The 230,686-nt window shown below is 59.9% G+C and carries 208 protein-coding genes, 1 other RNA gene, 5 pseudogenes and 1 riboswitch (2 of these 215 running past the window's edge); of the genes and pseudogenes, 92 read left to right on the forward strand and 122 right to left on the reverse strand.

Annotated elements, in window-relative coordinates; translation table 11 throughout:
• The 17 genes from ftsZ to rsmI all read right to left on the reverse strand — a co-directional run.
• Nucleotides 1–20, reverse strand: the 5' end (the start) of a protein-coding gene (gene ftsZ, locus ACWKWE_RS09280; protein WP_062384185.1) for a cell division protein FtsZ. The gene continues 1,171 nt to the left of window position 1, outside the view; 20 of the gene's 1,191 nt are visible here — the first part of the coding sequence; the start codon lies at nt 18–20; its stop codon lies beyond the left edge, outside the window.
• Nucleotides 21–83: 63 nt separating this feature from the next.
• The gene (ftsA, locus tag ACWKWE_RS09285) at nt 84–1,343 is read right to left on the reverse strand and encodes a cell division protein FtsA (protein WP_166596486.1); all 1,260 of its coding nucleotides are present in this window, start codon (nt 1,341–1,343) and stop codon (nt 84–86) included.
• Between the two features lie 15 nt (nt 1,344–1,358).
• Nucleotides 1,359–2,228, reverse strand: coding sequence for a cell division protein FtsQ/DivIB (locus ACWKWE_RS09290; RefSeq protein WP_166596485.1), 870 nt, complete (start codon nt 2,226–2,228; stop codon nt 1,359–1,361).
• 3 nt (nt 2,229–2,231) lie between these two features.
• Nucleotides 2,232–3,191, reverse strand: coding sequence for a D-alanine--D-alanine ligase (locus ACWKWE_RS09295; RefSeq protein WP_483850334.1), 960 nt, complete (start codon nt 3,189–3,191; stop codon nt 2,232–2,234).
• Nucleotides 3,188–4,648, reverse strand: a complete 1,461-nt coding sequence (murC, locus tag ACWKWE_RS09300) for a UDP-N-acetylmuramate--L-alanine ligase (protein WP_483850335.1) — start codon at nt 4,646–4,648, stop codon at nt 3,188–3,190. The genes ACWKWE_RS09295 and murC overlap by 4 nt, the downstream gene beginning before the upstream one ends.
• On the reverse strand, nt 4,641–5,714 hold the full coding sequence (gene murG / locus ACWKWE_RS09305; protein WP_166596482.1) for an undecaprenyldiphospho-muramoylpentapeptide beta-N-acetylglucosaminyltransferase: 1,074 nt from the start codon (nt 5,712–5,714) through the stop codon (nt 4,641–4,643). The genes murC and murG overlap by 8 nt, the downstream gene beginning before the upstream one ends.
• Nucleotides 5,701–6,918, reverse strand: a complete 1,218-nt coding sequence (ftsW, locus tag ACWKWE_RS09310; protein ID WP_166596481.1) for a putative lipid II flippase FtsW — start codon at nt 6,916–6,918, stop codon at nt 5,701–5,703. Before ftsW ends, murG begins: the two co-directional genes overlap by 14 nt.
• Nucleotides 6,915–8,261 carry a UDP-N-acetylmuramoyl-L-alanine--D-glutamate ligase gene (gene murD, locus ACWKWE_RS09315; protein WP_483850336.1) on the reverse strand — a complete coding sequence of 449 codons (1,347 nt, stop codon included), beginning with the start codon at nt 8,259–8,261 and terminating at the stop codon, nt 6,915–6,917. The genes ftsW and murD overlap by 4 nt, the downstream gene beginning before the upstream one ends.
• 5 nt (nt 8,262–8,266) lie before the next feature.
• A complete protein-coding gene (gene mraY / locus ACWKWE_RS09320; RefSeq protein WP_296188429.1) occupies nt 8,267–9,349 on the reverse strand; it encodes a phospho-N-acetylmuramoyl-pentapeptide-transferase in 1,083 nt (360 codons plus the stop codon).
• Nucleotides 9,349–10,719 carry a UDP-N-acetylmuramoyl-tripeptide--D-alanyl-D-alanine ligase gene (locus ACWKWE_RS09325; protein WP_483850337.1) on the reverse strand — a complete coding sequence of 457 codons (1,371 nt, stop codon included), beginning with the start codon at nt 10,717–10,719 and terminating at the stop codon, nt 9,349–9,351. The genes mraY and ACWKWE_RS09325 overlap by 1 nt, the downstream gene beginning before the upstream one ends.
• Nucleotides 10,712–12,175 carry a UDP-N-acetylmuramoyl-L-alanyl-D-glutamate--2,6-diaminopimelate ligase gene (locus ACWKWE_RS09330; RefSeq protein WP_166596477.1) on the reverse strand — a complete coding sequence of 488 codons (1,464 nt, stop codon included), beginning with the start codon at nt 12,173–12,175 and terminating at the stop codon, nt 10,712–10,714. The genes ACWKWE_RS09325 and ACWKWE_RS09330 overlap by 8 nt, the downstream gene beginning before the upstream one ends.
• Complete coding sequence (locus ACWKWE_RS09335) at nt 12,175–13,920, reverse strand: peptidoglycan D,D-transpeptidase FtsI family protein (protein WP_218576283.1); 1,746 nt, start codon at nt 13,918–13,920, stop codon at nt 12,175–12,177. The genes ACWKWE_RS09330 and ACWKWE_RS09335 overlap by 1 nt, the downstream gene beginning before the upstream one ends.
• Nucleotides 13,920–14,213: a cell division protein FtsL gene (ftsL, locus tag ACWKWE_RS09340; RefSeq protein WP_166596475.1), complete on the reverse strand. Its 294-nt coding sequence runs from the start codon at nt 14,211–14,213 to the stop codon at nt 13,920–13,922. The genes ACWKWE_RS09335 and ftsL overlap by 1 nt, the downstream gene beginning before the upstream one ends.
• Nucleotides 14,210–15,151 carry a 16S rRNA (cytosine(1402)-N(4))-methyltransferase RsmH gene (gene rsmH / locus ACWKWE_RS09345; RefSeq protein WP_483850477.1) on the reverse strand — a complete coding sequence of 314 codons (942 nt, stop codon included), beginning with the start codon at nt 15,149–15,151 and terminating at the stop codon, nt 14,210–14,212. The genes ftsL and rsmH overlap by 4 nt, the downstream gene beginning before the upstream one ends.
• A gap of 2 nt (nt 15,152–15,153) precedes the next feature.
• Nucleotides 15,154–15,609: a division/cell wall cluster transcriptional repressor MraZ gene (mraZ, locus tag ACWKWE_RS09350; protein WP_037017349.1), complete on the reverse strand. Its 456-nt coding sequence runs from the start codon at nt 15,607–15,609 to the stop codon at nt 15,154–15,156.
• Between the two features lie 310 nt (nt 15,610–15,919).
• Nucleotides 15,920–16,277: RNase P RNA component class A (gene rnpB / locus ACWKWE_RS09355), an RNA gene on the reverse strand.
• Nucleotides 16,278–16,364: 87 nt separating this feature from the next.
• Complete coding sequence (gene rsmI, locus ACWKWE_RS09360; protein ID WP_166596473.1) at nt 16,365–17,270, reverse strand: 16S rRNA (cytidine(1402)-2'-O)-methyltransferase; 906 nt, start codon at nt 17,268–17,270, stop codon at nt 16,365–16,367.
• A gap of 222 nt (nt 17,271–17,492) precedes the next feature.
• Here rsmI and ACWKWE_RS09365 point away from each other — a divergent pair, with 222 nt between their 5' ends.
• The 4 genes from ACWKWE_RS09365 to ACWKWE_RS09380 all read left to right on the forward strand — a co-directional run bounded on the left by ACWKWE_RS09365 (nt 17,493) and on the right by ACWKWE_RS09380 (nt 21,005).
• The gene (locus tag ACWKWE_RS09365; RefSeq protein ID WP_483850338.1) at nt 17,493–19,307 is read left to right on the forward strand and encodes a penicillin-binding protein activator; all 1,815 of its coding nucleotides are present in this window, start codon (nt 17,493–17,495) and stop codon (nt 19,305–19,307) included.
• Nucleotides 19,304–19,678, forward strand: coding sequence for a YraN family protein (locus ACWKWE_RS09370; RefSeq protein WP_483850339.1), 375 nt, complete (start codon nt 19,304–19,306; stop codon nt 19,676–19,678). Before ACWKWE_RS09365 ends, ACWKWE_RS09370 begins: the two co-directional genes overlap by 4 nt.
• Nucleotides 19,679–19,836: 158 nt before the next feature.
• Complete coding sequence (locus ACWKWE_RS09375) at nt 19,837–20,430, forward strand: phosphoheptose isomerase (protein ID WP_166596470.1); 594 nt, start codon at nt 19,837–19,839, stop codon at nt 20,428–20,430.
• Nucleotides 20,427–21,005, forward strand: coding sequence for a BON domain-containing protein (locus ACWKWE_RS09380; RefSeq protein WP_166596469.1), 579 nt, complete (start codon nt 20,427–20,429; stop codon nt 21,003–21,005). Before ACWKWE_RS09375 ends, ACWKWE_RS09380 begins: the two co-directional genes overlap by 4 nt.
• A 268-nt stretch (nt 21,006–21,273) precedes the next feature.
• Here ACWKWE_RS09380 and ACWKWE_RS09385 read toward each other — a convergent pair whose 3' ends face one another.
• The 7 genes from ACWKWE_RS09385 to rplM form a co-directional block, all read right to left on the reverse strand.
• A complete protein-coding gene (locus tag ACWKWE_RS09385; protein ID WP_093461845.1) occupies nt 21,274–21,687 on the reverse strand; it encodes a ClpXP protease specificity-enhancing factor in 414 nt (137 codons plus the stop codon).
• An 18-nt stretch (nt 21,688–21,705) separates the two neighbouring features.
• Entirely contained in the window at nt 21,706–22,323 is a 618-nt protein-coding gene (locus ACWKWE_RS09390; protein ID WP_483850340.1) for a glutathione S-transferase N-terminal domain-containing protein, read from the reverse strand.
• A 229-nt stretch (nt 22,324–22,552) separates the two neighbouring features.
• The gene (locus ACWKWE_RS09395) at nt 22,553–23,332 is read right to left on the reverse strand and encodes a cytochrome c1 (protein ID WP_483850341.1); all 780 of its coding nucleotides are present in this window, start codon (nt 23,330–23,332) and stop codon (nt 22,553–22,555) included.
• On the reverse strand, nt 23,332–24,543 hold the full coding sequence (locus tag ACWKWE_RS09400; protein ID WP_166596466.1) for a cytochrome b: 1,212 nt from the start codon (nt 24,541–24,543) through the stop codon (nt 23,332–23,334). Before ACWKWE_RS09400 ends, ACWKWE_RS09395 begins: the two co-directional genes overlap by 1 nt.
• Nucleotides 24,543–25,136 carry a ubiquinol-cytochrome c reductase iron-sulfur subunit gene (petA, locus tag ACWKWE_RS09405; protein WP_166596465.1) on the reverse strand — a complete coding sequence of 198 codons (594 nt, stop codon included), beginning with the start codon at nt 25,134–25,136 and terminating at the stop codon, nt 24,543–24,545. Before petA ends, ACWKWE_RS09400 begins: the two co-directional genes overlap by 1 nt.
• Nucleotides 25,137–25,395: 259 nt before the next feature.
• Entirely contained in the window at nt 25,396–25,788 is a 393-nt protein-coding gene (rpsI, locus tag ACWKWE_RS09410; protein ID WP_166596464.1) for a 30S ribosomal protein S9, read from the reverse strand.
• Between the two features lie 14 nt (nt 25,789–25,802).
• Complete coding sequence (gene rplM, locus ACWKWE_RS09415; protein ID WP_019693576.1) at nt 25,803–26,231, reverse strand: 50S ribosomal protein L13; 429 nt, start codon at nt 26,229–26,231, stop codon at nt 25,803–25,805.
• Between the two features lie 239 nt (nt 26,232–26,470).
• Between rplM and ACWKWE_RS09420 the strand changes: the two genes are divergently transcribed.
• Entirely contained in the window at nt 26,471–27,508 is a 1,038-nt protein-coding gene (locus ACWKWE_RS09420; RefSeq protein WP_483850342.1) for an NADP(H)-dependent aldo-keto reductase, read from the forward strand.
• A gap of 173 nt (nt 27,509–27,681) precedes the next feature.
• Here the strand turns inward: ACWKWE_RS09420 and ACWKWE_RS09425 are convergent, their stop codons facing one another.
• Complete coding sequence (locus ACWKWE_RS09425; protein WP_483850343.1) at nt 27,682–28,818, reverse strand: acyl-CoA dehydrogenase family protein; 1,137 nt, start codon at nt 28,816–28,818, stop codon at nt 27,682–27,684.
• A gap of 245 nt (nt 28,819–29,063) precedes the next feature.
• Between ACWKWE_RS09425 and ACWKWE_RS09430 the strand changes: the two genes are divergently transcribed.
• Nucleotides 29,064–29,960, forward strand: a complete 897-nt coding sequence (locus tag ACWKWE_RS09430; RefSeq protein WP_341964475.1) for a GlxA family transcriptional regulator — start codon at nt 29,064–29,066, stop codon at nt 29,958–29,960.
• Between the two features lie 174 nt (nt 29,961–30,134).
• Here the strand turns inward: ACWKWE_RS09430 and zapE are convergent, their stop codons facing one another.
• The 3 genes from zapE to ACWKWE_RS09445 all read right to left on the reverse strand — a co-directional run bounded on the left by zapE (nt 30,135) and on the right by ACWKWE_RS09445 (nt 33,298).
• Nucleotides 30,135–31,229, reverse strand: coding sequence for a cell division protein ZapE (gene zapE, locus ACWKWE_RS09435; protein WP_483850344.1), 1,095 nt, complete (start codon nt 31,227–31,229; stop codon nt 30,135–30,137).
• A gap of 61 nt (nt 31,230–31,290) precedes the next feature.
• Nucleotides 31,291–32,640: a tryptophan--tRNA ligase gene (locus ACWKWE_RS09440; protein ID WP_483850345.1), complete on the reverse strand. Its 1,350-nt coding sequence runs from the start codon at nt 32,638–32,640 to the stop codon at nt 31,291–31,293.
• 28 nt (nt 32,641–32,668) lie between these two features.
• The gene (locus tag ACWKWE_RS09445) at nt 32,669–33,298 is read right to left on the reverse strand and encodes an alpha/beta hydrolase (protein ID WP_166596458.1); all 630 of its coding nucleotides are present in this window, start codon (nt 33,296–33,298) and stop codon (nt 32,669–32,671) included.
• Nucleotides 33,299–33,443: 145 nt separating this feature from the next.
• Here ACWKWE_RS09445 and ACWKWE_RS09450 point away from each other — a divergent pair, with 145 nt between their 5' ends.
• On the forward strand, nt 33,444–33,881 hold the full coding sequence (locus ACWKWE_RS09450; protein ID WP_166596457.1) for a ZapG family protein: 438 nt from the start codon (nt 33,444–33,446) through the stop codon (nt 33,879–33,881).
• A gap of 664 nt (nt 33,882–34,545) precedes the next feature.
• On the opposite strand, the gene cysN is transcribed toward ACWKWE_RS09450, so the two are convergent.
• The 3 genes from cysN to ACWKWE_RS09465 form a co-directional block, all read right to left on the reverse strand.
• Nucleotides 34,546–36,444: a sulfate adenylyltransferase subunit CysN gene (gene cysN / locus ACWKWE_RS09455; RefSeq protein WP_483850346.1), complete on the reverse strand. Its 1,899-nt coding sequence runs from the start codon at nt 36,442–36,444 to the stop codon at nt 34,546–34,548.
• 9 nt (nt 36,445–36,453) lie between these two features.
• Complete coding sequence (gene cysD, locus ACWKWE_RS09460; protein WP_062384278.1) at nt 36,454–37,371, reverse strand: sulfate adenylyltransferase subunit CysD; 918 nt, start codon at nt 37,369–37,371, stop codon at nt 36,454–36,456.
• Between the two features lie 142 nt (nt 37,372–37,513).
• Entirely contained in the window at nt 37,514–38,272 is a 759-nt protein-coding gene (locus ACWKWE_RS09465; protein ID WP_483850347.1) for a Nif3-like dinuclear metal center hexameric protein, read from the reverse strand.
• Nucleotides 38,273–38,373: 101 nt separating this feature from the next.
• Between ACWKWE_RS09465 and algW the strand changes: the two genes are divergently transcribed.
• Nucleotides 38,374–39,534 (forward strand): Do family serine endopeptidase AlgW, encoded by a 1,161-nt coding sequence (algW, locus tag ACWKWE_RS09470; RefSeq protein ID WP_166596454.1) that lies wholly within the window; start codon nt 38,374–38,376, stop codon nt 39,532–39,534.
• Between the two features lie 187 nt (nt 39,535–39,721).
• On the opposite strand, the gene hisC is transcribed toward algW, so the two are convergent.
• The 10 genes from hisC to ACWKWE_RS09520 all read right to left on the reverse strand — a co-directional run bounded on the left by hisC (nt 39,722) and on the right by ACWKWE_RS09520 (nt 47,731).
• Nucleotides 39,722–40,774, reverse strand: a complete 1,053-nt coding sequence (gene hisC, locus ACWKWE_RS09475; RefSeq protein ID WP_483850348.1) for a histidinol-phosphate transaminase — start codon at nt 40,772–40,774, stop codon at nt 39,722–39,724.
• A 2-nt stretch (nt 40,775–40,776) separates the two neighbouring features.
• Entirely contained in the window at nt 40,777–42,105 is a 1,329-nt protein-coding gene (gene hisD, locus ACWKWE_RS09480) for a histidinol dehydrogenase (protein WP_401150124.1), read from the reverse strand.
• Nucleotides 42,106–42,252: 147 nt separating this feature from the next.
• Nucleotides 42,253–42,888, reverse strand: coding sequence for an ATP phosphoribosyltransferase (hisG, locus tag ACWKWE_RS09485; RefSeq protein ID WP_341962285.1), 636 nt, complete (start codon nt 42,886–42,888; stop codon nt 42,253–42,255).
• Nucleotides 42,889–43,053: 165 nt separating this feature from the next.
• Complete coding sequence (gene murA / locus ACWKWE_RS09490) at nt 43,054–44,319, reverse strand: UDP-N-acetylglucosamine 1-carboxyvinyltransferase (RefSeq protein ID WP_166596450.1); 1,266 nt, start codon at nt 44,317–44,319, stop codon at nt 43,054–43,056.
• Nucleotides 44,320–44,342: 23 nt separating this feature from the next.
• Nucleotides 44,343–44,582, reverse strand: coding sequence for a BolA family protein (locus ACWKWE_RS09495; RefSeq protein ID WP_062384295.1), 240 nt, complete (start codon nt 44,580–44,582; stop codon nt 44,343–44,345).
• Between the two features lie 114 nt (nt 44,583–44,696).
• The gene (locus ACWKWE_RS09500) at nt 44,697–45,002 is read right to left on the reverse strand and encodes an STAS domain-containing protein (RefSeq protein ID WP_166596449.1); all 306 of its coding nucleotides are present in this window, start codon (nt 45,000–45,002) and stop codon (nt 44,697–44,699) included.
• On the reverse strand, nt 44,999–45,646 hold the full coding sequence (locus tag ACWKWE_RS09505) for an MlaC/ttg2D family ABC transporter substrate-binding protein (protein ID WP_166596448.1): 648 nt from the start codon (nt 45,644–45,646) through the stop codon (nt 44,999–45,001). Before ACWKWE_RS09505 ends, ACWKWE_RS09500 begins: the two co-directional genes overlap by 4 nt.
• Before the next feature lie 11 nt (nt 45,647–45,657).
• The gene (gene mlaD / locus ACWKWE_RS09510) at nt 45,658–46,125 is read right to left on the reverse strand and encodes an outer membrane lipid asymmetry maintenance protein MlaD (RefSeq protein WP_166596447.1); all 468 of its coding nucleotides are present in this window, start codon (nt 46,123–46,125) and stop codon (nt 45,658–45,660) included.
• Nucleotides 46,125–46,922, reverse strand: a complete 798-nt coding sequence (gene mlaE, locus ACWKWE_RS09515; protein WP_166596446.1) for a lipid asymmetry maintenance ABC transporter permease subunit MlaE — start codon at nt 46,920–46,922, stop codon at nt 46,125–46,127. Before mlaE ends, mlaD begins: the two co-directional genes overlap by 1 nt.
• Nucleotides 46,922–47,731 (reverse strand): ATP-binding cassette domain-containing protein, encoded by an 810-nt coding sequence (locus ACWKWE_RS09520; protein ID WP_166596445.1) that lies wholly within the window; start codon nt 47,729–47,731, stop codon nt 46,922–46,924. The genes mlaE and ACWKWE_RS09520 overlap by 1 nt, the downstream gene beginning before the upstream one ends.
• A 315-nt stretch (nt 47,732–48,046) precedes the next feature.
• Here ACWKWE_RS09520 and ACWKWE_RS09525 point away from each other — a divergent pair, with 315 nt between their 5' ends.
• The 11 genes from ACWKWE_RS09525 to ACWKWE_RS09575 all read left to right on the forward strand — a co-directional run bounded on the left by ACWKWE_RS09525 (nt 48,047) and on the right by ACWKWE_RS09575 (nt 56,909).
• Nucleotides 48,047–49,021 carry a KpsF/GutQ family sugar-phosphate isomerase gene (locus ACWKWE_RS09525; protein ID WP_483850349.1) on the forward strand — a complete coding sequence of 325 codons (975 nt, stop codon included), beginning with the start codon at nt 48,047–48,049 and terminating at the stop codon, nt 49,019–49,021.
• 33 nt (nt 49,022–49,054) lie between these two features.
• Nucleotides 49,055–49,564, forward strand: coding sequence for a KdsC family phosphatase (locus ACWKWE_RS09530; RefSeq protein ID WP_166596592.1), 510 nt, complete (start codon nt 49,055–49,057; stop codon nt 49,562–49,564).
• Between the two features lie 10 nt (nt 49,565–49,574).
• On the forward strand, nt 49,575–50,147 hold the full coding sequence (lptC, locus tag ACWKWE_RS09535; RefSeq protein WP_166596443.1) for an LPS export ABC transporter periplasmic protein LptC: 573 nt from the start codon (nt 49,575–49,577) through the stop codon (nt 50,145–50,147).
• Entirely contained in the window at nt 50,134–50,682 is a 549-nt protein-coding gene (gene lptA, locus ACWKWE_RS09540) for a lipopolysaccharide transport periplasmic protein LptA (RefSeq protein ID WP_166596442.1), read from the forward strand. Before lptC ends, lptA begins: the two co-directional genes overlap by 14 nt.
• Complete coding sequence (gene lptB / locus ACWKWE_RS09545; protein WP_166596441.1) at nt 50,682–51,407, forward strand: LPS export ABC transporter ATP-binding protein; 726 nt, start codon at nt 50,682–50,684, stop codon at nt 51,405–51,407. The genes lptA and lptB overlap by 1 nt, the downstream gene beginning before the upstream one ends.
• A gap of 190 nt (nt 51,408–51,597) precedes the next feature.
• Nucleotides 51,598–53,097 carry an RNA polymerase factor sigma-54 gene (locus ACWKWE_RS09550; protein WP_483850350.1) on the forward strand — a complete coding sequence of 500 codons (1,500 nt, stop codon included), beginning with the start codon at nt 51,598–51,600 and terminating at the stop codon, nt 53,095–53,097.
• A gap of 77 nt (nt 53,098–53,174) precedes the next feature.
• Entirely contained in the window at nt 53,175–53,483 is a 309-nt protein-coding gene (gene hpf / locus ACWKWE_RS09555; RefSeq protein ID WP_062384329.1) for a ribosome hibernation-promoting factor, HPF/YfiA family, read from the forward strand.
• Nucleotides 53,484–53,495: 12 nt separating this feature from the next.
• Entirely contained in the window at nt 53,496–53,960 is a 465-nt protein-coding gene (gene ptsN / locus ACWKWE_RS09560) for a PTS IIA-like nitrogen regulatory protein PtsN (protein ID WP_166596439.1), read from the forward strand.
• Nucleotides 53,961–53,962: 2 nt separating this feature from the next.
• Nucleotides 53,963–54,820 carry an RNase adapter RapZ gene (gene rapZ, locus ACWKWE_RS09565; RefSeq protein WP_166596438.1) on the forward strand — a complete coding sequence of 286 codons (858 nt, stop codon included), beginning with the start codon at nt 53,963–53,965 and terminating at the stop codon, nt 54,818–54,820.
• A 14-nt stretch (nt 54,821–54,834) separates the two neighbouring features.
• On the forward strand, nt 54,835–55,107 hold the full coding sequence (locus ACWKWE_RS09570) for an HPr family phosphocarrier protein (protein ID WP_166596437.1): 273 nt from the start codon (nt 54,835–54,837) through the stop codon (nt 55,105–55,107).
• 293 nt (nt 55,108–55,400) lie between these two features.
• Entirely contained in the window at nt 55,401–56,909 is a 1,509-nt protein-coding gene (locus tag ACWKWE_RS09575) for a sensor domain-containing diguanylate cyclase (RefSeq protein WP_483850351.1), read from the forward strand.
• A gap of 70 nt (nt 56,910–56,979) precedes the next feature.
• Here the strand turns inward: ACWKWE_RS09575 and ACWKWE_RS09580 are convergent, their stop codons facing one another.
• Nucleotides 56,980–57,450, reverse strand: coding sequence for a PA2169 family four-helix-bundle protein (locus ACWKWE_RS09580; protein ID WP_166596436.1), 471 nt, complete (start codon nt 57,448–57,450; stop codon nt 56,980–56,982).
• 231 nt (nt 57,451–57,681) lie between these two features.
• Between ACWKWE_RS09580 and ACWKWE_RS09585 the strand changes: the two genes are divergently transcribed.
• Both ACWKWE_RS09585 and ACWKWE_RS09590 read left to right on the forward strand, forming a co-directional pair.
• Complete coding sequence (locus ACWKWE_RS09585) at nt 57,682–57,945, forward strand: DUF3820 family protein (protein ID WP_166596435.1); 264 nt, start codon at nt 57,682–57,684, stop codon at nt 57,943–57,945.
• Between the two features lie 24 nt (nt 57,946–57,969).
• A complete protein-coding gene (locus ACWKWE_RS09590) occupies nt 57,970–59,163 on the forward strand; it encodes an aminotransferase class V-fold PLP-dependent enzyme (RefSeq protein ID WP_483850352.1) in 1,194 nt (397 codons plus the stop codon).
• Nucleotides 59,164–59,573: 410 nt separating this feature from the next.
• Here ACWKWE_RS09590 and ACWKWE_RS09595 read toward each other — a convergent pair whose 3' ends face one another.
• Genes ACWKWE_RS09595 through zwf form a run of 3 tightly spaced genes read right to left on the reverse strand, consistent with a single transcriptional unit; the run spans nt 59,574 to nt 62,441 of the window.
• Nucleotides 59,574–60,248: a bifunctional 4-hydroxy-2-oxoglutarate aldolase/2-dehydro-3-deoxy-phosphogluconate aldolase gene (locus tag ACWKWE_RS09595; protein ID WP_166596433.1), complete on the reverse strand. Its 675-nt coding sequence runs from the start codon at nt 60,246–60,248 to the stop codon at nt 59,574–59,576.
• Between the two features lie 17 nt (nt 60,249–60,265).
• Nucleotides 60,266–60,985: a 6-phosphogluconolactonase gene (pgl, locus tag ACWKWE_RS09600; protein WP_483850353.1), complete on the reverse strand. Its 720-nt coding sequence runs from the start codon at nt 60,983–60,985 to the stop codon at nt 60,266–60,268.
• Nucleotides 60,972–62,441 (reverse strand): glucose-6-phosphate dehydrogenase, encoded by a 1,470-nt coding sequence (gene zwf / locus ACWKWE_RS09605; RefSeq protein WP_166596431.1) that lies wholly within the window; start codon nt 62,439–62,441, stop codon nt 60,972–60,974. Before zwf ends, pgl begins: the two co-directional genes overlap by 14 nt.
• A 231-nt stretch (nt 62,442–62,672) precedes the next feature.
• Between zwf and ACWKWE_RS09610 the strand changes: the two genes are divergently transcribed.
• Nucleotides 62,673–63,542, forward strand: coding sequence for a MurR/RpiR family transcriptional regulator (locus ACWKWE_RS09610; protein WP_166596430.1), 870 nt, complete (start codon nt 62,673–62,675; stop codon nt 63,540–63,542).
• A 58-nt stretch (nt 63,543–63,600) separates the two neighbouring features.
• Here the strand turns inward: ACWKWE_RS09610 and ACWKWE_RS09615 are convergent, their stop codons facing one another.
• From ACWKWE_RS09615 to edd, 10 genes are all read right to left on the reverse strand, one after another.
• Nucleotides 63,601–64,476 carry a D-hexose-6-phosphate mutarotase gene (locus ACWKWE_RS09615; RefSeq protein WP_483850354.1) on the reverse strand — a complete coding sequence of 292 codons (876 nt, stop codon included), beginning with the start codon at nt 64,474–64,476 and terminating at the stop codon, nt 63,601–63,603.
• A gap of 229 nt (nt 64,477–64,705) precedes the next feature.
• On the reverse strand, nt 64,706–66,061 hold the full coding sequence (locus ACWKWE_RS09620) for a carbohydrate porin (protein WP_166596428.1): 1,356 nt from the start codon (nt 66,059–66,061) through the stop codon (nt 64,706–64,708).
• Between the two features lie 136 nt (nt 66,062–66,197).
• Nucleotides 66,198–67,358 carry an ABC transporter ATP-binding protein gene (locus ACWKWE_RS09625; protein WP_166596427.1) on the reverse strand — a complete coding sequence of 387 codons (1,161 nt, stop codon included), beginning with the start codon at nt 67,356–67,358 and terminating at the stop codon, nt 66,198–66,200.
• 2 nt (nt 67,359–67,360) lie between these two features.
• Entirely contained in the window at nt 67,361–68,206 is an 846-nt protein-coding gene (locus ACWKWE_RS09630) for a carbohydrate ABC transporter permease (protein ID WP_483850355.1), read from the reverse strand.
• Nucleotides 68,199–69,107: a carbohydrate ABC transporter permease gene (locus ACWKWE_RS09635; RefSeq protein ID WP_110946572.1), complete on the reverse strand. Its 909-nt coding sequence runs from the start codon at nt 69,105–69,107 to the stop codon at nt 68,199–68,201. The genes ACWKWE_RS09630 and ACWKWE_RS09635 overlap by 8 nt, the downstream gene beginning before the upstream one ends.
• A gap of 149 nt (nt 69,108–69,256) precedes the next feature.
• Complete coding sequence (locus ACWKWE_RS09640; protein ID WP_401150105.1) at nt 69,257–70,543, reverse strand: ABC transporter substrate-binding protein; 1,287 nt, start codon at nt 70,541–70,543, stop codon at nt 69,257–69,259.
• A 270-nt stretch (nt 70,544–70,813) separates the two neighbouring features.
• Complete coding sequence (locus ACWKWE_RS09645; protein WP_483850356.1) at nt 70,814–72,274, reverse strand: ATP-binding protein; 1,461 nt, start codon at nt 72,272–72,274, stop codon at nt 70,814–70,816.
• A gap of 6 nt (nt 72,275–72,280) precedes the next feature.
• Entirely contained in the window at nt 72,281–73,018 is a 738-nt protein-coding gene (locus ACWKWE_RS09650) for a response regulator (RefSeq protein WP_341962257.1), read from the reverse strand.
• 122 nt (nt 73,019–73,140) lie between these two features.
• Nucleotides 73,141–74,103, reverse strand: coding sequence for a glucokinase (locus ACWKWE_RS09655; RefSeq protein WP_341962256.1), 963 nt, complete (start codon nt 74,101–74,103; stop codon nt 73,141–73,143).
• Entirely contained in the window at nt 74,100–75,926 is a 1,827-nt protein-coding gene (gene edd, locus ACWKWE_RS09660; RefSeq protein ID WP_341962255.1) for a phosphogluconate dehydratase, read from the reverse strand. Before edd ends, ACWKWE_RS09655 begins: the two co-directional genes overlap by 4 nt.
• Nucleotides 75,927–76,163: 237 nt before the next feature.
• On the opposite strand from edd, the gene gap reads away from it, so the two are divergent.
• The 14 genes from gap (at nt 76,164) to ACWKWE_RS09730 (ending at nt 92,688) form a co-directional block, all read left to right on the forward strand.
• A complete protein-coding gene (gene gap, locus ACWKWE_RS09665; protein WP_483850357.1) occupies nt 76,164–77,165 on the forward strand; it encodes a type I glyceraldehyde-3-phosphate dehydrogenase in 1,002 nt (333 codons plus the stop codon).
• A gap of 235 nt (nt 77,166–77,400) precedes the next feature.
• A complete protein-coding gene (locus ACWKWE_RS09670) occupies nt 77,401–77,916 on the forward strand; it encodes an RNA polymerase sigma factor (RefSeq protein WP_483850358.1) in 516 nt (171 codons plus the stop codon).
• Nucleotides 77,917–78,066: 150 nt separating this feature from the next.
• A complete protein-coding gene (locus ACWKWE_RS09675) occupies nt 78,067–78,972 on the forward strand; it encodes a FecR family protein (protein WP_166596590.1) in 906 nt (301 codons plus the stop codon).
• A gap of 121 nt (nt 78,973–79,093) precedes the next feature.
• The gene (locus tag ACWKWE_RS09680; RefSeq protein ID WP_483850359.1) at nt 79,094–81,685 is read left to right on the forward strand and encodes a TonB-dependent receptor; all 2,592 of its coding nucleotides are present in this window, start codon (nt 79,094–79,096) and stop codon (nt 81,683–81,685) included.
• Nucleotides 81,686–81,808: 123 nt separating this feature from the next.
• The gene (locus ACWKWE_RS09685) at nt 81,809–82,408 is read left to right on the forward strand and encodes a biliverdin-producing heme oxygenase (RefSeq protein ID WP_166596417.1); all 600 of its coding nucleotides are present in this window, start codon (nt 81,809–81,811) and stop codon (nt 82,406–82,408) included.
• A 94-nt stretch (nt 82,409–82,502) separates the two neighbouring features.
• Nucleotides 82,503–82,928, forward strand: coding sequence for a YbaN family protein (locus tag ACWKWE_RS09690; protein WP_256665282.1), 426 nt, complete (start codon nt 82,503–82,505; stop codon nt 82,926–82,928).
• 60 nt (nt 82,929–82,988) lie between these two features.
• Nucleotides 82,989–83,339, forward strand: coding sequence for a DUF5064 family protein (locus tag ACWKWE_RS09695; protein ID WP_483850360.1), 351 nt, complete (start codon nt 82,989–82,991; stop codon nt 83,337–83,339).
• A gap of 242 nt (nt 83,340–83,581) precedes the next feature.
• Complete coding sequence (locus tag ACWKWE_RS09700; protein WP_483850361.1) at nt 83,582–85,090, forward strand: sigma-54-dependent transcriptional regulator; 1,509 nt, start codon at nt 83,582–83,584, stop codon at nt 85,088–85,090.
• 468 nt (nt 85,091–85,558) lie between these two features.
• Complete coding sequence (gcvH, locus tag ACWKWE_RS09705) at nt 85,559–85,942, forward strand: glycine cleavage system protein GcvH (protein WP_166596413.1); 384 nt, start codon at nt 85,559–85,561, stop codon at nt 85,940–85,942.
• 10 nt (nt 85,943–85,952) lie between these two features.
• Nucleotides 85,953–88,811, forward strand: coding sequence for an aminomethyl-transferring glycine dehydrogenase (gene gcvP / locus ACWKWE_RS09710; RefSeq protein WP_483850362.1), 2,859 nt, complete (start codon nt 85,953–85,955; stop codon nt 88,809–88,811).
• Between the two features lie 114 nt (nt 88,812–88,925).
• The gene (locus ACWKWE_RS09715) at nt 88,926–90,302 is read left to right on the forward strand and encodes an L-serine ammonia-lyase (protein WP_166596411.1); all 1,377 of its coding nucleotides are present in this window, start codon (nt 88,926–88,928) and stop codon (nt 90,300–90,302) included.
• Nucleotides 90,303–90,374: 72 nt separating this feature from the next.
• Nucleotides 90,375–91,499, forward strand: coding sequence for a glycine cleavage system aminomethyltransferase GcvT (gene gcvT / locus ACWKWE_RS09720; RefSeq protein WP_483850363.1), 1,125 nt, complete (start codon nt 90,375–90,377; stop codon nt 91,497–91,499).
• 392 nt (nt 91,500–91,891) lie between these two features.
• Complete coding sequence (locus ACWKWE_RS09725; protein ID WP_003175786.1) at nt 91,892–92,104, forward strand: cold-shock protein; 213 nt, start codon at nt 91,892–91,894, stop codon at nt 92,102–92,104.
• 95 nt (nt 92,105–92,199) lie between these two features.
• A complete protein-coding gene (locus ACWKWE_RS09730; RefSeq protein WP_341962234.1) occupies nt 92,200–92,688 on the forward strand; it encodes an RDD family protein in 489 nt (162 codons plus the stop codon).
• Nucleotides 92,689–92,740: 52 nt separating this feature from the next.
• Here ACWKWE_RS09730 and lptG read toward each other — a convergent pair whose 3' ends face one another.
• Nucleotides 92,741–93,802: an LPS export ABC transporter permease LptG gene (gene lptG / locus ACWKWE_RS09735; RefSeq protein WP_483850364.1), complete on the reverse strand. Its 1,062-nt coding sequence runs from the start codon at nt 93,800–93,802 to the stop codon at nt 92,741–92,743.
• Entirely contained in the window at nt 93,795–94,913 is a 1,119-nt protein-coding gene (gene lptF, locus ACWKWE_RS09740) for an LPS export ABC transporter permease LptF (RefSeq protein WP_166596589.1), read from the reverse strand. Before lptF ends, lptG begins: the two co-directional genes overlap by 8 nt.
• A gap of 305 nt (nt 94,914–95,218) precedes the next feature.
• Between lptF and ACWKWE_RS09745 the strand changes: the two genes are divergently transcribed.
• The 5 genes from ACWKWE_RS09745 to rlmF all read left to right on the forward strand — a co-directional run bounded on the left by ACWKWE_RS09745 (nt 95,219) and on the right by rlmF (nt 102,027).
• Nucleotides 95,219–96,709, forward strand: coding sequence for a leucyl aminopeptidase (locus ACWKWE_RS09745; RefSeq protein ID WP_166596407.1), 1,491 nt, complete (start codon nt 95,219–95,221; stop codon nt 96,707–96,709).
• Nucleotides 96,710–96,775: 66 nt separating this feature from the next.
• Nucleotides 96,776–97,204, forward strand: coding sequence for a DNA polymerase III subunit chi (locus ACWKWE_RS09750; protein ID WP_483850365.1), 429 nt, complete (start codon nt 96,776–96,778; stop codon nt 97,202–97,204).
• A gap of 7 nt (nt 97,205–97,211) precedes the next feature.
• Nucleotides 97,212–97,655 carry a DNA polymerase III subunit chi gene (locus ACWKWE_RS09755; protein WP_166596405.1) on the forward strand — a complete coding sequence of 148 codons (444 nt, stop codon included), beginning with the start codon at nt 97,212–97,214 and terminating at the stop codon, nt 97,653–97,655.
• Between the two features lie 331 nt (nt 97,656–97,986).
• Nucleotides 97,987–100,833: a valine--tRNA ligase gene (locus tag ACWKWE_RS09760; RefSeq protein WP_483850366.1), complete on the forward strand. Its 2,847-nt coding sequence runs from the start codon at nt 97,987–97,989 to the stop codon at nt 100,831–100,833.
• A gap of 171 nt (nt 100,834–101,004) precedes the next feature.
• On the forward strand, nt 101,005–102,027 hold the full coding sequence (gene rlmF, locus ACWKWE_RS09765; RefSeq protein WP_483850367.1) for a 23S rRNA (adenine(1618)-N(6))-methyltransferase RlmF: 1,023 nt from the start codon (nt 101,005–101,007) through the stop codon (nt 102,025–102,027).
• A 124-nt stretch (nt 102,028–102,151) separates the two neighbouring features.
• On the opposite strand, the gene ACWKWE_RS09770 is transcribed toward rlmF, so the two are convergent.
• A complete protein-coding gene (locus ACWKWE_RS09770; RefSeq protein WP_003221909.1) occupies nt 102,152–102,433 on the reverse strand; it encodes an HU family DNA-binding protein in 282 nt (93 codons plus the stop codon).
• A gap of 352 nt (nt 102,434–102,785) precedes the next feature.
• Between ACWKWE_RS09770 and yejK the strand changes: the two genes are divergently transcribed.
• Both yejK and ACWKWE_RS09780 read left to right on the forward strand, forming a co-directional pair.
• Entirely contained in the window at nt 102,786–103,787 is a 1,002-nt protein-coding gene (gene yejK / locus ACWKWE_RS09775) for a nucleoid-associated protein YejK (protein ID WP_166596402.1), read from the forward strand.
• A 5-nt stretch (nt 103,788–103,792) separates the two neighbouring features.
• Nucleotides 103,793–104,143, forward strand: a complete 351-nt coding sequence (locus tag ACWKWE_RS09780; protein WP_483850368.1) for a glutaredoxin family protein — start codon at nt 103,793–103,795, stop codon at nt 104,141–104,143.
• Between the two features lies 1 nt (nt 104,144).
• Here ACWKWE_RS09780 and ACWKWE_RS09785 read toward each other — a convergent pair whose 3' ends face one another.
• The 10 genes from ACWKWE_RS09785 to ACWKWE_RS09830 form a co-directional block, all read right to left on the reverse strand.
• A complete protein-coding gene (locus ACWKWE_RS09785; protein ID WP_166596400.1) occupies nt 104,145–105,077 on the reverse strand; it encodes a glutathione S-transferase family protein in 933 nt (310 codons plus the stop codon).
• A 145-nt stretch (nt 105,078–105,222) separates the two neighbouring features.
• On the reverse strand, nt 105,223–105,903 hold the full coding sequence (locus ACWKWE_RS09790; RefSeq protein ID WP_483850369.1) for an RES family NAD+ phosphorylase: 681 nt from the start codon (nt 105,901–105,903) through the stop codon (nt 105,223–105,225).
• Nucleotides 105,903–106,310: an MbcA/ParS/Xre antitoxin family protein gene (locus ACWKWE_RS09795; RefSeq protein ID WP_341962202.1), complete on the reverse strand. Its 408-nt coding sequence runs from the start codon at nt 106,308–106,310 to the stop codon at nt 105,903–105,905. The genes ACWKWE_RS09790 and ACWKWE_RS09795 overlap by 1 nt, the downstream gene beginning before the upstream one ends.
• Before the next feature lie 149 nt (nt 106,311–106,459).
• Nucleotides 106,460–106,774, reverse strand: a complete 315-nt coding sequence (locus ACWKWE_RS09800; RefSeq protein WP_483850370.1) for a GIY-YIG nuclease family protein — start codon at nt 106,772–106,774, stop codon at nt 106,460–106,462.
• A gap of 46 nt (nt 106,775–106,820) precedes the next feature.
• A complete protein-coding gene (locus tag ACWKWE_RS09805; protein WP_483850371.1) occupies nt 106,821–107,318 on the reverse strand; it encodes a nuclear transport factor 2 family protein in 498 nt (165 codons plus the stop codon).
• An 89-nt stretch (nt 107,319–107,407) separates the two neighbouring features.
• Complete coding sequence (locus ACWKWE_RS09810) at nt 107,408–108,715, reverse strand: CynX/NimT family MFS transporter (protein ID WP_483850372.1); 1,308 nt, start codon at nt 108,713–108,715, stop codon at nt 107,408–107,410.
• Between the two features lie 185 nt (nt 108,716–108,900).
• A complete protein-coding gene (locus ACWKWE_RS09815) occupies nt 108,901–109,665 on the reverse strand; it encodes an amino acid ABC transporter ATP-binding protein (RefSeq protein ID WP_296179560.1) in 765 nt (254 codons plus the stop codon).
• Between the two features lie 10 nt (nt 109,666–109,675).
• The gene (locus tag ACWKWE_RS09820; RefSeq protein ID WP_166596393.1) at nt 109,676–110,773 is read right to left on the reverse strand and encodes an amino acid ABC transporter permease; all 1,098 of its coding nucleotides are present in this window, start codon (nt 110,771–110,773) and stop codon (nt 109,676–109,678) included.
• A gap of 10 nt (nt 110,774–110,783) precedes the next feature.
• A complete protein-coding gene (locus ACWKWE_RS09825) occupies nt 110,784–111,965 on the reverse strand; it encodes an amino acid ABC transporter permease (protein ID WP_166596392.1) in 1,182 nt (393 codons plus the stop codon).
• A 66-nt stretch (nt 111,966–112,031) separates the two neighbouring features.
• Nucleotides 112,032–113,063, reverse strand: a complete 1,032-nt coding sequence (locus tag ACWKWE_RS09830) for an amino acid ABC transporter substrate-binding protein (protein ID WP_166596391.1) — start codon at nt 113,061–113,063, stop codon at nt 112,032–112,034.
• Nucleotides 113,064–113,549: 486 nt separating this feature from the next.
• Here ACWKWE_RS09830 and ACWKWE_RS09835 point away from each other — a divergent pair, with 486 nt between their 5' ends.
• Both ACWKWE_RS09835 and rhlB read left to right on the forward strand, forming a co-directional pair.
• Nucleotides 113,550–114,206, forward strand: a complete 657-nt coding sequence (locus ACWKWE_RS09835) for an alpha/beta hydrolase (protein ID WP_483850373.1) — start codon at nt 113,550–113,552, stop codon at nt 114,204–114,206.
• 286 nt (nt 114,207–114,492) lie between these two features.
• Nucleotides 114,493–115,785, forward strand: a pseudogene (gene rhlB, locus ACWKWE_RS09840) (ATP-dependent RNA helicase RhlB); the annotation flags it as partial.
• Between the two features lie 116 nt (nt 115,786–115,901).
• Here the strand turns inward: rhlB and moaE are convergent.
• From moaE to ACWKWE_RS09865, 5 genes and pseudogenes are all read right to left on the reverse strand, one after another.
• The gene (moaE, locus tag ACWKWE_RS09845) at nt 115,902–116,357 is read right to left on the reverse strand and encodes a molybdopterin synthase catalytic subunit MoaE (protein ID WP_483850374.1); all 456 of its coding nucleotides are present in this window, start codon (nt 116,355–116,357) and stop codon (nt 115,902–115,904) included.
• A gap of 2 nt (nt 116,358–116,359) precedes the next feature.
• The gene (locus ACWKWE_RS09850; protein ID WP_483850478.1) at nt 116,360–116,605 is read right to left on the reverse strand and encodes a MoaD/ThiS family protein; all 246 of its coding nucleotides are present in this window, start codon (nt 116,603–116,605) and stop codon (nt 116,360–116,362) included.
• A 5-nt stretch (nt 116,606–116,610) separates the two neighbouring features.
• A complete protein-coding gene (gene moaC, locus ACWKWE_RS09855; RefSeq protein ID WP_166596386.1) occupies nt 116,611–117,093 on the reverse strand; it encodes a cyclic pyranopterin monophosphate synthase MoaC in 483 nt (160 codons plus the stop codon).
• A gap of 124 nt (nt 117,094–117,217) precedes the next feature.
• A complete protein-coding gene (locus ACWKWE_RS09860) occupies nt 117,218–118,612 on the reverse strand; it encodes a PhoH family protein (RefSeq protein ID WP_166596385.1) in 1,395 nt (464 codons plus the stop codon).
• Between the two features lie 413 nt (nt 118,613–119,025).
• Nucleotides 119,026–120,189 (reverse strand): annotated as a pseudogene (locus tag ACWKWE_RS09865) (polysaccharide deacetylase family protein); the annotation flags it as partial.
• Nucleotides 120,190–120,489: 300 nt separating this feature from the next.
• On the opposite strand from ACWKWE_RS09865, the gene yaaA reads away from it, so the two are divergent.
• Nucleotides 120,490–121,269, forward strand: a complete 780-nt coding sequence (gene yaaA, locus ACWKWE_RS09870) for a peroxide stress protein YaaA (RefSeq protein WP_483850375.1) — start codon at nt 120,490–120,492, stop codon at nt 121,267–121,269.
• A 49-nt stretch (nt 121,270–121,318) separates the two neighbouring features.
• Here the strand turns inward: yaaA and ACWKWE_RS09875 are convergent, their stop codons facing one another.
• The 4 genes from ACWKWE_RS09875 to ACWKWE_RS09890 form a co-directional block, all read right to left on the reverse strand.
• The gene (locus ACWKWE_RS09875; RefSeq protein ID WP_483850376.1) at nt 121,319–121,939 is read right to left on the reverse strand and encodes a hypothetical protein; all 621 of its coding nucleotides are present in this window, start codon (nt 121,937–121,939) and stop codon (nt 121,319–121,321) included.
• Between the two features lie 149 nt (nt 121,940–122,088).
• A complete protein-coding gene (gene imm40 / locus ACWKWE_RS09880; protein WP_483850377.1) occupies nt 122,089–122,421 on the reverse strand; it encodes an Imm40 family immunity protein in 333 nt (110 codons plus the stop codon).
• Nucleotides 122,421–128,831 (reverse strand): two-partner secretion domain-containing protein, encoded by a 6,411-nt coding sequence (locus ACWKWE_RS09885; RefSeq protein ID WP_483850378.1) that lies wholly within the window; start codon nt 128,829–128,831, stop codon nt 122,421–122,423. Before ACWKWE_RS09885 ends, imm40 begins: the two co-directional genes overlap by 1 nt.
• Nucleotides 128,832–128,861: 30 nt before the next feature.
• Nucleotides 128,862–130,565 (reverse strand): ShlB/FhaC/HecB family hemolysin secretion/activation protein, encoded by a 1,704-nt coding sequence (locus ACWKWE_RS09890; RefSeq protein WP_483850479.1) that lies wholly within the window; start codon nt 130,563–130,565, stop codon nt 128,862–128,864.
• Between the two features lie 891 nt (nt 130,566–131,456).
• Here ACWKWE_RS09890 and ACWKWE_RS09895 point away from each other — a divergent pair.
• The 12 genes from ACWKWE_RS09895 (at nt 131,457) to ACWKWE_RS09950 (ending at nt 148,172) form a co-directional block, all read left to right on the forward strand.
• On the forward strand, nt 131,457–132,773 hold the full coding sequence (locus ACWKWE_RS09895) for a nucleotide sugar dehydrogenase (RefSeq protein ID WP_166597146.1): 1,317 nt from the start codon (nt 131,457–131,459) through the stop codon (nt 132,771–132,773).
• Between the two features lie 127 nt (nt 132,774–132,900).
• Nucleotides 132,901–134,382, forward strand: a complete 1,482-nt coding sequence (gene alg8, locus ACWKWE_RS09900) for a mannuronan synthase (protein WP_166597147.1) — start codon at nt 132,901–132,903, stop codon at nt 134,380–134,382.
• Between the two features lie 53 nt (nt 134,383–134,435).
• The gene (locus ACWKWE_RS09905; RefSeq protein WP_483850480.1) at nt 134,436–135,608 is read left to right on the forward strand and encodes a PilZ domain-containing protein; all 1,173 of its coding nucleotides are present in this window, start codon (nt 134,436–134,438) and stop codon (nt 135,606–135,608) included.
• Between the two features lie 2 nt (nt 135,609–135,610).
• Nucleotides 135,611–137,026: an alginate biosynthesis TPR repeat lipoprotein AlgK gene (algK, locus tag ACWKWE_RS09910; protein WP_341962179.1), complete on the forward strand. Its 1,416-nt coding sequence runs from the start codon at nt 135,611–135,613 to the stop codon at nt 137,024–137,026.
• The gene (locus ACWKWE_RS09915) at nt 137,023–138,528 is read left to right on the forward strand and encodes an alginate export family protein (RefSeq protein ID WP_483850379.1); all 1,506 of its coding nucleotides are present in this window, start codon (nt 137,023–137,025) and stop codon (nt 138,526–138,528) included. Before algK ends, ACWKWE_RS09915 begins: the two co-directional genes overlap by 4 nt.
• Nucleotides 138,529–138,555: 27 nt before the next feature.
• Complete coding sequence (gene algG / locus ACWKWE_RS09920; RefSeq protein WP_483850380.1) at nt 138,556–140,187, forward strand: mannuronan 5-epimerase AlgG; 1,632 nt, start codon at nt 138,556–138,558, stop codon at nt 140,185–140,187.
• A 13-nt stretch (nt 140,188–140,200) separates the two neighbouring features.
• Nucleotides 140,201–141,640 carry an alginate O-acetyltransferase gene (locus ACWKWE_RS09925; RefSeq protein ID WP_166597151.1) on the forward strand — a complete coding sequence of 480 codons (1,440 nt, stop codon included), beginning with the start codon at nt 140,201–140,203 and terminating at the stop codon, nt 141,638–141,640.
• Nucleotides 141,641–141,647: 7 nt separating this feature from the next.
• Complete coding sequence (locus ACWKWE_RS09930) at nt 141,648–142,784, forward strand: mannuronate-specific alginate lyase (protein ID WP_483850381.1); 1,137 nt, start codon at nt 141,648–141,650, stop codon at nt 142,782–142,784.
• A gap of 245 nt (nt 142,785–143,029) precedes the next feature.
• Nucleotides 143,030–144,595, forward strand: coding sequence for an MBOAT family O-acyltransferase (locus tag ACWKWE_RS09935; RefSeq protein ID WP_483850382.1), 1,566 nt, complete (start codon nt 143,030–143,032; stop codon nt 144,593–144,595).
• A gap of 10 nt (nt 144,596–144,605) precedes the next feature.
• Nucleotides 144,606–145,799, forward strand: coding sequence for an alginate O-acetyltransferase (locus tag ACWKWE_RS09940; RefSeq protein ID WP_483850383.1), 1,194 nt, complete (start codon nt 144,606–144,608; stop codon nt 145,797–145,799).
• A 38-nt stretch (nt 145,800–145,837) separates the two neighbouring features.
• On the forward strand, nt 145,838–146,494 hold the full coding sequence (locus ACWKWE_RS09945) for an alginate O-acetyltransferase AlgF (protein ID WP_166597155.1): 657 nt from the start codon (nt 145,838–145,840) through the stop codon (nt 146,492–146,494).
• Nucleotides 146,495–146,717: 223 nt separating this feature from the next.
• Nucleotides 146,718–148,172 carry a mannose-1-phosphate guanylyltransferase/mannose-6-phosphate isomerase gene (locus ACWKWE_RS09950; RefSeq protein WP_166597156.1) on the forward strand — a complete coding sequence of 485 codons (1,455 nt, stop codon included), beginning with the start codon at nt 146,718–146,720 and terminating at the stop codon, nt 148,170–148,172.
• Nucleotides 148,173–148,254: 82 nt separating this feature from the next.
• Here ACWKWE_RS09950 and ACWKWE_RS09955 read toward each other — a convergent pair whose 3' ends face one another.
• Complete coding sequence (locus ACWKWE_RS09955; RefSeq protein ID WP_483850481.1) at nt 148,255–150,816, reverse strand: RHS repeat domain-containing protein; 2,562 nt, start codon at nt 150,814–150,816, stop codon at nt 148,255–148,257.
• Between the two features lie 385 nt (nt 150,817–151,201).
• Here ACWKWE_RS09955 and ACWKWE_RS09960 point away from each other — a divergent pair, with 385 nt between their 5' ends.
• The gene (locus tag ACWKWE_RS09960; RefSeq protein WP_166597158.1) at nt 151,202–151,666 is read left to right on the forward strand and encodes a multidrug transporter; all 465 of its coding nucleotides are present in this window, start codon (nt 151,202–151,204) and stop codon (nt 151,664–151,666) included.
• Nucleotides 151,667–151,698: 32 nt separating this feature from the next.
• Nucleotides 151,699–152,523: an SDR family oxidoreductase gene (locus ACWKWE_RS09965; RefSeq protein ID WP_483850384.1), complete on the forward strand. Its 825-nt coding sequence runs from the start codon at nt 151,699–151,701 to the stop codon at nt 152,521–152,523.
• A 105-nt stretch (nt 152,524–152,628) separates the two neighbouring features.
• Here the strand turns inward: ACWKWE_RS09965 and ACWKWE_RS09970 are convergent, their stop codons facing one another.
• From ACWKWE_RS09970 to ACWKWE_RS09985, 4 genes are all read right to left on the reverse strand, one after another.
• Entirely contained in the window at nt 152,629–153,486 is an 858-nt protein-coding gene (locus ACWKWE_RS09970) for an efflux RND transporter periplasmic adaptor subunit (RefSeq protein ID WP_483850385.1), read from the reverse strand.
• A 17-nt stretch (nt 153,487–153,503) separates the two neighbouring features.
• Nucleotides 153,504–153,704, reverse strand: coding sequence for a DUF1656 domain-containing protein (locus tag ACWKWE_RS09975; RefSeq protein WP_110946932.1), 201 nt, complete (start codon nt 153,702–153,704; stop codon nt 153,504–153,506).
• A complete protein-coding gene (locus tag ACWKWE_RS09980) occupies nt 153,694–155,880 on the reverse strand; it encodes an FUSC family protein (protein ID WP_483850386.1) in 2,187 nt (728 codons plus the stop codon). Before ACWKWE_RS09980 ends, ACWKWE_RS09975 begins: the two co-directional genes overlap by 11 nt.
• A 160-nt stretch (nt 155,881–156,040) precedes the next feature.
• Nucleotides 156,041–157,552, reverse strand: coding sequence for an efflux transporter outer membrane subunit (locus tag ACWKWE_RS09985; protein WP_483850387.1), 1,512 nt, complete (start codon nt 157,550–157,552; stop codon nt 156,041–156,043).
• 181 nt (nt 157,553–157,733) lie between these two features.
• Here ACWKWE_RS09985 and ACWKWE_RS09990 point away from each other — a divergent pair, with 181 nt between their 5' ends.
• A complete protein-coding gene (locus ACWKWE_RS09990; RefSeq protein WP_166597163.1) occupies nt 157,734–158,681 on the forward strand; it encodes a LysR family transcriptional regulator in 948 nt (315 codons plus the stop codon).
• 213 nt (nt 158,682–158,894) lie between these two features.
• Complete coding sequence (locus ACWKWE_RS09995) at nt 158,895–159,869, forward strand: 2-hydroxyacid dehydrogenase (protein WP_483850388.1); 975 nt, start codon at nt 158,895–158,897, stop codon at nt 159,867–159,869.
• A gap of 177 nt (nt 159,870–160,046) precedes the next feature.
• Here ACWKWE_RS09995 and ACWKWE_RS10000 read toward each other — a convergent pair whose 3' ends face one another.
• Nucleotides 160,047–160,946, reverse strand: a complete 900-nt coding sequence (locus tag ACWKWE_RS10000) for a DMT family transporter (protein ID WP_166597165.1) — start codon at nt 160,944–160,946, stop codon at nt 160,047–160,049.
• A 147-nt stretch (nt 160,947–161,093) separates the two neighbouring features.
• On the opposite strand from ACWKWE_RS10000, the gene ACWKWE_RS10005 reads away from it, so the two are divergent.
• Entirely contained in the window at nt 161,094–161,966 is an 873-nt protein-coding gene (locus ACWKWE_RS10005) for an AraC family transcriptional regulator (RefSeq protein ID WP_166597166.1), read from the forward strand.
• A gap of 319 nt (nt 161,967–162,285) precedes the next feature.
• On the opposite strand, the gene ACWKWE_RS10010 is transcribed toward ACWKWE_RS10005, so the two are convergent.
• The 6 genes from ACWKWE_RS10010 to ACWKWE_RS10035 form a co-directional block, all read right to left on the reverse strand.
• Entirely contained in the window at nt 162,286–164,679 is a 2,394-nt protein-coding gene (locus ACWKWE_RS10010; RefSeq protein WP_483850389.1) for a TonB-dependent siderophore receptor, read from the reverse strand.
• Between the two features lie 142 nt (nt 164,680–164,821).
• Complete coding sequence (locus ACWKWE_RS10015; protein ID WP_166597168.1) at nt 164,822–165,823, reverse strand: FecR family protein; 1,002 nt, start codon at nt 165,821–165,823, stop codon at nt 164,822–164,824.
• Nucleotides 165,820–166,428: an RNA polymerase sigma factor gene (locus ACWKWE_RS10020; protein ID WP_483850390.1), complete on the reverse strand. Its 609-nt coding sequence runs from the start codon at nt 166,426–166,428 to the stop codon at nt 165,820–165,822. Before ACWKWE_RS10020 ends, ACWKWE_RS10015 begins: the two co-directional genes overlap by 4 nt.
• A gap of 7 nt (nt 166,429–166,435) precedes the next feature.
• Nucleotides 166,436–166,768 carry a DUF3325 domain-containing protein gene (locus ACWKWE_RS10025; protein WP_483850391.1) on the reverse strand — a complete coding sequence of 111 codons (333 nt, stop codon included), beginning with the start codon at nt 166,766–166,768 and terminating at the stop codon, nt 166,436–166,438.
• Entirely contained in the window at nt 166,768–168,354 is a 1,587-nt protein-coding gene (locus ACWKWE_RS10030; protein WP_483850392.1) for a PepSY-associated TM helix domain-containing protein, read from the reverse strand. The genes ACWKWE_RS10025 and ACWKWE_RS10030 overlap by 1 nt, the downstream gene beginning before the upstream one ends.
• Nucleotides 168,351–168,695 (reverse strand): DUF3649 domain-containing protein, encoded by a 345-nt coding sequence (locus ACWKWE_RS10035; protein WP_166597286.1) that lies wholly within the window; start codon nt 168,693–168,695, stop codon nt 168,351–168,353. Before ACWKWE_RS10035 ends, ACWKWE_RS10030 begins: the two co-directional genes overlap by 4 nt.
• A gap of 516 nt (nt 168,696–169,211) precedes the next feature.
• Here ACWKWE_RS10035 and ACWKWE_RS10040 point away from each other — a divergent pair.
• Both ACWKWE_RS10040 and ACWKWE_RS10045 read left to right on the forward strand, forming a co-directional pair.
• Entirely contained in the window at nt 169,212–169,631 is a 420-nt protein-coding gene (locus ACWKWE_RS10040; RefSeq protein WP_166597172.1) for an HPF/RaiA family ribosome-associated protein, read from the forward strand.
• A gap of 552 nt (nt 169,632–170,183) precedes the next feature.
• Nucleotides 170,184–170,513, forward strand: coding sequence for a DUF3509 domain-containing protein (locus ACWKWE_RS10045; protein WP_483850393.1), 330 nt, complete (start codon nt 170,184–170,186; stop codon nt 170,511–170,513).
• A gap of 63 nt (nt 170,514–170,576) precedes the next feature.
• On the opposite strand, the pseudogene ACWKWE_RS10050 reads toward ACWKWE_RS10045, so the two are convergent.
• Nucleotides 170,577–170,692 (reverse strand): annotated as a pseudogene (locus ACWKWE_RS10050) (sugar-binding transcriptional regulator); the annotation flags it as partial.
• A 155-nt stretch (nt 170,693–170,847) separates the two neighbouring features.
• Between ACWKWE_RS10050 and ACWKWE_RS10055 the strand changes: the two are divergent.
• Nucleotides 170,848–172,395, forward strand: a complete 1,548-nt coding sequence (locus tag ACWKWE_RS10055) for a glycosyltransferase 61 family protein (RefSeq protein ID WP_483850394.1) — start codon at nt 170,848–170,850, stop codon at nt 172,393–172,395.
• A gap of 42 nt (nt 172,396–172,437) precedes the next feature.
• On the opposite strand, the gene ACWKWE_RS10060 is transcribed toward ACWKWE_RS10055, so the two are convergent.
• Together ACWKWE_RS10060 and ACWKWE_RS10065 are read right to left on the reverse strand one after the other, a co-directional pair.
• Nucleotides 172,438–172,959: a GNAT family N-acetyltransferase gene (locus tag ACWKWE_RS10060; RefSeq protein ID WP_483850395.1), complete on the reverse strand. Its 522-nt coding sequence runs from the start codon at nt 172,957–172,959 to the stop codon at nt 172,438–172,440.
• 107 nt (nt 172,960–173,066) lie between these two features.
• Nucleotides 173,067–173,504 (reverse strand): phosphate-starvation-inducible protein PsiE, encoded by a 438-nt coding sequence (locus ACWKWE_RS10065; RefSeq protein ID WP_166597176.1) that lies wholly within the window; start codon nt 173,502–173,504, stop codon nt 173,067–173,069.
• A 316-nt stretch (nt 173,505–173,820) separates the two neighbouring features.
• On the opposite strand from ACWKWE_RS10065, the gene ACWKWE_RS10070 reads away from it, so the two are divergent.
• On the forward strand, nt 173,821–174,093 hold the full coding sequence (locus ACWKWE_RS10070; RefSeq protein ID WP_166597177.1) for a YebG family protein: 273 nt from the start codon (nt 173,821–173,823) through the stop codon (nt 174,091–174,093).
• 35 nt (nt 174,094–174,128) lie between these two features.
• Here the strand turns inward: ACWKWE_RS10070 and ACWKWE_RS10075 are convergent, their stop codons facing one another.
• The 4 genes from ACWKWE_RS10075 to ACWKWE_RS10090 all read right to left on the reverse strand — a co-directional run bounded on the left by ACWKWE_RS10075 (nt 174,129) and on the right by ACWKWE_RS10090 (nt 178,488).
• Nucleotides 174,129–175,235, reverse strand: coding sequence for a dihydrolipoamide acetyltransferase family protein (locus ACWKWE_RS10075; RefSeq protein ID WP_483850396.1), 1,107 nt, complete (start codon nt 175,233–175,235; stop codon nt 174,129–174,131).
• Between the two features lie 18 nt (nt 175,236–175,253).
• A complete protein-coding gene (locus ACWKWE_RS10080) occupies nt 175,254–176,270 on the reverse strand; it encodes an alpha-ketoacid dehydrogenase subunit beta (protein ID WP_483850397.1) in 1,017 nt (338 codons plus the stop codon).
• Nucleotides 176,260–177,360 (reverse strand): pyruvate dehydrogenase (acetyl-transferring) E1 component subunit alpha, encoded by a 1,101-nt coding sequence (pdhA, locus tag ACWKWE_RS10085; RefSeq protein WP_483850398.1) that lies wholly within the window; start codon nt 177,358–177,360, stop codon nt 176,260–176,262. The genes ACWKWE_RS10080 and pdhA overlap by 11 nt, the downstream gene beginning before the upstream one ends.
• A 105-nt stretch (nt 177,361–177,465) precedes the next feature.
• Nucleotides 177,466–178,488 carry a Glu/Leu/Phe/Val dehydrogenase family protein gene (locus ACWKWE_RS10090; protein ID WP_483850399.1) on the reverse strand — a complete coding sequence of 341 codons (1,023 nt, stop codon included), beginning with the start codon at nt 178,486–178,488 and terminating at the stop codon, nt 177,466–177,468.
• Between the two features lie 197 nt (nt 178,489–178,685).
• On the opposite strand from ACWKWE_RS10090, the gene ACWKWE_RS10095 reads away from it, so the two are divergent.
• Complete coding sequence (locus ACWKWE_RS10095) at nt 178,686–179,489, forward strand: SirB1 family protein (RefSeq protein ID WP_483850400.1); 804 nt, start codon at nt 178,686–178,688, stop codon at nt 179,487–179,489.
• Here the strand turns inward: ACWKWE_RS10095 and ACWKWE_RS10100 are convergent.
• Nucleotides 179,443–182,955, reverse strand: a complete 3,513-nt coding sequence (locus ACWKWE_RS10100) for a dermonecrotic toxin domain-containing protein (protein WP_483850401.1) — start codon at nt 182,953–182,955, stop codon at nt 179,443–179,445. The genes ACWKWE_RS10095 and ACWKWE_RS10100 overlap by 47 nt on opposite strands.
• A gap of 626 nt (nt 182,956–183,581) precedes the next feature.
• On the opposite strand from ACWKWE_RS10100, the gene ACWKWE_RS10105 reads away from it, so the two are divergent.
• Complete coding sequence (locus tag ACWKWE_RS10105; protein WP_483850402.1) at nt 183,582–183,977, forward strand: hypothetical protein; 396 nt, start codon at nt 183,582–183,584, stop codon at nt 183,975–183,977.
• Between the two features lie 49 nt (nt 183,978–184,026).
• On the opposite strand, the gene ACWKWE_RS10110 is transcribed toward ACWKWE_RS10105, so the two are convergent.
• The 6 genes from ACWKWE_RS10110 to ACWKWE_RS10135 all read right to left on the reverse strand — a co-directional run bounded on the left by ACWKWE_RS10110 (nt 184,027) and on the right by ACWKWE_RS10135 (nt 188,754).
• A complete protein-coding gene (locus ACWKWE_RS10110) occupies nt 184,027–184,551 on the reverse strand; it encodes a hypothetical protein (RefSeq protein ID WP_483850403.1) in 525 nt (174 codons plus the stop codon).
• 185 nt (nt 184,552–184,736) lie between these two features.
• Nucleotides 184,737–185,648, reverse strand: a complete 912-nt coding sequence (locus ACWKWE_RS10115; RefSeq protein WP_483850404.1) for an SDR family oxidoreductase — start codon at nt 185,646–185,648, stop codon at nt 184,737–184,739.
• A 120-nt stretch (nt 185,649–185,768) separates the two neighbouring features.
• Nucleotides 185,769–186,743 carry an alpha/beta fold hydrolase gene (locus ACWKWE_RS10120; protein ID WP_483850405.1) on the reverse strand — a complete coding sequence of 325 codons (975 nt, stop codon included), beginning with the start codon at nt 186,741–186,743 and terminating at the stop codon, nt 185,769–185,771.
• Nucleotides 186,743–187,513 (reverse strand): class II aldolase/adducin family protein, encoded by a 771-nt coding sequence (locus ACWKWE_RS10125; RefSeq protein ID WP_166597287.1) that lies wholly within the window; start codon nt 187,511–187,513, stop codon nt 186,743–186,745. Before ACWKWE_RS10125 ends, ACWKWE_RS10120 begins: the two co-directional genes overlap by 1 nt.
• Before the next feature lie 168 nt (nt 187,514–187,681).
• Nucleotides 187,682–188,368, reverse strand: coding sequence for an LrgB family protein (locus ACWKWE_RS10130; protein ID WP_483850406.1), 687 nt, complete (start codon nt 188,366–188,368; stop codon nt 187,682–187,684).
• The gene (locus ACWKWE_RS10135; protein WP_483850407.1) at nt 188,365–188,754 is read right to left on the reverse strand and encodes a CidA/LrgA family protein; all 390 of its coding nucleotides are present in this window, start codon (nt 188,752–188,754) and stop codon (nt 188,365–188,367) included. Before ACWKWE_RS10135 ends, ACWKWE_RS10130 begins: the two co-directional genes overlap by 4 nt.
• 141 nt (nt 188,755–188,895) lie before the next feature.
• Between ACWKWE_RS10135 and ACWKWE_RS10140 the strand changes: the two genes are divergently transcribed.
• On the forward strand, nt 188,896–189,768 hold the full coding sequence (locus ACWKWE_RS10140) for a LysR family transcriptional regulator (protein WP_483850408.1): 873 nt from the start codon (nt 188,896–188,898) through the stop codon (nt 189,766–189,768).
• Nucleotides 189,769–189,797: 29 nt separating this feature from the next.
• Here the strand turns inward: ACWKWE_RS10140 and ACWKWE_RS10145 are convergent, their stop codons facing one another.
• Nucleotides 189,798–190,253: a flavodoxin gene (locus ACWKWE_RS10145; RefSeq protein ID WP_483850409.1), complete on the reverse strand. Its 456-nt coding sequence runs from the start codon at nt 190,251–190,253 to the stop codon at nt 189,798–189,800.
• A 99-nt stretch (nt 190,254–190,352) separates the two neighbouring features.
• On the opposite strand from ACWKWE_RS10145, the gene ACWKWE_RS10150 reads away from it, so the two are divergent.
• Both ACWKWE_RS10150 and ACWKWE_RS10155 read left to right on the forward strand, forming a co-directional pair.
• A complete protein-coding gene (locus ACWKWE_RS10150; RefSeq protein ID WP_483850482.1) occupies nt 190,353–190,799 on the forward strand; it encodes a PAS domain-containing protein in 447 nt (148 codons plus the stop codon).
• 82 nt (nt 190,800–190,881) lie between these two features.
• A complete protein-coding gene (locus ACWKWE_RS10155) occupies nt 190,882–191,487 on the forward strand; it encodes a hypothetical protein (RefSeq protein WP_166597192.1) in 606 nt (201 codons plus the stop codon).
• An 83-nt stretch (nt 191,488–191,570) separates the two neighbouring features.
• Here the strand turns inward: ACWKWE_RS10155 and ACWKWE_RS10160 are convergent, their stop codons facing one another.
• A complete protein-coding gene (locus ACWKWE_RS10160; RefSeq protein ID WP_483850410.1) occupies nt 191,571–192,509 on the reverse strand; it encodes a MerR family transcriptional regulator in 939 nt (312 codons plus the stop codon).
• A gap of 217 nt (nt 192,510–192,726) precedes the next feature.
• On the opposite strand from ACWKWE_RS10160, the gene ACWKWE_RS10165 reads away from it, so the two are divergent.
• The 6 genes from ACWKWE_RS10165 (at nt 192,727) to ACWKWE_RS10190 (ending at nt 195,973) form a co-directional block, all read left to right on the forward strand.
• Nucleotides 192,727–193,296 (forward strand): putative antibiotic biosynthesis monooxygenase, encoded by a 570-nt coding sequence (locus tag ACWKWE_RS10165; protein WP_166597194.1) that lies wholly within the window; start codon nt 192,727–192,729, stop codon nt 193,294–193,296.
• A gap of 180 nt (nt 193,297–193,476) precedes the next feature.
• Nucleotides 193,477–194,187: a dihydromonapterin reductase gene (folM, locus tag ACWKWE_RS10170; protein ID WP_166597195.1), complete on the forward strand. Its 711-nt coding sequence runs from the start codon at nt 193,477–193,479 to the stop codon at nt 194,185–194,187.
• 21 nt (nt 194,188–194,208) lie between these two features.
• Complete coding sequence (gene folE, locus ACWKWE_RS10175) at nt 194,209–194,769, forward strand: GTP cyclohydrolase I FolE (RefSeq protein ID WP_483850411.1); 561 nt, start codon at nt 194,209–194,211, stop codon at nt 194,767–194,769.
• 3 nt (nt 194,770–194,772) lie between these two features.
• The gene (gene folX, locus ACWKWE_RS10180) at nt 194,773–195,144 is read left to right on the forward strand and encodes a dihydroneopterin triphosphate 2'-epimerase (protein ID WP_166597197.1); all 372 of its coding nucleotides are present in this window, start codon (nt 194,773–194,775) and stop codon (nt 195,142–195,144) included.
• Between the two features lie 198 nt (nt 195,145–195,342).
• Complete coding sequence (locus ACWKWE_RS10185; protein ID WP_483850412.1) at nt 195,343–195,639, forward strand: DUF1244 domain-containing protein; 297 nt, start codon at nt 195,343–195,345, stop codon at nt 195,637–195,639.
• Nucleotides 195,632–195,973 carry a HopJ type III effector protein gene (locus ACWKWE_RS10190; protein WP_483850413.1) on the forward strand — a complete coding sequence of 114 codons (342 nt, stop codon included), beginning with the start codon at nt 195,632–195,634 and terminating at the stop codon, nt 195,971–195,973. The genes ACWKWE_RS10185 and ACWKWE_RS10190 overlap by 8 nt, the downstream gene beginning before the upstream one ends.
• A gap of 184 nt (nt 195,974–196,157) precedes the next feature.
• Here ACWKWE_RS10190 and trxB read toward each other — a convergent pair whose 3' ends face one another.
• Nucleotides 196,158–197,120, reverse strand: a complete 963-nt coding sequence (gene trxB, locus ACWKWE_RS10195) for a thioredoxin-disulfide reductase (RefSeq protein ID WP_166597200.1) — start codon at nt 197,118–197,120, stop codon at nt 196,158–196,160.
• Between the two features lie 156 nt (nt 197,121–197,276).
• On the reverse strand, nt 197,277–197,876 hold the full coding sequence (locus ACWKWE_RS10200) for a peroxiredoxin (RefSeq protein WP_483850414.1): 600 nt from the start codon (nt 197,874–197,876) through the stop codon (nt 197,277–197,279).
• 260 nt (nt 197,877–198,136) lie between these two features.
• On the opposite strand from ACWKWE_RS10200, the gene cysZ reads away from it, so the two are divergent.
• The 3 genes from cysZ to ACWKWE_RS10215 all read left to right on the forward strand — a co-directional run bounded on the left by cysZ (nt 198,137) and on the right by ACWKWE_RS10215 (nt 200,609).
• A complete protein-coding gene (cysZ, locus tag ACWKWE_RS10205; RefSeq protein ID WP_166597202.1) occupies nt 198,137–198,892 on the forward strand; it encodes a sulfate transporter CysZ in 756 nt (251 codons plus the stop codon).
• A 187-nt stretch (nt 198,893–199,079) separates the two neighbouring features.
• On the forward strand, nt 199,080–199,373 hold the full coding sequence (locus ACWKWE_RS10210; protein WP_483850415.1) for a hypothetical protein: 294 nt from the start codon (nt 199,080–199,082) through the stop codon (nt 199,371–199,373).
• 69 nt (nt 199,374–199,442) lie between these two features.
• A complete protein-coding gene (locus tag ACWKWE_RS10215; RefSeq protein ID WP_483850416.1) occupies nt 199,443–200,609 on the forward strand; it encodes a glycosyltransferase family 4 protein in 1,167 nt (388 codons plus the stop codon).
• 118 nt (nt 200,610–200,727) lie between these two features.
• Here ACWKWE_RS10215 and ACWKWE_RS10220 read toward each other — a convergent pair whose 3' ends face one another.
• The 3 genes from ACWKWE_RS10220 to ACWKWE_RS10230 all read right to left on the reverse strand — a co-directional run bounded on the left by ACWKWE_RS10220 (nt 200,728) and on the right by ACWKWE_RS10230 (nt 203,227).
• A complete protein-coding gene (locus tag ACWKWE_RS10220) occupies nt 200,728–201,837 on the reverse strand; it encodes an NADH:flavin oxidoreductase (RefSeq protein WP_178115751.1) in 1,110 nt (369 codons plus the stop codon).
• A 289-nt stretch (nt 201,838–202,126) separates the two neighbouring features.
• On the reverse strand, nt 202,127–202,609 hold the full coding sequence (locus tag ACWKWE_RS10225; protein WP_166597206.1) for a glutathione peroxidase: 483 nt from the start codon (nt 202,607–202,609) through the stop codon (nt 202,127–202,129).
• 132 nt (nt 202,610–202,741) lie between these two features.
• Nucleotides 202,742–203,227, reverse strand: coding sequence for an FKBP-type peptidyl-prolyl cis-trans isomerase (locus ACWKWE_RS10230; protein ID WP_166597207.1), 486 nt, complete (start codon nt 203,225–203,227; stop codon nt 202,742–202,744).
• Between ACWKWE_RS10230 and ACWKWE_RS10235 the strand changes: the two are divergent.
• From ACWKWE_RS10235 to ACWKWE_RS10245, 3 genes and pseudogenes are all read left to right on the forward strand, one after another.
• Nucleotides 203,226–203,559: pseudogene (locus ACWKWE_RS10235) on the forward strand (DUF3565 domain-containing protein). The gene ACWKWE_RS10230 and the pseudogene ACWKWE_RS10235 sit on opposite strands and share 2 nt — an antisense overlap.
• A 90-nt stretch (nt 203,560–203,649) precedes the next feature.
• Nucleotides 203,650–205,743: a phosphate acetyltransferase gene (gene pta / locus ACWKWE_RS10240; RefSeq protein WP_166597209.1), complete on the forward strand. Its 2,094-nt coding sequence runs from the start codon at nt 203,650–203,652 to the stop codon at nt 205,741–205,743.
• Nucleotides 205,744–205,826: 83 nt separating this feature from the next.
• Nucleotides 205,827–206,726, forward strand: a complete 900-nt coding sequence (locus tag ACWKWE_RS10245; protein ID WP_166597210.1) for a 1-acylglycerol-3-phosphate O-acyltransferase, YihG family — start codon at nt 205,827–205,829, stop codon at nt 206,724–206,726.
• Nucleotides 206,727–206,930: 204 nt separating this feature from the next.
• Here the strand turns inward: ACWKWE_RS10245 and ACWKWE_RS10250 are convergent, their stop codons facing one another.
• The 3 genes from ACWKWE_RS10250 to ACWKWE_RS10260 all read right to left on the reverse strand — a co-directional run bounded on the left by ACWKWE_RS10250 (nt 206,931) and on the right by ACWKWE_RS10260 (nt 209,309).
• Entirely contained in the window at nt 206,931–207,629 is a 699-nt protein-coding gene (locus tag ACWKWE_RS10250) for a YiaD family glycine zipper/OmpA-like lipoprotein (RefSeq protein WP_166597211.1), read from the reverse strand.
• A 107-nt stretch (nt 207,630–207,736) separates the two neighbouring features.
• The gene (locus tag ACWKWE_RS10255) at nt 207,737–208,381 is read right to left on the reverse strand and encodes an MBL fold metallo-hydrolase (protein ID WP_341962108.1); all 645 of its coding nucleotides are present in this window, start codon (nt 208,379–208,381) and stop codon (nt 207,737–207,739) included.
• A 115-nt stretch (nt 208,382–208,496) separates the two neighbouring features.
• Complete coding sequence (locus ACWKWE_RS10260) at nt 208,497–209,309, reverse strand: sulfite exporter TauE/SafE family protein (protein WP_483850417.1); 813 nt, start codon at nt 209,307–209,309, stop codon at nt 208,497–208,499.
• A 110-nt stretch (nt 209,310–209,419) separates the two neighbouring features.
• Here ACWKWE_RS10260 and ACWKWE_RS10265 point away from each other — a divergent pair, with 110 nt between their 5' ends.
• Nucleotides 209,420–210,184, forward strand: coding sequence for an AraC family transcriptional regulator (locus ACWKWE_RS10265; protein WP_483850418.1), 765 nt, complete (start codon nt 209,420–209,422; stop codon nt 210,182–210,184).
• Nucleotides 210,185–210,549: 365 nt separating this feature from the next.
• Nucleotides 210,550–211,749 carry an HD-GYP domain-containing protein gene (locus ACWKWE_RS10270; RefSeq protein WP_483850419.1) on the forward strand — a complete coding sequence of 400 codons (1,200 nt, stop codon included), beginning with the start codon at nt 210,550–210,552 and terminating at the stop codon, nt 211,747–211,749.
• Nucleotides 211,750–211,817: 68 nt separating this feature from the next.
• Here the strand turns inward: ACWKWE_RS10270 and ACWKWE_RS10275 are convergent, their stop codons facing one another.
• The 5 genes from ACWKWE_RS10275 to ACWKWE_RS10295 all read right to left on the reverse strand — a co-directional run bounded on the left by ACWKWE_RS10275 (nt 211,818) and on the right by ACWKWE_RS10295 (nt 221,627).
• Entirely contained in the window at nt 211,818–214,577 is a 2,760-nt protein-coding gene (locus ACWKWE_RS10275; RefSeq protein ID WP_483850420.1) for a winged helix-turn-helix domain-containing protein, read from the reverse strand.
• A 359-nt stretch (nt 214,578–214,936) separates the two neighbouring features.
• A complete protein-coding gene (locus tag ACWKWE_RS10280) occupies nt 214,937–216,301 on the reverse strand; it encodes a DUF1329 domain-containing protein (protein WP_166597289.1) in 1,365 nt (454 codons plus the stop codon).
• Nucleotides 216,302–216,316: 15 nt separating this feature from the next.
• Nucleotides 216,317–218,239 carry a DUF1302 domain-containing protein gene (locus ACWKWE_RS10285; RefSeq protein ID WP_483850421.1) on the reverse strand — a complete coding sequence of 641 codons (1,923 nt, stop codon included), beginning with the start codon at nt 218,237–218,239 and terminating at the stop codon, nt 216,317–216,319.
• 366 nt (nt 218,240–218,605) lie between these two features.
• Nucleotides 218,606–220,282, reverse strand: a complete 1,677-nt coding sequence (locus ACWKWE_RS10290) for a fatty acid--CoA ligase (protein WP_483850422.1) — start codon at nt 220,280–220,282, stop codon at nt 218,606–218,608.
• 142 nt (nt 220,283–220,424) lie between these two features.
• On the reverse strand, nt 220,425–221,627 hold the full coding sequence (locus tag ACWKWE_RS10295) for an MFS transporter (RefSeq protein WP_483850423.1): 1,203 nt from the start codon (nt 221,625–221,627) through the stop codon (nt 220,425–220,427).
• A 92-nt stretch (nt 221,628–221,719) separates the two neighbouring features.
• Here ACWKWE_RS10295 and ACWKWE_RS10300 point away from each other — a divergent pair, with 92 nt between their 5' ends.
• Nucleotides 221,720–222,487: an AraC family transcriptional regulator gene (locus ACWKWE_RS10300; RefSeq protein ID WP_401149913.1), complete on the forward strand. Its 768-nt coding sequence runs from the start codon at nt 221,720–221,722 to the stop codon at nt 222,485–222,487.
• Nucleotides 222,488–222,617: 130 nt separating this feature from the next.
• Here ACWKWE_RS10300 and ACWKWE_RS10305 read toward each other — a convergent pair whose 3' ends face one another.
• On the reverse strand, nt 222,618–223,247 hold the full coding sequence (locus tag ACWKWE_RS10305) for a LysE family translocator (protein ID WP_483850424.1): 630 nt from the start codon (nt 223,245–223,247) through the stop codon (nt 222,618–222,620).
• A gap of 90 nt (nt 223,248–223,337) precedes the next feature.
• Between ACWKWE_RS10305 and ACWKWE_RS10310 the strand changes: the two genes are divergently transcribed.
• The 3 genes from ACWKWE_RS10310 (at nt 223,338) to ACWKWE_RS10320 (ending at nt 226,345) form a co-directional block, all read left to right on the forward strand.
• The gene (locus ACWKWE_RS10310; protein WP_483850425.1) at nt 223,338–224,303 is read left to right on the forward strand and encodes a 2-hydroxyacid dehydrogenase; all 966 of its coding nucleotides are present in this window, start codon (nt 223,338–223,340) and stop codon (nt 224,301–224,303) included.
• Between the two features lie 207 nt (nt 224,304–224,510).
• A complete protein-coding gene (locus tag ACWKWE_RS10315) occupies nt 224,511–225,509 on the forward strand; it encodes a methyltransferase (RefSeq protein ID WP_483850426.1) in 999 nt (332 codons plus the stop codon).
• Between the two features lie 38 nt (nt 225,510–225,547).
• A riboswitch (yybP-ykoY riboswitch) is annotated at nt 225,548–225,671 on the forward strand.
• Nucleotides 225,672–225,760: 89 nt separating this feature from the next.
• Complete coding sequence (locus tag ACWKWE_RS10320) at nt 225,761–226,345, forward strand: TMEM165/GDT1 family protein (protein ID WP_166597224.1); 585 nt, start codon at nt 225,761–225,763, stop codon at nt 226,343–226,345.
• Between the two features lie 164 nt (nt 226,346–226,509).
• Here ACWKWE_RS10320 and ACWKWE_RS10325 read toward each other — a convergent pair whose 3' ends face one another.
• A complete protein-coding gene (locus ACWKWE_RS10325) occupies nt 226,510–227,328 on the reverse strand; it encodes a M48 family metallopeptidase (protein WP_166597225.1) in 819 nt (272 codons plus the stop codon).
• 1,394 nt (nt 227,329–228,722) lie between these two features.
• Here ACWKWE_RS10325 and ACWKWE_RS10330 point away from each other — a divergent pair.
• A pseudogene (locus ACWKWE_RS10330) lies at nt 228,723–228,917 on the forward strand (HAMP domain-containing protein); the annotation flags it as partial.
• A 114-nt stretch (nt 228,918–229,031) separates the two neighbouring features.
• On the forward strand, nt 229,032–229,775 hold the full coding sequence (locus tag ACWKWE_RS10335) for a methyl-accepting chemotaxis protein (RefSeq protein ID WP_371928595.1): 744 nt from the start codon (nt 229,032–229,034) through the stop codon (nt 229,773–229,775).
• Nucleotides 229,776–229,960: 185 nt separating this feature from the next.
• Here the strand turns inward: ACWKWE_RS10335 and ACWKWE_RS10340 are convergent, their stop codons facing one another.
• Nucleotides 229,961–230,590 (reverse strand): SOS response-associated peptidase, encoded by a 630-nt coding sequence (locus ACWKWE_RS10340; RefSeq protein ID WP_166597227.1) that lies wholly within the window; start codon nt 230,588–230,590, stop codon nt 229,961–229,963.
• A 51-nt stretch (nt 230,591–230,641) separates the two neighbouring features.
• A protein-coding gene (locus ACWKWE_RS10345) for a putative signal transducing protein (protein ID WP_166597228.1) crosses the window boundary here: on the reverse strand, nt 230,642–230,686 show its end. It continues 216 nt past the right edge of the window; only the last 45 of its 261 coding nucleotides appear in the window; the start codon falls outside the window, past its right edge; its stop codon occupies nt 230,642–230,644.

The raw sequence follows: 230,686 nt of genomic DNA on the forward strand, positions 1-230,686 counted from the left end.
TTGTCTACGAGCTCGAACATGTTCCCTCTCCTTCAGTTCTCTAGTTTTATGTCGCCTGTTGCCTGCCTACCACTTTTTGAATCTTAGAAATTCCCCTGGACCCAGCGCTTGAGACGCTCAAACACGGGTGCCTTAGGTTCATCGCTATAACTGCTACCGGAATTGGAAAGGCCTGACAGCGAGATCCCGTCGGACTGCTTTTGCAGTCCGTACAGCAGCAAGCCAACACCGGTGGAGTAAATCGGGTTGCGAACGACGTCCGCCAGACCCTTGATGCTGTGCGGCACGCCGAGGCGCACCGGCATGTGGAAGATTTCCTCGGCCAGTTCGACCGCGCCTTCCATTTTCGAGGTACCGCCGGTCAGCACGATGCCGGCCGGAATCAGGTCTTCGTAGCCACTGCGGCGCAGTTCGGCCTGAATCAGGGTGAACAGCTCGTCGTAGCGAGGCTCGACCACTTCGGCCAGCGCCTGACGGGACAGTTCGCGAGGTGGACGGTCGCCCACGCTCGGCACTTTGATGGTTTCACCGGCGCCGGCCAGTTTGGCCAGGGCGCAGGCGTAACGGATCTTGATCTCTTCGGCGTACTGCGTCGGGGTGCGCAGGGCCATGGCGATGTCATTGGTGACTTGATCGCCCGCAATCGGGATCACGGCGGTGTGACGGATCGCGCCTTCGGTGAAGATTGCGATGTCAGTGGTGCCGCCGCCGATGTCGACCAGGCACACGCCCAGCTCTTTCTCGTCGTCGGTCAGCACCGAGTACGCCGAGGCCAACTGCTCAAGGATGATGTCGTCGACTTCGAGACCGCAGCGACGCACGCACTTCTCAATGTTCTGAGCGGCGTTCACGGCGCAGGTCACGACGTGCACCTTGGCTTCCAGACGTACGCCCGACATGCCCAGCGGCTCACGAACGCCTTCCTGGTTATCGATCACGTAATCCTGCGGCAGGGTGTGCAGGACGCGCTGGTCCGCCGGGATCGCCACCGCCTGAGCGGCGTCAAGGACGCGCTCCAGGTCAGCCGAACTCACTTCGCGGTCGCGAATCGCCACGATGCCGTGGGAATTCAGGCTGCGAATGTGGTTGCCCGCGACACCGACGAACGCCGAGTGAATGCGGCAACCCGCCATCAGCTGCGCTTCCTCCACTGCGCGCTGAATCGACTGCACGGTCGACTCGATGTTCACCACCACGCCCTTCTTAAGGCCGCGTGAAGGGTGGGTGCCGATACCGACGATTTCCAGCGTGCCATCAGCCGCGACTTCGCCTACCAGCGCCACCACCTTGGAGGTGCCGATATCCAATCCGACGATCATTTTGCCGCTTTGCACGTTTGCCATGGGTCCTGCCTCTTATCAATTCTTCGCGACGGCGGGTTTGTCCGTCGTTGGCGCTGGCGCCTGCTCACGCCACCCAACGGCCAGGCCGTTGTTGTAACGCAGGTCTACTCGCGCAATGTTCGTGATCTGTTCTTTCAGCGTTTTTTCGTAGATGGCGATAAAGCGACGCATCTTCTCAACCAGGTTGCCTCGTCCCAGCAGCAGTTCCAGGCCGGGACCTGCATTGCCTGCGCCGGTGGTCAGGAACCAACTGCCTCGTTCGCGCAATTCCAGGCGAGCGATGGAGAAGCCCAGCGGGCGCAACATCTGGCTCAGCACCTGGTACTGCTGCATCACCTGCTGTTGAGCCCGTTGAGGCCCGAACAACTGCGGAAGGTGTTCGTAGTTGGCCAGCTCACGCGGGGTGAACGCCTGGCCCTGGTTGTTCAGCAGGGCCGAATCGCCCCAGCGCGCAACCGGCAATTGTTCTTCCAGGCGAATCACCACCTGATCCGGCCACACACGACGCACTTCGGCGTGAGCGATCCAGGGCATCTGTTCCAGCTCGGTACGCATCCCGGCCAGGTCGATGTTGAAGAAACTGGTGGCCACGTAAGGCGCGATGCGCTGCTGAACGGCTTGCTGGCTGATGTAGCTCAGGTCGCCCTGAACGTTGATCCGCGAGATCGGCCGGTCGGCGTACGGCAATAGACGCTGCGCTGCTTCGTAAGTGCCGAAACCCAGCACCACCAGCAGGACGGGCCACATCAGGCCGCGCAGAAAACCGAAATTCGGCTTCGGCATGCGCGCCGACAGAGGCTCCTTGGCCACCATCCGGCTGGCACCGCGCGGCACCGGCTTGCGGCCAGGAGTGGATTGCTGATGACGTACCGTTGCGCCGAGCATGACTTACCCCCGCACCTGGACACTGTCGGCCAGAATCGCCAACACCAACTGTTTAAAATCGAGCCCTGCGGCATTCGCTGCCATGGGGACCAGGCTGTGATCGGTCATGCCGGGCACGGTGTTGACTTCCAGCAGCCAGAACTGGCCATTGGCGTCCTGCATGACGTCGGTGCGTGCCCATCCGGCAACACCCACGGCTTCGCAGGCACGTGCGGTCAGCGCCTTGAGTTCCTGTTCTTTGTTTGCATCGAGGCCGCACGGGATCCGGTACTGGGTATCGGAAGCCAGGTACTTGGCGTCGTAGTCGTAAAAAGTGTGGGGAGTGCCCAGGCCGATCGGGGGCAAGACTTGCCCACGCAGCGTCGCGACAGTGAACTCTGGACCTTGAATCCATTGTTCGACCAACACGTTTGAATCGTAGGTACTGGCGGCATTCCATGCGGCGATCAATTCGTCGACGCGGGTCACCTTGGCCATACCGATACTGGAGCCTTCATGAGCGGGTTTGACGATCAAAGGAAAGCCCAGTTCCGTCGCCGCAGAAATACAGTCTGATTCGCTCGCCAGCACCGCGTGACGCGGGGTCGGCAGGCCCAGGCTCTGCCAGACCTGCTTGGTGCGCAGCTTGTCCATCGCCAGTGCCGACGCCAGCACGCCGCTGCCGGTGTACGGGATCTCCAGGCATTCGAGCAGGCCCTGCATGGTGCCGTCTTCGCCGCCGCGACCGTGCAGCACGATGAACGCGCGGTCGATGGTCTCACTGGCCAGTCGCTGAAGGAAATCGTCGCCCACATCGATCCCGAAGGCATCGACGCCCGCACTCAACAGCGCTTCAAGCACTGCGTTGCCGGATTTGAGGGAAACCTCCCGCTCCGCACTCTTGCCGCCAAAAAGCACGGCAACGCGGCCGAAGCTTTTTGGCTCAAGGGTCGAGAGCAGGGAGACGGGCGCGGCGGCTGTCATTTCAGCTTACCTTCGGTTGAGGCCACGATGGCGCCCGCAAACAGCGGGCTCTTGAGCAATTGCGGTGCGAGTCCGCCAATGTCACCGGCGCCCTGGCACAGCAGGATGTCGCCCGCGCGCAGCAGCGGCTTGACCAGCGGGGCCAGCTCAACGCCCCGCTCGATGTAGATCGGGTCCAACTGGCCACGCTGACGAATGCTGTGGGCCAGTTGACGGCTGTCCGCGCCCGGAATCGGCTCTTCGCCCGCCGGGTAGACTTCCATCAGCAGCAGGACGTTGGCGTCGTTGAGCACCTGCACGAAATCGTCGTACAGATCGCGAGTACGGCTGTAACGGTGCGGCTGGTAAACCATGACCAGACGACGATCCGGCCAGCCACCGCGCACGGCATTGATGACGGCCGCGACTTCGCGCGGGTGGTGACCGTAGTCGTCCACCAGCATCACGTTGCCACCTTCCACCGGCAGTTCGCCGTAGACCTGGAAGCGACGGCCCACGCCCTGGAAGCCAGACAGGCCCTGAACGATGGCTTCGTCAGTGATGCCTTCGTCCGTCGCGATGGCGATGGTCGCCAGCGAGTTGAGAACGTTGTGGTTGCCCGGCATGTTCACCGACACGTCCAGCGGCTCGCGGTCCCGGCGCAGAACGGTGAAGTGGGTGCGCATGCCTTCCTGACGCACGTTGATCGCGCGCACGTCGGCGTCTTCGTTGAAGCCATAGGTCATGACCGGGCGCTTCACCGCCGGCAGGATATCGCGCACGACCGGGTCATCGGTGCAGACCACGGCCAGGCCGTAGAACGGCAGGTTGTGCAGGAACTCGACGAAGGTTTTCTTCAGTTTGTTGAAGTCGCCCTCGTAGGTCGCCATGTGGTCGGCGTCGATGTTGGTGACCACGGCCACCAGCGGCTGCAGGTGCAGGAAGCTGGCGTCGCTCTCGTCGGCCTCGGCGATCAGGTAGCGGCTGGTGCCGAGCTGGGCGTTGGTGCCCGCAGCGTTCAGTCGGCCACCGATCACGAAGGTCGGATCGAGACCACCGGCCGCGAACACCGAAGCGATCAGGCTGGTGGTGGTGGTTTTACCGTGGGTACCGGCGACCGCGATGCCGTGGCGATAGCGCATCAGCTCAGCCAGCATTTCCGCGCGAGGCACCACAGGGATACGACGCTCAAGGGCTGTCGCCACTTCCGGGTTGGAGGTGTTGACGGCACTGGACACGACCAGCACGTCTGCCGCTGCCGAGTTTTCAGCGCGGTGGCCAATAAAGATGTGCGCGCCGAACGATTCGAGGCGCTCGGTCACCGGAGAGGCCTTGAGGTCGGAACCGGAGACTTCGTAACCCAGGTTCAGCAACACCTCGGCGATCCCGCACATGCCCACACCGCCGATGCCGACGAAATGGATGCGACGGATGCGGCGCATTTCCGGTTGTGGCATGGCGCGTTGGTTCTCAACCATGGGCCACCTCCAGGCAGACATCGACGACGGTGTTGGTGGCATCCGGCTTGGCCAGTTGGCGAGCCGTGGTAGCCATGCGCTTCAATTGTTCGGGTTGCATCAAAACCTCTGTCAGGCGAGCGGCCATCTCGGCCGCGCCAGTTGTTCTTTGTGGCATCACGAAGGCAGCGCCTTCACGGGCCAGATAGTCGGCGTTACGCGACTGGTGGTCGTCGATCGCATGGGGCAGCGGCACCAGCAACGACGGCAGGCCAGCGGCCGCCAGTTCACTGATGGTCAGCGCACCCGCGCGGCAAACCACCAGATCCGCCCAGCCATAGGCTTGGGCCATGTCTTTGATGAACGGGGCGACCTGCGCCTCGACACCCGCTGCGCGATAACGCTCGGCGGTGATTTCATCGTGTTTCTTGCCCGCCTGATGGAACACTTCAGGCCGCAGTTCCGCCGGCACTTGGGCCAGCGCTTCTGGCAACAACTTGTTCAGCGGCTCGGCGCCCAGGCTTCCGCCCAGCACCAGCAACCGGGGTTTGCGTCCGGTCAGCGCCTGGCGCGGTGTTTCGAAAAACAGCTCGGCACGCACCGGATTGCCGGTGGTGCGACGCTTGGCCGAGGCTGCGAACGTCTGCGGGAACGCTTCACACACGCGAGCGGCGAACGAGGCCAGGCTGCGGTTGGCGGTTCCGGCCACGGCGTTTTGCTCGTGAATGATCAACGGCACACCCGCGAGTTTCGCGGCGAGGCCACCGGGGCCCGTCACGTAACCCCCAAAACCGACGACGCAAACGGGCTTCAACTCACGCACCACTTTGCGCGCCTGCAACAACGCCTTGATCAGCATGAACGGCGCCTTGAGCAACGACAGACGGCCCTTGCCCCGCAAACCGGTGACATTGATCAGGTGCAGTTGGAGACCAGCCGCAGGCACCAGTTCGTTTTCGATGCCGCGCGGCGTACCGAGCCAGTGCACGGTGTAGCCACGGGCCTGGAATTCGCGTGCGCAGGCCAGCGCCGGGAACACGTGCCCGCCGGTGCCGCCTGCCATGATCAAGACATTACCGACGGCCATGGTTTGGCTCCTCGGCGAAATCGCTCTCACTGAATTCGGCTTCTTCGCTACCCATGTTGTTGCGCGATTCCCACTCGATGCGCAGCAACAGGCCCAGACTCGCGCAGCAGATAATCAACGAGCTGCCGCCGTAACTGAGGAATGGCAAGGTCAGACCCTTGGTCGGCAGCAGGCCGACGTTCACGCCGATGTTGATCAGGAACTGACCAATCCACAGGAACGCCAGACCGTAGGCGGTGTACGCGGCGAAGAACTGCTTGGCGCGCTCGGCCCACATGCCGATGTACATCGCACGAATACTCACGAACATGAACAGCGCCACGGTGGCCAGCGACCCCACGACGCCCAGCTCTTCGGCCAACACCGAGAACACGAAGTCGGTGTGCGCTTCCGGCAGGTAAAACTGCTTCTGCACGCTGTTGCCCAGACCAACGCCAAACCACTCGCCGCGACCGAAGGCGATGAGCGCCTGAGTCAGCTGGTAACCAGAGCCGAACTGATCCGACCACGGGTCGGTAAAGGTGATCAGACGCGCCATCCGATAAGGCTGCGCTTGCACCAGCACGAACACCGCGCCAACGGCCAACGCCACCATCAGACTGAAGCGGAACAGGCCGACGCCGCCCAGGAACAGCATCGCCGCTGCCGCCCCCATCATCACGACGGTGGCGCCGAAGTCAGGCTCCATCAGCAGCAGGCCCGCCATCGGCAGCAACACGATGAAAGGCTTGAAGAAGCCCATCCAGCTTTCGCGCACTTCTGTCTGACGCCGAATCAGGTAACCGGCGAGGAAAATCACCACGAACACTTTGGCGATTTCCGACGGCTGCACGTTGAACATGCCGAAGCCGATCCATCGCATCGAACCGTTCACCTCACGCCCGATGCCGGGCACGATCACCATGATCAGCAGGCCGAAGGCGCCGATCAGCATCAGCCAGCCAAGGCGTTGCCAGGTCGCAACCGGAATCATCATGGTGGCGACGCAGGCGCCGAGGCCCAGCACCAGATAAATCAGGTGACGGGTCATCATGTACAGCGCGTTGCCCGATTGCACGGCGGCCACTTCCGACGACGCGGAAGTGATCATCACCAGGCCCAGGCCCAGCAGCGCAAGGCAGCCAGCGAGCATCGGGAAATCGACGTCCACGCCACGCCCACTGATGATCGGCGACGGGTAAGGCTTGATCACGCCAAAGATCATGACAAGTCCCTCACTGCCTGGGCGAACATCTGTCCGCGGACTTCAAAGTTCTTGAACATGTCAAAGCTTGCGCAGGCAGGGGCCAGCAGCACGACGTCCCCTTCCTGAGCCCATTCGGCAGCACGTTGCACAGCTTCTTCCAAAGTTTTAATGCGTAGCAGAGGCACCGAGTCGCCCAGCGCGGAGGCGATCAGTTCAGCGTCGCGTCCAATCAGGACAACGGCGCGGCAATGGGCGGCCACCGGGGCTTTCAGTCCGGAGAAGTCCGCCCCCTTGCCTTCGCCGCCCGCGATCAGGATCAGCTTGCCGGGAATGTCTTCGCCCAATCCTTCGATAGCGGCCAGGGCGGCGCCGACGTTGGTGGCTTTGGAGTCGTCGTAATAGCTGACGCCCTGACGTTCACGCAGCCACTGACAACGATGCACCAGGCCGCCGAAACTGCGCAGGGCCTGGAGCATTGGCTCGAATGGCAAACCAGCGGCATGGCCGAGGGCCAGAGCCGACAGCGCGTTCGCCTGATTGTGCGCACCACGGATTTTCAGCTCGCTGACCGGCATCAGGTTCTCGAACTGGAACGCCAGGTATTTTTCGCCGTTCTCTTCTCGCAGACCGAAGCCATTGATGTCAGGTTTGTTCAGACCAAAGGTCCAGCAGGGCACACCTTCGCCGATCAATGGTCGCGAGAGCGCGTCCTGCCGGTTCACCACGACTTGCCGCGCGCCCCGGAAAATCCGGTGTTTGGCCAAGTGGTAGGCAGGCAGGCCGCTGTAACGGTCCATGTGGTCTTCGCTGACGTTCAGCACGGTCGCGACTTCGGCGCCGAGGTGATCGGTGGTTTCCAGCTGGAAGCTCGACAGCTCAAGAACGTACAACTCGACGTCGTCGTTGAGCAGGTCCAGCGCGGGCGTGCCGAGGTTGCCGCCGACCGCCACGCGTTTGCCTGCCGCCACGGCCATCTCGCCGACCAGCGTGGTCACGGTGCTTTTCGCGTTGGAGCCGCTGATGGCGACGATGGGCGCCTTCGCGTTACGCGCGAACAGTTCGATGTCGCCGGACAGCTTCACGCCACGGGCTGCCGCCTGCTGCAACGCAGGGGTCGCCAGCGCAAGGCCGGGGCTCACGTACAACTCGTCGGCGCGGCAGAGGAATTCGACATCCAGCTCGCCACAGCGCACTTCAACCTGCGGATAGTCGCGACGCAGGGTCGCCAGCTCCGGAGGATTCTCCCGCGTATCGGCGACGGCAAACGCCACGCCCCGGTTCGCCAGGAAGCGAACCAGGGACATGCCGCTCTTGCCGAGACCGACAACAATGCGGAAGTGAGAAGAAGCGATCAGTGACACTCTGCTTACCTCAGTTTCAACGTGGCAAGGCCGATCAACACGAGAATCACGGTGATGATCCAGAAACGGACGATCACGCGCGGCTCGGGCCAGCCCTTGAGTTCAAAGTGGTGATGGATCGGCGCCATGCGGAAAACGCGGCGGCCGGTCAATTTAAAGGATGCGACCTGAATGACCACTGACAGGGTTTCCATCACGAACACACCGCCCATGATGAACAGCACGATTTCCTGACGAACGATCACAGCGATGGTGCCCAGGGCCGCGCCCAGCGCCAGCGCGCCGACGTCGCCCATGAAGACTTGTGCCGGGTAGGTGTTGAACCAGAGGAAACCCAGGCCCGCACCGATCAGCGCGCCGCAGAACACGATCAGCTCGCCCGCGCCCGGCACGTACGGGATCAGCAGGTATTCTGCGAATTTCACGTTACCCGACAGGTAGCAAAAGATGCCCAGCGCGCCGCCGACCATGACCGTTGGCATGATGGCCAGACCGTCGAGGCCGTCGGTCAGGTTGACCGCGTTGCTGGAGCCGACGATCACGAAGTAGGTCAGGACCACGAAGCCGATGCCCAGCGGAATGCTGAAGTCCTTCAGCATCGGGATCAGCAGCGTGGTTTCAACCGGCGATTGCGCAGTCATATAAAGGAAGATCGCCGCGCCGAGGCCAAACACGGACTGCCAGAAGTATTTCCAGCGGCTTGGCAGGCCTTTCGAGTTCTTCTCGATCACCTTGCGGTAGTCATCGACCCAGCCGATGCCGCCGAACAGCAGCGTGACGATCAACACCACCCACACGTAGCGGTTGGTCAGGTCGGCCCACAGCAGCGTCGCGATACCGATGGCGGACAGAATCAGCGCGCCCCCCATGGTCGGGGTACCTGACTTGGAGAGGTGAGATTGAGGACCGTCGTTGCGGACGGATTGGCCGATCTGTTTGTTCTGCAGGGCACGGATCATCCATGGACCGAGGCACAGCGAGAGTGACAGTGCAGTGAGCACGCCAAGAATCCCGCGCAGGGTCAGGTACTGGAAGACCGCGAAGCCTTTGTAGAACTGTTGCAGATACTCGGCCAGCAGCAGCAGCATTAATGTTTCTCCAGACTGTTGCCACACAGCGCGGCGACGACGTTTTCCATCGCGGCACTGCGGGAACCTTTGATCAAAAGGGTGGTGTTCGTGTCTTGCTCGGCGCCCAGCGCCGCGATCAGGTCAGCCTGACTTGCAAAATGGCGGGCATCCTGCCCGAAAGCCTTCACGGCATGGGCCATCAGCGGACCGACGGCATACAGCGCGTCGACCTTGCCGGCCGCGTACGCGCCGACGTCACGGTGGCCCTGCTCCGCCCAGTCGCCCAGCTCACCAATGTCACCCAGCACCAGCACTTTGCGGCCCGGGAACGTGGTGAGGATGTCGGTGGCCGCTGCAACCGAGGTCGGATTGGCGTTGTAGGTGTCGTCGATCACGCGCATACCGTTGGTCGCCAGCTGCGCGACGGTGCGGCCCTTGACCGGCTGGACGTTATTGAGACCGGTGACGATGCCTGGCAGCGAAACGCCCAAGGCATGCGCCGCTGCCGCCGCTGCCAACGCGTTGGCCACGTTGTGCGCGCCGAGCAGATTCAGCTGTACCTGTGCCGAGCCGCTTGGGCTGTGCAAATTGAAGGTCGGGCAGCCACGGGCGTCGATGCCGAGGTCGCTGGCATAGAAATCAGCGTCACGGTTGTGCATCGAGAAGCTCAACACCTTGCGCTCACCCGCACGGGCGACCCAGATGCCGAAGGCTTTGTCATCCTGGTTCAGCACGGCGGTGCCGCGACTGTTCAGCCCTTCGATGATCTCGCCTTTGGCTTCGACGATCTTGTCAGGGCCGCCGAACTCACCAACGTGAGCTGTCCCGGCGTTGGTCAACACCGATACATGCGGCTTGGTCAGGCTGACAGTCAGCGCGATTTCGCCCACATGATTCGCGCCCAGCTCGATCACGGCGGCGTCGAACTCTGGCGCCAACGCCAGCAACGTCAGCGGAACACCCAATTCATTGTTCAGGTTGCCCTTGGTCGCCAGCACCGGGCCACGCGTGCGCAGGATGCTTGAGAGCATTTCCTTGACCGTGGTCTTGCCGCTGGAGCCGGTGATCGCGGCCACTGGCTTGTCGACAAAAGCGTTGCGATTCATCGCCCCCAGTTGCGCCAGTGCCTGGCGGGTGTCGCGGACGATCAGTTGCGGCAACGCACTGCCTGGAATTTCATGTTCGACCAACGCGCCGACTGCGCCTATGGCGGCGACCTGATCGAGATAATCATGGCCATCGAAACGCGGACCGGTCAGCGCAACGAACAGTTGGCCCGGCTCGATGGCACGGCTGTCGATACTGACGCCGTTGAAGCTCACGTCGTCGCCGACACGTCGGGCGTCGAGCGGCAGGAGCAGTTCGCTGAACGAAAGTGGCTTAAGCATGTGCAGCCCCCCATGCGTCCAGTGCCTTGGCGGCTTCTTCAAGATCGGAAAACGGATGACGCTGGTCATCGATTTCCTGGTAATCCTCGTGGCCCTTGCCCGCCAGCACGATGACGTCGGCGGCGTTGGCCTGGGCGATGATTTGTGCGATGGCCTGACCACGACCGGCCACGAACTCGACCGTGTCCACCGCGCTGAAACCGGCGCGGATGTCATCGAAAATGCGGGCGGGGTCTTCGGTGCGCGGATTGTCGTCGGTGACCAACACTTTGTCGGCCAGACGCTCAACCACTTCGGCCATCAGCGGACGCTTGCCGCGATCACGGTCACCGCCGCAGCCGAACAGGCAGGTCAGTTGGCCTTTCGCATGAGGGCGCAGGGCGTCGAGCACTTTTTCCAGCGCGTCCGGGGTGTGGGCGTAATCGACCACCACCAGCGGGCGGGTGCCGCCGCCCAAACGCTGCATACGACCGACCGGCCCTTCGAGGCTCGGCAGCACTTTAAGAATCTCGTCCAGCGGGTAATCCAGCCCCATCAGCGCGCCGACCGCAGCCAGCACGTTGCTCAGGTTGAAACGGCCCAGCAGGCTGCTGCGCAAGACGTGGTCGCCCTGCGGCGTCACCAGCGTGGCGCGAACACCGTCGTCATCGAAATGCGCATCGCGGCAGAACAGGTACGCGCTGTTGTCTTCCTGGCTGTAGGTGATCAGCCGCGAATCGTGCGGCTTGGCGGCCAGTTCGCGACCAAACGCGTCGTCGAGGTTGATCACGCGGCAACGCAGGTCATTCCAGGCGAACAACTTGGCCTTGGCGGCGCCATACGCTTCCATGGTGCCGTGATAATCCAGGTGATCGCGGGACAAGTTGGTCATCACTGCCACGTCGAACGCCAGCGCGGTCACGCGGCCCTGATCCAGACCGTGGGACGACACTTCCATGGCCAGCGCCTTGGCACCGGCTTTTTTCAGGTCGTAAATGGTCGACTGCACGGAAATCGGATCAGGTGTGGTGTGAATCCCGCTTTTCAACTCGCTATAGAAGCCGGTGCCCAGCGTGCCGATCAGACCGCAATGCTCGCCCAGCTTGTCGAGCGCTTGAGCGATCAACTGGGTAACGCTGGTTTTGCCGTTGGTGCCGGTCACACCGACCACGTTCATGCTGCGGCTCGGGTCGCCGTAGAAACGACCGGCAATGTCCGACAGCTGCGCCGCCAGCCCTTTGACCGGAATCATCGGGATGTCAGTGATCGGCAGCACCTTGGCGCCTTCCACTTCATAGGCCACAGCCGCAGCACCGTGAGCGATGGCGTCGGTGATGTGATCGCGCCCATCGACCTTCGAGCCCGGAATCGCCAGAAACAGATCGCCCGGACGCACCTTGCGGCTGTCCAGTGTCAGCTCACGAATCAGCAGGTCGCGGTCGCTCTGGGCGAAGATTTTGCTCAGGTTAAAAGGCATCAGCCGCGCCCTCCCTTGACCGGAACGACCAGCGGCGCCGCGTTGGCTTGTTGCTCAGGCGGGACCGGCGCGAGGTTGTCCGGACGCACGTTCATCAGACGCAACGTGCCCGACATGACTTTGCTGAACACGGGCGCGGAAACCAGACCACCGAAGTAGCCGCCTTTGCTCGGCTCGTCGATCACCACCACGATGGCGTAACGCGGATTGCTCATCGGGCCGAAGCCAGCGAACAGCGAGCGGTAGGAGTTTTCGGCGTAGCCCTTGGTGCCGACCGAGGTCTTACGTGCAGTACCGGACTTGCCCGCGACGTGATACGACGGCACGCGAGCACGGTAAACGCCACGCGGGTCCTCGATCACCTGTTGCAGCATGCCTTGCAGGGTCTTGGCGGTCGCCTCTGGAATCGCTTGAACCGAGTCCGATGGCTTGTCGGTTTTCAGGATGGTCAGCGGGACGATCTTGCCGTTGTTGGCCAGCGCTGAATACGCGTGCACCAGTTGCAGCGCGGTCACCGACAGGCCGTAGCCGTAGGACAGCGTTGCGGTTTCAGCCTTGCGCCACTCCCGATAATTCGGCAGGTTGCCAACGCGTTCGCCTGGAAAGCCCAGGCCGGTGTACTGGCCCAGACCTACACGTTGCATGGCGCGGAAGATCGCTTCGCCGCCGACGTCGAACGCGACCTTACTCATGCCGACGTTACTGGAGTTGATCAGGATGCCGGTCAGGTCGAGGATCGGGCCTTCGGTCTTGGTCACGTCACGGATGGTGTATTTGCCGATCTGCAGAGTGCCCGGGTACACCTCCACCTTATCGCTGGGTTTCCAGCGGCCACTGTCGAGGGCGGCGGTCATGGAGATCGGTTTCATGGTCGAACCGGGTTCGAACACGTCAATGATCGCGCGGTTACGCATCGCGGCCGGGACCATGGTGCGACGGTTGTTCGGGTTGTAGGTCGGCTGATTGACCATCGCCAGCACTTCGCCAGTTTTCACGTCCATGATCACCAGGCTGCCAGCCTTGGCGTCGTTTTCCTGAATCGCGTTGCGCAGCTCGCGGGTCGCCAGGTATTGCAGGCGCAGATCAATAGACAAAGCCAAGGTCTTCCCGGCCTTGGCGTTTTTCTTCACTTGCAGGTCCTTGATGAGCCTGCCGCGCCGATCCTTGATCACTTGCCGCCGACCCGGCACACCGGCCAGCCAGTCGTCATAGGCCAGCTCGACACCTTCGCGACCGTGGTCGTCGAGGTCGGTGAAGCCGACCATGTGTGCAGTGACATCGCCCGCCGGGTAGAAACGACGGAACTCTTCCTTGCCGTACACACCCGGTACTTTCAGGTCGAGCACTGACTGGCCCTGCTCCGGGGTCAGCCCGCGAACCAGGTAGATGAATTCTTTAGTGGCCTGCTCGTTCAGCCGGTCAGCCATGGCCTTCGGGTCTTGACCCAGTGCCTGCGCCAGTTGCGGCCACTTGCTCTTGTCAGCCTGCATTTCGGACGGGTTGGCCCAAATGGTGGTCACCGGCGTACTGACGGCCAGAGGCTCGCCGTTACGGTCTGTGATCAGACCACGGTGCGCTGGAATGGAGACGTTACGCAGGCTGCGTGCATCGCCCTGTTCGATCAGGAAACGATGATCGATGACCTGCAGGTCGACGATGCGATAGGCAATTGCCGCCACCAGCACCGACAACAGGCCGACCACTACGCGGAACCGCCAAGGGTAGAGTGCCCCTTCGAGTTTCATCATGGCGACACCATCCGGATATCGGCGGCGTTCGGGATACGCATTTTCAGTTGATCGGTCGCCAGCGCTTCGATGCGGCTATGAGCGGTCCAGGTGCTTTGTTCCAGAATCAGACGGCCCCACTCAGCCTGGGCCTTGTCACGCACGCTGAGTTCGGAATACAGCGAGTTCAGCAACTGACGGTTCCAGTGAGCGCTGTAGGCAACGCCGATTGCCGACACAAGGACGGCAATGAACAGCAGCAGCATGAAGAAGCTGCCGCCCGGCAATGGCTTGAAGAAACCGCGGCTCACCGGAGTTTCTCCGCAACACGCATGACAGCACTGCGCGAACGTGGGTTGGCGCGGGTCTCTTCATCGGAGGCGAACTGCGCCTTGCCGATCAGTTTGATGCGCGGCTCGAAGGCCTGATGACGGATCGGCAAGTTGCGCGGCATGTTGTCTGCCTCGCCCTTGACCAGTTTGCGCATGAACAGTTTGACGATGCGGTCTTCCAGCGAATGAAAGCTGATCACTGCCAGACGGCCGCCCACTTCCAACGCTTCCAGCGCGGCATCGAGGCCGGCTTCCAGATCGCCCAGTTCGTTGTTGACGTGAATGCGCAGCCCTTGGAAAGCACGGGTGGCCGGGTTCTTACCCTTTTCCCACGCCGGGTTGGCGACTTTCAGCACTTCGGCCAGGTCGCCGGTACGTTCAAAGGGTTGGGTTTCGCGACGTGCGACGACAGCGCCCGCCATACGCCTGGCGAAACGCTCTTCACCGTATTCCTTGAACACGCGGGCGATTTCTTCGGCAGGGGCAGTGTTGACGAATTCGGCGGCGCTGACCCCACGGGACGGGTCCATACGCATGTCGAGCGGGCCGTCATTCATGAAACTGAAGCCGCGCTCAGGGTCGTCGAGTTGTGGCGAGGAAACGCCGAGGTCCAGCAGGATGCCGCTGACTTTTCCGGCAATGCCCCGTTCCAGAGCTTCCGAACCCAGCTCGGCAAAGCTGCGCTGCACAATGACAAAGCGGCCGTCTTCGGCCGCCAGCGCTTGCCCGGTGGCAATCGCTTGAGGATCTTTATCGAATCCGAGGAGCCGTCCATCCGGCCCGAGGTTCTGGAGGATGAGACGGCTGTGCCCGCCCCGTCCGAATGTCCCGTCCAGATAGCAGCCATCAGCGCGCACCGCGAGAGCCTCGACGGCTTCTTCGAGCAGTACGGTGATGTGGGTAAAGCCGCTATTCATAGTCACAGGATCAAATCACGCAGTTCATCAGGCATCGCGCCCGGTTTTTGAATGGCCGCCAGGTCCGCATCAGCAAGTGCGTTCCACGCGTCCTCATCCCACAGTTGAAACTTGTTCAGTTGGCCGACCAGCATCACGCGCTTGTCGAGCTTGGCGTACTCGCGCAAACGCGGCGGTACCAGAAAACGCCCACTGCCATCGAGCTCCAGATCCACTGCATTCCCGATCAACAGTCGCTGCAGACGACGGTTCTCTTCACGGAATGTCGCCAACTCACGCAATTTGGCTTCGATCAATTCCCATTCAGGGAGTGGATAGATGCACAAGCATGGGTCGACGGTATCAATGGTCACGATCAATTGGCCGGCACTACGCGAATCCAACTCGTCACGGTACCGGCTCGGCATAGCGAGACGGCCCTTTGCGTCGAGATTGATTGCGTTTGCACCACGGAACACAGGCGCTTTCTCCGAATATTATCGTTTTGCGGTCAAAAAACCCACTTCACGCCACTTTCCGCCACTTGCGCACACTATAGGAATGCGCCCACCACACCGTCAAGGCGACTTCTTAAGGAAAACCCTTACAGGACGGAGATTTACGACGGGTAACAGATGAGTTTTGGGGAAATTCGGAATGGTCTGACAGATAAATCCGAGAGAACTCAAAAAGATGAGGTTCGAAGTTAATGTGATTTATGAGGTTTAAGATTTTTTCGGTATTACGAGGAGGGGTTCTACGAGAGAAAAAAGCAGGAAGTGGGGAAAGGTGGAGAGTCGATCTGTAAGCCGGGTTCTGTCGAGGACAGTCATTCCTCTACGATGGCCATCACTGGACATCTTTAGCAACCTACCCGGTTCCAGCGCGGGCCACGCCTTGGAACCCTATTTGGTCTTGCTCCGAGTGGGGTTTACCTAGCCACGAACTGTTGCCAGACGTGCGGTGCGCTCTTACCGCACCTTTTCACCCTTACCGGCACCGAAGTGCTTAGGCGGTTATTTTCTGTGGCACTTTCCGTAGGCTCGCGCCCCCCAGGCGTTACCTGGCACTCCGCCCTATGGAGCCCGGACTTTCCTCCCCCCTTCATTGCGGAACAATGAAAGGCAGCGACTGTCCAATCGACTCTCCGCCGCCAAGGTTAATGGCAGGGCGGCACAAGAACAAGCTTTAATAAGCCTCTCGCCTATTTATGTGACAGGCTGACGGGTATCCCTTACTCCCCTTTTTGCTTCTCCAGCGCCACCTGATACAGAAGATTCTTGCGCACGCCAGTGATTTCCGCAGCCAGCGCCGCTGCACGCTTGAGGGGCATTTCCTCCAGCAGCAAATCCAGCACGCGGCGAGCTTCGGCGCCAATCGCGTCTTCGCCTTCCGGCTCGCTCCAGCCTGCCACCAAGACCACGCACTCACCGCGCTGCTGATTGCTGTCGCCTTCCACGAACGCGCGAAGCTCACCCAATGGCAGACCTTTCAGTGTCTCAAAGGTTTTGGTCAATTCACGCCCCAGCACTGCCGGACGGTCTGCGCCGAAGATTTCTTCAAGGTCTTGCAGACATTCAAGAATTCGGTGCGGCGCTTCATAGAAGATGACGGTACGCGGTTCTTCTTTCAGCAATTCGAGCCGGGCCTTGCGCCCCACCGACTTGGCCGGAAGAAAGCCTTCGAAGATAAAACGGTCGGAAGGCAGCCCCGCCGCCGACAGTGCCGCGATCAACGCGCACGCCCCTGGCACCGGGACAACTTGAATCCCCGCCGCACGGGCCTGGCGCACCAGGTGATAACCCGGGTCTGAGATCAGCGGGGTACCCGCATCGGAAATCAGCGCCACATCATCGCCTGCTTGCAAACGCGCAATGAAACGGCTGCCTTCGTCCCGCTCGTTGTGTTCGTGGCACGCGGCCAAGGGGGTCGAAATGCCAAAATGCTGCATCAGTCGTAATGAATGCCGGGTATCTTCAGCGGCAATCAGCGACACCTCGCGCAGCACCTTCAAGGCTCGCACGCTCATGTCATCCAGGTTGCCGATCGGCGTGGCCACCACATAAAGCGAGCCTGTAGTGGAATTCAAAGCACCCGGAGCAGTCAAAGCGCACACCTCATGTTCAGTCAAAGCCTGCATTGTACAGGTTAAGGCGACGCAAACAGGGAGATTGAAAAATGGACCGAGGTATTCGCGAGGCGATTCCTGTCGTCGCTGTGGATCAGGGAAACACACTGACTGAAACGCCCGGTTGCGCTTCAAGGCGACTCATATCACGGCATTAACGCCGACAACATCGCGCCCCGGCCAGTGCTTGGGTACAATTCCACGCTTATTTGCTCGAGTATCAGGAACATACACATGATCGCTTGCCTGCGGCTGTTCTCTGCCCTCTGCCTGGCTGCCTTATTGGCCGCTTGTGCCGGTTCGCCCTCCTCCAGTCTTGGCGAACTGCCACGCACACCCGACGCCAGCATCGAGCAGTTGCTCGAACAAGCCGCTGCGGCGAAGACGCCCGATCAGGCCGCGCTGCTGCGACTGACCGCCGCCGACCTGGCAGCCCGCCAGAACAACCCGGGCCGCGCTGCCAGCATTCTCGAACAGGTCCAGCTGGACCAGCTCAAGACCGACAAGCAAATCTACGCCAACACCCTGTCCGCCGAACTGGCGCTGGGCCGCAGTCAGCCAAAGGCTGCGCTGACCGCCCTGAACCACCCGAGCCTGCAGCATCTCGGCGAAATGCCGGTCGATCTGCAAACCCGCACCCACACCGTTCGCGCCCGCGCCCTCGAAGCCGACGGCCAGACCCTCGCAGCCGCCAGCGAACGTGTGTTCATGGGCCCGCTATTGCAAGGTGATGCCCTGAGCGCCAACAACGATGCGATCTGGGCGCTGGTCGCAGCCTTGCCACCTGAGCAACTGCAAAGCACCGCCAATGATGACATGGGCGGCTGGCTGAGCCTGGCACGCGCGGTCAAAGGTGCGGGCACGCTGGAGCAGCAACAGGCGGCCATCGACAATTGGAAGGCACAGAACCCGCAGCACCCTGCCGCCCGCAAATTGCCAACCACCCTCGCCCAACTGCGCGATCTGAAAAGCGAGCCATTGACCAAGATTGCCCTGCTGCTGCCGCAGGACGGTCCGCTGGCTTCGGTGTCCCGCGCCCTGCGTGACGGCTTCATGGCGGCTCACTATCAAGCGCAACAGGCCGGTCAGAAGCCGCCTGCGATTGAAGTCTTCGACAGCTCCCGCGTGACCTCCATGGACGCGTTCTACGCCCAGGCCAAGGCTGCTGGGGTTCAACTGGTAGTAGGTCCGCTGGAAAAGCCGCTGGTCAAACAACTGAGCGCTCACCCACAACTGCCGATCACCACCCTCGCCCTGAACTACAGCGATTCCGGCGCCCAGGGCCCGGCCGAGCTGTTCCAGTTCGGCCTTGCCGCCGAAGACGAAGCCCGCGAGGTTTCCCGTCGCGCCTGGGCCGATGGCAAGCGCAGCGCGGTGGCCATGGTGCCGAAAGGTGAATGGGGCGACCGCGTGCTCGACGCGTTCCGTCAGAGCTGGCAAGCCAAGGGCGGCACCCTGCTGGGCGTCGAACGCATCGATCAACCGGTACAACTGGCTCAGCAAGTCGCCGACCTGTTCCAACTGCGTAACAGCGAAGGTCGCGCCCAGCGCCTGCAAAGCACCACCGGTGCCCAAGCCGCCGCTCAACCGACCCGCCGTCAGGACGTCGACTTCATGTTCCTGGCCGCCACGCCGCAACAGGCGCAACAGATCAAACCGACCATGGTTTTCCAGTACGCAGGTGACGTGCCTGTCTACGCCACGTCGCACCTGTTCACCAACAGCAATGACCAGGCGATGTACAACGACCTGGCCGGTGTACGCTTCTGTGAGACCCCTTGGCTGCTGAACGCGAATGACCCACTGCGTCAACAAGTCACCGCGCAATGGCCACAGGCAGCAGGTAGCCTTGGTCGCTTGTACGCCATGGGCATCGACGCGTATCGCCTGGCACCTCGTCTCACCCAGCTGAAAACCCTGCCGGAAAGCCGCATTGACGGCCTGTCGGGCAGCCTGGCCATCGGTCAGGGCCAGCGTATCGAGCGTCAACTGCCGTGGGCTCAGTTCGTCGATGGCAAGGTGCAGCGCCTGCCGGACACCGCGCCTTGACCTCAGGCAACCCGCGACAGACCGCCGGGCGCGAGGCCGAAGCCTACGCCCTGCGGCATCTGCAGCAACACGGTTTACAGCTGATCACGCAGAACTGGTCATGCAAACGCGGCGAGCTTGATCTGGTCATGCTCGACGGCGATACAGTAGTATTCGTCGAAGTTCGCTATCGGCGCCACGCCGGATGGGGTGGCGCGCTGGAGAGCGTCGATGTTCGCAAGCAGGGAAAGCTCACCCTGGCCGCACAGTGGTTTCTGCAAAGCGAGTCGAAATGGTCCGATTCCCCGTGCCGCTTCGACGTCGTGGCAATCAATGGCGACCCAGGCACGGCACCTGCGCTGAACTGGCTACAGAACGCGTTCGACAGTTGATCGAACGCCCGGAGCACAGCACCAGCACGCTCACCGACACACATAACCCACACCGTTTTTTTGCTTTTTGCTTTGCGGGCCGCACAGTTTTGTGCCGGGAAGCCGATGACCTGAGTCAGACGCCGCCCGATCAGCCGCCCCTATTAAGGTTTTCATTGATGGACATGCAATCCCGAATTCGCCAGCTTTTTCAGGCCAGCATCGATACCAAGCAACAGGCGATGGACGTTCTTGCACCCTACATCGAACAAGCCAGCCAGGTGATGGTCGGCGCCCTGCTCAGCGACAGCAAGATCCTGGCGTGTGGCAACGGCGGCTCGGCCGGCGACGCACAGCACTTTTCGTCCGAGCTGCTCAACCGTTTCGAACGTGAGCGACCGAGTCTGCCAGCCATCGCGCTGACCACGGACACCTCGACCATCACCTCGATCGCCAACGATTACAGCTACAACGAGATTTTCTCGAAACAGATCCGCGCCCTGGGCCAGGCCAATGACGTCTTGCTTGCCATCTCCACCAGCGGCAACTCCGCCAACATCATTCAGGCCATTCAGGCCGCACATGATCGGGAAATGATTGTCGTGGCCCTGACCGGTCGCGACGGCGGCGACGTGGCCTCGCTGCTGCTGCCTGAGGATGTGGAAATCCGCGTCCCGGCCAAAGTCACCGCGCGCATTCAGGAAGTTCACCTGTTGGTGATCCACTGCCTGTGCTATTTGATCGACAGCCAAATTTTCGGGAGTGAAGAATGATATCCAAACGCCTCAGCTTGCTGGCCCTGACGCTCTGCTTGGGCATCAGCGGATGCAGCTCGGTGATCAACGCCAGCCGCGAAGCCCCGATCGACGACGACCGCGGCACCCGCACCTTCGGCAGCAAGATCGACGACTCGCTGATCGAAACCAAGGTCGCGGTGAACATCGCCAAGGCCAACCCGGACCTGGACAACGCCTCGCATATCGTCGTGACCAGCTTCAACGGCGTCGTGCTGCTGGCCGGTCAGACCCCGCGCGCCGACCTCAAACAGCTGGCCGAGCAGACCGCCAGCCAGGTGCAGAAGGTCAAGAAGGTCAACAACGAGCTGCAAGTCATCGAGCCTTCCTCGGTGCTGGCCCGCAGCAACGACGCGTGGCTGACCAGCAAGATCAAGACGCAGATGCTGACCGACAGCGCCATCCCCGGCTCGCGCATCAAGGTCGTGACCGAGAACGGCATCGTCTACCTGCTCGGCCTGCTGACCCAGGCCGAAGCCACCCGCGCCACCAACCTGGTGCAGGGCGTGAGCGGCGTGCAGAAGATCGTGAAGCTGTTTGAGTACATTGATTGAGAAAAACCGTTTTTAGCGACACGACCTACCGGCGGCAGCGATTTCTGAGGGAGCGAATTTATTCGCGATTGGCCGATCAGGCGGCACATCTCCATTGCCTGACCTACCTTTCGCGAATGAATTCGCTCCCACAGGGTATTTGCACCGCCGGTAAGCCGGACAGCTAAAGGGGAATTGATCGAACCCACAATGGTGTTGAACCCGCCAGACACGCGACACAAAAAAAGGCGATCCCTCGGGATCGCCTTTTTCATTACACGCAGTCAACTCACTTGACCACTTTCAGACTCGGCCGGCCGGTCGGGCGTGGCGGCTCGTCGTCCGGTGGCGGCATGTCGTCATCCACGTCCAGGTCTTCGTCATCATCCACGGCAGGCTCCAGGTCGAAGACCATGCCCTGCCCGTTTTCGCGAGCGTAGATACCCATCACGGCTGAAACCGGCACGTACAAGCTGTGTGGGACGCCGCCGAAGCGGCCTTCAAAGCTCACCGCGTCGTTGTCCATGTGCAAATGACGCACGGCACTTGGCGAAATGTTGAGGACGATCTGACCGTCGTTGGCGAAGCCTTGCGGGACTTGCACCGCCGGGTATTCGGCGTTGACCAGAATGTGCGGCGTACAATCGTTATCCACGATCCACTCGTAGAGCGCGCGGATCAGATAGGGGCGACTGGAGTTCATCGAACGGTTCCTTAGGCCTTAGCGCATGTCGCGTTCGGCACCAGACAGACTTGCCTGGAATGCCTCGCGCGAGAATTGGCGCTCCATATAATCAAGCAGCGGCTTGGCGGGCCGCGGCAATTCGATACCCAGAATCGGCAGGCGCCAGAGTATGGGCAATAGACAGCAGTCGACCAGACTTTGCTCGTCACTGAGGAAAAAAGGCTTTTCCGCAAACAGTGGCGACACGCCGGTCAGACTTTCGCGCAGCTCCTTGCGCGCCTGAACACGGGCAGCTTCTTTGCTGCGAGGGTCCAGAATGATATCCACCAGCCCACACCAGTCGCGCTGAATGCGGTGAATCAGCAAACGGCTGTTGGCGCGGGCGACGGGGTACACCGGCAGTAAAGGCGGATGCGGGTAACGCTCATCCAGGTATTCCATCACGACAGTCGACTCGTACAGCGCCAGGTCCCGGTCGACCAGCGTGGGTACGCTGCCGTACGGATTGACTTCGATCAACTTGGCAGGCTGGGTACCTCCCGCGACATCGATGATCTCGGCGCTGACACCTTTCTCGGCGAGCACGATGCGCACGCGATGGGAATAGTGGTCGGCGGGGTCGGAGTAACAGGCCAACCGGTTGGTCACGCCCATGGCGGTCCTCCTCGCTTGTTGAATTTTCGAAAGCACAAAAAACGAACGCGCCCTGAAGGCGCCTCCGGCAACATCCACAAACAGCAGGTGTTCGTCGCGGGCGACAAGATAGCTCATTTACTCAAAGTAAATTCTGCAATCTTTCGCCCGCCACTATACCCGCTCTGTGGCCATTACCCGAATGAGGCGCCTCAGGGCGCGTGACACTCATCGCCAGATTGGCCTGCCGTCAGTGCACGTCCTTCCAGTATTCGCGCTTGAGCAGGTACGAAAAGACGAACAGGACCGCGAGATAGAGCAGCACATAAGTCCCGATGCGCTGATGCTGAAGCTTGACCGGGTTGGCCGAGTACGCGAGGAAGGTCACCAGGTTCTTCACTTTTTCGTCGAATTGCTCCTCGGTCAACGTACCGGTCTTGGGCACGATGGTCAGTTGATCGCAGGCTTCGTGAGTCAGCGGCGAGCCGGTGAGCGGGTCGTATTGTTTCTTGCCGTCTTCGACCGCCTGCACCTGCTTGCAACCGATCACCTGACGCCCCTGCAACCCGACGAGCACGTTAGGCATGCCCACGTTCGGGAAGACCTTGTTGTTCACGCCCCAAGGCCTTGCAGGGTCCTCATAGAAGGAACGCAGGTAGCCGTAGAGCCAGTCAGTGCCCCTCACCCGCGCCACAAGGGTCAGATCGGGCGGAGCGGCGCCGAACCAGACCTTGGCGTCAGCAGGCGGCATCCCGGCGACCATGTGGTCGCCGATTTTCGCCCCCGTGAACACCAGCTTGTCGAGCATCAGCTCATGAGGAATGCCCAAGTCATCGGCCACCCGCTCGTAGCGCTGGAACTTGGCGCTGTGGCAGCCCATGCAGTAATTGACGAACGTCCGCGCCCCGTCTTGCATCGCGACCTTGTCGGAGACATCGATATCGATGCTTTCCAGGTCTGGCCCGTGTTCACCCGCGAACGACACGAGGGGCAAGGCCGCCAGGAGAAAAACAGCCAGTAGCTTTTTCATCAGCCTGTCACCCTTTCCGGAACCGGCCTGGTCCTCTCCATCCGCGTGTAGAACGGCATCAGAATGAAGTAGGCGAAGTACACGAACGTACACACCTGAGACAGCAAGGCGCGACCCGGACTGGGCGGGAGCACTCCCAGAATGCCAAGGATGACGAACGCGACGCAGAACAACACCAGCCAGACCCGGCTCAGCCAGCCCTTGTAACGCATGGACTTCACCGGGCTTCGGTCCAGCCACGGCAACACGAACAGCACGGCAATCGCCGCGCCCATGGCCATGACCCCCATCAGCTTGTCAGGGATCGCCCGCAAAATGGCGTAGAACGGGGTGAAGTACCAGACCGGTGCGATGTGCTCCGGTGTCTTGAACGCATTGGCCTGTTCGAAGTTGGGTTTTTCGAGGAAGTACCCGCCCATCTCGGGAAAGAAGAACACGATCGAACAGAAAATAAACAGAAAGACCACGACCCCGACGATGTCCTTGACGGTGTAGTACGGGTGAAACGCGATGCCGTCGAGCGGCTTGCCGTTTTCGTCCTTGTATTTCTTGATGTCGACGCCGTCCGGGTTGTTCGAGCCGACCTCGTGCAGCGCCAGAATGTGGAGCACCACCAACCCGAGAATCACGATGGGCAGCGCCACCACATGCAAGGCAAAGAACCGGTTGAGGGTGATGCCGGAAATCAGGTAGTCACCGCGAATCCACTGGGTCAGGTCATTGCCAATCACCGGAATCGCACCGAACAGCGAGATGATCACCTGCGCGCCCCAGTACGACATCTGCCCCCAGGGCAGCAGATAGCCCATGAACGCTTCGGCCATCAGCGCCAGGTAAATCAACATCCCGAAGATCCATACCAACTCCCGGGGCTTCTGGTAGGAGCCATAGAGCAATCCGCGAAACATGTGCAGGTAGACGACGATAAAGAACGCCGAGGCGCCCGTGGAGTGCAGCAGACGCAGGATGGAGCCGTATTCAACGTCGCGCATGATGTATTCGACGGACGCGAACGCTTCTTCGGCCGAGGGCGTGTAGCTCATCGTCAACCAGACGCCGGTCACGATCTGATTGACCAGCACCAGCAGGGCCAGCGAGCCGAAAAAATAGAAGAAGTTGAAGTTCTTGGGGGCGTAATACTTGCTGAGGTGGTCTTCCCACATTGACGTCGCAGGAAACCGTGCATCGATCCAGTCCATGAATTTGCTCATTACGCTTTCTCCTGATCGACACCAATGACGATGATTGAGTCCGACTCGTAGGAATGCGGCGGCACTGGCAAATTCAGCGGTGCAGGTTGCGCCTTGTAGACGCGTCCGGCCAGGTCGTAATGGGAGCCGTGACAAGGGCAGAAATAACCGCCCACCCAGTCCTTGCCCAGGTCAGCCGGGGCGATTTCCGGGCGAAAGGTCGGAGAACAACCGAGGTGGGTGCAAATCCCGATCAGCAACAGCATTTCCGGCTTGATCGAGCGAACGACCGGGTCAACATAGGCGGGCTGGGTTGAATTTTTGGATTCCGGGTCAGACAGCTGATCGGTGAGCTTGCCCAGATTGCTGAGGATTTCAGGGGTGCGGTGGACGATGAACACGGGCTGCCCACGCCACTCCGCGATCATTTGCTGACCCGGCTCAATCTTGCTGACGTTGACCTTGACGGGCGCGCCTGCCGCCTTGGCCTTCGCGCTGGGGAACCATGACCCCACGAACGGGACCGCAGCTCCAACCGCTCCTGCGGCGCCCACCACAGAGGTGGCTGCGACGAGGAAGCGACGCCGGCCTGCATTCACGCCGTCATTGCTCATTCCGTCCTCTCCCATCAGCTTGTAGAAGCCCGCTTGGTCAGGCTTCCCTGTGCATTATTATCTAGCTGCCAAACGTCCTGCCGATGGGTAACCAACGCCCCTCCAGGTCAAAAGGGGATTACCTTTCGGTTTAAACCGGGAGGCCTTGTATAACGCGGCGCCCACGGTTGATTCGTCTCGTCACACTGAATAATAGACGTCCATAAAAAAACGCCCAGTTCCTTGAGGAAACTGAGCGTTCTTTTTGAACGAAAGCGAATTAACGCTTCGAGTACTGCGGACGCTTACGCGCTTTACGCAGACCGACTTTCTTACGTTCAACTTCACGAGCATCGCGAGTCACGAAGCCTGCTTTGCGCAGTGCGCTACGCAGGGTTTCGTCGTAGGACATCAGAGCGCGGGTGATACCGTGGCGGATTGCGCCAGCTTGACCACTCACACCGCCGCCGATGACGGTGACGTAGATGTCGAATTTTTCAACAGTCTCGGTCAGTTCCAGCGGCTGACGAACTACCATGCGGGCAGTTTCGCGGCCGAAGAACGAATCCAGCGAGCGGTTGTTGATGGAGATGTTACCGGTACCTGGACGCAGGAAAACGCGTGCGGTTGCGGTCTTGCGACGGCCAGTGCCGTAATTTTGAGTCGCCGACATAATGAACTATTCCGTTAAAACTTCAGTTCTTGGGGCTGCTGAGCAGTATGAGGGTGTGCAGCGCCCGCATAGACTTTCAGCTTACGATACATGTCGCGACCCAGCGGGTTCTTGGGCAGCATGCCTTTGACCGCGGTCTCGATCACGCGCTCAGGAGCTTTGGCGATCAGCTTTTCAAAGTTGATCGACTTGATCCCGCCCGGGAAACCGGAGTGAGAGTAGTAGATCTTGTCGGTGGTCTTGGCACCAGTGACGCGGATTTGCTCAGCGTTGATCACGACGATGTAGTCGCCAGTGTCGACGTGCGGAGTGTATTCCGGCTTGTGTTTGCCACGCAGACGGCTCGCGATCTCAGTGGCCAGACGACCCAGGGTCTGACCAGCAGCATCGACGACGAACCAGTCGCGCTTTACTGTTTCCGGTTTAGCGGTAAAAGTTTTCATTCTTTATAGCCTCAAAGGCCGCCCTGAAAAATAGACGGCGGAGCATACTCATTAGTACGGTCTTTGACAAGTCAAAGGCCGCCGGGCACGAACGCTATAGGGGGCTCGGGTCAGCGCGTTCGATCGCAGCGGTGTCTGTGTGGCGGGGCATCACTCCCACGACAAAGAGACGCGGAATTATCCAGATTGCGAAAAAAATTTCAACCTGCTTTTATGGCTGTTTTCTAAAGGAGAGCCAGATGGACTATCGCAAACTGGGCAGAACCGACCTGAATGTCAGCGCTATCTGCCTCGGCACGATGACCTGGGGCGAGCAAAACAGCGAGTCCGAGGCCTTCGCCCAGATCCAGCGGGCCAAAGATGCCGGTATCAATTTCATGGATACCGCCGAGATGTACCCGGTCCCACCCAAGAAAGAAACCTACGCCAGCACCGAAATCATCATCGGTAACTGGTTCAAGAAAAGCGGTGATCGCGCCGACTGGATCCTCGCCAGCAAGATTGCCGGTCCCGGAAACGGCATCGATTACGTGCGTGACGGCCATCTGAAATTCAACCGTGACCACATCGTGGCCGCCGTGGATGCCAGCCTGAAACGCCTGCAAACCGACTATCTGGACCTGTATCAACTGCACTGGCCGGAGCGCAGCACCAACTTCTTCGGCAAATTGGGCTACACCCACAGCGATGAAACCTTCACCCCGCTGCTGGAAACCCTTCAGGTGCTTGACGAGCAGGTGAAAGCGGGCAAGATACGCCACGTCGGCCTGTCCAATGAAACGCCGTGGGGCACGATGAAGTACCTGGCAGAATCCGACGCTCATGGTCTGGCGCGCCCGGTGTCCATCCAGAACCCGTACAACTTGCTCAACCGCAGCTTTGAAGTAGGTCTGGCAGAGGTTGCCATTCGCGAGCAATGCGGTCTGTTGGCCTATTCGCCGCTGGCGTTTGGTTTGCTGTCGGGCAAATACGCCAACGGCGCCCGCCCAGCGAAAGGCCGCCTGAGCCTCTACAGCCGTTTCACCCGCTACTTCAACCCGCAATCGGAGGCGGCCTGCGCCCGCTACGTCGCACTGGCCCGTGAGCATGGTCTGGACCCGGCGCAAATGGCGCTGGCGTTTGTGACCAGCCGTGCGTTCGTGACCAGCAACATCATCGGCGCCACTACGTTGGAGCAGCTGGACAGCAACCTGGCGAGCGCGGAACTGGTGTTGTCGGAAGAAGTGCTGGCGGGGATCGAGGCGATTCACAAGGATCAGCCAAACCCTGCGCCGTAACTTTTAACAGGTGCTTGATGACAGGCGCTGAATGACAACTGTGGGTGCGAATTCATTCGCGATGAGGTAGTGCATCCGACAGATAAGTATCGGATGTACCGACCTCTCGCGAATGAATTCGCTCCCACAGGGTTTCGCAGGGGCAGTTCCACACGAGCTACTCCACCCCGCCGTTACAACGCCCGCGCAATAATCTCCTTCATGATCTCGTTGGTCCCCGCATAAATCCGCTGCACCCGCGCATCCGCCCACGCCCGTGCAATCGGGTATTCCCACATGAAGCCGTAACCGCCATGCAGCTGCACGCATTCGTCGAGCACCTTGCACTGCAGGTCTGTCGCCCAGTACTTGGCCATTGCCGCCGTAGGGACATCCAGCTTGCCTTCCAGGTGCAATTCCAGACAGCGATCAACGAAGACCCGCCCGATCTGCACTTCGGTAGCGATTTCCGCCAGTTTGAAACGGGTATTCTGGAAGTCGGCAATCGCCTGACCGAACGCCTTGCGCTCGCGGGTGTAGTCCAGCGTCCACTGCAACGCCGCCTCTGCCGAGGCAATCGCGCCAATGGCCACGGTCAGGCGCTCTTGGGGCAACTCCTGCATCAGGTACGCGAAGCCCATTCCCGACTGGCCCAGCAGATTTTCCTTGGGCACGCGGACGTCCTGAAAGAACAGCTCCGAGGTGTCCTGCGCTTTCATGCCGACTTTCTCCAGACGCTTGCCCTTCTCGAAACCCGGCGTGCCCGCCTCCACCAGAAACAGGCTGGTGCCCTTCGCGCCTGCCTTGGGATCTGTTTTGGCGACAACGATCACCAGGTCCGCAAGAAAACCATTGGTGATGAAGGTCTTGGAGCCGTTGATGACGTACTCGTCGCCGTCCAGCACCGCCGCGGTCTTCACCCCTTGCAGGTCAGAGCCCGCGCCCGGTTCGGTCATCGCGATGGCCGTCACGATCTCGCCCGAGACCATCTTCGGTAAATATTTCTGCTTCAAGGCCTCGCTGCCGTAGTGCAGGAGATAGGGCGCGACGATGTCCGAATGCAGGGAAAATCCGATACCGGTCAGGCCGAGTCGGTAGATTTCTTCGATCACGACCGTGGTGTAGAGAAAGTCAGCGGCCATGCCGCCGTATTCCTCAGGCAGGTGCGAGCACAACATGCCCTGCTCTCCCGCGCGGTTCCAGAGCGTGCGGTCAATGTGTCCTTGCTTCTCCCATTGCGCGTGAAACGGCGCGGCTTCCTGTTCCAGAAACTTGCGGACGCTGTCGCGGAAAAGCTCATGCTCGGAGCTGAAGAGTGTTCTTGGAAGCATGGGACACCTTGGCGTGAGGGATTGTCGGACAGGGTTGCTGCGAGAGCGTATGCCGTGTCGATTGACGACGACACTGGACACATCCGACAAAAAATAAGACGATCACGCCGTTGCTTGACCACTTTCCCATATAAGAACAACAGATTATGTCTATTCAACAAAACGTGCCGTTGCGGCGCGTCAGCATCCTCGCGATCGACGGGATCTTCGCCTCCACACTGACCCAGGCCAAGGACTTCTTCCATCTGGCCAGCCTGCGCTACGGCAAACAGCTGGGCCAGGGCCTCAAAGCCGCGTTTGAAACCCGCCTCGTCAGCCCCGACGGGCAACAGGTGCGCAGCTTCAGTGAAGTCGTGTTGCCCGTGGACGGCGCGCTCGAAAACGCCGACATCATCATCCTCCCCGCCTTCGTCGACAATTTCGACACCTTGCGCGCTCGCTACCCGCAGATTTTGCCGTGGCTTCGGGAGCAACATGCCCGGGGCGCCGTGCTGTGCGGTGAAGCCAGCGGTGTGTTTTGGCTGGCTGAATCTGGCCTGCTGGATGGCAAGGAGGCCACCACCTACTGGCGTTTCTTCAATGAGTTCGCCGAGCGTTTCCCGAACGTCCTGCTCAATCAGGAAAAGCACCTGACCGACGCCGACAACCTGTATTGCGCAGGCGGCACGATTTCGGCGTGCGATCTGTACATCTATCTGATCGAGCGCTTCTGCGGCGCCAACGTGGCACAGACCGTGGCCCGCGATATTCTGTACGAAGTGCAGCGCAGCTACTCACCGGGTCGGATGGGGTTTGGCGGGCAGAAGCTGCACCAGGACGTGATCATCCTGCAAATCCAGCACTGGCTCGAAGAGCATTTTGCCGACAAATTCCGTTTCGAAGACGTGGCGCGGGAACACGGCATGAGCATTCGCAACTTCATGCGCCGCTTCCAGACCGCTACCGGCGACAAGCCGCTGCACTACCTGCAACGCCTGCGCATCGAAACAGCGAAAGGCTTGCTGTCGGGCTCGCGCAAAAGCATCAAAACCATCAGCTATGAAGTCGGCTACGACGACGCGAGCTTCTTCGCACGGCTGTTCCGGCAACATACCGAGCTGTCGCCGAATCAGTATCGGCAGCAGTTCCAGCAGGCGGCCTGAAAGCAGCCGCAAGCTGCGAGCTTCAAGCTGCAAGAGGGATCAGCAGTGGGTTCGCCGAATCTGTCCGGCCAATCGACGGTAGCGTCCGAAAATCGCTACCGTCGGCATGACAGACGATTACAGAAGAATCACCGCGCCCTCTTGCAGCTTGCAGCTCAAAACTCGCCGCTGCTCCTAAGGCTTGTGCGCGCGAGACAAAAACTCGTGGGACTGCATTTCCAGCAACCGGCTCAGCGTGCGCTGGAATTCGAAATTCAGGCGCCCGCCGGTGTACAGGTCTTTCAGCTCGACTTCGGCCGAAATGATCAACTTGACGTTGCGGTCGTAGAACTCGTCGACCATGTTGATGAAGCGGCGAGCGATGTCATCGGTGGCGACGCTCATCTGCTCCACACCACTGAGCAGCACGGCATGGAAGATCTTGCCGAGTTCGATGTAGTCGTTCTGGCTACGCGGGCCGTCGCACAGCTCACGGAAATCGAACCAGGCCACGTCATCGCAGGTGCGCAACGCTTTGATCTGGCGGTTTTCGATGATCAACACATCGTTTTCAATGGCCTTGGTGCATTCCGGGGTCAGCGCGCGGAAGCTTTTGCGCATGCTGTCCTGGGCCGCTTCGTTCAACGGGAAGTGAAACAGCTCGGCCTGCTCCAGGTGACGCAGACGATAGTCCACGCCGCTGTCGACGTTGACGATGTCGGTGTTCTGCTTGATCAGCGCGATGGCAGGCAGGAAACGCGCACGTTGCAGACCGTCCTTATAAAGACCGTCCGGCACGATGTTCGAGGTGGCCACCAGCGTTACGCCGTTCTTGAACAGTTCTTCCATTAGCGTGCCGAGGATCATGGCGTCGGTGATGTCGGAGACGAAGAATTCGTCGAAGCAGATGACCCGAGCCTCGCCCGCGAACTGCTTGGCGATCAGCGTCAGCGGGTTCTTCTCGCCCTTGAGGTTCTTCATTTCTTCGTGCACACGCTTCATGAAGCGGTGGAAGTGCGTGCGCATCTTGTCTTGAAACGGCAGCGCTTCGAAGAAGGTGTCGACCAGGTACGTCTTGCCACGGCCTACGCCGCCCCAGAAATACAGGCCCTTGATCACCGTGACTTCTTTCTTGCCGAACAGCTTGCCGAACAGGCCAGGCTTGTTTTCATGTGCTGCGACCAGATCGTCGTACAGACGCTGCAGATGGCGCACAGCGTTTTCCTGAGCGGCATCGTGGAAGAATTCAGGTTTCTTGAGGTCGTTCTGGTAGCTTTCTAGGGGCGTCATGGTCTTTAGCTAGGGAGCAAAAACGGGCCGCCACTGTAGCGATGGCCCGCTGTAATGGCAATTAATCCTGTTGTGGCGTCAGGGCCAGTTTCAGGCTCTCGACCGCAGCGTCGCGGGAAGTGGCGTCAGCAAAGGTCGGACTGTCGGCGACACATGCCCCTTCCAGCCACACCGTGAAGCCGTTGCCTTCTGTCAGAATGTCCAGCGCGCCGCCTTGTTGCAGCTGTTTGGTCACCGCGCCCGCAGCCTTGCCGTCTGCAAAATTGCGCGACAGCAGCAGTTGCTCACCATCGGCGGCCAACAGGCGGAAACGGAAGCTGCCGTCGTCTTCACGGAAACTGACGAAGCGTGCGCCCTTGCTGGCTTTCTTCTTGGTCGCGGCAACGGTTTGCGTGGTCTCGCGGAAGGAACGCAAGCCCACCGCTTCGCGCAGTTCGCCCAGGAACGGCGTAGCAATACGACGAGCCTTCTGTGCACCGGCCAACAGAATGTCTTCCAGATCCGCCGGGCGTTCAATCAGACGATGGTAGTTCTCACGGGCCTCGCCCAGCTCGCTGTCGAGCAACTGGAACAGACGCTGCTTGGCGTCGCCCCAGCCCAGACCTTGCAGCAGGTCGGCACGGAATTCTTCGCTCTGGGCCTTGCTGGCGAACGCCTGGTACAAGGTGAACAGGTGCGAGTTGTCCGGGTCCTTGGCTTCGCCTGGCAGGCGCGAGTCGGTGACGATGCGCGAGATCGCGTCCTTCATCTCCTTCGCGTTGCTGAACAGCGGAATGGTGTTGTCGTAGCTCTTCGACATCTTGCGACCGTCGAGGCCTGGCAGTGTCGCCACGCTTTCCTCGATCAGCGCTTCCGGCATGACGAAGAACTCTTTGCCCTGGCCGAACAGGTGGTTGAAACGCTGGCCGATGTCGCGGGCCATTTCAACGTGCTGAATCTGGTCGCGCCCCACAGGCACTTGATGCGCGTTGAACATCAGGATGTCGGCCGCCATCAGCACCGGGTAGCTGAACAGGCCCATGGTGATGCCCGCATCCGGGTCTTCACCGGCTTCGACGTTCTTGTCCACCGACGCCTTGTAAGCATGGGCGCGGTTGAGCAGGCCTTTACCCGCCACGCAGGTCAGCAGCCAGGTCAGTTCCGGGATTTCCGGGATGTCGGACTGGCGATAGAAGGTCACGCGATCGACATCCAGACCGGCCGCCAGCCAGGTCGCGGCGATTTCCAGGCGCGAGCGCTGGATGCGCAGCGGGTCATCACATTTGATCAGGGCGTGGTAGTCGGCCAGAAAATAGAACGAATCAGCGTCGCTCTGGCGGCTGGCGACAATGGCCGGGCGAATGGCTCCGGCGTAGTTGCCCAAGTGGGGCGTACCGGTGGTGGTGATTCCGGTCAAGATACGAGTGGTCATGGCGGGTCGCTTATTCTGGGTGCAGCAATCAGTTCGAAAGGCGCGGCAGGACCAGATCCTTGAGGTCGGTCAGCTTGCCGTGGAAAAAGTGTCCGCATTCTGCCACTTTCAGCAGCTCATGGGGGCGCGAGAGTGCGTCAGACCAGGCATATACGAGTTGTGGGTCAACCACTTCGTCGGTTTCCGGCTGAATCAGGGTCAGTGGCCCTTTTTGCGGGAGGGCGCTCGGGTCGGCAATGCGCATGACAGCAGGCGCAACCATGAACAGGTGATTCAAGGTTTCACCCTTGGCTTCGAGACGCCCGCCGAGGGTGGCCGCGACGAAACCGCCGAAGGAAAACCCGAACAGCGTCATGGGCAGGTCCGGATGTTTTTCGCGAAACCAGGTGGCAGCGGCTTCAGCATCATCGACTTCGCCCTGCCCCATGTCCGAACTGCCAGCGCTGGCGCCAACACCCCGATAATTGAAACGCAAGGTAATGTATCCCGCGTCGCGGGCGGTACGTTGCAGAGTCGAGATGACTTTGTTGAGCATCGTGCCGCCCTGAACCGGGTTAGGATGGCAGATCAGCGCCAGGCCCTTGGCCCCTTCCAGATCAAGGTACAGGGCTTCGAGTTGGCCCACCGGGCCGTCGATGAATACAGGGGTTTCACGCATGAGCAAGAATGAACTCCGTGACCTTCAATTGGGTCGACTCGTCTAGCTGATTGTCTGTGGCTGGCATGTCGGCGACGCGTCGCCGCTATACAGCGCAGGTTCGAGCCGTTAACGTAAAGCAAAGCCGTTTATAGAGGAAGGACTCGTGGATTACTCGCTCTTAGTTTGGTTGCTGCCGACTATCGCCCTGATCGTTGGTGTCGCCATCGGTTTCTTCGTGGCGCGTGCGCTGCCCAATGCCGCGCCTAACAGCACTCAGCGCCAGCTGGATGACGTTCAGGAGCGTTTCGACACGTATCAGAACGAGGTGGTCACCCACTTCAACAGCACGGCTAACCTGGTGCAAAAGCTGTCCCAGAGCTATCAGGATGTTCAGGAACATTTGGCCGAAGGCGCGAACCGTCTGGCCACCGACGACATCACCCGTCAACGCCTGCTCGCTGCGCTGCACCCGGATGCACTGCAAGCGCCTCGCGACCGCCTGACACCGCCGCGCACTGCCGCAGAGCCTCCACGTGACTACGCGCCAAAAGCGCCGAACACGCCGGGCATGCTGGACGAGCATTACGGTCTGAAAAAGTAAGCGAGTCTGCAATCACGAGCCCGCCCCTGAGGTGAACAGGGGCGGGCTTTTTTGTGGGCTTTCGGAAATGCCTTACGCATTTACCGGACCCGGCCGGTTCCGACGTTTCGCAATAACCCCTAAGCTCGCCCCCGTTTTTCGGGAGGGCTCATGGACATCATCAAAACAGTCGCGGCATGCGTCGCGCTGACAGGTTGCGTTTCAGCAGATTGCGTCAGGGATTGCTACATCACAGAGCAACGGGAGTATGAGACGAAGTGGGAACAGCTGTGCGAGAAGCACACGTTTGATCAGCGGTGTGAGGGGCGCTCGCCTTCGCGGTTGGCGTTGTGAACGCGACCATTCACTTTTGACTCTGGCCGAAGGCCGTAGGAGCAAGCTTGCTCGCGATCTGGCGCGCAGCGGCAGCAAAATCTGCTGGCTCAATGTTCCTGAAACACCGCATCGACCGGATTGACGACTGCTTCGCAGCCGATCGCAGGCAAGCCAGCTCCCACGGCCTCTGGCCAGAATCAAAAGCTGATCGCCTCAGGCCATCGATATAAGCCATCTGCATAATCCGATTCTTTGCCAGCTCAGGCCTCCGGCCAGAAGCGGGTCCGTGAACGCCACGCAAACAAAAAACCCGCCATCGCTGGCGGGTCTTTTGTGAATCAAACAGCGCTTAGATCGCGCCGCGTGCTCGCAGCAGGTCCAGCACTTGCTTGACGCTGTCTTCGACATTGAGCGTTTGGGTGTCGATCACCAGATCGGCATCCAGCGGCACGTCGTACGGGAAGGACTCACCCGGGATGTTGTCCTTGTCCGCCGCATACAGCCCTTGAGGGTCGCGCTCTCGGCATACTTGAGGCGAGGCCTGGACGTAAACCGTGATCAGGCGGTCATCGCCGATCAGTGCCTTGGCGTTCGAACGACCCGCTGCATCCGGCGCAACGAACGCCGCCAGCGTCAGCAGGCCCGCTTCGTTGAACTGGCGCGCCACGTGGGCGGCACGACGCCAGTTCTCGGTGCGACCGGCGCGGTCCTGCGGCAGACCTTTATTCAGGTCGTGACGCAGGTTCTGGCCATCAAGGACGAACACCGCACGGCCCATGTCGAACAACTTGCGCTCCACGGCGTAGGCCAGCGTGCTCTTGCCAGCACCCGACAGGCCGCTGAACAACACGGTGGCAGGTTTCTGGCCGAAACGCTGGGCGCGTTCTTCGACCGAGACGTGAGCCAGCGCGCCGTGATGACTGCCATGACCGGCAGTGCCTGGCTTGGCAATGATCATGCCTGCCGCGACGGTGCCATTGGTCAAACGGTCGATGACAATGAACGCGCCGGTGGTGCGGTTGCTGTCGTAGCCGTCCAGCGCGATGGGCGCGTCGAGGCTGATCTTCACGCGGCCGATTTCGTTCAGCTGCAGCGCGCTGGCAGGGCCCTCTTCCAGCGTGTTCACATCGACCCGGTGGGTGATGCTGGCAATCGAACCCGGCACGTAGGACGTGGCGCGCTTGATGTCGTATTTCTTGCCCGGCAGCATCGGCTCTTCGGCCATCCACACCAGCATGGCGTCGAAGGCGTCAGCCACTTGCGGAACGTTGTCGGCGTGCACCAACAGGTCGCCCCGGGAGATGTCGATTTCGTCTTCCATGGTCAGGGTCACGGCCTGACCCGGGCCTGCGTGCTCCAGTTCACCTTCGAAGGTGACGATGGATTTCACGCGGCTGGTCTTGCCCGACGGCAGCACGACAATGTCGTCGCCTTTGCGCACGATGCCGCTGGCCAGCGTACCGGCGAAGCCACGGAAGTTCAGGTTCGGGCGGTTGACGTACTGCACCGGGAAGCGCAGATCGTCGAGGTTGCGGTCGCCCGCGATCTCGACCGTTTCGAGGATTTCCATCAGCGACTTGCCGGTGTACCACGGCGAGCGGTCGCTCTTGTTCACGACGTTGTCGCCCTTGAGCGCCGACATCGGAACGAATTCCATGGTGGTCGGCTTGAGCGCGATACGGTCGGCAAACTTCAGGTAATCGGCCTTGATCTGCTCGAAGATCGTTTCGTCGAAGCCATTGAGGTCCATCTTGTTGATGGCAACCACGATGTGCTTGATGCCCAGCAACGATGCAATGTAGCTGTGGCGGCGGGTCTGGGTCTGCACGCCATAACGGGCGTCGACCAGGATGATCGCCAGGTCACAGGTGGACGCACCGGTGGCCATGTTGCGGGTGTACTGCTCATGGCCGGGAGTGTCGGCAATGATGAACTTGCGCTTCGACGTCGAGAAGTAGCGATACGCAACGTCGATGGTGATGCCCTGCTCACGCTCGGCTTGCAGACCGTCCACCAGCAGCGCCAGGTCGACGTCATCGCCGGTGGTGCCGGACTTCTTGGAATCACGGGTGATGGCTTCCAGGTGATCTTCGTAGATCATCTTGGAGTCGTGCAGCAGACGGCCGATCAGCGTGCTCTTGCCGTCGTCGACGTTGCCACAGGTCAGGAAGCGCAGCATCTCTTTACGTTCGTGCTGGCCCAGGTAGGCGAGGATGTCCTCGCTGATCAAATCAGATTGATGCGACATGACAACCCCTTAGAAATAACCTTGACGTTTTTTATCTTCCATCGAGCCCGCACCATCGTGGTCGATGACTCGGCCTTGGCGCTCGGAAGTTCGCGTCAGGAGCATTTCCTGAATGATGTCCGTCAGGGTCTCGGCTTCCGACTCGACAGCGCCCGTCAACGGGTAGCAGCCCAGGGTGCGGAAACGCACTTTCTTTTTGACGATGCGCGCTTTTTCCTCGTCGGTGAGGTGCTCAAGGATGCGGTCGTCGTCGATCATGATCAGGGTGCCGTTCTTCTCGATGACTTCACGCTCGGCTGCGAAGTACAGCGGGACGATCGGGATGCCTTCCAGATAGATGTACTGCCAGATGTCCAGCTCGGTCCAGTTGGAGAGCGGGAACACGCGGATCGATTCGCCTTTGTTGACGTTGCCGTTGTAGACGTTCCACAGCTCGGGGCGCTGGTTTTTCGGGTCCCAGCGGTGCTTGCTGTCGCGGAAGGAATACACGCGCTCCTTGGCGCGGGATTTTTCTTCGTCGCGGCGGGCGCCACCGAAGGCGGCGTCGAAGCCGTGCTTGTCCAGCGCCTGTTTCAGGCCTTGGGTTTTCATGATGTCGGTGTGCTTGGAGCTGCCGTGGGTGAACGGGTTGATGTCCTGCGCCACGCCTTCCGGGTTGATGTGGGTGATGAGCTCAAGGCCCATCTCCTCGACCATCTTGTCGCGGAAGCGGTACATTTCCTGGAATTTCCACCGCGTGTCGACGTGCATCACCGGGAACGGCAGCTTGCCCGGAAAGAACGCCTTGCGCGCCAGGTGCAGCATCACGGCGGAGTCCTTGCCGATCGAGTACAGCATCACCGGGTTATCGAACTCGGCGGCGACCTCGCGGATGATGTGGATGCTTTCCGCCTCCAGCTGTTTCAGATGCGTCAGTTTGTCGACCATGGTTACTCACGGGATAACGTACTTGTGTGGAGAGCCTGCGGGCTCTGTCGAGCGAGGCACTTTATCATGAGGCCCGATTCTAATCAGCGACCCCTATAGATCGAAACGGTCTAACCATATAGCTCGGGATTCGGTTGATTCATCAGATTGGATTCGGGCAATCGACGAACAAATGCTCCAACGCGAAACGCCGCGCCAGGTAATCACCCAAGGCCTGCACGCCATAACGCTCGGTGGCGTGGTGCCCTGCAGCGATGAAGCTGATGTCGTTTTCCCGCGCGCTGTGGAAAGTCTGCTCTGAGGCCTCACCGCTCAAGTACAGATCGACACCCGCCAGAACGGCCTGATCGATATAGCCCTGCCCGCCTCCCGTGCACCAACCGACGCGCCGAATCATTTCGCTGCCTTCTATAAGGAGGGGTTCCCGGCCCAGCGCACTTTGCACGCGGTGGGCAAAATCCCGTGGGGTCATGGGCTCGGACAGCGAACCTACCAACCCGACGATGCGGGGATTGTCCGGATCCAGCGGCCCCTCGACCGTAATGTCCAGCTGCCGCGCCAATTGCACGTTATTGCCCACCTCGGCATGCAAATCCAGCGGCAGGTGATAGGCCAGCAAGCTGAGGTCGTGCTTGAGCAGGGTCTTGAGGCGCCGTTGCTTCATGCCGGTGATGCACGGGTTTTCGCCTTTCCAGAAATAACCGTGATGCACCAGTACCAGGTCGGCATTCGCCTCGACCGCAGCATCAAGCAGTGCCTGGCTGGCCGTCACACCGGAGACGATTCGGGTGACCTGTGGGCGCCCCTCGACCTGCAGACCGTTGGGGCAATAATCCTGAACCCGGGCGCTGCCCAGATAGCGGTCGGCCTCCTCGACGAGAGTGCTCAGAGAAACAGCCATAAAAGTCTCCTAAATTTGCAGTTCAGACCGTCCCGGTCCTCGTATAATGCCCGCCATTATGGCGCAGGTAAGCTGCGTATCTACCCTCAGGACCTTGCTCAATGTTCAAAGCGCTGCGTTTTCTCGGCTGGCCATTGCTCGCTGGTGTGCTTATCGCTTTATTGATTATCCAGCGCTACCCCCAGTGGGTCGGCCTGCCCAGTCAGGACGTCAACCTGCAACAGGCGCCACAGACCGCGTTCATTCAACAGGGCCCGGTGTCCTACGCCGACGCCGTAAGCAGCGCGGCCCCGGCCGTGGCCAACCTGTACACGACCAAGATGGTCAACAACAAACCGAATCATCCGCTGTTCGAAGACCCTCAGTTCCGCCGCTTCTTCGGCGATAACCTGCCCAAGCAGCGCCGAATGGAGTCGAGTCTGGGGTCGGCGGTGATCATGAGCCCCGAGGGCTATCTGCTGACCAACAACCACGTGACTTCTGGCGCTGACCAGATTGTCGTGGCGCTGAAGGACGGCAGGGAAACCATCGCTCGCGTGATAGGCAGCGACCCGGAAACTGACCTCGCGGTGCTGAAGATCGACCTGAAAAACCTGCCCTCCATTACCCTAGGCAGTTCCGACAGCATTCGTATCGGTGACGTCGCGCTGGCCATTGGTAACCCGTTCGGCGTCGGCCAGACCGTGACCATGGGCATCATCAGCGCCACGGGCCGTAATCAGTTGGGGCTTAACACCTACGAAGATTTCATTCAGACCGACGCGGCCATCAACCCCGGCAACTCCGGCGGCGCGCTGGTGGACGCCAACGGCAATCTGACCGGGATCAACACGGCGATATTCTCCAAGTCGGGCGGTTCGCAGGGGATTGGCTTCGCGATTCCGACCAAGCTGGCGCTGGAGGTCATGAAGTCGATCATCGAGCACGGCCAGGTGATTCGTGGCTGGTTGGGCATCGAAGTGCAGCCGCTGACTCAGGAACTGGCAGAGTCCTTCGGTTTGAAAGACCGTCCGGGCATCGTCGTCGCCGGGATTTTCCGCGACGGGCCTGCGCAGAAAGCCGGTCTGCAATTGGGCGACGTGATCTTGAGCATCAACGGCGAACCTGCGGGCGATGGTCGCAAGTCGATGAATCAGGTGGCGCGGACCAAGCCTTCCGAGAAGATTGCGATTCAGGTGATGCGTAACGGCAAGGAATTGAAGCTGATGGCTGAGGTAGGGTTGCGTCCGCCACAGACACCGCCGCCTGCGGCTGACGAGTGATCCCGGAGCATCGCCCGCCTGGTTGAATGGGCGGGCGGTGAACAAACCTGTGGGAGCGAATTCATTCGCGAGAGGCCGGCGCAGGCGACACATCTACTTCGCCTGAACCATCTTTCGCGAATAAATTCGCTCCCACAGTGGCCTGGTGCTCGGCCTCCAATTGCGGAACTCCGAAGGACTGGGCTGCTTAGAGATCGCCCAACGCATCAATCAGCGCCTGATGCTGCTCAGGCGTGCCGATTGAAATACGCAGGAACTGCGCGATACGTTCTTGCTTGAAGTGACGAACGATTACGCCCTGCTCACGCACCTTGGCCGCAAGGCCCGCCGCGTCGTGTTTCGGGTGACGGGCGAAGATGAAGTTCGCCGCCGATGGCAGTACTTCAAACCCTTTGCCTTCCAGCTGCCCAATCAGCTTCTCGCGACTGGCAATGACCAGATTGCAGGTCTCCTCGAAGTATTCCCGATCATCGAACGCAGCCGCCGCGCCAACGATAGCCATGCGATCCAGCGGGTAGGAATTGAAGCTGTTCTTCACCCGCTCCAGCGCTTCGATCAAGTCCGGATGCCCCACTGCCAGACCGACCCGCAGGCCCGCCAGCGAGCGGGATTTGGACAAGGTCTGGGTTACCAGCAGGTTCGGATAACGGTCCACCAGAGTGATGGCCGTTTCGCCGCCGAAGTCGATATACGCCTCATCGACGATCACCACCGAATCCGGGCTGGCTTTGAGGATGCCTTCGACAGCGTCCAGAGGCATCAAGCAGCCCGTCGGGGCGTTGGGGTTCGGGAAGATAATCCCGCCATTCGGACGGGCGTAGTCTTCGACGCGAATCTGGAACTGCTCGTCCAGTGGCACGGCCTCGTACTCGACGCCATACAGGCCGCAGTACACCGGGTAAAAGCTGTAGCTGATGTCCGGGAACAGCAGCGGCTTCTCTTGCAGAAAGAACGCGTGATACGCGTGGGCCAGCACCTCATCGGAGCCATTGCCGAGGAAGACGCGGTTCGTCTCGACGCCGTAATAACGGGCAACCGATTTCTTCAGCAGGTCGCTGTTCGGATCGGGATACAGACGCAGGTCGTCGTTGACTTCGGCACGCATCGCTTCAATCGCTTTGGGCGACGGGCCGTAGGGGTTTTCGTTGGTGTTCAGCTTCACCAGCTTGGTCAGCTTGGGTTGTTCGCCTGGCACGTAAGGCACGAGGTCGCGAACGAAAGGACTCCAGAACTTGCTCATGCTCACTTGCCTTCTTGTTGGTTGTCGACGATCCGGTATTCGGCGCTGCGGGCGTGGGCGGTCAGCGACTCACCCCGCGCCAGCACCGAAGCGGTCTTGCCCAATTCCGATGCGCCCTGCTCCGAGCAGAAGATGATCGAGGAGCGTTTCTGGAAGTCGTAAACGCCCAGTGGCGACGAGAAGCGCGCAGTGCCGGAGGTCGGCAAGACGTGGTTTGGCCCGGCGCAGTAATCGCCCAACGCTTCGGAGGTGTGGCGGCCCATGAAGATGGCGCCTGCGTGACGGATCTGCGGCAGCCAGGCTTCAGGGTCTGCCACCGACAGCTCCAAGTGCTCCGGCGCGATGCGGTTGGCGACTTCGATGGCCTGAGCCATGTCAGCCACTTTGATCAGTGCGCCCCGGCCGTTGATCGAGGTGTTGATGATCTCAGCGCGCTCCATGGTCGGCATCAGTTTTGCGATGCTGGCAGCGACCTGGTCGAGAAATGCCGCGTCCGGGCTGACCAGAATCGCCTGAGCGTCCTCGTCGTGTTCGGCTTGGGAGAACAGGTCCATGGCGATCCAGTCCGGATCGGTCTGACCGTCGCACACCACGAGGATTTCCGAAGGGCCGGCAATCATGTCGATGCCGACCTGGCCGAATACGTGGCGCTTGGCCGTGGCGACATAGATGTTGCCCGGACCGACGACCTTGTCCACCTGCGGCACGCTTTCGGTGCCGTAGGCCAGTGCCGCGACCGCCTGAGCGCCGCCGATGGTGAACACGCGGTCCACACCGGCGATGCAAGCTGCCGCCAATACCAGTTCGTTGATCTCTCCACGTGGGGTGGGCACGACCATCACCACCTCACCGACGCCCGCCACTTTCGCCGGGATCGCGTTCATCAACACCGAGGACGGGTAGGACGCCTTGCCGCCTGGCACGTAAAGACCGGCACGGTCCAGTGGCGTCACTTTCTGGCCCAGCACGGTGCCGTCGGCCTCGGTGTAGCTCCAGGAGTCCTGTTTCTGACGCTCGTGGTAATTGCGCACGCGGTCAGCGGCTTTCTCCAGCGCCTGGCGTTGAGCGGGGGTAATGCGGGTCAGCGCCAGTTCCAGTCGCTCGCGAGGCAGGATGAGGTCAGCCATGGACGCCACTTCCAACCCGTCGAAACGCTGGGTGTATTCCACCAATGCCGCATCGCCGCGCTCGCGCACGTTCTTGATGATGTCCAGCACACGCTGATTGACCGAATCGTCAGACACGCTTTCCCAGCTCAGCAGATGATCCAGATGTCGAGCGAAATCCGGGTCAGCAGCGTCGAGTCGGCGAATGGTGTTAGAAGTGGTCATAGCGTGAGCCTCTATAAATGGCGTTTTCACAGGAGCCTGATGCGAAGGCAGGAGCCTAAGCTACCAAGCCATCCGCGCAGGCACCTGAGAAATTTGGCTATGACACGGATAGCTGGGCGCGACGTTGTGTAACGTCACGCGAAACAGTCAGCCGCGGTGTCGCGACTCCACTGCAGTACGAAGTGTGTCGATCAGCGACTGGATGCGGGCGTGTTGCATCTTCATCGATGCCTTGTTGACCACCAGACGTGAACTGATATGGGCAATCAGTTCCTGAGGCTCAAGGCCGTTGGCACGCAGCGTATTGCCGGTGTCGACGACATCGATGATCTTGTCGGCCAGACCCACCAGCGGCGCCAGCTCCATCGAGCCGTACAGCTTGATGATGTCGACCTGACGGCCCTGCTCGGCGTAGTAACGCTTGGCGACGTTGACAAACTTGGTCGCCACACGCAGACGGCCTTTGGGCTCGCCCGCGCCGACAGCACCTGCAGTCATCAGCTTGCACTGGGCGATTTGCAGGTCCAGCGGCTCATAAAGCCCCTGGCCGCCGTATTCCATCAGAACGTCCTTGCCCGCCACACCCAGGTCTGCCGCACCATGCTCAACGTAGGTCGGCACGTCCGTCGCGCGTACGATCAACAGGCGCACATCGTCCTGCGTCGTCGGAATGATCAGCTTGCGGCTCTTGTCCGGATTCTCGGTCGGCACGATGCCCGCAGCAGCGAGAAGCGGCAGGGTGTCGTCAAGGATTCGGCCCTTGGACAGTGCGATGGTCAACATGGGAAACGTCAGTCCTTATCAGCATGCGCATGTCGGGTCGCAATGGGCGCCCGGCAACCTTCGAGTCGCGACAGCTGGACTCGAAGTGAAACGATTCAAAAGGTCAAACTTTCAAACGGCGGCCCCGTTGCCCGATGAGTCCGGGCAACGGAACCCCAAGGGCTGCTAGCCCGGTACGCGACGGATTTTCGCGCCCAGCATTTGCAGCTTCTCTTCGATGCACTCGTAACCACGGTCTATGTGGTAAATGCGGTCGATCAGCGTATCGCCCTCGGCCACCAGCGCCGACAGCACCAGGCTGGCCGAAGCACGCAGGTCGGTCGCCATCACAGGCGCGCCTTTGAGTTTCTCGCAGCCGGTGACGATGGCGGTGTTGCCTTCGACCTGGATCTGCGCGCCCATGCGGTGCATTTCATACACGTGCATGAAGCGGTTTTCGAAGATGGTCTCGATGATCGCGCCCGTGCCTTCGGCAATGGCGTTCAACGAAATGAACTGCGCTTGCATGTCGGTCGGGAATGCCGGATACGGCGCGGTGCGCAGGTTCACGGCCTTCGGACGCTTGCCATGCATGTTCAGCTCGATCCAGTCGGCGCCGGTCGTGATTTCGGCACCGGACTCACGCAGCTTTTCAAGAACAGCTTCGAGAATGGTCGGATCGGTGTCCTTGACCTTGACGCGGCCACCGGTCACGGCAGCGGCGACCAGGTAGGTGCCGGTTTCGATACGGTCAGGCATGACGCGATAGGTCGCCTTGCCCAGACGCTCTACGCCATCGATGGTGATGGTATCGGTGCCAGCACCGGAGACCTTGCCGCCCATGGCGTTGATGAAGTTTGCCAGGTCGACGACCTCAGGCTCGCGGGCGGCGTTTTGCAGCACGCTGCGGCCACGGGCCAGCGCAGCGGCCATCATGATGTTCTCGGTACCGGTCACGCTGACGGTATCGAAGAAGAAGTGGGCACCCCGCAAGCCGCCTTCAGGCGCCTTGGCCTTGATGTAGCCGCCTTCGACTTCAATGACCGCGCCCATGGCTTCGAGGCCACGGATGTGCAGGTCAACCGGACGCGAACCGATGGCGCAACCGCCTGGCAGCGCCACCTCGGCCTCGCCAAAACGGGCAACCATCGGGCCCAGCACCAGAATCGACGCACGCATGGTTTTCACCAGTTCGTAGGGCGCGATCAGGGTCTTGATGGTGCGAGGATCGATCTCGACGCTGAGCTTCTCGTCAATGATCGGCTCGATGCCCATGCGACCGAACAACTCGATCATGGTGGTGATGTCGTGCAGGTGCGGCAGGTTCTGAACGGTGACTGGCCCATCGGCCAGCAGCGTTGCAGCAAGAATCGGCAGGGCAGAGTTCTTCGCCCCGGAAATGCGGATTTCGCCATCAAGACGAACGCCGCCAGTAATAATCAGTTTGTCCATTAGGATCTCGACGCCAGTTTGGCTCAGGTGCGCTCGGCCCATGCAGCGCGGCTGAAGAATTTCATGGTGACCGCGTGGATGCTGCCATCGGCGATCCACGGGTTCAAATGCGTGTAGATCTGCTGCTGGCGCTTGACTGGACTCAGTGTAGCCAGTTCATCGCTGATCACGTTCAACTGGAAGTTGCAGCCTTCGCCCTCAACTTCGACCTGGATCTCTGGCAGCTTACCTTCAAGGAAGCTTTTAACTTCTACGGCCTGCATGCTTAACCTCAATCGGCGCTCTACGCGCGCGGGTCGGCCATCATACAAAAAAGCCCTCTCGTTGCGAACCCTGCTGTGCAGGTGCCGGACGAGGGGCTTGATCGACGACAGCCTTCAGTGTTGTTCGAACAGTTCGGTCAGACCCGATACCTGTGCAATCTCTCTCATATCTTCAGGCAATGCACGCACGCTCACCGTTTTGCCGGCCGCCTGCCCATCGCGCATGAACGCCAGCAGCAAGGCCAGGCCCACGCTGCTGGATTTTTCCACCGCCGAGCAATCCAGCACCAGTGTCGGCGCATCGCTGGCTTTGATCAGCTCGGCACCTTGCTCGCGCAGGGCCGGGCCGGTGCGGTAGTCCAGCACACCGAACAGCTTCAGTTCGCCGCCACCGACGGCGGTGACACATGCATCACTCATTTGACGACCTTGTCAGGCGAGTTTTCGGTCTCCTGCTTGGCCTTGGCGACTTCACCAGCCCAACCGTTGATGGTCTTGTCCAGATTGTTGCCGTTGCGCTGCATGGCGTCAGCGAACTGATCCCGGAACAGCTTGCCAATGTTGATGCCGTTGATGATCACGTTACGCAACTTCCATTCGCCGCCGACCTTCTCCAGTGTGTACTGCACGGGATAAACCGCGCCGTTGGTGCCCTTGACGGTCATACCGACGCTGGTCCGATCACCTGACTCATCTTTCGGCGGGTCAACCGCGATACCTTGGTTGTTGTATTCCAGCAGGGCATTGCCGTAGAACTGAAACAACCCCCTTTTGAAATTGTCCGCGAAGGTTTGCATCTGCGCTGGCGTAGCGTTGCGCGAATACTTGACGGTCATGATGCTCCTGGAAATACCTTCGGCATCGACCACCGGGCCCACGATGGTGTTCAGCGCGCTATAAAACGCGCTGGGGTCCTGCTTGTACTTTTCTTTATTGGCACTCAGGTCGGCCAGCATCTTGTTGGTCGTGTCCTGCACCAGATCGTGCGCGGAGCCCGCCGCATTGGCGATCAAGGGCAGCGCTGCAAGCAGTACCAACAGGCCACGTCGCAAGTTAGAGATCATGAACAGCTTCCTCATTTGGCGTCTTTATTGACCGTATTAAGCAGGAATTTACCGATCAGGTCTTCGAGTACCAGCGACGACTGGGTGTCATGAATCGTGCCGCCATCCTTCAACAACTGGTCATCACCACCCACGCTGATGCCGACGTATTTCTCGCCCAGCAAGCCAGCGGTCAGGATGGACGCAGTGGAGTCCGAAGGCAGGTTGTTCACCCGCTTATCCACGTCCATGGTCACGCGCGCCGCGAAAGTATCGTGGTCCAGATCGATTGCAGTGACCTTGCCGATAGTCACACCGGCCATGGTCACCTTCGCTCTGACAGTCAAACCGGCGATATTGTCGAAATTTGCATAAAGTTTATAACTGTCGTTGGTCGTGCTGGCGCTCAGACCGCTGACGCGCAGGGCGAGCAAGAGCAAAGCCAGAATCCCGGCCAGCAGGAACAGGCCGACACCGGTTTCGAGGGTGCGGTTTTGCATCAGAAGTCTCCAAACATCAAGGCGGTCAAAATAAAGTCCAGGCCCAGTACGGCCAATGAGGCGTAGACCACGGTCTTGGTCGTGGCGCGACTGATCCCCTCTGAAGTGGGTTCGCAGTCATAACCTTGGAACACGGCGATCCAGGTGACCACAAAGGCGAAGACGACGCTTTTGATGACACCGTTGATTACATCGTTCGGGAAGGAAACACTGTTCTGCATGTTCGCCCAGAAGGAGCCTTCATAGACGCCCAGCCAGTCAACGGCGACCCATGAACCGCCCCAGATGCCGACCACGCTGAAGATGATGGCCAACACCGGCAACGAAATGAAACCGGCCCACAAGCGAGGCGCGGCAATGTATTTCAGCGGATCGACGCCGATCATTTCCAGGCTGGACAACTGCTCTGTGGACTTCATGTTGCCGATTTCGGCGGTCAACGCTGAACCCGCACGGCCAGCAAACAGCAACGCTGTGACGACCGGGCCCAGCTCACGCAGCAACGTCAAGGCAACCATCTGCCCCACGGCCTGTTCGGAACCGTACTTGGCGAGAATGCTGAACCCCTGCAGCGCGAGCACCATGCCGATGAAAATGCCGGACACGACGATGATCGCCAGCGACATGACACCGACCGAATACAACTGGCGAACCAACAATTGAAAACCGCCGCCGATTCCGCCTCGCCCCAACAAGGCATGAACCAGAAAAATCCCCGAACGCCCCAACACTGCAACAATATCGATCGCGGAGCGCCCCATCAGGCGAACACGATCCATCAATGACTTTCTGCGCATCAGCGCTTCCCCAAAAGATCTTCGCGATAATCCGGTGCCGGATAGTGGAAAGGCACGGGGCCGTCTGGATCCCCTGTCATGAATTGCCGAATGCGCGGGTTATCCGACTGCATCAGTTCCTGCGGCGTACCTTGCCCCAGCACCTGCCCGTCACCGACGACATAGAGATAGTCAGCGATACTCGCCGTCTCGGCCAGGTCGTGAGAGACCACCACACTGGTGATGCCCAATGCATCGTTGAGCAGGCGGATCAGGCGCACCAGGACGCCCATGGCAATCGGGTCCTGCCCGACAAAGGGTTCGTCGTACATGAGAATCTGAGGATCGAGCGCAATTGCCCGGGCCAGCGCGACCCGACGCTTCATGCCGCCAGACAGCTCATCGGGCATCAACTCGACGGCGCCGCGCAGCCCGACCGCCTGCAGTTTGAGCAGCACGATGTCGCGAATCATGTCTTCTGGTAGCTTGGTGTGCACTCGGAGCGGGAACGCAACGTTCTCGAAGACATCGAGGTCGGTAAACAGCGCGCCACTCTGGAACAGCACGCCCATCTGCTTGCGCGCATCGAAGAGATCGCTGCGTGACAGCTTCGGCAGGTTCTGGCCATTGACCCAGACTTCGCCGCTGCTCGGACGCAGTTGTGCGCCCATCAGGCGCAGCAAAGTGGTCTTGCCACTGCCCGACGGCCCCATGATGCCGGTGACTTTGCCCCGGGGAATGCGGATATCGACATTATTGAAGATGCTGCGCGAGCCGCGCTTGAAGGACACTCCCTTCAATTCGACCGCGTAGGCGTTATCGGCGCTCATCTAAACTCCTTGCGATACAGCCTGTCTCTCAGATGCCGCGTCCTTGACGAACGACACACTGTCTGGAGGGGCCGAACAAGCGGCGAACTATAACACCGCTGTCGAACGCCGCCAAAGCTCCAACACGGCAAGTCGTTAATAGGGACAGATATTTCAGACCCCGAGGAATTTTCCTGCACCGCCAACACACCTTTGCTGAACGAGAACTGACGGACCGCAAGCTTCTATTAAACAAACAGCGACGATGAAGCGTGAGGGTTTTCAACATTGTCGCTATAATCCCCGCCTTTTCACCCGACCGACCCTATTCTTGACATGACCAACGCCCGCGACCTGATTCAATCTGCCCAGTGCACCATCCGCCTCGAAATCGAGGCCGTCGAAGGTCTGCTGGCACATATCGATGCGGATTTCGTGAACGCTTGCGAGATGATTCTCGCGAGCCAGGGCCGCGTGGTCGTAGTCGGCATGGGCAAGTCGGGCCACATTGGCAAAAAGATCGCGGCCACACTGGCCAGCACCGGCACCCCGTCGTTTTTCGTCCATCCTGCCGAAGCCAGCCACGGCGACATGGGCATGATCACCAGCGCCGACATCATTCTCGCGCTGTCCAACTCGGGCACCACCGCAGAGATCGTGACGCTCTTGCCCTTGATCAAACGCCTGGGCATCAAGCTCATCAGCCTGACCGGCAACCCCGAGTCGACGCTGGCGAAGGCGGCGGACGTCAACCTCAATGCCCGAGTCGAAAAAGAAGCCTGTCCACTCAACCTGGCGCCCACCTCCTCGACCACCGCTGCATTGGTCATGGGCGATGCGCTGGCCGTCGCCCTGCTGGATGCGCGCGGTTTCACGGCTGAAGATTTCGCATTTTCGCACCCCGGTGGCGCGCTGGGTCGCCGCCTGCTGCTCAAGGTCGAGCACGTCATGCACACTGAGGCCGAACTGCCGAAAGTCGCCCGCGGCACGCCATTGCGTGATTCGCTGATGGAAATGACCCGCAAGGGCCTGGGCATGACCGCCATTGTCGAAGCCGATGGCCGACTGGCAGGGATCTTCACCGACGGCGATTTGCGCCGGACCCTGGACCGCGACATCGACATCCGCCAAGCGACCATCGATGACGTCATGACCGTTCACGGTAAAACCGTCCGTGCCGACATGCTGGCAGCCGAAGCGCTGAAAATCATGGAAGACAACAAGATCGGTGCGCTGATCGTTGTCGACGGGAACGACTACCCGGTGGGTGCGTTCAACCTTCAGGATCTGTTGCGTGCGGGAGTGATGTAAATGAGCGCCGACAACCTCAACAACAGCGAATTGATGCAGCGCGGCAAAGGCATCAAGCTGGCCGTCTTCGATGTCGATGGCGTGCTGACCGATGGCCGACTGTATTTTCTGGAAGATGGCAGCGAGTTCAAGACCTTCAATACCCTCGATGGCCAGGGTATCAAGATGCTGATCAACTCGGGGGTGATCACCGCTATCATCAGCGGCCGCAAGACGCCGGTGGTCGAACGCCGCGCCAAAAACCTGGGCATCGCGCATCTTTATCAGGGACGCGAAGACAAACTGGTGGTGCTCGACGAGCTTTTGCAGCAACTGAACCTAAGCTACGAACAGGTCGCCTATCTGGGTGATGACCTGCCTGACCTGCCGGTGATCCGCCGTGTCGGTCTGGGCATGGCTGTGGCCAATGCCGCCGGATTTGTCCGCCAGCATGCGCATGGCACGACCCAGGCACGAGGCGGCGAAGGCGCCGCCCGGGAATTCTGCGAGTTGATCCTGACAGCTCAGGGCAACCTCGAAGCGGCCCACGCCGCCTACTTATAGAAGTGCATTTATGCTGAGCAAAAGAATTCGTACGTTCCTGATCTTCGGTGTGCTGGCGGTACTGCTTGCAGCGGCCGGCTATTGGAACATCAGCCCGGAAAGCTTCATGGATCAACCCAAAGCGGCCGTGGATGAGAACGCCATCGATTATTACGCGATGAACGCGCACAGCATCCAGTACCTGCCGGATGGGTCAATGCAATATGACATGACCGCCGACAAGGTCGAGCACCTCAAGGCCACCGACGTAACCCTGATGACGACCCCGGTTTTGCAGATGTTTCGCGGATCGGAGTTTCCCTGGCACGTGCAGAGCGTGCGCGCCGAAGTGTCGCCAGGAGGCGATCATGTCGAGCTGATCGACAAGGTTCGCATCAACCGCACGGACGAAAAGAACCGCACCACGATCATCACCAGCACCCGCATGACGGTCTTCCCTCAGAAGCAATATGCGGAAACCGCGCAACCCGTTAGAATCGACGGTTTCAACGGTGTGAGCACCGGTACGGGTATGAAAGCCTATCTAAAAGAAAGCAGGATACACCTGCTATCGAACGCAAGAGGACAGTATGAGGCTCCTTAAAACCCTCCCTATTTTGCTTGGCCTGGGCGCAGCACTGGGAAGCGTGAGCGCCTGGGCTCTGCCGAACGATCAGGATCAGCCCATCCGTGTTCAAGCCGATGACGCCCAACTGGACGACAAGCAAGGCATCGCCACCTACACCGGTAACGTGATCATCACCCAGGGTTCGATGAAGGTTACCGGCAACAAGGTGACCATGACTCGCACCCCTGCTGGTGATATCGATGTCGTGACCTCTGTCGGCAACCTTGCGTATTTCGAGCAACTGCAGACCGCCGGCGACCCGAAACCCGTGCAGGGCTGGGGCGTGACGATCCAGTACCATGCGCCGCAAAACCGCATCGTATTGATCGACAAGGCCAAGGTAGTCGACAAGGACAACAACGTGACTCAGGGCGAGAAGATCGTCTATGACACGGTGAGAAAACTTGCCAGCGCTGGCCGCGCCACCGGCAGTAAGGTGACCGAAGCGCGTCCTCGCGTCGACATGGTGATCCAGCCGAAAAAGAAAACCGACCAGCAGAAGGCCCCTTAATGGCAACGCTGAAAGCCCAACACTTGGCCAAGGCTTACAAAAGCCGCCAAGTCGTACGTGACGTCAGCCTGTCCATCGACAGCGGCCAGATCGTCGGTCTCCTGGGCCCTAACGGCGCAGGCAAGACAACGTGCTTCTACATGATCGTCGGCCTGGTTCAGGCCGATCAGGGCCGCGTGCTGATCGACGACCAGGACGTGAGCCACCAGCCGATGCATGGCCGTGCTCGCGCCGGTATCGGCTATCTGCCGCAGGAAGCGTCGATCTTCCGCAAGCTGTCGGTGTCGGACAACATCATGGCGATCCTCGAGACCCGCAAGGAGCTCGATCGCGCAGGACGCCGCAAAGAGCTGGAAAGCTTGCTGCAGGAGTTCCATATCACACACATCCGCGACAACCTCGGGATGAGCCTGTCCGGTGGTGAACGCCGCCGAGTGGAAATCGCACGCGCACTGGCAACGTCGCCGAAATTCATTCTGCTGGACGAACCCTTCGCGGGCGTCGACCCCATCTCCGTGGGCGATATCAAGCAGATCATCTACCATCTCAAAGCGAAGGGTATCGGCGTTCTGATCACCGACCACAACGTCCGTGAGACACTCGACATCTGCGAAACGGCTTACATCGTCAACGATGGGCAACTGATTGCAGAAGGCGATTCCGAAACCATCCTGGCCAACCAGTTGGTCAAGGAAGTGTATCTCGGTCACGAGTTCCGCCTGTAAACCACGCAATGGCAAGGGGTTGGTCGGCGAACGCAGCATACGCCTCATCACCAACCTCGCATAAATTGTCATTACACCCTAGGCAAACACTCCGGGTTCAGGCATATAATTTGCTTAAGTTGGCGCCTCGGCGCCCCTAGTAGTGGATGGCGCGCATGTGCGCCGGCGAATAAGGTGTTAAGCCCCTGCCATGAAACCTTCGCTAGTCTTGAGAATGGGCCAGCAGCTGACGATGACACCGCAGCTGCAACAGGCCATCCGCTTACTCCAACTGTCGACGCTGGATCTCCAACAGGAAATTCAGGAGGCACTGGAGTCCAATCCGATGCTGGAGCGCCAGGAAGAAGGCGACGACTTCGATAATGCCGACCCCATGGCCGACAATATCGAGCAAAAGCCCAACCCTGACGTACAGGAACCGACCTACCAGGAATCCGCACCCACCGTCGACAATCTCGAAGACGGCGAATGGAGCGAAAGCGAGCGTATCCCCAACGAACTGCCCGTCGATACGGCCTGGGAAGACGTCTACCAGACCAGCGCCAGCAGCCTGCCCAGCAATGACGATGACGAGTGGGATTTCACCACACGCACGTCGGCGGGCGAGAGCTTGCAAAGCCATCTGCTTTGGCAACTGAACCTGGCGCCGATGTCGGATACCGATCGTTTGATCGCCGTCACGCTGATCGACTGCATCAACAATCAGGGTTACCTCGACGAATCCCTGGAAGAGCTGCTGGACGCCTTCGACCCGGAACTCGACATCGAGCTGGACGAAATCGAAGCCGTGCTGCATCGCATTCAGCAATTCGAGCCGGCTGGCGTCGGCGCCCGCACGCTTGGCGAGTGCTTGTTGCTGCAACTGCGCCAGCTTCCGGCCAAGACCAAATGGCTGGCGGAAGCCCAGCGACTGGTCGGCGATTACATCGACCTGCTCGGCAGCCGTGACTACGCTCAACTGATGCGGCGCATGAAGATCAAGGAAGATGATCTGCGCCAGGTCATCGAACTGGTCCAGAGCCTCAACCCACGCCCTGGCTCGCAGATCGAATCCACCGAAGCCGAATACGTAGTGCCGGACGTCATCGTGCGTAAGCACAATGAGCGCTGGCTGGTCGAGCTCAATCAGGAAGCCGTTCCCCGCCTTCGGGTGAATCCGCAATACGCCGGTTTCGTGCGCCGCGCGGACACAAGCGCCGACAACACCTTCATGCGCAACCAGTTGCAAGAAGCCCGCTGGTTCATCAAAAGCCTGCAAAGCCGTAACGAAACCCTGATGAAAGTGGCGACCCAAATCGTCGAGCATCAGCGGGGCTTTCTGGAGTATGGCGACGAGGCGATGAAGCCGTTGGTGCTGCACGACATCGCTGAGGCGGTGGGCATGCACGAATCGACGATTTCCCGTGTCACCACGCAGAAATTCATGCATACACCCCGTGGTATCTACGAACTGAAGTATTTCTTTTCCAGCCACGTCAGCACCTCCGAAGGCGGCGAATGCTCGTCCACTGCCATTCGCGCAATCATCAAAAAACTGGTTGCCGCGGAAAATCAGAAAAAGCCGTTGAGTGACAGCAAGATCGCTGGTTTACTGGAGGCACAAGGCATTCAAGTGGCCCGTCGCACAGTCGCCAAGTACCGCGAGTCCTTAGGAATCGCGCCGTCCAGCGAACGCAAGCGACTGATGTAAAGGTCACAAGCCACAGCGTTCCAGTGGCAGGCAACTCAGCCTGCCTCTTAATGCACTGGCAACGAAGGAGAAGCTGTATGCAAGTCAACATCAGTGGACACCAACTGGAAGTGACCAAGCCCCTGCGCGAATACATCGAGCTGAAGCTGAAAAAGCTCGAAGGGCATTTTGACAAGATTACGAACGTGCAGGTGACGATGGCCGTCGAGAAGCTCAAACAGAAGATCGAGGCCACCCTGCATATCCACGGTGGAGAGGTCGTTGCCAATGCCGAACATGATGACATGTACGCGGCGATCGACCTGCTCACTGACAAGCTCGACAGACAATTGCTCAAGCATAAGGAAAAGCAGCAAAGCATCCTCAAAGGTGCGGCAGCTCGCTGACACTCCCCATCCATGATCCGACTTGAAAATATCCTGACCCCTGGCCGGTCCCTCGTGAACGTGCCAGGCGGCAGTAAAAAAGCCGTTCTCGAAGAGATTGCCAAACTGATCGGGCAACAAGTGCCCGAATTCGACTGGCAAACCGTCTACGAAAGCCTTATCGCCCGTGAAAAACTCGGTTCCACCGGGTTTGGCAACGGCATCGCGATCCCCCATTGCCGCCTGAAAGGCTGCGCGGCGCCTGTGAGCGCGGTGCTGCACCTGGAACGCCCGGTGGATTTCGACGCCATCGACGGCGCGCCTGTGGATCTGCTGTTCGTGCTGCTCGTCCCGGAAGCGGCCACCGACGCCCACCTCGAACTTCTGCGTCAGATCGCCAGCATGCTTGACCGCGCGGACGTGCGCGCCAGCCTGCGTGGTGCCAAGAGCAGCGAAGAGCTTTACAACGTCGTGCTCAACGTCCAGAACGGTCACTGATCATGCGCATGATCATCGTCAGCGGTCGCTCCGGCTCCGGCAAGAGCACGGCCCTCGATGTTCTCGAAGACAGCGGTTTCTACTGCGTCGATAACCTGCCGGCAGGCCTGCTCCCCGAACTTGCCGAGCGCGCACTGATCAATACCGAACTCGCCGAGCCGTTGTTGGCGGTCTCTATCGACGCCCGAAACGTGCCCAGCCACCTGACCCGTTTTCCGCGAATGCTCGAAGAGGTCCGCGCTCGCCACATTCAGTGCGACGTGCTGTTCCTCGACGCTGAAGAGTCCACACTGCTCAAGCGCTTTTCTGAAACGCGCCGCCGCCATCCGCTGAGCAATGCCACGCGCTCGCTGGCCGAAGCGATTCGAGATGAAAAAACCTTACTGGGGCCGATCATCGACCTGGCCGATCTGACCATCGATACGACCCACCTGAATCTTTATCAGTTGCGCGACACGTTGAAGCTGCGCCTGCTGAACAAGCCCGAACCCGGCACCGCTTTCCTCATTGAATCCTTTGGCTTCAAACGCGGCATGCCCGTGGACGCGGATCTGGTGTTCGACGTGCGCTGCCTGCCCAACCCCTACTGGAAACCGGAGTTGCGCGAGCAATCCGGACTCGACCAGCCGGTGGCGGACTATCTGGCGGCGCAACCCGATGTCGAAGAGATGTTTCAGGACATCTCGTCATACCTGACCAAGTGGCTGCCGCGCTTCGCTGCCAGCAACCGCGCCTACGTTACCATTGCCATTGGCTGCACCGGCGGACACCACCGCTCCGTCTACCTGACCGAACGTTTGGGTCAGGTCCTGCAACAATCGCTCAAGAATGTTCAGGTTCGCCACCGCGACCTAAGCTAAGGACCCCCAACGCGATGCCCGCTCACCAAATCACCATCATCAACAAGCTGGGCCTGCACGCCCGCGCTGCCGCCAAATTCGTCGGCGTTGCCGGCAAGTACCCCTGCCAGATCCGCGTGGGCCGCACTCCGGACAGCATGGTCGATGGTAAAAGCATCATGGCCGTCATGATGCTGGCCGCAGGCAAAGGCACCGAAATACACCTGCTGACAGAAGGCGACGACGAACACGCCGCGCTGGAAGGTTTGATCGAACTGATCAACAACAAGTTTGATGAAGGGGAATGAGGGTTGGTCGACCTTCGCCGAATTCGTTATTCCCGAAACACAGCCCGACGGTAAGCCGGGCTTCTCAGGATCGAGCGCTACCCCTTCCGTTTCGCGCCTGAACACTGCAGGCAATCACTTCCGGACTTTTGGATTCTCGCCGGACTTGATCAATCCCCCTGAAGCATCTTTAATCCAACGCTTTGAAGCACCACGTCCCGACCCATTCACCTTCAAGCATGGACCGGCTTGGACAGACTGCTAACGCCTGCATCAACGGGCATCAATAGCTGAATTGCTGACAGAGCTGATCGATGACATTCACCCCCACCTCGGTGCACAGAGCCTGGTCTCGCCCGGAAAAAATGCTGATGTCCGGCAGTGTACTGGCGGTGGTGGCGATTTTGATGATCGTGGCCTCGTTGCTGATTCGCGAGCACGGAAGCGCCACCGAGAGCGCCGTGCAGTCGGCCAATAACGTGGTGCAGCTGATCGACGCGGACGTGCAGCGTAATGCCGAGCTGTACGACACGTCGCTGCAAGGCATGATTGCGACCTGGCAAGACCCTGAAGTCATTGCACTAGCGCCTCAACTTCGTCAGTTGGTCATTTTCGATCGCTCGACCGCAGCGCCGTATAAAGGCGATCTGGTGATTCTGGACGAAACCGGTGACATCGTCGCGGACTCGCTGTCCGTCATCCCCCGAGAAGACAATTTTTCTGACCGCCCCGTTTTTCAGCAGCACCGCGAGAGCGCTTCGACGGCCATGAGAGTGGGCGGTCCGTTCAAGGCACGCTGGGGCTTCAAGGACTGGTGCATCAGTTTCAGCCGCCGCCTCCCCTCGCCCGATGGACGATTCATCGGCATCGCCAGCGCATCGATGCGGTTGACGTACTTCAACCAACTGTTTCGTGGGCTGGACATCGGCAAAGGAAGCACCGTCAATTTGATCAGCGCAGACGGCATATTGCTGGCCCGACAAGCCGAGCAACCCGACAAATACGCAATTGGCCGGGACTTCAGCGGGCTTCCCAACTTTCAGCGAATCCTCAAGACAAACAGCGGAAGCTTCACGGCCGTATCGGACCTGGACGGAACAACTCGGCTGTACACGTTCTCACGCGTGGGCGACTTGCCGCTGATCGTCATCGTGGCCCAATCGAAAGACGTGGTGTACGCCGTCTGGAAACGCAACGCGGCGCTGGTGGCGGGCGCGACGAGCCTTTTGTGCCTGGGCATCCTGTGGCTGTCGTACCTGTTGGGTAAACAGTTGAAGCTGCGACACCTCGCAGAACGGGAGCTGGCTGAGCTGGCCTCGACGGACGGCCTGACAGGGCTGGCAAACCGGCGGAGACTGGATCAGGTATTTCGACAGGAGTGGTCCAGAGGCATGCGCTCCGGCAAGCCGTTGTCATTGCTGATGATTGATGTCGACCACTTCAAGGCATTCAACGACCGGCACGGCCATCACGGTGGCGACGTCGCGTTGCGCAACGTGGCCCAAACCCTGGCCAATGCAATTCGTAGACCCGGTGATCTGGCGGCGCGCTATGGCGGCGAGGAGTTTTTGGTGGTTTTACCGGAAACAGATTTGCAGGGCGCCAGAATCATCGCCGAAAAAATCAGAGTTGCGATTGAATCGCTCCCGCCCTATGCCGGAGACAGGCATTCCGTCACCGTCAGCATTGGTATCGCCTCGCGCCAGCCCAATGCGGGCGACAAGCAGGCGCAACTGTTCAGTGATGCTGACGAAGCGCTCTACCGGGCGAAGCGTAATGGCCGTAACCGCACTGAGTTCAACTCGTCTCCCAAAACGGCATAAAAAAACGCCAGACACGTCTGGCGTTTTTCGAATCAGAGGAGCGAGCCCGAAACGGGCTCAGCTACGCTGATCAGCTTGCTCTGCGAACGGTATCACGCAGCGCTTTGACTTTATCGTGGTTTGCCTGGACGCCTGGCAGCTGACGCTGGATCAGGGTCACTACGTTAGCGGGCAGGTTTTTCTCGACCGCTTTTTGCGAAGCTTCTTTGTACGCTTTCAGGGCGTGGTCTTCACCGCGCTCTACTTCGTTCAATACAGCCTCATCGCTTTTGCCGGTCACGGCCGCTTTCAGCTCAACCCACAGACGATGCGCTGCACCTGCGGCGCTGGAGGATTTGTCTGGATCGCCGCCCAGTGCACGGACTTCGGCTTGAAGTTCACGTACAGACGTCGCGCACTCGGTGGAACGGGAAAGGAAATACGCCTTGATTTCTGGGTTCTTGACGTCTTCAGCAGCGGTGTGAAAACCTTTCTCGCCGTCAATGCTGGTCTCGATCAGATCATTGAGTACCGAGATCGCTTCTTTATTGATATCCGTCATTTTGCAGTTCCTTTCTGGCAGGTTAATCGAAGAGTTGATATTTCTACACTCGATAACTTAAATATTGCAGAGCTCGTGCCAGCTTTTTAAAACAAAATAAATCCTTATTTATCAAGTATTTATATTTATCAAGACACAGACCTTTCTCTCTTTTTGCATGATCTGTTCGTTTGCACGTATGCAAAATGCACGTACCTTAGTAGTTCACACGGAAAGACCAACGGCGGTGTTATGAATCCCGAGAAACTCAAACTTCTGGTCACCCGTGAAATGCCCTACGGCAAGTACAAGGGGCGATTGCTGGCGGACCTGCCGGGTGACTACCTTAACTGGTTCGCGCGCAAAGGCTTTCCCAGCGGTGAACTTGGCAGCCTGCTGGCACTGATGCATGAGATTGACCACAACGGGCTGTCCGCCCTGCTCGATCCACTGCGCACCAAACCCCGGGAGCCTCTGCGAGAAAGCCCTCTAAAAACACCGATCCGGTTTTCCTGACCCCTCGACGAGATGAACGACGCGATGACCCCTGCCCAATCCGTTGCACAGCACCGCGCCCAGGACGAAGCTTTTTGGCGCGATATCGCCCGCCAATACGATGTGGAGCCGGGGCCGATTAACTTCGAACATGGCTACTTCGGGCGCATGACCCGCGAAGTGCTGCGCACGTACGAGCAGCATCTGGCGTACGTGAACCGCAGCAATTCGGTCTATGTCCGACAGCGCTTCGACACTGAGGACAGCGAGACCCTCCGCGCCGATCTGGCTCAACTGCTGGACGTGCCGAGCCGCGAAATCGCCCTGACCCGCTGCGCTTCGGAGTCACTGCAAACCCTGATCCGCAACTACAACGGCCTACAGCCGGGGGATCAGGTGCTGATCAGCGATCTGGACTACAACAGCGTGCAAACGGCCATACGCTGGCTGGCAAAGCATCGCGGGGTCGAAGTGATCGAGATTCGGCATGCTCACCCGGCCAGCTATGAATCCCTCGTCAATGCCTATCGCGACGCCTTCGCGAACCACCCACGACTCAAGCTGATGGCATTGACCCACGTGACGCACCGCACGGGACTGGTCATGCCTGTTGAGCCCATTGCTGCGCTGGCCAAGGCGCAAAACATCGATGTGATTCTGGACGGTGCTCACGCCTTGGGACAACTGGACTTCCAGCTGGACGAACTCGGCGTGGCGTTTGCCGGGTTCAACCTGCAGAAGTGGATGGGGGCGCCGTTGAGCCTGGGTTTCATTTATGTGAAACAGGAACGATTGTCTGCCATCGACCCCGACATGGGCGACGAGCGTTACGCCGTCGATGACATTTTGGGGCGGGTGCCGTATGGCACGCCGAACATTCCCGCGTTGCTGACGCTGACCAAGGTCTTCGAAGAACACCGAGCCATAGGCGGGTCTGCCGTCAAAGGCGCACGCCTGGCCTATCTGCGGGACCTGTGGGTTCGCGAAGTGCGAGATGTGCCGGGAATCGAAGTGCTGACACCGGATGATCCACGGCTGTACTGCGGGATTACGTCATTGCGCTTTACACGCCATCAAGATCAGTCGCTCATGACGCAGCGCCTGCTCGACGAACATGGCGTTTTCGTGGTGGCCAGAACCGGTTCCGCCTGCGGCCCATGCATTCGGATCACCCCCGGCTTTGTGACCTCCGCCGACGATGTGGCAAAGTTGGTCGTTGCATTGCGCGCTTTGGCCTGAGTCCACCAGCGCTTTCAGACGGGCAAAAAAAAGCGGCGACCGTGGATAAGGCGGCGCCGCAAACACTTTAATGGAACATCTTTATACCAGGGACGGCAAAGATACGCGCTCAAACCGAGTCTCGTGCGATACATATGTAGTGCACATAAAGAAAAATCGGTGATCTCTCTCCTCGCTCCTTCTCAACTCAACGCTATGGCTGGGTCGCGGTGCATGCGGCCCGGCTTTCTACGTTCGCAGCGCGCAAAAAAAACGGCGTTCCGGACCAAGGGAACACCGTTAAACAGCCATGCAACAACGACTTCTGTAGCAGCGCCCGGCGCTCGAATCCAATCATCTGAGACGATTAAACCAGCCACCTCATGAACGGGAGCTGTCGAGGATCAAGCATGGGGCGCTTAACGCAGGTTTCAGTCGAACAACGCAATCGCTTCGGCGGTCGCCTCAGTGATGCGGCCCCAGTCGCCGTTCTTGACCCACGCGTTGTCGATCATCCAGGTGCCGCCGACGCACATCACGTTAGGCAACGCCATGTAGTTCTTCAGGTTGGCAGCGCTGACGCCGCCAGTCGGGCAGAAACGCACTTCCGGGAACGGACCGCCCAGCGCCTTGATCGCGCCGACGCCGCCGCTGATCTCGGCCGGAAACAGCTTGAAGCGGCGGTAGCCCAAGGCATAACCGATCATGATTTCCGACGCGCTGCTGATGCCAGGCAGCAACGGCAATTCGCTTTGTGCGCCTGCTTCCAGCAGATCCTGAGTGCTGCCTGGGGTCACGATGAACTGCGAGCCTGCCTCTTCCGCTGCTTTGAGCATGTGACGGTCGAGGATCGTGCCCGCACCGACGCACAGTTCAGGTCGTGCGTCGCGCAGAATACGAATCGCCTTGAGGCCGAATTCCGAACGCAGGGTGATTTCCAGCGCGTTCAGGCCGCCTGCCGCCAGCGCATCGGCCAGCGGCAGCACGTCCTGTTCGCGTGCAATGGTGATGACCGGCAGAATCTTCGCTTTCGCGCAGAGTTCATCGATCTGGGCAATCTTGCTCGCCATGCTATTCAACGGCTGTTTCACTTGGGTATTTTCCATGGCGGCTGATCCTTTGCTTATGGGCACCAGTAGATCTCTAAAGACGGGTTAAGGAACGCGCGGATCGGCATTTCGGCGAGGTCATCGCCGGCCAGCGCCGTGCGCAGGGTTTCCAGTTTTGCCTGCCCGGAAACGGACAGGATCGGCGTCGCGGCGGACGCCAACAGTGAGCGCGTCATGGTCAGACGCTGATGAGGCGTGCTCGGCGCCAGCATCGGCAGGCAGCGACGTTCGCTGTTCAAGTCCAACGCTTCAGGCAGATTCGGGCTGTCAGGGAACAGCGACGCGGTGTGGCCGTCATCCCCCATGCCCAGAATCAACACATCGATCTTCGGCAGTTCCTTGAGCGCTTCGTCGGTCGCTGCCGCTGCTTCTTCCAGCGTCTGGGTCGGACGGTAGAGGCTGAAGAAGCCCGCTTTCTCGGCCGGTCCCTGAAACAGGAAACGCTTGAGCAACCCCGCGTTACTGTCGGCGTGCTCGGTCGGCACCCAGCGTTCGTCGGCCAGGCTGATCACGACCTTCGACCATTCGATGGGCTTTTGCGCCAACGCCTGGAAGAACGCCACCGGGCTTTTGCCGCCCGAAACGACCAACGTCGCAACGCCGTGAGGGTTATTCGCGATGGCCGCCGTCAGGCGTTCCGCCACATGATCGGCCAAAGCATTGGCCAACAGCTTGGGGTTATCGAATTCGTTGGCTTTAAGGCCAGCCGGAAATTCAAGTTCACATATCGCCATACCAGGACCTCCCGTCACGAGTAATGAGCGCAATGGAGCTCATTGGCCCCCAGGAGCCTGCTGCATAAGGCTTGGGCGCATCGCCGGCCTTCTTCCAGCCAGCGATCAACTGGTCACACCATTGCCACGCATACTCGATCTCATCTTTGCGGACAAACAGGTTTTGGTTGCCACGCATGACCTCCAACAACAACCGCTCGTACGCGTCCGGAATGCGGGCGCTGCGGTAGGCGTCGGAGAAGCTCAGTTGCAAGGGGTTGCTGCGCAATTGCATGCCTTTATCCAGCCCCTGATCCTTGGTCATCACTTGCAGCGAGATACCTTCATCGGGCTGCAGGCGGATGATCAGGCGGTTGCTGATCTGCATCCGCTGCTCCGGGGCGAAGATGTAGTGCGGCGGTTCCTTGAAGTGGATGACGATCTGCGACAGCTTCTGCGGCATGCGTTTGCCGGTACGCAGATAGAACGGAACCCCTGCCCAACGCCAGTTACGGATGTCGGCACGAATGGCAACGAACGTTTCGGTGTCGCTCGCGGTGTTGGAGTTTTCCTCTTCCAGGTAACCGGGAACCGGTTTGCCTTCGCTGTAACCGGCGATGTATTGCCCGCGCACCACTTGGGTGGCCAGGCGCTCCGGCGTGAACGGCGCCAGCGCTTTGAGCACCTTTACCTTTTCATCACGGATGCTGTCGGCGGACAGGTCGCTCGGAGGGTCCATCGCAATCAGACACAGCAGCTGCAACAGGTGGTTCTGGATCATGTCGCGCAGCTGACCCGCCTGATCGAAGTAGCCCCAACGGCCCTCGATCCCTACTTTCTCCGCCACAGTAATCTCGACGTGGGAAATATAGTTCTGGTTCCATTGGGTTTCGAACAAGCTGTTGGCGAAACGCAGCGCGATGAGGTTTTGAACGGTGTCTTTGCCCAGATAGTGGTCGATCCGGTAGACGCGGTTTTCCGGCAGGAAGCGGGCCACGGCGTCGTTGACCCGACGCGACGACGCGAGGTCGTGGCCGATCGGTTTCTCCAGGACGGCGCGGGTGCGGTCAGTCAGGCCGACCAGCGCCAGGTTCTCGCAGATGGCTCCGTACACCGACGCCGGTGTGGCGAAGTAGGCGATCATGGTTTGTGCGTCGCCCACTGCTTCGGCCAGCGCGACGTAATCTTCACCCTTGAGGAAATCCACGTGCAGGTAGCTCAGGCGTGCCTGAAAACGCTCCACATGTTCACTTTCCAGCTGGGATTCGGGGACGAAACGACGCAGGCTCTTGTCGATATAAGCCAAGTGTTCCTGAGGCGTTCCGGCCTCGCGAGCCAACGCAAGAATTCGGGTCTCGGCATGCAGAAGGCCAGCACGGTCCAGCTGATACAGCGCTGGGAACAGTTTGCGCACAGCCAGGTCGCCCAAGGCGCCGAACAAGGCAAAAGTGCACGGTTCAACCGTAATCGAGAGCATAATGTTGGTTCTTTTATCAAGTTAGGCTACAAATACCTTTTTTAAAGGCGTTACTCAAGGCCAAATGTAGTAATAACCACAACATTTACCCAAAAAACACATTACAGTGGTGATCACTACAGGCCCTCAGTACGATAGGCCACCTTTGCTACAGGCTAAAGGCCCAGTTGCGCACCTTTTGCAGAAAGGCCTACAGAACAGCTTGTTACCGCTTCACGAGAAGGACTTTGAATGGACCGCGTACGCAATCTTCTGGAGCAGATCCAGAGTCGACTCGAAGAATTGAACAAGGCCGAGCGCAAGGTTGCCGAGGTGATTCTGAGCAACCCTCAGCAAGCCACGCGTTTCAGCATTGCGGCGCTGGCCCAGGCGGCCAAGGTCAGCGAGCCGACCGTCAATCGCTTCTGCCGCTCGTTCGACGTCAGCGGCTACCCTGAACTCAAACTGCAACTGGCCCAGAGCCTGGCCAGCGGCGCCGCCTACGTGAGCCGCGCGGTGGAAGCCGACGATAACCCTGAAGCCTATACCCGCAAGATTTTCGCCAGCGCCATCGCGTCCCTCGACAGCGTGTGCCAGGTGCTGGACCCGAACCTGATCAGCAAGGCCGTGGACCTGCTGATTCAGGCGCGGCAGATTCACTTCTTCGGCCTGGGCGCCTCGGCCCCTGTGGCGCTGGATGCGCAGCACAAATTCTTCCGCTTCAACCTGGCCGTGACAGCCCATGCCGACGTACTGGTGCAACGCATGCTGGCGTCGGTGGCGCACACGGGGGAGCTGTTCGTGATCATTTCCTACACCGGCCGCACTCGCGAACTGGTGGAAGTGGCCCGGATCGCTCGCGAGAACGGCGCTTCGGTGCTGGGCCTGACCGCCGCCGGGTCGCCGCTGGCCAAAGCCAGTACGTTGAGCCTGAATATCCCTCTGCCTGAAGACACCGACATTTATATGCCGATGACGTCTCGGATCATTCAGCTGACCGTGCTCGATGTGCTGGCCACCGGCATGACCCTGCGCCGTGGCGTGGATTTCCAGCCGCACCTGCGCAAGATCAAGGAAAGCCTCAATGCCAGCCGGTATCCGGTGGATGATGAGTTGAACTAACGAGCGCGATACGGCCCCGAAGGCCGGGATTGATAAAGACACCCTGTGGGAGCGTCGTTCATCCCACCAAAGTGGCCTGCAAACTCAATCGCGCCTGCTGTCCTGGGGCCAGGCTCAGACAATCATCCACCCCGGACACCGCCTCGACTCTCACAAACCCCGTTGCCTCATGACCTGCCACCCCCAGCAACGGCCGGCTGCCGGGATGCCAGACGACAGTATTGGCGCTGTCGTGGGTGTTGATGTTCAAACGGCGCCGCCATGTGTCGTCGTGCAACTCAACTGAACCGGTGTGCTCGAAAACGCGCTGGCAACTGCCCGAGACGCGCAACTCCCCTTTTTGTTCACAGGCACTGCGACTGAGCTCGTCGTAACCCTGTGCGCCGTCGAGACCTTCCAGTGCCACGTCGGCGATGTCGCTGATGCGCCAGTAAGCGTGCAAGGCATGACCGAACTGGCACGGCTCACTGTCGTCATGTCGGGTTTCCAGACGCAGGTCCATGCGTTGCCCCAATTCAGCATGCAGATCGGCCTGCCAGTCCCACAGGCTCAAGCGCCAGTGCAGCGAAACGCCTTCATCGTGTTCCTGGCTGTCGATCAGCTTCCAGTCGAGCAAACGCCCCCATCCATTGGCGGGCCAGCCGCCCTCTCCCGGATGACGCCCGACCCAAGGCCAACACACCGGCACGCCCCCCCGAATCGCGCCCACCTGCGGCCATTGCGACGCGCACCACAGCCACGGCCTCTGGCCGACTGGCTGAAAATGCAACAACTGTGCGCCTTGGCGACTGAACACGGCATGACAGCGCGGGTGGTTGATCACCAGCACGTCACGCTGCTGATGCCGCTCCCACTGGAAGGTCGGCTGCGGCCGCGTGGCGGTGAAGAAGCGCTGAAGGGGATGTTCGAATGATCCTGTGTCCCTGATCGCCATAACATTCTCGATGGGATAAGTGTGTCCATCTATGGGTTGTGGGAGATCGCGCACGGCCGTATTCAGCGGCGAGCCTTGCAAACGATAAAAAAGCCCCGATTCCGGCGCGAGTACCGCACAAAAAAAACGGGCAGCCAGGCTGCCCGTAAAGCACACACGACCCTTGATCGTTTGTGAAGCACATCAGAGAGCGATGTGCGGAGGAGCGGTCCGCACAGCGATGAAGCGTTTAGAACTTGGATTGAATCTTGATACCTGCGACCAGCGCGTTCTGGACTTCGTCCACACCGCCCGGGCTCTTCACGTATTGCAGGTTGGGACGCACGGTCAGCCAGTCGGTGACGTGTACGCCGTAGTAGATTTCCGAGTTGTATTCGGTCTTCTGGATTGGCAGGTAGTTCGGGTTGTCGTAGTCGTCGATACCGTTGACGGCGTTGACCAGACGACGGTTGTCCTGGGCATCATCGTTGACGTGGATGCGAGCGACACCGATACCGATGTCATCCTTCGGACGGGCATCGAACGGGCCTTTGTAGACGAAACCGATCTGCTGATAGTTGTCGACGAAGTTGGTGGCTTTGTCATGAACGGTCAGGTTACCGAAGATGCTCAGACCACGGGATGCGTCGCCGTTGTGGCTGGTCAGTTGTTGCTGAGCCACGACCCACCAACCGTGCTTGTCCTTGTGGGACTTGAAGTCACCGCCAGCGATGGCTTGTGGCTGGCCGTTGGTGTTTTCGTACAGGTCAGGCGCGCTCGGGTTACTGACGTAGTAGCCCAGACGGTATTCGCCTGGCAGCGAATTGACGGTCGGCGACCACACCACTTCTACCGGCACCACAGTACCTTGGGAACCGCTGCCGCTCAGCTTGAAGCCGTTGCCGGTTTCGAGGTTCGAAGGGTTCTGCTCGTACACACCGATCTGTGCGAACAACTCAGGCGTGATGTTGTATTTCACGCGAGCGGCCCACTGGCTGACAGGCCAGTTGTACCAGGTGTTCACGTAGTTACCGACCTGCGAGCCGCAGAGCGTCAGGTTCTGGAAGTCGCATGGGAAGCTGTTGAAGTCTTCGCCTTCGCCGAAACGACCGACCTTGATGTCCAGGGCGCCGTCGAAGTATTTCTGCTTGACCCACATCTGCGTCAGCCGCCAGGTCTGACCACGGCCCCAGACTTCTTGCGAAGAACTGAGCGTGCCGGCGCGCGGGTCGCCGATACGGTCGTTGGAGATGTTGTTACCGCTACGCTCGGTGATCGCCAGCTTGAATTCCGCATCGTGCCAACCGAGGATTTTTTGCAGGTCCATCTGAACGCCGAACGCGAACTGGTCGCTGTAGCGGCCGGTTCTGTCGTCGTTATAACCGCCATTGAGGTTGGAAGCCGCCTCACCCACGTACTCGATCGGGAAGTCATAACCTTTGTCGTACAGTTCCTGGCGCAGACCGCCCCAGTCGCCCGTCAAGTGCTCGCTTGCCTTGAATGGCTCCATGGCGGAGGCCGTTCCGGACATCGTCAATGCGCTCAAGACTGACAGCCCGCCGATGAGCTGCAGTTGGTTGAGCGATTTGCCTTTTACCTTCTTCATCCCTTAAATCCTCGTTTTATTGTTATTAGCTAAACAGCGTTGTAACCACTTGCTTCGTGTGCCTGCCGGGGCTTTTTTACGGCAGAAATAGCCCCGACAGAGGTGCTCGTTGGCGCAGTGCTCCTGCGCGTGAAATTCAGTTGCGGTTGAGCCGCGTGACGTTGCCCATGCCTTCACTCACCTGTGGCGTCGACAGCGCGCCCAATCGCTCGCCGGTCTTGGCGTCGAACAGCAACACCTTGGACGGATCGAACTGCAGGGTCAGGGTTTCGCCCACCGCTGGCGCCACATCGGGCGCCAGACGGCAGCAGACCTTGCTGTCGTTGAGCGTGACGAACACCAGCGTGTCAGGACCGGTCGGTTCCGTGACTTGCACTTCGGCGCGAATGGTCGGCATCCCTGAGGTTTCACCGGACGCTAGCACGATCTGTTCAGGACGAAGGCCCAGAATCACCTCACGGTCTTCGAGGCCTGCATCGTTGATGTTCATCGGCAACTCGCAACGCGCCTGACCGCTGTCGAGCAGCGCCACCAGACGGCCCTCCTTGCGTTGCAGACGCAGCGGAATGAAGTTCATCGGCGGCGAACCGATGAAGCTGGCGACGAACAGGTTGGCCGGATCGTTGTAAATCTGTTTTGGCGTGCCGAACTGCTGGATGATGCCGTCCTTCATGACCGCCACTTTGTCGCCCAGGGTCATCGCTTCGATCTGGTCATGGGTCACGTAGACCGTGGTGGTTTTCAGGCGCTGGTGCATCAGTTTCATTTCGGTGCGCATCTCGACCCGCAGCTTGGCGTCGAGGTTGGACAGCGGTTCGTCGAACAGATAGATCTTCGGACGACGGGCCAGCGCACGGCCCATGGCCACGCGTTGTTGCTGACCACCGGAGAGTTGACCCGGCTTGCGGTTGAGCAGGTGTTCGATCTGCAGCAGCTTGGCGACACGGCCAACTTCGGCGTCGATGTCGGCCTGGCTCATCTTGCGAATCTTCAGGCCGAACTCGATGTTCTCGCGCACGCTCATGGTCGGGTACAGCGCATAGGACTGGAACACCATCGCGATGTCGCGATCCTTCGGGCTCATGCCGCTGACGTCCTGGTCGCCGATCATGATCGCGCCACCCGTAATGTTTTCCAGGCCCGCGATGCAGTTCATCAGGGTCGACTTACCACAGCCCGAAGGACCGACCAGGATCAGGAATTCGCCATCCTTGATCGACAGTTCGATGTTCTTCAGGGTGTCCGGCAGGCCGGCCCCGTAAGTCTTGTTTACATTGCGAAGTTCGAGCGTTGCCATGATTACCCCTTGACTGCGCCGGCCGTCAGCCCGCGCACGAAATACTTGCCTGCGACCACATAGACCAGCAGGGTCGGCAGACCCGCGATCATCGCCGCCGCCATATCAACGTTGTATTCCTTGACCCCGGTGCTGGTGTTGACCAGGTTGTTCAGCGCCACGGTGATGGGCTGCGAATCACCGCTGGAGAACACCACACCGAACAGGAAGTCGTTCCAGATCTGCGTGAACTGCCAGATCAGGCAGACCATGATGATCGGGGTCGACATCGGCAGAATGATCCGCCGGAAAATGGTGAAGAACCCGGCACCGTCCAGACGCGCCGCCTTGACCAGCGCATCCGGCACACTGACGTAGTAGTTGCGGAAGAACAGCGTGGTGAACGCGAGGCCGTAGACCACGTGAACCAGGACGAGGCCGGTGGTGGTGCTCGCCAAGCCCATTTTCCCGAGGGTGAACGAGGCCGGCAGCAGCACGGTCTGGAACGGCAGGAAGCAGCCGAACAGCAACAGGCCGAAGAACATCTGCGAACCCCGGAAGCGCCACATCGACAGCACGTAGCCGTTCAACGCGCCGATGGCGGTCGAGATCAGTACGGCCGGAACGGTGATCAGGATCGAGTTCAGGAAGTAGCCCTTCACCGTCGCCCAGGCCTTGACCCAGCCAATGGCCGTGACTTCGGCGGGCCAACTCAAGAGGTTGCCGGTGCCGATGTCTTCCGGGGACTTGAAGCTGGTGAGCAGCATGACCACCAGCGGGATCAGGTAGATCAGCACCGCGCCGATCAGCACCGCGTAGATCGCGATGCGGCTCAAACTGATGGAAGGTTTGGCGGCGAGACTAGTCATTGCGCTTGGTCCTCAGCTCGGAATACAGGTAAGGCACGAGGATCGCGAGAATCGCACCGAGCATCAGAATCGCGCTGGCCGAGCCCATCCCCATCTGGCCACGGCTGAAGGTGAACGAGTACATGAACATCGCAGGCAGGTCGGACGAATAGCCCGGGCCACCGGCGGTCATTGCAGCGACCAGGTCGAAGCTCTTGATCGCGATGTGCGCCAAAATCATCACCGCACTGAAGAACACCGGACGCAGGCTTGGCAACACCACTTTCCAGTAGATCTTCGGCATGCTCGCGCCGTCGATCTGCGCGGCACGGATGATCGATTGATCGACGCCCCGCAGGCCCGCCAGGAACATCGCCATGATGAAACCCGACGCTTGCCAGACCGCCGCGATGACGAGGCAGTAGACCACGCGATCCGGGTCGATCAGCCAGTCCAGGCGGAAGCCTTCCCAGCCCCAGTCGCGCAGCAGTTTGTCCAGGCCCATGCCAGGGTTGAGCAGCCATTTCCAGGCCGTACCGGTGACGATCATCGAAAGCGCCATCGGGTACAGGTAAATGGTGCGGATGAAACCTTCGCGACGAATGCGCTGATCGAGAAACACCGCCAGCAACACGCCGACGACCAGGCTGATGCCGATGAACATGCCGCCGAAGACGGCGAGATTCTTGCTCGCGACCCACCAGCGATCGTTGTCGAACAGCCGGGCGTATTGCGCCAGCCCTACGAATTTGTAGGACGGGAGGAAAGTCGAGTTGGTGAACGACAGAACGAACGTCCACAGGATATAGCCGTAAAAGCCCACCAGAACGATGAACATGCTGGGCGCCAGCACCAGTTTGGGTAGCCAGCGCTGCAGTGCATCGAACGGCGAGGCTTTGCTGAACACAGCAACAGAACTCATGGGGAAATCCAGTACAGAAAAGTGAAGATTACGAGCGTGCTCTCTGTAGGAGTGAGCTTGCTCGCGATCAGCTGTGTCAGACACGAATCTGGTGTCTGGTCAAACGCATCGCGAGCAAGCTCACTCCTACAGGGGAGCGGTGATACGAACTATTTAGCCGACTTGATCGCAGCGCCCAGCTTCTTCGCCGCGTCAGCCGGGTCGGCTTTCGGGTCGTTGATGAAGTTGGTCACGACGTCAAAGAACGCGCCTTGAACAGCCAGCGTGGTTGCCATGTTGTGCGCCATGCTCGGTTGCAGGCCGCCGGATTTGGCATCTGCGAGGAAGTCCTTGGCAGCGGTCTGCGCGCAGGAGTCGAAGCCGTACTTGTTCATGTCAGCCAACATGTCGGTCCGAACCGGGATCGAGCCTTTGTTGATGCTGAAGACTTTCTGGAAGTTTTCACCCAACACGACCTTGGCGATGTCCTTCTGACCGGCAGCAGTGCCCGCGTCTTTCTGCTTGAAAACAGCCAGCGAGTCGATGTTGTAGGTGAACGCCTTGTCGGTGCCCGGGAAGGCAACGCACTCGTAATCCTTGCCCGCGACTTTCTTGGCGGCGGTCCATTCGGACTTGGCCCAGTCACCCATGATCTGCATGCCGGCCTTGCCGTTGATGACCTTGGCGGCTTCCAGGTTCCAGTCCTGGCCTTTGCCGTCCGGGTCCATGTAGGTGGCGACTTTCTTCAGCTCGGTGAGCGACTTGACCATTTCAGGACCGGTCAGGGCGCCGTTGTCGAGATCGACCAGGGCTTTCTTGTAACCGTCAGCCCCCATCACCGACAACACGACCGCTTCGAACACGGTGCTGTCCTGCCAAGGCTGACCACCGTGGGCCAGCGGGATGAAGCCGGCTTTCTTCAGCTTGTCGCCCGCGGCGTAGAACTCTTCGAGGGTGGTCGGGGCTTTTTCGATACCGGCTTTCTTGAAGACTTCCGGGTTGATCCACAGCCAGTTCACACGGTGAATGTTCACCGGAACGGCCACGTAATCACCGTCGTACTTCACGGTGTCGGAGACTTTCTTGTCCAGCAGGCTGTCCCACTTCTCTTCTTTGGCGGTGTCTTTCAACACGTCGGTGTCGAGCAGGCCAGTGGACGCCCATTCCTGAATGTCAGGGCCTTTGATCTGGGCAACGCCAGGCGGGTTACCGGCGACGGCGCGGCTTTTCAGCACGGTCATGGCAGTCGAACCGCCACCGCCTGCAACGGCACCGTCTTTCCAGGTGAAACCGTCTTTTTCAACTTGGGCTTTAAGCACATCGACAGCCGCTTTTTCACCGCCGGACGTCCACCAGTGGACAACTTCGACAGTGCCTTTGGAATCGGCGGCCATGGCGCTCAGAGGGAACAACGAGGCGAGAGAAATGAGTGCTGCGAGACGGGAGATCGAATTCATCTATTTGACCTTATTGTTGTTATGCATGAGCAAGTCTTGGTGCTTGCGCTGCATGGATTCTAAACAACGGGTTAGAGCGGACGGTAACGAAGGGATGCGCAAGTGTCACAGGTTGGTGACATTCGAAATAAGGTGAGCGGACGCCAAATCCTGTGGAAGCGAATTTATTCGCGAATCGGTATTTCAGCCGGCACGCATACGCCGACTGTACGGCCCTTTCGCGGATGAGTTCGCTCCCACAGAAATCCGCGTCAACCGGGATTAACGGGATTATTCCACCCCACGCGGCAGGCGCAGGGTCACGCGTAAACCGCCTTCGCGCAGATTCTGCAAACTGACTTCACCGCCATGGCTGTGGGCGATATTGCGGGCAATGCCCAGCCCCAGGCCATAGCCCTGCTGCTGTTTGCCCGCCAGCCGGAAATGCGGCTCGAATACCTGCTCAAGGCGCTGCTCGGGGACGCCGGGGCCTTCGTCTTCGACGTGCAGCACGAACGCATCCGCGTCGTCTTCGATACGCAGATGGGCCTTGTCGCCGTACTTGATGGCGTTGTCGATCAGGTTGCCCATGCAACGTCGCAACGCCAACGGCTTGCCGTAGAACATCGACATGGCCTTGCCTTCGACCGTGACACGCCCGTCGCCATTGGGCGCCAGGTACGGCTCGATCAGGCAATCCAGCGCATGATTGAGGTCAACCGGCTCAATGTTCTCGTGAATGTCGGTGTCCTTCACGCACTGCAGCGCGCCCTTGACCAACAGCTCCAGCTCATCCAGATCGCGGGTGAATTTGACCTGCATCGCTTCATCTTCCAGCAACTCGACCCGCAACCTGAGCCGCGTGATCGGCGTACGTAAATCGTGGGAAATGGCGCTGAACAACTGCCCGCGCTCGGTGAGGTAACGGCTGATGCGATCACGCATGGTGTTGAACGCACGGGTCACCTCGATGACCTCGCTGCCCCCGCCCTCGACGACGGGCTCTACATCTGCACCCAAGGACAGGTCCCGCGCGGCGCGGGCCAAGCGTTTCAGCGGGCCGCTTTGCCAGTGCACAAGCAGGCCGATGAACACCAGCAGGAAAATACTCGTCAGCCCGATGAACCAGACCTGCTGCGACGGAAGGCCCTCTTCCTCCAGCATCGTGTACGGCTCGGGCAGCAGCGAGGCGATGTACAGCCATTCGCCGGGGGACAGCTCGATCTGCGTGACCAGAACCGGCGGATTCACCGGTTCGAGGGTCAACGCGTAGTGCGCCCAGGAGCGCGGCAGTTCATCGAGCTTGAGGCCGCTGTTGAAAATCCGCAGGTCCTCGGGCCGAACGAAGCGGACGAGGATGTCGGGGTCCGCACCGAGGTTCTGCCGCAGCACTTGGCCGACGACGTCAATCACCGCGGTTTTGCGCACGGTCGGCTCCAGCACTTGCATGTCGAGCGGGCGGTCGTTGAGCGAGACGAAGAAGCGCGTGCCGCCCATGCTGCGCAGCTGATCAAGGACCAGCGGGCGAAAGGCGACGGGCAGAGAACGGAAATAACTGACGCTCGCCGACATGGAAAACCCAAGGCTGCGCGCGCTGGTGATCAGGCCTTCCATCTGGGTGGCGCGCAGTTGCGAGAGCCAGATCAAACTCGACAGGGTCTGGGCCAGTAACACCGCCAACAGGGTCAGCAGCAACATGCGTCCCAGCAGCGAGCGCGGGACGGGAAGACGGCGCTTCTTCTCGATCACCATCGCCGGTCAGTAGCCGTTGCTGGCTTGCGGCAACACATTGGCTGCCAACAGATAACCACTGCCTCGCACGGTACGGATCAATCGCGGTGCCTTGCCGGTGTCCCGCAGACGTTGACGCAAACGGCTCACCGCCATGTCCACGATGCGCTCCAGCGGCATCAATTCACGGCCTCGCGTGGCGTTGCCGATAGTGTCGCGGTCGAGGATCTGTTGCGGGTTGTCGAGAAACAGCTTGAGCAGCGCAAAATCGGCGCCCGAGAGAATCACCTCTTCGCCATCGCTGTGGAAAAGGCGATGACTGACCATGTCCAGTCTCCACTCGTCGAACACCAGCACTTCGCCACCCGCGCGCTCCTGACCGAACTGTGCGCGACGCAGCAGTGCCTTGATGCGGGCCTGAAGCTCGCGAGGGCTGAACGGTTTGGCCATGTAGTCGTCAGCGCCGAGCTCCAGACCGATGACACGGTCGGCCTCGTCGGAACTGGCGGTGAGCATGATGATCGGCACATGGGGCTGTCGCGGGTGCTGCCGGACCCAGCGGCACAGGCTGAAGCCGTCTTCGTCGGGTAGCATGACATCGAGAATCAGCAGGTCGCTGGGCTCGTCGTTGAATGCCTGGCGAAACTCCGCGCCATCCCCCACCGTGCGCACCTGAAAACCCGAACGGCTCAGGTAGGCTTGCAGCAGTTCCCGAATCTCCTGGTCATCGTCGACCACCAGAATCGATTTACTGACAGTGTTCACTTTGGTCGTCCTTGTTGGCACTGAAATTATTGTTATAGGGGAGCAGCTGCAAGCTTCGAGCTTCAAGCCTCAAGAAAAAGCAGAGGCGTGCGCAGTCCCACTTGCGGCTTGAAGCTTGAGGCTCAAAGCTGGCTTGCCGCCTGATCCAGTGCCACACCCGCGCCCATCAGGCCCGGGTATTCCGCTGTCACCAGCCAGACCGGCACGTCGTTGAAGTAATCCTTCATCAGCCCTTTTTCCGCCAGCGCCGTGTTGAAGCCGCTCTGCATGAAGAAGTCGACGAAACGCGGGATCACGCCACCGGCGATGTACACGCCGCCACGGCCTCCCACGGTCAACACGTTGTTGCCCGCGACACGGCCCAGGAACACGCAGAACTGCTCCAGCACTGCGCAGGCCACCGGATCGCCTTTGAGCGCCGCAGACGTAATGGCCGCCGGGGATTTCAGCTCGGCATCGATCCCGTCCAGCGCGCAGCTGACCCGATACAGCAGCAACAGACCGGCGCCGCTCAAAATCGTTTCAGCACTGACGTGCTCGTGTTCGGCCATCAGCCGCGTCCACAGCAGCGCTTCGCGCGCGGTGCCGATGGGCAGGTCGACATGACCGCCCTCCCCTGGCACCGCCGTCCAGTGATTTTCGCCGGAGCGAATCAACGTCCCGACCCCCAGACCAGTGCCGGGACCGATCACCACGCGAGCGCCTTTCGGATCGCCCTTGCCGTGGCGCACGGTGAGGTATTCGTCGTCGCGCAGACGGGTCATGCCCAGCGCCATGGCGGTGAAATCGTTGACCATGATCAGGCTGTCGATCTTCAGCGCCGCGCAAAACGCCTGCCGATTGATTTTCCAGTGGCTGTTGGTGAAGTGGAAATCGTCACCGGTCACCGGGCCTGCCACGGCCAGACAGATCGAGCCGACATCGCCCAACTGCAATTCGAGGTCTTCGAGGTAAACCTGCAAGGCCTTTTCGGGACTGGCGTAATCGACCGTCGGGAACACCCGGATCGAGTGCAATTGATCGTCTTCCCATATGGCAAAACGAGCATTCGTGCCGCCGATATCACCCACCATCGCCAATGTCACTTGAGCGTCTCCAGATTCGAAGTAAAGGCGCTGGCGCCCTTCTCTGCCGAGCTGAAGGCCATGCGCATGAAACCGAACAGTTCACGGCCGGTGCCCACGTTATGGGACAAACGTCCGATTGCCGGTTCTCTGGCCGCCAATTCTGCCGGTTCGACGAGAACTTGCAACGTCCCTTTTACGCCATCTACCCGAACGAGGTCCCCCTCTCGGACAAGTGCCAAAGGGCCACCATCTGCGGCTTCGGGGCACACATGGATCGCGGCAGGGATTTTTCCGGACGCGCCGGACATACGCCCATCGGTGATCAGCGCAACCTTGAAACCCCGGTCCTGCAGCACGCCGAGGAACGGCGTCATCTTGTGCAGCTCAGGCATGCCGTTGGAGCGTGGGCCCTGAAAACGCATGACCGCGACGAAGTCGCATTCCAGCTCGCCCGCCTTGAATGCGTCCGCCAGGTCCTGCTGATCTTCGAAAACCTTGGCCGGGGCCTCGACGATTTGATGCTCCAGCGCCACAGCCGACACCTTCATCACGCCGCGCCCGAGGTTGCCTTCCATCACGCGCAGGCCACCCTCCGGGGAAAACGGACGGGCAATCGGTCGCAGAATGTTTTCGTCCAGGCTTTCGACAGGCCCCTCGCGCCAGACCAGCTTGCCATCCTCAAGGAACGGCTCTTGGGTATAGCGACGCAGACCTCGGCCCATCACGGTGTTGACGTCTTCGTGCAGCAGACCGGCGTCAAGCAGTTCGCGAATCAGGAACGACATGCCGCCCGCCGCCTGGAAGTGATTAATGTCGGCTTTGCCGTTCGGGTAGACATGGCTCAGGGTCGGCACGACTTCCGAGAGGTCAGCCATGTCCTGCCAGGTCAATTGAATACCCGCGCACTGAGCAATCGCCGGCATGTGCAGTGTGTGGTTGGTGGAACCGCCGGTCGCGTTCAAGGCAACAATCGAGTTGACCAGCGAACGCTCGTCCACAATTTCCCCTAGAGGGATGAATTCGCCGCTCTGTTTAGTCAGACGCGTCACCTGAAACGCCGCTTCGCGTGTCAGGGCATCGCGCAGTGGCGTGTAGGGATTGACGAAGGAGGCGCCCGGCAAGTGCAGGCCCATGACTTCCATCAGCAACTGGTTGGTGTTGGCGGTGCCATAAAAGGTGCAGGTGCCCGGACCGTGGTACGACTTCATCTCAGAGTCCAGCAGCTCTTCGCGGGTCGCTTTGCCCTCGGCGTAACGCTGCCGTACGTCGGCTTTTTCCTTGTTGGAAATGCCCGACACCATAGGGCCGCCCGGCACGAAGATCGTTGGCAAATGCCCGAAACGCAGGGACCCCATCAGCAGGCCCGGCACAATTTTGTCGCAGATGCCCAGCATCAGCGCCGCGTCGAACATGTTGTGCGACAGCGCGACCGCCGTTGCCATCGCAATGACTTCTCGGCTGGCGATACTCAGTTCCATGCCCGGCTCGCCCTGGGTGACGCCGTCGCACATGGCCGGCACGCCGCCCGCGAACTGACCGACGGAGCCGATTTCGCGCAAGGCTTTTTTGATCTGTTCAGGGAAATGTTCGTAAGGCTGATGCGCCGACAGCATGTCGTTGTAGGCCGACACGATGGCCACGTTGGCCGCGTTCATCATCCGCAAGCTGTGTTTGTCTTCGGTGCCGCACGCGGCCACGCCGTGGGCGAAGTTGGCACATTGCAGTTTGCCGCGCATCGGGCCGTCGCTCGCCGCGCCCCGGATCATTTGCAGATAGCGCTGACGGGTTTCACGGCTGCGGGCGATCAGCCGTTCGGTTACCTCAAGGACGCGGGGATGCATTGTGATGAACTCCAGGCTAGCGGATGGGTCACCCGTTCAGGCGCTTTCAAAAACCGGCTATCGAATCATGGCCCAAGAGAAACGCTTCAGCAAAGGCTAGACTTTTCAGACAGTTGTGTGGGCTCGACGGGTTTCTATTTGTAGATAAAACAAAATACTGCCACTAAAAAGGCTTGTTTTCTATTTTTATGAGAATAATCTTGTAATTCCAACAACAAATTCACTGAGGACGGGTGTATGACTCTCCGCATCGCAATCAACGGTTTTGGCCGCATCGGCCGCAACGTCTTACGTGCACTCTATACCCAAGGCTATCGTCAGGATTTGCAGGTCGTCGCCATCAATGACTTGGGCGACAGCGAGATCAACGCCCATCTTCTGAAGTTCGACACCGTGCACGGTCCGTTCGACGCGACCGTCGAGCACGACAAGGAAAGCATCACCGTGAATGGTGACCGTATTTCGGTCAGCGCCATTCGCAACCCGGCCGAGCTGCCGTGGAAATCGGAAAAGATCGACGTGGTGTTCGAATGCACCGGTCTGTTCACCGATCGCAACAAGGCGGGGGCTCACATCACCGCAGGCGCAAAAAAGGTCATCATCTCGGCACCGGCCAAAGGCGCTGACGCGACCGTCGTGTACGGCGTCAACCACGACGTGCTGCGCCAGTCTCACGAAGTCATCTCCAACGCATCGTGCACCACCAACTGCCTGGCGCCGGTCGCACAGGTGCTGAACCGTGAGCTGGGCATCGAGAGCGGTTTGATGACCACTATTCACGCCTACACCAACGACCAGAACCTGATCGACGTCTATCACACCGACCCGTACCGCGCGCGTTCGGCCACGCAGTCGATGATCCCGAGCAAAACCGGCGCTGCCGAGGCCGTCGGCCTGGTGCTGCCGGAACTGGCGGGCAAACTGACCGGCATGGCGGTGCGTGTACCGGTGATCAACGTGTCGCTGGTGGACCTGACCATTCAATTGAAGCGCGATACGACGGCAGATGAAGTCAACGCGATCATGAAAGAAGCGGCCAAGCACTCGAAAATCCTCGGCTACAACACCCTGCCGCTAGTATCCCACGACTTCAACCACAACCCGCTGTCGTCGATTTTCGACGCCAATCACACCAAAGTGAGTGGTCGCTTGCTGAAAGTGCTGGCCTGGTACGACAACGAATGGGGCTTCTCCAACCGCATGTTGGACAACTGCCTGGCGTTGATGAACGCGGAGTGACAGTTGCGCCAGCTTCATGGCTGCTGGCGCGTTTGACAGTGTAGGAGTGAGCTTGCTCGCGATGGCGATGTGTCAGTGATGTCCCAATGTCCGACCTGACGCCATCGCGAGCAAGCTCACTCCTACAACGGTTTGTGCACACTTCTGATTTACACCATCTTTGCACCTCACCGCCTTGACCTAAGCAGCAGATGACAATCATTATCATTCGCTGAATTTCTGGTCGGGTATCCCCGTGAGTCAGTCGCACTTCAATGCCGTTTTCCTTGCGAGGCGAACGATCCTCCTGCGCACCCTGCAACGCATGGTACGCAACCCCAGCACCGCCGAAGACCTGCTACAGGAAACCTATTTGCGGGTGACCCGTGCACTCGGCGAGCGCGCCATCGATCACCTCGAACCCTTCGTGTTCCAGACTGCCCGCAACCTGGCGCTGGACCATCTGCGTGCACGACGCATTCACGCACGCACCATGGTCGACGATGCACCACTGTCCGAACTCCACAACGTTGTCGCTCCCAACCCCACGCTGGAGGACGCCGCCCACGCCAATCGGCTGCTGCAGAGCCTCAACGCAAGCCTTGAAAAGCTCACCCCACGCCAGCAGAAAATCTTCACCCTGAGCCGACTCAACGGTTGCAGTTATCTGGAGATCGCTGAGCAACTGGGCGTGTCGGCCAGTACCGTACAAAAGGAACTCAAGCTGATCATGGCGATTTGCCTCGGGGTGGCAGCCCGGCTTGAACGTTGATGAGAGCGGCTTGATCCATAATCGATAAGAAACCGGCGGCAGCGAACTCACATCTCGCTACACTCCCGCCCTTGACCGTGCTTCACACCCTGTAGCCGAGGACGCTCCTTGACGGACTCTCACTCACCTGGCCCTGTGACCGACAGCGCCATGGATCAGGCCTTGAACTGGCTGATCGAACTGGAAACCGCCGACACCCAGCAACGGGCGCGCTTCCAGGACTGGCTGGCGGCCGACCCTGCCCATGGCGAAGCCTTTGCCAAGGCCGAGGCTGTCTGGAACTCCCAGCCGGTGCTTGAGGCAGCTGTCACACTGGCCACGCCGAAAAAACCATCGGCGCTGCGCCGTCTGCGTCCGCACTGGGTGCCATTGGCGGCTGCGGCCATCGTGCTGCTCGGACTTTTCAACTTCAGCGACTTGCCGTTGCGGCTCAAGGCTGATCACCTGACCGTGGCCGGAGAACGCCAGCGGCTGGAGCTTGGCGACGGTTCGAAGGTGCTACTCAATACCAGATCTGCGTTCTCAAGCGAGCTGGATGATCGGCAACGTGTTGCACGGCTTTACGAGGGCGAGGCGTTCTTTGAAGTGCCTACAGCGAAAGGCCTGCCGTTGGAAGTCGAGGCCGGTCCAGTGCGCATGAGCGCCAGCAGCACGTCATTTGCCGTGCGGTATCTGGATGGCGTGGCGCAGATTCAGGTCGAGCGCGGCGCGGTGAACGTGCAGGCCACCCTAGGCACGTCGCATGTCAGTCTGAACGCGGGTGACAGTTTGCGCATTGGGCCTGAAGGCTTCGGTCATCGCGAAAAGCTCGACCAGAACAAAGACCTGGCGTGGGTGAAGGGTCGGCTGATTTTCGATAACTGCCCGCTCAAGGAAGTGTTGGCCGAGCTGCGGCGCTATTACCCCGGCTGGATCGTCAACACCAACACGCAACTGGATCAGGTCGTCGTGACCGGCAATTACCGGCTGGACAACCCCCTCGACGTCGTGCGCTCACTGGCGCAAATCACCTCGGCGCGATTGCACGAGCTGCCTGCGGTGGTGATTCTCAATTGAGAATAATTATTTTTACGCGATAGCTGTCTGTCGTACGTCTCGTTATAGCCAATGCAAGTGATTCCTATTCCTAAAGCACTTGCCAACACTACAACGACCCGCATGACAGGGAGCGCTATCGATGCCGTCCACGTTCACCCCCGCCCCATCTGACTCGCCCAGGACCACCCGCCACTTCACCTCTTCGCTGCTGACCGTAGCGATTTTCACCGCCGGGCTGCACGCCGCGCCGGTTGCCGCTGCCGAGCAGCCTGCCCGCGTCGCGGGCAACTACGCGTTCTCGATCAAACAGCAACCGCTGGTGTCGGCGCTCAACGAATTCAGCAAGACCACGGGCTGGCAAGTCGGCATGTCGTCGGACCTGGCGAAGAACGTCACCTCGCCCGGCGTCAGCGGCACGATGTCGGCAGAAATAGCGCTGGAGCGTTTGCTCGCGGGAAGCAACCTCAGCTACCGCAACCTGGGCAACAACAATGTTGTGCTGGAGAAGCGCAACACCGCAGGCGCACTGGCGCTGGAGCAGGTCACCGTCAGCGCGACCCGTCAGGCCCAATCGGTGGATTCCGTCCCCAGCACCGTCACCGTGCACGATCGCGCTGAACTGGATCGGCAGAACGTCAACAGCATTCGCGATCTGGTGCGGCATGAGCCGGGCGTTTCCGTAGGCGGCGCTGGTCAGCGCGCGGGCACCAGCGGCTTCAACATTCGCGGCATCGATGGCGACCGGATTCTGACCCAGGTCGATGGCGTCGAAGTCCCGGACAATTATTTCTCCGGCCCGTACGCCAACACGCATCGCAATTACGTCGATCCGGAAATCGTCAAACGCGTTGAAATCCTGCGCGGCCCGGCGTCGGCCCTGTACGGCAGCAGCGCCATCGGCGGCGCTGTCAGCTATTACACCCTCGACCCGGAAGACATCATCAAACCGGGCAAGGACGTCGGCGCACGCTTGAAGACCGGTTACAGCTCGGCGGACAACAGTTGGTTGAACTCGGCGACCGTCGCAGGCCGCGAAGGTGATTTCGACGCCATGCTGCACGTCAGCCAGCGCAACGGCCGTGAAACTGAATCCTACGGCGAGCATGGCGGCACAGGCCTGAATCGCACCGCCGCCAACCCGGAAGACGTTCGCGCCACCAACGTGCTGGCCAAGCTGGGCTGGGACTATGGGGATAACGACCGACTGGCGTTCACCTACGAGAAATACAAGGACGACACCCATACCAATCAGAAGAGTGCGGTGGGCGGGCCGTTCATTCCTGGCTTTGGCGCATCCGGCATGTACAGAAGCCGCGAAGGCAACGACGTGATCACGCGTGAGCGCTTCGGTCTGGAAAACACCTTCGCGCTGGACAGCGTGCTGGTCGACAACGTGAAGTGGACCCTGAACTACCAGATCGCCAAGACCGATCAGGACACGATCGAGCGCTATGTGCCGGGCAGCCGCGACGTCTGGCGTACCCGCGACACCACGTATAAAGAACGCCAGTGGATTTTCGACGCACAGCTCGATAAGGCGTTCACCCTCGCCGACACCGATCACCTGCTGACGTACGGCACCACGATCAAGCAGCAGAAAGTCACCGGCAGCCGCAGCGGCACCGCGACCTGCGCTGCCGTGCTGGGCACCTGCCGCAGCATCGGTGCCCCGAGCCCGACTGCGTCTGACAGCCTGGCGCCTAACAGCGACTTCCCGGACCCGACCGTAAATACCTACGCCCTGTTCGCCCAGGACCAGATCAAATGGGGCGACTGGACCTTCACGCCGGGCGCGCGTTACGACTACACCACGCTCAACCCCCATGCGACCGAGGAGTTCCTGCGTGCCGTCAGCCTGACCAGCGCTGACCAGTTCAACGACAAAGAGAAGAAATGGCATCGTCTGTCGCCAAAACTGGGCGTGACCTATGCGATCAACGACGCCTACACCTGGTACGGCCAGTACGCCGAAGGTTTCCGCACACCGAGCGCCAAGGCGTTGTACGGCCGCTTCGAAAACCGCACGACGGGCTACATCGTCGAGCCGAACCCCAACCTTGAGCCGGAGAAGAGCCGCAGCTATGAAACCGGCCTGCGCGGTCGCTTCGATCAGGGCACCTTCGACGTGGCGATGTTCTACAACAAATACCGCGACTTCATTAATGAAGACGCCATCCAGCCTGCGTCGTCGAACAACGCGGTGTTCAAGTCCAACAACATCAAACACGCCACCATCAAGGGCGTGGAGGTGAAAGGCCGTCTGAACCTCGATTCGTTCGGCGCGCCGCAAGGCCTCTACACCCAAGGCTCGCTGGCGTATCTGCATGGCCGTAACGACGACACCGGTCAGCCGATCAACAGCGTCAACCCGCTGACCGGCGTGTTCGGTCTGGGTTACGACCGCGAGAACTACGGTGGTTTGCTGAGCTGGACGCTGGTCAAGCGCAAGACCCGGGTGGACGACAGCAACTTCCATGCACCGGACGGCTCGTCGAGCCAGTTCAAAACGCCAGGCTTCGGTTTGGTGGACCTGACCGGTTTCTACAAAGTGACCGACGACGTGACCGTCAGCGGCGGCCTGTACAACCTGGCGGACAAGAAATACTGGCTCTGGGATGACGTGCGCGGTTACGACGGTGTGGGTGAAGCCGCTGTCACGCAACCGGCGAATCTGGATCGTCTGACCCAACCGGGCCGTAACTTCGCGATCAACGTGGTGTGGGATATCTGACAGATACGCACGCTCTGTGGGAGCCGCCTTGCTGCTGGCCGGCTCCCACAACTCGTCTTTTTTACGCTTTGGACTGTTTCAACCGTCTCGTCTACATGCGCCACTTTTTCCAAGGAAGACACCATGTCTCAAGACCCGATTCGTCGCTCACAGCGTCTGAACCAGATCACTCACGCCCCTCACGAGCAACTGGACAGGGCCGTCAAAGCCAACGCGCCGTTCGACACCCTGGCCAGCTACACCCGTTTCTTGAGTGCTCAGTACCTGTTTCAACAGGAACTCAAGGCGCTGTACACCGCCCCGCAACTGATCGAGCTGATCGCCGACCTGCCCGAACGTTGCCGCGCCGAACAGGCCAAGGCGGATCTTGATGATCTCGACACGCCCCTCCCTGGCCCCGTGGCAGGTGCGGTCGATGGCCCATCGCAAGCCGAAGCCTTGGGCTGGCTGTTTGTGTCTGAAGGCTCAAAGCTGGGCGCGGCGTTCCTGATCAAGCGCGCCACCGCTCTGAACCTCAGCGAAACCTTCGGCGCTCGTCATTTGAGCGAACCGGTCGGGGGCCGCGCCGAAGGCTGGAAACGCTTCGTCCGCATCCTTGATGATCTGTCGTTCAGCGAAGAGCAGGAACGCCAGATCGACCAGGGCGCTATCGCAGCGTTCGAGCGCTTCAACGTGCTGCTGAACCATGCCTATACGTCGGCTGCCGAAACCCAACCTGCCTGAAACGAAGCGTTTGCCGCCCAGCGCTGTTAAGCTGGGCGCCTTTTCGAGGACCACCTCCCTTGAAAAACATCGTCACCCTGCCGCACCCGAGACCATGACCAACACACCCCCAGGCAGCAAACTGTCCCGCATCCTCTTTGGCATCCTGGCCTACGTCAGCCTGGCCATCGGCATCATCGCGATTTTCATTCCGGGCTTGCCGACTACCGAGTTCATTCTGCTAGCCGCCTGGGCCGCGACCAAAAGCTCGCCACGCCTGAGCGCCTGGCTGGAAAACCATCGCCTGTTCGGCCCGATGCTGAGCAACTGGCGCAACGGCAAACTCATCGCCCGCAGCGCCAAAATCAGCGCAACGGTCACGATGCTGATATGTGCGGTGGTCATGCTGGTGGTACTGAAACACAACTGGTGGATCTACTTCGCGGTCACGGGGATGGTGCTGGTGAACGTCTGGATCTGGTCGCGCCCTGAACCGGTGGCGCGAAACGCAGAGTGCTCGGAGTCTTCCGGCCACAGGTGAACCCCTGACATGGCACACGGTCTGCTCCTTACGATCATCGTCTCTTGAGGGAGCAGTCACATGTTCGAGCCAGGCCATCTGCACATTGCCCAACCCGCCCTGCAGCCAGACGACATCGGCTACGACATCCACATTCGCTACGAAACGGCCCAGACCGACGCCGGTGCCGGGATGCATTTCACCCTTGAAGGTGAGATCAACGGCAAGCCGGTGAACGAAGTCTTCGACCTTCCTAAAGACAAGGCGTACAACTTCGCCAGCGAAGCCTCACGCATCGCCGAGAAATATGGTCTGCCCAAAGACGTCGACCTGCACGACATGCACGGCGATTACGACGCCATGTTCGAAGACATCCGCGACAAGCTCGACATGAAATCGGGTGATGCGGTGAAACCGGAACATCTGGAATAGCGCTACCAATCGCCTGCCGCCCTCATGCGGGTGGGCACGCCTTGATCTGTGGGAGCGAATTCATTCGCGAAGAATGGCTCAGGCGCTGTAGACGGGTCGTCTGGACCCACGTCTCGCGAATGAATTCGCTCCCACAGGTCGGTGCATGGCAGGCACACCACGAGGGCCGTCCCGGTCGCACGATGTCACGCCATTTACTGGCATAATCGCCCCCGTCTTCCGCCCGAACTTCTGCCTACCCCATGCGCATCCACGTTACGTTCATCGACCGCGTCGGCATCACTCAGGAAGTGCTGGCGATTCTGGGTGGGCGAAACCTGAACCTCGACGCGGTGGAAATGGTGCCACCGAACGTCTACATCGACGCCCCGACCCTCAGCCACGAAGTGCTCGAAGAACTCAAGGACCGCCTGTTTCGCGTGCGCGGCGTGGAAGCGATCACCGTGGTGGATATCCTTCCCGGCCAGCGCCGCCACTTGCAACTCGACGCCCTGCTCGCCGCCATGACCGACCCCGTGTTGGCCCTGGACAGCGCGGGTCATGTGCTGCTGGCCAACCCTGCGCTGATCGCACTGTGTGGTCGAGAGCCGGCGGGCGAATCCGTGGGCGACCTGTTTTCCGATCCGGCCCTGCACGCAGCCTTGCTCGAAAACGGCTTTCGCTTGCCATTGCGTGAGGTCACCCTGAATGGCGAAGCGCTGTTGCTGGACGCCACGCCGATCACCGATGCGGGCGCCCTGCTGACGCTGTACTTGCCGAGTCGCATCGGGGAACGTCTGTCAGCGCTGCACCACGATCATGCCGAAGGTTTCGACGCGCTCTTGGGCGACTCCACCCCGATTCGCACCCTCAAGGCCCGCGCCCAGCGAGTGGCCGCGCTGGATGCTCCCCTGTTGATTCAGGGTGAGACCGGCACGGGTAAAGAGTTGGTGGCCCGTGCCTGTCACGCCGTCAGCGCCCGTCACAGCGCGCCGTTCCTGGCGCTCAACTGTGCCGCGCTGCCAGAAAGCCTCGCCGAGAGCGAGCTGTTCGGCTATGCCCCCGGCGCGTTCACCGGCGCACAACGCGGCGGCAAACCGGGGCTGATGGAACTGGCCAACCAAGGCACGGTGTTTCTCGACGAAATCGGCGAAATGTCACCCTACCTGCAGGCCAAGCTGCTGCGCTTTTTGAACGACGGCAGTTTCCGGCGCGTGGGCGGTGACAAGGAGGTGCAGGTCAACGTGCGCATCCTCAGCGCGACCCACCGTAATCTGGAAAAGATGGTGGCCGAAGGCACGTTCCGCGAAGACCTGTTCTATCGCCTGAACGTGCTGAACCTGGACGTCCCCCCCCTGCGTGAGCGGGGTCAGGACATTCTGTTGCTCGCCCGCTATTTCATGGAACAGGCCTGCACGCAGATTCAACGCCCCGTGTGTCGCCTCGCGCCTGGCACCTACCCCGCCCTGCTCGGCAACCGCTGGCCGGGTAATGTGCGGCAATTGCAGAACGTGATCTTCCGCGCCGCGGCGATTTGCGAGAGCGCGCTGGTGGACATTGGTGATCTGGACATTGCAGGCACGTCGGTGGCCCGAGAAAACGACGGCGAGATCGAGAGCCTGGAAGCGGCTGTCGAAGATTTCGAAAAATCATTACTGGAAAAACTCTACAGCCATTACCCCTCTACTCGGCAACTGGCGGCGCGCCTGCAAACCTCTCACACTGCCATCGCCCATCGACTGCGCAAATACGGGATTCCGGGGAAGCCCTGATTCGTCGCACATCCCGCGTTGATGAATGACCGTTGGCGCCTGACGACGCCGAAACCTGGGGGAGCAAATTCATTCGCGATGCGGCTGAACAGACGAAGGATGTGTATCGGTTGTACCGGCCCTTCGCGAATGAATTCGCTCCCACAGAGAAATTCCGGTTCTTCAGAGAATTCACAGTGATGCCCGTGGGCAATCACTCTACCGAGAAGATTGGAACGAATTCGTAACGTCGTAACGTTTTCGTTCCAAATCCCTTATCCCCACGTCTGACAAGGCCTTGATCCCCCTACGGTTTTCAAACCCTGCTTAGCTGTAGCGATTTCGCTACACCTTGCCCCGTGACCAAACCTTACAACACGTCGAAACCCTTGATCTACGGCCTTCGCACAAGGTTGGCCGCAAACTTGCTATGACCTACCCATCATGCTCGCGCCAACGACGAGCAATCTTTCATTCAGGGGAGTTTCCATGAGCGAGTTGCGTTTTACCGAAGATCACGAGTGGCTGCGGGCCGAAGCAGATGGCAGCGTCACGGTCGGCATCACGGCTTTCGCGCAGGACGCACTGGGTGACGTGGTCTTCGTTCAACTGCCTGAGCTACAGTCTTACGACCAAGGCGCAGAGGCCGCTACCGTTGAATCCGTCAAAGCCGCCAGCGGCGTGTACATGCCACTGACTGGCGAGATCGTCGAGATCAACCCTGCGCTGGACGCCAACCCGGAACGGGTCAACGAAGACCCGATGGGCCAAGGCTGGTTCTTCCGTTTCATCCCTTCCGACGCCGCTGCTGTCGGCCAACTGCTGGATCAGGACGCCTACGACCGTCTGATCAAAGCCAACGCCGAAGCCTGAGGAACGCGTAATGACTGATCGCATCGAATTGAGCACCGCCAACGAGTTCATCGCCCGTCATATCGGCCCACGCGCCGACGACGAGCAAGCGATGCTCGCCACCCTGGGTTTCGACTCGCTGGAAGCCCTGAGCGCCAGCGTCATCCCTGAATCGATCAAAGGCACCAGCGTGCTGGGCCTGTCCGCGGGTCAAAGTGAAGCCGATGCGCTGGCTGACATCAAAGCCATCGCCGCCAAGAACCAGCTGTTCAAGACCTACATCGGTCAGGGTTACTACAACACCCACACCCCGGCGCCGATCCTGCGCAACCTGCTGGAAAACCCGGCCTGGTACACCGCGTACACCCCGTACCAGCCAGAGATTTCCCAAGGCCGTCTGGAATCGCTGCTGAACTTCCAGACCCTGATCAGCGACCTGACCGGCCTGCCGATCGCCAACGCCTCGCTGCTGGACGAAGCCACTGCCGCCGCCGAAGCCATGACGTTCTGCAAACGCCTGAGCAAAAACAAAGGCAGTCAGAAATTCTTCGCCTCGTCCCACTGCCATCCGCAGACCCTCGATGTGCTGCGCACCCGTGCCGAGCCGTTGGGCATCGACGTGGTCGTGGCTGACGAAAGCCAGCTGAGCGATGTCAGCGAGTTCTTCGGCGCCCTGCTGCAATACCCGGCGAGCAATGGCGACGTGTTCGACTACCGCGAGCTGGTCGAGCGCTTCCACGCCGCCAACGCGCTGGTGGCTGTTGCGGCTGACCTGCTTGCCCTGACCCTGCTGACGCCGCCGGGCGAGTTCGGCGCCGACGTGGCCATCGGCAGCGCACAGCGCTTCGGTGTGCCGCTGGGCTTCGGTGGCCCGCACGCCGCTTACTTCTCCACTAAAGACACCTACAAGCGCGACATGCCGGGCCGTCTGGTGGGCGTGTCCATCGACCGTTTCGGCAAGACCGCGCTGCGTCTGGCCATGCAAACCCGCGAGCAACACATCCGTCGCGAGAAGGCGACCAGCAACATCTGCACCGCGCAGGTCCTGCTGGCCAACATCGCCAGCATGTACGCCGTGTATCACGGCCCGGTCGGCCTGACCCGCATCGCCAACCGCGTGCACCACCTGACCGCAATCTTCGCCAAGGGCCTGAGCCAGTTGGGCCTGAACGTCGAGCAAGCGTCCTTCTTCGACAGCATCACCCTGAACACCGGCGCGAAAACCGCCGAGCTGCACAGCAAAGCGCGCGCGCTGCAAATCAACCTGCGCGAAGTGGACGCCGAGCGTCTGGGCGTTTCGCTGGACGAAACCACTCAGCAAGCCGACGTCGAAGTGCTGTGGACACTGTTCGCGGCCAACGGTCAGGCCCTCCCTGATTTCGCCGCACTGGCCAACAGCATTGAAGCGCGCCTGCCTGCTGAGCTGAAGCGTCAATCGCCAATCCTCAGCCACCCGGTGTTCAACCGTTACCACTCCGAAACCGAGCTGATGCGTTACCTGCGTCGTCTGGCCGACAAGGACCTGGCGCTCGACCGCACCATGATCCCGCTGGGCTCATGCACCATGAAGCTCAACGCCGCCAGCGAAATGATCCCGGTGACCTGGGCCGAATTCGGCAACCTGCACCCGTTCGCCCCTGCAGCACAGAGCGCCGGTTATCAGCAACTGACCGACGAACTGGAAGCGATGCTCTGCGCCGCCACCGGTTACGACTCGATCTCCCTGCAACCAAACGCCGGTTCCCAAGGTGAGTACGCGGGCCTGCTGGCCATCCGTGCCTATCACCAGAGCCGTGGCGATGAGCGTCGCGACATCTGCCTCATCCCGTCGTCCGCCCACGGCACCAACCCGGCCACCGCCAACATGGCCGGTATGCGCGTGGTGGTGACGGCGTGCGATGCGCGCGGCAACGTTGACATCGAAGACTTGCGTGCCAAGGCCATCGAGCACCGCGAACACCTCGCGGCGCTGATGATCACCTACCCGTCGACCCACGGAGTGTTCGAAGAAGGCATCCGCGAAATCTGCGGCATCATTCATGACAACGGCGGCCAGGTGTACATCGACGGCGCCAACATGAACGCGATGGTCGGCCTGTGCGCGCCGGGCAAGTTCGGCGGCGACGTGTCCCACCTGAACCTGCACAAAACCTTCTGCATTCCGCATGGCGGTGGCGGCCCGGGCGTCGGCCCGATTGGTGTGAAGTCGCATCTGGCGCCATTCCTGCCGGGTCACGGCAAGATGGAGCGCAAGGAAGGCGCGGTCTGCGCGGCGCCGTTCGGCAGCGCCAGCATCCTGCCGATCACCTGGATGTACATCCGCATGATGGGCGGCGAAGGCCTGAAACGCGCTTCGCAGTTGGCGATCCTCAACGCCAACTACATTTCCCGCCGTCTGGAGGAGCACTACCCAGTGCTGTACACCGGCACCAGCGGTCTGGTAGCTCACGAATGCATCCTCGACCTGCGTCCGTTGAAAGAAACCAGCGGCATCAGCGTTGATGACGTGGCCAAGCGCCTGATCGACTTCGGCTTCCACGCACCGACCATGTCGTTCCCGGTCGCCGGCACGCTGATGATCGAGCCCACCGAAAGTGAGTCGAAAGAAGAGCTGGACCGCTTCTGCGACGCCATGATCAAGATCCGCGAAGAAATCCGCGCGGTCGAAAGCGGCGCGCTGGACAAGGAAGACAACCCGCTGAAAAACGCCCCGCACACCGCAGCGGAGCTGGTCGGCGAGTGGAGCCATCCGTACAGCCGCGAGCAGGCCGTGTATCCGGTCGCCTCGTTGATCGAAGGCAAATACTGGCCGCCGGTCGGTCGTGTGGACAACGTGTTCGGCGACCGCAACCTCGTCTGCGCGTGCCCGTCGATCGAAGACTACGCGTAAAAAAACAGCCCCGAGCTGTCAGCTGCAAGCTACAAGTGAAAGCGGATCTGCTTTGGCTTGTAGCTCGCCGCTTGCAGCTCGCCCCTCGCTACTGCTTTTCACCGGAGCCTGATCATGTCCCTGAGCGTGTTTGACCTGTTCAAGATTGGCATCGGCCCCTCCAGTTCCCACACGGTGGGCCCGATGCGTGCCGCTGCGCGGTTCGTCGAGGGCTTGCGCCGTGATGACCTGCTTTCCTCCACCGCCAGCGTCAAGGTCGAGCTGTATGGCTCGCTCGGGGCGACGGGCAAAGGCCACGGCAGCGACAAGGCCGTGCTGCTGGGCCTGGAAGGTGAACACCCCGACACCGTCGACACCGAACACGTAGCCGACCGCTTGCAGCGCATCCGCGGCAGCGGGCGCATCAACCTGTTGGGTGAACACGACATCGAGTTCATCGAAAAACAGCACTTGGCGATGATCCGCAAGCCACTGCCCTACCACCCAAACGGTATGATTTTCCGTGCTTTCGACAGTGCTGGCCTACAGATTCGCAGCCGCGAGTACTACTCCGTCGGCGGCGGATTCGTGGTGGACGAAGACGCAGCGGGGGCTGATCGCATCGTCGAGGACAGCACTCCGCTGCCCTACCCGTTCAAGACCGGCAAGGAATTGATGGCCCACTGCGCAAGCACCGGGTTGTCGATCAGTGAGGTCATGCTGGCCAACGAATCTGCCTGGCGCAGCGAAGCGGAAACCCGCGCCGGGCTGCTGAAAATCTGGCAGGTCATGCAGGATTGCGTCGAAGCCGGTTGCCGCAACGAGGGCATTCTGCCGGGCGGTCTGAAGGTCAAACGTCGGGCTGCTGCGCTGCATCGCCAACTGTGCAAAAACCCCGAGGCCGCCTTGCGTGACGCGCTGTCCGTGCTGGACTGGGTCAACCTCTACGCACTGGCGGTCAACGAAGAAAATGCCAACGGCGGGCGCGTGGTCACGGCCCCCACCAACGGCGCGGCAGGGATCATCCCGGCCGTTCTGCATTACTACATGCGCTTCATCACCGGCGCCAGCGAAGACGGTGTGGTGCGCTTTCTGCTGACGGCGGCTGCCATCGGCATCCTTTATAAAGAAAACGCCTCGATTTCCGGCGCCGAAGTGGGCTGCCAGGGCGAAGTCGGCGTGGCCTGTTCCATGGCGGCGGGTGCGCTGTGTGAAGTGCTGGGCGGCAACGTGCACCAGGTCGAGAACGCTGCCGAGATTGGCATGGAGCACAACCTCGGCCTCACCTGCGATCCCATTGGCGGGTTGGTTCAGGTGCCGTGCATCGAACGCAACGCGATGGGCTCGGTGAAGGCGATCAATGCAGTGCGCATGGCCCTGCGCGGCGATGGGCAGCACTTCGTCTCGCTGGACAAAGTGATCCGCACCATGCGCCAGACCGGCGCCGACATGAAGAGCAAATACAAGGAAACCGCCCGTGGCGGGCTGGCCGTGAACATTATCGAGTGCTGATCTCAGCCTGAATTTCATCGGGCGCCGTGCGGTCAACGCCACGCGCCCGGAATCGCATTGAAGGAGTCAAAGATGTCCACAACCGAACTGTTGAAAACCCCGCTCAACGCCCTGCACCGGGAACTGGGCGCCAAGATGGTCGAGTTCGCAGGCTACGACATGCCCGTGCAATACCCGGCAGGCGTGATGAAGGAACACCTGCACACCCGCGATCAAGCCGGGCTGTTCGACGTGTCGCACATGGGTCAGATTCTGCTGAAAGGCGCCAATGCCGCCAAGGCGCTGGAAACCCTGGTGCCGGTGGACATCATCGACTTGCCGGTGGGCATGCAGCGTTACGCAATGTTTACCAATGAAACCGGCGGGATTCTGGATGACCTGATGGTCGCCAACCTGGGCGACGACACGCTGATGCTCGTGGTCAACGCTGCGTGCAAGAACGAAGACCTGGCGCACTTGCGTCAGCACATCGGCAGCCAGTGTGAAATCACGCCGCTGTTCGAAGCACGTGCTTTGTTGGCCTTGCAAGGGCCGCAGGCCGTGACCGCACTGGCACGCCTTGCGCCCGTCGTCGCAAAAATGACGTTCATGCAATACGCCCCTGTCCAGATCGATGGCATCGACTGTTTCGTCAGCCGCTCGGGTTACACCGGTGAAGACGGCTACGAAATTTCCGTACCCGTTGATCAGGCTGAATCGCTGGCGCGGCGTCTGCTGGCGGAACCTGAAGTCGCCCCGATTGGCCTTGGCGCTCGGGATTCGCTGCGCCTGGAAGCAGGCCTTTGTCTCTACGGCCACGACATGAACACTGAGACCACGCCAATTCAGGCCAGCCTGTTGTGGGCCATTTCCAAGACTCGTCGCGCTGATGGCGCCCGTGCGGGCGGCTTCCCGGGTGCAGAACAGGTCTTCGCCCAGCACCAAAGCGGTGCAGCTCGCAAGCGTGTTGGCCTTCTTCCGCAAGAACGCACGCCGGTGCGCGAAGGTGCGGAAATCGTCGATGCCGATGGCAAGGTGATCGGCGCAGTGTGCAGCGGCGGTTTCGGCCCGACGCTGGGTGCGCCGCTGGCTATGGGTTATGTGGACGCTGCATTCACCGCACTTGAAACGCAGGTCTGGGCCATCGTCCGTGGGAAGAAGGTGCCTTTGCTTGTGAGCAAAATGCCTTTCGTTGCGCCACGTTACTTCCGCGGCTGACACAGCCGTCAAAAAACTGCGGCACCGCAACAGTGCAAGTCACTGTTCGAATGCCGCAGTCTGGCGCTCCCCAAACAGCAATCAAACTGTCAGAAAACTGCACTTCCAGATACGTCTCAACAGTAAAAACTATCGATTCACCGCCCTTGGTAAAAGTTTTCAAAAAATGGCCGAAAGCCCCTGAAACCGGGCTTATCCGGGGCTTGTTTTTCTTGCGGGAGTTAGCGTAGAGTTTCTCGACTGTGTTTGCATAGGTCGCTGGGATCGTGACCTGGGCAGTAGCGCCAAAAGCAATGCTACATCCCGCTCTACGTTTCTTCTTCCTGCAACCAGCCCAGTACTCTTTCGTGTGAAAGAGACTGTCATTAATTTATGCTCCAAGGAATAAGAAAATGTCTCAACGTCAGAGCGGTACCGTTAAGTGGTTTAACGACGAAAAAGGTTTTGGTTTTATCACTCCAGAGAGCGGTCCGGATCTGTTCGTCCACTTCCGCGCTATTCAGGGCAACGGCTTCAAGAGCCTGAAAGAAGGCCAGAAAGTGACTTTCGTCGCTGTGCAAGGCCAGAAGGGCATGCAGGCCGACGAAGTCCAAGCCGAAGCCTAAGTCGCAAAACGAAAAGCCCCTGATGTCACCATCAGGGGCTTTTTTATGCCTGTGATTCAGTAAACTGGCTGCACCTCGGCGAATGAGCGCTGCCCGTGCCCAGACATCCATTGCACCCCCAAGGCGATTTCCCCCCTGCCGGATTGGGCCGCCGCTTCGCTGCCATTTGCTATGACGGACTGTTATGCGTTGCCCTGCTGATGGTCACGACCTTCCTTTATAAGCTGATCTGGATGGGTTTCGTCGGCGAGGCGAAATTGCGTCAGTTGTCCGAGTCCGGCGCGCTGGATGGCGACCCGCTGCTCTCGACGATTCTGCTGTTCACCCTCTTCGCGTTCTTCGCCAAATTCTGGACCCACGCCGGGCAGACGCTGGGCATGCAGGTCTGGGGTATCCGCGTGCAAAACCCCGACGGCACCGGCATCAGCCTGTGGCAGGCCTTGCTGCGCTTCGTGGTGGCCATCGCGTCGTGGTTGTGCGTAGGAATGGGTTTTTTCTGGTGCCTGATCGACAAGCAGAACCGCAGCTGGCACGACCTGTATTCCGAGACGCAACTGGTGCGGATTCCGAAACGGAAGACCTAGACAGGCACAAAAAAGCCGACCCAGAGGTCGGCTTTTCATTGCAGTCCTGCGATCAACCCGCCCGGCGCAACAGCCAGACACCCGCCAGCGCACACACACCAGCAGGTACCAGCACCGCGAACAGCGGCGAGAAGCCGAACACCAGACTCGACGGGCCCAGCAGGTCTTGGGCGATGCGGAAGGTGAAGCCCACCAGCACGCCGGTGAACACCCGTTGACCCAGCGTCACCGAACGCAGCGGACCGAAGATGAAGGAAATCGCCATCAACACCAGCGCCACCGTCACCAGCGGCTGGAAAATCTTGGTGTAGAACGCCAGCCAATAACGCCCGTTCGCCAGGCCCTGATCCGCCAGGTAATGCGCATACCCGTACAACCCTGTCATGGACAGCGACTCTGGCGGCAGCACCACGGTGCTCAGGAGCTGCGGGCTCAGGGCGATGTTCCAGCGCTCGTCCGGCGTGTTGACTACCTCGGTGCGGCCTTCATGAAATACCGTGGTCGAGACGTCCTTGAGCTCCCAGTAATCAGTCTTGTAATTCGCCTGCTTGGCGAAACTGGCGCTGAGCATGTGGCGCTGATCGTCGAATCGGTAGCGCGTCACCCCGTACAGCAGGCCATTGGGCTGCACGGTGTTGATATGGATGAACTCATCCCCCTGACGGTGCCACAGACCGTGCCGGGCACTCTGTGCGTCACCGGTGCCCTGGGCCAGCGAACGGGCGGCCTGGGCGGATGCTTCGGTGACGGGGGCAACGTATTCGCCGATCAACAGGCCCGCAACCATCAGGACCAGCATCGGCTTCATGACCGCCCAGACGATCCGGCCGATGGAGACACCCGCCGCTCGCATGATAGTCAGCTCACTGCTGCTGGCCAGGGCGCCAAGGCCGATCAGACAGCCAATCAGCGCTGCCATCGGCAGCATGTCATAGAGACGACGCGGCGCAGTCATGACCACGAAACTGCCCGCGTCCCAGAAGGTGTAGGTGTCGCTGATGTCGGCCATCTCATCGATGAACGCGAACAGCGAGGCCAGGCCGAGAATGATGCCCAGCACGGCCAGAATGGCCATGAACACGCTTTTGCCGATGTACCAATCGAGCTTAACCATGAGCCACCTCCGACGCGTCGCGGCGACTCTTCATTTTCAGGCGCATCGGCTCCCAGTACAGCAGCCCCAGTCCGATGGCGAGGAAGATCACGTGGACCCACCACAACCCCAGCGGCCCCGGAATCTTGCCCTTCTCCAGCGCGCCGCGCGCGGCGATCAGGATGGTCAGGTAAGCCATGTACAGAAGAATGGCGGGCAACAACTTGAGGAAGCGGCCCTGACGCGGGTTCACCCGCGCCAGCGGTACGGCCATCAAGGTCACGATGAAGACCAGAATCGGCAACGAAATTCGCCATTGCAGCTCGGCCTTGTTTCGCAGGCTGCTCTCACCCGTGAGCAACTCGGTGGTCGGAATCGCGTCGCGGTCGGTGATTTCGTCGCTGATATCTGGCTTCGGCAACAGGGCGCCGTAGGTGTCGTACTTGATCGCACGATAATCGGCTTGCCCCGGATTGCCGTCATAGCGGTAGCCGTTGGTAAGGATCAGGTAGCGGCTGCCGTCAGGCTTGATTTCCTGCTTGCCCTTCTCGGCCACCAGGACGGTGATGCCGTGGTCTTTCTTTTCTTCCAGCTTCTTTTCGGAGATGAACACGCCGCCGAGGTTGATGCGGTCGTCGGTCATGGTCTCGGTGTAAGTCACACGGCTGCCGTCACGCAACAACTGGAAACGGCCCGGCACCAGAGTGTCGAACTCGGTCATGGCGTCCTGTTTGTTGATCAGCAGCTGGAACTGGGTCGCGCCCTGAGGCGCCAGGCTGAAGCTCAGCCACGCCACCAGCAGCGACACCAGCGCGGCAGGCGCAAGGGTCATCCACAGCAAACGTTGCTGGCTCATGCCGGTGGCGGCCAGCACGGTCATTTCGCTTTCCAGGTACAAACGGCCGTAGGCGAGCAGGATGCCGAGGAACAGCCCCAGCGGCAAAATGAGCTGCATGAAACCTGGCAGGCGGAAGCCCATGATCAGAAACAGCACGCCGGGATCGAGCGCACCGGAGGCCGCCTGAGCGAGGTACTTGATGAAACGGCCACTCATGATGATTACCAACAACACGGCGCTCACAGCGCTCAAGGTAACCAGCACTTCTCGGGACAGGTAACGGAAGACAATCAAACCAGACACTCCAGGGTCGTCACGCTCAGACAGCCTGACAAGGAAATGGGTCAATCATGGGACGCGCGACCGCGAACCAGCGAAAAAATATGCAGCATTATCCTGTGATTGGGTGTGTCTGTCACTGAGCGCGCCGGATACTTGCTTAACCCAAGCTGACACGGGGGCAGTTATCGGGGTTGTCATCCGTCCGTCAGCGGGGTCAAACTGCGGGCCTTGCCGCGAGCGCCGTGCTGCAAGGCATTGGCAGCCGTCGCGTCGCGCATTCATTTGCGATAACCCACAGTTTATTCGGGGACCCCGACATGGAATTGGTTGTTAAGAGCGTCAGTGCAGAAACCTTGAAGACCGCCACACTGGTGGTCGCTGTCGGTGAAGGCCGTACCCTGAGCGACATCGCACAAAGTATCGATACCCTGAGCGGCGGCGCCATCAGTGCCGTGCTCAAACGCGGCGACCTGGCCGGCAAAGTGGGCCAGAGCCTGTTGCTGCACAGCCTGCCGAACCTCAAGGCCGAACGCGTCCTGCTGGTGGGCACCGGCAAAGAGCCTGAGCTGGGCGACCGCCCTTTCCGCAAACTCATCAGCGGCGTGCTGAACACCCTGAAAAGCCTGGGCGGCACCGATGCGGCTTTTGCGCTGGATCACCTGAACGTCAAAGGCCGCGACATCTACGGCAAGAACCGCCTGCTGGTGGAAACGCTGGTCGATGGCGAATACGTATTCGACAAGTTCAAGAGCCAGAAAGTCGACCCGCGCGCCTTGAAGAAAGTCACCCTGCTGACCGCGAAGGCGACCGTGGCCGATGTCGAGCGCGCCGCCAAGCATGCACAAGCGATCGCGGCCGGTGTGGCCGTGACCCGTGATCTGGGCAACATGCCGCCGAACATCTGCCACCCGACTTACCTGGGCGAACAGGCCAAGGCATTGGGCAAGGCGCATAAAGGCCTGAAGGTTGAAGTCTTCGACGAGAAGAAAATCGCCGAGCTGGGCATGGGTTCGTTCCTCGCCGTTGGCCAGGGCAGCGCCCAACCGCCGCGCTTGATCGTGATGCAGTACAACAATGGCAAGAAAAGCGAGAAGCCGTTCGTGCTGGTCGGTAAAGGCATCACCTTCGACACCGGCGGCATCAGCCTGAAGCCGGGCCTGGGCATGGACGAAATGAAGTTCGACATGTGCGGCGCCGCCAGCGTATTCGGTACGCTGAATGCCGTGCTGGAACTGCAACTGCCGATCAACCTGGTGTGCATCATTGCCGCAGCCGAGAACATGCCGAGCGGCAATGCGACCCGTCCGGGCGACATCGTCAAGACCATGAGCGGCCAGACCGTTGAAATCCTCAACACCGACGCCGAAGGCCGTCTGGTGCTGTGCGACGCGCTGACCTACGCCGAACGCTTCAAGCCGCAAGCAGTGATCGACATCGCCACCCTGACCGGCGCGTGCGTCGTGGCGTTGGGCGGCCACACTTCCGGTCTGCTGGGCAATAGCGATGCGCTGATCAACCAAGTGCTGGAAGCCGGCAAACGCGCCGACGACCGTGCGTGGCAACTGCCGCTGTTCGACGAATACCAGGAGCAACTGGACAGCCCGTTCGCAGACATCGCCAACATTGGCGGTCCAAAAGGCGGCACCATTACGGCGGCTTGCTTCCTCTCGCGCTTCACCAAATCCTACGAGTGGGCGCACCTGGACATCGCCGGTACGGCATGGCTGAGCGGTGGCAAGGACAAGGGCGCCACAGGCCGTCCGGTGCCGTTGCTGACCCAATACCTGCTCGACCGCGCCGGCGTGTAAAACGCCTTGGACCCCGCCGATGCCTTGCTCGAAAGGTCCCGGCGGGGCTCACGCTCTGGAACGTTCATGACTCAAGTCGATTTTTACATCCTGCCCAGCGCCGACCCGCTTGCGCGTCTGGACTTCGCCTGCAAACTCACGGACAAAGCCTGGCGCCTCGGTCATCGCGTCTACCTGCATTGCAGCGACGCCGAGCAACGTGCCGAACTGGACGCCCGCCTGTGGCGTTTCAAAGGCGAAACCTTCGTGCCCCACGGCGCGGTCGAGGACGATCACGACGCTCCGGTGGCATTGGGCATCGGCGGCGATCCCGGCCCTCATCAGGATTTGCTGGTCAATCTGGACCTGCGCATCCCCGAATTCTTCAAACGTTTCGCCCGCATCGCGGAGATCGTGGTGGAGGAACCGTCCATCCGGCTGGCGGCGCGAGAGAGTTTCCGCTTCTACCGTGAACAGGGCTATCCTCTGCAGGATCACCGACTGCAGCGTCTTTGAGCACACGATGGACAATACAAAACACCTGAAAGACTCCGCGCATTTGCTGGATGACCTTGAGTCCATCCGACAGTTGCTCGGCGATGATTCCCTGCAACCGCCTCTGCTGACCGACACGGTCCAGAGCGAAGGCCAGATCCCCCTGTTGTTCGACGTGGTCAGTGGTCAAGTGATTGCTGCCGACGAGCACGAGGCCCGCGCCGACGACATTCCGGTGCTGACGGCCGAGCCAGTCGCCGCCCTGGCCCCCCCGGCGCCTGCCGCCGCGCAGCCCGAACCGGAAACCGTTCGCGCACCGAACCCTGACGACCTGCTCCACCTCGACAGCGAACTGCGCGCCGCCGCGCAATTGATCATGCAAGACGTCATCGACGACTTCGCCCCGCACATCGAAAACGAAATCAAGCGTCGGCTCGAAGCGCGATTGGAACGGTTGTTGAACCAGCACTAGAGCGGATCGTCTGCACCGCGGTCTCGCTTTTGCCCGCAGGGCGTAGGAGTTGGCTTGCCTACGATCTGCTGCGAAGCGGCAGCACAACCGGCTCAGTCGGTGTGTCAGGTAAATCGCATGCTTAGGATTCGCTGCCGCTTCGCGCCAGATCGCAGGCAAGCCAGCTCCTACGCCCTTCGGGCAGAATCAAAAGCGCCAGGCCGCGCCGCTCTCTAGCTTGCCGCTCGCCGCTTATCGCTTGCGGCTTCCCACAGCTTGTAGCTTGCCGCTGCTTCAAAAAGCTATACTTCCCGGCTTTTCCGACTGAAAGCAGATCAGGTTCCCGCCGCGCATGGACAAGACCTACCAGCCGCACGCCATCGAAACTTCCTGGTACCAGACCTGGGAGTCCGAAAACTATTTCGCTCCGCAAGGCGCGGGCGACTCGTACACCATCATGATTCCGCCGCCGAACGTCACCGGCAGCCTGCACATGGGCCACGGTTTCAATAACGCGATCATGGACGCCCTGATCCGTTTCCGCCGCATGCAGGGTCGCAACACCCTGTGGCAGCCAGGCACCGACCACGCCGGTATCGCCACCCAGATGCTGGTCGAGCGTCAGCTCGAAGCTCAGGGCCAGAACCGTCATGACCTGGGTCGCGAAAAATTCCTCGAAAAAGTCTGGGAGTGGAAGGATCAGTCCGGCGGCAACATCAGCCGTCAGATCCGCCGCCTGGGCTCCTCCGTGGACTGGAGCCGTGAGCGCTTCACCATGGACGACGGCCTGTCCGAAGCCGTCAAAGAAGCCTTCGTGCGCCTGCATGAAGACGGCCTGATCTACCGTGGCAAGCGTCTGGTCAACTGGGACACCAAGCTGCACACCGCGATTTCCGACCTCGAAGTGGAAAACCACGACGAGAAAGGCAACCTGTGGAACCTGCGCTACCCGCTGGCCGACGGCGCCAAGACCGCCGAAGGTCTGGATTACTTGATCGTCGCCACAACCCGTCCGGAAACCATGCTCGGTGACGCCGCCGTCGCCGTGAACCCGAACGACGAGCGTTACAAGGCTCTGATCGGCCAATTCGTCGAGCTGCCGCTGGTAGGTCGTCGCATCCCGATCATCGCCGACGATTACTGTGACCCTGAATTCGGCACCGGCTGCGTGAAGATCACCCCGGCCCACGATTTCAACGACTACGAAGTCGGCAAGCGCCACAACCTGCCGCTGCTGAACATCTTCGACAAGAACGCCAACGTGCTGGCCGCTGCTCAGGTGTTCAACCTCGACGGCACCCTGAACGAAACCGTCGACGGCACCCTGCCGGCTGAATACGCAGGCCTGGACCGTTTCGAAGCGCGCAAGCAGATCGTTGCAGCGTTCGATGCCGCGGGCCTGTTGGTCAGCGTCGACGACCACGCCCTGAAGGTGCCGAAAGGCGACCGCTCCGGCACCATCATCGAGCCGTGGCTGACGGACCAGTGGTACGTGTCCACCAAGCCACTGGCCGAGCCTGCCATCGCCGCCGTCGAAGACGGCCGCATCGCTTTCGTGCCGAAGCAGTACGAAAACATGTACTTCTCCTGGATGCGCGACATTCAGGACTGGTGCATCAGCCGTCAGCTCTGGTGGGGCCATCGCATCCCGGCCTGGTACGACGAGTCGGGCAAGGTCTACGTCGGTCGCGACGAAGCCGAAGTGCGCGCCAAGCACAACCTTGGCCCGGACGTGGCGCTGCAACAGGACAACGACGTCCTCGACACCTGGTTCAGTTCCGGCCTGTGGACCTTCTCCACCCTGGGCTGGCCTGAGCAGACCGAATTCCTGAAAACCTTCCACCCGACGGACGTGCTGGTCACCGGTTTCGACATCATTTTCTTCTGGGTCGCCCGGATGATCATGCTCACCATGCACCTGGTGAAGAACGAAGACGGCACCCCGCAAATCCCGTTCAAGACCGTTTATGTCCACGGTCTGGTCCGCGATGGTCAGGGCCAGAAAATGTCCAAGTCCAAGGGCAACGTCCTGGACCCGCTGGACATTGTCGACGGTATCGAACTCGAAGCCCTGGTGCAGAAACGCACCAGCGGCATGATGCAGCCGCAACTGGCCAAGAAGATCGAGAAGCAGACCCGTGCCGAATTCGCCGACGGCATCGCCAGCTACGGCACCGACGCCCTGCGCTTCACCTTCTGCTCGCTGGCCTCGACCGGTCGTGACATCAAGTTCGACATGGGTCGCGTCGAAGGCTATCGCAACTTCTGCAACAAGATCTGGAACGCCGCCCGCTACGTGCTGGACAAGGGCGAAGACTGCGGCCAGAACGGCGAAGAAGTCGAACTGTCGCTGCCGGATCGCTGGATCATCTCGCAGTTGCAACGCACCGAAGCCGAAGTGACTCGCCAGCTGGATCAATTCCGTTTCGACCTCGCCGCGCAGGCGCTGTACGAGTTCATCTGGAATCAATACTGCGACTGGTACCTGGAGCTGTCCAAGCCGGTGCTGTGGGACGAGAACGCGCCGATCGAGCGTCAGCGCGGCACACGCCGTACGCTGGTTCGCGTGCTGGAAGTGGCACTGCGCCTGGCGCATCCGTTCATGCCGTTCATCACCGAAGAAATCTGGCAGCGCCTCGCGCCGCTGGCCGGTGCGCAGGGCAAGACCATCATGCTGCAACCGTGGCCGGTGGCGAACGAAGCGCGCATTGACGCCGCTGCCGAAGGCGACATCGAATGGCTCAAGGGCCTGATGCTGGGCGTGCGTAACATCCGTGGCGAAATGAACATCGGCCCGGGCAAGCCGCTGCAACTGTTCCTCAAGAACGTCAGCGCCGAAGACCAGCGTCGCCTGAACGAAAACGAGCACCTGCTGAAGAAGCTGGCCAAGCTCGAATCGTTCACCGTACTGGCCGCAGGCGCCGAAGCACCACTGTCCGCCACCGCTCTGGTGGGCGAGATGGAAGTGCTGGTGCCGATGGCTGGCCTGATCGACAAGGGCGCCGAGCTCGCGCGTCTGGACAAGGAAATCCAGCGCCTGCAAGGCGAAGTCCAGCGCGTGGGTGGCAAGCTGTCCAACGCCGCTTTCGTCGACAAGGCACCGCCTGATGTCATCGCCAAGGAGCGCGCCAAGCTGACCGAGGCCGAACAGGCACTGGGCAAGCTGGCCGAACAGCACGCACGGATCGCGAGTTTGTAACGACCGACTCAGCCCGCCTGAATCCCGGGCGGGCTGAGTCACACGAACCCTGTAGGAGTGAGCTTGCTCGCGATAGCAGTGTGTCAGGCGAAGCATTCGTCACGGGCAGACCGTTATCGCCAGCAAGCCCGCTCCCACAGGGTTTTGTGTTTTAACCGGAAAAGACCCGCAATGACCAAACCCGAGCAGCCCAAGCCGCCTCGCAAGAAACCGAAACCCGCTCAGTCAGCCAAACCTGCCGAACCGCGCGAGAAGGCCAGCCTGCACCCGCGCAACCGCCATCAGGGCCATTACGACTTTCCGCGCCTGATCAAAAGCAGCCCCGAGCTGGGTAAATTCGTGATCACCAACCCCTATGGCAAGGAAAGCATCGACTTCGCCAACCCGGCGGCGGTACGCGTGTTCAACCGCGCATTGCTCAAGGCGTTCTACGGCATCGCCCATTGGGACATTCCGACGGATTACCTCTGCCCACCGATTCCCGGTCGCGCCGATTACCTGCACTTTCTGGCCGACCTGCTCGCCGAGGACAACGCTGGCGTCATTCCCCGTGGCGCCGCGATCAAGGCGCTGGACATCGGCACGGGGGCCAACGGCGTCTACCCCCTCATCGGCCACAGTGAATACGGCTGGCACTTCGTCGGCTCGGACATCGACACGATTGCCGTCGCTTCGGCGGCCACCATCGTCAAGGCCAACGCCTTGGGTAAGGCCATCAGCCTGCGTCAACAGGGCAATAGCAAGCACATTCTGCTCGGTCTACTGCAAGCAGACGAACGCTTCGACATCAGCCTCTGCAACCCGCCCTTTCACGCCTCCGCCGAGGAAGCGTTGCGCGGCAGCCAGCGCAAATGGCGAGCACTGGGCAAGGCCGATCCCAAGCGCAAACTGCCGGTGCTGAATTTCGGTGGGCAAGCGGCGGAACTGTGGTGCGAAGGCGGCGAAGCGCGTTTCGTCGCGCAGCTGATTACCGAAAGCGCTCAAGTGCCAATGCAGGTGCTGTGGTTCAGCACGCTGGTGTCGAAGGCCTCAAACCTGCCGCTGATCCAAAGCACGCTGAAAAAAGCCGGCACTGTTGAAAGCCAGGTGGTCGAGATGTCACAAGGGCAGAAACAAAGCCGCTTCGTGGCGTGGACTTTCCACGACAAAGCGCAGCAGGCCGCATGGCGAGCGGAGCGCTGGGCCGCCCGGTAAATTGGGTGCTCCCGCCTGCAGTTGCGGGCCAGCACACGCCTTCAAAACTGATCAAATCGTAGGCTCAAAAAAACCGTGTCCGGATCGCTCCGTCACACGGTTCTCTTACAAGCAGCGGTGTCGCTTACTTGTTGACTGCGTCAGTCAGGCCCTTGGCCACAACCAGTTTGATCACTTTCTTGGCTGGGATTTCGATGGCAGCGCCAGTCGAAGGGTTACGGCCAGTGCGAGCTGGACGCTCGGTTACTTTCAGCTTGCCGATACCTGGCAGGGTGATTTCGCCGCCATTTTCCAGTTGATCAGCGACGATTTGGCCCAATTGGTCGAGAGCGTTGCGCGCGGTGGTTTTTGGCGCGTCGATAGCTTCTGCGATATCGGCGATCAATTGGTCTTTAGTCAGAGCCATGGTGGTGTTCCTTCCCTATCAAATTCAGATGGTTTGCAGAGTGTGTACAGACGCGAAATGTAGATACCGAAATCGGCCTTTGGTTCGGCCGAACGCCCACAAACTGCATGCTTGGCGCGCTTCAGTGCGCAAGACCGGGCAAAACTAGCACAGAGCCACGCAAATATCCGCCCCTACCTAGCCATTTGGTCAGCTTTATCATGGTTAAACACCAAAAAAGTCAGATTAATGGGGGCGGAGCCGTGTTTATGGCCTCTCCAGCACGCTCTGGCCCAGTCTGCGGTACACTTGCCGACTTTCGCACGGGCCGAGCAGGCACCCGTTCAGTTCCACCTCAGCAGCCGAGAAATCCATGCCGATCCGTCATGCCATTGTTCACCTGATCGACAAGAAACCCGACGGTACGCCCGCAGTCCTCCATGCTCGCGATTCCGAACTCGCGGAGTCCCAGGCCATCGAGAACATGCTGGCCGACCTCAATGAAAGCTATAACGCCAAACAAGGTAAGGCCTGGGGTTTTTTCCATGCCGAGTCCGGCGCGCACCCGTTCAGCGGCTGGTTGAAGGAGTACGTTGATGAGGGCAAGGATTTCACGGCGTTCAGCCGCACCGCTGTCGAGCACCTGCAAAAGCTGATGGAAGAATCCAACCTTTCAGTGGGCGGCCATGTGTTGTTCGCCCATTATCAGCAGGGCATGACCGAATACCTCGCCATCGCGTTGCTGCACCACAGCGAAGGCGTGGCGGTAAACGAAGCACTGGATGTCACGCCCTCGCGGCATCTGGACCTCGGCCAACTGCACCTCGCGGCGCGAATCAACATCTCCGAGTGGCAGAACAACAAAGCCTCCAAACAGTACATCTCGTTCATCAAGGGCAAGAACGGCAAGAAGGTCTCCGAATATTTCCGCGACTTCATCGGCTGTCAGGAAGGCGTGGACGGCCCCGGCGAGACCCGCACCTTGCTCAAGGCCTTCAGCGACTTCGTCGAGAGCGAAGACCTGCCAGAAGAGTCAACCCGTGAGAAGACCAAGGCCTTGGTGGATTACGCCAGCAGTCAGAGCAAAATGGGCGAACCCATCGCGCTGGAAGAACTGTCTGGGCTGATCGACGAAGACCGTCCGCGCGCGTTCTACGAACACATCCGCAACAAGGATTACGGCCTGTCGCCGGAAATCCCGGCCGATAAACGCACGCTCAACCAGTTCCGCCGCTTCACCGGCCGGGCTGAAGGCCTGTCGATCAGCTTCGAAGCGCACCTGCTGGGCGACAAGATCGAGTACGACGAAGAGAAAGGCACGCTGATCATCAAGGGTTTGCCAACTCAACTGACCGATCAACTGAAGAGGCGCTGATCGTCATGCTCGGGCGTACCCTCAAGAAATTCGCGCTGATCATGTTGGTGGTCGTGGTCTACCAGAACTGGGGCAAGATCGAGCACCTCGTCAATCCCTCCCAGGCGGTCTCGGCGCAGGTGCAGTCCCAGGCCAAGGTCGTGCTGTACGCCACCGACTGGTGCGGCTACTGCAAACAGACACGACATTTTCTCGACAGCAAGGGCATCCCTTACACCGAGTACGACATCGAGAAGTCCAAAGAAGGCCGCAAGGCGTATGAGGCGCTGGGCGGCCGTGGCATCCCTCTGATCGACGTGAACGGCACGCTGATCAGAGGATTCTCGCCGGACGAGATTCTTGCCGCGTTGAAGTGACTCAGCGCTTGTCGATACGGAATCCGAAACGCGGGAAGTGAACATGAACGACGCCCGCACGTTCATCTTCGCGGCGGACGATGATTTCCTCGCTCCCGCTGAACACCAGCTCACCATGAACCGGGTTCACGCCGTAATCGACTGCCGACACACTGACCTGTTGACCGGGCTCGAACCCGTTCGGGTCCTTGAACGCCTCGTCGGGCAGCGGAGCAGGTTCTGCGTTGCGTGCGATCTCAATGGCATCCGCCGGGCTGAGTTCGCTAGGTGCCCCATGTCCAAAGCCGATCACGCGCTGATACCACGCCAGGACCGCAGGGTAATCATCCACCAACGGAGCCGTAACCGGGGTCTGCTTCAAAAACCACAGAGTGTGAGCCACCGAGAAGTCGGCAATCGACGGCACGCCGAGCAGGAAGTCGCCGTTGCGCTCCAGCTGCGTCTCGAGACGCCCCATCAACGTCGGCCACTGGTGCTGCGCTAACTCCAGAGGCACCCGTGTTGCACTGCCGCCATCAAAGAACGTCGCGCGGTCCGCCACGAACGCTTTCACCCCCTCGGGGGGTAGCTTCGCGAAACGCACGGCCAGTGACGCGGGCTGAAACACCAGGCTGACCGAATGCAGGAACAGCACCGAATCCGCCCAGTTCGCCAGACTCGCCGACGTAAACTCCTGCCCTTCCGGGTAAAAACTTGGCGATGATTTTTCTGCCTCAAGCCGCCTGGCAATCAACGCCGTGTCGCAATAAATATCGGCTCCGACCTGCAACACCGGCGTCTTGCGATAGCCGCCGGTGAGGGCTGTGAGGTCCGGTTTCGGCAGGATCGGCGGGATGATCACCGAACGCCACGACAGCCCCTTGAAGCCCAGCATCAACCGGGCTTTCTCGGAAAACAGGGACGTTGGGTAATGGTGCAGGATCAACTCACTCATGTTTCGACCTCTGGAACGAAGGCATTGAATCCGGGCGTGACGACCTCATGTCGCACACCCGGCCACGGTATTCAGACAGTGGCTTAAGTTGAGCGTTGCCAGTGATGATCACAAGTGACGAACAGGCCAAGTTCGGAGACGTTACTTAGAGCGGGCTGATTTCGAATACGTGGGAGATCGTCTGGCTCCTGGCATCCCAGACATACCGGACATGTTTGCCTTGCACCGGGAGCGAGACCGCCGGCGGACGAAACGCCGCCACACACTCATGCCCGTCAAGGCGCACGCTCTTGTAGAGCAGTCCCCACGCCCCTTCTCCCCGCAATGCGCTTGCGAAGGCTTGCGAGGTCCCGTAACGAGAAGGGTCCGGGTCATGCAGTTCAGGAAAATCCTCACGTACGTCATGCACCGGCTTCACGACCTGATTCACGTAGGTGCGCAAGGTCAGTTCGATGTCGGGCTCGTTCGTCGCCGCGAGGAAGCGCTGCTGATGGAAGCGCGTTTCTGCAATAGCCGCAGCCTGGCTATTCGCGGCGTAATAGATACCGTACGTCCCGTCCGTGAATCGGCTGGCCTTGCCGATGTGGGTAAACGCAGCCATGACGGGGGTAGAGCCGGGGCCGGAAACACGGTCCTCGACGGCGACTCTGCGCAATACACCGCACTGATCCAGCAGACGATCGTTGGTCATCGACTCCAGCGCATACGCCATCTCAAGGTCGGCCGGGTTGAGCACATCCTCAAACAGCGTGATCGGAGGAAAAGCACTGTTGATCATCCTGAACGCGGCATCCCAGGCCGGGATCACGGTCTGTGCATGCTTCATCAGCCCCGGACTCCGTCCAGATACCGACGCACGTCCGCGATGTCCACCACCCGACCGGCCAACATGTATTGCAATGCGGATTGGCCGTTGAAAGGTGCCGCCGTGTTGGGTTTTGCGACCCATTCGTAAGCGCGTTCCAACTGATTGCTGAAGATGATGCTGAGCGCTTTGTGGATGCCCATCAAATAGGAAATTCGCTCCAGCGTATCGCGCGGCAAACGGATGTCGGGGGTCCGTTTGTATTTGTAGAAGGTCGTGTTGCTCACAGCGCCCAGCAGTGTTCGCTGGTCCTCGACCGAGCATCCCCAATGCGCCATGAGATTGAAAAAGAAGGTCAGGGCTACGCGCCCTGCTTCCGGGGTATCGACACCAACGCCATCGTTGCGGGTGATCGCCAAGGCTGTCATGGATACCGCTCCTGCTCATCGAATCTGACCATCAGGCTAGTACACATACGCACAAAATAAAACAGGTAATTCACATGCGAAATTACTGACGTCCCCTGTGCACACGCTCTTACCCGCTTCCGCGCGTCAGCCTCCACAGCAGCACGTCGTTACTCGAAAGGCGTCAGGACAAAACTGGCCACAAGCGCCTCTTTTGCCCGCTTGCGCAGTTTCTTGATCAGCCGCTCCTGACGCAGCGCCTCACCCTTGTCGCGGCACGCCTCGATATACACCAGCGCCACGGCAGGGCTGGAAAAGAAAAATCGCGCACCCTTTCCGCTCTGGTGTTTGGTAAAACGCTTGTGGGGGTCGTCGCTGATGCCGCAATACAGCGAGCCGTTGGCAGCGCGTACGAGGTACACGAACCACGGCTTCGGCGTGAGGGTCTGAGGCGCAGCCTCAAGGGCAACAGCGGTATCGGTCATGGCAGGTTGAGAGCTGAAACGCGGAAGACGCGATTCTAACAGAGCCTTAGCGGCCTGCCCGGAAGGCTTTCAAACCCTTTTGCGCCTGGGCGCGAATGGCGTTTTGAACGAACGGCGTCCAGCCCAGTAACGCGCCTTTCGCACCCAACGCCTGCCGCGACCAACGCCACAGGTCGAAGTTGTCGTGGTGTTCGCAAATCTTGCCGTCGCGAAACACGAAGCGCGCCTGAATATCGTTGACCACGGTGCGGCCGGTCTGGCTGAACAGGTAGGTCGCCAGCCAATGTGCGCCGCCGGAGCGTTCGTCGGCACGCACGTTGTCGAAGCGGATGGAGAATTCCTTGGCCCGCGACGTCAACATGCGCCACATGTCACCGGCCTCGCTTCCCCGTAACTCACCGAACACCGGGTCGCTGAACAGCACGTCGTCGGTGTAACAGGCCGCCATGGCCTGGGCGTCGAGCCGATTGAAGGCCTCGTAGAAACGACGGATCAAGGCGCTGTTGTGTTCGCCAGGCTGTTCGGTGGTGTGGAGATCGCTCATACGCAGTGTCGTCCATGGAAAAAGATGCTTGCACGATAAGCGGCAGCGGAGCGTTTTGCCACGGACATTCGCAGGGCAAATACCTCGACTCAAACTTTCTCGCTGGTCACGTCGACGTACAGCGCACGCCCGGCGCCCATCCCTGCCAGAATCGCACCGACACCGATGATGCCGAAGATCCAGCCGACCGCGCTCCAGTTGCCCGTCCAGTCATGCACCACGCCAACCGCGAACGGACCCAGCGAAGCCAGCGTGTAGCCGACGCCCTGAGCCATGCTCGACAGGTTGGCGGCGACATGAGAATCCCGGGAGCGCAGCACGATCAGGGTCAGCGCGAGGCTGAACGTACCGCCCTGCCCCAACCCTAGCACCACGGCCCAGAGCCACAGTTGATTGAGCGGCGCGTACAGACAACCGTACAAACCGCCCAGTGTCAGCAGCATGACCAACAGAATCGCCAGTCGTTGATCCTTGCCCCGTGTAGCCAGCCAAGGTGCAGTGAGCGAGCTGACCAGTTGCACCATGATCGAACCCGATAGCAGCAGACCCGCTTCTGTAGGTGTCAGGCCACGGCCAATGAGGATCGACGGCAACCAGCCGAAAACGATATAGGCCAGCGATGATTGCAGCCCCATATATAAGGTGACTTGCCGCGCCAGACGATCACGGAACAACCCACGCACCCGATAGGCCACCTGATGCTGCCCCTGGCGTTGACGGGTTTGTGGCCACCAGAAGATCGCGGCAATCACCGCGGGGACAATCCAGAACCCAAGGCCGAGTGTCCAGTCGCTGCCGCTTTCGTTTCCAAACACCTGGCTCAACGGCACGGTCGAACCCGCCGCCACCGCAGCCCCTAGACACAGAGCCATGGTGTATACGCCGGTCATGGTGCCAGCCTGTTTGGCGAAATCGCGTTTGACGATACCCGGAAGCAGCACGCCGATGATGCCAATGCTCGCGCCCGCCATGATGCTTCCCGCGAACAAACCGACTTCACCGAACGAACTGCGCAACAGGATGCCGCACGTCAGGGTCATCAGAATCCCCAGCACCACGCGCTCGCTGCCGAAACGCCGCGCCAGGATCGGCGCCAATGGCGCGAACAAACCGAGACACAGCACCGGCAGCGTCGTCAGCAAACCCGCCTTGGCCGCTGACAGACCCAGCCCCTTCGACACCTCACTGAGCACCGGCGCCATGCTCGACAGCGCCGGACGCAGGTTCAACGCCACCAGCACCAGCCCCAACAGCAGAAACCACGGGCGCTTCAGGACAGGCCGGTGCTGCTGGACTTCATCGTCATCAGCCTCCGCGTCAATCAGCAGTTCGTCGATTTCATGATGTTTTCGGGAAGGGGATAGCGTGTCGCTCGCCGTAGGCGCCTTGGTCGTCATGGGATTCTCGTGGGGGCAGGATGTGTAACAGCGCATTGCGCAAAGGCGTAATCCTGTTGGAGATCAGCAGAGAACACAAGTTTTACGAGGATTGGGTACAGTTTTAACCGTTTGGACCATTAACGAATCCGCAAACAAAAAACCCGGGCACAGGGCCCGGGCTTCTGGGTACAGCCGCTATTAACTCAATGCAGGATCTGACTGAGGAACAGCTTAGTGCGGTCGCTTTGCGGGTTGTCGAAGAAGTCGTTCGGGGCGGCTTGTTCGACGATTTCGCCTTTGTCCATGAAGATCACGCGGTTGGCCACGGTGCGGGCGAAGCCCATTTCGTGGGTCACGCAGAGCATGGTCATGCCTTCTTCCGCCAGGCCGACCATGGTGTCCAGCACCTCTTTCACCATTTCCGGGTCGAGGGCCGAAGTCGGCTCATCGAACAGCATGATTTTCGGCTTCATGCACAGGGCACGGGCGATGGCCACGCGTTGTTGCTGACCGCCGGAGAGTTGGCCCGGGTATTTGTGCGCCTGCTCTGGAATGCGCACGCGCTCCAGGTAGTGCATGGCGATTTCTTCGGCCTTTTTCTTCGGCATCTTGCGCACCCACATCGGTGCCAGCGTGCAGTTCTGCAGGATGGTCAGGTGCGGGAACAGGTTGAAGTGCTGGAACACCATGCCGACTTCACGGCGAATGGTTTCGATCTGCTTCAGGTCTGAAGTCAGCTCGGTGCCATCGACAACGATGCGACCTTGCTGGTGTTCTTCCAGACGGTTCAGGCAGCGAATGGTGGTCGACTTGCCCGAGCCCGACGGGCCGCACAACACGATACGCTCGCCCTGACGCACGTTCAGGTTGATGTCTTTCAGCACGTGGAACTGGCCGTACCACTTGTGTACGCCTTCCATCCGGATCATGCCTTCGGCGCCCAGGGGCTTTTTGATAGCTTCACTCATCTCATAACTCCTAACGCTTGTGGCCTGTGTCCAACTTACGCTCCAAATGCATGGAGTAGCGGGACATACCGAAACAGAAGATCCAGAACACCAGGGCCGCGAACACGTAGCCCTCGGTCGCCATGCCGAGCCAATTCGGGTCGGCGGCCGCTTGCTTGACGCTGTTGAGCAGGTCGAACAGGCCGATGATGATCACCAGACTGGTGTCCTTGAACAACGCGATCACGGTGTTCACGAGACCTGGAATCACCAGCTTCAGGGCTTGCGGCAGAATCACCAGGCCCATCCGACGCCAGTAGCCCAGGCCCATGGCCGCAGCGGCTTCATACTGGCCTTTCGGAATGGCCTGCATACCACCACGCACCACTTCGGCGACATAGGCCGACTGGAACATGATCACGCCGATCAGGGCGCGCAACAGTTTGTCGAAGTTCATGCCTTCTGGCAGGAACAGCGGCAGCATCACCGACGACATGAACAGCACGGTGATCAACGGTACGCCGCGCCAGAACTCGATGAACGTCACGCAGAGCACGCGAATCGCCGGCAGGTCGGAGCGACGCCCCAGCGCCAGGATTACGCCCAACGGCAAGGCACCGGCGATACCGACGGTGGCGATGACCAGTGTCAGCATCAGGCCGCCCCACTGGCTGGTCGCCACTTCGGTCATGCCGAAGATGCCGCCATGCAGCAGGAAGAACGCCACGATCGGGTAAATAACCAGGAAGCTCAGACCGTAAACGGCTTTGCGTGGCATGGCTTTGATGAACAGCGGCGCGGCGCCGATGATCGCCAGCCAGACGGTCAAATCGACCCTCCAACGCAACTCCTGCGGGTAGTAGCCGTACATGAACTGGCCGAAGCGCTGTTCGATGAAGACCCAGCACGCACCGGCCTTGGTGCAGTCGGCGCGGGTGGTGCCGACCCAGTTGGCGTCGAAGATCGACCAGCTCAGCAGCGGAGGAATGACCAGCCAGATCAGGTAGATCGCGAACAGGGTCAACAGCGTGTTGATCCAGTTCGAGAACAGGTTCTGGCGCATCCATGCCACCGGGCCGAAGACTTTGCTCGGCGGCGGCATGTCGGGTTTGAAAGTATGGGATGTCATGCGCGTTTCCTCACCGCTCGATCAGCGCAATGCGCTTGTTGTACCAGTTCATCAGCAGAGAAATGCTGATACTGATCGCCAGGTACACGCTCATGGTGATGGCAATGACTTCGATGGCCTGACCGGTCTGGTTCAACACGGTACCGGCGAACAGCGAAACCATCTCCGGATAACCGATACCGGCCGCCAGCGAGGAGTTTTTCGCCAGGTTGAGGTATTGGCTGGTCAGCGGCGGAATGATCACCCGCAGGGCTTGCGGGATGATGACCTTGCGCAGCGTCGGCCCCGGGCGCAGGCCCAGGGAACGTGCGGCTTCGGTCTGGCCGTGGCTGACGGATTTGATGCCCGAACGCACGATTTCCGCGATGAACGCGGCGGTGTAGACCGTCAGTGCCAGGGTCAGCGCGAGCAGTTCAGGGATCAATACCCAGCCGCCGACGAAGTTGAAGCCCTTGAGCACCGGCATTTCCCAATGCACCGGCGCACCGAAGATCGCCGCACACAGCGCAGGGATCACGATGAACAGGGCCAGGCCCGCCCAGAACTTGTGGAAAGGGACGCCCGTCGCTTCGAAGCGTTTGTTCGCCCATTTGGCCATGATCACGATGGCGACGATGGCCACCACGATGCTGATCACGAACGGCCAGGTAGCGTCGTTGGTGATCGCTGCCGGCATGTTCAGACCCCGGCTGCTGACGAAGAACGAACCCAGGAAGCCGTGAGCGGCACGTGGACCTGGCAAGGTCAGGAACACGGCGAAGTACCAGAACAGGATCTGCAGCAGAGGCGGAATGTTACGGAAGACTTCAACGTAAACCGTCGCCAGCTTGTTGATGATCCAGTTGTTAGACAGCCGCGCCACGCCGACGATGAAGCCGAGCAGGGTCGCGAGAATCACGCCGATGAAGGTCACCAGCAGGGTGTTGAGCAAACCGATGAGGAACACGCGCGCGTACGAATCCGATTCCGTAAAAGGAATCAGGTGTTGCGCGATGCCGAAACCGGCGCTGTTTTGCAGGAAACCGAAACCTGAGGTAATACCCCGGTGTTGCAGGTTGGTTTGGGTGTTATCGAACAGATACCAACCCATCGCGACTACGGCGATAACCGTGATTATCTGAAATAGCCACGCACGCACTTTGGGATCGCTGAGAGATAGCCTCTGCTTGGGTGCGCTGATCTGATTTTGCATGGGAGTGCCCCAGAGAAAATGCAACGAAGCGCCCGGCTGCGGGGTACGCAGCCGGGCACAGGTCAATCAACGTACTGGTGGGGCGTATTGGATGCCGCCAGCGTTCCACAGGGCGTTCTGACCACGCTCGATTTCCAGAGCAGTGGATTTGCCCAGGTTCTTCTCGAAGATTTCACCGTAGTTACCGACTTGGGCAACGATCTTGACGACCCAGTCCTTCGGCAGTTTCAGCTGAGGGCCGTATTCGCCATCAGCACCCAGCAGACGGGCTACGTCCGGGTTCTTGGTGGCTTTGGCTTCCGCTTCGACGTTCTTCGAAGTGATGCCCGCTTCTTCGGTGTTCAGCAGTGCGTAACCAACCCAGCGAACGATGGAGGTCCACTCGTCGTCGCCACGAGCCACAACCGGTGCCAGAGGCTCCTTGGAGATGGTTTCAGGCAGAACGACGTAGTCTTTCGGCGAAGCCAGCTTGGAGCGTTGTGCGTACAGCTGAGATTTGTCGGAAGTCAGCACGTCGCAACGACCGGATTCCAGCGACTTGGCGCTTTCGTCGGAGGTGTCGAAGGTGATCGGGGTGTATTTCAGGTTGTTGGCGCGGAAGTAGTCAGAGACGTTCAGCTCGGTGGTGGTACCGGCCTGAATACAGATGGTCGCACCGTCCAGTTCCTTGGCACTTTTTACGCCCAGCTTGTTGTTGGCCAGAAAGCCAACGCCGTCGTAGTAGGTGACGAAGCCAGGGAATTCCAGACCCATGCTCGCGTCGCGGGAGCTGGTCCAGGTGGTGTTACGCGAGAGGATGTCGATCTCGCCCGATTGCAGCGCGGTGAAGCGCTCTTTGGCGTTCAGTTGGCTGAATTTGACCTTGGTCGCATCACCGAAGACAGCAGCGGCAACAGCGCGGCAGAAGTCAGCGTCGATACCCTGGATCTTGCCGCTTTTGTCCGGTACCGAGAAACCTGGCAGACCGTCACTCACGCCGCACTGGATGAAGCCTTTCTTCTGAATGGCGTCCAGTTTGGCGCCCGCTTGAGCGAAACCGGTCAGACCGAGCGCTGCTGCGGCGGCCACTACAGCCAGGGTGGATTTCAACATCTTCATTCAAACCTCCAGTTTGCTCTTTGTTGTGTGGGAGCTTTAGCCCGTCGCACCCTTGTGAGGCATTCATGACCCGTGCTGGCTTGTTTTTGGGTCATGCGACGTTTGAACCGTGATCCGGGAACCGCGCGAAACATTTCGCAATCGGCGTCATCGGATTGGCGGGTCAAATGGACTGAAGCCCCATGATGTCCCTGCACCCAAAGGTACGGGGCGAATCGTGCCGGAGATCCTCTCGATGGACTCCATGCTGCCTCGGCGTAACAATAAGCGGCATTACGCCTAACCTAGTAGTGTTACCGCGCAAGGTGAGCGCCTTCACTCCGGTTGTTTTGTAGCAAAGCGCGTACCACCATGGTGGCAAACTCGAATTAGCGACAGGTCAAGATCAAAACTTGTAACCTTGCGACATCTTCTTTCATTTATGACATCCCCTGCGCACTGCGTTGAAGCAGGCCTTAAATCCGCCCGCACACAAATGGAGCACACATGAGCGAGCCTTTGATCCTTGAGCCCGAAAAAGCGGCCGATGCTTGCGTTATCTGGCTGCACGGCCTCGGTGCAGACCGTTACGACTTCATGCCAGTCGCCGAGACACTCCAGCAATCATTGCTCTCCACACGCTTCATTCTTCCGCAGGCGCCAACTCGCGCAGTGACGGTGAATGGCGGCTATGAGATGCCCAGTTGGTACGACATCAAGGCCATGAGCCCGGCGCGAGCCATTGATCGTGACCAACTGGAAGGGTCGGCCCAACGCGTGCTGGCATTGATCGAAGGGCAACGGGGCAGCGGCATCGACCCGGCGAGAATCTTTCTGGCGGGTTTTTCACAAGGGGGCGCGGTGGTGCTGCACGCGGCATTCCTGCGCTGGGAAGGCCCACTGGGCGGGGTGCTTGCGCTGTCCACCTATGCGCCGACTTTCGGCGATGACATGACCCTTTCGGCCAGTCAGCAGCGCATTCCGGCGTACTGCCTCCACGGACAACACGATGAGGTGGTGCAGAACGCGATGGGCCGATCCGCGTACGAGCATCTGAAAGCCCAAGGCGTCACCGTGACATGGCAGGAATACCCAATGGGCCATGAAGTGTTACCGCAGGAAATCGCCGATATAGGCGTCTGGCTCGGGGATCGGCTGCGTTAAACAGCGCGTTTTGATCCTTTCCTTTGGCTGGCGAATTTGGTATGGCACTACGCCGCGCCCGATTCTTGCATTACACTGCCCGGCGTACATTCCTTAATCAATCGATGAGATGACCGTGCTCAAAGCACTTAAAAAAATGTTCGGTAAAAGCGAGGCTGGGCAGCTCGCGCCCGCTGCGCCTCTCCCCGCCTCCGTCAGCCCGACTGAAAGCGCTTTTCGGGAAACCGCCACGCCAGTGGCAGCCCCGGCGCCATCGCACTCCAGCGACGAGCCCACTCCGCAACGTCCCAAAGCCGAGCGCCCACGCCGTGAACGCGCTCCCAAGCCTGTCGCAGTGCCATGGAAAATCGAAGATTTCGTGGTGGAACCCCAGGAAGGCAAGACCCGCTTTCATGATTTCCCGCTCGCCCCAGAATTGATGCACGCCATTCAGGACCTGGGCTTCCCTTACTGCACGCCGATTCAGGCGGGTGTCCTGGGCTTCACGCTCAAAGGCAAGGACGCCATCGGTCGCGCACAAACTGGCACCGGCAAGACCGCCGCGTTCCTGATCTCGATCATCACGCAGTTGACTCAGACTCCGCCACCAAAAGAACGCTACATGGGCGAACCCCGTGCGCTGATCATCGCGCCGACCCGTGAACTGGTGGTGCAAATCGCGAAAGACGCCGCCGCGCTGACCAAATACACCGACCTCAACGTCATGACCTTCGTGGGTGGCATGGACTTCGACAAGCAGCTCAAGCAGCTTGAAGCCCGTCACTGCGACATTCTGGTTGCCACCCCTGGCCGTCTGCTGGACTTCAACCAGCGCGGCGAAGTGCACCTGGACATGGTCGAGGTCATGGTGCTTGACGAAGCCGACCGCATGCTGGACATGGGTTTCATCCCGCAAGTCCGCTCGATCATTCGTCAGACGCCGCATAAGGGTGAGCGCCAGACGCTGCTGTTCTCCGCAACCTTCACCGATGACGTGATGAACTTGGCGAAGCAGTGGACGACCGATCCTGCCATCGTCGAAATCGAATCCGTGAACGTCGCCAGCGATAACGTCGAGCAGCATATTTACGCGGTCGCCGCGGCCGACAAATACAAGCTGCTGTACAACCTGATCAACGACAACGGCTGGTCGCGGGTGATGGTGTTCGCCAACCGCAAGGACGAAGTGCGCCGCATCGAAGAGCGTCTGGTGCGCGATGGCGTTAATGCTGCACAGCTGTCGGGCGACGTCCCGCAGCACAAGCGGATCAAGACGTTGGAAGGTTTCCGCGAGGGCAAGATTCGCGTGCTGGTGGCCACGGATGTTGCTGGTCGCGGCATTCACATCGACGGCATCAGCCACGTGATCAACTTCACCCTGCCGGAAGTGCCGGACGACTACGTGCACCGCATTGGCCGTACGGGCCGTGCTGGCGCTGACGGCGTGTCGATCAGCTTCGCGGGTGAGGATGATTCGTACCAGTTGCCGTCTATCGAAGAAAAACTGGGCCGCAAGATCAGCTGCGAAATGCCGCCGACCGAGTTGCTCAGAGCGGTGGTGCGCAAGCAAAAGGCACAGCCTGCGGCCGAATCTGAATAACGGCCGCTAAACTGTGGGAGCCAGCTTGCTGGCGAATACGTCGTGTCAATCAACGATGATGTGACTGACCTGACGCATTCGCCAGCAAGCTGGCTCCTACAGGGCCCAGCGGTGAATCAACGTGACTTCCAGCGATCCGCCGCCTGGTGATCGCTCTCCCGCCCTTCCACCCAGCGCGGGCCCTGCGACGTGTTTTCCTTCTTCCAGAACGGCGCGCGGGTCTTGAGATAATCCATCACGAAATCGCAGGCTTCAAATGCCGCTTGACGATGCGCGCTGGCCACGCCGACGAACACAATCGGTTCGCCCGGTTCCAGCGCCCCGACCCGATGCAGCACCTCGATCTTGAGCAACGGCCAGCGCTGCTGCGCTTCATCGGTGATTTTGCCCAACGCCTTCTCGGTCATGCCTGGATAGTGCTCCAGAAACATCCCCGACACCTCGCGGTCGTCATTGAAGTCGCGCACGTAGCCGACAAAGGTCACCACCGCGCCGACGCCCACATTAGCGTCGTGCATGGCATTGACCTGAGCGCCCGGATCGAACGCACCGGCCTGCACTCGAATGGCCATGTTCAGCCTCCGGTGACGGTCGGGAAGAACGCCACTTCGTCGCCCTGTTCAACCGGCTCATTCAACGAACAGAGTTCCTGATTGCGCGCGCACATGATGCTTTGCTCGCTCAGTACGTCCCACACGCCGCCCCTTTGCAGCAAATGCTGACGCACCGCGTCAACAGTAGCGAATGCGCCTTCGAGGGTTTCACTTTCCGTGCCGAGCGTCTCGCGAAACCGGGCAAAATATTGGACCTGCACATGAATGCTCATTACGCGCCCACCGTCTCATCGACCACGAAATGCCCGCTCTTGCCGCCGAGCTTTTCCAGCAACCGAACGTGTTCGATGACCATGCCGCGATCCACGGCTTTGCACATATCGTAGATCGTCAGCGCCGCGACGCTGGCCGCCGTCAGGGCTTCCATTTCTACGCCGGTCTGACCGGAGAGCTTGCAGCGGGCAACGATGTGAACGATGTCCGCGCCTTCGGCGTTCAGCTCGACCTTCACGCTGGTGAGCATCAACGGGTGGCAGAGGGGGATCAAGTCGCTGGTTTTTTTAGCGGCCTGAATCCCGGCGATACGCGCCACGGCGAACACGTCCCCTTTCGGATGGCCTCCGGCGACGATCATTTGCAGGGTTTCGGGCAGCATGCGCACGCGCGCTTCAGCCACGGCTTCACGGGACGTCACGGCTTTTTCGGTGACGTCGACCATGTTGGCGCGACCTTGGGAATCGAGATGAGTGAGCACGGGATAACTCCTGGACAGGAGCCCGCATTATAGCGGCAAGACGCGAGTTTCGAGCTACAAGCTACAAGCATCGGCCCTACGCCGGACCAACACTTGCAGCTTGAAACTTAAGACTCGACGCTATTTACAGATGGCTTTCTGCATATTCCGCCAGGATCGAGCGCGGCACCCCTTGCAGGGTGATGTGCACGCCATTCGGGAAGTCCTTGAAGCGCTCCGTCAGGTAGGTCAGCCCGGAACTCGTGGCCGACAGGTAAGGGGTGTCGATCTGCGCCAGGTTACCCAGGCAGACCACCTTGGAACCGGCACCGGCACGGGTGATGATGGTTTTCATCTGGTGCGGCGTCAGGTTCTGGCATTCGTCGATCAGAATCAGGCTTTGCTGGAAACTGCGACCCCGTATGTAGTTGAGGGATTTAAACTGTAACGGCACTTTGCTGAGGATGTAATCGACACTGCCATGGGTGTTTTCGTCATCCATGTGCAGCGCTTCGAGGTTGTCGGTGATCGCGCCGAGCCATGGCTCCATTTTTTCCGCCTCAGTGCCGGGCAGGAAGCCGATCTCCTGGTCGAGCCCCTGCACGCTACGCGTGGCAATGATGCGGCGATAACGTTTGCTGACCATGGTCTGCTCGATGGCAGCCGCCAGCGCCAGAATGGTCTTGCCCGACCCCGCCGCGCCAGACAAGTTGACCAGATGGATATCAGGATCGAGCAACGCGAACAGCGCCAGCCCCTGATAGATATCCCGTGGTTTCAGCCCCCAGGCTTCTTGATGCAGCAAGGGTTCCTGGTGCATGTCCAGCAGCAGCAATTCATCAGGCTTTACGCCCTTGACCCAGCCGACGAAACCCTGCTCGTCGATGATGAACTCGTTGATGTGGACCGCCGGGATCTGCTCGGTCATCTGCACTTTGTGCCAGGTCCGGCCGTGATCCTGACGGGTATCGACCTTGCTCACGCGGTCCCAGAAGGAGCCGGTCATGGTGTGATAGCCGCGAGACAGCATCGATACGTCGTCGACCAACTGGTCGGTGCTGTAATCCTCAGCCTCGATGCCGCAGGCGCGCGCCTTGAGGCGCATGTTGATGTCTTTGGTGACCAGCACAATGCGCACTTCCTTTCTGCGCGCGTGCATGTCGATGAGTTGGTTGATGATGATGTTGTCGTTCAGGTGCTCGGGCAGAAGGCTGTTGGGCTCTTCGCGCTTGCTCATCAGGATGGACAGATAACCCTTGAATACACCTGTACCGCGATCGATCGGTACGCCTTGTTCGACCTCCTCCGGGGTCGCTTCACCGAGTGTCTTGTCGATCAACCGAATAGCCTGGCGGCATTCTGCGGCGACCGAGTGCTTGCCCGCCTTGAGCTTGTCCAGTTCTTCGAGGACCGTCATGGGAATTGCAACGTGGTGTTCTTCGAAATTCAGCAGAGCGTTTGGATCGTGAATCAATACATTGGTATCGAGCACATAGAGGATTGGCTGGTTAGAGGAAGGGGTGCGTCCGTGGTCATCCATACTCGCTCACCTTTGTAGTAGCCAGATAACGCGACACACAGTGATGCCGCGCTACGAAAAGGCCGCCGAGGCTTCCCCCTTGAGGCAGGAGGAAATTGCGCAAAGTGGAGTCTGGGGGGACGCCACCTGTGTTGCAGGGTTCGGCGGTCTGTTGTCGTAATACCGCAAAACCGATGACATAAAAAAGCGTTTTGAATGGAATTTGAAGTTTATTTCACAGCAAGACGAATAGCCCTTGGCGGATGCCCCTCACGCGTTTACAGTCGGAAGTCCGGTCGGCGAGAAATCCTCGGAAAATCCCACCGCGCCCCTCGTAAAACGCCCTACTCTCCCTGTGTTTCGGGCTTTTCAGCTTGTTCGGTGCCCCCCTGCGTCTGATTCGCAGGCGGCTCGTCGGCAGGCTCGTCGGTATCCTCATCCTCGGGCTCGTCCTGATCGGATTCGTCCGACAACTGCTGCGGATAGATATGACAGTCCTCCCAGACAATTCCCGTCTGCGCGGTGTTGGCCATCAACCAAGGCACCGCCTGCTGCGCCTTGTCGGTGCTGTCATGAAACACGACATTGCCTCGACGCCAGAGCAGCATCAGGGTCAGCACGCGATTGGCGGTTTGTTCGACGCTGATGCGACCGGTGGCGTCCTGGGAGTCGATGTTCCACAGCGACACGCGCAGCTGCTGGTCGCGGAAAAACTGTCCGCTGTCGGCGCGACGATGACCGTAGGGCGGACGGAACAGCGGCACGAAGTTGTCCGGCAGCATTTGCTGGACCAGCGCGGCGCTGCGCTCAATGGAATCCTGCCAGCCGTTCCAGTGCGCATGGGAGCGATACTCCCAGCCCTGCAGGCCCACGCATTGCTGGCGATAGAGGGTTTGCAGCGCCTGGGGTGAGCTGCTGTCAATGCGGTTTTGCAGGTTCTTGCCGAGTATGAAGAACGTGGCGTTGATCTTCTGCTGACGCATGAAATCCGCGAGCCAGTCGGTGGCGCCATCAGCAGCTGTCGGACCGCTCTCGAAATTGAGCAGGAAGGTGCGATCCGGCATCTCGTCGCCACTCAACTCGTCCGAGTTGTAGCGCTCGATCTCGCTGCTGGTCTGAGGGAAAAGCGCGGCCATGCGCAACAGTTCGCTCAGGTAGCGCTGGTTGAACGCATCGGCAGGCGCTGCCCAGCGGGCATAGAAGGAATCGTCGGCGACTTTGTATTCCGCCGCACGCTGACGCAGCATCGGCACGTCATCGACCAACACACAGAACGACGCATCGGCCTCACAGGATTGCTCGGCGGCCTTCCAGTTCTCGAACAGGCGTGTCCACATCCGGTTGCGGATCAGGTTCATCGACGCCAGGTTGAGCTGCCGCAGCCCTAGCCGATCCGCCAATTGAACGTCGCTGAGGTTTTCACTTTCCAGCAACTGATGGGCGAAACTCAGGATCTCGGCACGGGACGCCACATCGAATAACTGTGGTGTTTCCAACACCTCGGGCCAGACACTGCGATCAATCGTCGCGATATCCCCGGTCGCCGCTTGGGCATTCAGGCCCAACAAGCAGGCGCCGATCAATAACAACATGCGCAAAACGACGTGCTCCCAATCCTTGAACGAAGAAGCCGAAACCGGCGAGGCACTATAGCGGATTTATGCGACCCGGAATTCCGTTTGCTGCCCCGGCTTCCGGGCCTGCCGTGAACCCCGGTGGGAGCGAATTCATTCGCGATAGGTGGTACTGCCGACGCCCCTTTATCGCCTGTACCCTTTTTCGCGAATGAATTCGCTCCCACAGAAAATGGCCCCACCGATGCGGCCTATCACCACCATAGCTGGAGTCCTCCGCCCGCAACCCCTAGAATCGCCCCCACGATTAAAGGAGACGACCGCATGCTGATGGTGATTTCCCCAGCGAAGACCCTCGATTTTGAAACGCCGCCCACGACTGAGCGCTTCACCCAGCCTCAATACCTGGATCATTCCCAGGAATTGATCACCCAGCTGCGCGAACTTAGCCCGGCGCAGATCGGGGAGCTGATGCACCTGTCCGACAAACTCTCGGGCCTTAACGCCGCCCGCTTTGGCAGTTGGACCCCGGCATTCACACCGAAGAACGCCAAGCCGGCGATCCTTGCGTTCAAAGGCGACGTCTACACCGGCCTCGACGCCGAAACCCTCGCCGACGCCGACCTCGACTACGCCCAGCAGCACCTGCGCATGCTTTCCGGCCTCTACGGCCTGCTGCGCCCGCTGGACCTGATGCAGCCGTATCGCCTGGAAATGGGCACCAAACTGCCCAACAGCCGCGGCAAAGACCTCTACGCGTTCTGGGGCAACCGCATCAGCGAATGGCTCAACGAAGCGCTGGCCGAACAGGGCGACGACGTCCTGCTCAACCTCGCCTCCAACGAATACTTCTCTGCGGTCAAACGCCCGGCCCTGAAGGCCCGCGTCATCGACACCGAATTCCGCGATCAGAAAAACGGCCAGTACAAAATCATCAGCTTCTACGCCAAAAAAGCCCGCGGCATGATGAGCCGTTTCGTCATCTCCGAGCGCATTGAAAAGCCTGAACAGTTGAAGGAATTCGATGTTCAGGGGTATTGGTACGCAAAAGAACTGTCGACGGCGGACAAGTTAGTGTTCTTGCGGGATGAAGGAGCGGAGTAAGGAACGGTGGGGCCGGTGTTCGAATGACGGGCCCGTTCATATGAGTGCGTTACAACAGCTCTTTCGCCAACGATTGACTCGCCAGTTTGCTGACACTGTCGAGGGCCACGCGTAATGTTTCGGCGTCAGCGCCGAGCTTGTCCGGCTCATAACCGTGATCATTCCCGGCAGTGAATGGCGATACGCCTTCGGCATGCTGCCAGACGCGCTCCGTTCCACGTTTCATTACGGCGTTTATTCTGACCACCGGATAAATCACGCTGCTGAAACCATGGGATATATGAAACCCCCAGTGGTCAACCGTCAGCTGAATGTTTGCATCGGCAGTCGTGTCATCGTCCACCACTTTGAACGAAGAGTTCTTGGCCAGCTCCGCAACAAAATGCTGTTTCACACGCTCACCCAGATCGATTTTCTCGTTATCGACCATTTCGACGATCTCCGCTTGTGGGGACGTTGAAAGCATATTTGCGACGGCAACCCCCAATGCACCGCCGAACGCCATTCCGGTATTTTGGGCACGACCGAAATAACTGATGTTGCCAGGTTGCCATTGGACGGGAAGCACTTTCACCGTTTTGATTTGCGCTCGGTGCTCAGCCGAGAATTTCTGCCCGGCGCAGCCGGTGAGTACGAGCGCGCAGAAGAGAACAGCGATTAATTTTTTCACATCGATCCTTAATGTTAACGTTTGAGTATTCGTTGGTAATGCGTCCGTGCCTTGCGTTTTTTGGTGAGTTACTCCTCAATTTACCTTAAAAATAAGCCCTGCCTTTCTATTACTCGACACACGCCGCCATTACGAAAGCTGCCCCGCCCTCATGAAGGTTTGGGTACAAATACAAACAGGGCTCCACTTACAGAACAGCCATGAATATATCTCCTCGCCCTATCCAAACTTCTCGCAAAAAACACCGCATCCAGCTCTCCAATCTCTTGATCGCAGTGCCAACTATCATACGTCTGCTCCGCAATCTCATCGACCAACTGATACACGTCACCACCCAGCACCGGAATTCCTAAAGCTTCAAACTCGTCAATTATCCGAATGGCATCATTGCGCTCCAGCGCCCAGTTTTTTATCCCCAGATGACCGAGATAAACACCACAACTCAGAATTGAATCAACCTGCAGCGACCAGATAAAACTCATTACCTACTCTCCCGATTCGGTTTGAAAAGACGATGATTGATTGCCCCATCCGGCTCTTTTATGAACTCGAACACTCCTTGCTTCCCACGATACTCACCTGGAATTTGCAGCCTATCTCTTACGACACCGTCCCCACCTGTTATTTTCGTTATCTGACCAGCTGTTTGGAAAGTTTTTACACTTTCTGGGAAGGCATGGAGATCACCTGTCTTGATCTGAGCTAGCACTTTATTGGTGTACTTGGTTCCTGCAAAAAAATCAGCCGCTACAGAGTTTTCTTTTCCACCATCAGACACTCCCTGCTCGTTTTTATAGCTCATTTGAGGCCGGGCATCCGGCCCAGGGTCTCGCCCTACATCTTTCTCCGACTGCTGATGGCTAGGGCGACTCGGCGTTGTGGTCGCTGGCTTCGCCGTCGAGCTTCCACCCCCGGCCCCCAGCATCACCGCGCCCAGTTCGTTCCAGAACCGGCTGCCTTCTCCGTTTTTGATCGCGCCGAGTTCGCTGGCGATTTCCAGCCTTGCGGCCAGGTTCTCCTGTTGGAAGAACGCCGCGATGAGGGTGCCTTCCTGAACCTCGCCTTGGGCGTAAAGCTCTTTGGCGAGGGCCTGGAGCTTCGGGTCGTCGGCTTCGAGCTGTGCGGAGATCTGTCGGCAGGTGTCTGGCGAGGTTTTGCAGAGGTTGGCAAGCGCGGCGTTTTTGTCTTCGTTCTGCTGCGCGTATTTCTCGTGAATCTGGCGCTTTTCAGCGTCGGTTTTGCTGGTGGCCAGTTCGCCGCGCATGGCCTCCAGGTCTTTGTGCAGGAGGTAGTTGTACTCCGTCGCGTTCTTCGCCACCCAAACCCCTTGCTGGAGTTTTTCGGCGTCGGTCTCTTTTTGGGCGGCGGCGGCGAGGAGGCCGATCATTTGGCTGCTGAGGGTCAGCAGCGCTTCATTACCCTGGACGAGGCCGTCGAGGTGGCCGACGAGGGCTTCGTTGGCGCCAGCGGCGAGGGCTCCTGTTTTGAAGTCGCCTCCGGTGGCTTTGGCCAGCAGGCCGCCGACCATGGCGTGGATAGCGATTTTGCTGGCGCTGCCGGTTTCGAGCGTCCCGGTGGTGTAGTCGCCGACGAGGTTGAAACTGGCAGCAGCGAGGGTGTTGAACAGCGCGCTCTTGAGACCGTCGCTGACGTTCCCGCCCTGCCCCAGTGCCTTGGCGAGCGCGGCGGAGGTGACGTTTTGCAGGGATTGATTGGCGGCGAACTGGCTGATGCCTTGCCAAGTGTTGAGGGCGGGGCCGGTGACCTTCCCGGTGACGGGGTCGGTGTGAGTGCCGGTCCACTCGTTGAACAACCCGGACGTCAGGCCAGCGGTAACGCCCGCGACGGCATAGTTTTTGAGACTGTCGGAGGACGTGACGTCCTTGAACACTGCGCCGAGGTTGCCGCGATTGTTCACGGCCGAAACAGCGGCCGTCGTGCTGGCACTGGTCGCAATGGCACCTGCGGCAGCGGCAACACTCGCGGCAGCACCGGCTTCGGCAACGGCGGCAAACGCAGCAGGCCCCACCGCCCATGCCATCAGAATCGCAATGGCAATCTGCGCCGCAGGCCCCAGCCCCGAGTTGTCGTATTTGAACGACTCGTGGATCTCGGCCACCTGCCGCCAATCCACATCCCCGCGAGCCTCGGCCGCTTTGAGCCAGGCCAGTTGAGCGTCGGCCGCCACCATGGCGTCGATGGTCTGACCGACGGTTTGCCGATCGACGTGTTGCACATCGATCTTGAGGCCCTGCACGGCGTTGATGACCACTGCGCCTTTGGCGATCAGCTCGCTCTGACGAAGGGTTTCGTCAGTGCGGCCCTCGCCTTTCATGCTGAACCAGGCGAGGTCGCTCTTGCTCTTGGCGTGGCTTTCCTGCTGCAGGTCCTTGACCGCTTCGAAGGTCACCGCCCCGCCGCTGTCGAGGGTGAGGTTGCCGCCTGCATCGAGCGTTGCCTGCTGGTAGCGCTGGTCGCCGCCGCTGACGAGGCTGAGGTTGCCACCCGCCTTGATGCCGCTGCCGACGTGGGTGACGTTGGTGACTTCGTCGCGCTGGCTTTTCTTGGCGCCCCAGCCGCCGTTCTCCTGCATGTCGTACAGGGTCGATGTGCTGTTTTGCGCGGCGATCAGGTCGAGCCGTCCACCGCTGTGAATCTGGACGTCGCGCCCCGCTTCTATCTGGCTGGCCATCAGCGTGGTATCGCGGGCAGCGGTGGAGCGAACGTCCTGACCGGCGAGCAACACACTGCCGACCTGGGTCTGGCGCTCGTCGCGTTCGGTGATGCGTGTGTGGCCGTCCTTGCTGCGGGTTTCCAGGCTGTGGACGTCGGCGACGGAGGCAACCGTGATGTCGCGACCGGCAGAGAGGGACAGGTCGTTGGCGGCGTTGGCCTGGCTGGCGACGACGTTGATGTCGCGCCCGGCCGTTAGTTTGAGGTGGCCGCCCGACTCGAGCGTGGAGGCGAGGTTTTCGATGTCAGTGCGGACGGTGTAGCGATGGCCACCGTCCGCGAGCTCATGTCGCTCCCGGGCGCTGACCGTGGCGAGCAGGTTGATGTCGCGACCGGCATGAAGGCTCGCATCGGTGCCCGCTTTGATCGCGCCCCGATTGCTGATGTCCTGTCCCGCGATCAGCAAAAGACCGGCATTGGCTTCAATGACGCCAGGCCCATCGATGATCGTGCGAATGCCTGCGCCGTCGCGGACCTGAATCGCGGTGCGGTCGTTGACGATGTCGCCGCTGATGGCCAAAAGGCTGACGTCGCTGCCTAGGATTTTCCCGGCCATGGCATTGCGGATGCTGTCTTGGGCCAGCAGTGTCAGGTGCTTGCCCGCCTCGACCAGACCGCCTTGGTAGAGGCTGCCACCGGCGCTGGCGGCAAGATTTTCCTGACCTCTTAACGTGCCGGTGCTCAGCAGATCGCCGCCGCTGAGCAACTCGACGTCGCGCCCCTGAATCAGCGCATTGCCGCGCACACTGCGCTTCTCGGCATCCGCCAGGTACAGCACCGGCACCAGCACGGTCTGGCCATCGACAACGCGGTTTTCCATCCAGACAATGTCGGTCGTGAGCGCAGCGACCTGCTCGGCAGACAACCCCACGCCCATACTCAGCTTCAACGCTTCCTGACTCGCCGCAGCGTTGTTCATCAGGTAGCGAAACTGCGCTTCATCGCTGGTCAGATCATCCGAGAGAAAGCGCTGACCGGTGCGCGCCACTACTGCGTCACGAACCAAACGCGACTCGTAAAAGCCGTCGCCCAGTCGACGCCACGCCCCGTCCGCGCTGTAGCCCAGCAGGCCGAGCAGGTAATCGGAGCCGAGAAACTGGCCGAGGTCGGTGAGGTTCGGGTTGCGCTCCACCAGATACCGAGCGCTCGGGTCCTGGCTCTTGATGAACAGGCCGTAGTCACCTTGGGGCAGGCGAAAACCGCTGGCCGAGGTCGGGTCGAATCCTGCTGCATTGAGTACGTCGCCATCCGCAACGCGCTTGCTCAAATCGATGTCCACGGCACCCAGCGCGTCGTCACCGACCTGCCCGGTCAACTGCGCAAGGGTGTTTTCCCGGACCGTACCGTTCTGAACACTGCGGGCGACGTTGAGCGTCATTTTGCCGCCCGATTGCAGCGTCGCAGCGTAGGTCTCGCCGCTGTCGCGCCATTCGGTGACGTTGCTCAGTTCTTCGAATCGGTCGTCGCCGGAGCGTGACTTGAGCAGTTCGAACCACGCGAGATCGAAATTTCCGGCAGCCAATGCGGCCTTGAACGCAGGGATGTCGACGAACTCCATCTGGTCCCAGTACGCGGTGTCGATCTGTCCCGGCGTGCCGATCTGCGTGATGTTTTCGCCGATGCGGGCACTCGCGCCGAGGTTGAGCAGGTGCTGTGCCGTGATGGTGAGATCTGCATTCGCGGCCATCAGGCTGTAGCGGTTTTCGACCCGATCAGCCTCAATGTTCATCGATTGCCCGGCAACCAACCGCGCCGATGCCGAATCCTTGATGGCGCGCTCGATCCAGGTTTGCAGAATCGTGATCAGGCCGCGCTTGAAACTGTCGTGGCCGCCGCAGTGCTGGCCGCAGACCCAGTCCAGATCACCGGCCACCCGCTCGCGGCCCAGTTCGAATTCGGCCTTGGCGTTTTCCACCAGCCGCGCTCTGAGCGAGAGATTGCCTTCGCTTTCAACCATGCCGGAGCGGTTGCTGAACGCCTCCGCAAAACCGCCGTCCAGCCCGCTGAAATGGAGGTCTCCCTGGCTGTAGACGTCGCCATACAGATTGCTGAAGCGCGGGCCGAACAAGGCCATGTCGTCGCCGCTGAACAGCAGGCTGTCAGCGTGGTTGGCGATGCCGGTTTGCGCCTGAAGCGTCACCGCGCCCTGAGCGCCGAGGGTGCCGTGGTTTTCGATTTGCGCAGCGTTGATCCGCAAGCTTTGGCTGGCGGTCAGGACACCGAGGTTATTGAGCAGACCGCTGAGCGTGAGCGTCGCGTCTCCCGCGCTGGCGAGGCGGCCACCGGTCTGCTGCAGATCGCCAGCGGACAGGGTCAGGCGTTGCAGCGTCTGAATCAGGCCACTGTTGCGCAGGTCCCCGAGGAACGCGAGGTTGAGATCGCCGTCGCTCAGAATCTCGCCTGCGTTGTTCAAGCGTGCGGCCGACAGCGCCAAGCCATTGCCGCTGAACAGCCGCTCTCCGGTATTCAACGTGAGATCGTGTTCGACGTCGAAGCGGGAAGAACCTGCGAATTGCACAGCACCCAGCGCCGTCACCGAACCCAGCGCAAGATGGCTGTTCCCCAGCCCGTTGATCATCCCGCCGCCGTTGTCGAGTGCGGCGGCGCGCAGGCTGAAATCGTCGTTGGCTTCGAGAATCCCGCGTTGATTCAGCAAGTGTTCGCCAACCTTCAGGTCCAGCGAGCCACCCGCGACCTGCCCCTCACGGTTGTCGAAGGTCGAGCCCTCGAAACGCACCGCGCCTTTGGCAAAGATCGAACCGGCCTGATTGAGCAGCGTGTCGACGGACAGCACGAGGTCATCGACCAGACTCGTCAGTTGCCCGGCGGCCTCGCCCAGTCGCCCGTTGTCCAGCAGCGCGGTCGACACCGAGACCTGACTTCCCGCAATCACCCCACCCCGGTTGTCGAGACGGTCGCGGCTCACGACTCCGATCTGCTGACCGCGTAACGTGCCGCCTTGGTTGTCGATACGCTCGGCATTGATCGTCAGGGTGCGTTCGGCCGCGAGGGTCTTGCGATTGGTGAGCGTTTTGATGTTGACGGCAACATCGGTGGCGCGGATGTCGCTTTCGTTTTTAAGCTTCTGGGCAGTGATTGCGATCCGGTCACGCGCGGTGAGCGTGCTGTGATTCGTCACTTCCCCGGCACTGCGAATCTCGACGACGGGCGCGTTGACCCGCTCGCCTTCGAGAGCCACGTCCTGAGCCTGCATGCGAATCGCCGATGCCGCCGAGGCGTTGGCCAGGGTCAGATGGCCGTTCACGTCCAGGTGCAGATCCCCCGCGCTGGCGGCCACATCGCCTGCCAGACGGACGCCGACCCCGGCTTCGGTGCCCACCAATCGAATGGTGTTGGCGTACATCCCGCCGAGCGCCGAGGAGTCGATGGCGACTTGCGGCTTTTCACTGCCATCGTCGGGCAGCGTCTGGGCGTCCAGGCTTTGTGCATCGACCCGATTGCGACCGGCCACGACGTTGAGTTCGCGGGCGTTGATCTGCGCGTTGATCTTCACGGAGCGGGCGATGATGTCGAAGCGGTCCACCGCCGTTGCGTCCAGCCCCGCGCCGTCCACCGCGACCTCGCCCTGTTCGACCTGAAAGCGCCCGACAGTGCCGCCTTCGATCACCGGCTTGCCTGTGGTCAACGTCGCGCGCGGGGTGTTGATGAAGCCGCAACCGCTGCACGTGATGCCGTGGGGGTTGGCGACGATGACGTGGGCTGCTTGCCCGGCGACTTCCGTGGCGCCACGCAACTGGCTCGGGTGACTGCCGGTGACTTCGTTGAGGATGACCCCGGCGGCTTGCTCGCGCAGATTGGGGTTGCCCAGAATCTGTCCGCCCAGTTGCGTGGACTGGATCGGGCCGGTGGCGTTGTTGAGGATCAGCCCCTCGGGGCCCACGTTGTAGTCCTGAAACTGATTGTGGGAAAGGCCCTGCGCGTTGGGCGCGGCGATGTTGACGATGGGCACGCCGTTGCCCGCCTGTTGCTGGCCGGGACCGCCCACGATGCCTTGGGCCTGAGCCCAGAGCGGTTGCCAGAACAACGCGTTGGCCAGAACCAGCGCCAGGCCGCGCTTGGGAAGACCGCAGAAACGGTCGCGAGGGGTCAGCGCGGCCGAAGGCTGGCGCGCCAGAAAAAGCAGGTGGCGAAAATCCATGTTCAAAAAAATCCAGAGAAACGAATACGGTTACAGGAAGAGGTTCAGGCGCAGGTAAACCGGGGTCTCGCGCTCGGCGAGGGCGTCGGGCCGTTCGAGGGAATGAGCAAATGTCAGGCTGAGCGAGGCATGTTCACCACCGGCGAACAGCTCGGTGGAATGCCCCGAAAGGCGACCATGCTGGCCGCCGTCAAACCCGTGATGTCGGATGACGCCGTGGTCATAGCCGAGGTTGATGCCGTAGCCGGAGACCACCGGACGCAGCCAATCGACGTTCACGGGCCGGGTCCAGCGCAGGTCGTTGCGCCAGTAACCGCCGCTGTCGCCGGACAGGAACTGCTCCTTGTAGCCGCGCACTGATGATTCGCCGCCAAGGCTCATGCGCTGCGGGCTGAACAGCACGTCCTGGCTGTACTGACCGGTGGCCATGCTGCTGAATGTGAAGGCCTCGCCTGCCAGTTGAAACGGCGTAAGAATGCTCAGCGTCGCGCCGTATTTGCGGTAACGCGATTGCGGTTGGCGATCGTCCGGGCGCGCAGGGTTATTCGGCGTCGTGCGTTGCGCACCGAATGCACCGATGCCTTTTTGCATGCCCAGCGAAAGGTTGGTGAAGGCCGAGCCGATGCGCCGTCCGTGACTAAGCCCCACTTGCAGTTCGCTCAGACGATGGCTGCTGCCGAGCAGGCGACTGCCTTCGATATAGCTGTTGCTGCGCAGATGAGAGACGCCCAGTTGCAGTGAGGTTTTGCCGACGCCATCACGGTGCAACACGCGTTCGGCATGCACCTGATGACTGACCGTGTCCCCGGTCTGCGCGAAGGCAAAGTCATTCGCCTGAACGCGGGATCGATAGTGGCTGCGGCTCTGCGCGTAGCTGACGTTCCACCACCGATAGGGCAGTTCGTAATACAGCATCGAACTTTCAGAATGGCGATGGTGATCGCTGACCGCATCTGCGCCGCTACGCAGATTGAGACGGTCGGCGAGGCCTAGCGGATTGTCCCACTCCAGCCCCAAATCCCATTGCTGCTCGCCAGTGCTTTTTTGCCCGGCATTGCTGCGCGAGAGCTGCGCGCGCCACGGTTTCAGTGGCTCATTGAGCACGCGAACATCGCTGCCGCCCACCTGTTTGCCGGGCTTGAGTTCCAGTCGCGCCCGATTCGAGGGCAGACGATTGAGTTGATCGACCAACTGTTCGAGCGTTCGCAAATCCAGGATTTCGCCAGCCTGACCCGGAAACCCCATGCGCAATTCTTGCGCAGTGAAGGCACCCTGCTCTGCGCCCAATGCTTCCAACTGACCTTCGACGACGTGCACCGTCAGCTTCCCATCGGACAGGTCCTGCTCTGGCAAATACGCCCGGCTGGTGACCCACCCCCTGTTCAGGTAATGGTTTGTGACGCCGCGAAGTAGGCCATCGAGCTGGGCGGCACCGAGGCACTGATTATGAAAGGGTTCGACCAGCCGTCGCTTGTCCGCAACGCTCAGATGGGCCGCGCCTTTCAGCGTGATACGCCGAATGGGAAAACAAGCGCTGGAAGTCGGTTTTGACTGGCGTGTCGGCGTAATGGTCGGCGTCTGCAAATGCTGGAGTTCCTCCAGCTTGCGCCGCTGGTCCTCAAGCAGCCGTTCCTGCCGGTCGGTGATAACGCTTCGGTCGCCGGGGTTGGCGCCCGGTGCGGCATATGTCGTGCTGCTTAACCCTAAACCGGCAACGACCAGCCCGGTTCGCATCCAGATACCCAAGAAAAATGCCCCAAAAAATGAAGGCGCGAAGAGTGCGCGCGATCAGAGGGCATCTCGATCCAGAGAAGAAAGGAAACACGTAGGACGATTTTTGAAGTTCCCGTAGGACTGTTCTGGCAGACGAACGGTTTAAAGGCCATGTTATTGGCGCCAATTTATGATCACTCGCAAATGCCGCCTGGTTTTTCTCAAAAAATTAACAACATTTTTTTGTAGTGGCCTATCGCTTTTTTGCACTAGTGGCACAGTTACATGCTGTAGCCGCAACCCCCTTAATATAAAGGACTAAATCGAAAGTGCTATCAAAGTGCAATTACCCTCAAAAACGAACCTGTATCGAAAATTCTCGAAAAGAGGACGAGCGGCCAGGAACTTCTGGGGAAACCTCATGCTCCTACATCCCGTAACAATTCTCGTCCACCTTGTGAGACATCTCTTACATGGCATAAGGACAGATCTGGAAGTTACTAGTCAACGTAGTTAGACCCGTCGGTCTATGTGGTACGTGCAAGGAGAGAACGCACCAAACTAGTTGAAGTAGATCGAGCAAGCACCAATCGGGTGCTGTAAAGCCACTGACGAGCAGGACCATACTGAATCATGGCCAAAAGCCCTGAGCCAGAGGCGCGGCAGCGACTCACAAACATCCGGTGGAGTGTTATGCCATATCCCAGATCGGGAACCCACATACATATGTATGGGTCACTCGACGCTTGTAATCTGTAATATTCGGGCCCGCCTTTAAAACGACGCCGCCCCTATTAAATTCTGCCTGTGCTTGTGTCACGACATTAACTTGCCGTGCGGACGAGTGCGCGAAAGTTGAAAGACAGTACTTATATCCAGCCAACTAATGGCGTAAAAATCGAGGAGATTACGATGCATATCAGCATCTTTGGTTTGGGCTATGTCGGTGCAGTATGTGCTGGTTGCCTCTCGGCACGTGGTCATGATGTGGTCGGTGTGGATATCTCCAGCGCCAAGATCGACCTGATCAATCAGGGCAAGTCTCCAATCGTGGAACCGGGCTTGGGCGAGCTGCTGGAGAACGGGATCAAGACCGGCAAACTGCGCGGTACAACTGACTTCTCCGAAGCGATTCGCGCCACTGACCTGTCGATGATCTGCGTCGGCACGCCAAGCAAGAAAAACGGCGACCTGGAGCTGGATTTCATCGAGTCCGTCTGCCGCGAAATCGGTTTCGTGCTGCGTGAGAAAACCTCTCGCCACACCATCGTCGTGCGCAGCACCGTGTTGCCGGGCACCGTCGCCAATGTGGTCATCCCGATTCTGGAAGACTGCTCGGGCAAGAAGGCGGGTGTTGATTTCGGCGTGGCGGTGAACCCTGAGTTCCTGCGCGAAAGCACCGCGATCAAGGACTACGATCACCCACCGATGACCGTCATCGGCGAGTTCGACAAAGCCTCCGGCGACGTCCTGCAATCCCTGTACGAAGAACTCGACGCGCCGATCATCCGCAAGGACATCGCCGTTGCCGAGATGATCAAGTACACCTGCAACGTCTGGCACGCGACCAAGGTCACCTTCGCCAACGAAATCGGCAACATCGCCAAGGCGGTCGGCGTCGACGGTCGCGAAGTGATGGAAGTGGTCTGCCAGGACAAGTCCCTGAACCTGTCGCAGTACTACATGCGTCCAGGCTTCGCGTTCGGCGGCTCCTGCCTGCCAAAAGACGTGCGTGCCCTGACCTACCGCGCCAGCTCGCTGGACGTCGAAGCGCCACTGCTCAATTCCCTGATGCGCAGCAACGTTTCCCAGGTGCAGAACGCCTTCGACATCGTTGCGGCAACTGATAACCGCAAAGTGGCGCTGCTGGGTCTGAGCTTCAAGGCCGGCACCGACGACCTGCGCGAAAGCCCGCTGGTTGAACTGGCAGAAATGCTGATCGGTAAGGGCTTCGACCTGAGCATCTACGACGCCAACGTCGAGTACGCCCGTGTTCACGGCGCGAACAAAGAGTACATCGAGTCGAAAATCCCGCACGTTTCGTCCCTGCTCAACTCGGACTTCGACGCCGTGGTCGACAACTCTGACGTCATCATCCTCGGTAACCGTGACGAGCGTTTCCGCGCGCTGGCCAACAACGCCCCGGCCGGTAAAAAGGTCATCGACCTCGTCGGCTTCATGACCGGCGCAACCACCGAAAACGGCCAGACCGAAGGCATCTGCTGGTAAGAGCAGCGGCGAGCTGCAAGTTTCAAGCGACAAGCTAACGGCCAGCTCCAGGTCTCGAGTCCAGCGCATTTTGCCTGGGCTTGGGGCTTGAAGCTTGCGGCTTGCAACTGATTTAGGGATGCAGATTATGAACGGGCTAAGACACGGCTTTCTCCAAGCCGCCGGTTGGCTGTTTTACTTGTGTGTGTTGGCGGCCATTGCGATGGCACTGCCAGCGACATTGTTCGACTCCCAGTCGAAAGACTTTATTTTCCTGGTCGGTATCGTCGGTATCTGGCGCTACTCGATGGGCGCAACGCACTTTGTGCGCGGCATGATTTTTCTCTACATCGTTTACCCCCACCTGCGCCGCAAAGTTCGCAAGTTGGGCAAGGCCGCTGATCCGTCTCACGTGTTCCTGATGGTCACGAGCTTTCGTATCGACGCGCTGACCACCGCGCAGGTCTACAGCTCGGTCATCCAGGAAGCCATCGCCTGCGGCTACCCGACCACCGTCGTCTGCTCACTGGTCGAGATGTCGGATGAACTGCTAGTGAAGGCTTTGTGGGCCAAACACAACCCGCCGCCGCACGTGACCCTCGACTTCGTGCGCATCGCCGGGACTGGCAAACGCGATGGCCTGGCCTTCGGTTTCCGCGCCATCTCGCGCCACATGCCGGACGACCGTGCCGTCGTGGCCGTGATCGATGGCGACACCGTGCTGGCGGAAGGCGTGGTGAAGAAAACCGTTCCTTGGTTCCAGTTGTTCGGCAACGTCGGCGGCCTGACCACCAACGAATTCTGTGAAGTGCGCGGCGGCTACATCATGAGCGAGTGGCACAAGCTGCGCTTCGCCCAACGCCACATCAACATGTGCTCGATGGCCCTGTCCAAACGCGTGCTGACCATGACCGGCCGGATGTCGGTGTTCCGCGCCACGGTCGTGACCGACCCCGACTTCATCGCCGACGTGGAAAGCGACTCGCTGCAGCACTGGCGCCTGGGCCGCTTCAAGTTTCTGACCGGCGATGACAAGTCGAGCTGGTTCAGCCTGATGCGCCTCGGCTACGACACGTTCTACGTGCCGGACGCCGCCATCAACACGGTCGAGCACCCGCCCGAGAAGAGCTTCCTCAAGGCCAGCCGCAAGCTGATGTACCGCTGGTACGGCAACAACCTGCGTCAGAACTCTCGTGCACTGGGCCTGGGTGTTCGTCGCCTTGGCGTATTCACCAGCATCGTGCTGTTCGACCAGCGTGTGTCGATGTGGACGTCGATCCTCGGCTTGACCGTCGCGATTCTAGCCAGCCTGAAATACGGCGTGAGCTTCCTGCTCGCTTACCTGCTCTGGATCGGCATCACCCGCCTGATCCTGACGCTGCTGCTGTCCTGCTCGGGACACGCCATTGGCCCGGCCTATCCCGCGATTCTTTATTACAACCAGATCGTCGGCGCGCTGATGAAGATCTACGTCTTCTTCCGCCTCGACCGCCAGTCCTGGACCCGCCAGGATACCAAACTGAGCCGCGACATGGCCAGCTTCCAGGGTTGGTTCAACACCTGGTCGTCTCGAACCATGACTTTCTCGGCTGGCAGCATCTTCGTTGCCGTGCTGCTGACAATGGTCTGACCGCACTAATGGATCAACTCGATTACTCAGGAAACTACGCCATGAACACAGCCATGAACCCAGCCGTGAATGCAAACGTCGTCCATGAATCCGAAGCTCAGCGTCAGCATGCCCGGATCAAAATCCCCGCCAAGCTGCGCCTGCTCAATGGTCAGCCCAATGCCCCACTGGTGCGCGTCGAAGACCTGTCCGCTGGCGGCCTGAGCTACATCACGCCAGCAAACCTGAAGCCCACTGTCGGTGAGGTCATCAAGGCCCGCCTGCAGTTTCTGGTCGACAACCTCGGCCTTGCGATGGACGTCGAATTGCAGATTCGCGCCTACGATCCCGCCAGTGGTCGCGTCGGTTGCCAGTTCCAGCACCTTGAAGCTCAGGACATCGCGACCCTGCGCCACCTGATCACCTCGCACCTGTCCGGCGACATCGTCAGCATGGGCGAAGTGCTGGCAACCCTGCAGCGCGACAACTTCACCAAGGCGCGCAAGGTCAAGGACAGCGGCAGCGGCCTGAGCGCCTTCGGTCGCCTGCGTGCAGTCACTTTCAGCGCCGGTATCTTCGTGGTCGGTCTGGTGGCGTTCGGTTTCGTTGCCAAGTCGGTGTACGGCATGTACTTCGTCAGCCACTCCACGTCCGGTCTGGTCAGCGTTCCTTCCATGGACGTGACCATGCCTCGCGAAGGCACCCTGACCAGCCTCGTCGCCCCGAATAGCCCGGTCGCCAAAGGCGCGCCACTGGCCACGTTCAACACCAGCATGCTGGACATGCTCAAGGGCAACCTCGACCCGGATCAGATGCAACCGGCGAAAATCGAAGAGTTGTTCGGTCGCCAACTGGCCGGGACCATGACCAGCCCTTGCGATTGCATCATCGGCAAGCAACTGGTGGCCGACGGTCAATACGCCAGCAAAGGCCAGGTGATCTTCCAGATGATCCCTCGCAACATCGCCGCCAACGTCGATGCCCGCTTCACCTATCGCCAGTTCGCCGACGTTCAGCCGGGTGCTCGCGTGAACTTCACCGTTGCAGGCGACGACACTACCCATCGCGGCAAGATCGTCAGCGCCACCGCGTTGAGCCCTGCCGATCTGTCGTCCGACATTCGGGTGCAGATCCAGCCTGACGAATCGCTGAACAGCAGCCTCGCCGGTCTGCCGGTGGAAGTGGTCAGTGATCGCGGTCCTTCGCTGAACTGGCTGATCGACAAAGCCACGGCCGCAGGTCTCTAAACATGGCTAGCCCACTACGAAGCTTGTCAGCCCCTACGTTGTTGAGCCTGGCGATTGCCCTGGGTCTGGGGGGTTGTGGCATCAACCTGCCCGACCAGCGCCTGGCCAATGAAGCCCTGCAGCGCGGCGATACCGCCGTGGCGGAGCAAAACTATCGGCAACTGGCGGACCTGGGTTATAGCGATGCACAGGTCGGTCTTGCAGACATTCAGGTCGGCACCCGCGACCCGGAACTGATCAAACAGGCCGAAGCGACTTACCGCGCCGCCGCTGCTACCTCGCCTCGCGCGCAATCGCGCCTGGGCAAGCTGCTCGCGGTCAAACCCAACTCGACCCCGGCCGAGCAACACGAGGCCGAGGGGCTGTTGAAGAAAGCTTTCGCCAACGGTGAAGCCGGCACGCTGGTACCGCTGGCGCTGCTCTATCTGCAATACCCGCACACGTTCCCCAACGTGAACGCGCAGCAGAAGATCGATGAATGGCGCGCCCAGGGTTATCCGGAAGCGGGTCTGGCGCAGGTGCTGCTGTATCGCACCCAAGGCACCTACGATCAGCATTTGGCGGACGTCGAAAGCATCTGCAAACAGGCCCTGCGCACCAACGACGTTTGCTACATGGAACTGGCCACGGTCTATCAGAAACGCGGCGACGCCGACAAACAGGCGGCGTTGTTGAAGCAGATGGAAAGCGGCTATTCCAGCGGCAGCGTCCCGGCCATGCGTGTCGACACCGTCGCCCGCGTGCTGGCCGACGCGACCCTCGGCAAGCCTGACGAGAAGACCGCCCAGCGACTGCTGGAAAAAGTCGCCCCGGGCTATCCGGCCTCGTGGGTCAGCCTCGCTCAGTTGCTGTACGACTACCCCGAACTGGGCGACGTCAACAAGATGATGGAATACCTGGACAACGGTCGTGCGGCGGATCAACCCCGTGCCGAGCTGTTGCTGGGCAAGCTGTACTACGAGGGCAAGCTGGTCCTGCCGGACGCGAAGAAAGCCGAGGAGCACCTGACCAAGGCCGCGCCGACGCAGATTTCCGCGCATTACTACCTCGGTCAGTTGTACCGCCGTGGCTACCTTGGCCACCCCGACGCCCAGCGCGCCGTAGACGAGTTGCTGACCTCCGCGCGAGGCGGTCAGGCCAGCGCCGACTTCGCCCTCGCGCAGCTGTTCTCTGGCGGCAAGGGCATCAAACCCGACCCGGTCAACGCTTGGGTCTTCGGTCAGCTCGCGCAAAGTCAGGGCACCCCGCAGGCGGCGGACCTGATGCAGCAGCTGAACGATCAATTGCCGCCTGAGAAGCGTGCGCAGGCACAGAGTCTTCTCCAACGCGAACAGCAGGTCCGCGGGACCTCAGCGCAAAACGCGCTGGCCTTGCAGACCCTGCAAGAAGAAAAAGACGGCGAGGACGCACCTCTATGAAGCTTAAGTTGAACCCTCTGATGGCGGCCGGGCTTGGCCTGGGCTTCACCCTGATCTGGGCCACACCGACCCTGGCGGCCTTGACCGAAGAAAAGAATTTCGGCATCGAAGTGAAGGCGACCGGCCAGATGGAAGATGACCGCGACCTCGGCACCCGTGGCGGTGGCGACGTCAACGGTCTCGGTCTGGACCTGCGTCCGTGGGCTTATGGCCAATGGGGCAACTGGAGCGGCTACGCGATGGGGCAAGTGGTCACGGCCACCGACACCATCCAGACCGACCCGCTGGACCAGCAGGTCAACAACGCCGATGGCCAGTCCGGCCAGCGTGCCCGCAAGACCTCCAGCAGCCGCGAAGTGGACGACAGCTACGCGGCGCTGCGTGAGTTCTGGATCGGTTACAGCGGCTTCACACCCTACCCCGGCGAGATTCTGAAATTCGGTCGCCAGCGCCTGCGCAATGACGACGGCCAGTGGCACGACACCAACATCGAAGCCCTGAACTGGACCTTCGACACCACGCTGTTGAAGGCCGAACTCGGCGCGGCGCAACGCTTCAGCGAATACCGCACCGACCTGACCGAGCTGTCGGCCCAGGACAAAGATCGCCAACACCTGTTCGGCGACGTGCAGTACCAATGGATGCCGGGCCAATGGGCGGGCATTCGTGCGCACCACACCCACGACGACGGCAGCCTGAAACATCAGGGCGAAGCCATCGACGATCTGGACAAGACCAGCCGTGGCGACCTGACCTGGCTCGGTCTTCAGGCCAACAGCGATGCGTACAACTACCGCAACCTGAACAACGTTAATTACTGGGGCAGCCTGACCTGGCTGACCGGTAATCGCGACCAGATCGGCTCGAACTACGACGCCGCCACCGATCAATACCTGGCCGGTCAGAAAGACAGCAGCCACGTGAATGGCTGGGCGACCGATCTGGGCCTGCGTTTCCGTCTCGACCCGCAATGGCAGGTCGGCGGCGCCTACTCCCGCGCCAGCAAGAACTACGAGCAGAACGGCCTCGAGAGCAACCGCTCGAACTGGACCGGCACCCGCTCGCGCGTGCATCGCTTCGGTGAAGCCTTCCAGGGCGAAATGGCCAACGTGGAATCCGGCTCGCTGTTCGCCTCGTGGCAGATGCAGGACGAATACGACGCCTCGCTGATCTACCACAAGTTCCGTCGTGTCGATGGCCACGCCGGTATCGGTGGCGCAGGCATCAACCCGGCCAGCGAAAGCGTCGACGCCGATGGCGTCTCCACCTTCACGTCCCTGCCGTTGCAAGACGGCAACAAGGACCTGGGTCAGGAGATGGACCTGGTGGTCACCAAATACTTCAAGCAAGGCCTGCTGCCGACGTCGGTCAGCCAGTCCTTCGACGAGCCGTCGGCGCTGGTTCGCCTGCGTGCGGGCGTGTTCAAACCCGGCGATGCGTATGGCAGCGGCGTGGACAACTACATGCACCGCGCCATCGTCGACGTCATCTGGCGCTTCTGATGCAAGCCGCTATAGGAGTGCAATGAGATGAACAGCCAAGCGAACTTACGGCATCGGGCATGGCCCCACGCCCTGCTCGAAAGCGCAGTGCTCAGCAGCGCACTGCTGCTGGCCAGTGCCCAGGCCATAGCGAACACCCCGGTGCCTTTGCCCACCGCAGCGGCCGCGCAACCGGCCAGTGGCGAAGAAGTGGTCAAGGGCCTGCATCAGGCCAAGACGTACACCATCAGCAGCCCCGACGCCGGGCCGCTGAAGATGGACAAACCCAAATTGCCGGACCTGTCGGGCTACACCCAGCAGGCGATGCAGAAAAAGATCGTGCGCAGCAAGCCGGGCAAGGTGTCGATCCGTCGCATGATGCAGGAAGACTCGCTCAAGGAGTTCATTGGCGGCGACAACAAGATGGCCGAATGGGTGGCACGCCAGCACGGCATCCCCCAGGCGATCTTTGTCGACGACGGCTACATGACCCTTCAGGACCTGGCGAAAAAAGTGCCCAAGCAGTATTTGAGCGAAACCTCACCGGGCGTTTTTCTGGCGCGACTGCCGATCGTGGTCGGCCACAAAGGCATCTTCGAAGTCGACAAGAAAACCACCGAACTGCGCCTGTCTCAGGAAGCCGGTGCGTTTCTGATCAACGACAACCAGTTGTTCATGCAGGACACCAAGCTGACCGGCTGGAGCGAGAAAGCCAACGGGCCGTCGACGTTCAAGGCGCCAAAGGAATTCCGTCCGTTCCTGCTGTCCTGGGGCGGTACCCAGACCTACATCTTTAACACCAAGATGGCGAGCATGGGTTACAACAACAGCAAGTCGTACGGCGTCAGTATTTCGCAGTACACGCCCATGACGAAGGTCAAGATGAACCGCCCGGACCCGACCGGCTGGATCGTCAATTCCGAGTTCTCGGACATGTGGTACGGCTACTACTGCTATGAGACCCGTGACTTCGTGGTCAAGGGCAACACCTACCGCGACAACATCATCTACGGCATCGACCCGCATGACCGTTCACACGGTCTGATCATTGCCGAGAACACGGTGTACGGGACCAAGAAAAAGCACGGGATCATCGTTTCCCGTGAGGTGAATGACAGCTTCATCATCAACAACAAGAGCTACGAGAATCACCTCTCCGGCATCGTGCTGGACCGTAACAGCGTGAACAACCTGGTGGCGTACAACCAGATTTACCGCAACCACTCCGACGGCATCACGCTGTACGAGAGCGCCGACAACCTGTTGTGGGGCAACCGCGTGTTCGCCAACAAACGCCACGGCATTCGGGTTCGCAACAGCACCAACATCAAGCTGTACGAGAACCTGGCCATCGGCAACGGCCTGATGGGCGTCTACGGCCACATCAAGGACCTGTCCGACACCGACCGCGACATCAAGCTCGACCCGTTCGACGCCGAAGTGTCGCTGATCATGGTCGGTGGCGAACTGACCTCCAACGGCTCCGGCCCGCTCTCGATCGACTCGCCGCTCAGCGTCGAGCTGTACAAGGTGTCGATGCTCGCGCCAACCAAGAGCACTGGGATCAGCTTCAACGGCGTGCTCGGTGATCGTCAGGACGAAATCCTCGATCTGCTGGTGCGCCAACAAAAAGCCGTGTTGATCGACCCGGTCGAAAGCCAGAAACAACTCCGGGACTGAGGAAGCCATTTCTATGCACGCACATTTGATTAAATTACTCAGCCTCTCCGGCCTGACCGCAGCACTGTTCGCTGCCAGCAACGCCGCTTACGCCGACGACGCCAGCGCGCCGAAATTTACCGCCGAGCCTTGCTGCAGCCTGTGCCCGGAAGCCCATGACGAGAAGAACTACGTCACCCGCTACCAGCAGAACTTCACCACGCTGGTGCAGGCCCAGGGCGACTGGCTGTTCCGGACCCGCGAAGATCTGCGCACCGAATTCGACACCACGCCTGAAGGCTACCGTCGCATGCAAGAGCTGCACGACGCGTTCAAGAGCAAGGGCGTCGAGCTGGTTGTGGTGTATCAACCGACCCGTGGGTTGGTGGACCGCAACAAGCTGTTCCCGGCCGACCGGGATAAGTTCGACTACAACACCGCCTTGCGTAACTACCAGGCCATGCTCGGTCGTTTCGCGAAAATGGGCTACACCGTGCCGGACCTTTCGCCGTTGACCAACGAGCAGCAGGTCCACGACTTCTACTTCCGCGGCGACCAGCACTGGACCCCCTACGGCGCCCAGCGCACCGCGAAAATCGTCGCCGAGTCGGTGAAGAAAATGCCTGAGTTCGCGGGCATTCCCAAGCGCGAATTCGAGACCCATCTGTCAGGTCGCATGGGCAAGAAGGGCACTCTGCACAATATGGCCGGTCAATTGTGCGGCTCCAGCTACGCCATCCAGTACATGGATCAGTTCGAGACCGAACCGAAAGGCGAAGCAGCCGACGGCGACCTGTTTGGCGATTCCGGCACCCCGGAAATCACCTTGGTCGGTACCAGTCACAGCGGCAAGAACTACAACTTCGCCGGCTTCTTGCAGGAATACATGGGTGCAGACGTGTTGAACGTCGCCTTCCCTGGCGGCGGACTTGAAGGGGCGATGCTGCAGTACCTGGGCAGCGACGACTTCCAGAAACATCCGCCGAAGATTCTCATCTGGGAATTCTCGCCACTGTACCGCCTGGACCAGGAGACCATCTATCGCCAGATGATGTCGCTGCTGGACAACGGTTGCGAGGGCAAGCCCGCGCTTATGACCACCAAAACCTCCCTCAAGCCCGGCACCAACGAGCTGTTGGTCAACGGCAAAACAGGCATCAAGGACGTGCGTAACGGCAGTAATCAGGTCGACATCAAGTTCGCTGACACCTCGGTGAAAGCCCTTCATGCGCGCCTCTGGTACATGAACGGTCGCCACGAAGACCTGAAGATCGAAAAACCTGAAACATCCGAAACCGACGGGCGCTTCGCCTTCGAACTGCGCGACGACAAGGACTGGGCTGACCAGCAACTGCTCGCCGTGGAAGTGCAGGGTCCTGAAGCGGGCACTGCGCCGCAGGAAGTCGAAGCGAAAGTATGCAAACGCAACGTGTTCCCGAATGTCGCGCATCAAACCGCGCAAGCCGGGTTATGAGGCTCCTATGCACACTCCAAAAATGATGCTCCCTACCCTTCTGTCGCTGGCCATGTTGTCCGCGTCATCGTTCGCCACCAGCGCCAGCGCAGCGTCCACGCTCGTGCCGCCGCAGGGGTACTATGAAGGGGTCGAGAAATACAAAAGCGGCGAAGGCAAATTCAGCTGTGATGCCACGCCGCAGCCCTACACCGGCTCGCTGCAATTCCGCAGCAAGTACGAGGGCTCGGACAAGTCCCGTTCGACGTTCAATGCCGCATCGGATCAGGCGTTCCGTGACACGACCAAGGACATCACCACCATGGAGCGCAACACCAGCAAAGTGGTGATGCAGTACATGCGTGACGGGCGTCCCGAACAGCTCGACTGCGCGCTCGGCATGCTCACCACGTGGGCCAAGGCCGATGCGCTGGAGTCCAAGGACTTCAACCACACCGGCAAGTCGATGCGCAAATGGGCACTGGGCAGCATGTCCTCGTCCTACCTGCGCCTGAAATTCTCCGAGTCCCACCCACTGGCCACCCGTCAGCAGGACGCGCAAGTGATCGAGGCCTGGTTCAGCAAGCTGGCGGACCAGGTGGTCAGCGACTGGAACAACCTGCCGCTCGACAAGACCAACAACCACTCGTACTGGGCGGCCTGGTCGGTGATGTCCACCGCCGTGGCGACCAACCGCAAAGACCTGTTCGACTGGTCGGTAAAGGAGTTCAAGGTCGCGGCCAATCAGGTCGACCAACAGGGCTTCCTGCCGAACGAACTGAAGCGTAAGCAGCGCGCACTGGCGTACCACAACTACGCCCTGCCGCCGCTGGCGATGATCGCCAGTTTTGCCCAGGCCAACGGCGTTGATCTGCGTCCTGAAAACAACGGCGCACTCAAGCGTCTGGGTGATCGGGTGCTGGCAGGCGTGAAGGATTCGGGTAACGAATTCCAGGCCAAAGATGGCGACAAGCAAGACATGACGGACCTGAAGACCGACATGAAATTCGCTTGGCTGGAACCCTACTGCTCGCTCTACGACTGCGGCCCGGATGTGCTGGAACAGAAGCACAAGATGCAACCGTTCAAGAACTTCCGCCTAGGCGGCGACATGACTCGCACCTATGACCCGAGTCATGAGAAGGGTGAGAAAGGCGGTTCGTAGAAGCAATAGCTGAACGCAATCCAACTGTGGAAGCGGATTCATTCTGGGCGGCATACCGACGAGGGTCGGTCCTGACAACTCGGAACTGACCTGCAAATGGCGGTGACTGAGCCACCGCTTCGCGAATGAATTCGCTCCCACAGGGGCCTGCGCTGGTAATGAGATGTGTGCTTTACCCCCTCGATTTTTCATGGGGGGTTTGGGGGGGCTGTGGCCCTTGATGTTGGACAAACGGAGAGATAAGGATGGTTTTCTCATCCAACGTGTTCCTGTTCCTGTTCTTGCCGGTGTTTCTCGGCTTGTACTACTTGAGCGGGCAACGCTATCGCAACCTGCTGCTGCTGGTGGCCAGTTACGTGTTCTACGCGTGGTGGCGAGTGGACTTCCTGGCACTGTTCGCAGGTGTAACGCTGTGGAACTACTGGATCGGCCTGCGCGTCGGTGCCGCCGGGGTCAGGACCAAACCCGCACAGCGCTGGCTGTTGCTGGGTGTCGCAGTCGACCTGTGCATCCTGGGCTATTTCAAATACGCCAACTTTGGCGTGGACAGCATCAACGCGATGATGACGTCGATCGGTCTTGAACCGTTCATCCTCACCCACGTGCTGTTGCCGATCGGGATCTCGTTCTACATCTTCGAATCGATCAGCTACATCATCGACGTCTACCGTGGCGACACGCCGGCGACCCGCAACCTGATCGACTTCGCGGCGTTCGTGGCGATCTTCCCGCACCTGATCGCAGGCCCTGTGCTGCGTTTCCGCGACCTCGTGGATCAGTTCAATAACCGCACCCACACCCTGGACAAGTTCAGCGAAGGCTGCACGCGGTTCATGCAGGGTTTCATCAAGAAGGTCTTCATCGCCGACACCCTGGCCGTCGTTGCCGACCATTGCTTCGCCCTGCAAAACCCGACCACGGGCGATGCCTGGCTCGGCGCACTGGCGTACACCGCGCAGCTGTACTTCGACTTCTCCGGTTACAGCGACATGGCCATCGGCCTGGGCCTGATGATGGGTTTCCGCTTCATGGAAAACTTCAAGCAGCCTTATGTCAGCCAGTCGATCACCGAGTTCTGGCGTCGCTGGCACATCAGCCTGTCCACGTGGCTGCGTGACTACCTGTACATCACGCTGGGCGGCAACCGTGGCGGCAAGGTCGCAACCTACCGCAACCTGTTCCTGACCATGCTGCTGGGCGGTCTGTGGCACGGCGCCAATATCACTTACATCGTCTGGGGTGCATGGCACGGCGTGTGGCTGGCGATCGAAAAAGCGCTGGGCATCAACACGGCGCCCAAGACCTTTAACGTCGTGCGCTGGGCCTTCACCTTCCTGCTGGTGGTGATGGGCTGGGTGATCTTCCGCGCCGAGAACCTGCACGTCGCCGCCCGTATGTACGGCGCGATGTTCAGCTTCAGCGAGTGGCAGCTGTCGGACCTGAACCGCGCCAGCCTCACCGGCCTGCAAGTGGCGACGCTGATCGTGGCGTACATCACCCTGGCGTTCTTCGGTCTGCGCGATTTCTACCGCAACCGCGCACCGGAGAAACCAAAAAGCGATGCGCCTGTTCAAACCGACGGCCCTGCTTCGGCAGTGCCGGGCCTGATCAAAGCCGTACCGGGCGACACGCCGGGGAGCATTCATCAACCGGGCTACATCGTCGGCACCGATGCGCAGGTCCAGCCTGCCTACTGGACCGCCGATTGGTCGCGCTACGTCATGCGCGCCCTGATCCTGCTGATGTTCGTGGCCTCGATTCTCAAACTCTCGGCGGCCAGTTTCTCGCCGTTCCTGTACTTCCAGTTCTGAGGAGCCTGACATGACCCGTTCATTACGTTTCCTCTACATCTTCCTGTTCCTGGCCATCCTGCTGGCGCTGGGCCTGTGGTCGCTGCGCAGCTTCATCGGCTTCTCGACATCCAAGGAAACCACGGTCCTCAACGGTCACTGGACAAAGGCCGTGGAAACCCACTACGACGAGGCGTTTCCGATCAAGCGCCTGGGCACCAACCTCTGGGCCGCGCTGGATTACAAGGTGTTCAACGAAGGTCGTCCGGGGGTGATTCTCGGCAAGGACCAGTGGCTGTATACCGACGAGGAATTCGACGCCGTGGCCAACGGCGAGCAGAACGAAGCCGACAACCTGGCGATCATCAAAGGTGTGCGCGACACCCTGAAAAAACAGGGCACGCAGTTGGTGCTCGCCATCGTCCCGGCCAAGACCCGTCTGTACCCGGAACACGTCGGTGACAACAAACCTGCTGCGCTGCACACCGACCTGTATCAACAGTTCCACGCGCAAGTCAGCCAGGCCGGCATCTTCGCCCCTGACCTGCTGGCACCGCTGCAAAGCGCCAAGGACAAGGGCCAGGTCTTCCTGCGCACCGACACCCACTGGACGCCAATGGGCGCTGAAGTCGTGGCGCAGCAACTGGGCGAGGCGATCTCGAAAGAAGCCCCGCTCAGTGGCGACCCACAGACCTTCATCACCGAAGCCAAAACCAGCGCGCCGTACAAGGGCGACCTGACCAACTTCCTGCCGCTGGACCCGCTGTTCAGCAACCTGCTGCCCAAGCCGGATGACCTGCAACAGCGCAGCACCAACCTGGCGCAAGCCGAGGGTGACGGTGGCGATGCGCTGTTTGCGGACAACTCGGTGGCGGTCGGTCTGGTCGGCACCAGCTACAGCGCCAACCCCAACTGGAACTTCGCCGGGGCGCTTAAACAGGCCCTGCACAGCGACGTGGTGAATTACGCCGAAGACGGCCACGGCCCGATTCTGCCGATGCTCAAATACCTGCAAACCGATGCCTTCAAGAGCAGCCCGCCGCAGGTGCTCATCTGGGAATTCCCGGAGCGCTATCTGCCGGCCCACAACGACCTGACCGAGTTCGATCCGCAGTGGATCGCCGAACTCAAGAAGTCCCGTGACCCTCAACAAAATCTGGCTCAGAACGCCAACGCTTCTAACTCCAACGTCAATTCCGAGTCGCCCGATCGGGCGCAAAACTGAGAGGACTACCCAAAATGACCTTACAGAACCCAACTCGCATGCCTACCCGTTCGGCCAAAACCGGTCTGCTGAAAACCTGCGTCCTGGCCGCCAGCCTTGGCTTCGTCTCACTCTCGGCCTTCGCTGGTGGCGACGCCGCCCTGTACGGCCCGACCGCTCCGAAAGGCTCGGCCTTCGTGCGCGTCTACAACGCCAGCAACGCGGAAGTCAGCGCCAGTGTCGGCAACACCAGCCTCAACGAAGTCGGCCCGCTGGCCAGCAGTGATTTCAGCTTCATGCCGCAGGGCGACTACAGCGCCAAGATCGGCAGCAACACCCTGCCGGTGAAACTGGCGAGCGATCACTACTACACCATCGTCAACAACACCTCCGGCGCGCCGCAACTGGTGGAAGAGCCACCGTTCAAGAACAAACAGAAGTCGCTGGTGCGTGTGCAGAACCTGAGCGACAAGCCGCTGACCCTGAAAACCGCCGACGGCAAGACCGCCGTTGTGGATTCGGTAAAAGCCAAAGGCACCGGCGAGCGTGAAATCAATCCGGTAAAAGTCAGCTTCGCGCTGTTCGACGGCGACAAGAAAGTCAGCGACCTGAAACCGGTTGCACTGGAGCGCGGTGAGGCAGCAGTGCTGTACATCACCGGCAACGGCAGCAACCTGTCGCCAGTCTGGGTCAAGCGCCCGACGTCGACTCAGTAACACCGAAGTCGTGCGCTGCCCCTGCGGCGCACGCGATTGGCTTTTGATTCTGGCCGAAGGCCGTTGAAGCGGATTCGACAGAAATCAGCGTTCGGCGCCAGGTGATGCGGAGCAGCACACCGTGAGGGCACCGAGCGCAGCGGCACAACAACAAGACAGACGAAACGACAGAACAACCGACGTATAGCCCAAACAAACGCTATCGAAATTTTGGAGAAACAAAATGATTCCAGTGATCTTGTCAGGTGGCAGCGGTTCCCGACTCTGGCCTCTTTCGCGTAAACAGTTTCCAAAACAGTTCCTGGCGCTGACCGGCGAACACACCCTCTTCCAGCAGACCCTCGAGCGCTTGCAGTTCGATGGCATGCAGCACCCTGTCGTGGTCTGCAACAAGGATCACCGTTTCATCGTGGGCGAGCAGCTCGATGCTTTGGGCCTGGACACTCAGGCCATCATCATGGAGCCGTTCGGTCGCAACACTGCCCCTGCCGTCGCCATCACCGCGATGATGCTGGCCAACGAAGGCCGCGACGAACTGATGCTGGTATTGCCGGCCGACCACGTCATCGACGACCAGAAATCCCTGCAACGCGCACTGGCTTTGGCGACCGTCGCCGCCGAGCGTGGCGAGATGGTCCTGTTCGGCGTACCGGCGACCAAGCCGGAAACTGGCTACGGCTACATCAAGTCCACCGCCGACGCTCTGCTGCCTGAAGGCGTGAGCCGCGTGGCCCAGTTCGTGGAAAAACCTGACGAAAAACGCGCCGCCGAATTCGTCGACGCGGGCGGCTATTACTGGAACAGCGGCATGTTCCTGTTCCGCGCCAGCCGCTACCTCGAAGAATTGAAAAAGCACGATCCGGACATCTACGACAACTGCCTGCTGACCCTTGAGCGCAGCAAGCACGACGGCGACAACATCGAACTGGATCAGGCCAGCTTTGCCTGCTGCCCGGACAACTCCATCGACTACGCCGTGATGGAAAAAACCCAGCGCGCCTGCGTCGTTCCGCTGGAAGCCGGCTGGAGCGACGTTGGTTGCTGGTCTTCGCTGTGGGACGTGCATCAGAAAGACGAAAACGGTAACGTCACCAAAGGCGACGTGGTCATTCAGGACAGCCGCAACTGCATGATTCAGGGCAACGGCAAACTGGTCACCGTGATCGGTCTGGACAACATCGTGGTCGTCGAAACCAAAGACGCCATGATGATCGCCCACAAAGACAAGGTTCAAGGCGTCAAGCAGATGGTCAACACCCTCAACGAGCAGGGCCGCACCGAAACCCAGAACCACCTCGAAGTCTATCGCCCGTGGGGCTCGTACGACTCCGTGGACATGGGCGGCCGGTTCCAGGTCAAGCGCATCTCGGTCAAACCGGGCGCCAGCCTGTCGCTGCAAATGCACCATCACCGCGCCGAACACTGGATCGTCGTGTCGGGCACCGCGCAGGTCACCTGCGACGAAAACGTGTTCCTGCTCACCGAAAACCAGTCGACCTACATCCCGATCGCCTCGGTCCATCGCCTGCGCAACCCAGGCAAGATCCCGCTGGAAATCATCGAAGTGCAATCGGGCAGCTACCTGGGCGAAGACGACATCGAACGCTTCGAAGACGTCTACGGCCGCTCGACGCCGGGCATTGAAGCCGGTGTGAGAACCCAGACCATCGCTCGCTGATACAACGACAAGGAAAGAGTAGTAGTGCCCCCGCCCGCCCCCTGCGTATTCCCCATCCGCAGGGGGTGGGCGGGGGGCTTTTTTATTTGAAGAGAGATTTCAGACGTCGCACAAATGACGGACCTGAGCCACTTGCCTGGGCATGGCTTTGTGCGTCGCCCGGTCGCTGATGCATGTTGTGCCACGCGATGACAGAGTAGGTTGCCAAGGAGTCTGCGTTCTTGAGCAGTACATTGCCTCTGACGTTAGGGTTGTTCAAAAACAGCTGCTGCCGTGCGGCACTGTCACGAAGCGGGGCGCCGTATTTCAGCATGAGTTTGCCGTAATGAAAAACATCCCACCTCCCCATCTGAGACTCGTCAGGCCCCGCTGATAACAATTTCTGCGAAGACTCCTTCAGGGTTTTTATGTATTTCGCTTGTGACTTCGGATTGGCATCAGGGGGCTGGATATCCAACTCGATATAGGCATAGTCGCGGGTGTTATGAACCGCATGACTGGCTTCATGAATCAATGTTTTGGCAACGTGCATTGGATGCCTGTGATCGAGATGCGTCGAGGATAAAAAGACAGTCCCGCCGCCTTCAGCCTTCGCGTCCAGAGTTTGACCGTCCACTCCAAAAGGTAGCTCCGCCAATACCAGTCGAGCCTCTTGATCGCCTTCTAGAGAGATCAAGAATGCCCTCAATTCATCCAGTTTTTTACCTACTGTTTCATCGAAACCCGGTGCCCTGACTTCGCCAAAGCTGGTTGCCAACGCGACGTGTCTGGCAGCCAGAGCTTCGACTGACACATCCTGGGTAGTTATGAGCTCAAGCATGTTTTTGCTGAGTGCTAGTACCTCGCGCATTTTTTGTTGCGAGTGATCTGGAAATGCTGAAATTCCCGTCGCTATTCTCACAGGCTCCAGCCCTTGTCGATCCACAAAACAAAGCGGCCGATTGAGTACAAACATAAAGAGATTCAGGCCCCATTTCTCCCCTGCTGGATCGGGGTTGAGCCAGCGCATGAGCCAAGATGCGTAATACCGCAACCCATAGTAATAAAGCCCTGTCGCATCGCATTCTTTACCTGAGTAACGGACAGCCTTGTACTTGGCCTCTATCTCGCTTCGCGTCGCAAACCAAGCCGTTTCTCCATAGGGGTAATAGACCTCATGGCTGATCAGTTGCCCGTTCTGGTCCAGTTCGAGGGTGTTTGAGCCGAGGTGGTCGATGAGGGAGTAACGCGCTTGATTGTTTTCGATATCGGTCGGGCGGCCCGTTTTCCAATTCAATACCCGCACATCGCTGCGCCCCGCGTTTGCAATGACCACGTACAGCAGTTCGCCGGTTGCGCTGTTGGTGCGGATTTCCAGCCCCGGCAGATAGCGCACTTCGCTTAGATGGGTCAGCATTTTTGTCTGGGTTGAACGCACTTTCCGAACCCGCGCACCCGCAGCGTCGTATTGATAAACCTCACGATCATCGATGCCAGACTCGCGCTCGACCGGTGTGACTTCGCTCAGTTGATTACGCGTATCCCAACGCAACGTCTGCCCCGGCGACAGCTCACGCAAATTCCCGTTGGCATCGAAACTCGCTGCAATTTCCTCTTCTGTCGGTGGGTTATCGCCTATTTGCAGCAACGACCGGTTGCTGTATCGCGCTGTCGCGAAAACCCGCGTGTGATTGCGGGCGCCGGTGTGAATCAGCTTTTGCAGGTTTCCGCCAGCGTCGTACTCGTAGCGTTGGGTGTAGTTCCGCAGCGTATCGGCAGTTGCAAAAGGTTGAGCTGCGGGGCCTCTATTTTCATCGGCCGACTCATAACCCGTCGCCTCAATCAGTTGATAAAGCGTGTCGTAAACAAACGTTCGAAGAGGCTCAATCTGCTGATTAGCGAAGTACCGTGTTGGCTGAGCACGGTCGTCAATACTCACCACATTGCCGACAGGGTCATAGCGGTAATGCAGATCCTGAAGCCGTCCGTTATCAGAGCGCAGATTACGCAAGCGCCCATCGATAGGGCCGTAATCGAGAGTGGTGACAATGCCGTTTCCCGCTGTTTCCGACTCGATCCGGTTATGAGCGTCATAGCGAATATCACTGACGAGGGTTTGCAAGGGCTGGTTCAGCAGTTGCAGTTGAGTGCTTTTCAGCTGACCTGAAGCCGTGTGATCAAAGCGCTGCGTATTTCCCACAGCGTCGGTCTGTTCTGCTGCCTCTCCAGACGCATTGAATCGCCAACACGTCGTGGCTTCCGTACATGGCTCAAGAAATGAATCACGCTCGTTTTCACGTTCAGGCCAGTCAGGTCCAGCAAGTTCGTTCAGAAAACAGCGCGTTTGTCCGGCCACTTGCCCGGTCAGGGTGAAGGCTGAACTGATCACACAGCCTGCGGGATCATCGTGACGGATCAGTTCTCCGCATTGATTTGCATCCCAGGCATCAGGGCCGCCGTAGGTGAGTCGCTCAGTACAACTTTCCCGAATCCCATCGCTTTCAAAAATCGCCACAGTTCGTAGCAATTGATCATGTTCATCCCGCTGCGAATGCCCCGCTCCATCCCATCGACAGACCTGCTGCCCGCTTTCGCCCAGCAATTCGGCGCTCCATCCGGCATCTGCGCTTTCAGTGAAAAGCACCTGGCCTGACAGAGAATGCACGGTGCTCAAATTTCCAGGCCTGCCCGGAAGGTCATTCGCTATTGCCCACAACCTCGGGTCCCATGAGCGGACAAGCCTGCCTGCGACATCATGGGCGGACCGATTGATTCGAATGAGTGCGTCATCGCCCGGTTGCGTGCGACAGAACGCAATCTGGCGAATCGCCAAACCGCGCGGTTCTATGGCGTTCAGGTTAGGCGTGCGAGTGTGTACAGACGAGAGAGGGGCCATGACGACTGCAATCCATTGCGACGTTTTTTCAAGCCTAGCGGGCCGATAACCAAGGGAAAGGACCGTTGATCAGGCGTGCGTTCGCCCAAACGCCGATTGGTCTCCTCCTCCCCTTTCGGTACGATGCGCTCATCCGCATCCCGAGAGCGAAGACATGATCATCGGCGCCGTACTGATCTTCACCTGGCTGATTCTGCTGCTACGTTACCCCGCCAAAGCCTTGCCGGTTTCGCTGGCGGCGGCCATCGGGCTGGCGGTTGTTGCGGGGTTCGTGGTCTGGGAAGACAAACGTGATGCCCAGCGGCTGGAACGCCTGCAATTGCGCGTGAACTACGCGCCGCAGCAGTGCCCTGTGGGTAAACCTTTGCTGGTGCTGATCGATAACAGCAACGACGTGCCCCTGAAGGAACTGCGCTGGAAAGTGGCGGCGTATGCGTCGGGTGACACCGTGAATCTTGCCGACGACACCTATACCGCTCCACGCTACCGGGGCCCGGGCGAACTGCTGCCCGGCAGCCAATGGCAGGACTGTCTGCCGCTGCCGCCGTTGCGCAACGGCTATCGCGCGCAGACGCTTGAGTTTCGCGCCGAACGCCTGCAAGGCACATTTTCCGACTGACCCACTCCCTTCTATTCAAGGAATGAAACACCATGCCTGTCGTTCTGATCACCGGTTGTTCCAGCGGCATCGGTCGTGCCATGGCGGATGCCCTCAAGGGCGCAGGACATGAGGTCTGGGCCACGGCGCGCAAGCCTTCCGATGTCCAGGCACTGACTGCGGCGGGCTTCAACGCGGTGGAACTGGACGTCAACGACGGCGCTGCACTGGAACGCCTCGCCACTCAATTCGAAGCGCACGGCAAAGGGCTCGATGTGCTGATCAACAACGCCGGTTACGGCGGCATCGGGCCGCTGCTCGATGGCGGCGTCGAAGCCATTCGCAGACAGTTCGAAACCAACGTGTTTTCCATCGTCGGCGTCACCCGCGCGCTGTTTCCCCTGCTGCGCCGCAACAAGGGGCTGCTGGTGAACATTGGTAGCGTTTCAGGGGTGTTAGTCACGCCGTTCGGCGGCGCCTATTGCGCGTCGAAAGCGGCAGTCAGCGCGATGAGCGACGCGTTGCGGATGGAACTGGCGCCCTTTGGCATCCGCGTGATGGAGGTCCAGCCCGGCGCCATCGATACTCAATTCGCCAAAAACGCGAGCCATGAAGCCGAGCAGGTCATCCACGAAAGTTCGCCTTGGTGGCCGCTGCGTGAAGGCATCCGCGCCCGCGCCAATGCTTCGCAGACTCATCCCACTCCCGCTAACGAGTTTGCCCGCGATGTGCTTAACGCCGTGCAACACCCAAATCCGCCTCGCCTGTTGCGCTCGGGCAACGGCAGCCGTGCGTTGCCGTTGATGGCACGACTGCTACCCAAGTCGCTGCTGGAGAAGATTCTAAGCAAGCGCTTCAAACTGGAAGGGCCTTTGTAATCCATCTCGTATCGGATACACCCGCAGATCATCAAGCACCGTTCCTCCAGATCGACCTCGCGCAAGGCGGCGGCCGTCAAGCCACCGCTTCCCGAGAGTGTTTGATCACGGCTGCGGATTCACGATCACCGTGCAGGTGATCCCCGCCGCCAACACCACGCTGTCCGGTACGTTATCCAGATGGATGCGTACCGGAACGCGCTGGGCCAGACGCACCCAGTTGAAGGTCGGGTTGACGTCAGCGATCAGCTCGCGGCTTTCCGGGTTGTCGCGGTCGTAGATCGCACGGGCGATGCTTTCGACGTGGCCCTTCATCACTTCGCCGCTCATCAACTGCATGTCTGCCGGGTCGCCGATTTTCACGTGGGGCAGCTTGGTCTCTTCGAAGAAGCCGTACACCCAGAACGAGTTCTTGTCGACGACCGCCATTTTTGCTTCGCCGATGCGCGCGTAATCCCCGCGATGCACGTTGAGGTTGGTGACGTAGCCATCGACCGCTGCCAGCACTTTGGTGCGTTGCAGGTTGAGTTGCGCGGCTTCCAGTTGCGCCACGGCCAGTTGGTAATCGGCCTGAGCGGAGTTGGCGACGTTGGAAGCGTCTTCGCGGTTTTCGGCAGAAATCACCAGCGCGTCCATGTCCTTGCGTCGGGCGGCGTTGACCTTGCGCATGTCCCACGTGGCTTTGCGTGACGCGACCAGCGCTTCGGCCTGTTTGACCGCCAACTGGTAATGCTCGGGGTCGATCTGCATCAACAGGTCGCCCTTTTTCACGGGCTGGTTGTCCTTGACCGGCACGTCGATGACCACGCCGCTGACATCGGCGGCAACGTTGATCACGTCAGCGCGCACGCGGCCGTCTCGGGTCCACGGCGTGTCCATGTAGTGAATCCACAACAGGCGGCCGATCCAGATGGCCAGCGCCAGAATCAATAACGTCGCGATCAGACTGATGAGCTTTTTCATCTCGGGTTACATGTGCCTCAACGGTAAACGGTCAGCGCCATCGCGCCAAAAATGCAACTGAACAGGCTCAGGCGCAACAACGCCGGATGCCAGAAAAAACGGTACAGATCGAGTCCGGACATAAAGCGGTCCAGCGCCCAGGAAAGCACCATCGCGACCAGAAACATCACGGTCACGGTCGGCATGTAAACGCCGTGGAAAGCGATTTCACGTGGCATGGGAAAGTCCTTGCACGGCGTGCTCGGGGGGCGACGAGGCCAAGGGGGACTGTGGGTCAAGCAGGCAGGTGCGGATGAAGTGCAGGTAGCTTTTCACCCGACGCAGCGCCGAGGTGTCGAAGTGCGGGGCGAACGGCTCGTCGGTGTTCTGCACGCAGACAATCGCGTGGTCCACGGCCGCCAGGCTGCGCGCCAGATTGTGGGGGTCGGGTTGCAGGAACAGGCGCACCAGCGAGCGTCCCATGGCGCGGATCGCCTGACGCCACGGCTGGGATTCCGCATAGCTCGGATGCACAGGCAGCACGTCCTGCTCGCGGCGCAATTCGATGATCGCGTGGCCGATTTCCAGCACCACCAGCATCCAGCGCAGCAGGTGGCGCTGCACCTCGGGTTTGCCTGCGGCCAGACCGTAGGCCTGATGCATGAGGTCACGGGTGCGGCTCTCGAAACTCGAACGAATCCGACGCAACGGCGCGCTGATCGCAAACCCCACCTGCTGACGCAAATCCCCTTCCAGCCGTTGCCACAGCCAGCGACTGTTGGGCGGCAGAATGATTGCCCCGGCCGCTGCGCACAGCAGCATGCCGATGACCATCGCGATGTAATCGTTGATAAACGTATACGGGTTGTAGACCGTGAGGTTGTCTGGCGCCGAACCGATGCTGAAGAAGATCAGCAACCCCAACCCATAACCGACCCACTGCGGGCGCGTGGTCAGAAACGTCCCAAGCACGAACACCGGCGCCAGCACCATGCAGAGCAAGGGGAAGCCGTCGATGCGGGGCAGTACGAAGAAGGTGATGAAGAAGCCGAGCAGCGCGCCCAAAAACGTGCCGCAAGCCATCTGGAACGACATGCGCCGAGGGTTCGCGGTGGTCGCCGACAAGGCAACGGTCGCCGCTGACACCAATGTCATTGAGGCCCCGCTGGGCCAGGCCGTTGCGACCCAGTACACCGACATCACGCCCAGAATGAACGTCGCCCGAACGCCCGACGCTACAGACGACATCCAGTTGGTGGTGGAGACGAACGGTTCGACCCAGTTTTCCCGCTCGTGGCGGTGATCGGCCAGCGAAGCGTGGGTCTCGGCGTAGTCGTGCAGGTCATCGACGAAGCGATACATCAATTCGTAGGCGGTGTGAAAATCCAGCAAGTCGTCATCGCTGGGCGCGGTCTTGAGGAATTCAGCGCGGAGACTGCGCACCTGCTCAGGCAGGTCCGCCTTGAAGTCGCTCAGCCGACGGGCCAGCAGCGCGGCGTCGGCGTTGGTCAACGCTCGGCCGGCGAAGCCCTGAAGCAGCTCGGCCAAGGCATTGAGGCCCGGCTCGATAGCCGCGACGGCAGGCGTCACACCACGACGACGCAGACGCTCCAGCAATTGATGCAAGGCGTTGAAGCGCGTGGTGATGGTCATGAATTCGCTGTTCAAGCGGTTCAGGCGACCGTTGCGGCGGCGCATGTGCGGGTCTTCGAACACCGTCACGGCGCGCAAGCCCTCCAGCCCGACTGCATCGGCGATGAAACGCACGTTGCTGGCTTCGAACGCCGCCGGATTGCCCTCGCCGCGCAGCCCGGTCACGACGAACTGCGCGAATACGCCAAAGCGCTGATACAGCGCGTTGCGCATCGCCGCGCCGGAGCTTTGCGGCAGGATCGCCGCAGTGACCAAGGTCGAGCAGACGATGCCGAGGGAAATCTCCAGCACCCGCCACACCGCCGCCATGAACGAGGTTTCAGGGTGAGCGAGCGCAGGCAGACCGGTCATCGCCGCCGTGTAACCGGCGAGCACAAAACCGTACGCGGCGAAGTTTCGGTAGCGTGCGGCGCCTGCGCAGCAGAGGCCAACCCAGAGGGCCAGGCTGCCGAGAAACAGCTCGCTGTTCTGGGCGAACAGGGCCATGAGCGTGACCATCACGACGGAGCCCGCCAGCGTGCCGATCAGGCGATAGAAACTCTTGGCGAACACATGCCCACTCTGCGGCTGCATGACGATGAACACGGTGATCATGGCCGTACGCGGCTGCGGGAGTTCCAGACGCATCGCGACCCAGTACGTCAGGAACGCGGCCATCAGGACTTTGAAGATGTAAATCCACGTCACCCCGTCGCTGCGCGCCCAGCCGTTGAGCTCACGACGAAATTCGAGGGATTTGAGCCAGTGCAGGGCTTGGGTCATTTCAACTCAAGACCTGCATTGGCCGCAGGACGGCTATCGCGAGCAAGCTCACTCCTACAGCCGAAATTCGTCGTGAGCGAAATCAGCGACCGGCCACATAACCTGTAGGAGTGAGCTTGCTCGCGATAGCGCCCGACCAGGCCACAGATGCGCATCTGGATCACCGACTCAGCACGTTCAACAAAGCAGGGGGGGGCGGCGCCACGGTCTTCTCGGGCGCTGGCGAATCATTGCCTGCCATCAGCCCGCCGCCCAGCGCGACGACCAATTCTGCGTGCACGGTCAAACGCGCGGCCTGAACCTGCTGCTGCACCTGTTCCTGGTGGAACAACAGGGTTTGCGCGTTGAGCACGTTGAGGTAATCGGTCAGGCCGCGTTTGTAGGCGACCATTGCGATGTCGTAGGTCTTCTGCGCCGCAGCCACCGATTGATCGGCGAACACCTGCTGTTTGTTCATCGACTCACGACGGATCAACTGATCGGAAATGCTCTTGAGCGCTACCACCAGCGTCTGGTTGTACTGCGCAACAGCCGTGTCATACCCGGCAGATGCCACGCCCAGCTCCGAGCGCAAACGGCCGCCGTCAAAAATCGGCAGACTGATGGCCGGACCCACGCTGTAGTTGAATTTCTTGCCGGTCAAGAACTCCAGCATGCCGCCGCCGGTGGCCATGTAGCCCAGGCTGCCCATCAGATCGACGTTGGGATAGAAACCGGCATGGGCGACATCGATGCCACGGGCCTGCGCCGCCACACGCCAACGGCTGGCGACGACGTCAGGACGCTGGCCGAGCAACTGCGCGGGCAAGGCGGACGGCAGGGTCAACGCAGTCTTGAGCGACAGTGTCGGGCGCTGCAGGCTCGCGCCGTCTCCCGGCCCCTTCCCTGCCAACGCGGCGATCTGGTTACGGCTGAGGGCAATGGCCTCGTCCAGCGCATCGATCTGGCGATGGGTTTCAGGCAGCGGCGTTTCAGCCTGACTGACCTCGAAATGCGTGCCGATGCCGCCTTTCAGACGACGCTGCGCCAGGTCGAGAATTTGCTGTTGCTGGGCAAGGGTCGCTTCGGCAATGTCGCGCTGGGCGTAGTTGAGCGACAGCTGGATGTAGGCGCGGACGATGTTGTCCTGCAATTCCAACTGTGCCTGGCGCTCTTCGGCGGCGCTCATGTGCGCCAGGTCCAGCGCCTGCTCGGTGCTGTTGCTTTCCCGGCCCCAGAGGTCGAGGGAATAGCTCAAGCCAAGGGAGGCGTTGTTGTCCCAGGTGCTGGTGTTGGACAGCTCGCCCGGCCCATAGAACTGATCCGTCGGCCAATTGTGGCGTTTGAGGGTGCTCTCGCCGTTGACGTGAAGGGATTCCGCCGACTCGGCGATACCCGCCATGGCCTTGGCCTGACGCACGCGCGCAGCGGCAATCGCCAGGCTCGGGCTGCCCAGGGCCGCCAGTTCGATCCAGTGGTTGAGTTGGTCGTCGCCGTAGCCGCGCCACCACTGCCCGTCCGGCCAATGGGCGTCCTTGGCCGCGGCCTTGATGGCGTCGTCGGTGGCCAGTGCGTCTGGCGACATCGAGGTGCCTTGAGGTGCGATTCCGCCGGTTCCGATGCAGCCGCTGATGAGTAACGTTAAAGCCCAGACACTGAGGGGTTTCAGCCCTCTGACGATGCGACGCGGCACAGCTTCAATTACCCGAATGAGGAGGAAGGAGATCGAGCCGCGATTCTAGGTGGCGCCCGTTTCGGCGATAAGCTGGGACTTCTGTGAATCTTTATTACGGAACCAGAGATAATCCTTTGGTATGGCTGACATGGATCAGTAACTTCATGTCACAATTTGCCATCTCACCAGAGAACGGCCAATGGACACTCTGCAAAACATGCGCGCCTTCAGTTGCGTGGCACAGGCGGGCAGCTTCACCGCTGCCGCAGCTCAGCTGGATACCACCACCGCCAACGTTTCGCGCGCCGTCTCCAATCTAGAAGCACATCTGCAAACCCGACTCCTCAACCGAACGACCCGTCGCATCGCGCTGACCGAGGCCGGGAAGCGGTACCTGCTGCGCTGCGAGCAAATTCTGACGTACGTCGAGGAAGCCGAAGCCGAGGCCAGCGACGCCCATGCGCGCCCGGCCGGACAGCTGAAAGTGCACTCGATGACCGGCGTCGGTCAGCATTATGTGATCGACGCCATTGCCCGCTACCGGCGCAATCACCCGGACGTGTCCTTCGACCTGACCATGACCAACCGCGTGCCGGACCTGCTCGAAGAGGGCTACGACGTCTCCATCGTGCTGGCCAGCGAGTTGCCGGATTCAGGTTTCGTGTCCCAGCGTCTGGGCATCACATACAGCATCGTCTGTGCCTCGCCCGCGTACATCAAAGCGTTCGGCATGGCTTACAAGCCCGCCGACTTGCTGAATCACGCGTGCCTGCGGTTGGTCAGCCCGGTGTTTCCGCTGGAGAAATGGGCGTTCGACGGTCCGGAAGGTCAAGAGACCGTGACCATCGGCAACTCGCCGTTTCTGGTGAACTCGGCCGACGCTATGAAAGCGGCGATCAGCAGCGGCATGGGCATCGGGATTCTGCCGATCTATTCGGCCATCGAGGGCCTGCGCAACGGCTCGCTGGTGCGCGTGCTGCCGCAATACCGCTCTCATGAGCTCAATCTGTACGCGATTTATCCGTCGCGTCAGTACCTGGATGCCAAGATCAAGACCTGGGTCGAATACCTGCGCGGCTCCCTGCCGGAAATCATGGCGGCCCATGAGGCGGATTTGCAGACGCATGTGTTGCCGGAGACCGTGTAGCTCGCAAACACCCGCGAAGCTGTGGGAGCGAATTCATTCGCGAAAAAAGGATCAGTCCACCCAGATGTGTTGACTCCACTGGCCCTTCGCGAATGAATTCGCTCCCACAGATTTCACTCCGACGTCATTCCTCCTGCAGCCCTGCCAATCCCGCCACAAGAATGTTAGCGTGCTACGCACTTTTCCTCTGAACCGCCCGAGAGTAGCTATCCGATGAAAAAGACTGTCCTTGCCTTCAGCCGCGTCTCCCCGGAAATGGCCGAGCGCCTGCAGCAAGACTTCAACGTGATCATCCCGGACCCGAAAAAGGGTGATCTGAACGAGCAGTTCAACGAAGCCTTGCCCCACAGCCACGGCATGATCGGCGCCGGTCGCAAGCTGGGCCGCGAACAGTTGGAAAGCGCGAAACAGCTGGAAGTGGTGTCGAGCATCTCGGTCGGTTACGACAACTACGATGTCGGCTACCTCACCGAGCGCGGCATCATGCTGACCAACACCCCGGACGTGCTGACCGAAAGCACCGCCGACCTTGGTTTCTCCCTGATCATGAGCAGCGCCCGTCGCGTCGCCGAGCTGGACGCCTACACCAAGGCAGGCAAGTGGACCCGTAGCATCGAAGCGCCACAGTTCGGTACCGACGTTCACGGCAAGACACTGGGCATCGTCGGCATGGGCAACATCGGCGCGGCCGTTGCGCGTCGTGGTCGTCTGGGTTTCAACATGCCGATCCTGTACAGCGGCAACTCACGCAAGACCGCTATTGAGCAGGAGCTGGGCGCGCAATTCCGCACGCTGGATCAGTTGCTGGGCGAGTCGGATTTCGTCTGCCTGGTCGTGCCGTTGAGCGAAAAAACCAAACACCTGATCAGTACCCGTGAACTGGGGCTGATGAAGAAGAGCGCGATTCTGGTGAACATCGCCCGTGGCCCGATCGTCGACGAACCGGCGCTGATCGAAGCGTTGCAGAACGGCACCATTCGCGGCGCGGGCCTGGACGTGTACGAGAAAGAGCCGCTGGCCGAGTCACCGCTGTTCCAGCTGAGCAACGCCGTGACCCTGCCACACATCGGCTCCGCCACCCACGAAACCCGCCACGCCATGGCCGATCGCGCGTACTACAACCTGCGCGCTGCGCTGTTGGGCGAGAAGCCGCAGGATTTGGTGAATCAGCAGGTGTGGAAGGGCTGATCAACGTCATCGCCTGGGAGATCCAATCGCGAGCAAGCTCACTCCTACAGAATTGCGTCGTTCATGAAATGCGCACTCGACACAGACCTGTAGGAGTGAGCTTGCTCGCGATGCTTCTTTGATCATGCCCACTCAGGCATGAGTATGATCACAATTCAAGCAGTCCAGCGACCAGCTTTACGCGAGCTTTGCACCCACCGGCACCACCGCCTTCGGCTTCCGGAACACCAGCACGTTGCCGATCATCACCAGCACCAGCCCCATCAACGCGGGCAGGGTCCATTGGTAGCCTTCGGCAAACGCCGAGACGTTCAGCGCCACCACCGGGAACAGCACCGTGCAATACGCGGCGCGCTCAGGGCCCATGCGGCCGACCAGCGTCAGGTACGCGGTGAAGCCGATCACCGACCCCGGAATCACCAGGTACAACAGCGAGCCGACATACCGCGCATTCCATTCGAAGGCGAACGGCGTGCCGCTGATCACGCAATACGCGCAAAGCATCGCCGCGCCGTACAACATCCCGTAGGCGTTGGTGGTCAGCGGGCGCAGACCCGCTTTCTGTTGCAGGCTCGACAGCATGTTGCCCGCCGAGAAGCACAGCGTGCCGAGCAAGGCCAGACCCAGACCGATCAGGGTTTCGCGGCTGGCACTGTGGCCTGACAGCTCTGGCCAGAACAGGCAACCCAACCCCACCAACCCCAGCGCGCCACCGGTCAGCACGTTGCGGGCGACTTTCTGCTTGAAGAAAATGCGAGCGTTGAGGGCGTTCCATAGCGTTGCCGTGGAAAACACCACCGCCACCAACCCGGTGGGAACCCAGCGACTCGCCGTGTAGAAGCACATGAAGTTCACACAGAACAGGCAGACGCCTTGGGCCAGACAAATCAGTTGCCCACGACGATTCACCTTTTGCAGGGTGCGACTGGCCAGGAGCATGACAAACAGAATCAGCGCCGCGAGGCCGAAGCGATAGACGATCGACACCGGAATCGCCACCTCGCCCAGTTGCAATTTCAGGGCAATCCAGGTCGTGCCCCAGATCAAAACGGTCAGCAGATACAGCGAGATGTTCATGACAGGCTCCTCAATGAGCCTTCAGTCTGGGCCTGCGCGGCTGACATGATTTGCAAAATCTTGCGCATTTGATCGGTGGCCCGGTGGCAGCACCGCGTCTACGGAGTAGGATGCGAGGCACAGAACATCAGCCTTGCGCCGAACCCCATGTCGTCACTCGATCAAATCCAGGTGTTTCAATCGCTCAACAGCTCGCCCCACGCGCAGCTGGAGCAGAGCGCATCCCTGGGCGATGGCGTTGTGGCAGCTTTGTGGAACAACCGGCATGACGCTCAGGATTATCACGGGCCGAGTCATCACACATTGTCTTGCTACATCGGGGGTGGCACCGAAACCTACCGCCGCGACCGACCTGACCGCAAAGGCGCACCGGACAAGATTTGCGTGCTCCCCGCCGGGCACCAGTCTTCGTGGGTGGTGAACGGCGACATTCGCCTGGCGCACCTCTACATCAGCCCTGAACAGTTCGCGCTCAACTGCCTGACACTGCTGGACCGTGAGCCTCGGGAAATGGTGCTGCAAGAAAACACCTTCATCGACGATCCGCAGCAGGCGCAGCGGTTTCATCGCCTGATTCGCCTGAACTGGAGCGAGCCCGGCGAGCGCTTGCAGACCAGCACCCTGGCCCACGAACTGCTCGACCACATGATGTTGAATCAGGTGGGACTGCGCGATGGCCTGCGCCTGAAAGGCGGGCTGGCGCCCCATGTGCGTCGGCGGCTGGTGGAGTTCATCGAGACGAACCTCGCTGAGCCTTTGAGTCTTGGGCGACTGGCGGCGATGTGTGCGCTGTCGGAATACCACTTCGCCCGCATGTTCCGCGAAAGCTTTGGTTTTCCACCCCATCAATACCTGTTGGCCCGCCGCATGAACCGCGCCCGTCAGCTCTTGCGCACGACACGCCTGCCCTTTGGTGACATTGCGCTGGATTGCGGTTTTGCCAGCGCCAGTCATTTCAGCAACACCTTCAAACAGGCCATGGGCGCAACGCCGCGGGCGTATCGATTGGCGTTTCAGTAAAACCACGTTCGGCGTGCATCACCGGTCTCACGGGCTGACCCTATCCACCTGTGGGAGCGAATTCATTCGCGATGCGGTAGATCAGGCGATACATCTTCGGCGTCTGGACGTTCTTTCGCGAATAAATTCGCTCCCACAGGGGATTTGTGACGTACCTCAAAACTCCAGAGCACCGCCGCCTCCACGATCTAACGCTATTTTTCTGTAGGAGCGAATTCATTCGCGATGCAGTGGTGCAGCAGGCGCAGCTCTGTCGTCTGCCCTATTTTTCGCGAATGAATTCGCTCTCAAAGGGAAATCTGCGATCAGGTCTTGAATCTCAAAACTCCAGCGTCGTCGCCACGATCACTTGCCGCGAATCCCCCATCGACACGAAATACCGGCTCACCGCCGAGCTGTAATACGTGCGGTCGAACAGGTTTTTCACGTTGAGCTGAAACCTCACGTTCTGCCCGTCCAGCTTCGTCTCGTAAGTCGCGAAGGCGTCGGCGACGGTGTAACCCGGCAGGTTGAAATCGTTGTCGGGATTGCCCGCGCGTTCGCCTACGTAATGGGCGCCCGCCCCCACTCTCAAACGGTCGCCGCCGATCAGGCTGCCGACGTCGTACACCGCCGACAGCGAGCCGCTGTGCCTCGGCACGTTCTGCAACCGATTGCCCTTCAACGTCGGGTCTTCCACCACCCACGCGTCGGTGAACGCATAACCGCCGATCACGCTCCATCGCTCCGACAGTTGCCCGCTCAGGTCCAGCTCGGCTCCCCGCGAGCGCACTTCGCCTGCGGTGGAGTACACGGTATTGGCGGTCAGCGAATCGAAATTGGCCACCAGTACGTTGCGCTTGCGGATGTCGAACAGTGCGAGCGTCCCGCTGATGCGATCATCCACGTCCCATTTGGCGCCCAGTTCCCACGCCCTGGACTGCTCCGGCAATGTCGCCGAATCCAGCACCGTGCCCCCAGCCAATGGGGCAATGCTGGCGTTGGGTTTGAACGATTCGGTGTAGCTGCCGTAGAACGACAGCGTGTCGGTGTAGCGGTACACCAACCCGGCGCGGGGCACCCATTTCTGGCCGTTGAGGTCGGTGTTGCGGTTGAACGGCGTGCCCTTCCCGGCCTGCTGGTCGAACAGTTGATAGCGTGCCCCCGCGACGAAAATCCACTGATCGGTCAGGTGTACCGAATCCTGAGCGAACAGCGAGTCGCTGCGCAGGATGTCCACCTGATTGCTGTCCGGGACGCTGACCTGCGTTCCTTCTGGCTCTTGCCCATACGCCGGATTCACATAGCTGAAGGTCGTGCGGCTCGTTTGCCGGATCAGCTCGCCGCGATAAATCTTGCGATATTCATCGTCCGCGCCGAACAGCAGGTCGTGCTGCATGCCAGCCATCCGGACGTCGCCGCTCAACGTCAGCGTCGTGAACCGGTCCGTGCTCAACGCATCGCCGGTGCCGTCCATTGAGCGGGTCAGCGTGCCGTTCTCCGGGTTCACGGCCGTCACCCGCACTTGGCTGGCGTCGTAGGTTTCGCGGTTGTAGCTGTAGCCGAGATGGCCCTTCCAGCTGTCGCCGAATTGATGATCGGCCTCGATGCGGTAGAGGTCCGAGCGCCCTTCCATGCTGTTGAACGGCTCGTCCAGACGCCGCGTGGCGGAGATGTCCAGCGGACGGTTGGTGCGTGGGTCGATGGCCGTGCCGCGGTCGAACGGCGAGAGAAATTCGCGATGCTCGTAGGCGGCCAGCAATTGCGTGTTCTCGCCGTACCAGGCCAACGACGGCGCGACCAGCGTTTCGCGATGCACACCGTAATTGCGCCAGTAATCCTCATCTTCGTGATCGATGATCATGCGATACGCGAGGCTCGAATCACCGAGCGCTCCGGTGCTGTCCAGCGTGCCGCCGCTGCCATTCTTGCCTGAACCGAAGCTTGAACCGCGCGCAGTCAGTTCATGGCGCGACTGCAATTCCGGACGTTTGCTGACCACGTTGATCACCCCGCCGGGGTCCTGAATCCCGTACAGCAACGAGGCCGGGCCCTTCAGCACTTCGACCCGGTCGGCGGTGGCGTTGAGGCTGCGCCCCTGCACCACCGGCATGCCGTCGCGCAAAATCGAGCCGTCACGGTTGTCGCCGAAGCCGCGTTTCATCAGGGTGTCCTGGGTGCTGCCGAGGGTGTTGCCCTGAGTCACGCCGCTGATATTGGTCAACGCATCGTCGAGGTTGCGCGGCGCCTGATCGCGCAGGACTTGGGCAGGCACGACGCTGACGGTTTGGGGGATTTCCAGCTGCGGCGTCGAGGTGCGCGTCACCGATAGGATGGCGGGCGCTTGATAGTTTTCAGCAGCATTGCGGCGCGAGTCGATATGCGTCAGGCCCAGAGTGATTGCGCCGGAATGGGAGGCAGGTTCGAGGGTGAACGTGGTGTCGGTCGCACGGCGGAAATTCAGCCCGGAGTCGTTCAGCAACTGCCGCAATGCCTGTTCGGCGCTGAACAAGCCGTTCAGCGCCGGAGCTTCGATGGCGTAAGGCGTGTCCTGGGTGTAAATGACGCTTTGGCCGGTAACCCGACTGAAATCGCTGAGGGCCTGGGGCAAGGGTTTGGCAGGGATCGAAAAGTCATAGGCAGGCTCCGCCGCCTGAACGCATGAGGTCCAGACGGTGAGGATGAATAGGCCGAGCCAGACGTTCACCCCAATGTGCCTCCTGTTGATATGCATGCTTTGTAGGGCACTGGCACTTTCTCTTGTGGGAGCGAATTCATTCGCGAAAAATAGGGCAGACCATAGAGATGGGGCGGCCGTACCACCGCATCGCGAATGCATTCGCTCCCACAGGGATACACCCCGGCTGCGGACTCACTCAGCGAATCACGATCACCCGTCCAAACGCTTCGTATTGCTCGAACCCCACCACGGATTTCAACGCCGCCAATACCGCCACCGGGTCTTTGCTGGGGAAGCTGCCGCTGACGGTTTTCGCAGCCAGTCGATCGTTCAGCACAACGATGCGGCCGGGGTAGTAGCGGCTCAGGTCGTTGATCACATCGGCAAGGGGGGTGCGGTAGTAATTGAGCCAGCCCTGACGCCACGCCAGTTGGTTGTCGCTGTCGACAGTTCGAAAGTCGGTGGTGCGGGTCTGGTCATAACTGACTTGCTGCCCCGCCGTGAGAATCTGCTGCGGCAGGTCGGCGCCAGCCTTCACCCCCACGCGCCCGGACAACACCGTGACCTGCGCCCCATGGGGCTGCAAACGCACTTCAAACTGAGTGCCGAGCACGCGGGTTTCGCCGCGCCCGCCATCAACCACAAATGGCTCGCCGGTGTGCGTCACCTGAAAGAACGCCGCCCCGCGACGCAGCTGCACGTGGCGTTCGCCTTTGGCGAAATGCACGGCGATCGCGCTGTCAGCGTCGAGTGTCACCTGCGACTCATCGACCAGCGTCACCGTGCGGACCTGGCCCGGTGCCGACACGTAATCCGCGCCGACATCATCCAGCCAACGCTGCGGCTGCCACCCCAGCCCAACGCCGACCATCATCACCAGACACGCCGCCATCGCCAGCCCGACGCTCCATCGCGGCAACGAACGCCTTCGGGAAACCGGTGCGTCCATTGCCGCGAGCAAGGCTTGCAGCGCGACAGAGTCCTCTAGGGCGAGCTTCGCCGCCGGCTCCTCGCTCATTTCCCACATCACTTGCGCCTGGGCGTACGCCTCGGCGTGAGCAGGATCGGCTTGCAACCACTGGCTGAAGCGCACCTGATCCGCCGCGCTCGGCGCGTCGTGCAGCAGGCTCAGCCAGCTCAACGCGGCATCGTGTTGTTCGGGGGTGATCATCAGAGTGGAATCCAGAGACGCTTTCATCGACGAGCGTCCTCGGACTTCGCACGCAGGGGAATGACCCGCGCACCGTCCTGATCCAGACTCGCCTTGCAGGCTTGCAAGGCGCGCATCATATGTTTTTCCACCGCGCTTTGCGAAAGCCCCACGGCCTTGGCGATCTCGCCGTATTTACGCCCGTGGATGCGGTTGAGCAGAAAGATCTGCCGCGTCTTCTCTGGCAGCCCGCGCAGGGCCGCTTCGATGTGACGCAGGTCGTCGTTGGCTTCCAGCGCCGCTTGAGGTTCGTCGGTGTGCAGCGTTGGTCCGTCAGGCATCAGCCCTTCATTGAGCCGTGCCCGGGCGCCTTCGTTGCGCAGATGATCAATGGCGATGTTGCCCGCGCAACGGAGCAAGTACGTGTTGAGTTCTTCGACCTGCACCAACGGCCGCCGCCAGAAGCGCAAAAACAGGTCCTGCACCAGGTCCGCCGCCGTCGCCCTACAACCGACGCGTCGGTTCACCAGCGCCTCCATCTGTAGACGCTGGGACAGGAACACTTTGAGGAAATGCGCACGAGCGGCTTTGGGCGCGTCCGGATCACCATCGGGTGAGGACGCATCAGGCGTCGGTGGGGTGAGGTCGATCATGTCGGGCTCAGGCCAGCAGTTGAAGGCAAGCGGCCACCGGAGCCAGCAACGCTCCGATCCCCGCCAACGACAAGGCCAGCCTTGGCCAGTAAGACATCACGAAAATCAGTAAAAATGCGCTGCTCATCAACGCGGCGAACCATTGCACCAAGCCCTGGCCGATGCTGGTTGAAACCATCGCCACCCACAGCGACACCAGCAAGGCGCCCCAGCCGAACAGCTTCAATCCCCTGCTCCGGGTCTGAGACAGCACACCGCCGACGAGGTCCTCGTAGTGGCGGCTCATGGACAGGCACAGCGACGTGAAACCGAGGTAGCAGAGCAAGGTCGCGAGGAACATCAGTTGGCCTCCCGGACCGTGCGTGGTTCACGACCGGAAACCGCAGGGAGCGGCGTGTTCGCGATGACGGGTTTGGCGCCACGTCGGAACCTGTAGGCGCCCCACGCCAGAAAAACCCCCGCCACCAGCGCCGTCAGATCCAACGCGGCCAGGGTCATGTGTCCCTGTTTCAACGAGGCCAGCAGATAGCCGCCCGCTGTCGCCATGTCCAACAGCGGCAGGGCGCAATACAACGCCGCACCCAGTACCAGTTGCTCACGCCACGCGCTGCGGCCGTCGCGAAAAAACACGCGCAAAAAAGCGTGCAACAGGGCGGCGCCCCAGACGTAGAAGAACACCTTCACTTCCCAGTCGCTACGCCCGGCAAGGCTCACGGGGAGCAGTCGGTTTGCCCAGAAGAAACTCACCACCGCCAGCATCAGCCCCGACATGCTGGCGACATTCAGCATTTCCACGAGCCTCAGACCGAAGGGCATCACACTGGCCTTGGCGTGCTTGAGCTTGCGTTTGCCGAGCCAGATCACCAACCCAGAGCCAATCATGGCCGTGCCACCGATGCCCACCAGGAAATACAGCCAGCGCAGCAACGGCCCTGCGAAATGCCCCATGTGCAGCCCATAAAGGCCGCCCGCCAACATCAGCGACGCTGCGCTCATCGTGCTCTGGTCGATCAGCGCGCCGCTTACGCCATCGAACACCAGCGTGGTCGCGGGCTCATGGGGAATATGATCGGCGACGTGACGGGTCAGCGTCACCGAGGCGTTGGCGCTGCCCGGATTGTTCACCGTGATCATGCCGACACGACTGCCGGGCCATTTGTCGGCGGCAATCTCGAACATCGGCGCAATAGCGGCCATCGGCGCCTTTTCGGTCGCCGCCGGGGTGTTTTTGTAGGCCGGAAACAGGTCGTTGAAAAACGCCTGCGTGTCCTTGCCGTAAGTCGTCAGAATGCTCACCGGCATGATCATAGTCATGAAAATCACCAGGCTGCTGTAGGTGATCATCAGGTGGAACGGCAGCACCAGCACCGCAACCGCGTTATGGCCGTCGAGCCAGGTGCGCTGGCCCTTGCGCGGACGAAAGGTGAAGAACTCCTTGAAGATTTTCTTGTGGGTGACGATGCCGCTGATCAATGCGACGAACATCACCATCGCGGCCAGCGACGCCAACCATCGGCCCCACGGATAGGGCATCTGCAACTGATAGTGGAAACGGTAGAAAAACTCGCCGCCCATGCTTTCACGGGCCTGCACCGGCACGCCGCTCAGGGCGTCCAGGGATCGTTCCGTGTAGCGATCGTCCGAATCGCTCCAACTGACGCCCAGCTCCGGCGTGCGCTCGTCCGGCAAGGTAATGAACCAGCGTTTCGCACCCGCCGTATTAAGTTGCAGCCACGCCTGTGCGCGGGCGACGCCATCCGCCGCCGTCACCTCATGAGGCACGATTTCCGGCTGGGTCCACTGGGTGATTTCGTTCTTGAAGTAGGACAGCGTGCCGGTCAGGAAAATCGCGAACAGCAGCCAACCGAACAGCAACCCCGCCCAGGTGTGCAACCAGGCCATCGCCTGACGAAAGCCCTCTTTCACAACAGCCACCGCGCACTGGCGTACATCGCCCCCAGGACCGCACTCGGCAGCAGTAATCCGAACCAGGCGCGCCACGCCGAGCGACAGGCAAAACACCAGAGCACCGCGATCAGGTACACCAAAAACGAAAGAGTCATCGCCAGCACCACAGCCTCAGCGCGAGCCAGCGGTAGAAACTGCGCCAGACAAACGCTCGACAACGCCGTCACCAGGTAACCGCCGACCAAAGCCGCGACCACGCGAGAAGCCACCGCCAGCCGTCCTTTCAGCGATACCCCACCTGAACGGTTTTTTTTCGGCCTTTTTCCAGGCGCGGGCGCAGTCACCGACATCGCCTCCATCACAGGGCCGCTGCGATGCATGGGTCGGGAATGGAGGGGGTCGTTGAAGCAATCGACATGAGCCGGATTCCTGAAACCAAGCGACGCACAGGCCTGATTCACCCGGCGCGCTCAAAAGAACGCAATATTAATGATAAATATTCTCATGTGCAAAGAACTCTAAAAAAAGGCGCTTTTTTGATGGTTTTGACCGACAGCCAAAGGCTTGCTTTGAATCAACGTTCCACGTTATTTCGCGTCCGATGCCGACCTGTTCGTTGCCCGAATTGACTTATCATCCGGCGAATCCAACCGCTGCTCGTGAGACCTTTTATCGGCACGACCCGCGAAAACACGGGACGTTCCGCGCTCCTGACGCACTTTCCGCCCAACTGCAAAACCATTTCTGCGATGAAATATTTCTTTCGTTTTGGGGGTTGAATTGTTTTCCGTTCGGCGCCAACACTGTGAGTGAGGGCAGACGAAAATTCACCTTCGTCGAGACTCTCCCGAGCAAGCCAAAGTAAGGGAAGAACTATGCAAATCCAGGTCAACAGCGATAACCACATCGAAAGCAGCATCCGACTGGAGGAGTGGGTACGAACCACCGTTGAAAGCACGCTCGACCGCTACGAAGAAGACCTGACCCGTATCGAAGTCCATATCCGCGACGAGAACGGCGACAAACCCGGCCCGCATGACATCCGCTGCCAGATGGAAGCCCGGCCAAAAGGACACCAACCCATTTCCGTGACCCACAAGGCTGATTCTCTGGATCTGGCCGTGGACGGTGCCGCCGTGAAGCTCGATCACGCGCTGGAACACCTGTTCGGCAAGTTGCGCAGCAAGCGCGGAGGTGTGACGTCCATCGACAGTGCCCGAGGCGGCGATTCGGAAAACCCGGATGCCCTGCTGCAGGAAGAATTTCTGGAGAAAGATGAGGCCTTGCACGGTTAAACCGGCGGCTTGAAAAGAGGACACAAGGGGCGGGCCTGCGAAAACAGTCCCGCCCTTTTTTGTGCCCCGCTCAACACGTTCGACGAACTCAATCTGTGGGCGCGAATTCATTCGCGATTGGCCCGTACCTTCGACAGATTCCTATCGGCTGTACCACCGCATCGCGAATGAATTCGCTCCCACAGGTCTTCGCCCAGCGACTAACAACGCGCACACAAAGCAGGCGCCGAGCGCGCTAATGGTGCTTGGAGACAACCAAAGCAGCAGATGGCTATTACTTAAGTATTCATTCGAAAAGGTTAACCCCTTCACGGTTTGATCGCTGAAAGGATTCATGGCCCGCCTGAAAGTGCCGTTCGTCCTGAATGGCCCGAACCCTGCAAGTATCCGAACGTCGAGCCTTTATCTCTGCAAGCCCCGCCCTTTCTGGCTCGACGGGCAGCTGACTCGCCAACCCAGACGTCGTTTTCAACCCACCGTTCATCCAGCGTCGAGAACTAAAGGGACTAACCCCAAGTCAACTTATGCAGATCGATAATCAGGTAGCAGCCCATGGACAATCCTTTTCAACAGATCACCGATGCATTTCACCCAGACTACCGGGTCAACCTGAGCATCCAGGGCCTCGACGGCACCATCATGCTGACGCTTTCCAATGAGTCAGGCGTGGTCGCCAAACGATTGATCAGCGCGGAACAGCGCAATTCGCCCAAGCGCCTGCGTCGCCTGATCGAGAGCGTGCAATTCGGCATCGCCATCGAACAAGGCCACAGCGCCATCAAGATTCTTGCCGCCATGACCGATGGCGACCTCAAGCAATTGACGCCACTACCAGCGCGCAACAACTTTCACAACCGGCCTCAATTGAACGTGGGTATCTGACACCATGACGCGAACCTGACGGAGGCGATTCTACTGTCGCCTCCCGCTTCGCGGCCTCTCACTTCATTCGACTGACGCTTTGCGCGTCGCATCGTCCAGCGCCAGGATCGTGTGCGCATTGTGACCGTTGTCGCCAGCGTATTGATCACACCAGACCGCAACGCCCCCAACGTCGCCGCCTTGGTATGCATTAGCCTGTCAATCCCGGATTGCACCTTAATACGTCAACCACTACCATTCTGGTGTTTCCTACGCACAGCCGAAGCGCCGATAAACGACGAAACCCTGACAACTCAACAGCCTCAACACACACCATTAAAAGCATGTACAACGAATGAAACGATGGTCTAGAAAAACGCGTGTTTTAGTCTTTGGCACTGGCGCAGGGGGCATCAACTGTTATCGACAAAACAGTGGCCGTTACAACATCGTGGGTTTTCTGGACAACGACAAGCAAAAGCAGGGAAAACGCCTGTTTGGAACAAAGATATTCGCACCCGCCGAACTGCCTCATTTACGCTATGACAAAATACTGATCGCAAGCGATTACTATCTGGAAATACATGAACAGCTGGTGTCATCGCTGAACGTTGATGACAACATTATCAGTATTTTTCATGCGGGTGCCGCCATCCCGTGGTTCAAGCGCATCAAGCAAACATTTTTATTCGCCCTCTACGATCGACTGTGCAAGAAAAGAGATGCGCTCTCAGACGCTATTTTCCCCTTCATTTTCGGAAAAGCATCGGGGATCAAGCGCATGAATCTCGCTTGGCTAGATACCTGCGAGGCGTATCGAGTGCACCGTTTCAGGGAGCCGATGCAGGGCTCTGTACAACCGCCCAGAGTTCTCGGGGTTCATACACCGCCTAAACGCCTGTTGATTCCCGAGGTTTCCCTCTACCGGTTCAACAAGGCCACCGTGTATTCCACCTCACGATCCGTGCAACTGCCTGACGGCCTCTTGGTCATGGAGCGTGTGACCACAACTGCTACGCCCACCGCAGATTATTGTGCGGGGCCTGTGATCTATCACGGTGAACACCTGGCGCTGGTTCGCCCGAGTGAGTCAGCCGAACACATTCCCAAAGGCATTATCATCAACGGGGTCAACGAGCTTAACTACTACCATTGGGTGGCTGAAACCCTGACCCAATTACAGTTCATCCGTGAATTACCGCAGCCGTTTTCAAACTACCCATTGCTGATCTCGGAACGCAGCCAGAAAATACCCGCGATACGGTTCATGCTGGATGGCCTTACCAAGGGGCATGACATCGTTTTCCTGAAATCGATGACCGCTTACAACGTAGACGATCTGTTGATGATCAGCGCCGCTGTCAATCTCGTCCCCAACTACAGAGGCCCCGTTGTAGGGTGTGCGGAGAACAGCTTCGCCAGGCCAGAGTCCATCCATTTCCTACGCCAGACCATCACCCATCTCACGAGCAGCCACTCGCTCAGGAAAATGCCGACTCGCATTTTGCTGGCCCGTAAGGATTACCTGCGCAAATACAATCAGCGGGAGTTGATAACGTTACTTGAGCCCTATGGCTTCGAGCCCGTCTACATGGACGACCTTGACATCGCCGATCAGATTTCTGTGATCGCCAACGCCGAATTGATCATGGGCCCTACAGGCGCTGCGTGGACTAACTTGATATTCGCATCGCCAGGCACCCGCGCGTTGTGCTGGATGCCGATGGAGTTTGGCGAGACGGCCTGTTTTTCCAATATCGCAGACATCAACGGCGTCGAGATGGATTACATCCTGTACCCCGCAGGCACTTCAAATTCACGGGCGCTCTACTTTCACGACTACACCCTCGATTTAAAACCCATCCATGAGTGGGTCGCCTCAAAGACAAGCAACCCCGTCTGATCATCCGAACGTGGTCGGCTCGCCAAAGTCCGCCGACCTCGACTACGCAATCTTGCCCGCGAGATGCTCTCGGGCCGCCGCCACGGCATCGGGCGTGATCTCGAAGAAAATATCCACATCATCTTCGCCAGTGCGATAGGCGCCCATTTTTTCATGGAAGGAAATGACCTTGGTATTTCCTTTTCTGACATCGAAGTGACATTTGTTAAAGCCGAGGTGCTCAAAGCCGAACGTGTACACCAGAAACGCGCTTTCCAGGGCGGAATAACGGGTTTTGTTTTCGTTGAGTATCCAGCTTCCCCAACAGAAAGAATCCTCTCTCATATCGTAAACCCTGACGGTGCCACAGGGCGTCCCGTCGAGCCTTTCGATGATGAAGTAATACTGAGCGCCTTTGGCTTCATCCTCTTTGTAGTGGGATATCCATTTCTTTTGAGCGGCGACGTCGGCAACCACAGCAGATAAAAACGTGTTGTATCGCGGGTCCAGACGTAACGTGAGAATAAACGCTGCGTCCGATTCCTCTATCAGTCGAAGCCGAATTGATTTCGAAGATAACTCCATTTATCGCCTCTGCTGTATTTCGTTGTGCACCTGATGCCCGAAAGCCTACCTTGACCTCCAACGCCTGCACAACCCGCCAGAAAGCCCCTCGGACGCGTTGAATCTCGTCACTCGGCTTTTTCTTTCACCGAGGGAAACCGGGCAGAAGCGTACCGAACCACCAAAATGGACACCGAGAGAAGCACCACACCGCCCGTCAAATAGAGAATGCCTTCATCGGGCGATTTGTGATGCGACACATCACTGATCAGCAAACGAATCAATGCCGTTACACCGATGTAAAGCAAAAACCTGAGCGGCATGTGGTTGGTGCGAAAGTAGATGCCGCTCATCGCCAACAATTCGAGGTAGATGAACAGCAGCAGAATGTCGTCGACACTAATCGTGTCTTGATGAAGCATTTCAATAAACGCGGTGATGCCCGCGTAGACCGTAATTGCACCAATCCCGAACAGCGCAAGGTAATGAAATAATTCCACCCCGAGATTGCCCAGGCTGTTCGCCCCGGCATGGAGCCTGATGCGCATCCGATCTGCCCATTTCATGCGTTTTACTCCCTATCGCTCGCCAAACCGGCAAAAATGTTCAAGCACTGCTACGCCCACACTCAATTCCCGACGAATCTTGGGATTGCCGTGCATTAAAGAGGCCATCGGCTATGGTTGTGAACGCGACCGGTTGTCGCAAGGCAGCGGGTTGGCGCTCTAAATGCGCGTGAATTGCCACTATCCAGATCGTAACGATTGCCTTATGCTGCGCACTGTATAAATAAACAGTAATTGCGATGAGCTTACCGTTGGCCATTGATGCCGCCGAGCGCGGGGCCAACCTCACCACACTGGACATGACGACGAGGCCAAAATGGCTGTTGAAACCCTTTACCGCAGTACCCGCGATTTGGAGACTACGTTCGTGGACCGCAAACTCGCCGATGCGCATGATCAAATGCTTGAGCTGGCCGAGCTCCTCACCGACGTGCTGATGAAAAACGTACCGGGCTTGTCAGAGAAGCATGCCGAAGATGCGAGCATTTACATGGCGAAAAACCGCGCCGTTTTCGCGGCGGCGTTCAAGAACAACGCCACCGCGCTGAACGAGCTCTCCAGTCCTGGCGAAGCCGACAGCGAAAGCTGATTCGTCCACACTCGAAACGACAGCCAGCGTGTTCATCACTCCGGCTGTTCGAGCGCCTCGACCAGCGCCTTGAAAAACCTCGCTGCCTCGCCTCCCGTTACGGCTCTATGATCAAAGGTCAGTGACAGGGGCAGGATCGGATGAATGACGACTTCGCCGTTCATGGCCACCGGTTCTTCCCGAATGCCCCCCGCGCCGATGATCGCCACTTGTGGCGGTACGACTACCGGGTTGGCGTAGCGCCCGAACAAGGTGCCGAAGTTGGACAAGGTGATCGTGGCGCCCATCATTTCCCGAGGTGGAATCGAGCGGGCTTTCACGTCGACGCGCAAACGATTCATCCCTTCCTTCAAATCGGCCGACTCGCGATTGCCGACATCCCGGAGCACCGGCACGAACAAGCCATCCGGCGTATCCACCGCGATCCCCAGATCGAGGGTGTCGTGGTGCTTGATCGACAGCGACTTGCCGTCGAACCAGCTGTTCAGCACAGGCTCGACCTTGCACGCCGCTGCCATCGCCTTGCCGATGCGAATCAGCGGATCACGCGCCGCGCCCCATCGGTAAAGATCGGCATCGCCGAAGATCGTGACGGGCACCACTTCCGCGTGCGACTTGGCCATGTTCAGCGCCATGCTCCTGCGTACGCCTCGCAGCTTCTCGCCGCCAAACTTGTCGCGCTCGGCCTGAGAAGCGCCTTCCACATCCGCGCGGGTGATCAGGCCATCACTGCCCGAACCGCTCAGCGCGTTGAGATCGACACCCCGTTGACGCGCGAGTTGTCGAACGGCGGGTGTGGCGCGTGTCGACAGATGCTCGCGGGTCGAGGGCGCCGCGCCGACAAAGAACTGATCATCCTGACTGTTGCCGCCCCCTTCGAGACGCCCGACGACCGTACCCGCATCGCCCTCGCCTTCGAACGCCATCAGCGGTTCACCCACATGCAGAATGTCGCCATCGCCGCCGTACACTTTCGCCACGACTCCGTCGTAGGGGGCAGGAATATCAACGATGGCCTTGGCGGTTTCCACGGACACCATCCGTTGGTCAGCCTTGACCGCATCACCCGCCTTGACGTGCCATTCGACGATTTCCGCTTCCTGCAAGCCTTCGCCCAGATCGGGCAGTTTGAAATATTTCATCGCAAGCCTCCTCGGCCATCAGGCGAATGTCAGGGCGCTGTCACAGGCGTGAAGAATGTCTTCGACGCTGGGGATGTAGAGCTGCTCCAACCGGTACAGCGGCGGCGGGATGTCCGGCGCAGTGACCCGCTGAATCGGCGCCTGCAGATCCAGAAACACCCGTTCATAAAGGCTCGCCGCGATGTCCCCGCCCAGCCCACCGGAGCGCGGCGCTTCGTGAACGATCACGCAGCGGCCGGTCTTGCGCACCGAGGCTTCCAGGGTGTCGAGGTCGAGCGGTTTGACGCAGGCGACGTCAATCACCTCGGCTGATACGCCCTTTTCGGCCAGCGCGCTCGCGGCCTGCAACGTTTCGTGAACACTGGCGCCCCAACTGATGAGGGTGATGTCGCTGCCTTCTCGCAAGGTGAAACAGGTGTCCAGCGGCAGACGTTTCCCGTCGTCGATGAGGGGTTGCGGGTTCATGCGATAGAGGCGCGTCGGTTCGAGAAAGATCACCGGGTCCGGGTCGTCGATGGCCGCGAGCAACAACCCATAGGCTCGCGCAGGTGATGAGGGAATGACCACGCGCAGCCCCGGCACATGAGCGAAGATCGCTTCGGTGCTTTCGCTGTGGTGTTCCGGTGCGCGAATCCCCGCGCCCATGGGCGAACGCAACACCATTGGGCAGCTCAGGCGACCCCGTGTGCGATTGCGCATGCGGGAGGCGTGTGACACCAGATGTTCCATGGCGGCATAGATGAAGCCGAGAAACTGAATCTCGACGACCGGTTTCAGCCCTTGTGCCGCCATGCCAACGACCAGGCCGCCGAGCATGGTTTCCGCCAGTGGCGAGTCGATCACGCGCTTGAAGCCGAACGTGTCGCGCAGCCCTTGTGTGGCGCGAAACACCCCGCCGTTGACGCCGACGTCTTCGCCCAGCACCACGACGTTGTCGTCCTCGCCCATGGCTCGGTGCATCGCCAGATTAACGGCTTCCAGCAGGCTGACTTTCTTGTCTGTAGGAAGTTTGTCTGAAGACTGATCATTCGCCATGATCGGCACCTCCATTGCGACGGGCCACGCGTTCGAGGAACCACTCGCGCTGATCCGCCAGCGGCAGCGGCCATTTCGCGTAAACGTGATCGATCACGGATTCTGGAGCCTGATTGCCAGCGCGTTCGAAGTTCTCCACGGAGCGCTGCACCAACCCTTGGCATTCGGTGATGAGCGCCTGTTCGCGGCCTTCATCCCACACGCCCTGACTGGCCATGAACGATTGCAGGCGTTTGATCGGCTCTTCCTGCCATGCCTGTTTTACTTCATCGGCCGGCCGATAGCGCGTAGCGTCGTCGGCGGTGGTGTGGTCGCCCAGCCGATAACTCAGGCACTCCAGCAGCACCGGGCCTTTGCCCTTGCGCGCTCGCTCCAGCGCGATCTGCATGCGGTCATACACCGCGAGAATGTCATTGCCGTCGACTTGCTCACCCTGAAATCCCGCACCAATAGCCTTCTGCGCCAAGGTTGGCGCGCCACACTGAATGCGCCGGGGCACCGAAATGGCCCATTGGTTGTTGTTGATCACGAACACCACCGGCAACTGCCACGCGCCGGCGACGTTCAACGCTTCAAGGAAATCGCCTTTGCTGGTAGCGCCGTCGCCGCAGGTGGTCACGGCCACCCTGTGTTCGCCACGAATTTTGAACGCACTGGCTACCCCGCACGCGTGCAACGCTTGAGTCGCAATGGGCACACAAAGCGGGAAGTCCTGGGCGACAGCGGGCTCTGCGTAATCGCTGCCACGCTCGTCACCGCCCCAATACAGCAGAATTTCTTCCATGCGCACGCCGCGCATCAGTTGCACGGCCGTGTCCCGGTAATAGGGAATCAGCACGTCTTCCGGCTTCATCAGGCTGCCAATCGCGACACCAATCGCTTCTTGGCCAAGCGTTGGGGCATAGGTGCCGATGCGACCGGTGCGCTGCAACGCGACAGCTTTCTGATCGAAAAGCCGGGTCAGGACCATTTGTCGATAAAGGCGGGTCAGCAGGTTGAAGTCATCGGCCCAAGGGGGAAGTTGTCCGGTCAGGCGACCGTCGGGGGACAGATAACGGGTGTACGCAAGATCGATCTTGTTATGGGACATTGCACACTCCTGGCACGCGCGGCATGTAGCACAGCGCGTGCGCGTGGTGGTCTCAACTCGCCACTTGTGGTGGCGAGCCTTGATTGAGCGATGCCGGTAAGGCGTCTACTCAAGGTTCAACAGGCGTTCTGCCAATGCATCGGCCACCCGCGCGGGTGAGCGCTTCTCGGCCTGGGCATGGGCAAATACTTCAGTCAGCCGTGTTCCTATCTGGGACAGATGTGCGGTGATGGTGTTGTGGCTTTCTCCCTGATGTTGCAGCGCGACGTAGATAAGGCCGCCGGAATTGATCACGTAATCGGGCGCGTAGAGGATGCCTCGGGATTCGAGCTGATCGGCGATGGCCGCGCAACTGAGTTGGTTGTTGGCGCCCCCGGCCACCGCGGCGCAACGCAGCTTGGTGACGCTGTGGCTGTTCAGCACACCGCCCAGGCCGCAGGGCGCAAGAATGTCGCAAGGCGTGCTAAGCAGCGCTTCGATGGCAATCGGCTTGGCGCCCATTTGCTCCATCGCCAACTGCACCTTTCCGCTGTCCAGATCAGCGACCAGCAGCTCGGCACCCGCCGCGTGGAGCTGCTCGGCCAACGCCCATCCCACGTGCCCCAGCCCCTGAATCGCGACGCGCAGCCCTTCCAGATTGTCACTCCCCAACCGGGCCATGGCCGTGGTGCGAATGCCTGCATACAAGCCCAACGCCGTGTAAGCCGTAGGGTCGCCGGATTTCGTAGTCGTGGTGACGTGCTGGGTGTATTGCGCGATGCAGTCCATGTCTTCTTTTGACGTGCCGCTGTCGATGGCCGTGATGTAGCGGCCGTCCAGTGTCTGGACGAATCGGCCAAAGGCCTCGAACAGCGCGGCGCGGTCCGGCACATGAGCGGGCCGCAAAATGACCGCCGTTCCGCCGCCCAGCGACAGGCCCGCGAGCACGGCCTTGTAGCTCATGTTTCTCGCCAATTGAATGGCGTCTTCGATGGCGCTGTCTTCATTTGGATAGGACAGGTAGCGACAGCCACCGAGGGCCGGGCCCTTGCGGCTGCTGTGAATCGCCACCACGGCTTTAAGGCAGGTCTGTGGATCGACGACCATGTGCAGCGATTGAATGCGTGAATTTTGCATGAGAGCGAACATCGGCAGTGCTCCCGTTTTTTTGTACTGCGAGTATAGGCGTTCGCTGAAAAAACGGCGGCAGCCACGGAAACATCCTGACAACTTGCCGACATGAAGCCGCCAATCGGTCTTCGGCACTGGACGAACCCCCACGCGGGGGGCTAAAACAAAGCTTCCCGGAACAGCATTTCAGACGCCTGGTCCGGTCGGAGAAGTCGATGAATCCACGCCAAAAATGCCTCGATTGCTTCCACAGCGTGCCGCCTGCAACGTTCGAAGCAGCGCTGTGGATCAGTGTCGAACACGATGCGCTGGTCGATCCTCGGCAGGTTTTCGAATGGATCGATCAACTTCAGCGCCAGGTCAGCGCCGCTCTGCCGATGCTGCCTGCCACTGAACTGGCGCAACCGCTTTTGCGTCATATGACGGCAATCGGATTTCAACAGGATGATGTCGCCCAACCCAAGCCGCAGGTTGCCTTGCTGGACAAGATTGTCGAGCGTCGCCGAGGCCAACCGCTGGGGCTGGCGATGATTGCGCTCGAACTCGCGCGCCGTCTGGAAATCCCCCTTGAGGGCGTCAACTTTCCCGGTCACTTCTTGCTGCGTGTGCCGGGCGCCGACCATACCCTCGACCCTTGCGGCGGCCGCAGGCTCTATCCCAAGGATTGCCGCGAACTGCTGCTGCGCCAGTTCGGGCCGGACATGCCGCTCAAGGCCGAACACATGCGTACCGCGACACCCCAGGCCATGCTGCAGCGCCTGTCACGCAACCTGCGCCACCTGCATCACATCAACGACGATGCAATCGCGTCTCTTAAAGATGCCAACCGGGTGTTTGAACTGGGACAGGCCAACACCAGCGATTACCTCGCACGTGCCAGCCTGTACCAGGCGCTGGAGTGCCCGCAGGCCGAGCGTTACGACCTGGAGCACGCGCTATTGTTGAGCGAAGACCCTGTTCAACGGATCAGGCTCACTCAAAGATTAGTGACTCTGCCGTCCCGCGGAGGTATTCATTGACCGCGTCCTGCAGCTTTCCTTCGAATTCAAGGTTATGCCAGACCCAGACGCCCACCGGCACGCCAACCCCTTTGGCGGCCAGTTGCGCCGCATTGAACAGCTTACGGGCGGCATTCCCACCCTCCAGCAGCCCCATCACACCTTCCAACAATAATGGCAATGCGGCGGCTCTGTCCCCTGACAGGTACGCGTCTATTCCCTGATAAACCTTCACCGCGCTAGTGAAGATTCCCCAGGCGATGCTCACTGCCGGAAACGGCACCAACAGCACATTGCCCAGCCACTGAATGACCGTCCAGGCGGTCGCGAATCGGGCCTCGGCCAGGCTCTCGGTCTGCGCATCCACGTCCGCAATCATTCGCTCGATCATGTTCCCGTAAATCAGCTCGGCATCAGGAATGCGACTTTCAATACGGTTCACGATGCGGATGAACTTCTCATCGAACTTCCCGCCGCGTTCGAGCCGCTCGAAGAACGACCCTACCTGTGGCTGCCCCATGTAAGCCACGCGACTGTAGTAATAGTTTTGCATCGGCGGCGACTCCAGCAACTGCGCGTAGTCCGACAGTCGCCGGAACTCGACCCCGTCCGGAGCGTTGGGGGTGTACAGCAGATTGAAGTCAGGGTCGGTTTTGGCGAAATCCCGAAAGATGTAAACGCCCTCAATGATCTGATTGGCGATCCGAAACGCGGAAACGGCACTGGTCAGGTTGTGGACCGACGCACCCTGATCGAGGCTGATGACGGTTCGCCGCAGCCAGGCATATTGAGTCTCGCTGAGTTGGCCGCGCATGAATTCTTTCAAGGCGCCGCGGGACATCTGGTATTGAATGCGTTTCGCCATCAGGCGCTTGCGGCGGGCGTATTGCGGGCTTTTACGCCCTAGAAATGACGACTCGATAAAGTCCATGTACTTGGCGCCCAGGTCCGCGCCTCGCACCTGCTTATCAATGAAACGCGTCAACTTGATCGGGAGTTCTCTGTAGTCCAGCCCGGTCGAGACATACAGATGAATCTGGGGGCGGTGAGAAAGAATGTCCTCACTCCCTGCCATCATGAGCTCGGTCAATTGATGTAATTCGCTGTGCTCGCCGAAGTCCGGCGTCTCCTGACGAGGCTGCCCCAGGCCAAAGTAAAGCGTGTCCGGGTCGATGGACCGATCAAACCCGTATTGCCGTAGAAACTCGTTCAGCACCTGCGTCGTGTATTGATGAACATAGCTTCGATAATCCACCAGGCCGGTACTGATCGACTTGAACTCGCTGTTCAGCGCCTCGATCCGGGCATCCATCAACGCCTGGATCGACGGACTGGCGAACGAGGTCTGGCTGTCGGTATGGGGGGCCGCCATCTCCGCCGCCTGCAGCGCACGCGACACTTTCTGACTGACAAGATCCGCCATATTGGCTTGGAAAGTCTCGCCCGTACAGCGAACGAACAGACAACTGTTCAATCCCCACAGCGAAGGCTTCAGGTGAACGTTGTTGAGGATGGCGGCATGCCCATGCTCGGTCGGCCCGGACAATTGGTCATGGACGTAGGATCGGCCGGCTTCAGTCGCCAGCCAGGCACCTACCCCGAAACACAGCTGTTGCCAGGTTCTGTATTCGAAGAAGTCCTGACCGTTTGGCGCGCCAGGCGCATAAAGGACGTAATGGGTGCCGGATTGGGTTTTCTCCTCAAACACAATGAGGTCGTTGAAACGCGTGTGAGATTCGAGCAGGTACAGGCTGCCGATGCTGTATTTAGATCCCTCCTGGCGCTGGTCGCCGCGAATCATGTGCAAAAGCTCATGGCTGCGATCCTGAATCAAATGCCCTCGCAGGCCCGCTGTGAAACTGCTCAACGCGAGCGCACTGTCGCGATGGATGACCATCTGGCGAACGGTTTCGGGGTCCTCGTACGCCTGCCGAAGCGCGATGCCATAGCGATGATGCAGATTCAGCTCGGAGAGCATCGTCCTGACGAACGCTTCAGAAAACTCCGTGTGAAGGTGATTCGGCGCGGGGGCGAAGCTAAGCGGTTTACCCGTGTCAGGTAGCCCGTCAACGGCAAATTCGAACAGGGTCTTTGCGTATTGGGTTGCCAACGTGTCGCCATGGCCGAGCGCGATCGTATCGTTGAGGGTGATCACGACCTTGCTGGGGTCGATCAGGCAACCGAGATGCTCCTGAATGTAAGCCGTCAGCTCACGGTGGGCGAACACGGTGAACGATTCGACGCCCGCGAGCCGACTGGCCAACCGCCCCTTCGAGGCTCGGTGTTTGCTCTCAAGGGCCAACAAATGGGTCTTGTCGGACGGCTTGGCGTACTTGCGCCAGTGAGGCGCCACGAAGGCCTCCGTCATGACGGAGAGCAGGTTGAAACGATGCCCCATCGCGTCATTCAGGTAGGCGCTCAGCTGAACGTGCTCGACTTGCTCATGCCAAGCGGCAGAGGCCACCGCCTTTTGCTCCAGAAGGAACGCGAAGTCCTGAGCCGCTTTGCTTTTCACCGACTGCATGTGGTGGTCCAACATCGGTCGGGTGACAGCTGCGAACCGCCACCCCTCCGGCGCAAGGGTATCGGTCGTCAACAATTGCCCGCGATCAGACAGACATAGGGCGGCGACCAGATGGGCATCCTGTGAATCGGTCGAAAATCGCCGGCTCAGTGCCTCGCGCAAGACGCCAATCGATTCGAAACGCTCAATGCCCCGATGAGGCATGACCAGGAAAACGACGCCCGATGGGTCATCCGAGGGCTGTCCTGATTGGCTGACGACGTAGGTGGACAGTAATGGGATGCCTCGCTGACGCTTTTCGAACGCCACCTCGTACAACCCGGCGACCGAATCACCGGCAATGACGCTGGATAAGCGGTTGAGCTCCGGCACCGACATGGCCCGGCACAACATGCGTAACGCGATCTCATGGGTCAGCGTCTTGCGTTGCAGGTCGATCAAAATGTGATCGGCCGGTTCGATGCGCAACGGGTCCTCAGGGTGAGGGATCATTTTTGTCCACAGACCCCGAAGATACCCTTCATATCCGGAGAAGAGCGTCGGCATCAGCGCAGTGAGAACGCTGATGATGCTGCGGTTTTGCGTACCCGTAAGCGCATGATTACGCTCCAGTGTGCCGTGTCGGGTGTAGAAGCCGACATCGGTAATGGAAGGAAGCGCCGAGCCGTTGCGCAGGGTGTCAATCAGCAGATCCGTCATGCCAACAGAGGCAATCGACCCACTTTCAGTGCGTCGGGTGTAGAAGATCGCGTCCGGGTTTGACACATCCAGCCCAGTCTGCGGACGCGCCCGGTTCAACCCTTCGCGCAGTCGCTCAGAAGTCCATTCGCGCAGGATCTGGCTTTGTGCGAGTACCTGCTGACAGCCGGAACTGGCTTCGGACAGCGCCGTCAGGTGTTGAGTGATTTCATCGAAGGTTTGAGAGGCAGCGGGGGCCATTTTGGGATCAAGCACAGCATTCATGAGTACAGCTCCAAGGTGGTTCGCTTACCCCCTCACGGCATCCAGCCGATTGGGAACACAGGTAAACGACGAAAGTGAGCGCCTATGAAACGGGTTCATCGGTCCGAGGTAGCGGTACATATTTATATGATGCGCCCCTACGTTACGACGGCTTATGTGGGAACCGTCCGACGGGAAGCCCGGAAAAATCACATTGTTGCCGCTTGGGTAAAACTGCATGTCGTAAACGACGATGTTTAAGCCATCGGGAAAAACTTATCATTCACTCACTTCGCGGCCACCCTCGTCGCGAACCGGAAATCCCTCTTATTTCGTCTGACGGTGTTTTCACCTCAGGCCTCTCAATGGATTTCCTGACGTAGATTTTCAAGCTCCTGGATCTGACGTCATATTTAGCCGCTGCGTTTGCAGCGGCTTTTTTTTTGCTGACTGTTTACGGTAGCGATGGCACTTCGTATGCAGCCGCGGCAGGCGCTCCATGGGATTCGGGTGCGATCAGAAATGCCTTACGGGATTATGAGCAGCAGTCCTACAAGATCATATGTTTAAAGGGTAGTTATCGGCGTGATGTGGATTCCACGTTCACGGGCCGATGTTGAGCACTTTTAAATAAATGAGGTTTGATCATGAATAATAAAAAAATTGCAGCTTTTATACTGGCATTGAGTCTGACTCATCTTGCAAGCACCGCCACAGCAGCACCGTCTTCTCAAGCATTTCCCTGCTTCAGGTACAGCAACCAGATGTCACCAGGCGTAGCACAGCCCGGCGAGTACAAAGTGGTTCACAGCTATACCGTCAATTGCGGAACAACACTTCACAACATCACGTTGAGAACTCAACAGGGGTCGCTGCAGCCTGTGACAGTGGAACAGCTACAAGGCGGTGGCTGGGTCACTGTTGCAAGAGATGCACACGACCCGTCTGCCAAATGGGGCGGTGGCAGCTTTCGGGTGATTCTCGATAATCGTAATGGCAAAACACCTATCGCTTATCGCGGCAGTTTCTCTGTGCCGCTGTAAGGGGCGCCAGAGCGGTGACGAACTCACCGCTCCGGCTTCATGATCTCGGTCATGTTCGGATGTTGACCAAGGACCTCTCGCGAGGCGTATTGCCATGTTCCTCAAGCGCAAGTGTGACCGACATGACCGTTTTCAGCTTGGTCAGCGTATCGCTGGCAAACCCGTGCCCCTCCGATATGTGCTTATTGAGAAACCCGAGTTGACGCTCAAAGTAGTCATACATATCCACTTTCTTATCGAGGCTTATTTCATTTCCCTGCGCATCAAAATCCAGGTCAATGCCCGAAAGCCACCCCGACGTGCCGTAATCAATGATGCCCATGTCCACCAGCACGTTGCCAATTTCACGCAATTGTCGGTTGGTCGTATTCCTGGGATCAAAACCTGACAGGTCCAGGTTGAAGCCCTTCAATTTCTCTTTATTGGAAATGCTCTCGTCAGCCCAGTACTGTCTGACTTTTTGCTTGATACTTTCTTCCTGCTCCGAAGCACCTGATTGAGTCCGGAACCGGTTATCAGGAACGACGGCATAAGTACTGAGCCGGCGATTTATCTCGGAAAAATTCTGAAGCATTTTCGACCTCCACGATAGGAACGATTACGTTCGTCCTATCGGGGGCGCGGACCCAGGCTTGAGGCAAAAAACCTGAAGACGGAATCATTGCCTTATAAAGAGACCCTTCCTACAAATAAGCCAATAATCGCCCTACAAAATTGACCCGTTCCACTCCCCTGAAACGGTCACGCCCAGCCTCGACTTCAACCCGCGAACCTCTGCAGATTCGCCATCATTTCCTTCAGCGCTTCAACGTTGTCGCCAGGATGTGCCGCGTCGGTGAAGTCGTTGATGGTGTCCCATTGCGCGGCGACATCCTCCGGCGAGAACCCTGCCCCTGGGTCGAACCCGGCGCCAATGCTGCGTTCCCAGCGGACCTTGCCTATCCAGCCGCCTCCGACTTCATATAATCCGGCGCTCTCTTGGCAGTGTTCACTGCCCAGGTACACCACCAATGGGCTGACGAGTTCAGGCTTGAGAAGCTCGAAGACGCTGGCCGGGATCAGCCCTTCGGTCATTCTCGTGCCGCCGGTCGGTGCGATGGCGTTGACCAGTATGTTGTTCTTGCGCCCTTCCAGCGCCAGTGTGCGGGTCAGGCCGTAGAGGCCGAGCTTGGCCATGCTGTAATTGGATTGGCCGAAGTTGCCGTAAATCCCGGACGTGGACGAGGTGAAGATGACCCGCCCGTAGTTCTGCTCGCGAAGATGGGGCCAGGCGGCATGGGTCACTTTGTAGGCGCCCTCGACGTGGACCCGGTAAACCAGCTCCCAATCGGCGTCTTCCATTTTGGCGAAACTCTTGTCGCGCAGAATCCCCGCGTTGTTCACCACGACGTCTACGCGACCGAACGCATCCAGCGCGTTTTGGACGATCTTGTCGCCATCGGTCACAGAATCATGATTGGCCACTGCCTGGCCGCCCGCTTCGCGAATTTCCGCCACGACGCGGTCGGCTGCCGACGCATTGGCGCCTTCACCATGGGCCGAACCGCCCAGGTCATTCACCACCACTCGCGCCCCGTGGCGGGCGAACAGCAAGGCGTGGGCCCGCCCAAGCCCGCCGCCAGCACCCGTGACGATGACCACTTTGTCTTCGAAACGTATGGACTCACTCATGCCGCACTCCCCAACGATGAGGCACGCACTCGATTCCGTGAAGTCCGCGCCAATCAGCTGGGGCGTTCGAGGGCGTGCGAAACAGTCATGGAGTGTCAACCAGTCACTGGCGGGTCACAATCAATACGAGCCGTTCTGAATGGTGCTCGATAACACAAAGGGATGATTGGCAGGCTTGCTGTTCTGGATCGCCAGCGGCACGACAATTGGAGGTCTGAAGTCAGCGGCTGAAGCGCGAAACGCCTCGTAGCAGCTCAAGACACGTGCGGGAGCCTCCGTCTGGGGGTAGCGGCCCACATCCGGCAGCAAGATGGTGTCCGGGTTGGGAATCAGCTCACGATAGCGCTCCACCATATGGCGCCCGGAAATCGGGTCGGCGGCGCCGTTGATAAAGCGCATTGGCACTTGATTGCGCTGCATCGCCTGCACCCAACGGTCGCGCAGCTCTACGCGTTCGGGGAGGTAATTGATCAGGCGATACAGCATGTGATGGCCTCGGCCAGCTGAAATCAGGCTCCAGAAATCATCCAGTTCGCTTTCACTGGGGCGGGTGTCGGGCCCGAATGTCCGACTGAAGTCGTGGTCCAGGCTGTTGCGGTCGAACAGCCGCCCCACCACCCAGCCCAAGCGGCCAAGCAGCATTTTCTGCACCCGGCACGGTCGATACGCCTCCGGAAACAGGCCGCCGTTGAGAAACGCGCAACTGCCCATGTCAAACCGCCCCTCGGCATGCCGCGCCAAGAGTTCCTGGGCGACGCTGTCACCGTAGTCATGGGCGAGGATGTGCACCGGCTGGCTCACCTCCAGATGGCCGAGCAACGCCTGCTGAAGATCCGCTTGCTCAATAAGGCTGTACACATGATTCCGAGGTTTGGCGGAGTCGCCAAATCCCAGCATGTCGCAGGCGATGACCCGGTAGCGGCGGGCCAGCGGCTGCCACAAGTAGTGCCAATCCCAACTTGCCGTAGGAAAACCGTGGATCAGCAGTAAGGGCTCGCCCTGCCCGGCCGCCCAATAGCGAATGCGATGGCCGCGAAACACGAAGTCGTGGCCTCGTCTGCGCCAGACGCTGAGGGGGATTTCCGAGAGACACATTACTGCGCGTATCCCGGAGAGCATTGATCGAGTTTGCGCAACAAGGCAGGCCAGGCCAATTTGCCCCCCATGCCCTCGGCGCTGCGCGTTACGCCGGCGACCATCGCCTTCGCGCCTGCGAGAATCTGTCCGTCGATAGGGATCAGTTCGGCCCCGCCACCTTGGGCGAGCACCTGAATCTCACAGGCCCGCTGAAAGGTGAACATCATCAGAAAGGTGTCCGCGATGCTGGAGGCGCAGGTCAAAAGCCCATGATTATTGAGCATCAGGAAATTGGAGGGCCCCAGGTCCGCCTGCAGACGGGCCTTCTCATCATGGTTTAGCGCAACGCCTTCATACCCATGATAGGCCAGGCTCGACAGCACAAAGAGCGATTGCTGGCTGATCGGCAACACGCCTTGTTTCTGCGCGGACACCGCCACACCTGCCGCCGTGTGGGTGTGCATGACGCACATCACGTCATGACGCACTTCATGCACGGCGCTGTGGATGGTGTAGCCCGCCGGGTTGATGTCGTAGGGGCTGTCCATGAGTTTCTTGCCCGACTGATCGACTTTGACCAGGCTGGACGCCGTCATCTCGTGAAACATCATCCCGTAGGGGTTGATCAGAAAATCTTCGGTGCCGGGCACCTTGGCCGAGATGTGAGTAAAAATCAGATCATCCCAACCGTGAAGGGCTACCAGCCGGTAGCACGCTGCAAGGTCTACGCGAGCCTGCCACTCTTCGGGGCTGACCCGCTCTTTGACGCTGGGGTGGATGTGGCTCACGCCATCGGCGGCTACTTGGGCGACTTTCACGATCAGCGTTCCTCGGCGGTTATTCTGCTCTAATGGATCAGCAGTCTAGTCAGACCGGGAACAAGCGGTACTTGCCTTCGCAGCCACGTTAGTGGCCCGGCGAGTCAGAGGCGCTGCGATGGCTCTAGCGCAAAGCTTTCAGAGCATCCAAACCAGCAAGGGCGCCGCGAAGAGATTGAGAATGCCGGTGAGCACCATGACCAGTCCGGCCACGGAGCCCTCCTCCCCCCCCACCTCCCGAGCGCGACTCACGCCAGCACCATGCGCGCCCACGCCAAACAGCGCGCCACGGGCCAATGAAGTGCGTAGCGGCAGCCATTTGAGCAGCACGCCACCCAATGCCGCGCCGAAGACACCGGTGCACATCACAAATACAGCGGTCAGTTCCGGTACGCCACCCAAGTCGTGTGCGAGGGGCATCGCAAAAGGCGTGGTGATCGAACGAGGAACCAACGACATCACCACCGAGGTGTCCAGAGCCATGACCCTGGAAAGCCCGAACGAACTGGCAATCGAGGCAGCACTTCCCGCCAACATGCCAATGAGCAAGGCGGGCCAGTGCCGGGCGAGCAACGCACGCTGCTGCCAGATCGGCACGGCGAAAGCCACGGTGACCGGGCCGAGCACCAGCATCAACCAATGGGTGTTGGTGGAGTATTCGGCGTAGCCTGTGTGCATGGGCGCAGCAATGGCCAGTAGAACCGTAGGAACAAGGATCAGCGGCGACAGCAAATACCGACCGGTCCGACGGTACAGCCAGCGACTGCTGACATACGCGGTCACCGTGATCAGCAGCCAGAAGATCGGCATTGGCTCAAAAGTCATGCCCCGCCCTCCGCAGTTCGGCCCTTCAGGCGACAGACCACCTCAACCGTGCAAGCGGTGACCAGCATGACCATCAACGTACTGCACCCAATCACCAGCATGATGCGCCAGCCTTCGTGACGGACCAGCGCGCCATAGTCCAGCAGGCTCATCAACGGAGGAATGAAGAACAGCAACATCTCGGCCAGCAACAGGCCCGCACCGGTTTGCAAGGTAGCGGGGTTGAGTACGCCGCTGGCGAACACCACCAGCAACAGCCCGAGGCCGACAACTCCACCTGGGATGGGGAGGTTAAGCCACAACACGATCTCGCAACCCACTTGGTAAATCGCGATCAAGGCAACAAGTTCGCCCACCAGCCGTGCGAGTCGAGACAATCGTTTCATGGTCATCCTGCCCTCTGAGGGCTCCAGTTTAACGATTCACTTAACATCCCAAAAACGAATTGTAAGACTTTTAGCGATTCCAATATGGAATCGCATCATTCACACTGTCGGCATATCTCATCCCGAAAGACAGTACTCAACGTGGAATTCAAACAGCTTCGCAGCTTTATTGAGGTGGTGCGGGAAGGCGGTTTCACCCAGGCCGCCCGGACACTGTTCATCAGTCAGTCAGCGGTGAGTAAACAGGTTGCACAACTGGAAGAAAGCCTGGGGGTCAGCTTGCTGGATCGCCAAGGGTCACAGGTCAACCTGACCGCCGCCGGTAAAGTCGTGCTGCACCGGGCTGAAGAGATGCTCATCCTGCGTAACGGCCTGCTGCGAGAGCTGGATGACCTCAGCAATCTGGCACGCGGTGAGTTGCGCCTCGGCCTGCCGATGCTGGGCAGTGACACGCTGTTCGCCAAAGCTTTCGCTGAATACCGGCGGCTTTACCCCAATGTCACCATTCATTTGCTCGAAGACGGCAGTCGCGCCATCGAGCGGGCTGTGATGACGGGCGATCTGGAGATCGGTGCGAGCCTGACCCCCGATGACCCGATGTTCGCCTCACAGCCGTTCTGCGACGAGCCCATGGATGCCCTACTCCCGATTGATCACCCACTGGCGCATCTAAAGGAAGTGGAATTGAGCCAGCTCGCCGACACACCCTTTCTGTTGTATCAACGTAGCTTCGTGCTTAACGATCGGCTGCTGCAGGCGTGTAAGCAAGAAGGTTTCACCCCCAAAGAAGGCGGGCGCAGTGGACAGGCAGACTTCCTCGTCGCGCTGGTCGCGGCAGGGCAAGGCGTCGTGCTGCTGCCGCAGGTCGTCGCGCGAGCGCTGGTGCGGCCGGGTGTGGCTCGTCTCACCTTGAAAGCACCTGAAAGCTTGCGCTGGGACATCGCCTTCATTTGGCGTGAAGGCGCATACCTGTCCAAAGCCGCTCAGGCGTGGCTGGCGCTGATGCGCAAGTAAGCCGCAACGCTTCGGCGCCGACTGACGGGTCAGGCGCCGAGCTTTTCGAGGAACTCCGCGAGCCACGGCTCGGCATCGCTTTCCGGCGTCACGGTTTCGCTGGCATCCAGGCGCAGCATGTCCTGCACTTCGCGAATACCCACTTCCATGAACAGTTCGCGCAACTGTTCGCCACCGCCGCAGAACGTGTCGCCATAGCTTGCGTCGCCCAGACCAATGACGCCGCCAGGCAGGCCGCGCCATGCAGCGGGCAGCACGTCACGGATCTGCGAGTACAGCGGCTGAATGTTGTCAGGGAGTTCACCAAGGCCCGTGGTAGATGTCACGGCCAGAAACGCTTCGGGGGCAAATGCCTGAAGATCGGCCAACGTCGCGCGCGGGTTGAAGAACACTGCATGGCCGGCCTTTTGGATAATCTGCTGGGCGTGTCGGGCGACTTCTTCGGCAGAGCCGTACACCGAGCCCGAAACAATGGCGACTTTCATTGTGTGATCCTGTGACTGATTGAAATCGTGCGGCATTATGCCCCAGTCGAGCGCAATGTCTTAGAATGCGCCCTTTGCGCAATCGCACGGAGGCTGTGGGTGATCAACGCAAAGCTGATGCAACTGGCGATCGACGCCTCGATCGACGGGATTGTGATCGCCGAGCATGAGGGTGACGACAACATCCTTATATATGCCAACAAGGCGTTCGAACGGCTGACCGGATTCAGCGCCGATGAGGTGCTCTATCAGGATTGCCGCCTGTTGCAGGGTGACGACCGCGATCAGTTCGCGCGCCGTGCCATCCGCGAAGCCCTGAAAAATGGGCATCCATGCCGCCAGATCTTGCGCAATTACCGCAAGGACGGCAGTGCGTTCTGGAATGAGCTGTCGATCACGCCGATCTACAACGACGCTGAAAAACTGATGTATTACATTGGCATACAGAAGGACGTGACCGACCACGTTCAGACGCAACAAAAAGTTGTCGAATTAGAGGCAGAACTGGCGCAAGCTCGCTTGGAAATAGCGGCGCTAAAGCGGTAACACCTTGTAACTGACGAACGGCAGCAACCAAAAAGCGAATTTAATGTCTGCTTTTTCAATAACCGGTTAATCGAGCTTGACCATGCAGCGCGACAACATTCTCACGCAGGATGAGTTGGACTTCATCCAGAACATGCAGCACAACCCCAAGCTGAACCTGCGCGACAAATCCCGTAGCCTGGTGGTCAACGGCGGTGTCCAGATTCAGGACCTGCTGACGCGCCTCGCCGCTCATGAGCAAGTGACGATTCAAGCCCAGTTCGACAACCAGCAGATGACCTTTCCGCTGCATCTGGTTGAAGACGAATTCCACGCACTGCACTTGGAGTTGGGCGCCCCCAGCATTTTTGAAGAAGGCCCGCGCATCCGTCCGTGGCGTTTGAGTTTGCCCGAGCCTATGGCGCTGGAAACCGAGAAAGGTGCGCTGACGGCCCTGTGGGTGCACGAGATTTCCTTTAAAGGCATCCTGCTGGAAATCCGCAAACAGACCAAGCCGCCCAAATATTTTTCCGCCTGGTTTACCCCGGCCGGCCTCGCCCCCATCGCCTTGCGCGGCACCTTTGAGCGCCTGACCGAACAGGGCCTGGCCGCGTACCGCTTGAGCCAGAACAGCAAGGAAGACACCGAGCGCCTGCGGCAGTACATCCTTCAGGAACATCGCAAGATTCATCCTTCCATGCATTTGTAACAGCGGCGAGTTTTGAGCGGCAAGCTGCAAGATTGACCGTGCCGCCCCACTTGCCGCGTAAGGCTCAAAACTCGCGGCGGCTCTCAAGTATCGAGACGTCCCGCCAGAAACTGCTGCAAGCGTTGTTGCATCACGCCTGCGTCACTACTCAGACACCCGATGACCGAACCCTGCAAACTGGCCTGCGCCATGTCAGCGGTTTTACCCGCCAGCAGCAGCGGGCAGGCAAGCCCCAGCGCGAGCCTTTCCAACTTTCTGTTGAAGTCGGCCGAAGGCAGTTGATCAGAGAACAACACCAGCGCGTCGGGTTTGATCTTGCCGCAAACAAGCCCGAGTTCTTCCAGCGGCTGCCCCGGCGCCAGCACACTGATCGATGCGCGCTCAGAGGTCATCAGCAAAGCGGCAACCCACAGTTCCAGCTCCCTGCATCCACCGGGCATGGCGACCACCAGAACCCGATAATCGGCGTCTGCTCGCGCTGAAGTGAGCCGCTGGAGTGCGTGCCCTCGCAGGAAGTGGTCGAAGAACAGCCATTCGCTGAGGGGGCCAAACGCGTCATGACGAGCGACGAGGTCGTACCAGACCGGCATCAGGATGTCTTCGAAGACCACTGAAACCGGGTAGGCGAAAAGGACCTGATCGTAGATCTGATCCAGCCAGCGTTCGTCGAAATTTTCGACGGCCTGACGCAGCCGCCCTTGCCACGCCTCTTTCCCCGCGCTGTCGACGACCCTGAGCGGCCCACGCACCTTGGCATCCAGATCGCGGGTATCGGCAAGGATTTTTCCAACCTTACTGATAGCCACTCCGCGTTCGGTCCACATGAGAATGCTCCGAACCGTCGCCACATCCGCGTGGGTATAAAGCCGATGTCCGCCGTCGGTACGGATGGGTGTGATCAAGCCATGACGGCGTTCCCATGCGCGAAGCGTGACCGAGTTGACACCGGTCAGGCGCGACACCTCGCGAATGGGCAACAGCTCCTCATCGTTTTCAGATGACGCACTGCGCAACTGAGTCATGAAAGTGTCCGTCTTGAAGTGATTTAGAAACAGGATTGTACATCTGCCGGGATTCAATCAAGGAAAACCGATCTGCAAAGACTTGTGGCTTTGTCCACGGAATCAGGAATAATCCTTGCTTGCATTTCGTAATGAAATTGACGCGACGCCACCACCCCGGCGTTGCGCCATGTGATTTCCCTACCCGGGAAGCTCACTCGTCTATCGGAGATACACAATGTCTACCTCACCCGTCACGTTGATGGTCGCCCGCCGCGTTGCCCATGGCCGCTATGAGGAACTCATTACCTGGCTGCACGAAGGCGAGCACCTCGCCACCGACTTCCCCGGCTACCTGGGCTCGGGCGTCCTCGCGCCGCCTCCGGGAGACGACGAATTCCAGATTATTTTCCGCTTTGCCGATGAAGCCACCATGCACGCGTGGGAGCATTCTGCGTCTCGGCGCTCCTGGTTGGTGCGTGGCAGCGGGCTTTTCGCCAAGAATTCCGTGCACCGTGTGCGCGGGCTGGACGGCTGGTTCGGCACCGTCGGACAGCGTCCGCCGCGCTGGAAACAGGCCATCGCCATTTGGTTGGCGTTCTTTCCCGTCTCATTGATCTTCAACTACGTGTTGGGGCCCTTGCTGAGTGAGTTGGCGTTGCTGCCGCGGATCATGATCAGCACGCTCATTCTCACGCCATTGATGGTGTTCTGGTTCATTCCGTTGTCGACGCATCTGTTGTCAGGGTGGTTGCAGAGCAACAGTCAGACGCCATCAGTGTCCGCCGAATCGGCGTCTACTCGCTGATCCCATATCGTCCCGACCTCCAGCGCCGAACCCACAGTTGTACACCACTGACCATTGGGTTAACTTTGCCCCAGACGTTCGATCTCTGATGGCGCAATGAAAGCAACCGGCGCCCGCAACCCAGAGCCGATACGCCAATGACTTTCCGGTGTCCTCTTCCCTGATAACCCACGAGCTGCCATGGCCTCCTCCCCCGCCCCTGTCCTGATCACTGGCGCCAGCCAGCGCATCGGCCTGCACTGCGCCGAACGGCTGCTGGGCGAAGGTCAGCCGGTGATTATCAGTTATCGCACCGAACGCCCTGGCGTCGAGCGACTGGAGGCACTGGGCGCCCTCGCGATTCAGGCGGATTTTTCGTCGCAGGACAGCGTGATGGCCTTCATCGCGCAATTGAAAGAACACACCCCACGCTTGCGCGCGATCATCCACAACGCCTCCGAGTGGCTGGCAGAAACCGAGGGCGATGAAGGCGATGTATTCATGCGCATGTTCAACGTGCACATGCTCGCCCCCTACCTGATCAACCTGCATTGCGCCGAGTTGCTACAGCGCTCGGAGATCGCCGACATCGTTCACATCGGAGACGACGTCACGCGCAAGGGCAGCAGCAAGCACATTGCCTACTGCGCGAGCAAGGCAGGCATGGACAACCTGACGTTGTCGTTCGCTGCCCGCTATGCCCCCTCTATAAAGGTCAACGGCATCGCTCCGGCCATGCTGATGTTTCAACCCGACGACGACGCGGCGTACCGCGCACGCACGCTGGCCAAATCGGCGCTGGGCATCGAGCCGGGCCCTGAAGTGATCTACCAGAGCCTGCGCTATCTGCTGGATAACCCGTACGTCACCGGCACCACATTGACCGTAAACGGCGGACGGCACGTCAAGTAAGCCGCCCCGAGGACCCCTTTGATGACCCTGTCACTGCCAGAGCACTACCGCGAAATCCTTGTCGGCCTGGGCGAAGACCCGGAGCGCGAGGGTTTGCGGGACACCCCCAAGCGCGCAGCGAAGGCCATGCAGTACCTGTGTCATGGATACGATCAGACGCTGGACGAGATCGTCAACGGTGCGCTCTTCGCGTCGGATAACGACGAGATGGTCATCGTGAAAGACATCGAGCTGTATTCGCTGTGCGAACATCACCTGCTGCCGTTCATTGGCAAGGCCCATGTGGCTTACATCCCCACCGGCAAAGTCCTGGGGCTGTCGAAGATCGCCCGCATCGTCGACATGTTCGCCCGGCGTCTGCAAATCCAGGAAAACCTGACCCGCCAGATCGCCGACGCCATTCAGGGCGTGACCCATGCGGCAGGCGTCGCGGTGGTCATCGAGGCGAAGCACATGTGCATGATGATGCGCGGTGTCGAAAAGCAGAATTCGACCATGAATACCTCGGTGATGCTCGGCGCCTTTCGCGAATCCAATACGACACGGATGGAATTCCTGCAACTGATCGGACGGAGCAAGTAGTCCATGGCAAGACTCGAACCAGGCACCGCACGCATCCGGGTCAAGGACCTGTGCCTGCGAACCTTTATCGGCATCAACGAAGATGAAATCCTCAACAAGCAGGATGTCCTCATCAACCTGACGATCCTGTACGCCGCCCAGGAAGCGGTGCGCGACAACGACATCGATCACGCGCTGAATTACCGGACCATCACCAAGGCAATCATTCATCACGTCGAGAGCAATCGTTTCGCGCTGCTGGAGCGGTTGACCCAGGAAGTGCTGGACTTGGTGATGAGCCACGAGGCCGTGCAATACGCCGAAGTCGAAGTCGACAAGCCCCACGCGCTGCGCTTCGCCGAGTCGGTGTCGATTACGCTGGCCGCCGAGCGCTGATTCCAGAAATGACGCTTGCCCCTGTGGTAGCGAATTCATTCGCGATGCGTGTGTACATCAACGGATTTGCATCGGATGTACCTGCCTCTCGCGAATGAATTCGCTCCCACAGGTCATCCATCCGTTGGACGAATGCCATTGCTCACCCTGCCCCGCGCTCTTATCATCCGCCCCACCTTCATTCGCACAGAGTCCATCATGACCGAGCAACAACGCCTGGAACTCGAAGCCGCCGCCTTCCGTCGTCTGGTCGCGCACCTGGACAGCCGAAAGGACGTGCAGAACATCGATCTGATGAACCTCTCCGGCTTCTGCCGCAACTGCCTGTCAAAGTGGTACAAGGCCGCCGCCGACGAGAAGCAGATCGACATCAGCCTCGATGACGCCCGCGAAGTGGTGTACGGCATGCCGTACAGCGAGTGGAAATCCCTCTACCAGAAAGAAGCCAGCGCCGATCAGCAAGCGGCGTTCTCCAAGGAAAAGAAACATGACTGACCTGAACACCCTGCGCGCCAGCCTGAAGTCCGGCGAACACCCGTTCGCCGATACGCTGGCGTTCGTCGCCGCGCACTACGACTACCAGCCACAGGCGTTCAGCAACGGCCCGGTCGAGAACGCAGCGGGTCAGAACGAAGGCTCGTGCAAGACCTTGGGTCTGGCGCTGCTAGAAGGCCTGAGCGACGAAGAAGCCCTGTTGGCGTTCGGCGAGCACTATCGCTCGGTGGTCGCCACGCCTGAGGGCAGCGATCACGGCAATATCCGTGCGCTGATCACCCATGGTCTGGCAGGCGTGAAGTTCAGCGCTCAGCCGTTGACGCGTAAAGCCTGATCGCTACCGCGCCGCGGTATGACAGCGCACGCTGGCCCTGTAGGAGCGAATTCATTCGCGATTGGCCGGTACATCCGATTCAGATGTTTACCCTGAAACACCGATCGCGAATGAATTCGCTCCTACAGTGCAGACACAAAAAAACCGGCCCGATGAGCCGGTTTTTTCGTTTTGGAATAGCCGATCAGAACGAAGCGTTAGCCAGACCGTCCAGATACCGCTCAACGTCCAGTGCCGCCATGCAGCCCGCACCCGCCGAGGTAATCGCCTGACGGTAAACGTGGTCAGCCACGTCACCTGCCGCGAACACGCCTTCGACGCTGGTCGCCGTCGCATTACCTTCGCGACCACCATGAACGACCATGTAGCCGTCTTTCAGCGCCAATTGGCCTTCGAACAGCGAGGTGTTCGGGGTGTGGCCGATGGCGATGAACACGCCGTCAACCTTCAACTCCGCGCTGCTGCCGTCGTTGTTCTTCAGACGTGCACCGGTCACGCCCATGTTGTCGCCCAGCACTTCATCCAGCGTGGCGTTCAGCTTGAGCTCGATCTTGCCCTCGGCCACACGTGCGTGCAGCTTGTCGATCAGAATCTTCTCGGCGCGGAAGGTATCGCGACGGTGAACCAGAGTGACCTTGCTGGCGATGTTAGCCAGGTAAAGCGCTTCTTCAACAGCCGTATTGCCGCCGCCGATAACAGCGACAGGCTTGTTGCGGTAGAAGAAACCATCACAGGTCGCACAGGCCGAAACACCCTTGCCCATGAATGCTTCTTCGGACGGCAAGCCCAAGTAACGAGCGCTGGCGCCAGTGGCGATGATCAGCGCGTCGCAGGTGTAGGTGCCGCTGTCGCCTTTCAGGCTGAACGGTTTACCGGCCAGATCGACGGCATTGATGTGGTCGAAAATGATCTCGGTTTCGAAACGCTCGGCGTGTTCACGCATGCGGTCCATCAACACCGGGCCGGTCAGGCCATGGGGGTCACCCGGCCAATTGTCGACTTCGGTGGTGGTGGTCAGCTGACCACCCGCCTGCATGCCGGTGATCAGCAGAGGCTTGAGGTTGGCACGGGCCGCATAGACCGCAGCGCTGTAACCGGCAGGGCCGGAGCCGAGAATAATCACTCGGGAATGACGTACATCAGACATGACACACTCCTATTGACCGGCCATTACGTGTGGTCGGAGTCACTGTGGTCTAAACCGGCGGACCGGTTGAATAAAACGGATCGGTGAGCCACTTGGAGAAGATTCGCCCATCCATCCTGAAATCGTGACGCTGCGACCGAAGCCGCAGCGACGGTATTACAAGCTCTTGGCGTTCTCAGCCAGGTAATCGGCAACGCCCGAAGCGTCAGCCTTCATGCCTTTCTGGCCTGGACGCCAGCCAGCCGGGCAAACTTCGCCGTGCTGCTCAGTGAATTGCAGTGCTTCAACCAGACGGACCATTTCGTCAACGTCACGGCCCAGTGGCAGGTTGTTGACCACCTGGTGCTGAACCACACCGCTCTGGTCGATCAGGAACGAACCGCGCAGCGCAACGCCGTCGTCGTGTTCGATGCCGTAAGCGCGAGTGATGTCGTGCTTGATGTCGGCAACCATAGTGAACTGGACCTGGCCGATGCCGCCCTTTTCAACCGGGGTATTGCGCCATGCAGCGTGGGTGAAGTGCGAGTCGATGGACACACCAACCACTTCAACGCCGAGATCACGGAATTTGGCAACGCGGTTGTCGTGCGCAATGATTTCCGACGGGCACACGAACGTGAAGTCCAGTGGCCAGAAGAACAGCACGACGTATTTGCCGCGCAGCGAAGACAGTTTGAAGTCCTCGACAATCGAACCGTCGCCCAGAACGGCGGCAGCAGTGAAATCCGGGGCCTGTTTGTTAACCAGAACGCTCATTAAGACTCCTGAGAGGTTCAAAGTGAATGGAAGAGGTCTAAAAGATGCCCGCAAGCTTATCGGGGCGGGGAAGATTAAGGAAATATCGTTTCACAATCCAGCTCATAGGCCGTACCTATCCCGATGATCGATGGCCTGGGTATCGTCGATAGACTCTGCCTTCACCAGATTGTTTCGGCGAATGTCGCCATACCGTTCCCGCTTCCGCCGCTTGGGGAAAGCCGGTAAGGTCGGCGCGTTTTCAATGTTTGGAGGCTTGTATGCCTGCACCCGCCCTGTCTGGTCCGCAATACCTGCGCGAAGGCCTGAAACTGGTCCTCAGCCCCGGTTTGCGGCTGTTTGTCCTGCTGCCGCTGACCATTAACCTGGTGCTGTTCAGCGCACTGATCTATTTCGCTGGTCACGAATTCAGCCTGTGGGTCGATTCGTTCATGCCGACGCTGCCCAGCTGGCTGAGCTTCCTCAATTACATCCTGTGGCCGCTGTTCGTGGTGCTGGTCGCGCTGATGGTGTTTTTCACCTTTACCATGATCGCCAACGTCATCGCCGCACCATTCAACGGTTTTTTGTCAGAAAAAGTCGAAGTGGTCCTGCGCGGCACCGATGATTTCCCTGCGTTCAGTTGGGGCGAGCTGATCGAAATGGTCCCCCGCACGCTCAGCCGCGAGATGCGCAAGCTGGGCTACTTCCTGCCCCGCGCCATCGGGCTGTTCATCCTGTCTTGGATTCCCGTCGTCAACATCGTCGCCGCACCGCTGTGGCTGATGTTCGGCGTGTGGATGATGGCCATCCAGTACATCGACTACCCTGCCGACAACCACAAAATGAGCTGGCAAGACATGCTCGCCTGGCTGCGCGCCAAGCGCTGGCAGAGCATGAGCTTTGGCGGGATCGTGTACCTGGTGCTGCTGATTCCGGTGGTCAACATTTTGATGATGCCCGCTGCGGTGGCGGGAGCGACGTTGTTCTGGGTCCGAGAGCGGGGGGCGGAGACGCTGGCGGAGCGGATTCGCTGATCGAATAAGAAGGCCTCATACGAGGCCTTTTTTGATCACGGTTGGAATATGAGGTAAATCCCCACCGTAAGCCACGCCCACAAAATCAGGACCAATCCTACAAACGTCTTCCATACGTCCCACAACCGCCTTGTTCAACCATGGTGACGCCCACTCCGGGCGCGTTCATCAATGGGAGTTCAAACGCATGGAAACCAGCCGTCTCAATCCCGTGAATCACACCCAACCGTCGCTGCTGCCGCAAAAAGCGAAACGTGATCCCAACGCACCCGCGTTCATGCAAGCATTGGCCGATGCAGTGAAAACAGCCACCTCCAACACTTCACCTGCGGAGCCGGCCACGCTCGCCCGCCCCGTGAAACCGCGGTCTCATCTGAATCTGGTCAGCCTCAACCCCGTTCAAACCCACTACACACCCGAGGCCGCCGCACTGGAAAAGATCGGGTCATCGCGGATCGTGCCGTTCACGGTCGGAGGCTGAGATGAACGGTCACAAATCCATCACCCAACCGCCACACAAGCGCAACGCCAGACTCTGAAACTGGCGGTTATGAGTAAGTCTTTGCATATCACCTTGATCACTGAAACGTACGCGCCTGAAATCAATGGCGTGGCCACCACGCTGAGCCGGTTGTGCGACGGCTTGCGGCTGCGTGGGCATCGTGTGGAAGTGATTCGTCCCCGGCAGAACGAGGACGAGTTGCGGGCGGCGGGTGATGATTTGATGCTGTGTCGCGGCTGGCCGATTCCAGGGTATCCGGGGTTGCAGTGGGGTCAGTCGTCGATGCACAAGTTGCTGCGGCGCTGGCAGCGGAGTCGGCCGGATGTGCTCTACATCGCGACTGAAGGGCCGTTAGGGCTTTCTGCCTTGAGGGCAGCGCGGCGCTTGCAAATTGCGATTGTCAGCGGCTTTCACACTAATTTTCAGCAATACACGCGGCAGTACGGGATGGGCTTTATTACGCGCCTGCTGACCTCGTATCTGCGCTGGTTTCATAATCGTTCGAACGCCACGCTGGTGCCCAGCGCCAGCCAGAAGACAGAACTGGAACGGCGCGGCTTCGAGCGGTTGGAGCTGCTGTCGAGGGGCGTGGATTGCCAATTGTTTCATCCATCCCGACGTTCGAACTTGCTGCGTGAGACTTGGGGCCTGGAGCCTGGTGACACCGCTGTTTTACACGTAGGACGGCTCGCCCCGGAGAAAAATCTGGGGCTGCTCAAAACCGCGTTCGACGGTCTGGTCAGCGCTTATCCCGACAAAAAGCTCAAGCTGGTGATCGTCGGTGACGGCCCGGTTCGCGCAACGCTGCAACAGCAGGTGCCGGACGCGATCTTCTGCGGCACCCAACGAGGTGAGGCGCTGGCGGCTCACTATGCGTCGGGGGATCTGTTTCTGTTTCCGAGCATGACCGAGACATTCGGCAATGTCGTTCTTGAAGCGCTGGCCTCAGGGCTCGGCGTGGTGGCGTACGACGAAGCCGCAGCGGCCCAGCACATTCGACACGGCCACAACGGCGCAGTCGCGATGCCAGGCGATGAAGAGGGCTTTACTGACGCTGCACGCTGGATGCTTGAGGACGACGAGACCCTGCGCAGGGTTCGCCTGAATGCTCGGCAACATGCCAGCCGTCAGGGGTGGGCGGGGGTGATCGAGGCGTTCGAGCAATATTTGCGGGTGGCCAGTGAGCGGCGTGATGGAGTCGCTTTAGGGGTCTAGCGCTGGGGAGCGCATTCATTCGCGAATGATCGGACATTCAACACATTCGTGTCGTCTGTACCGACGTTTCGCGAATGAATTCGCTCCCACCGAAAAACACACCTGCGCAGGCGGTGGTTTACTCCAGCTTGCCCAATGCGTCCCGGCTGAACGGCAGGATATCTTCCTCGCGACCCTCGCGCACTTTCACCGCCCAATCCGGATCGACCAGAAGCGCACGGCCCACGGCCACGAGATCGAATTCCTCATCACCCAAACGCTTGAGCAGATTCTCCAGGCTGGCGGGTTGCGCGACTTTGTCGGTGTTGACCATGAATTGCAGGAACTCACCGTCCAGCCCGACGCTGCCGACGGTGATGGTCGGTTTGCCCGTCAATTTGCGAGTCCAGCCTGCCAGGTTCAGATCAGAACCTTCGAATTCTGGCTCCCAGAAACGGCGCGTCGAACAGTGGAAAATGTCCACGCCCGCGTCAGACAGTGGCTTGAGGAAAGCCCCCAGCGCTTCCGGGGTCTGCACCAGACGCGCGGTGTAGTCTTGCTGTTTCCACTGGGAGTAACGAAAGATGATCGGGAAATCAGGGCCGACGGCGGCGCGCACGGCCTGAATCAGTTCGATGGCGAAACGCGAGCGCTGGGCCAGGTCCCCGCCGTACTCGTCGGTGCGCTGGTTGGTGCCTTCCCAGAAGAACTGGTCGACGATGTAACCGTGAGCACCGTGAATTTCCACGCCGTCCATGCCAATGTTCTTGGCGTCTTTCGCCGCTTGAGCGAAGGCCGCGATAACGTCAACGATGTCCTGTTTGCTCATGCCATGGACGACGACGTTACCATCCTTGAGTTTTTCAGTCGGGCCATACGCAGGAATGGTGCCATCCGGTTCGGTGCCCAAGCGACGCACGGCGCCCACGTGCCACAGTTGCGGGACGATCTTGCCGCCCTCTGCGTGAACCGCATCGACCACTTTTTTCCAGCCCGCCAACGCCGCTTCGCCAAAGAATTGCGGGACGTTCGGGTAGCCGTTGGACGCCTTGTGACCGACGGTCGTGCCTTCAGTGATGATCAAACCCACGCCTGCCGCAGCGCGGCGACGGTAGTACTCGATGACTTTGGAATTTGGCACGCCACCCGGGGAAAACGATCGGGTCATCGGCGCCATGACCACCCGCGTAGGCAATTCCAGGCTGCCCAGATGAAAAGGTTTAAACAAGGCTTTGACTGGCATGCACACGTCCTCGGCTCAGGGAATATTATGAAGGTCATACAGAATGAGCCGACCGAGCCGGGATGCCTAGCACTATTGATTTGGGTGATTAAGGTTTAGAAGTCGCAAAAAAGACGCCTAGGGATGGGCGTATGCACATGCCTTCCGAACGCCACGAGGCCTCTGGGGGAGCGAATTCATTCGCGAAGGTGGGTAAGGCGACGCCGATGCAGCGGCTGCACCGGCCCCTCGCGAATGAATTCGCTCCTACAGAGAATCTGCGGCAGCGTTCAAGCGTCGAGGATGACCGAATCAATCAATGCAGCGCTTTTTCAATGGCCTGTATCACTGCCGAATCATCCGGCGTGGTACGTGGCGAAAAACGCGCCAGCACGCGGCCGTCTTGCCCGACGAGAAACTTTTCGAAGTTCCAGGTGATATCCCCCGGAAACTCTGCACCTTCACCTGCCAGCATCTGATACAGGCGGTGACGATGCGGCCCGTTGACTTCCAGCTTGTCACCCAGAGGGAAGGTGACGCCGTAGTTCAGCGAACAGAATTCTTGAATCTCTTCCTGAGAACCTGGCTCTTGCCCCGCGAACTGGTTGCAAGGCAAACCCAGAACGCTGAAACCGCGGTCCTTGTATTTCTGATAGAGATTTTCGAGTGCGGCGTACTGTGGCGTGAGGCCACATTTGGAGGCCACGTTGACCACCAGAACCACTTTGCCCTTCAGGGGCGCGAGAGGCAGTTCCTGGCCATCCAGAGCTTTTAATTTCAGGTCGTGAAATATACTCATGACGAAACTCCCCTGCTCACCAAACAAACACTATCGGCCGAAAAAGGCGCCCTGTCAGGCCGCGAAACCAAGACGGTTTTCGCAAAAGCCCGCGAGGACGCCTGGCCAGCTATTTGAGCTTAGCAGGACAAATCAGTGGTGATGGCCACCTTCGCCATGCACGTGGCCGTGGGCGATTTCTTCCTGGCTGGCGTCACGGATGGCAACGATCTTGACCTGGAAATTCAGGCGCTGACCGGCCAGCGGGTGGTTACCGTCGACAGTGACGTCGTCGCCGTCCAGATCACGGATGGTGACGATCTGCATTTGGCCGTCCGGCGCGGAAGCGTGGAATTGCATGCCCACTTCCAGTTCGTCGACGCCTTCGAACATGCTGCGGTTCAGGGTGCTGACCAGTTCAGCCGAGTACTCGCCGTAAGCGTCTTCAGGCTCGATGGCGACTTTCAGCTCGTCACCGACGTCCTTGCCTTCCAGTGCCTTTTCCAGACCCGGAATGATGTTACCTGCGCCTTGCAGGTAAACCAGCGGCGCGCCGCCGGCAGAACTGTCGATGACCTCACCAGCGTCATTGGTCAGGGTATAGTCAATGGAGACAGCCTTGTTGGCGGCGATCGGCATGGGGCAAGACCTTTTGCAAATAGAGATATGAGCGAGCAAGTCTAACCAAGCCCTCGCGCGAAAGCGAACGCAACTCAGACGGACGGCCCCGATTGCACGACCCTGCGATGCCTCAGAACGACACCACGATTATCGGCTTTCATCAGGACGAGGATGGCCATTGGGTCGCCGACCTCGCCTGCGGTCACACCCAGCACTTGCGGCACCAACCACCGTGGCAATCCCGCGCCTGGGTGCTCGATGCGCAGGCGCGACAAGAAAAAATAGGTCAATCGTTTCGTTGCGGCTGGTGCGCGCAGGGGGCAGATGACGATAACCTTGTGCCCCGTTGAGACGCTGCGACTGAACAGCGTCCTGTTTGACTTAGGTCCTCTGATTCTGACGAATCAAGACCCTTGCACGCTCACCTTCGAGAAGCCCGCATGCAGACTTTTTTTATCGCGCCCACAGACTTCGGTGTGGGTTTGACGTCCATCAGCCTCGGGCTGGTGCGTACCCTGGAGCGCGCCGGACTCAAGGTCGGCTTTTTCAAACCCATCGCCCAGCCCCACCCCGGCGACCTCGGCCCGGAGCGGTCGACCGAACTGATCGCCCGCACTCATGGCCTCAAGCCGCCCAAACCCCTCGCCCTCGGCCATGTCGAACGCATGCTCGGCGAAGGTCAACTGGATGAGTTGCTCGAAGAAATCATCAATCTTTATCAAGAAGCGTCCGTGGGCCGCGACGTGTTGATCGTCGAAGGCATGGTGCCGACCCGCAGCGCCAGCTATGCCGCGCGGGTCAACCTGCACATGGCCAAGGCGCTGGACGCGGAAGTGATTCTGGTGTCTGCGCCAGAAAACGAAGTGCTGACGGAGCTTTCCGGCCGCGTCGAGTTGCAGGCGCAGATGTTCGGCGGCCCGAAAGACCCGAAAGTGCTGGGCGTGATCCTCAACAAAGTGCGCACCGACGAAAGCATGGAAGCCTTCTCAGCGCGACTCAAGGAACACTCGCCTTTGCTGCGCAGCGGCGATTTCCGCCTGCTGGGTTGCATCCCGTTCCAGGCTGACCTCAACGCCCCGCGCACCCGTGACGTCGCTGAATTGCTGGGCGCTCAGGTGATCAACGCCGGTGACTACGAACAGCGACGCATGTCGAAAATCATCATCTGCGCCCGCACCGTGCTGAACACGCTGCAACTGCTGAAACCCGGCGTGCTGGTGGTCACACCCGGCGACCGCGACGACATCATTCTCGCCGTGAGCATGGCGACCATGAACGGCGTACCGTTGGCCGGTTTGCTGCTGACCAGCGACACCCGCCCCGATCCGCGCCTGATGGAACTGTGCGCTGGCGCCCTACAAGCGGGCCTGCCGGTGTTGTCGGTAAGCACCGGCTCGTACGACACCGCCAATCAGTTAAACGGGCTGAACAAGGAAATCCCGATCGACGACCGCGAACGCGCGGAGATCATCACCGATTTCGTCGCCAGCCACCTGGACGCCAACTGGCTGCATCAGCGCTGCGGTACGCCTCGGGAAATGCGCCTGTCGCCCGCCGTGTTCCGCTATCAACTGATCCAGCGGGCACAGGCCGCCAACAAACGCATCGTGCTGCCGGAAGGCGCCGACCCGCTGACCGTGCAAGCCGCCGCGATCTGTCAGGCCCGTGGCATCGCCCGCTGCGTGTTGCTCGCCAAGCCTGACGACGTGCTGGCCGTGGCGCGCGCTCAAGGCATCGAATTGCCGATGGGGCTGGAAATCCTCGATCCGGACGAAATTCGCGAACGCTACGTCGGGCCGATGGTCGACCTGCGCAAGAACAAAAGCCTCAATGCGCCGATGGCCGAGCAGCAATTGGAAGACCCGGTCGTGATCGGCACCATGATGCTGGCGCTGGACGAAGTGGACGGCTTGGTCTCGGGCGTCGTGCATTCCACTGCCAACACCATCCGCCCCGCCCTGCAACTGATCAAGACCGCGCCGGGCTGCACGCTGGTGTCGTCGGTGTTCTTCATGCTGTTTCCCGAGCAGGTGCTGGTCTACGGCGACTGCATCATGAACCCGCACCCGACCGCAGAAGAACTGGCGGAAATCGCGGTGCAAAGCGCGGATTCTGCCGTTGCCTTCGGCCTGTCGCCGCGCGTTGCGATGATCAGCTATTCCAGCGGCAACTCGGCCAGTGGCGAGGAAGTTGAGAAAGTGCGCGAGGCCACGCAACTGGCGCAGGAAACCCGTCGAAGCCTGTTGATCGACGGTCCATTGCAATACGATGCGGCAGCCAACGAGAACGTGGCTCGGCAACTGGCGCCGGACAGCCCGGTCGCCGGTCGCGCCAACGTGTTCGTGTTCCCCGACCTCAACACCGGCAACACCACGTACAAGGCCGTGCAACGCAGTGCGGACTGCGTAAGCCTCGGCCCGATGCTGCAAGGCCTGCGCAAGCCGGTGAACGATTTGCCGCGCGGCGCCCAAGTGGATGACATCGTCTACACCATCGCCCTCACGGCCATTCAGGCCGCGAATTTGCCCCAATAAAATCGGCCTGCAACATCCTTCGCCCACAATAACGCCGCCGGGAACTCACCGGCGGCTGTCTTACCTTCGGAGTTCGATCCCCCATGGATTTCTTGCCCGCCCCTTTGCGCGGTGTCCTCGCCTCGCTGCTGTTGGCGCTCAACACGATTGTCTGCTGCACGCCGCTGTTCATCGTCGCAATCTTCAAGCTGTGCCTGCCCTTTCCGGCGGCGCAGAAAGTCACCGACTGGCTGATGAGCCACATTCACGAGGCCTGGATCAGCAACAACAATGCCTGGATCAACCTGCTCGGCCACACCCGCTGGCACCTGAGCGGGCTGGAAGGTCTGGACTATCAACACTCGTATCTGGTGACCAGTAATCACCAGAGCTGGGTGGACATCATGGTCTTGCAGTACGTGCTCAACCGGCGCATTCGCCCGCTGAAGTTCTTCCTCAAACAGGAGCTGATCTGGGTGCCGGTGATTGGCCTGGCGTGGTGGGCGCTGGGCTTCCCGTTCATGAAGCGCTACAGCAAGGCGTATCTGGCCAAGCACCCGGAAAAGAAAGGCAAGGACCTGGAAACCACCCGCCGCACCTGCGCGAAATTTCGCAACAACCCCGTGGGGATTTTCAACTTTGCCGAAGGCACGCGGTTCACCAAGGGTAAGCACGCTCAACAACAATCGCCGTTTCGTTACCTGCTGAAACCCAAAGCGGGTGGCATTGCGTTTGTGCTGGATGCCATGGGCGAGCAACTGGAATCGTTGATCAACGTGACTATTCATTACCCGGTGGGCCAGCCAGGGTACTGGGATTTGCTGTGCGGCAACGTGCGCGAGGTGGTGGCGCACTTTGAAGAAGTGCAGATTCCGCAGCAGTTCATTGGCAAAAGCTACGACCAGGACGAAGCGTATCGCGCAGAATTTCAGCAATGGATCAATCGGCTGTGGGAAGAGAAGGATGCATTGCTGGGGCAGATGCATGAGCGGTATTCCCGGTAAATGTCCCCCCAGCCGTCCCTCATCCTCGCGACGCCGCCCCCCCTGTAGGAGCGAATTTATTCGCGAAGGGCCGGTACACTCGATAGAGGTGTATCGGCAGTACGAGCGGTTCGCGAATGAATTCGCTCCTACAGGGAATCTTCATCAATCAGAAACCAAAAACCCCGGCACTCAGGCCGGGGTTTCAGGCGTTACACGCTCAACTTATTGCTGCTGATACTGCTGACCGGGAATCGGCTTGAGGTTGACCTCTACGCGACGGTTCTGGGCGCGGCCGTTGACATCGGCGTTGCTGGCAATCGGCGAATCAGGACCGGCACCGCGAACCGACAGGTGGGACGCATCCACACCTTGGGACGTCAGGTACGTCGCCACACTTTGAGCACGCTGTTGAGACAGGTCCATGTTGTGCTGACGGCTGCCGGTGCTGTCGGTGTAGCCCACGATTTCAATGACGTTCTGGTTGTACTGTTTCAGCGAACCGGCGAGGTTGTTCAGCGGCGAATAGAAGCTGCTGGCAATCGCGGAAGAGTCGGTGGCGAACGTGATGTTGCCTGGCATCACCAGTTTGATGGTGTCGCCCTGACGCTGCACTTCGACACCGGTGTTGGCCATGCTCGCCCGCAAGGCGGCTTCCTGCTTGTCAGCGTAATAACCGTAACCGGCCGCGCCGGCACCCACGACAGCGGCGCCAATCAGCGCGCCCTTGCCACGATGGTTGTGGTCGATGGCAGCACCGGCGACGGCACCGGCCAACGCACCCAGACCACCGTATTTGGCGGTTTTGCTCACACCACCGGAGTTTTGCGCCTGCCCCTGATTGTCGTAAGGATTCTGCGTCGCACAGCCCGAAAGGACAGCCAACGCGGTAGCAGCGATGATCAAACGGCGAAAGGTCAACATCAAGGAAAGCTCCTGTTTTGCATGTCTACGGCCAACCACAGAGGCCGACGATATGGGCGATTAGAGCATGGAGACCGTCAAAAATTCCTTAACGCGGCCTGAACGATTTACGCCCTGACGAAAGGGTTTTCGCGCATTTCATCCCCTAATCGAGTGTCCGGCCCGTGGCCCGTCACCACCGTCGCCGCCTCGTCCAGCGTGTACAGCCGCTCCTTGATCGAACGCACAATGGTGGCCTGATCGCCGCCCCACAAATCCGTCCGCCCCACACCGCGCTTGAACAGGGTGTCGCCCGCGATCAACAACTTCGCGTCCTCGAACCAGAAACTCATCGACCCCGGCGTATGCCCCGGTGTGTGCAACGCCACTCCGCACCCGCAGGCCAGTTCTTCGTCGTGCTCCAGCCACCGATCCGGCGAAGGCACCGGCACATAGGGAACGCGAAACACCTGACACTGGGTTTCGAGGTTGTCCCACAAGAACTGATCCTCCTTGTGCAGATGCAACGTCGCCCCGGTCTTCTCCTTCAACTGACCCGATGCGAGGAAATGATCGAGATGCGCGTGGGTATGAATGATGCTCACGCACTTCAGACCGTGCGCTTCCAGCTTCGCCAGAATCAACTCGTGATTGCCGCCGGGATCGACCACGATGGCCTGTTTCGTGACCGGATCGCCGATGATCGTGCAGTTGCACTGCAACGGGCCGACGGGGAATGTTTCGCGGATGAGGGTGGGTGCTGGGGTTTGCATGATGACCTGATCGTATCGGGTGTGGTGCGGGGTATGCCCTCGCAGCGGATACGCAAGGTTCGCCCGAAAAGCCCGGTGGTTCAACCCGCCTTGATCCTGTAAAGAGCCGAGCCGCTCAGGCCAATCCCATACTCACCAACACCACCCCCAACAACCCCACGTACGCCCACGCGTGCAGCCGGTCCGGAATGCGCCCCACCCAACGGGCAGCCAGGCGCATGCCGAACCAGGCGCCGAGGGTCAGGAGGGCGAAGGCACTGAGGTTGACGTAGCCGATGTAGCCCGCGCCCAGCGGCGTATTGTCCAATGCGCCGGTGACCATGTAGGTCGTCGTGCCGACGAGGGCGACAGGTAGACTCAGCGGGTTAGCCATGGCGGTGGCCTGGGTCATGCTCAGGCCGCAGCGCCTCAGAAGCGGGACAGTCATGACGCTGCCGCCGACGCCCAGAAATGTCGCAATGGCACCGATGAGAATGCCGCCGGGGCCGCGCGTCATTGTGCTCAGTGGGCGTGGTTCATTTTCAGCAGCGCGTGAAACGAATCCGCGTCTGAGCAGGCAATCGGCGATGGTGATTGCCAGATAAGCCATAAACGCTACGCGCAATACCGAGCCGTTGACGAAGCCAGCCGCGACGGCGCCGATCAGCGAGCCGATGCCAATGAAGCCTGCCAGTGGCCACAGCCAATCCTTGAGCAGCGTGCCCGAGCAGGCGGAGCGGCGGGTGCTCAATGAGGCGTTGACGATCATCACGCAGGTTGAGGTCGCTACGGCCACATGCATCGCAATTGGCGCGCTCAAGCCGCCGACAGTTTCGCTGTTCAAGATACCGTACAGCACCGGCACGACCACAAAGCCGCCTCCAAATCCGAACAGCACGGTCGTCACCCCGGAAAGAGCGCCGAACAGCGCCAGCAAGAGATACGTCATTGCCCTGAATCCTTGAAAAAGAGGTGTTCACAATAAGCAGGGTGATCACGTCAAACTTGAGGATTCGGGCCATTCATGTTTGTGTTTCGGCCAGACTCTGGAAAAACGCCATGCGCAACATCTCTATCGAAACGCTCGATAACACCCCCCGCCCGGTCGTCGCGATTGGCAATGATTACGCCGATGGCTACCTGCTGCGTCGTCATCACCATCGCCGTGCGCAATTGCTGTACGGCTCGACGGGGGTGATGAAAGTCTCCACCCCTCAGGGCGATTGGGTGGTGCCGCCTCAACAGGCAGTGTGGATTCCGCCGCAGATGGAACATGAAGTCCTGATGCTCGGGGTCAGCACCCGCAGCCTGTACATCGAACCGTCTGCGGTGCCCGTCTTCAGACAGACTTGCGAAGTCATCGGAATCTCGCCCCTGTTGCGCCAACTGCTGATCGAGGCGGTGGAGATGCCGTTGACGTACGCAGTCGACGGCCGCGACGGGGTGCTGATAACGCTGGCCCTGCTGGAAATCGGGCAGGCCAGAACGCTGCCGTTGCACATTCCCCTGCCCGATGATCACCGCCTGCTCGCCCGCTGCCAGGCCTTCTTGCGACACCCGGACATTCATCAATCGCCCCAGGACTGGGCGCAGGATTTGTTCGTCAGTGAGCGCTCGTTCAGCCGCCTGTTTCGTGAACAGACGCAGATGAGTTTCGGCCAATGGCGGCAACAGGCTTGCGTGGTGTTGGCGCTGTCGCGGCTGTCGAGCGGTGAATCCATTACCCGCATTGCGCTGGAGCTGGGCTATGAAAGCCCGGGCGCTTTTTCGACCATGTTCCGTCGTCTAACCGGTCGTCCTCCCAGCCACTATGCCCGCGACTAGGAAGACTCTAAGCGCGCAAAAGGTTGAACTAGCACCGGTTTTCTCCATACGGTCCGACGGTCTATCGCTCAGCTTCTACACTCACCCGAGTGGGTTTTAACGAGGGGTCAGGACAACTCATCCATTTATTTTTGTTGCCCAACTTTCGGAGGAGATGAGCATTTCACGCTAACTGCCTGTTTAGTATGAACAAAGTCCAAAATGCCCTGTTTTTAGGGGTTTGTTTAATTCATATATTTTTCAAAAACCCGCTCATATACTGGCACTGCGCAACCATTGGAATGTGTAGCGTTCGGGATGATAAGAAGTCGACCCGATGATCCCGCAGGGCAGCACAGACCCGAAGCGAAGAACGAGCAAGCTCCATGCTAAGAAAAATCGCGGTCTCCGACCTGACGCTGGGTATGTACATCCATGAATTTTGCCGCCCTCGTGTTCACGATCCGTTCTGGACCTTGCACGTGGAACGCGAACTGCGCGACGAAGCCGTGCTGCAGCGCATTCAGGAATCGACGCGCGAGGTGTGGATCGACACCCGGCGCGGCAAGAACCCCGATGAGCAGACGCCGATTCTGGCTGTCGCCTCGACCCACGTTCCCGCGCCTGACACCACCGCGAGTTCTATAGAGAAAGAGCTGGCGCGCGCCAAGATGATTTGTGGCCGAGCCAAAGATGCGGTGATGACCATGTTCACCGACGCCCGGATGGGCCGTGCGATGAACGCCGAAGACGTCGATTTGCTGGTCGAAGAAATCTCGACGTCGATCATGCGCCACCCTCACGCGCTGATCAGTCTGTCGCGTTTGAAAACGTCTGACGAATACACCTACATGCACTCGGTGGCGGTCTGTGCGCTGATGGTGGCACTCGCCCGTCAAATGAATCTGAGCGAAGACCAGGTGCGCGATGCGGGCGTTGCGGGCTTGATGCATGACGTCGGCAAGATGATGATTTCCCCCGCCATTCTCAACAAACCCGATCGCCTGACCTTCGATGAATACGAAGCGATGAAGCATCACCCGCAGGCCGGGCTGGAAATCCTGCAGAATTGCCAGCAGGTCACCAACGCCGTGCGCGACGTGTGCCTGCACCACCATGAAAAGGTCGACGGCAGCGGCTACCCCCACGGCCTAAGAGGCGACGAGATCAGCATCTTCGCCAAAATGGGCGCGATCTGTGACGTCTACGATGCGGTCACTTCAAACCGGCCTTACAAGCGAGGCTGGGACGCGGCGCAGTCCATCCGCGAAATGGCGTCGTGGAAAGGCCACTTTGACGAGAAAATCTTCCAGCACTTCGTCAAGACCGTCGGCATCTACCCCATTGGCGCACTGGTGCGCCTGAAAAGCGAACGGCTGGGCGTGGTGATAGAGCAAGGCGAAAAGTCGCTGCTGCACCCGAAAGTGAAGGTGTTCATGTACACCCGCACACGCATCACCTTCGAGCCGGAAGTCGTCAATTTGGGCGATCCCCGTGCACAGGACGGCATCGTCAAATTCGAATTGGCAGAAGACTGGGGCCTGGGGGATGTGGACGCGATGTGGGCGGGTGATGCGGCGCCGTAGCGGCTGAGATCGGCACTTAAATGCCGAATCTCAGTAGCTCAGCGCGTAGAGCGGCACTTTAATGCCGATCAACTCAACAGTCCCAATTCCTGCGCCCGCGCCACGGCCTGGGTTCTACGCTCCACGCCCAGCTTGCTGTTGATGTGGCTGGCGTGGGTTTTGACCGTGTGCAGCGAGATGAACAGCCGTTCGCTGATTTCCTGATTGGAACAGCCCTGAGCGATCAACTGAAGCACTCCGAGTTCGCGGGCGCTGAGCGCGTCGGCGCCGGGACATGGGGCGGTGTCGTTGATGTCCCGCGCGCAAGGCAGGTCTTTGCTGACATGGGGCGACAGTTGATTGAGCAGGTAATCGACGAGTCGGCAACGGGGGCGTTTCAGCAATTGCTCGCTCAGCCAGTCCGGGTGTTGGCGAATGACGGGGAGCAGGGGCAGGATCGCGCCACCGGTGGCGTTTTGGAGACTGCGGCCGAGCATCGTTTGTGCATGAGTTTTGTCTGCGGTGTCGAGCGCCAGGGTGAGCCACTGGCTCGTGGCGCTCAAGCCGAGTAGACCGGCGCCGATCTGTTGCGCATAAGTTTCCAGGCCCATCAGACGTTCGACGGATGCCTCCGTGCGACCTTGTATCTGATCCAGCATGGCGCGCAGCAATTCGATGTGTTGCGGCATGAGCGGCATGCATTCCGGCGCGGCGGCGGGATGGTCACCGCCATAGGTTTGCCCCAGACGCAAAAGCCAGGCGTCGGCGAGGTCGATTCTTCCCTGCGCCAGCCACAGCTCGCATTTCGCCAGCGTGATCATCGCCAGGTAATACACGGGCGGTACGTCCCAGATGTGCATCAGCCGCTCGGCTTCGGCCAGTTCCGCGAAGGCTTCGGCGAACCGCCCTTCCCGGCCCTCCATCCCGGCGATCACGCAATGACCGATCAGCACGCTGATGTCCCGGCACGCGCGCGCTTCGACCAGCCCGCTATCCAGTCGTTTGCGCCCGGCGTCGAACTGCAGGCATTGAACGAGCAAGTAGCCTTCATACAGCGTCAGCCGCGCACGAACCGCGTAAATCCGCTGCGAGGACAAACCGTTCAAGCGACGCAATCCCTGACGCACCTCTTCCAGAGAACGTAATGCTTCCCCCCTGGCCAAGAGCGTGCGCGCCCGGTCGTAGTGGGCCAGCGCCTCGAAGAGGGGATTGGCGACGCGTTGCGCCAATTCCAGCGCATCGCGGTTCAATGCCCGTGCGCGCCACAAGTCTCCGTCGGCAATGGCGAGATTGGCCAGGGTGGACAGGCACAACAGCCGCTGGCCGTAGCGCTTTTGAGGAAGGCTCACGAGCGCCTCGCTGCAATAGCGGTGCGCAGTGTCGCTGTCGCCACGGCCCCGGGCAATGATGCCGCTGAGGGCCAGCCACTGCGCCAGCATGGATTTCTGGGCAGTGGCCGAGGGTGCAGGCAGAAAACGACTGAGGTGATTGCCCAACTCTTCGGCAGCATCGAGCTGACAGGCCAGACCCAACGCCCACGCGTACAGCACGATCAAACGCGGCGTGCTGATCAGCAGGCTGTCAGGCAGGTCCATTTTCCAACGCAGCAACATGCCGACGTTTTGCTCGGCCAACAACTGCTCTTCGGACAGGTTCTGGACCAGATTGGCGGCGACATCGTGATGACCCGCGCGTAACGCTTGTTCGATGGCTTCGTCCAGCAGGCCTTGCTCGCTGAACCAGCGGCAGGCGTTCAAATGCAGACGTCTTTGTTGCGGCGCGACAGTGTTGCCCGCTCGGGCGCGCAGGAGATCGGAAAACAGGTGGTGATAACGGAACCAGCGCCCGTTCTCGTCCAACGGCACCAGAAAAACCTGATGCGCTTGCAAGAAAGCGATGATTTCCGTGCTGTCGTGACTGTCCCGCGCCGCGTCGCACAAGGGGCTGCAAAAGCGCTCAAGACAGGCGGTTTCATAGAGGAAGGCCTGGACGTCAGCAGGCAGGCAGTCGATAACCTCTTCGAGCAGGTAATCGCGGATCAGCCCTTCGCCGCCGTTCACCCCTTGAGTCAGGGTGTTACTGCCCGCCTCTGTCGCGGCGAGCAACCAGAAACGCAAACCGGCCACCCACCCTTCGCTGCGCTGTAGCAGGTTGTGTAGCGCTTCATCGGTCAACGAACTGCTGTGCTGATCCAGCACGGCCATTGATTCGTCGTCGGTCAGCCGCAGGTCGTTTTCGGAGAGTTCGAGCAATTGCCGGGACAACCGCAACCGCGCCAGGTGCCAGTCCGGGCGCTGTCGGCTGGTAACCATGACGATCAGACCCGCAGGCAGGTGATTGAGCAGAAATTGCAGGCAGCGGTCGAGCACCGGGCCTTGCACAAGGTGGTAGTCGTCGAGCACCAGCAGCAGCGGTTTGCTCAACATCAGGTGCATCGCCAATTCGTCCAGCAAACCGTCGAGCCACTCTTCAAAGGCAAAGGGCTGATGCCGCTGGCGCATTTTCAGCAGACCCAGCGCCTGATTGCCCAATTGAGGGAAGAATTGTTGAAGGCCTGACAGAAGACGTTCGAGGAAGCGACCGGGATCGCTGTCACGCTGGCTCAAGCCCAGCCAGAGGTTTTGCCATTGACCAGGAAGGCTCTCACAGAACTCCACTGCCAGCGAACTTTTGCCAAATCCGGCAGGCGCGCTGACCAGTAACAGCCGTCCTGACAACCCCGCACTCAGCCGCTCGCACAACCTGGGCCTGGGCACATAGCCTTCAGGCAGGGGTGGGCGGAAGAAACGTCCTTCCAACGCAGTGACTGCGTGATTTGCGATTCCTTGCAAACGCGACAGATCAGTCATGGCCGGCTCTTGTTAGAGGTGCTTGTTATTCGGCGTTCAGATGTCGGGAGACTAGCGGCTAAGTCAGCGCTTTTGAAGAATGTTCGACGAAAGACTGTAAGAAAACGTATCCCATCAACAGGGCGAATGTTGCTTTATATGTTTGGGGAGGGGAAGCAATACGTTTGTGGATATCTGTGAGAGTCGACTTGCGGGCTCTCGCACAAGTGAGGAACGGCTTAGAAAAAAACACCCCGAAAATTCGGGGTGTTTTCACGTGCAACCACGGGGTTCAGCCGTAGGGTAAAGCGGCGCAGGACAGCCCGTGCTCTGTAGCTGTGATCAACAATGCACGGCTCTGCGCCCATTCGTTTGCCTGATCAGCGCACGCCTTCCTGACGCAGCGCGTTAGGCTGGAAGTCGCTGATGGTGGCGGTGAAGCCGAAGTCGTAGGCCTTTTTCTCTTCGTTCTTCATGCCCAGCGCCAGGTAGCGGCCGGACTGCAGGTCGTAGAGGGCTTCGAGGGCGTACCACGGCACTTGCTTGTCGTAGTAGTTCTCGGCATGGGCTTCAGCGACGCGCCACAATTGGCCGCGACCGTCGTAGTGGTCGATGACAGCGGCTTGCCAGGTGTCTTCGTCGATGAAGAAGTCACGCTTGGCGTAGATGTGGCGCTGGCCTTCTTTCAGGGTGGCGGTCACGTGCCAGACGCGACGCAGCTCGTAGCGCGCCAGGTCCTGGTTGATATGGCCGGCTTTGATGATGTCGGCGTACTTGAGCTTCGGATCGTCAAGCTTGTAGCTGTCGGAGGCGATGTACAGCTCTTGTTTACCGATCAGTTTCCAGTCGTAGCGATCCGGTGCGCCGTTGTACATGTCGAGGTTGTCGGAGGTGCGCAGACCGTCGGCGGCGGTACCTGGACCGTCATAAGACACTTGCGGCGCACGACGCACGCGGCGCTGACCGGCGTTGTAAACCCACGCCGCACGCGGCTCTTTCACTTGGTCGAGGGTTTCGTGCACCAGCAGCACGGTCCCCGCCAGACGTGCCGGGGCGGTCACTTCTTGCTTGAAGTAGAACAGGATGTTGCCGGGATTCTTCGGATCGTAGTCCTTCATCTTGTCGCGGAAGACGAACTCGTCGTGGAAATACACCGGGTTGAACGAGCCGTTGGTTTGCGGCGTGGCTTGGGTCACCAGACGCGACACGCTACCGCCGCGATAGCGGGTGATGTGGTTCCAGATCACTTCCAGGCCATCTTTGGGAATCGGGAACGGCACCGCGGTTTCGAAGTTTTCCAGACCGTTGCCGCCACCGACCAGCTTGGTGTTGGTGGCGTTTTTCTTGATGGACGCAAAGACATCGGCGGGCACGGTCGCGCCACGATGCGACGGGTAAACCGGCATTTTGAACGTGTCCGGGTACCGTTTGAACATCGCGTACTGACCCGGTGCGAGCTTGTCCTTGTACTGATCGACGTTCTGCGCGGTGATGGTGAACAGCGGTTTTTCATTGGCGTACGGGTTGGCCAGGAAGCCTTTGTCATCCACCGCGCCCGCATTGGTCGCCATCGGGGTCCACGCCGGAATGGTACCGGCGGCGTTGCCGGCCTTCTCGGCGCCCATCGGCGTCAGCGTCGTGCCCAGCTTGGCCGCCTCGTCTGCGGAAACCGCTGCCATCACCCCGGTCGCCAGCAATGACAGACCCAGTACGCCGACGTGCAGCAGCCCCTTCGTGATTTTCATGTTCATGGTCATTCCTTAGAAGTTCATACCGAAGCTGAGGGCCACGAAGTCGCGGTCATCCACTGTGGTGTACTTGCCGTCGAAGAAGTTGGTGTAGGAAAGGTTGGCGGTGTAGGTGTTCTGATATTCCGCCTCCACGCCCAGGCTCACGGCCTTGCGACCTTCTTCGAAGTTGCCGCCAGGGCCTGGCGAATAACCTTTGACGTCGTGGGACCACGCCACGCTTGGCTTGAGGTTCACACCGGCGAACACGTTGTTGTAGTCCCAGATGGCACGGGCGCGATAACCCCACGAATCGGTGGTGGTGAAACCGTCGTTTTCGCAGTAGCGGCTGAGGTTGTTGAGCGGCGCGCCTGCCAGGGTGCTGGCGTTGAGCGCGGTACATTGACCATTCGGCAACGGGCCAGGGCCGTAGCTCGGGTCACGTCCGTAACGCAGTTTGGACGTGCTTTCCAGGCCACCGACGTGAGTCCAGCCCACCTCGCCCACCATGGTCAGACGCTCGGCGCCCATCACCTGATCGAAGAAGTGCGTGAAGGTGGTCTGCGCCTGGCTGACTTCCTTGCGGCGGTAGCCTTTCTGGTCAGCGCCCGGCGTGCCTTGCAGCAGCGCAACGCTTGGGTTCAGCGGCGTCAGGCCGGAATACAGAATGTCGGTGGTGTTCAGCTGAACCGGCGCGTTCGGGCGGTAGCTCAGCTCGCCGCTCCACGCCGTACCGGTAGGCAGCGTGGTGGAGAAGCTCAGGCCGAACAGGTGAATGTCTTCGGGGTATTCGACGTAATAGCTGGAGTTGGCCGCGACCACGACCGGCAGCAGCGTCGGCGCGAGGCTGGTGGCCACACCCAACGGTACGCCGCGGCTCGCCAGACCACCCACCAGACCGGCCGCACTGTAGGCGCTGGCCGGGCCACCCTTGCCACTGAAGATCGGCGAGCGGCTGTGGTAATTCATGTAGTAGGCGCCGAACTCGGTGTCCAGCGGCTCGAAGTTGTAGTGCATGGCCAGGCCGTACTGGCCGCTGTCGCGGGCATCGCGATCCGGGCCACGGGCCACGATGGCGCCCTCGTCAGGGCTGCCGAAGTTGACGCCACGCGCCGCCAGCGTCGCTTGAACCGGCCCCCGCAATGCGGCCGGCAAGGCGGCGTTCAAGCTGTTGCGAGTGCGCAGTACCGCCAGGTTGTTTTGGCAACCGTCGGCGATCACGTCAGGCTGCGAGAAGAAGGTGCCGCAGTTGTCGACGACCGTCTGGTCCCACTCCAGCTGATAGAAGCCTTCGGCCGACAGGTTCTCGGTCAGGCTTTGCGACAGGTAAAACATGTTGACCGGAATCAGGCCTTCCTTGATTTCCGAGCCAGGACGGCGAAACGCCGACACATCGATAGGGTTGATGCTGTTGATGCCGCCACCGATGAAGGTGCTCTCACCCCAACTCACCACCTGCTTACCGAAACGCACGGCGCCAGGCTGATCAGCAATGGAATAGTTGTGGTAAACGAACGCGTCGAGCAGCTGGAACCCTGAGGACTTCGCGCCTTCTTTGCGGCCTGAATCGCTGATGTCCTTGAACTCGCGGCCTTCATCCTTGAGTTCGAAGTCGTACCAGTACTTGCCCCGCAGGAATACGCCGGTGTCGCCGTATTTCAGCTCCAGATCGTGAATGCCCTTGAAGATCTTCGAAAAGGTTTCCCCACTTTTGAAGTTCAGGTGGCCGTCATCGGAGGTTTGCGAAAGACCGTGTCCGCCGTTGTTGGAACCGATGAGGTTCTTGTTGGCGTTCTGGGTAGACCAACTGGCGCCAACGGAGAGCGACGAGTCGAAATTACCTTCGATTTCACCGATGTTGAAACTGACGCCGAATGCAGGACCGGCGAGCGTGGAAGCGAGGCTGACGGCCAAGGGCAATCTTGCCCGGCGCCAGAACGGGTTTGCTGATGTCATCGACGCTACTCCATGTGCTTTTATTTTTATGGCAGTGGGTGCTTCCAGAAACGACTCAGGCAGACAGATCCGCGATGCCTGGGTGTCAACGCGTGTCGGGCAGCCCATGTAAAGCTGCGAAACGAGGCGGCGTTTTTCTCCGGTTCCTACCTACTGCCGACTATAGCCAGCAGGTACAACGGCTTGATCCCTCTAAAGTGTGATTTACAGCGTCGACGCCTCTGATCCGCCGATTTCGACGGACTCACGCGTGCGGCAAAGGGAGGATGGCTGAATTTAGGAATTTGGCAAGCAGGACGTCTAGACGGCGGCTTCGCGACACATCGCCCGGGTCAGGACCCGAGCGATGCATGCGAGCAAAATGACTCAGAGAGTCGAGAGGAAAGTACTGTTGGTGCTCTGCCATTCGAGGATGTCGAGGCGGATTTTCTTCTTGTCGAGCTTGCCGACACTGGTCTTGGGAATTTCAGTAACAAGGGCGATCTGGCTCGGAATCGCCCACTTGTTAATGTGCCCCTGTTCCACGAAAGGTTTCAGGTGTTCTTTCAAGGCCTTGGCGTCGACCACATGACCTTCGCGCACCACCAGTAACGCAAAGGGACGTTCACCCCATTGCGGATCGGCGACCCCGACCACGGCCACTTCGCGCACGCCGGGATGGCGGCTGCACAGGTCTTCGAGCTCCAGCGAAGACACCCATTCCCCGCCCGTCTTGATCACGTCCTTGATGCGATCGCGAATGTCGATGCCGCCCATGCTGTCGAGCGTCGCCACGTCGCCTGTGTGCAGCCAGCCACCGGCCCACAGCTCGGCGCCTTTTTGCGGTTCGCGGTAGTAGCTCTCGGTCAGCCATGGCGCGCGCAACACCAACTCGCCTTGGGTCTCGCCATCGGACGGCAGGAAATTGCCCTCGCTGTCGACAATCGCGGCTTCCACCAAAACACCGGGTGTACCGGCCTTGATCCGGTACGTGATGCGCTCGTCTTCGCTGCCCGCCATCAGTTCGTCGTTCAAGTGCGCCACCGAGACGAGGGGCCCGGTTTCGGACATGCCATACGCACCCGTCAGTTGAATGCCCTTGGCCTTGGCCGCTTCGTAGAGCGAACGGTTGAGCGAGCTGCCGCCGATGATGATGTTCCAGCCGGTGAAATCCACATCCTTGGCGGCCTTGGCGTTGAGCACCATTTGCATGATGGTCGGCACACAGTGGGAGAACGTGACCTTCTCCTTGCGCCATAGCTCGACCAGCAACTCCGGGTCATAACGACCGGGGTAAACCTGCTTCACGCCAAGCATGGTGGCCGCGTACGGCACACCCCACGCATGCACGTGGAACATCGGCGTGATCGGCATGTAGACCTTGTCGCTGCACAGCTGCCCTTCGACGCTGCCCATGATCGTCGCGACGGCCAGGGTGTGCAGCACCAACTGACGGTGAGTGAAATACACACCTTTGGGGTTGCCCGTGGTGCCGGTGGTGTAGAAGGTCGTCGCCACCGAGTTCTCGTCAAAATCTTCGAAGCGGTAGTGCGGACTGGTAGCCGCCAGCAGCGTTTCGTACTCACCCACGAGGTTCGGGAGGTCGGCGGTCTTGTCTGCCGTATCGGTGAGCAACAGGGTCTTCTCGACCGTGGTCAGCTTGCTCGCGAAGCATTGATAGAGGGGAACGAACTCGCTGTTGACCAGCACGAACTTGTCTTCGGCGTGGTTCATGGTGAACAGAATCTGATCCGGCGAGAGGCGCACGTTGATGGTGTGAATCACGGCGCCAATCATGGGAATCGCAAACATGCATTCCAGGTAACGATGGCTGTCCCAATCCATGACGGCCACGGTGTCACCCGCTTTCACCCCCGCCTCGGTCAGCACATTGGCCAGTCTGCAGATGCGCTCGTTGAGGGTCAGATACGAATAGCGTGATTGGTCCCGGTAAACGATTTCCCGCGATTTCTCGTAACGACTGCCCGACATCAGCAGACTTTTGATCAACAGGGGGTACTGGTACGCGCCATCGGCTGGCGGAATCACGCGAGTCTGCAGCATAGGAATCCCTTTTCAAGATGCATGGGCGGTGCTGAAAATATGCACTCTAGAGCCTTCACTCGCCAGCCAAATCAGCCAAAGGGATGATTCGATTGACGAGTGACCATGCAGGCATTGCGCCATTTGACAGGGTGAAACGGCCCTAAGCGAGCTGAGCCGAGGGGTTTTCAGCCGGAGTGCGTGGGAAAACGGCCGCCGCAAGGAATGTCAATGCCGCGAAGCCCGCCAGGATGACGTACAGCCCCGCCAGCCCTTGTCGTGGCTCGACGTAGGCAATCAACGGAATCGCTGTAGCACTCGCGCCGAAGGACAGGAAGTAACGCAACGCGAATACCCGCGACTGCCATTGCGGCGCGACGAAGTTAGCGACCATCGCATCGTTAACCGTCACCTGACCGAACACCACGAACATGAAACCTGCCCCCAGCATTATCACCGGCCAGCTGTCGACGTAGGCCAGCGCGAACAGAAACGGTGCCTGGCAGACGGTCAGGATCACGAACGGCCACTTGAGGCTGAACCGGTCGAGGAAACGGCCGATGGTCAATTGCGCAATCGCCCCGAAGGCGTAGGCCAGGCTGACGACGAGACCCAAGGTTTGCGGCGAGGCGAACAGGTCGTGCAAGCGATCCTGAAACAGCTTCGGATACGTCATGGTGGTGGCGTTGAACACCACACCGCCGGTGGCCGTGGCGATGGCCAGCACGCTGAAGACCATTGTCATGGAGATACGCTGGCCGGATTTGCCTTTCGGCGCAGTGTGCGCCCGCACCGGGATCGGCTCGTCCTTGATCTGCCAGGCGAACGCCAGTCCGATCAGAATCGACACGCTGCCCGGCAGGATGAACGCTGAGCGCCAGCCAAATTGCGCGACGAGAAAGCCCGTCAGCAGCGCGGAAAACGCCACGCCCAGGTTGCCCCACATGCCGTTGACACCGATTTCGCGGCCACGGTTTTGTGCGTAGGCCACCAGCATGGCAGTGCCGACGGGGTGATAGATGGCGGCAAACACGCCCACCAGCGTCATGCCGACCGCCAGCATGGTTGTGCTGGTGCTCAGCCCGGTGATGATCGAAGCCGCGCCGATCCCAAAGAAGAACAGCAGCATCATGTGCCGCCGACTCCAGCGATCACCGAGCCAGCCCGCCGGTAGCGAGCAAGCCCCGAAAGCGATGAAACCGCCCAGCGACAGGCCGATGAGTTGCGCGTAATCCAGCGCAAAGGCCTGTGTCATGCCCAGCACGGCGGCCGGAAAAATCAGCATGAACATGTGATCGATGACGTGGGCGGCGTTAATGAAATGGATCACCCGTCGGGGCGAGTTGGATCGTTGGGATTGACTCATGGCAGCGCATCCTGAGGCTTGCGGTGAAGGTGGATGCTCATGCTAAGTTGGCGACAATTCGCATTTCAGACAACAAAGTCATCGAATCCGCCATGTTGATCAATCACCTCCGCCACAGCCCCGTGACCGCTCACCCTGCGGACTACCCCGAAGGCGGCTATCACCCGTGGCACATTCACGCCGAGGCGCAGTTGCTCTATGCGGTCAGCGGCATGATGCGGCTGGTGACCAAAACCGGCGCTTGGGTGATTCCGCCAACGCGGGCGGTGTGGATTCCGCCGATGGTGGAGCATGAGACGTTCATGTCCGGCGAGGTGCTGATGCGCTCGCTGTTCATCGCCGGCGAACACTGCCCACCGGGGTTGAATCAGTGTTGCGTGCTGGCGGTTACGCCGCTTTTGCGCGAGTTGATCGTGCGGGCCACTCAAGGTGACGAGCATGCGGCCAATCCGCTGATCCAACAGTTGATGCTGGAAGAAGTCGCCGGGCTGAAAAACCTGCCGCTGCACATCCCGATGCCCCGAGACCGGCGTCTGCACAGCATTTGTATGTCCGTGCTCAAGGCCCCCGATCACGGCAACACGCTGGAGGATTGGGCGCAGGAAGTCGGCGCCAGCTCACGCACACTGACGCGGCTGTTCAAACAGGAATTGGACCTGAGTTTCAACGCGTGGCGTCAGCAAGTGCGCTTGATGGAAGCGTTGCCGAGACTGCTCGATGGCGAGAGTGTGCAGCGGGTGGCGAATGATCTGGGGTATGGCAGCGCACGCGCGTTCAGCGCGATGTTCAGCCGCCTCTTGGGAGAGAGCCCCCGGGAGTATCTGGGGGCGTTGCGGCAGTTGAGCCAGCTGAAGCGATAGAGACTCCCTGTAGGAGTGAGCTTGCTCGCGATAGCGGTGGGCCTGTGCCGATTGTTCTGACAGACGTGACACCATCGCGAGCAAGCTCACTCCTACAGATTAAAAGCATCCAGCATGACAACGACTTAGATCAATGCATCTCGGTCAACGCGAGCTTCAGCCCCAGCGCGACCAACACCCCGCCCATTGCCCGATCGAACCAATGCCCCATGCGGGCGAAACCGGCCCGAACACGCTCCTGGCTGAACAGACGCGCCACCAGACAAAACCAGACGCCGGTCGCGCCGGCCAGATAAACGCCATAACCCGCCTGAACCAGCAGCGGCGTATGTGGGTTGATCACGACAGTGAACAGCGACAGGAAAAACAGCGTCGCTTTCGGGTTCAAACCGTTGGTCACGAAACCGGCGGTAAAGGCGCCTCGCGCCGTTCGCTCGCCCTTGGCAAGATCAACCGGTGCGTCCGATGCGTTCGCCGGTTTGGCGCGCAGGGCCTTGATGCCGATGTACAGCAGGTACGCCGCAGCGGCCCACTTCAACGCGTTAAACAGCACGATGGACTGAGACACGATCAGCCCGATGCCCAGCAACGAATAGCCAACGTGCAGGAAAATCGCCGTCCCCACGCCCATGGCGGTGTAAGTGCCCGCCTTGCGGCCATGGGTCACGCTCTCGCGGACGACCACCGCGAAGTCCGGGCCGGGGCTGGCCACAGCGAGCAGGTGAATGAGGGCTACGGTGAAAAATTCCGTCCAGTACATCGAAGGGTCTCCAAGGCGCTTTGGCCAATGACATGCGCTGTTACGTTCGCTACCTTACGCTTCCTATCCAACGGACAAAAGGTACAGCTGATGTCGAGTCAACGCAGAGCAGTTTTCCTGGATCACACCTCACTGGATCTCGGCGATCTGGACCTGAATCCCTGGCGTGAAACCTTTGGTGAACTGGTCCTGCATTCCAGCACGACGGCTGATCAGGTGATTGAAAGCCTGCAAGGTGCGCACGCAGTGATTTCCAACAAAATCATGATCGATGCCGCCACGTTCGCAGCGTGTCCTGACCTCAAGCTGGTACTCGTCACGGCCACGGGTGTGAACAACGTGGACCTCGACGCAGCGCGCAAACATGGCGTCGTGGTCAGCAACTGCCAGGGATACGGCACGCCGTCCGTGGCGCAGCATGCCTTGATGTTGTTGCTGGCGATGGCCACGCGTCTGCCGGACTATCAGCAGGCGATTCAACAGGGTCAGTGGCAGAAGTCGAAGCAGTTCTGTCTGCTGGACTTCCCCATCGTGGAGCTGGAAGGCAAGACACTGGGCCTGTTGGGCCATGGCGAACTGGGCGGCGCGGTGGCGAAACTCGCCGAAGCGTTTGGCATGCGCGTGATCGTGGGCCAGATTCCCGGCCGCCCTGCCCGGCCGGATCGCGTGCCGTTGCACGAATTGCTGCCGCAAGTCGACGCCCTGACCCTGCATTGCCCGCTCAATGAACACACCCGCGACATGATCAACGCCCACGAACTGAGCCTGATGAAACCCAAGGCGTTCATCGTCAACACCGCGCGTGGAGGATTGATCAACGAACAAGCGCTGGCCGACGCCCTGCGCAACGGCCATCTGGGCGGCGCGGCCACCGACGTGTTGACTGTCGAGCCACCGGTCAACGGCAACCCGCTGCTGTCCGGCGACATCCCGCGCCTGATCGTCACCCCTCACAGCGCTTGGGGCAGCCAAGAAGCCCGCCAGCGCATCGTCGGCCAAGTCAACGAAAACGCCCGCGCGTTCTATGCCGGTGCGCCGATTCGGGTGGTCGGCTGAGTGCCCCGCAATCTGTAGGAGCGTGGCTTGTCCCGCGAACGGCGACGAAGTCGTCGTAAGTTCGGTGACAGCGGTGTGGCAGGAACACCACATTTCCAGGTGTTACGACGGGTTCCCCGCCGTTCGCGGGACAAGCCACGCTCCTACAGTAGATCGGTGTTTGGCCGTTTCCCCTGTTAAACTCCGCTCTTTTTTCAGGAGCCGATGATGGACCCGCGCAGTGAAGTGTTACTCCGTCAGGCCGAGCTTTTTCAGGGTTCGTTGCTGCTCGCCAATCTGCCCGCCGACGACCTGCTGGGCACACTGCCGAACGCCCGAGGCTGGAGCTGGCATGCCGGGGATTTCGCCGCGCTGGACACCCGCTTCAACGGTCGCACCCATTTCGGGACTGAAGCACCCGCCGAGCCGCTAGAGGCGGCGGTGCTGTTCTTGCCGAAAGCCAAAGACCTCACCGATTACCTGCTGAACGCTCTCGCCTCGCGCCTGGCTGGTCGCGAACTGTTCCTGGTGGGCGAAAAGCGCGCCGGCATCGAAGCGGCGGCCCGTCAGCTCAGCCCATTTGGCCGTGCGCGCAAACTCGATAGCGCTCGTCATTGCCAGCTGTGGCAGGTCACCGTCGAGGACGCCCCTCAAGCCATCGAATTGAACAGCCTCGCCAAACACTTCGACATCGAAGTGCAAGGCGGCCCTTTGAAAGTCGTCAGCCTACCCGGCGTGTTCAGCCATGGCCGTCTGGATCGCGGCTCGGCCCTGCTGCTGGACAATCTGGATCGCTTGCCCACCGGCCATTTGCTCGACTTCGGCTGCGGCGCGGGCGTGTTGGGCGCTGCGGTCAAACGTCGCAACCCCGACATGAACGTGACGATGCTCGATGTCGACGCCTTCGCCACGGCCAGCACCCGCTTGACGCTCGTCGCCAACGGTCTTGAAGCCGAGGTCATTACCGGTGACGGCATCGACGCCGCGCCGGAACATCTGGACGTGATTCTGACCAATCCGCCCTTCCACACAGGCGTGCACACTGATTACGCTGCAACTGAAAGTCTGCTGAGAAAAGCCCGCGAACATCTGAAAAAAAGTGGCGAACTGCGCTTGGTCGCCAATAGCTTCCTGCGTTACCAGCCGATCATCGAGCAGCATCTGGGCGTATGTGCCGTCATGGCCGAAGGGAATGGTTTCCGGATTTACCGCGCCAAACGCGCCTGAAATTAACGCTTGCCGAACCGGATTCTCGAAGGCAGAATCCGCTCCGTCCTAGGGGAGTAGTCTCCCACGAGCGCCACGCTCGTCCGGCGTGCATCAACATACTTGGTCCTCAGACCATGGTGCGCGCGACCCCGGAATCCGCATCAGACGGATCGGTGGTTTGACAAGACCTATGACACGAACATCCTGACCCGGGGCGGGGAGGTTGTACGTGTCATAGCCGTGTTGACCCGCCCCTTAGGAAAATCCTGATGCTGGAATCCCTGTTGGTCCCCACCGCAGTCGTCGCACTGGCCGAAATCGGTGACAAGACCCAACTCCTCGCGCTCATCCTCGCAGCCCGCTTTCGCAAGCCCTGGCCGATCATCGCCGGTATTGTCGCAGCCACGCTCGCCAACCACGCCGCAGCCGGTGCCGTGGGTGCCTGGTTCGGCAGTTTTTTCTCCGATGCCATGCTGCACTGGATTCTCGCCGCGAGCTTCACCGCCACCGCGCTGTGGACGCTGGTTCCAGACAAGATGGACGACGACGAAGCCAACACCGCGCGCAAATTCGGCCCGTTCATGACCACGCTGATTGCGTTCTTTCTCGCGGAAATCGGCGACAAGACGCAAATCGCGACCGTTATGCTGGCGGCGCAGTATTCGTACCTGTGGCTGGTGATTCTGGGCACGACGCTGGGCATGCTGCTGGCCAACGTACCGGTGGTGCTGGCAGGTAACTTCGCGGCGGAAAAACTGCCCCTCACCTTGATCCGTCGCCTGGCGGCGGGGGCATTCTTCATTCTCGCCATCGTGGCGGTGTACAAGGCGATGCAGGTGAGCGGCTGGATTTAACCCCACCTGAAATACCGCATCACCCGTGTCGGAATGCTCATCCCTGTGGGAGCGAATTCATTCGCGATTGGCCAGTACATTCGATACATATCTGTCGTTTGTGAGCCCTTTTCGCGAATGAATTCGCTCCCACAGTTGGGATCGCGTCAATCATCAAATGAGGGTCACCCCTTCGGCGCTTGCTCGTAGAGCGGCATCACCTTTGGAATCGCTGCCTGCAACGAGGCAATCCGATTGGACGAAGCCGGGTGTGTGCTCATGAACTCCGGCTGCGACGCCCCCGCCTGAGCCTGCATCTTTTGCCACAGGGTGATCGCAGCGTTGGGGTTGTAACCGGCACGGGCCGACAGTTCCAGGCCGATCAGGTCGGCTTCGTTTTCATTGGCACGGCTGTTCGGCAACGTCAGGCTGTAATTGACCACGGTGTCGGCCAGCGCCAGGCTGTCCTGCCCCAGACCGAGCAATGAGCCTGCGCCTGTCTTGGCCATCTGGATGCCATACGCCTTGGACATCGCTTCACGACCGTGCTCGCGCAAGGCATGGGCGATTTCATGCCCCATCACCGCCGCCAATTCGTCATCGCTGAGTTTGAGCGTATCGATCAAACCGCTGTACACGATGATCTTCCCGCCCGGGCCGCAGTTGGCGTTCAGCTCATCGCTCTTGATCAGGTTCACATCCCACTGCCACTGGGCGGCATCCGGACGCAGCTTCGGCGCTTGGGCGATCAGCCGCTGGGCAACGGCTTGCACGCGCTTGGCTTCGGCGCTGTCCTTATCCAACACACCCTTGGACGACGCCTCGCTGACCGTTTGCTGGTAGGACTGCGCGTACATCTGATTGACCTGATCAGTCGACAACATGCTGAACATGTACTGCTTGCGCTCGACGCCCACCGAATCTCCGCTGGTGGTGTTGACGGCTTGACAGCCTGCCACCAGCAACGCGGCGCTCAGGGAACAGAGAGTAAAGGCCTTACGCATGTTGTATCTCCTTGGAAACAAGGCGCTCATCCTAGGCCGTACGCCCGGTGAGTGCCATATAGCAGCCGATTGCCATATAAATAGCGGTTAAAAATTCGCACATTTGTAACAGAGATAAAACATTCCCCTTAGTTCCTGCATCAGCGCTTCAAAAAGTTCGAAGGCCTTAGAAACCGTGGGCTGTGGGCGACATACCCAATTGCGACCTGAGCGATTCAAAAGCGGCCACTTCGTCGGTTTCGCCTCAATTAAGTGCGAGACAAGGCGATATCTCCTTCAGGCGTAATTCCACGTCCGGAGCCACTATGAAGTTCAAATCGATACAGTTTTCAGTTGCGGCACTGGCGGGTGCCATCGTGCTCAGCGTCGTGGCTGCCCTTGTGCTTTATTCCTTGTTTTCCGGGGCCCGAACTCAGGAACTGGTGGACAAGCGCACCACCGCACAATTCGAACAGGCTATCCAGCAGCGCCTGACCGCGATTGCGCGCACCCAGGCCAGTGAAATCCAGCGCGAACTGGAAGCGCCGCTGCACACCGCAGCCGGCCTCGCGACCATGAACGCCACGCTGGGCATGAAAGACAGCAAGGGCGAACCGCTGCTGAAAGTCAGCCGCGAGCAATTGCTCAACGTGCTGCACGAAACCGTCGTGCGGAACCCGAAAATTCTCGGTTCCTACATTGGCTGGGAAAAAGACGTGCTGGATCACAACGATGCCGCGTACGCCGAGACGCCCATCACCGGCGTCGATCCGAAGGACGGCCGCTTCATGGCCTGGTGGTATCGCAAGCCGGACGGCACGTTCAACCTGGAAAAACTCGCCAGCCTCGAAGACACCAAAATTCTCTCCACGGGCATCCGCTCCAGCGAGTACTACCTGTGCTCACGAGAAACCCGCAAACCCTGCGTGATCGACCCGGCCCCTTATAAAGTCGGCGACAAAATGGTCATGCTGTCGTCGTTCATCGAGCCGATCATGCTGGACGGCAAGTTTCAGGGCATCGTCGGCGCCGACCTGTCGGTGAACTTCATCCAGGACATGCTCGAAGGCGCTGATAAAAAGCTCTATGAGGGCGCCGGTGACATGGCGCTGATCGCCACCAACGGTCGACTGGTCGCCTACACCAAGGACACCAGCAAGCTCGGCGAGAAGGCCAGCGACATCCTCGATGCAAACGAAGTCGCGAACCTCAACACCATTACCAAAGGCGAAGTGCGTTACGACATCGACAAGGAACACGGCCACATCGAGCTGTACATGCCGTTCGGGATCGGCGACACCGACGCGCGCTGGACCCTGATGATTCGCATGCCGGTCAACGCCGTGATGGCCGACCTGCAAAAGCTGCAAAGTGATTTGGCGCACCAACGTGAAACCGACATTTTCGGCATGACCATGGTCGGCCTGTTGATCGCCGCACTGGGGCTGTTGATTGTCTGGTTTGTGGGTCGCGGGATTGCGCGTCCGCTGAAACAGATGGTGGTGATGCTCGACGACATCGCCAAGGGCGAAGGCGACCTCACCCGCCGCCTGACCAGCGACCGTGCCGACGAACTCGGCGCGATTGCCACGGGATTCAACACCTTCCTCGGCAAGCTGCAGGTAATGATCAGCCAGGTAGTGACCTCGGTGCAGAAAGTCAGCGATTCGTCCGAACACACCGCCGACATCGCCATTCGCACCAACAAAGGCGTGCATAAACAGATGGCGGAGATCGATCTGGTCGCCACGGCCGTGCATGAAATGACCGCCACCGCTCAGGACGTCGCACGCAACGCCACTCAGGCCGCACAAGCCGCGAACCACGCGGATGATGCCGCCAATCAAGGCATGCGCATCGTCCACAACACTTCGAACTCCATCAGCGAACTGGCCGTGGAAATCGGCCGCGCCGTGGGCGTGGTGCAGACGCTGGCCAAGGACAGCGAGAACATCAACGCGATCCTGACGGCCATTCGCGGGATTGCCGAGCAGACCAATCTGCTCGCCCTCAACGCGGCTATTGAGGCGGCCCGCGCGGGCGAGCAAGGCCGAGGCTTCGCCGTCGTGGCCGATGAAGTGCGAAATCTGGCGCAGAAGACGCAACAAGCCACCGAAGAAATCCAGAGCATGATTCAGGCCCTGCAGACCGGCACGCGGCAAGTGGTCAAGGTCATGGAAGACAGTCAGACCAAGACCGACGAAAGCGTGGGCCATGCGGCGGAAGCAGCGCAGGCACTGGAAAGCATTACCAAGGCCGTGTCGGTGATCAACGACATGAACACCCAGATCGCCAGTGCCGCCGAAGAACAGAGCGCCGTGGCCGACGACATCAACCGCAATGTGATCAACATCGGTCAGGTCGCGAACGAGGTGGCGGGCGGTGCGGATGAGTCGAGCCAAGCGAGTGCCGAGTTGACCAAGTTGGCGGAGCAACAACGCCGGTTGATCAATCAGTTCAGGGTTTGATGCAAAAAATGCGGCGTGCCTGACCCGCCGCATTACTCACTGTAGGAGCGAATTCATCCGCGAAAAGGGGTCAGGCACCAGAGATGAGTCGGATGTACCGACCATTCGCGAATGAATTCGCTCCCACAGGGGGATGGCGTTTCCACAATTCCGGGTAGAAACCGGGAACGTTGGAGCCGCATGCCTTACAACGGCGTCAAACACTCCGGTGCATTGAGCTTCGGATCGTTCACCAGGTTTGCCAATGGCCGCTCACGCAGTTGCATCTGCGGCGCAGCCAGCAGCGATTGCAACGTCGGCATCGTGGCCTCGGGGTCGAGCCAGGCGGCCTGCCCTTCAGCATCGAGAATCAGCGGCCTGCGTTGACTCATTGCCGCTTGCGTCACCACCGCCACACTCAGGTACACGTGCCCCTCCACCGGATACGCTTCCCAGATCGCGGCAAAAAACAGCGCCGAACCTTCACCCGGCGTCAACCAGAAAGGGCGCTTGCGCACCGTTCCACGCCATTCGTAAAAGCCATTCGCGGGCAGTAGACACCGTCGCTCACGAAACGCCTGACGAAACATCGGTTGTTCGGCCAGGGTTTCGGCCCGTGCGTGCGCTGGGGTTTTCGACATGTCCGTCAGCCAGGGCGGGGTCAGCCCCCAGCGTGCCCGCGCCAGTTCACGACCGCCCTCCTCGCCCTGCGCTGCCCGCATCATCAGCACCGAATCGGCAGGCGAAATGTTCCACTGCGCCTGCTGGTCTGCCGGGAATCCGGGCAAGGCCGCAAAAGCGGGCGTCCAACGAAACAGCGCATAACGTCCACACATGGGCTCAGGGCAACTCGTCTGTAAAGCAATTCAAATGACGCGGCGCCGGTTTCAGCACAACAACACGTCGGGGTAGCTGTCAGGTTCATCGCCCGA

Source organism: Pseudomonas salicis (genome assembly GCF_057128705.1).

Coding starts and splice junctions, on each gene's coding strand:
- ACWKWE_RS09970 (WP_483850385.1), bottom strand. CDS start 153,486: ATGAAAAAGCTCATCAGTCTGATCGCGACGTTATTGATTCTGGCGCTG.
- ACWKWE_RS09830 (WP_166596391.1), bottom strand. CDS start 113,063: ATGAAGATGTTGAAATCCACCCTGGCTGTAGTGGCCGCCGCAGCAGCG.
- hisC (WP_483850348.1), bottom strand. CDS start 40,774: ATGAGCAAGTTCTGGAGTCCTTTCGTTCGCGACCTCGTGCCTTACGTG.
- ACWKWE_RS10325 (WP_166597225.1), bottom strand. CDS start 227,328: ATGCGTAAGGCCTTTACTCTCTGTTCCCTGAGCGCCGCGTTGCTGGTG.
- rsmH (WP_483850477.1), bottom strand. CDS start 15,151: ATGAATAGCGGCTTTACCCACATCACCGTACTGCTCGAAGAAGCCGTC.
- moaE (WP_483850374.1), bottom strand. CDS start 116,357: ATGGCCATTCGAGTGCAGGCCGGTGCGTTCGATCCGGGCGCTCAGGTC.
- ACWKWE_RS10265 (WP_483850418.1), top strand. CDS start 209,420: ATGCGCAACATCTCTATCGAAACGCTCGATAACACCCCCCGCCCGGTC.
- murC (WP_483850335.1), bottom strand. CDS start 4,648: ATGGTTGAGAACCAACGCGCCATGCCACAACCGGAAATGCGCCGCATC.
- pdhA (WP_483850398.1), bottom strand. CDS start 177,360: ATGTCCCATAACAAGATCGATCTTGCGTACACCCGTTATCTGTCCCCC.
- ACWKWE_RS09365 (WP_483850338.1), top strand. CDS start 17,493: ATGATCGCTTGCCTGCGGCTGTTCTCTGCCCTCTGCCTGGCTGCCTTA.
- ACWKWE_RS10215 (WP_483850416.1), top strand. CDS start 199,443: ATGAGTAAGTCTTTGCATATCACCTTGATCACTGAAACGTACGCGCCT.
- ACWKWE_RS09745 (WP_166596407.1), top strand. CDS start 95,219: ATGGAATTGGTTGTTAAGAGCGTCAGTGCAGAAACCTTGAAGACCGCC.
- ACWKWE_RS10100 (WP_483850401.1), bottom strand. CDS start 182,955: ATGAATGCTGTGCTTGATCCCAAAATGGCCCCCGCTGCCTCTCAAACC.
- ACWKWE_RS09785 (WP_166596400.1), bottom strand. CDS start 105,077: ATGAGTGAGTTGATCCTGCACCATTACCCAACGTCCCTGTTTTCCGAG.
- ACWKWE_RS09690 (WP_256665282.1), top strand. CDS start 82,503: ATGACCAACACACCCCCAGGCAGCAAACTGTCCCGCATCCTCTTTGGC.
- ACWKWE_RS09445 (WP_166596458.1), bottom strand. CDS start 33,298: ATGCGTGAAACCCCTGTATTCATCGACGGCCCGGTGGGCCAACTCGAA.
- ptsN (WP_166596439.1), top strand. CDS start 53,496: ATGATCCGACTTGAAAATATCCTGACCCCTGGCCGGTCCCTCGTGAAC.
- ACWKWE_RS09885 (WP_483850378.1), bottom strand. CDS start 128,831: ATGGATTTTCGCCACCTGCTTTTTCTGGCGCGCCAGCCTTCGGCCGCG.
- pgl (WP_483850353.1), bottom strand. CDS start 60,985: ATGGCGATATGTGAACTTGAATTTCCGGCTGGCCTTAAAGCCAACGAA.
- ACWKWE_RS09945 (WP_166597155.1), top strand. CDS start 145,838: ATGCCTACCCGTTCGGCCAAAACCGGTCTGCTGAAAACCTGCGTCCTG.
- folX (WP_166597197.1), top strand. CDS start 194,773: ATGGCAAGACTCGAACCAGGCACCGCACGCATCCGGGTCAAGGACCTG.
- ACWKWE_RS10295 (WP_483850423.1), bottom strand. CDS start 221,627: ATGAGTCAATCCCAACGATCCAACTCGCCCCGACGGGTGATCCATTTC.
- ACWKWE_RS09465 (WP_483850347.1), bottom strand. CDS start 38,272: ATGGCTGTTTCTCTGAGCACTCTCGTCGAGGAGGCCGACCGCTATCTG.
- ACWKWE_RS09950 (WP_166597156.1), top strand. CDS start 146,718: ATGATTCCAGTGATCTTGTCAGGTGGCAGCGGTTCCCGACTCTGGCCT.
- gap (WP_483850357.1), top strand. CDS start 76,164: ATGACTCTCCGCATCGCAATCAACGGTTTTGGCCGCATCGGCCGCAAC.
- ACWKWE_RS09800 (WP_483850370.1), bottom strand. CDS start 106,774: ATGACCGATACCGCTGTTGCCCTTGAGGCTGCGCCTCAGACCCTCACG.
- ACWKWE_RS10210 (WP_483850415.1), top strand. CDS start 199,080: ATGGAAACCAGCCGTCTCAATCCCGTGAATCACACCCAACCGTCGCTG.
- ACWKWE_RS10255 (WP_341962108.1), bottom strand. CDS start 208,381: ATGCAAACCCCAGCACCCACCCTCATCCGCGAAACATTCCCCGTCGGC.
- trxB (WP_166597200.1), bottom strand. CDS start 197,120: ATGTCTGATGTACGTCATTCCCGAGTGATTATTCTCGGCTCCGGCCCT.
- ACWKWE_RS09385 (WP_093461845.1), bottom strand. CDS start 21,687: ATGAACTCCAGTCGCCCCTATCTGATCCGCGCGCTCTACGAGTGGATC.
- ACWKWE_RS09905 (WP_483850480.1), top strand. CDS start 134,436: ATGAACCCAGCCGTGAATGCAAACGTCGTCCATGAATCCGAAGCTCAG.
- ACWKWE_RS10135 (WP_483850407.1), bottom strand. CDS start 188,754: ATGAAACGATTGTCTCGACTCGCACGGCTGGTGGGCGAACTTGTTGCC.
- ACWKWE_RS10040 (WP_166597172.1), top strand. CDS start 169,212: ATGCAAATCCAGGTCAACAGCGATAACCACATCGAAAGCAGCATCCGA.
- ACWKWE_RS10250 (WP_166597211.1), bottom strand. CDS start 207,629: ATGTTGACCTTTCGCCGTTTGATCATCGCTGCTACCGCGTTGGCTGTC.
- ACWKWE_RS09615 (WP_483850354.1), bottom strand. CDS start 64,476: ATGGCGATCAGGGACACAGGATCATTCGAACATCCCCTTCAGCGCTTC.
- ACWKWE_RS10310 (WP_483850425.1), top strand. CDS start 223,338: ATGTCGAGTCAACGCAGAGCAGTTTTCCTGGATCACACCTCACTGGAT.
- ACWKWE_RS09925 (WP_166597151.1), top strand. CDS start 140,201: ATGCACGCACATTTGATTAAATTACTCAGCCTCTCCGGCCTGACCGCA.
- ACWKWE_RS10025 (WP_483850391.1), bottom strand. CDS start 166,768: ATGTTCCTCGCGACCTTGCTCTGCTACCTCGGTTTCACGTCGCTGTGC.
- ACWKWE_RS09420 (WP_483850342.1), top strand. CDS start 26,471: ATGGACTATCGCAAACTGGGCAGAACCGACCTGAATGTCAGCGCTATC.
- ftsA (WP_166596486.1), bottom strand. CDS start 1,343: ATGGCAAACGTGCAAAGCGGCAAAATGATCGTCGGATTGGATATCGGC.
- ACWKWE_RS10270 (WP_483850419.1), top strand. CDS start 210,550: ATGCTAAGAAAAATCGCGGTCTCCGACCTGACGCTGGGTATGTACATC.
- ACWKWE_RS09595 (WP_166596433.1), bottom strand. CDS start 60,248: ATGGAAAATACCCAAGTGAAACAGCCGTTGAATAGCATGGCGAGCAAG.
- ACWKWE_RS10160 (WP_483850410.1), bottom strand. CDS start 192,509: ATGACTCAGTTGCGCAGTGCGTCATCTGAAAACGATGAGGAGCTGTTG.
- ACWKWE_RS09295 (WP_483850334.1), bottom strand. CDS start 3,191: ATGACAGCCGCCGCGCCCGTCTCCCTGCTCTCGACCCTTGAGCCAAAA.
- ACWKWE_RS10320 (WP_166597224.1), top strand. CDS start 225,761: ATGCTGGAATCCCTGTTGGTCCCCACCGCAGTCGTCGCACTGGCCGAA.
- folM (WP_166597195.1), top strand. CDS start 193,477: ATGGCCTCCTCCCCCGCCCCTGTCCTGATCACTGGCGCCAGCCAGCGC.
- ACWKWE_RS09980 (WP_483850386.1), bottom strand. CDS start 155,880: ATGACCCAAGCCCTGCACTGGCTCAAATCCCTCGAATTTCGTCGTGAG.
- ACWKWE_RS10275 (WP_483850420.1), bottom strand. CDS start 214,577: ATGACTGATCTGTCGCGTTTGCAAGGAATCGCAAATCACGCAGTCACT.
- ACWKWE_RS09890 (WP_483850479.1), bottom strand. CDS start 130,565: ATGCGAACCGGGCTGGTCGTTGCCGGTTTAGGGTTAAGCAGCACGACA.
- ACWKWE_RS09375 (WP_166596470.1), top strand. CDS start 19,837: ATGGACATGCAATCCCGAATTCGCCAGCTTTTTCAGGCCAGCATCGAT.
- ACWKWE_RS10070 (WP_166597177.1), top strand. CDS start 173,821: ATGGCTGTTGAAACCCTTTACCGCAGTACCCGCGATTTGGAGACTACG.
- ACWKWE_RS10340 (WP_166597227.1), bottom strand. CDS start 230,590: ATGTGTGGACGTTATGCGCTGTTTCGTTGGACGCCCGCTTTTGCGGCC.
- ACWKWE_RS09400 (WP_166596466.1), bottom strand. CDS start 24,543: ATGAGCAAATTCATGGACTGGATCGATGCACGGTTTCCTGCGACGTCA.
- ACWKWE_RS10225 (WP_166597206.1), bottom strand. CDS start 202,609: ATGAGTATATTTCACGACCTGAAATTAAAAGCTCTGGATGGCCAGGAA.
- gcvP (WP_483850362.1), top strand. CDS start 85,953: ATGACTGATCGCATCGAATTGAGCACCGCCAACGAGTTCATCGCCCGT.
- rlmF (WP_483850367.1), top strand. CDS start 101,005: ATGACCAAACCCGAGCAGCCCAAGCCGCCTCGCAAGAAACCGAAACCC.
- ACWKWE_RS09860 (WP_166596385.1), bottom strand. CDS start 118,612: ATGGATGACCACGGACGCACCCCTTCCTCTAACCAGCCAATCCTCTAT.
- ACWKWE_RS10000 (WP_166597165.1), bottom strand. CDS start 160,946: ATGAACATCTCGCTGTATCTGCTGACCGTTTTGATCTGGGGCACGACC.
- ACWKWE_RS10005 (WP_166597166.1), top strand. CDS start 161,094: ATGTCGTCACTCGATCAAATCCAGGTGTTTCAATCGCTCAACAGCTCG.
- ACWKWE_RS10130 (WP_483850406.1), bottom strand. CDS start 188,368: ATGACTTTTGAGCCAATGCCGATCTTCTGGCTGCTGATCACGGTGACC.
- ACWKWE_RS10165 (WP_166597194.1), top strand. CDS start 192,727: ATGTCTACCTCACCCGTCACGTTGATGGTCGCCCGCCGCGTTGCCCAT.
- ACWKWE_RS09585 (WP_166596435.1), top strand. CDS start 57,682: ATGAATCCCGAGAAACTCAAACTTCTGGTCACCCGTGAAATGCCCTAC.
- ACWKWE_RS09390 (WP_483850340.1), bottom strand. CDS start 22,323: ATGGGCGTGACCAACCGGTTGGCCTGTTACTCCGACCCCGCCGACCAC.
- ACWKWE_RS09965 (WP_483850384.1), top strand. CDS start 151,699: ATGCCTGTCGTTCTGATCACCGGTTGTTCCAGCGGCATCGGTCGTGCC.
- ACWKWE_RS10020 (WP_483850390.1), bottom strand. CDS start 166,428: ATGATCGACCTCACCCCACCGACGCCTGATGCGTCCTCACCCGATGGT.
- ACWKWE_RS10075 (WP_483850396.1), bottom strand. CDS start 175,235: ATGAAATATTTCAAACTGCCCGATCTGGGCGAAGGCTTGCAGGAAGCG.
- lptB (WP_166596441.1), top strand. CDS start 50,682: ATGGCAACGCTGAAAGCCCAACACTTGGCCAAGGCTTACAAAAGCCGC.
- ACWKWE_RS09290 (WP_166596485.1), bottom strand. CDS start 2,228: ATGCTCGGCGCAACGGTACGTCATCAGCAATCCACTCCTGGCCGCAAG.
- ACWKWE_RS09610 (WP_166596430.1), top strand. CDS start 62,673: ATGGACCGCGTACGCAATCTTCTGGAGCAGATCCAGAGTCGACTCGAA.
- ACWKWE_RS09825 (WP_166596392.1), bottom strand. CDS start 111,965: ATGCAAAATCAGATCAGCGCACCCAAGCAGAGGCTATCTCTCAGCGAT.
- ACWKWE_RS10145 (WP_483850409.1), bottom strand. CDS start 190,253: ATGAAAGTCGCCATTGTTTCGGGCTCGGTGTACGGCTCTGCCGAAGAA.
- ACWKWE_RS09525 (WP_483850349.1), top strand. CDS start 48,047: ATGACCAACGCCCGCGACCTGATTCAATCTGCCCAGTGCACCATCCGC.
- pta (WP_166597209.1), top strand. CDS start 203,650: ATGCAGACTTTTTTTATCGCGCCCACAGACTTCGGTGTGGGTTTGACG.
- cysD (WP_062384278.1), bottom strand. CDS start 37,371: ATGGTCGACAAACTGACGCATCTGAAACAGCTGGAGGCGGAAAGCATC.
- ACWKWE_RS09975 (WP_110946932.1), bottom strand. CDS start 153,704: ATGCCACGTGAAATCGCTTTCCACGGCGTTTACATGCCGACCGTGACC.
- mlaE (WP_166596446.1), bottom strand. CDS start 46,922: ATGCGCAGAAAGTCATTGATGGATCGTGTTCGCCTGATGGGGCGCTCC.
- ACWKWE_RS10055 (WP_483850394.1), top strand. CDS start 170,848: ATGAAACGATGGTCTAGAAAAACGCGTGTTTTAGTCTTTGGCACTGGC.
- ACWKWE_RS09815 (WP_296179560.1), bottom strand. CDS start 109,665: ATGAGTGAAGCTATCAAAAAGCCCCTGGGCGCCGAAGGCATGATCCGG.
- ACWKWE_RS09770 (WP_003221909.1), bottom strand. CDS start 102,433: ATGGCTCTGACTAAAGACCAATTGATCGCCGATATCGCAGAAGCTATC.
- lptA (WP_166596442.1), top strand. CDS start 50,134: ATGAGGCTCCTTAAAACCCTCCCTATTTTGCTTGGCCTGGGCGCAGCA.
- ACWKWE_RS09795 (WP_341962202.1), bottom strand. CDS start 106,310: ATGACAGCCTTGGCGATCACCCGCAACGATGGCGTTGGTGTCGATACC.
- ACWKWE_RS10260 (WP_483850417.1), bottom strand. CDS start 209,309: ATGACGTATCTCTTGCTGGCGCTGTTCGGCGCTCTTTCCGGGGTGACG.
- gcvT (WP_483850363.1), top strand. CDS start 90,375: ATGTCCACAACCGAACTGTTGAAAACCCCGCTCAACGCCCTGCACCGG.
- ACWKWE_RS09930 (WP_483850381.1), top strand. CDS start 141,648: ATGCACACTCCAAAAATGATGCTCCCTACCCTTCTGTCGCTGGCCATG.
- ACWKWE_RS10095 (WP_483850400.1), top strand. CDS start 178,686: ATGAATCCACGCCAAAAATGCCTCGATTGCTTCCACAGCGTGCCGCCT.
- ACWKWE_RS10315 (WP_483850426.1), top strand. CDS start 224,511: ATGGACCCGCGCAGTGAAGTGTTACTCCGTCAGGCCGAGCTTTTTCAG.
- ACWKWE_RS09530 (WP_166596592.1), top strand. CDS start 49,055: ATGCAGCGCGGCAAAGGCATCAAGCTGGCCGTCTTCGATGTCGATGGC.
- ACWKWE_RS09640 (WP_401150105.1), bottom strand. CDS start 70,543: ATGAATTCGATCTCCCGTCTCGCAGCACTCATTTCTCTCGCCTCGTTG.
- ACWKWE_RS09675 (WP_166596590.1), top strand. CDS start 78,067: ATGGATCAGGCCTTGAACTGGCTGATCGAACTGGAAACCGCCGACACC.
- ftsW (WP_166596481.1), bottom strand. CDS start 6,918: ATGATCTTTGGCGTGATCAAGCCTTACCCGTCGCCGATCATCAGTGGG.
- ACWKWE_RS09380 (WP_166596469.1), top strand. CDS start 20,427: ATGATATCCAAACGCCTCAGCTTGCTGGCCCTGACGCTCTGCTTGGGC.
- hpf (WP_062384329.1), top strand. CDS start 53,175: ATGCAAGTCAACATCAGTGGACACCAACTGGAAGTGACCAAGCCCCTG.
- ACWKWE_RS10065 (WP_166597176.1), bottom strand. CDS start 173,504: ATGAAATGGGCAGATCGGATGCGCATCAGGCTCCATGCCGGGGCGAAC.
- zapE (WP_483850344.1), bottom strand. CDS start 31,229: ATGACGCCCCTAGAAAGCTACCAGAACGACCTCAAGAAACCTGAATTC.
- ACWKWE_RS10105 (WP_483850402.1), top strand. CDS start 183,582: ATGAATAATAAAAAAATTGCAGCTTTTATACTGGCATTGAGTCTGACT.
- ACWKWE_RS10060 (WP_483850395.1), bottom strand. CDS start 172,959: ATGGAGTTATCTTCGAAATCAATTCGGCTTCGACTGATAGAGGAATCG.
- ACWKWE_RS09635 (WP_110946572.1), bottom strand. CDS start 69,107: ATGAGTTCTGTTGCTGTGTTCAGCAAAGCCTCGCCGTTCGATGCACTG.
- ACWKWE_RS09620 (WP_166596428.1), bottom strand. CDS start 66,061: ATGAAGAAGGTAAAAGGCAAATCGCTCAACCAACTGCAGCTCATCGGC.
- ACWKWE_RS09520 (WP_166596445.1), bottom strand. CDS start 47,731: ATGAGCGCCGATAACGCCTACGCGGTCGAATTGAAGGGAGTGTCCTTC.
- ACWKWE_RS10045 (WP_483850393.1), top strand. CDS start 170,184: ATGGACAATCCTTTTCAACAGATCACCGATGCATTTCACCCAGACTAC.
- ACWKWE_RS09790 (WP_483850369.1), bottom strand. CDS start 105,903: ATGAAGCATGCACAGACCGTGATCCCGGCCTGGGATGCCGCGTTCAGG.
- ACWKWE_RS09575 (WP_483850351.1), top strand. CDS start 55,401: ATGACATTCACCCCCACCTCGGTGCACAGAGCCTGGTCTCGCCCGGAA.
- yaaA (WP_483850375.1), top strand. CDS start 120,490: ATGCTGATGGTGATTTCCCCAGCGAAGACCCTCGATTTTGAAACGCCG.
- ACWKWE_RS09495 (WP_062384295.1), bottom strand. CDS start 44,582: ATGCAGGCCGTAGAAGTTAAAAGCTTCCTTGAAGGTAAGCTGCCAGAG.
- ACWKWE_RS09440 (WP_483850345.1), bottom strand. CDS start 32,640: ATGACCACTCGTATCTTGACCGGAATCACCACCACCGGTACGCCCCAC.
- ACWKWE_RS10305 (WP_483850424.1), bottom strand. CDS start 223,247: ATGTACTGGACGGAATTTTTCACCGTAGCCCTCATTCACCTGCTCGCT.
- ACWKWE_RS09505 (WP_166596448.1), bottom strand. CDS start 45,646: ATGATCTCTAACTTGCGACGTGGCCTGTTGGTACTGCTTGCAGCGCTG.
- ACWKWE_RS09805 (WP_483850371.1), bottom strand. CDS start 107,318: ATGAGCGATCTCCACACCACCGAACAGCCTGGCGAACACAACAGCGCC.
- zwf (WP_166596431.1), bottom strand. CDS start 62,441: ATGCTCTCGATTACGGTTGAACCGTGCACTTTTGCCTTGTTCGGCGCC.
- ACWKWE_RS10300 (WP_401149913.1), top strand. CDS start 221,720: ATGTTGATCAATCACCTCCGCCACAGCCCCGTGACCGCTCACCCTGCG.
- ACWKWE_RS09895 (WP_166597146.1), top strand. CDS start 131,457: ATGCATATCAGCATCTTTGGTTTGGGCTATGTCGGTGCAGTATGTGCT.
- murG (WP_166596482.1), bottom strand. CDS start 5,714: ATGGCCGTCGGTAATGTCTTGATCATGGCAGGCGGCACCGGCGGGCAC.
- ACWKWE_RS09590 (WP_483850352.1), top strand. CDS start 57,970: ATGACCCCTGCCCAATCCGTTGCACAGCACCGCGCCCAGGACGAAGCT.
- rpsI (WP_166596464.1), bottom strand. CDS start 25,788: ATGTCGGCGACTCAAAATTACGGCACTGGCCGTCGCAAGACCGCAACC.
- ACWKWE_RS10120 (WP_483850405.1), bottom strand. CDS start 186,743: ATGTGTCTCTCGGAAATCCCCCTCAGCGTCTGGCGCAGACGAGGCCAC.
- hisD (WP_401150124.1), bottom strand. CDS start 42,105: ATGACCACTTCTAACACCATTCGCCGACTCGACGCTGCTGACCCGGAT.
- ACWKWE_RS09330 (WP_166596477.1), bottom strand. CDS start 12,175: ATGCCTTTTAACCTGAGCAAAATCTTCGCCCAGAGCGACCGCGACCTG.
- ACWKWE_RS09935 (WP_483850382.1), top strand. CDS start 143,030: ATGGTTTTCTCATCCAACGTGTTCCTGTTCCTGTTCTTGCCGGTGTTT.
- petA (WP_166596465.1), bottom strand. CDS start 25,136: ATGAGCAATGACGGCGTGAATGCAGGCCGGCGTCGCTTCCTCGTCGCA.
- gcvH (WP_166596413.1), top strand. CDS start 85,559: ATGAGCGAGTTGCGTTTTACCGAAGATCACGAGTGGCTGCGGGCCGAA.
- ACWKWE_RS09625 (WP_166596427.1), bottom strand. CDS start 67,358: ATGGCAACGCTCGAACTTCGCAATGTAAACAAGACTTACGGGGCCGGC.
- rplM (WP_019693576.1), bottom strand. CDS start 26,231: ATGAAAACTTTTACCGCTAAACCGGAAACAGTAAAGCGCGACTGGTTC.
- ACWKWE_RS09630 (WP_483850355.1), bottom strand. CDS start 68,206: ATGACTAGTCTCGCCGCCAAACCTTCCATCAGTTTGAGCCGCATCGCG.
- cysN (WP_483850346.1), bottom strand. CDS start 36,444: ATGTCGCATCAATCTGATTTGATCAGCGAGGACATCCTCGCCTACCTG.
- ACWKWE_RS09695 (WP_483850360.1), top strand. CDS start 82,989: ATGTTCGAGCCAGGCCATCTGCACATTGCCCAACCCGCCCTGCAGCCA.
- murA (WP_166596450.1), bottom strand. CDS start 44,319: ATGGACAAACTGATTATTACTGGCGGCGTTCGTCTTGATGGCGAAATC.
- ACWKWE_RS09425 (WP_483850343.1), bottom strand. CDS start 28,818: ATGCTTCCAAGAACACTCTTCAGCTCCGAGCATGAGCTTTTCCGCGAC.
- ACWKWE_RS09995 (WP_483850388.1), top strand. CDS start 158,895: ATGAAAAAGACTGTCCTTGCCTTCAGCCGCGTCTCCCCGGAAATGGCC.
- ACWKWE_RS10290 (WP_483850422.1), bottom strand. CDS start 220,282: ATGCTGCAGACTCGCGTGATTCCGCCAGCCGATGGCGCGTACCAGTAC.
- ACWKWE_RS09835 (WP_483850373.1), top strand. CDS start 113,550: ATGAGCGAGCCTTTGATCCTTGAGCCCGAAAAAGCGGCCGATGCTTGC.
- ACWKWE_RS10190 (WP_483850413.1), top strand. CDS start 195,632: ATGACTGACCTGAACACCCTGCGCGCCAGCCTGAAGTCCGGCGAACAC.
- ACWKWE_RS09645 (WP_483850356.1), bottom strand. CDS start 72,274: ATGGTGATCGAGAAGAAGCGCCGTCTTCCCGTCCCGCGCTCGCTGCTG.
- ACWKWE_RS10015 (WP_166597168.1), bottom strand. CDS start 165,823: ATGAAAGCGTCTCTGGATTCCACTCTGATGATCACCCCCGAACAACAC.
- ACWKWE_RS10080 (WP_483850397.1), bottom strand. CDS start 176,270: ATGGCGAATGATCAGTCTTCAGACAAACTTCCTACAGACAAGAAAGTC.
- ACWKWE_RS10090 (WP_483850399.1), bottom strand. CDS start 178,488: ATGTTCGCTCTCATGCAAAATTCACGCATTCAATCGCTGCACATGGTC.
- ACWKWE_RS09325 (WP_483850337.1), bottom strand. CDS start 10,719: ATGCTTAAGCCACTTTCGTTCAGCGAACTGCTCCTGCCGCTCGACGCC.
- ACWKWE_RS09990 (WP_166597163.1), top strand. CDS start 157,734: ATGGACACTCTGCAAAACATGCGCGCCTTCAGTTGCGTGGCACAGGCG.
- ACWKWE_RS09820 (WP_166596393.1), bottom strand. CDS start 110,773: ATGACATCCCATACTTTCAAACCCGACATGCCGCCGCCGAGCAAAGTC.
- ACWKWE_RS09550 (WP_483850350.1), top strand. CDS start 51,598: ATGAAACCTTCGCTAGTCTTGAGAATGGGCCAGCAGCTGACGATGACA.
- ACWKWE_RS09755 (WP_166596405.1), top strand. CDS start 97,212: ATGGACAATACAAAACACCTGAAAGACTCCGCGCATTTGCTGGATGAC.
- ACWKWE_RS09915 (WP_483850379.1), top strand. CDS start 137,023: ATGAAGCTTAAGTTGAACCCTCTGATGGCGGCCGGGCTTGGCCTGGGC.
- ACWKWE_RS09760 (WP_483850366.1), top strand. CDS start 97,987: ATGGACAAGACCTACCAGCCGCACGCCATCGAAACTTCCTGGTACCAG.
- ACWKWE_RS10010 (WP_483850389.1), bottom strand. CDS start 164,679: ATGCATATCAACAGGAGGCACATTGGGGTGAACGTCTGGCTCGGCCTA.
- ACWKWE_RS09685 (WP_166596417.1), top strand. CDS start 81,809: ATGTCTCAAGACCCGATTCGTCGCTCACAGCGTCTGAACCAGATCACT.
- rsmI (WP_166596473.1), bottom strand. CDS start 17,270: ATGCAGGCTTTGACTGAACATGAGGTGTGCGCTTTGACTGCTCCGGGT.
- ACWKWE_RS10110 (WP_483850403.1), bottom strand. CDS start 184,551: ATGCTTCAGAATTTTTCCGAGATAAATCGCCGGCTCAGTACTTATGCC.
- ACWKWE_RS09810 (WP_483850372.1), bottom strand. CDS start 108,715: ATGACGACCAAGGCGCCTACGGCGAGCGACACGCTATCCCCTTCCCGA.
- ACWKWE_RS10185 (WP_483850412.1), top strand. CDS start 195,343: ATGACCGAGCAACAACGCCTGGAACTCGAAGCCGCCGCCTTCCGTCGT.
- ACWKWE_RS10245 (WP_166597210.1), top strand. CDS start 205,827: ATGGATTTCTTGCCCGCCCCTTTGCGCGGTGTCCTCGCCTCGCTGCTG.
- rapZ (WP_166596438.1), top strand. CDS start 53,963: ATGCGCATGATCATCGTCAGCGGTCGCTCCGGCTCCGGCAAGAGCACG.
- ACWKWE_RS09725 (WP_003175786.1), top strand. CDS start 91,892: ATGTCTCAACGTCAGAGCGGTACCGTTAAGTGGTTTAACGACGAAAAA.
- hisG (WP_341962285.1), bottom strand. CDS start 42,888: ATGTTGACCATCGCACTGTCCAAGGGCCGAATCCTTGACGACACCCTG.
- ACWKWE_RS10200 (WP_483850414.1), bottom strand. CDS start 197,876: ATGAGCGTTCTGGTTAACAAACAGGCCCCGGATTTCACTGCTGCCGCC.
- ACWKWE_RS10115 (WP_483850404.1), bottom strand. CDS start 185,648: ATGAGTGAGTCCATACGTTTCGAAGACAAAGTGGTCATCGTCACGGGT.
- edd (WP_341962255.1), bottom strand. CDS start 75,926: ATGCATCCCCGCGTCCTTGAGGTAACCGAACGGCTGATCGCCCGCAGC.
- algG (WP_483850380.1), top strand. CDS start 138,556: ATGAACAGCCAAGCGAACTTACGGCATCGGGCATGGCCCCACGCCCTG.
- ACWKWE_RS09500 (WP_166596449.1), bottom strand. CDS start 45,002: ATGAGTGATGCATGTGTCACCGCCGTCGGTGGCGGCGAACTGAAGCTG.
- mraY (WP_296188429.1), bottom strand. CDS start 9,349: ATGCTGCTGCTGCTGGCCGAGTATCTGCAACAGTTCTACAAAGGCTTC.
- mlaD (WP_166596447.1), bottom strand. CDS start 46,125: ATGCAAAACCGCACCCTCGAAACCGGTGTCGGCCTGTTCCTGCTGGCC.
- ACWKWE_RS09960 (WP_166597158.1), top strand. CDS start 151,202: ATGATCATCGGCGCCGTACTGATCTTCACCTGGCTGATTCTGCTGCTA.
- ACWKWE_RS10335 (WP_371928595.1), top strand. CDS start 229,032: ATGGCGGAGATCGATCTGGTCGCCACGGCCGTGCATGAAATGACCGCC.
- ACWKWE_RS09335 (WP_218576283.1), bottom strand. CDS start 13,920: ATGAAACTCGAAGGGGCACTCTACCCTTGGCGGTTCCGCGTAGTGGTC.
- algK (WP_341962179.1), top strand. CDS start 135,611: ATGGCTAGCCCACTACGAAGCTTGTCAGCCCCTACGTTGTTGAGCCTG.
- ACWKWE_RS09680 (WP_483850359.1), top strand. CDS start 79,094: ATGCCGTCCACGTTCACCCCCGCCCCATCTGACTCGCCCAGGACCACC.
- folE (WP_483850411.1), top strand. CDS start 194,209: ATGACCCTGTCACTGCCAGAGCACTACCGCGAAATCCTTGTCGGCCTG.
- alg8 (WP_166597147.1), top strand. CDS start 132,901: ATGAACGGGCTAAGACACGGCTTTCTCCAAGCCGCCGGTTGGCTGTTT.
- ACWKWE_RS10280 (WP_166597289.1), bottom strand. CDS start 216,301: ATGAAAATCACGAAGGGGCTGCTGCACGTCGGCGTACTGGGTCTGTCA.
- ACWKWE_RS10285 (WP_483850421.1), bottom strand. CDS start 218,239: ATGACATCAGCAAACCCGTTCTGGCGCCGGGCAAGATTGCCCTTGGCC.
- ACWKWE_RS10230 (WP_166597207.1), bottom strand. CDS start 203,227: ATGCCGATCGCCGCCAACAAGGCTGTCTCCATTGACTATACCCTGACC.
- ACWKWE_RS09580 (WP_166596436.1), bottom strand. CDS start 57,450: ATGACGGATATCAATAAAGAAGCGATCTCGGTACTCAATGATCTGATC.
- yejK (WP_166596402.1), top strand. CDS start 102,786: ATGCCGATCCGTCATGCCATTGTTCACCTGATCGACAAGAAACCCGAC.
- ACWKWE_RS09395 (WP_483850341.1), bottom strand. CDS start 23,332: ATGAAAAAGCTACTGGCTGTTTTTCTCCTGGCGGCCTTGCCCCTCGTG.
- algW (WP_166596454.1), top strand. CDS start 38,374: ATGTTCAAAGCGCTGCGTTTTCTCGGCTGGCCATTGCTCGCTGGTGTG.
- imm40 (WP_483850377.1), bottom strand. CDS start 122,421: ATGAGTTTTATCTGGTCGCTGCAGGTTGATTCAATTCTGAGTTGTGGT.
- ACWKWE_RS09715 (WP_166596411.1), top strand. CDS start 88,926: ATGTCCCTGAGCGTGTTTGACCTGTTCAAGATTGGCATCGGCCCCTCC.
- ACWKWE_RS10155 (WP_166597192.1), top strand. CDS start 190,882: ATGCAGCGCGACAACATTCTCACGCAGGATGAGTTGGACTTCATCCAG.
- lptC (WP_166596443.1), top strand. CDS start 49,575: ATGCTGAGCAAAAGAATTCGTACGTTCCTGATCTTCGGTGTGCTGGCG.
- ACWKWE_RS09570 (WP_166596437.1), top strand. CDS start 54,835: ATGCCCGCTCACCAAATCACCATCATCAACAAGCTGGGCCTGCACGCC.
- ACWKWE_RS09750 (WP_483850365.1), top strand. CDS start 96,776: ATGACTCAAGTCGATTTTTACATCCTGCCCAGCGCCGACCCGCTTGCG.
- ACWKWE_RS09940 (WP_483850383.1), top strand. CDS start 144,606: ATGACCCGTTCATTACGTTTCCTCTACATCTTCCTGTTCCTGGCCATC.
- lptG (WP_483850364.1), bottom strand. CDS start 93,802: ATGGTTAAGCTCGATTGGTACATCGGCAAAAGCGTGTTCATGGCCATT.
- ACWKWE_RS09700 (WP_483850361.1), top strand. CDS start 83,582: ATGCGCATCCACGTTACGTTCATCGACCGCGTCGGCATCACTCAGGAA.
- ACWKWE_RS10035 (WP_166597286.1), bottom strand. CDS start 168,695: ATGGAGGCGATGTCGGTGACTGCGCCCGCGCCTGGAAAAAGGCCGAAA.
- cysZ (WP_166597202.1), top strand. CDS start 198,137: ATGCCTGCACCCGCCCTGTCTGGTCCGCAATACCTGCGCGAAGGCCTG.
- ACWKWE_RS09780 (WP_483850368.1), top strand. CDS start 103,793: ATGCTCGGGCGTACCCTCAAGAAATTCGCGCTGATCATGTTGGTGGTC.